This window comes from Bradyrhizobium sp. HKCCYLRH2060, assembly GCF_051168135.1.
Classification (GTDB): domain Bacteria; phylum Pseudomonadota; class Alphaproteobacteria; order Rhizobiales; family Xanthobacteraceae; genus Bradyrhizobium.
In genome coordinates this window covers 1-227,082 of sequence record NZ_JBNPUK010000008.1, presented here as the reverse complement: position 1 = coordinate 227,082, position 227,082 = coordinate 1, and the positions used below count along the sequence as shown (strand labels likewise).

General features: G+C 65.8%; 201 protein-coding genes and 4 tRNA genes. 77 read left to right on the top strand and 128 right to left on the bottom strand.

Annotated elements, in window-relative coordinates:
- Positions 1–370: 370 nt before the first annotated feature.
- Positions 371–2,002, bottom strand: coding sequence for a CTP synthase (locus tag ACQR10_RS17915; RefSeq protein ID WP_315750932.1), 1,632 nt, complete (start codon positions 2,000–2,002; stop codon positions 371–373).
- A gap of 167 nt (positions 2,003–2,169) precedes the next feature.
- A complete protein-coding gene (secG, locus tag ACQR10_RS17910) occupies positions 2,170–2,553 on the bottom strand; it encodes a preprotein translocase subunit SecG (protein ID WP_315799765.1) in 384 nt (127 codons plus the stop codon).
- 210 nt (positions 2,554–2,763) lie between these two features.
- Here secG and ACQR10_RS17905 point away from each other — a divergent pair, with 210 nt between their 5' ends.
- Together ACQR10_RS17905 and ACQR10_RS17900 are read left to right on the top strand one after the other, a co-directional pair.
- On the top strand, positions 2,764–3,330 hold the full coding sequence (locus tag ACQR10_RS17905) for a helix-turn-helix domain-containing protein (protein ID WP_316183671.1): 567 nt from the start codon (positions 2,764–2,766) through the stop codon (positions 3,328–3,330).
- A 2-nt stretch (positions 3,331–3,332) separates the two neighbouring features.
- Positions 3,333–3,857, top strand: coding sequence for a GNAT family N-acetyltransferase (locus ACQR10_RS17900; RefSeq protein ID WP_434840509.1), 525 nt, complete (start codon positions 3,333–3,335; stop codon positions 3,855–3,857).
- A 37-nt stretch (positions 3,858–3,894) separates the two neighbouring features.
- Here the strand turns inward: ACQR10_RS17900 and tpiA are convergent, their stop codons facing one another.
- Complete coding sequence (gene tpiA, locus ACQR10_RS17895) at positions 3,895–4,650, bottom strand: triose-phosphate isomerase (protein WP_316236379.1); 756 nt, start codon at positions 4,648–4,650, stop codon at positions 3,895–3,897.
- A gap of 222 nt (positions 4,651–4,872) precedes the next feature.
- Here tpiA and ACQR10_RS17890 point away from each other — a divergent pair, with 222 nt between their 5' ends.
- From ACQR10_RS17890 to ACQR10_RS17870, 5 genes are all read left to right on the top strand, one after another.
- Positions 4,873–6,780, top strand: a complete 1,908-nt coding sequence (locus tag ACQR10_RS17890; RefSeq protein WP_316217892.1) for a peptidylprolyl isomerase — start codon at positions 4,873–4,875, stop codon at positions 6,778–6,780.
- Between the two features lie 22 nt (positions 6,781–6,802).
- Positions 6,803–7,816, top strand: a complete 1,014-nt coding sequence (trpD, locus tag ACQR10_RS17885; RefSeq protein WP_315799760.1) for an anthranilate phosphoribosyltransferase — start codon at positions 6,803–6,805, stop codon at positions 7,814–7,816.
- A 16-nt stretch (positions 7,817–7,832) separates the two neighbouring features.
- On the top strand, positions 7,833–8,651 hold the full coding sequence (gene trpC, locus ACQR10_RS17880; protein WP_316217891.1) for an indole-3-glycerol phosphate synthase TrpC: 819 nt from the start codon (positions 7,833–7,835) through the stop codon (positions 8,649–8,651).
- A gap of 2 nt (positions 8,652–8,653) precedes the next feature.
- Complete coding sequence (gene moaC / locus ACQR10_RS17875; RefSeq protein ID WP_316217890.1) at positions 8,654–9,148, top strand: cyclic pyranopterin monophosphate synthase MoaC; 495 nt, start codon at positions 8,654–8,656, stop codon at positions 9,146–9,148.
- A gap of 152 nt (positions 9,149–9,300) precedes the next feature.
- On the top strand, positions 9,301–12,012 hold the full coding sequence (locus tag ACQR10_RS17870; protein ID WP_316217889.1) for a bifunctional diguanylate cyclase/phosphodiesterase: 2,712 nt from the start codon (positions 9,301–9,303) through the stop codon (positions 12,010–12,012).
- 250 nt (positions 12,013–12,262) lie between these two features.
- Here ACQR10_RS17870 and ACQR10_RS17865 read toward each other — a convergent pair whose 3' ends face one another.
- A complete protein-coding gene (locus ACQR10_RS17865) occupies positions 12,263–13,597 on the bottom strand; it encodes a S41 family peptidase (RefSeq protein ID WP_315799756.1) in 1,335 nt (444 codons plus the stop codon).
- Between the two features lie 420 nt (positions 13,598–14,017).
- Here ACQR10_RS17865 and ACQR10_RS17860 point away from each other — a divergent pair, with 420 nt between their 5' ends.
- From ACQR10_RS17860 to ACQR10_RS17850, 3 genes are all read left to right on the top strand, one after another.
- Positions 14,018–15,154, top strand: a complete 1,137-nt coding sequence (locus ACQR10_RS17860; protein ID WP_316217888.1) for an alpha-hydroxy acid oxidase — start codon at positions 14,018–14,020, stop codon at positions 15,152–15,154.
- A gap of 45 nt (positions 15,155–15,199) precedes the next feature.
- Entirely contained in the window at positions 15,200–15,829 is a 630-nt protein-coding gene (locus tag ACQR10_RS17855; protein WP_316217886.1) for an HAD family hydrolase, read from the top strand.
- A gap of 1,061 nt (positions 15,830–16,890) precedes the next feature.
- Positions 16,891–17,550: a hypothetical protein gene (locus ACQR10_RS17850; protein WP_316217901.1), complete on the top strand. Its 660-nt coding sequence runs from the start codon at positions 16,891–16,893 to the stop codon at positions 17,548–17,550.
- Positions 17,551–17,598: 48 nt separating this feature from the next.
- On the opposite strand, the gene ACQR10_RS17845 is transcribed toward ACQR10_RS17850, so the two are convergent.
- Positions 17,599–18,588: an alpha/beta hydrolase gene (locus ACQR10_RS17845; RefSeq protein WP_316217885.1), complete on the bottom strand. Its 990-nt coding sequence runs from the start codon at positions 18,586–18,588 to the stop codon at positions 17,599–17,601.
- Between the two features lie 12 nt (positions 18,589–18,600).
- On the bottom strand, positions 18,601–19,533 hold the full coding sequence (locus tag ACQR10_RS17840; RefSeq protein WP_316217883.1) for an MBL fold metallo-hydrolase: 933 nt from the start codon (positions 19,531–19,533) through the stop codon (positions 18,601–18,603).
- 84 nt (positions 19,534–19,617) lie between these two features.
- Between ACQR10_RS17840 and ACQR10_RS17835 the strand changes: the two genes are divergently transcribed.
- From ACQR10_RS17835 to ACQR10_RS17815, 5 genes are all read left to right on the top strand, one after another.
- On the top strand, positions 19,618–20,571 hold the full coding sequence (locus ACQR10_RS17835) for a LysR family transcriptional regulator (RefSeq protein WP_316217882.1): 954 nt from the start codon (positions 19,618–19,620) through the stop codon (positions 20,569–20,571).
- 211 nt (positions 20,572–20,782) lie between these two features.
- The gene (locus ACQR10_RS17830) at positions 20,783–21,994 is read left to right on the top strand and encodes a molybdopterin molybdotransferase MoeA (RefSeq protein WP_316217881.1); all 1,212 of its coding nucleotides are present in this window, start codon (positions 20,783–20,785) and stop codon (positions 21,992–21,994) included.
- Positions 21,995–22,199: 205 nt separating this feature from the next.
- Entirely contained in the window at positions 22,200–22,898 is a 699-nt protein-coding gene (lexA, locus tag ACQR10_RS17825) for a transcriptional repressor LexA (protein ID WP_006611089.1), read from the top strand.
- 295 nt (positions 22,899–23,193) lie between these two features.
- On the top strand, positions 23,194–23,634 hold the full coding sequence (locus tag ACQR10_RS17820; protein WP_316181291.1) for a hypothetical protein: 441 nt from the start codon (positions 23,194–23,196) through the stop codon (positions 23,632–23,634).
- 175 nt (positions 23,635–23,809) lie between these two features.
- Positions 23,810–24,067 carry a hypothetical protein gene (locus ACQR10_RS17815; RefSeq protein ID WP_410051447.1) on the top strand — a complete coding sequence of 86 codons (258 nt, stop codon included), beginning with the start codon at positions 23,810–23,812 and terminating at the stop codon, positions 24,065–24,067.
- On the opposite strand, the gene ACQR10_RS17810 is transcribed toward ACQR10_RS17815, so the two are convergent.
- On the bottom strand, positions 24,022–26,325 hold the full coding sequence (locus ACQR10_RS17810; RefSeq protein WP_316217880.1) for a ComEC/Rec2 family competence protein: 2,304 nt from the start codon (positions 26,323–26,325) through the stop codon (positions 24,022–24,024). The genes ACQR10_RS17815 and ACQR10_RS17810 overlap by 46 nt on opposite strands.
- A gap of 142 nt (positions 26,326–26,467) precedes the next feature.
- On the opposite strand from ACQR10_RS17810, the gene ACQR10_RS17805 reads away from it, so the two are divergent.
- Positions 26,468–26,680 carry a hypothetical protein gene (locus ACQR10_RS17805; RefSeq protein WP_316181296.1) on the top strand — a complete coding sequence of 71 codons (213 nt, stop codon included), beginning with the start codon at positions 26,468–26,470 and terminating at the stop codon, positions 26,678–26,680.
- Positions 26,681–26,710: 30 nt separating this feature from the next.
- On the opposite strand, the gene ACQR10_RS17800 is transcribed toward ACQR10_RS17805, so the two are convergent.
- Positions 26,711–28,399 carry a glutamine--tRNA ligase/YqeY domain fusion protein gene (locus ACQR10_RS17800; protein ID WP_434912027.1) on the bottom strand — a complete coding sequence of 563 codons (1,689 nt, stop codon included), beginning with the start codon at positions 28,397–28,399 and terminating at the stop codon, positions 26,711–26,713.
- Between the two features lie 136 nt (positions 28,400–28,535).
- Here ACQR10_RS17800 and gltX point away from each other — a divergent pair, with 136 nt between their 5' ends.
- From gltX to ACQR10_RS17785, 3 genes are all read left to right on the top strand, one after another.
- Entirely contained in the window at positions 28,536–29,960 is a 1,425-nt protein-coding gene (gene gltX, locus ACQR10_RS17795; RefSeq protein ID WP_316181299.1) for a glutamate--tRNA ligase, read from the top strand.
- Between the two features lie 301 nt (positions 29,961–30,261).
- Positions 30,262–31,566 (top strand): citrate synthase, encoded by a 1,305-nt coding sequence (gene gltA, locus ACQR10_RS17790; protein WP_315799743.1) that lies wholly within the window; start codon positions 30,262–30,264, stop codon positions 31,564–31,566.
- Between the two features lie 360 nt (positions 31,567–31,926).
- On the top strand, positions 31,927–32,604 hold the full coding sequence (locus tag ACQR10_RS17785; protein ID WP_316181300.1) for a phosphatase PAP2 family protein: 678 nt from the start codon (positions 31,927–31,929) through the stop codon (positions 32,602–32,604).
- A gap of 571 nt (positions 32,605–33,175) precedes the next feature.
- On the opposite strand, the gene lpxB is transcribed toward ACQR10_RS17785, so the two are convergent.
- From lpxB to ACQR10_RS17685, 20 genes are all read right to left on the bottom strand, one after another.
- Complete coding sequence (lpxB, locus tag ACQR10_RS17780; protein WP_316217879.1) at positions 33,176–34,339, bottom strand: lipid-A-disaccharide synthase; 1,164 nt, start codon at positions 34,337–34,339, stop codon at positions 33,176–33,178.
- Between the two features lie 26 nt (positions 34,340–34,365).
- Positions 34,366–35,220, bottom strand: coding sequence for an LpxI family protein (locus ACQR10_RS17775; RefSeq protein WP_316181304.1), 855 nt, complete (start codon positions 35,218–35,220; stop codon positions 34,366–34,368).
- A gap of 4 nt (positions 35,221–35,224) precedes the next feature.
- Complete coding sequence (gene lpxA / locus ACQR10_RS17770) at positions 35,225–36,034, bottom strand: acyl-ACP--UDP-N-acetylglucosamine O-acyltransferase (RefSeq protein ID WP_316181306.1); 810 nt, start codon at positions 36,032–36,034, stop codon at positions 35,225–35,227.
- A 29-nt stretch (positions 36,035–36,063) separates the two neighbouring features.
- Complete coding sequence (gene fabZ / locus ACQR10_RS17765) at positions 36,064–36,522, bottom strand: 3-hydroxyacyl-ACP dehydratase FabZ (RefSeq protein ID WP_315799738.1); 459 nt, start codon at positions 36,520–36,522, stop codon at positions 36,064–36,066.
- On the bottom strand, positions 36,522–37,589 hold the full coding sequence (gene lpxD, locus ACQR10_RS17760; RefSeq protein ID WP_316217878.1) for a UDP-3-O-(3-hydroxymyristoyl)glucosamine N-acyltransferase: 1,068 nt from the start codon (positions 37,587–37,589) through the stop codon (positions 36,522–36,524). The genes fabZ and lpxD overlap by 1 nt, the downstream gene beginning before the upstream one ends.
- Positions 37,590–37,724: 135 nt before the next feature.
- Entirely contained in the window at positions 37,725–40,265 is a 2,541-nt protein-coding gene (gene bamA / locus ACQR10_RS17755) for an outer membrane protein assembly factor BamA (RefSeq protein WP_316217877.1), read from the bottom strand.
- Positions 40,266–40,439: 174 nt separating this feature from the next.
- Positions 40,440–41,591 carry an RIP metalloprotease RseP gene (gene rseP, locus ACQR10_RS17750; RefSeq protein ID WP_316217876.1) on the bottom strand — a complete coding sequence of 384 codons (1,152 nt, stop codon included), beginning with the start codon at positions 41,589–41,591 and terminating at the stop codon, positions 40,440–40,442.
- Between the two features lie 39 nt (positions 41,592–41,630).
- Positions 41,631–42,854: a 1-deoxy-D-xylulose-5-phosphate reductoisomerase gene (gene dxr / locus ACQR10_RS17745; protein WP_316217875.1), complete on the bottom strand. Its 1,224-nt coding sequence runs from the start codon at positions 42,852–42,854 to the stop codon at positions 41,631–41,633.
- Between the two features lie 41 nt (positions 42,855–42,895).
- Positions 42,896–43,783: a phosphatidate cytidylyltransferase gene (locus ACQR10_RS17740; RefSeq protein ID WP_316217874.1), complete on the bottom strand. Its 888-nt coding sequence runs from the start codon at positions 43,781–43,783 to the stop codon at positions 42,896–42,898.
- Positions 43,780–44,538 (bottom strand): isoprenyl transferase, encoded by a 759-nt coding sequence (locus tag ACQR10_RS17735; RefSeq protein WP_315799732.1) that lies wholly within the window; start codon positions 44,536–44,538, stop codon positions 43,780–43,782. Before ACQR10_RS17735 ends, ACQR10_RS17740 begins: the two co-directional genes overlap by 4 nt.
- Positions 44,539–44,550: 12 nt before the next feature.
- Positions 44,551–45,114 (bottom strand): ribosome recycling factor, encoded by a 564-nt coding sequence (gene frr / locus ACQR10_RS17730; RefSeq protein ID WP_315799731.1) that lies wholly within the window; start codon positions 45,112–45,114, stop codon positions 44,551–44,553.
- Between the two features lie 163 nt (positions 45,115–45,277).
- Positions 45,278–45,994, bottom strand: coding sequence for a UMP kinase (pyrH, locus tag ACQR10_RS17725; protein ID WP_316181314.1), 717 nt, complete (start codon positions 45,992–45,994; stop codon positions 45,278–45,280).
- Positions 45,995–46,068: 74 nt separating this feature from the next.
- Positions 46,069–46,992, bottom strand: a complete 924-nt coding sequence (gene tsf / locus ACQR10_RS17720; RefSeq protein WP_315720414.1) for a translation elongation factor Ts — start codon at positions 46,990–46,992, stop codon at positions 46,069–46,071.
- A gap of 128 nt (positions 46,993–47,120) precedes the next feature.
- On the bottom strand, positions 47,121–48,110 hold the full coding sequence (locus tag ACQR10_RS17715; protein ID WP_316217873.1) for a 30S ribosomal protein S2: 990 nt from the start codon (positions 48,108–48,110) through the stop codon (positions 47,121–47,123).
- 154 nt (positions 48,111–48,264) lie between these two features.
- Positions 48,265–48,786 (bottom strand): hypothetical protein, encoded by a 522-nt coding sequence (locus tag ACQR10_RS17710; protein ID WP_316217872.1) that lies wholly within the window; start codon positions 48,784–48,786, stop codon positions 48,265–48,267.
- Positions 48,787–48,876: 90 nt separating this feature from the next.
- Entirely contained in the window at positions 48,877–49,839 is a 963-nt protein-coding gene (locus ACQR10_RS17705) for an FHA domain-containing protein (RefSeq protein WP_316217871.1), read from the bottom strand.
- Entirely contained in the window at positions 49,836–51,128 is a 1,293-nt protein-coding gene (locus ACQR10_RS17700) for a S1C family serine protease (RefSeq protein WP_315799725.1), read from the bottom strand. Before ACQR10_RS17700 ends, ACQR10_RS17705 begins: the two co-directional genes overlap by 4 nt.
- Positions 51,129–51,325: 197 nt before the next feature.
- Positions 51,326–53,638 carry a caspase family protein gene (locus tag ACQR10_RS17695; RefSeq protein WP_316181317.1) on the bottom strand — a complete coding sequence of 771 codons (2,313 nt, stop codon included), beginning with the start codon at positions 53,636–53,638 and terminating at the stop codon, positions 51,326–51,328.
- 165 nt (positions 53,639–53,803) lie between these two features.
- A complete protein-coding gene (gene dnaE / locus ACQR10_RS17690; protein ID WP_316217870.1) occupies positions 53,804–57,331 on the bottom strand; it encodes a DNA polymerase III subunit alpha in 3,528 nt (1,175 codons plus the stop codon).
- A gap of 461 nt (positions 57,332–57,792) precedes the next feature.
- Positions 57,793–58,506 (bottom strand): outer membrane protein, encoded by a 714-nt coding sequence (locus tag ACQR10_RS17685; protein ID WP_315711588.1) that lies wholly within the window; start codon positions 58,504–58,506, stop codon positions 57,793–57,795.
- Positions 58,507–58,771: 265 nt separating this feature from the next.
- On the opposite strand from ACQR10_RS17685, the gene ACQR10_RS17680 reads away from it, so the two are divergent.
- Entirely contained in the window at positions 58,772–59,107 is a 336-nt protein-coding gene (locus tag ACQR10_RS17680) for a DUF3551 domain-containing protein (RefSeq protein WP_316217869.1), read from the top strand.
- A 105-nt stretch (positions 59,108–59,212) separates the two neighbouring features.
- On the opposite strand, the gene ACQR10_RS17675 is transcribed toward ACQR10_RS17680, so the two are convergent.
- Together ACQR10_RS17675 and ACQR10_RS17670 are read right to left on the bottom strand one after the other, a co-directional pair.
- Entirely contained in the window at positions 59,213–59,986 is a 774-nt protein-coding gene (locus tag ACQR10_RS17675; RefSeq protein WP_434864011.1) for an outer membrane protein, read from the bottom strand.
- 434 nt (positions 59,987–60,420) lie between these two features.
- A complete protein-coding gene (locus ACQR10_RS17670) occupies positions 60,421–61,191 on the bottom strand; it encodes a helix-turn-helix transcriptional regulator (RefSeq protein WP_316217867.1) in 771 nt (256 codons plus the stop codon).
- 138 nt (positions 61,192–61,329) lie between these two features.
- Here ACQR10_RS17670 and ACQR10_RS17665 point away from each other — a divergent pair, with 138 nt between their 5' ends.
- The gene (locus tag ACQR10_RS17665) at positions 61,330–62,409 is read left to right on the top strand and encodes a zinc-binding alcohol dehydrogenase family protein (RefSeq protein WP_316217866.1); all 1,080 of its coding nucleotides are present in this window, start codon (positions 61,330–61,332) and stop codon (positions 62,407–62,409) included.
- An 8-nt stretch (positions 62,410–62,417) separates the two neighbouring features.
- Here ACQR10_RS17665 and ACQR10_RS17660 read toward each other — a convergent pair whose 3' ends face one another.
- The 10 genes from ACQR10_RS17660 to ACQR10_RS17615 form a co-directional block, all read right to left on the bottom strand.
- The gene (locus tag ACQR10_RS17660) at positions 62,418–63,119 is read right to left on the bottom strand and encodes an ABC transporter ATP-binding protein (RefSeq protein ID WP_316181324.1); all 702 of its coding nucleotides are present in this window, start codon (positions 63,117–63,119) and stop codon (positions 62,418–62,420) included.
- 7 nt (positions 63,120–63,126) lie between these two features.
- Entirely contained in the window at positions 63,127–64,410 is a 1,284-nt protein-coding gene (locus tag ACQR10_RS17655) for a lipoprotein-releasing ABC transporter permease subunit (protein WP_315711581.1), read from the bottom strand.
- Positions 64,411–64,504: 94 nt separating this feature from the next.
- Positions 64,505–65,839 carry a proline--tRNA ligase gene (gene proS / locus ACQR10_RS17650; RefSeq protein ID WP_316217865.1) on the bottom strand — a complete coding sequence of 445 codons (1,335 nt, stop codon included), beginning with the start codon at positions 65,837–65,839 and terminating at the stop codon, positions 64,505–64,507.
- 208 nt (positions 65,840–66,047) lie between these two features.
- Positions 66,048–66,545 carry a TlpA family protein disulfide reductase gene (locus ACQR10_RS17645; protein WP_315799717.1) on the bottom strand — a complete coding sequence of 166 codons (498 nt, stop codon included), beginning with the start codon at positions 66,543–66,545 and terminating at the stop codon, positions 66,048–66,050.
- The gene (locus ACQR10_RS17640; protein ID WP_434912026.1) at positions 66,542–67,768 is read right to left on the bottom strand and encodes a sialidase family protein; all 1,227 of its coding nucleotides are present in this window, start codon (positions 67,766–67,768) and stop codon (positions 66,542–66,544) included. The genes ACQR10_RS17645 and ACQR10_RS17640 overlap by 4 nt, the downstream gene beginning before the upstream one ends.
- 8 nt (positions 67,769–67,776) lie before the next feature.
- Complete coding sequence (locus tag ACQR10_RS17635; protein WP_316217864.1) at positions 67,777–70,170, bottom strand: TonB-dependent receptor family protein; 2,394 nt, start codon at positions 70,168–70,170, stop codon at positions 67,777–67,779.
- A gap of 93 nt (positions 70,171–70,263) precedes the next feature.
- Positions 70,264–70,731: a DUF2946 family protein gene (locus tag ACQR10_RS17630; RefSeq protein ID WP_316217863.1), complete on the bottom strand. Its 468-nt coding sequence runs from the start codon at positions 70,729–70,731 to the stop codon at positions 70,264–70,266.
- Positions 70,732–70,770: 39 nt separating this feature from the next.
- Complete coding sequence (locus ACQR10_RS17625; protein WP_316217862.1) at positions 70,771–71,289, bottom strand: copper chaperone PCu(A)C; 519 nt, start codon at positions 71,287–71,289, stop codon at positions 70,771–70,773.
- Between the two features lie 137 nt (positions 71,290–71,426).
- Positions 71,427–71,792, bottom strand: coding sequence for a DUF2946 family protein (locus tag ACQR10_RS17620; RefSeq protein WP_315799712.1), 366 nt, complete (start codon positions 71,790–71,792; stop codon positions 71,427–71,429).
- Between the two features lie 531 nt (positions 71,793–72,323).
- A complete protein-coding gene (locus tag ACQR10_RS17615; RefSeq protein ID WP_316217861.1) occupies positions 72,324–73,169 on the bottom strand; it encodes a metallophosphoesterase family protein in 846 nt (281 codons plus the stop codon).
- Between the two features lie 197 nt (positions 73,170–73,366).
- On the opposite strand from ACQR10_RS17615, the gene ACQR10_RS17610 reads away from it, so the two are divergent.
- Genes ACQR10_RS17610 through ACQR10_RS17600 form a run of 3 tightly spaced genes read left to right on the top strand, consistent with a single transcriptional unit; the run spans position 73,367 to position 76,960 of the window.
- The gene (locus ACQR10_RS17610) at positions 73,367–74,395 is read left to right on the top strand and encodes a sugar ABC transporter substrate-binding protein (protein ID WP_316217860.1); all 1,029 of its coding nucleotides are present in this window, start codon (positions 73,367–73,369) and stop codon (positions 74,393–74,395) included.
- Between the two features lie 11 nt (positions 74,396–74,406).
- Positions 74,407–75,912, top strand: a complete 1,506-nt coding sequence (locus ACQR10_RS17605; protein WP_316181338.1) for a sugar ABC transporter ATP-binding protein — start codon at positions 74,407–74,409, stop codon at positions 75,910–75,912.
- A 10-nt stretch (positions 75,913–75,922) separates the two neighbouring features.
- A complete protein-coding gene (locus ACQR10_RS17600) occupies positions 75,923–76,960 on the top strand; it encodes an ABC transporter permease (RefSeq protein WP_315799708.1) in 1,038 nt (345 codons plus the stop codon).
- Between the two features lie 285 nt (positions 76,961–77,245).
- Here ACQR10_RS17600 and mtnK read toward each other — a convergent pair whose 3' ends face one another.
- The 21 genes from mtnK to ACQR10_RS17495 form a co-directional block, all read right to left on the bottom strand.
- Positions 77,246–78,547 carry an S-methyl-5-thioribose kinase gene (gene mtnK, locus ACQR10_RS17595; RefSeq protein ID WP_410051446.1) on the bottom strand — a complete coding sequence of 434 codons (1,302 nt, stop codon included), beginning with the start codon at positions 78,545–78,547 and terminating at the stop codon, positions 77,246–77,248.
- A 103-nt stretch (positions 78,548–78,650) separates the two neighbouring features.
- Complete coding sequence (locus tag ACQR10_RS17590) at positions 78,651–78,926, bottom strand: DUF1467 family protein (RefSeq protein WP_315799707.1); 276 nt, start codon at positions 78,924–78,926, stop codon at positions 78,651–78,653.
- A 15-nt stretch (positions 78,927–78,941) separates the two neighbouring features.
- The gene (gene mce, locus ACQR10_RS17585) at positions 78,942–79,346 is read right to left on the bottom strand and encodes a methylmalonyl-CoA epimerase (protein WP_316181340.1); all 405 of its coding nucleotides are present in this window, start codon (positions 79,344–79,346) and stop codon (positions 78,942–78,944) included.
- A 46-nt stretch (positions 79,347–79,392) separates the two neighbouring features.
- On the bottom strand, positions 79,393–81,063 hold the full coding sequence (locus ACQR10_RS17580) for a ribonuclease J (protein ID WP_315799705.1): 1,671 nt from the start codon (positions 81,061–81,063) through the stop codon (positions 79,393–79,395).
- The gene (locus tag ACQR10_RS17575; RefSeq protein ID WP_315799704.1) at positions 81,064–81,867 is read right to left on the bottom strand and encodes a biotin--[acetyl-CoA-carboxylase] ligase; all 804 of its coding nucleotides are present in this window, start codon (positions 81,865–81,867) and stop codon (positions 81,064–81,066) included. It abuts the gene before it with no gap.
- Positions 81,868–83,295, bottom strand: coding sequence for an NADH-quinone oxidoreductase subunit NuoN (gene nuoN / locus ACQR10_RS17570; RefSeq protein ID WP_316217859.1), 1,428 nt, complete (start codon positions 83,293–83,295; stop codon positions 81,868–81,870).
- A 28-nt stretch (positions 83,296–83,323) separates the two neighbouring features.
- Positions 83,324–84,832 carry an NADH-quinone oxidoreductase subunit M gene (locus tag ACQR10_RS17565; RefSeq protein ID WP_316217858.1) on the bottom strand — a complete coding sequence of 503 codons (1,509 nt, stop codon included), beginning with the start codon at positions 84,830–84,832 and terminating at the stop codon, positions 83,324–83,326.
- Positions 84,829–86,904 (bottom strand): NADH-quinone oxidoreductase subunit L, encoded by a 2,076-nt coding sequence (nuoL, locus tag ACQR10_RS17560; RefSeq protein WP_315799701.1) that lies wholly within the window; start codon positions 86,902–86,904, stop codon positions 84,829–84,831. The genes ACQR10_RS17565 and nuoL overlap by 4 nt, the downstream gene beginning before the upstream one ends.
- Positions 86,905–86,969: 65 nt before the next feature.
- Positions 86,970–87,278 (bottom strand): NADH-quinone oxidoreductase subunit NuoK, encoded by a 309-nt coding sequence (gene nuoK / locus ACQR10_RS17555; RefSeq protein ID WP_006611001.1) that lies wholly within the window; start codon positions 87,276–87,278, stop codon positions 86,970–86,972.
- Positions 87,275–87,913, bottom strand: coding sequence for an NADH-quinone oxidoreductase subunit J (locus tag ACQR10_RS17550; RefSeq protein WP_316181344.1), 639 nt, complete (start codon positions 87,911–87,913; stop codon positions 87,275–87,277). The genes nuoK and ACQR10_RS17550 overlap by 4 nt, the downstream gene beginning before the upstream one ends.
- A gap of 9 nt (positions 87,914–87,922) precedes the next feature.
- The gene (nuoI, locus tag ACQR10_RS17545) at positions 87,923–88,411 is read right to left on the bottom strand and encodes an NADH-quinone oxidoreductase subunit NuoI (protein WP_006611003.1); all 489 of its coding nucleotides are present in this window, start codon (positions 88,409–88,411) and stop codon (positions 87,923–87,925) included.
- 7 nt (positions 88,412–88,418) lie between these two features.
- A complete protein-coding gene (gene nuoH / locus ACQR10_RS17540) occupies positions 88,419–89,489 on the bottom strand; it encodes an NADH-quinone oxidoreductase subunit NuoH (RefSeq protein WP_315799700.1) in 1,071 nt (356 codons plus the stop codon).
- Positions 89,490–89,499: 10 nt separating this feature from the next.
- Positions 89,500–91,569, bottom strand: a complete 2,070-nt coding sequence (gene nuoG / locus ACQR10_RS17535) for an NADH-quinone oxidoreductase subunit NuoG (protein WP_316217857.1) — start codon at positions 91,567–91,569, stop codon at positions 89,500–89,502.
- Positions 91,570–91,669: 100 nt separating this feature from the next.
- The gene (gene nuoF, locus ACQR10_RS17530; RefSeq protein ID WP_316181348.1) at positions 91,670–92,995 is read right to left on the bottom strand and encodes an NADH-quinone oxidoreductase subunit NuoF; all 1,326 of its coding nucleotides are present in this window, start codon (positions 92,993–92,995) and stop codon (positions 91,670–91,672) included.
- A 19-nt stretch (positions 92,996–93,014) separates the two neighbouring features.
- On the bottom strand, positions 93,015–93,230 hold the full coding sequence (locus ACQR10_RS17525; RefSeq protein WP_316217856.1) for a hypothetical protein: 216 nt from the start codon (positions 93,228–93,230) through the stop codon (positions 93,015–93,017).
- Positions 93,227–93,838, bottom strand: coding sequence for an NADH-quinone oxidoreductase subunit NuoE (nuoE, locus tag ACQR10_RS17520; protein WP_315799696.1), 612 nt, complete (start codon positions 93,836–93,838; stop codon positions 93,227–93,229). Before nuoE ends, ACQR10_RS17525 begins: the two co-directional genes overlap by 4 nt.
- Positions 93,839–93,852: 14 nt before the next feature.
- Positions 93,853–94,812 carry an FkbM family methyltransferase gene (locus tag ACQR10_RS17515; protein ID WP_315799695.1) on the bottom strand — a complete coding sequence of 320 codons (960 nt, stop codon included), beginning with the start codon at positions 94,810–94,812 and terminating at the stop codon, positions 93,853–93,855.
- On the bottom strand, positions 94,812–96,008 hold the full coding sequence (locus tag ACQR10_RS17510; protein WP_315711546.1) for an NADH-quinone oxidoreductase subunit D: 1,197 nt from the start codon (positions 96,006–96,008) through the stop codon (positions 94,812–94,814). The genes ACQR10_RS17515 and ACQR10_RS17510 overlap by 1 nt, the downstream gene beginning before the upstream one ends.
- Positions 96,009–96,022: 14 nt before the next feature.
- Positions 96,023–96,628 (bottom strand): NADH-quinone oxidoreductase subunit C, encoded by a 606-nt coding sequence (locus tag ACQR10_RS17505; protein WP_315799694.1) that lies wholly within the window; start codon positions 96,626–96,628, stop codon positions 96,023–96,025.
- Between the two features lie 12 nt (positions 96,629–96,640).
- Entirely contained in the window at positions 96,641–97,225 is a 585-nt protein-coding gene (locus tag ACQR10_RS17500; RefSeq protein WP_315800415.1) for a NuoB/complex I 20 kDa subunit family protein, read from the bottom strand.
- Positions 97,222–97,587 (bottom strand): NADH-quinone oxidoreductase subunit A, encoded by a 366-nt coding sequence (locus tag ACQR10_RS17495; protein WP_008964559.1) that lies wholly within the window; start codon positions 97,585–97,587, stop codon positions 97,222–97,224. Before ACQR10_RS17495 ends, ACQR10_RS17500 begins: the two co-directional genes overlap by 4 nt.
- A 590-nt stretch (positions 97,588–98,177) precedes the next feature.
- Here ACQR10_RS17495 and ACQR10_RS17490 point away from each other — a divergent pair.
- Positions 98,178–98,375, top strand: coding sequence for a hypothetical protein (locus ACQR10_RS17490; RefSeq protein WP_315799693.1), 198 nt, complete (start codon positions 98,178–98,180; stop codon positions 98,373–98,375).
- Between the two features lie 192 nt (positions 98,376–98,567).
- Here ACQR10_RS17490 and ACQR10_RS17485 read toward each other — a convergent pair.
- Positions 98,568–98,644, bottom strand: a tRNA-Asp gene (locus tag ACQR10_RS17485).
- A gap of 447 nt (positions 98,645–99,091) precedes the next feature.
- On the opposite strand from ACQR10_RS17485, the gene ACQR10_RS17480 reads away from it, so the two are divergent.
- Positions 99,092–99,241, top strand: coding sequence for a hypothetical protein (locus ACQR10_RS17480; protein WP_316217855.1), 150 nt, complete (start codon positions 99,092–99,094; stop codon positions 99,239–99,241).
- A gap of 65 nt (positions 99,242–99,306) precedes the next feature.
- Complete coding sequence (gene pepT / locus ACQR10_RS17475) at positions 99,307–100,563, top strand: peptidase T (protein WP_316217854.1); 1,257 nt, start codon at positions 99,307–99,309, stop codon at positions 100,561–100,563.
- Positions 100,564–100,581: 18 nt separating this feature from the next.
- Here pepT and ACQR10_RS17470 read toward each other — a convergent pair whose 3' ends face one another.
- The gene (locus tag ACQR10_RS17470; RefSeq protein ID WP_316217853.1) at positions 100,582–101,439 is read right to left on the bottom strand and encodes a class I SAM-dependent methyltransferase; all 858 of its coding nucleotides are present in this window, start codon (positions 101,437–101,439) and stop codon (positions 100,582–100,584) included.
- 218 nt (positions 101,440–101,657) lie between these two features.
- On the opposite strand from ACQR10_RS17470, the gene ACQR10_RS17465 reads away from it, so the two are divergent.
- Entirely contained in the window at positions 101,658–102,485 is an 828-nt protein-coding gene (locus ACQR10_RS17465) for a metallophosphoesterase family protein (protein WP_316217852.1), read from the top strand.
- Here the strand turns inward: ACQR10_RS17465 and ACQR10_RS17460 are convergent.
- On the bottom strand, positions 102,424–102,909 hold the full coding sequence (locus ACQR10_RS17460; protein WP_316181443.1) for a Crp/Fnr family transcriptional regulator: 486 nt from the start codon (positions 102,907–102,909) through the stop codon (positions 102,424–102,426). The genes ACQR10_RS17465 and ACQR10_RS17460 overlap by 62 nt on opposite strands.
- A gap of 212 nt (positions 102,910–103,121) precedes the next feature.
- Here ACQR10_RS17460 and ACQR10_RS17455 point away from each other — a divergent pair, with 212 nt between their 5' ends.
- Complete coding sequence (locus ACQR10_RS17455) at positions 103,122–103,331, top strand: hypothetical protein (protein WP_316217851.1); 210 nt, start codon at positions 103,122–103,124, stop codon at positions 103,329–103,331.
- Positions 103,332–103,368: 37 nt separating this feature from the next.
- Here ACQR10_RS17455 and ACQR10_RS17450 read toward each other — a convergent pair.
- From ACQR10_RS17450 to ACQR10_RS17425, 6 genes are all read right to left on the bottom strand, one after another.
- A tRNA-Val gene (locus ACQR10_RS17450) sits at positions 103,369–103,445 on the bottom strand.
- A 181-nt stretch (positions 103,446–103,626) separates the two neighbouring features.
- Positions 103,627–106,050: an endopeptidase La gene (gene lon, locus ACQR10_RS17445; RefSeq protein WP_006611021.1), complete on the bottom strand. Its 2,424-nt coding sequence runs from the start codon at positions 106,048–106,050 to the stop codon at positions 103,627–103,629.
- 327 nt (positions 106,051–106,377) lie between these two features.
- A complete protein-coding gene (gene clpX, locus ACQR10_RS17440) occupies positions 106,378–107,652 on the bottom strand; it encodes an ATP-dependent Clp protease ATP-binding subunit ClpX (protein WP_012044595.1) in 1,275 nt (424 codons plus the stop codon).
- Positions 107,653–108,094: 442 nt separating this feature from the next.
- Positions 108,095–108,727, bottom strand: a complete 633-nt coding sequence (locus ACQR10_RS17435) for an ATP-dependent Clp protease proteolytic subunit (protein WP_172109612.1) — start codon at positions 108,725–108,727, stop codon at positions 108,095–108,097.
- A 296-nt stretch (positions 108,728–109,023) separates the two neighbouring features.
- On the bottom strand, positions 109,024–110,382 hold the full coding sequence (tig, locus tag ACQR10_RS17430; RefSeq protein ID WP_315799688.1) for a trigger factor: 1,359 nt from the start codon (positions 110,380–110,382) through the stop codon (positions 109,024–109,026).
- 171 nt (positions 110,383–110,553) lie between these two features.
- Positions 110,554–110,638, bottom strand: a tRNA-Leu gene (locus ACQR10_RS17425).
- A gap of 174 nt (positions 110,639–110,812) precedes the next feature.
- Between ACQR10_RS17425 and ACQR10_RS17420 the strand changes: the two genes are divergently transcribed.
- Positions 110,813–112,117 (top strand): multicopper oxidase domain-containing protein, encoded by a 1,305-nt coding sequence (locus ACQR10_RS17420; protein WP_316217899.1) that lies wholly within the window; start codon positions 110,813–110,815, stop codon positions 112,115–112,117.
- A 27-nt stretch (positions 112,118–112,144) separates the two neighbouring features.
- Positions 112,145–113,227 (top strand): enolase C-terminal domain-like protein, encoded by a 1,083-nt coding sequence (locus tag ACQR10_RS17415; protein ID WP_315799687.1) that lies wholly within the window; start codon positions 112,145–112,147, stop codon positions 113,225–113,227.
- A gap of 211 nt (positions 113,228–113,438) precedes the next feature.
- On the opposite strand, the gene ACQR10_RS17410 is transcribed toward ACQR10_RS17415, so the two are convergent.
- A complete protein-coding gene (locus ACQR10_RS17410; protein ID WP_315799686.1) occupies positions 113,439–114,938 on the bottom strand; it encodes an NAD(P)H-hydrate dehydratase in 1,500 nt (499 codons plus the stop codon).
- Positions 114,939–115,477: 539 nt separating this feature from the next.
- Between ACQR10_RS17410 and ACQR10_RS17405 the strand changes: the two genes are divergently transcribed.
- Positions 115,478–115,816, top strand: coding sequence for a P-II family nitrogen regulator (locus ACQR10_RS17405; protein WP_009027873.1), 339 nt, complete (start codon positions 115,478–115,480; stop codon positions 115,814–115,816).
- A 223-nt stretch (positions 115,817–116,039) separates the two neighbouring features.
- Positions 116,040–117,449: a type I glutamate--ammonia ligase gene (glnA, locus tag ACQR10_RS17400; RefSeq protein WP_315799685.1), complete on the top strand. Its 1,410-nt coding sequence runs from the start codon at positions 116,040–116,042 to the stop codon at positions 117,447–117,449.
- Between the two features lie 298 nt (positions 117,450–117,747).
- Here the strand turns inward: glnA and ACQR10_RS17395 are convergent, their stop codons facing one another.
- Positions 117,748–118,350 (bottom strand): hypothetical protein, encoded by a 603-nt coding sequence (locus tag ACQR10_RS17395; RefSeq protein WP_315779418.1) that lies wholly within the window; start codon positions 118,348–118,350, stop codon positions 117,748–117,750.
- A gap of 201 nt (positions 118,351–118,551) precedes the next feature.
- Here ACQR10_RS17395 and ACQR10_RS17390 point away from each other — a divergent pair, with 201 nt between their 5' ends.
- The 3 genes from ACQR10_RS17390 (at position 118,552) to ACQR10_RS17380 (ending at position 121,772) form a co-directional block, all read left to right on the top strand.
- Positions 118,552–119,454 carry an AraC family transcriptional regulator gene (locus ACQR10_RS17390; RefSeq protein WP_316217850.1) on the top strand — a complete coding sequence of 301 codons (903 nt, stop codon included), beginning with the start codon at positions 118,552–118,554 and terminating at the stop codon, positions 119,452–119,454.
- Positions 119,455–119,578: 124 nt separating this feature from the next.
- Complete coding sequence (locus tag ACQR10_RS17385) at positions 119,579–120,865, top strand: MFS transporter (RefSeq protein ID WP_316217849.1); 1,287 nt, start codon at positions 119,579–119,581, stop codon at positions 120,863–120,865.
- Positions 120,858–121,772: an amidohydrolase family protein gene (locus ACQR10_RS17380; RefSeq protein WP_316217848.1), complete on the top strand. Its 915-nt coding sequence runs from the start codon at positions 120,858–120,860 to the stop codon at positions 121,770–121,772. The genes ACQR10_RS17385 and ACQR10_RS17380 overlap by 8 nt, the downstream gene beginning before the upstream one ends.
- A 56-nt stretch (positions 121,773–121,828) precedes the next feature.
- Here ACQR10_RS17380 and ACQR10_RS17375 read toward each other — a convergent pair whose 3' ends face one another.
- On the bottom strand, positions 121,829–122,440 hold the full coding sequence (locus ACQR10_RS17375; protein WP_315799681.1) for a hypothetical protein: 612 nt from the start codon (positions 122,438–122,440) through the stop codon (positions 121,829–121,831).
- An 81-nt stretch (positions 122,441–122,521) separates the two neighbouring features.
- Positions 122,522–123,292, bottom strand: a complete 771-nt coding sequence (locus ACQR10_RS17370; RefSeq protein WP_315799680.1) for a gamma-glutamyl-gamma-aminobutyrate hydrolase family protein — start codon at positions 123,290–123,292, stop codon at positions 122,522–122,524.
- Positions 123,293–123,532: 240 nt separating this feature from the next.
- Here ACQR10_RS17370 and ACQR10_RS17365 point away from each other — a divergent pair, with 240 nt between their 5' ends.
- On the top strand, positions 123,533–124,681 hold the full coding sequence (locus ACQR10_RS17365) for an AI-2E family transporter (RefSeq protein WP_315799679.1): 1,149 nt from the start codon (positions 123,533–123,535) through the stop codon (positions 124,679–124,681).
- Between the two features lie 18 nt (positions 124,682–124,699).
- On the opposite strand, the gene ACQR10_RS17360 is transcribed toward ACQR10_RS17365, so the two are convergent.
- The 4 genes from ACQR10_RS17360 to ACQR10_RS17345 form a co-directional block, all read right to left on the bottom strand.
- Positions 124,700–125,869 (bottom strand): M20 aminoacylase family protein, encoded by a 1,170-nt coding sequence (locus ACQR10_RS17360; RefSeq protein ID WP_315799678.1) that lies wholly within the window; start codon positions 125,867–125,869, stop codon positions 124,700–124,702.
- A 160-nt stretch (positions 125,870–126,029) separates the two neighbouring features.
- Positions 126,030–126,578: an HD domain-containing protein gene (locus ACQR10_RS17355; protein ID WP_315799677.1), complete on the bottom strand. Its 549-nt coding sequence runs from the start codon at positions 126,576–126,578 to the stop codon at positions 126,030–126,032.
- A 36-nt stretch (positions 126,579–126,614) separates the two neighbouring features.
- The gene (locus ACQR10_RS17350; RefSeq protein ID WP_315799676.1) at positions 126,615–126,917 is read right to left on the bottom strand and encodes an antibiotic biosynthesis monooxygenase family protein; all 303 of its coding nucleotides are present in this window, start codon (positions 126,915–126,917) and stop codon (positions 126,615–126,617) included.
- Between the two features lie 69 nt (positions 126,918–126,986).
- Positions 126,987–128,210, bottom strand: a complete 1,224-nt coding sequence (locus ACQR10_RS17345) for a GGDEF domain-containing protein (protein ID WP_316217847.1) — start codon at positions 128,208–128,210, stop codon at positions 126,987–126,989.
- A 387-nt stretch (positions 128,211–128,597) separates the two neighbouring features.
- On the opposite strand from ACQR10_RS17345, the gene ACQR10_RS17340 reads away from it, so the two are divergent.
- A complete protein-coding gene (locus ACQR10_RS17340) occupies positions 128,598–130,694 on the top strand; it encodes a LamG-like jellyroll fold domain-containing protein (protein WP_316217846.1) in 2,097 nt (698 codons plus the stop codon).
- A gap of 89 nt (positions 130,695–130,783) precedes the next feature.
- Here the strand turns inward: ACQR10_RS17340 and rpsI are convergent, their stop codons facing one another.
- The 3 genes from rpsI to ACQR10_RS17325 all read right to left on the bottom strand — a co-directional run bounded on the left by rpsI (position 130,784) and on the right by ACQR10_RS17325 (position 132,319).
- On the bottom strand, positions 130,784–131,266 hold the full coding sequence (gene rpsI / locus ACQR10_RS17335) for a 30S ribosomal protein S9 (protein WP_006611043.1): 483 nt from the start codon (positions 131,264–131,266) through the stop codon (positions 130,784–130,786).
- Between the two features lies 1 nt (position 131,267).
- Entirely contained in the window at positions 131,268–131,732 is a 465-nt protein-coding gene (gene rplM, locus ACQR10_RS17330) for a 50S ribosomal protein L13 (RefSeq protein ID WP_315799673.1), read from the bottom strand.
- Between the two features lie 158 nt (positions 131,733–131,890).
- Positions 131,891–132,319 (bottom strand): PaaI family thioesterase, encoded by a 429-nt coding sequence (locus ACQR10_RS17325; RefSeq protein ID WP_315799672.1) that lies wholly within the window; start codon positions 132,317–132,319, stop codon positions 131,891–131,893.
- A gap of 70 nt (positions 132,320–132,389) precedes the next feature.
- Between ACQR10_RS17325 and ACQR10_RS17320 the strand changes: the two genes are divergently transcribed.
- The 3 genes from ACQR10_RS17320 to ACQR10_RS17310 all read left to right on the top strand — a co-directional run bounded on the left by ACQR10_RS17320 (position 132,390) and on the right by ACQR10_RS17310 (position 135,543).
- The gene (locus tag ACQR10_RS17320; protein ID WP_315799671.1) at positions 132,390–133,211 is read left to right on the top strand and encodes an enoyl-CoA hydratase; all 822 of its coding nucleotides are present in this window, start codon (positions 132,390–132,392) and stop codon (positions 133,209–133,211) included.
- 238 nt (positions 133,212–133,449) lie between these two features.
- Positions 133,450–134,034 carry a CoA-binding protein gene (locus ACQR10_RS17315; RefSeq protein WP_315799670.1) on the top strand — a complete coding sequence of 195 codons (585 nt, stop codon included), beginning with the start codon at positions 133,450–133,452 and terminating at the stop codon, positions 134,032–134,034.
- Positions 134,035–134,259: 225 nt separating this feature from the next.
- Positions 134,260–135,543, top strand: coding sequence for an O-acetylhomoserine aminocarboxypropyltransferase (locus tag ACQR10_RS17310; RefSeq protein WP_434912025.1), 1,284 nt, complete (start codon positions 134,260–134,262; stop codon positions 135,541–135,543).
- Positions 135,544–135,772: 229 nt separating this feature from the next.
- On the opposite strand, the gene ACQR10_RS17305 is transcribed toward ACQR10_RS17310, so the two are convergent.
- On the bottom strand, positions 135,773–135,967 hold the full coding sequence (locus ACQR10_RS17305) for a hypothetical protein (protein ID WP_315799668.1): 195 nt from the start codon (positions 135,965–135,967) through the stop codon (positions 135,773–135,775).
- Between the two features lie 313 nt (positions 135,968–136,280).
- On the opposite strand from ACQR10_RS17305, the gene ACQR10_RS17300 reads away from it, so the two are divergent.
- Positions 136,281–136,616 (top strand): hypothetical protein, encoded by a 336-nt coding sequence (locus ACQR10_RS17300; protein ID WP_316237415.1) that lies wholly within the window; start codon positions 136,281–136,283, stop codon positions 136,614–136,616.
- Positions 136,617–136,623: 7 nt separating this feature from the next.
- Here the strand turns inward: ACQR10_RS17300 and ACQR10_RS17295 are convergent, their stop codons facing one another.
- Complete coding sequence (locus ACQR10_RS17295) at positions 136,624–140,046, bottom strand: DEAD/DEAH box helicase family protein (protein ID WP_434912024.1); 3,423 nt, start codon at positions 140,044–140,046, stop codon at positions 136,624–136,626.
- A gap of 206 nt (positions 140,047–140,252) precedes the next feature.
- Here ACQR10_RS17295 and ACQR10_RS17290 point away from each other — a divergent pair, with 206 nt between their 5' ends.
- Positions 140,253–140,549 (top strand): type II toxin-antitoxin system RelE/ParE family toxin, encoded by a 297-nt coding sequence (locus tag ACQR10_RS17290; protein WP_434912023.1) that lies wholly within the window; start codon positions 140,253–140,255, stop codon positions 140,547–140,549.
- A 9-nt stretch (positions 140,550–140,558) separates the two neighbouring features.
- On the top strand, positions 140,559–140,867 hold the full coding sequence (locus ACQR10_RS17285) for a HigA family addiction module antitoxin (RefSeq protein ID WP_434912022.1): 309 nt from the start codon (positions 140,559–140,561) through the stop codon (positions 140,865–140,867).
- 75 nt (positions 140,868–140,942) lie between these two features.
- On the opposite strand, the gene ACQR10_RS17280 is transcribed toward ACQR10_RS17285, so the two are convergent.
- From ACQR10_RS17280 to ACQR10_RS17270, 3 genes are all read right to left on the bottom strand, one after another.
- On the bottom strand, positions 140,943–142,082 hold the full coding sequence (locus ACQR10_RS17280; protein ID WP_434912021.1) for a restriction endonuclease subunit S: 1,140 nt from the start codon (positions 142,080–142,082) through the stop codon (positions 140,943–140,945).
- A 23-nt stretch (positions 142,083–142,105) separates the two neighbouring features.
- The gene (locus tag ACQR10_RS17275; protein ID WP_434912020.1) at positions 142,106–143,647 is read right to left on the bottom strand and encodes a type I restriction-modification system subunit M; all 1,542 of its coding nucleotides are present in this window, start codon (positions 143,645–143,647) and stop codon (positions 142,106–142,108) included.
- Positions 143,648–144,341: 694 nt separating this feature from the next.
- On the bottom strand, positions 144,342–145,430 hold the full coding sequence (locus ACQR10_RS17270; RefSeq protein WP_434912019.1) for a COX15/CtaA family protein: 1,089 nt from the start codon (positions 145,428–145,430) through the stop codon (positions 144,342–144,344).
- Between the two features lie 102 nt (positions 145,431–145,532).
- Between ACQR10_RS17270 and ACQR10_RS17265 the strand changes: the two genes are divergently transcribed.
- Complete coding sequence (locus tag ACQR10_RS17265) at positions 145,533–145,754, top strand: DUF2842 domain-containing protein (protein WP_315799662.1); 222 nt, start codon at positions 145,533–145,535, stop codon at positions 145,752–145,754.
- Here the strand turns inward: ACQR10_RS17265 and ACQR10_RS17260 are convergent, their stop codons facing one another.
- A complete protein-coding gene (locus tag ACQR10_RS17260) occupies positions 145,755–146,816 on the bottom strand; it encodes a polysaccharide deacetylase family protein (RefSeq protein ID WP_434908646.1) in 1,062 nt (353 codons plus the stop codon).
- Positions 146,817–147,091: 275 nt separating this feature from the next.
- Between ACQR10_RS17260 and ACQR10_RS17255 the strand changes: the two genes are divergently transcribed.
- Entirely contained in the window at positions 147,092–148,330 is a 1,239-nt protein-coding gene (locus tag ACQR10_RS17255; RefSeq protein WP_434912018.1) for a GNAT family N-acetyltransferase, read from the top strand.
- On the opposite strand, the gene ACQR10_RS17250 is transcribed toward ACQR10_RS17255, so the two are convergent.
- Complete coding sequence (locus tag ACQR10_RS17250; protein WP_316217834.1) at positions 148,327–150,624, bottom strand: GumC family protein; 2,298 nt, start codon at positions 150,622–150,624, stop codon at positions 148,327–148,329. The genes ACQR10_RS17255 and ACQR10_RS17250 overlap by 4 nt on opposite strands.
- Positions 150,625–150,988: 364 nt before the next feature.
- Here ACQR10_RS17250 and ACQR10_RS17245 point away from each other — a divergent pair, with 364 nt between their 5' ends.
- The 3 genes from ACQR10_RS17245 (at position 150,989) to ACQR10_RS17235 (ending at position 155,167) form a co-directional block, all read left to right on the top strand.
- A complete protein-coding gene (locus tag ACQR10_RS17245) occupies positions 150,989–152,122 on the top strand; it encodes a glycosyltransferase family 4 protein (RefSeq protein ID WP_316217832.1) in 1,134 nt (377 codons plus the stop codon).
- A 153-nt stretch (positions 152,123–152,275) separates the two neighbouring features.
- Positions 152,276–153,805, top strand: a complete 1,530-nt coding sequence (locus tag ACQR10_RS17240; protein WP_316217831.1) for an undecaprenyl-phosphate glucose phosphotransferase — start codon at positions 152,276–152,278, stop codon at positions 153,803–153,805.
- A gap of 87 nt (positions 153,806–153,892) precedes the next feature.
- Positions 153,893–155,167 carry an O-antigen ligase family protein gene (locus ACQR10_RS17235; RefSeq protein WP_316217830.1) on the top strand — a complete coding sequence of 425 codons (1,275 nt, stop codon included), beginning with the start codon at positions 153,893–153,895 and terminating at the stop codon, positions 155,165–155,167.
- Here the strand turns inward: ACQR10_RS17235 and ACQR10_RS17230 are convergent.
- On the bottom strand, positions 155,164–156,342 hold the full coding sequence (locus ACQR10_RS17230; protein WP_316217829.1) for a saccharopine dehydrogenase family protein: 1,179 nt from the start codon (positions 156,340–156,342) through the stop codon (positions 155,164–155,166). The genes ACQR10_RS17235 and ACQR10_RS17230 overlap by 4 nt on opposite strands.
- 125 nt (positions 156,343–156,467) lie before the next feature.
- The gene (locus ACQR10_RS17225; RefSeq protein WP_316181501.1) at positions 156,468–157,253 is read right to left on the bottom strand and encodes a DUF169 domain-containing protein; all 786 of its coding nucleotides are present in this window, start codon (positions 157,251–157,253) and stop codon (positions 156,468–156,470) included.
- A 186-nt stretch (positions 157,254–157,439) separates the two neighbouring features.
- Here ACQR10_RS17225 and ACQR10_RS17220 point away from each other — a divergent pair, with 186 nt between their 5' ends.
- Complete coding sequence (locus ACQR10_RS17220) at positions 157,440–159,287, top strand: tetratricopeptide repeat protein (protein WP_316217828.1); 1,848 nt, start codon at positions 157,440–157,442, stop codon at positions 159,285–159,287.
- Here ACQR10_RS17220 and ACQR10_RS17215 read toward each other — a convergent pair.
- A complete protein-coding gene (locus ACQR10_RS17215) occupies positions 159,284–160,072 on the bottom strand; it encodes a YdcF family protein (protein WP_315800411.1) in 789 nt (262 codons plus the stop codon). The genes ACQR10_RS17220 and ACQR10_RS17215 overlap by 4 nt on opposite strands.
- Before the next feature lie 130 nt (positions 160,073–160,202).
- Here ACQR10_RS17215 and ACQR10_RS17210 point away from each other — a divergent pair, with 130 nt between their 5' ends.
- The 3 genes from ACQR10_RS17210 (at position 160,203) to ACQR10_RS17200 (ending at position 162,912) form a co-directional block, all read left to right on the top strand.
- Positions 160,203–161,144 (top strand): acetamidase/formamidase family protein, encoded by a 942-nt coding sequence (locus ACQR10_RS17210; RefSeq protein WP_316181504.1) that lies wholly within the window; start codon positions 160,203–160,205, stop codon positions 161,142–161,144.
- A 1,007-nt stretch (positions 161,145–162,151) separates the two neighbouring features.
- A complete protein-coding gene (locus ACQR10_RS17205; protein ID WP_006614936.1) occupies positions 162,152–162,349 on the top strand; it encodes a hypothetical protein in 198 nt (65 codons plus the stop codon).
- An 86-nt stretch (positions 162,350–162,435) separates the two neighbouring features.
- Positions 162,436–162,912, top strand: a complete 477-nt coding sequence (locus tag ACQR10_RS17200; protein WP_315799652.1) for a GcrA family cell cycle regulator — start codon at positions 162,436–162,438, stop codon at positions 162,910–162,912.
- Between the two features lie 249 nt (positions 162,913–163,161).
- On the opposite strand, the gene ACQR10_RS17195 is transcribed toward ACQR10_RS17200, so the two are convergent.
- Positions 163,162–164,130, bottom strand: a complete 969-nt coding sequence (locus ACQR10_RS17195) for an SDR family NAD(P)-dependent oxidoreductase (RefSeq protein ID WP_316217827.1) — start codon at positions 164,128–164,130, stop codon at positions 163,162–163,164.
- Positions 164,131–164,355: 225 nt separating this feature from the next.
- On the opposite strand from ACQR10_RS17195, the gene ACQR10_RS17190 reads away from it, so the two are divergent.
- From ACQR10_RS17190 to ACQR10_RS17150, 9 genes are all read left to right on the top strand, one after another.
- The gene (locus ACQR10_RS17190; RefSeq protein WP_315711478.1) at positions 164,356–164,511 is read left to right on the top strand and encodes a hypothetical protein; all 156 of its coding nucleotides are present in this window, start codon (positions 164,356–164,358) and stop codon (positions 164,509–164,511) included.
- 526 nt (positions 164,512–165,037) lie between these two features.
- A complete protein-coding gene (locus ACQR10_RS17185) occupies positions 165,038–166,147 on the top strand; it encodes a BMP family ABC transporter substrate-binding protein (protein WP_316217826.1) in 1,110 nt (369 codons plus the stop codon).
- Positions 166,144–167,253: an ABC transporter permease gene (locus ACQR10_RS17180; RefSeq protein ID WP_315799649.1), complete on the top strand. Its 1,110-nt coding sequence runs from the start codon at positions 166,144–166,146 to the stop codon at positions 167,251–167,253. The genes ACQR10_RS17185 and ACQR10_RS17180 overlap by 4 nt, the downstream gene beginning before the upstream one ends.
- Positions 167,254–167,256: 3 nt before the next feature.
- Complete coding sequence (locus ACQR10_RS17175) at positions 167,257–168,183, top strand: ABC transporter permease (RefSeq protein WP_315775139.1); 927 nt, start codon at positions 167,257–167,259, stop codon at positions 168,181–168,183.
- A gap of 14 nt (positions 168,184–168,197) precedes the next feature.
- A complete protein-coding gene (gene biuH, locus ACQR10_RS17170; protein ID WP_315799648.1) occupies positions 168,198–168,881 on the top strand; it encodes a biuret amidohydrolase in 684 nt (227 codons plus the stop codon).
- Positions 168,882–168,931: 50 nt separating this feature from the next.
- Positions 168,932–170,407 carry an ABC transporter ATP-binding protein gene (locus ACQR10_RS17165; protein WP_315800410.1) on the top strand — a complete coding sequence of 492 codons (1,476 nt, stop codon included), beginning with the start codon at positions 168,932–168,934 and terminating at the stop codon, positions 170,405–170,407.
- 225 nt (positions 170,408–170,632) lie between these two features.
- Positions 170,633–171,790 carry an IS481 family transposase gene (locus ACQR10_RS17160; RefSeq protein ID WP_316216558.1) on the top strand — a complete coding sequence of 386 codons (1,158 nt, stop codon included), beginning with the start codon at positions 170,633–170,635 and terminating at the stop codon, positions 171,788–171,790.
- Positions 171,791–171,980: 190 nt separating this feature from the next.
- The gene (locus ACQR10_RS17155) at positions 171,981–173,576 is read left to right on the top strand and encodes an oleate hydratase (protein WP_434912038.1); all 1,596 of its coding nucleotides are present in this window, start codon (positions 171,981–171,983) and stop codon (positions 173,574–173,576) included.
- A gap of 114 nt (positions 173,577–173,690) precedes the next feature.
- A complete protein-coding gene (locus ACQR10_RS17150; RefSeq protein ID WP_316217825.1) occupies positions 173,691–175,250 on the top strand; it encodes an oleate hydratase in 1,560 nt (519 codons plus the stop codon).
- A 530-nt stretch (positions 175,251–175,780) separates the two neighbouring features.
- Here ACQR10_RS17150 and ACQR10_RS17145 read toward each other — a convergent pair.
- The 9 genes from ACQR10_RS17145 to ACQR10_RS17105 all read right to left on the bottom strand — a co-directional run bounded on the left by ACQR10_RS17145 (position 175,781) and on the right by ACQR10_RS17105 (position 182,827).
- Entirely contained in the window at positions 175,781–176,662 is an 882-nt protein-coding gene (locus tag ACQR10_RS17145; protein WP_315805813.1) for an AraC family transcriptional regulator, read from the bottom strand.
- A 101-nt stretch (positions 176,663–176,763) separates the two neighbouring features.
- Positions 176,764–177,639 carry a class I SAM-dependent methyltransferase gene (locus ACQR10_RS17140; protein ID WP_316217824.1) on the bottom strand — a complete coding sequence of 292 codons (876 nt, stop codon included), beginning with the start codon at positions 177,637–177,639 and terminating at the stop codon, positions 176,764–176,766.
- 183 nt (positions 177,640–177,822) lie between these two features.
- Positions 177,823–177,900: transfer RNA gene (locus ACQR10_RS17135), tRNA-Pro, on the bottom strand.
- A 225-nt stretch (positions 177,901–178,125) separates the two neighbouring features.
- Entirely contained in the window at positions 178,126–178,689 is a 564-nt protein-coding gene (locus tag ACQR10_RS17130; protein WP_315805816.1) for a MerR family transcriptional regulator, read from the bottom strand.
- Positions 178,690–178,821: 132 nt separating this feature from the next.
- Positions 178,822–179,178 (bottom strand): integration host factor subunit alpha, encoded by a 357-nt coding sequence (locus tag ACQR10_RS17125; RefSeq protein WP_315740211.1) that lies wholly within the window; start codon positions 179,176–179,178, stop codon positions 178,822–178,824.
- A gap of 132 nt (positions 179,179–179,310) precedes the next feature.
- Positions 179,311–180,285, bottom strand: coding sequence for a beta-ketoacyl-ACP synthase III (locus ACQR10_RS17120; RefSeq protein WP_315805817.1), 975 nt, complete (start codon positions 180,283–180,285; stop codon positions 179,311–179,313).
- Positions 180,282–181,343, bottom strand: coding sequence for a phosphate acyltransferase PlsX (plsX, locus tag ACQR10_RS17115; protein WP_315805818.1), 1,062 nt, complete (start codon positions 181,341–181,343; stop codon positions 180,282–180,284). The genes ACQR10_RS17120 and plsX overlap by 4 nt, the downstream gene beginning before the upstream one ends.
- A 319-nt stretch (positions 181,344–181,662) precedes the next feature.
- A complete protein-coding gene (locus ACQR10_RS17110; protein ID WP_316217823.1) occupies positions 181,663–182,286 on the bottom strand; it encodes a YceD family protein in 624 nt (207 codons plus the stop codon).
- A gap of 4 nt (positions 182,287–182,290) precedes the next feature.
- Positions 182,291–182,827: a ubiquinol-cytochrome C chaperone family protein gene (locus tag ACQR10_RS17105; protein ID WP_315805820.1), complete on the bottom strand. Its 537-nt coding sequence runs from the start codon at positions 182,825–182,827 to the stop codon at positions 182,291–182,293.
- A 129-nt stretch (positions 182,828–182,956) separates the two neighbouring features.
- Between ACQR10_RS17105 and ACQR10_RS17100 the strand changes: the two genes are divergently transcribed.
- The 3 genes from ACQR10_RS17100 to ACQR10_RS17090 all read left to right on the top strand — a co-directional run bounded on the left by ACQR10_RS17100 (position 182,957) and on the right by ACQR10_RS17090 (position 185,886).
- The gene (locus ACQR10_RS17100) at positions 182,957–183,418 is read left to right on the top strand and encodes an outer membrane protein assembly factor BamE (protein ID WP_315805821.1); all 462 of its coding nucleotides are present in this window, start codon (positions 182,957–182,959) and stop codon (positions 183,416–183,418) included.
- Positions 183,419–183,574: 156 nt separating this feature from the next.
- Complete coding sequence (locus ACQR10_RS17095) at positions 183,575–184,582, top strand: Bug family tripartite tricarboxylate transporter substrate binding protein (protein ID WP_316217822.1); 1,008 nt, start codon at positions 183,575–183,577, stop codon at positions 184,580–184,582.
- A 221-nt stretch (positions 184,583–184,803) separates the two neighbouring features.
- The gene (locus ACQR10_RS17090; protein WP_316217897.1) at positions 184,804–185,886 is read left to right on the top strand and encodes a DUF2336 domain-containing protein; all 1,083 of its coding nucleotides are present in this window, start codon (positions 184,804–184,806) and stop codon (positions 185,884–185,886) included.
- Between the two features lie 74 nt (positions 185,887–185,960).
- On the opposite strand, the gene ACQR10_RS17085 is transcribed toward ACQR10_RS17090, so the two are convergent.
- From ACQR10_RS17085 to ACQR10_RS17025, 13 genes are all read right to left on the bottom strand, one after another.
- Entirely contained in the window at positions 185,961–188,081 is a 2,121-nt protein-coding gene (locus tag ACQR10_RS17085; RefSeq protein ID WP_316181531.1) for a sodium-translocating pyrophosphatase, read from the bottom strand.
- Between the two features lie 202 nt (positions 188,082–188,283).
- Positions 188,284–189,276 (bottom strand): thiamine-phosphate kinase, encoded by a 993-nt coding sequence (gene thiL, locus ACQR10_RS17080; RefSeq protein WP_316181533.1) that lies wholly within the window; start codon positions 189,274–189,276, stop codon positions 188,284–188,286.
- A 238-nt stretch (positions 189,277–189,514) separates the two neighbouring features.
- On the bottom strand, positions 189,515–190,024 hold the full coding sequence (gene nusB / locus ACQR10_RS17075) for a transcription antitermination factor NusB (protein ID WP_316217821.1): 510 nt from the start codon (positions 190,022–190,024) through the stop codon (positions 189,515–189,517).
- 1 nt (position 190,025) lies between these two features.
- Positions 190,026–190,517 (bottom strand): 6,7-dimethyl-8-ribityllumazine synthase, encoded by a 492-nt coding sequence (gene ribH / locus ACQR10_RS17070; protein ID WP_316181537.1) that lies wholly within the window; start codon positions 190,515–190,517, stop codon positions 190,026–190,028.
- A 182-nt stretch (positions 190,518–190,699) separates the two neighbouring features.
- On the bottom strand, positions 190,700–191,308 hold the full coding sequence (locus tag ACQR10_RS17065; RefSeq protein WP_316217820.1) for a riboflavin synthase: 609 nt from the start codon (positions 191,306–191,308) through the stop codon (positions 190,700–190,702).
- Positions 191,308–192,459, bottom strand: coding sequence for a bifunctional diaminohydroxyphosphoribosylaminopyrimidine deaminase/5-amino-6-(5-phosphoribosylamino)uracil reductase RibD (gene ribD / locus ACQR10_RS17060; protein ID WP_316217819.1), 1,152 nt, complete (start codon positions 192,457–192,459; stop codon positions 191,308–191,310). The genes ACQR10_RS17065 and ribD overlap by 1 nt, the downstream gene beginning before the upstream one ends.
- On the bottom strand, positions 192,456–192,941 hold the full coding sequence (nrdR, locus tag ACQR10_RS17055; RefSeq protein WP_011927287.1) for a transcriptional regulator NrdR: 486 nt from the start codon (positions 192,939–192,941) through the stop codon (positions 192,456–192,458). The genes ribD and nrdR overlap by 4 nt, the downstream gene beginning before the upstream one ends.
- Positions 192,942–192,955: 14 nt before the next feature.
- Positions 192,956–194,260, bottom strand: coding sequence for a serine hydroxymethyltransferase (glyA, locus tag ACQR10_RS17050; protein ID WP_316181541.1), 1,305 nt, complete (start codon positions 194,258–194,260; stop codon positions 192,956–192,958).
- Positions 194,261–194,446: 186 nt separating this feature from the next.
- The gene (locus ACQR10_RS17045; protein WP_316217818.1) at positions 194,447–194,839 is read right to left on the bottom strand and encodes a hypothetical protein; all 393 of its coding nucleotides are present in this window, start codon (positions 194,837–194,839) and stop codon (positions 194,447–194,449) included.
- 180 nt (positions 194,840–195,019) lie between these two features.
- Complete coding sequence (locus ACQR10_RS17040) at positions 195,020–195,241, bottom strand: hypothetical protein (protein ID WP_006612770.1); 222 nt, start codon at positions 195,239–195,241, stop codon at positions 195,020–195,022.
- A gap of 18 nt (positions 195,242–195,259) precedes the next feature.
- Positions 195,260–195,484: a hypothetical protein gene (locus tag ACQR10_RS17035; protein ID WP_315805831.1), complete on the bottom strand. Its 225-nt coding sequence runs from the start codon at positions 195,482–195,484 to the stop codon at positions 195,260–195,262.
- Positions 195,485–195,697: 213 nt separating this feature from the next.
- On the bottom strand, positions 195,698–196,210 hold the full coding sequence (gene ldtR, locus ACQR10_RS17030; protein WP_008962376.1) for a transcriptional regulator LdtR: 513 nt from the start codon (positions 196,208–196,210) through the stop codon (positions 195,698–195,700).
- A gap of 360 nt (positions 196,211–196,570) precedes the next feature.
- Positions 196,571–197,038: a DUF6163 family protein gene (locus ACQR10_RS17025; RefSeq protein ID WP_315711435.1), complete on the bottom strand. Its 468-nt coding sequence runs from the start codon at positions 197,036–197,038 to the stop codon at positions 196,571–196,573.
- Positions 197,039–197,259: 221 nt separating this feature from the next.
- Here ACQR10_RS17025 and hemB point away from each other — a divergent pair, with 221 nt between their 5' ends.
- The 3 genes from hemB (at position 197,260) to ACQR10_RS17010 (ending at position 199,909) form a co-directional block, all read left to right on the top strand.
- Positions 197,260–198,321 (top strand): porphobilinogen synthase, encoded by a 1,062-nt coding sequence (gene hemB, locus ACQR10_RS17020; RefSeq protein ID WP_315805832.1) that lies wholly within the window; start codon positions 197,260–197,262, stop codon positions 198,319–198,321.
- Positions 198,322–198,507: 186 nt separating this feature from the next.
- Positions 198,508–199,041: an RDD family protein gene (locus ACQR10_RS17015; RefSeq protein ID WP_316217817.1), complete on the top strand. Its 534-nt coding sequence runs from the start codon at positions 198,508–198,510 to the stop codon at positions 199,039–199,041.
- Between the two features lie 91 nt (positions 199,042–199,132).
- Positions 199,133–199,909: an arginyltransferase gene (locus tag ACQR10_RS17010; protein WP_315720511.1), complete on the top strand. Its 777-nt coding sequence runs from the start codon at positions 199,133–199,135 to the stop codon at positions 199,907–199,909.
- A gap of 82 nt (positions 199,910–199,991) precedes the next feature.
- Here ACQR10_RS17010 and ACQR10_RS17005 read toward each other — a convergent pair whose 3' ends face one another.
- Positions 199,992–201,374 carry an Nramp family divalent metal transporter gene (locus ACQR10_RS17005; RefSeq protein ID WP_316181545.1) on the bottom strand — a complete coding sequence of 461 codons (1,383 nt, stop codon included), beginning with the start codon at positions 201,372–201,374 and terminating at the stop codon, positions 199,992–199,994.
- Between the two features lie 200 nt (positions 201,375–201,574).
- Between ACQR10_RS17005 and ACQR10_RS17000 the strand changes: the two genes are divergently transcribed.
- Both ACQR10_RS17000 and ACQR10_RS16995 read left to right on the top strand, forming a co-directional pair.
- Entirely contained in the window at positions 201,575–202,366 is a 792-nt protein-coding gene (locus tag ACQR10_RS17000) for a class I SAM-dependent methyltransferase (protein WP_315805835.1), read from the top strand.
- 102 nt (positions 202,367–202,468) lie between these two features.
- Positions 202,469–203,692 carry an MFS transporter gene (locus ACQR10_RS16995; RefSeq protein WP_316181548.1) on the top strand — a complete coding sequence of 408 codons (1,224 nt, stop codon included), beginning with the start codon at positions 202,469–202,471 and terminating at the stop codon, positions 203,690–203,692.
- On the opposite strand, the gene ACQR10_RS16990 is transcribed toward ACQR10_RS16995, so the two are convergent.
- From ACQR10_RS16990 to parC, 5 genes are all read right to left on the bottom strand, one after another.
- Positions 203,689–204,123, bottom strand: a complete 435-nt coding sequence (locus tag ACQR10_RS16990; protein WP_315805837.1) for a universal stress protein — start codon at positions 204,121–204,123, stop codon at positions 203,689–203,691. The two genes, ACQR10_RS16995 and ACQR10_RS16990, sit on opposite strands and share 4 nt — an antisense overlap.
- A gap of 62 nt (positions 204,124–204,185) precedes the next feature.
- Positions 204,186–205,460: an adenylate/guanylate cyclase domain-containing protein gene (locus tag ACQR10_RS16985; RefSeq protein WP_316181550.1), complete on the bottom strand. Its 1,275-nt coding sequence runs from the start codon at positions 205,458–205,460 to the stop codon at positions 204,186–204,188.
- A 37-nt stretch (positions 205,461–205,497) separates the two neighbouring features.
- Positions 205,498–205,902 (bottom strand): arsenate reductase (glutaredoxin), encoded by a 405-nt coding sequence (gene arsC / locus ACQR10_RS16980; protein ID WP_316217815.1) that lies wholly within the window; start codon positions 205,900–205,902, stop codon positions 205,498–205,500.
- 44 nt (positions 205,903–205,946) lie between these two features.
- On the bottom strand, positions 205,947–206,909 hold the full coding sequence (locus tag ACQR10_RS16975) for a cation diffusion facilitator family transporter (RefSeq protein WP_315805840.1): 963 nt from the start codon (positions 206,907–206,909) through the stop codon (positions 205,947–205,949).
- Between the two features lie 83 nt (positions 206,910–206,992).
- Complete coding sequence (gene parC / locus ACQR10_RS16970; protein ID WP_316217814.1) at positions 206,993–209,245, bottom strand: DNA topoisomerase IV subunit A; 2,253 nt, start codon at positions 209,243–209,245, stop codon at positions 206,993–206,995.
- 397 nt (positions 209,246–209,642) lie between these two features.
- On the opposite strand from parC, the gene ACQR10_RS16965 reads away from it, so the two are divergent.
- The 6 genes from ACQR10_RS16965 (at position 209,643) to ACQR10_RS16940 (ending at position 216,214) form a co-directional block, all read left to right on the top strand.
- Positions 209,643–210,473, top strand: a complete 831-nt coding sequence (locus ACQR10_RS16965; RefSeq protein ID WP_316181554.1) for an alpha/beta fold hydrolase — start codon at positions 209,643–209,645, stop codon at positions 210,471–210,473.
- A gap of 834 nt (positions 210,474–211,307) precedes the next feature.
- Positions 211,308–211,526 (top strand): hypothetical protein, encoded by a 219-nt coding sequence (locus ACQR10_RS16960; protein ID WP_315803983.1) that lies wholly within the window; start codon positions 211,308–211,310, stop codon positions 211,524–211,526.
- A gap of 154 nt (positions 211,527–211,680) precedes the next feature.
- A complete protein-coding gene (locus ACQR10_RS16955) occupies positions 211,681–212,892 on the top strand; it encodes an ABC transporter substrate-binding protein (protein ID WP_315803984.1) in 1,212 nt (403 codons plus the stop codon).
- Positions 212,893–212,902: 10 nt separating this feature from the next.
- On the top strand, positions 212,903–214,636 hold the full coding sequence (locus ACQR10_RS16950) for an FAD-dependent oxidoreductase (protein WP_434884848.1): 1,734 nt from the start codon (positions 212,903–212,905) through the stop codon (positions 214,634–214,636).
- Positions 214,633–215,394: an SDR family NAD(P)-dependent oxidoreductase gene (locus tag ACQR10_RS16945; RefSeq protein ID WP_315803986.1), complete on the top strand. Its 762-nt coding sequence runs from the start codon at positions 214,633–214,635 to the stop codon at positions 215,392–215,394. Before ACQR10_RS16950 ends, ACQR10_RS16945 begins: the two co-directional genes overlap by 4 nt.
- 31 nt (positions 215,395–215,425) lie before the next feature.
- Positions 215,426–216,214 (top strand): IclR family transcriptional regulator, encoded by a 789-nt coding sequence (locus ACQR10_RS16940; protein WP_315803987.1) that lies wholly within the window; start codon positions 215,426–215,428, stop codon positions 216,212–216,214.
- Positions 216,215–216,217: 3 nt separating this feature from the next.
- Here the strand turns inward: ACQR10_RS16940 and ACQR10_RS16935 are convergent, their stop codons facing one another.
- From ACQR10_RS16935 to ACQR10_RS16925, 3 genes are all read right to left on the bottom strand, one after another.
- Positions 216,218–216,841, bottom strand: coding sequence for a glutathione S-transferase family protein (locus tag ACQR10_RS16935; RefSeq protein ID WP_316237444.1), 624 nt, complete (start codon positions 216,839–216,841; stop codon positions 216,218–216,220).
- Positions 216,842–216,952: 111 nt separating this feature from the next.
- A complete protein-coding gene (locus ACQR10_RS16930) occupies positions 216,953–218,554 on the bottom strand; it encodes an FAD-binding protein (protein ID WP_434912017.1) in 1,602 nt (533 codons plus the stop codon).
- Between the two features lies 1 nt (position 218,555).
- A complete protein-coding gene (locus ACQR10_RS16925; protein WP_434912016.1) occupies positions 218,556–220,217 on the bottom strand; it encodes an acetolactate synthase large subunit in 1,662 nt (553 codons plus the stop codon).
- A gap of 155 nt (positions 220,218–220,372) precedes the next feature.
- On the opposite strand from ACQR10_RS16925, the gene ACQR10_RS16920 reads away from it, so the two are divergent.
- The gene (locus ACQR10_RS16920; RefSeq protein ID WP_315803991.1) at positions 220,373–221,431 is read left to right on the top strand and encodes a LysR family transcriptional regulator; all 1,059 of its coding nucleotides are present in this window, start codon (positions 220,373–220,375) and stop codon (positions 221,429–221,431) included.
- 21 nt (positions 221,432–221,452) lie between these two features.
- On the opposite strand, the gene ACQR10_RS16915 is transcribed toward ACQR10_RS16920, so the two are convergent.
- The 5 genes from ACQR10_RS16915 to recO form a co-directional block, all read right to left on the bottom strand.
- Positions 221,453–221,860 (bottom strand): ACT domain-containing protein, encoded by a 408-nt coding sequence (locus ACQR10_RS16915; RefSeq protein ID WP_434893287.1) that lies wholly within the window; start codon positions 221,858–221,860, stop codon positions 221,453–221,455.
- Positions 221,861–221,869: 9 nt separating this feature from the next.
- Positions 221,870–222,856 carry a glutathione S-transferase family protein gene (locus tag ACQR10_RS16910; RefSeq protein WP_316217806.1) on the bottom strand — a complete coding sequence of 329 codons (987 nt, stop codon included), beginning with the start codon at positions 222,854–222,856 and terminating at the stop codon, positions 221,870–221,872.
- A 153-nt stretch (positions 222,857–223,009) separates the two neighbouring features.
- The gene (locus ACQR10_RS16905) at positions 223,010–224,056 is read right to left on the bottom strand and encodes a DUF2278 family protein (protein ID WP_315803994.1); all 1,047 of its coding nucleotides are present in this window, start codon (positions 224,054–224,056) and stop codon (positions 223,010–223,012) included.
- A gap of 30 nt (positions 224,057–224,086) precedes the next feature.
- Positions 224,087–225,835 (bottom strand): phospholipase D-like domain-containing protein, encoded by a 1,749-nt coding sequence (locus ACQR10_RS16900; RefSeq protein WP_316217805.1) that lies wholly within the window; start codon positions 225,833–225,835, stop codon positions 224,087–224,089.
- A gap of 290 nt (positions 225,836–226,125) precedes the next feature.
- A complete protein-coding gene (recO, locus tag ACQR10_RS16895) occupies positions 226,126–226,866 on the bottom strand; it encodes a DNA repair protein RecO (protein WP_316217804.1) in 741 nt (246 codons plus the stop codon).
- Positions 226,867–227,082: the final 216 nt, after the last annotated feature.

Genomic DNA, 227,082 nt, shown 5'->3' with positions numbered 1-227,082 from the left:
TGTTCTTGCTTCGCGTGAACAGGGAGCGTTGTCGCAACAATCACTGCTGCCGTCAAAGGCGGAGTGACCGCTGTGGCCGCAGGGTTGGAGATGGCTCAACGCGTCTCCTGCCGCTGCGCTTTGGCGACGGGCCGTTTGCTCGTGGAGAGAGATTTGCGCCACTTGGAACGTTGTTCGACCCTCACCCTGAGGAGACCGCCGCAGGCGGTCGTCTCGAAGGGCGAGGCCCGGACCTTGGCCTCATGGTTCGAGACGCGTCGCAAAGGCGACGCTCCTCACCATGAGGGTCCGGCTCCGAAATCGGCGCTGCACATTGGCCATGAGCAGCGTGCTCATGGAGAGGCGTGATCGCTCGCCCCTCGCGTCTGGCTCAGACCAGCCGGCTTTGCACCACCGCCGCCTGGATGAAGGACGCGAACAGCGGATGCGGCTCGAACGGGCGCGACTTCAGCTCGGGGTGGAACTGGACGCCGATGAACCACGGATGGTCCTCGTACTCCACGATCTCCGGCAGCACGCCGTCCGGCGACAGGCCGGAGAACTTCAGGCCATGCTGCTCGAGCCGGTCCTTGTAGGCGGTGTTGACCTCGTAGCGGTGGCGATGGCGCTCGGAGATCTCGGTCGCGCCGCCATAGACCTCGGACACGCGGCTGCCGCGCTTGAGCGCCGCGGGATAGGCGCCGAGCCGCATCGTGCCGCCGAGATCGCCGCTCTTGGAGCGCTTCTCCAGCTCGTTGCCGCGCAGCCACTCGGTCATCAGACCGACCAGCGGCTCCTTCGTCGGACCGAACTCGGTCGAGTTGGCCTCGGTGATCCCGACCAGATTGCGCGCGGCCTCGATGACCGCCATCTGCATGCCGAAGCAGATGCCGAAATACGGCACGTCGCGCTCCCGCGCGAACTGCGCCGCCCGGATCTTGCCCTCGGCGCCGCGCTGGCCGAAGCCGCCGGGCACCAGGATGCCGTTGACGTGCTCGAGGAACGGCGCCGGGTCCTCGTTCTCGAACACCTCGCTCTCGATCCAGTCGAGCTTGACGCGGACCTTGTTGGCGATGCCGCCATGCGACAGCGCCTCGATCAGCGACTTGTAGGCATCCTTCATGCCCGTGTACTTGCCGACGATCGCGATCGTCACGTCGCCTTCCGGGTTGCGGACGCGCTCGTTGATCGTGTGCCAGCTCGACAGCGCCGGCGGCACCCGCGGCTCGATGCCGAACGCGGCCAGCACCTCGTCGTCCAGACCGGCGGCGTGATACGCCTCGGGCACGGCATAGATGTTGTCGACGTCGCGCGCCTCGATGACGGCGCTTTCGCGCACGTTGCAGAACAGGCCGAGCTTGCGCCGTTCCTCTTTCGGGATCGGGCGGTCGGTGCGGCACAGCAGGATGTCCGGCTGGATGCCGATCGAGCGCAGCTCCTTGACCGAATGCTGCGTCGGCTTGGTCTTCAACTCCCCCGCGCTCGGGATGTACGGCAGCAAGGTGAGGTGGATGTAGATCGCGTGATGGCGCGGCAGCTCATTGCCGAGCTGACGGATCGCCTCGAAGAACGGCAGGCCCTCGATGTCGCCGACGGTGCCGCCGATCTCGACCAGCACGAAATCGTACTCGTCATTCCCGGACAGCACGAAATCCTTGATCGCGTTCGTCACGTGCGGGACGACCTGGATGGTCGCGCCGAGATAGTCGCCGCGGCGCTCCTTGGTCAGGATGTCCTGATAGATCCGCCCGGTGGTGATGTTGTCGGCCTTGGTCGCGGGCCGCCCGGTGAAGCGTTCGTAATGGCCGAGATCGAGATCGGTCTCGGCGCCGTCGTCGGTCACGAACACTTCGCCGTGCTGATACGGCGACATCGTGCCTGGATCGAGGTTGAGATAGGGGTCGAGCTTGCGAAGCCGGACCTTGTAGCCGCGGGCCTGCAGCAGCGCGCCTAACGCGGCTGAAGCCAGACCCTTTCCGAGCGAGGAAACCACGCCGCCGGTGATGAAGATGTACCGCGCCATGGGACCCTACCTTTAATGCCGCGCGCTCGATTCGCCAAAACGAATCGTGGTCGGCCCGCAACGTCGTCGCGGGCCTGTGGGTGACGTCAAAATATGAATGGCCTCAGGGACTTGAGACCGCCTCATGATGCAGGACGCCAACTGCGTTCCTGCATGGCTTGCCCGCTTTATTGCGACTGCGGGGCCTGCGGCGCGCTCGGTGCCGCGGGGGCCTGCTGCTCGTCGGCCTTCTTGAGCTGGTCGAGCACGCCACCGCTGGTCGGCGCCACCGGGGTCGCCCCGCCCGATTGGGTCTGCCCAGGCACGGTGCCGAGGATCGAGGCCGGCTTGCGATCGTATCCTGCCAGCCAGGTCAGGGCCAGGCTGGTGAGGAAGAAGCCGACCGCCAGGATCGCCGTGGTGCGCGTCAGCAGGTTCGCCGTGCCGCGGCTCGACATGAAGCCGGCGCCGCCGCCCATGCCGAGGCCGCCGCCTTCGGACTTCTGCAACAGCACCGCGCCGATCAGGACGGCGACGATCATGAGGTGAATGACGATCAAGACAGTCTGCATGGTGACCTTCCGTCACAAGCCCTCGCAGGCCCCGGCCGGAGGCCGGGATCGCGAGAGCTTCGCGGGCTATTCGGAAATTTGCGCGGTGTTACACGATCGTGTCGAGCAACGCCACCCCGCAGATAATCGCAAGCACGCTTCACACAAGCGCCAATGTAGCCCTCGGGGTCGCCCCTTGCCGTCCGCCTCGACATCCATTATCAGAGACGAATGGATCAAATAGTGGACGATTTCAGCCAACGGCTCGCGCGCCGCCTGCTGCTGGAACGCGACGCCCGCGGGTGGTCGCTGGCCGACCTCGCCGAACGCTCCGGCGTGTCGAAGGCAACCATCAGCAAGATCGAGCGTGCCGAGGTCAGCCCGACCGCGGTCATCCTGGTGAAGCTCGCAAGCGCGTTCGACCTCACGCTGGCCGGCCTGATGCTCCGCGCCGAAGCCCAGTCGGAGCGCCTGTCCAAGGCGGCCGAGCAGCCGGTCTGGCGCGATCCGGAGACGGGCTATGTCAGGCGCCAGGTCTTTCTCAGGCCGGATCATCCGATCGAGTTGGTGACGGTCGAGATGCCGGCGCACCGCAGCGTGACCTTGCCGGCCTCTTCATACATCCACATCCGCCAGCTTCTCTGGGTGCAAAGCGGACAATTGACCATCACGGAAGGCGCGGACCGCCACGTCCTCGGCCCCGGCGACTGCCTCGGCTTCGGCCCACCGATCGACACCACCTTTGCCAACGAATCGGACGCACCCTGCGTCTATGTCGTGGCGCTTGCCCGGAGTTGAGCATGTTACTGCGAATCGCAGCCTTGTCCGACACGCCGGCCATCCGCGCGGCGCTGAGCGCGATGCTGATCGAAACAGTGGCCCATGGCGGGTCCGTCAGCTTCATGCACCCGCTCAGCTCCGGCGATGCCGATGCTTTCTGGCAGGACTCGCTCGCGGCCGCGGAGCGCGGCGAACGAATCGTGCTGGGGGCCTTTGACGGGCAGGACCTGATCGGGACGGTGACGCTGCAGCTGAAGCTGCCGCCGAACCAGCCACATCGCGCCGAGATCGCCAAGATGATGACCCGCGTGAGCCATCGTAAGCGCGGCGTCGCACGTGCTCTGCTGGATGCGGCAGAAACCCTCGCGCGCGGGCACGGCCGCACGATGCTCGTGCTCGACACCGCCGAAGATGGCGGCGCCTCATCACTCTATGAAGGCGTCGGCTTCCAGCTGAGCGGCATCATTCCAGACTATGCCGTGAAGCCGCATGGCGGCCTCACCGGCACGATGATCTATTGGAAGCGGATTGGAGAAGCCGCATGAGGCGCAGGGTATCAGAGCGCCCGGCTCACCTCGGCTCTCAACAGCCCTTCGCAATTGCGAGAAAATCAGCCGCTTTCAGGCTAGCGCCGCCGACCAGCGCACCGTTGACATTCGCGACCGCCATCAGCTCGGCCGCATTGGAGGGCTTGACCGAGCCACCATAGAGGATACGCATGCGCGCCCCCTGCTCCTTGAAGCGGTCGATCAGCAATTGCCGAATAAAGGCATGAATCTGCTCGACATCCTTGGCGGTCGGCGTGAGGCCGGTGCCGATCGCCCAAACCGGCTCATAGGCCACGACCAGGTTGTCGGCCCGTGAGTCCTGCGGCAGGCTGAGGTTGAGCTGGCCGCGCAGGATGTCGAGCGTCTGTCCGGCATCGCGCTGCTGCTGGGTTTCGCCCACGCAAACGATCGCGACCAGCCCGGCGCGCCACACCGCCTCGGTCTTCTGGTGCACCACAACATCGCTTTCGCCATGATCGGCACGCCGCTCGGAATGGCCGACGATGATGGCGCTGGCGCCAGCATCGGCCAGCATCTCCGCCGAAATGTCCCCGGTATGGGCTCCTGAGGCCTTAGGGTGGCAGTCCTGCGCGCCGATCGCGATCGCGTGGGTGCCGCGCGCCCGCTCGGCGAAGCCTGCCACCAGGGTGGCGGGAGGACAGACCAGCAGGTCGGCCTTGCCGGTGACCTCGGCGGCTCCGGCCAGCATAGCGTCGAACTCGGTGGTCGAGGCCTTCAGGCCGTTCATTTTCCAGTTGCCGGCGATCAGCGGCCGGATGCGGTCGGTCATGGCGGGATCCCAGCAAATGTTGTGACGGACATCGGCTAGCAGAGCCCTTCGAGGAGCACCAGAGCGGGAGCCGTCTTCTCACCGCTTCAATCGGCCTCAGGGCCGAGGTTGCGACCGGGCGGCTGCCTCTTTATAAGCCGTTTCAACTCGGCGACGGCCTTTCGCGGAATCTGCTTTAAGGCGCGGCCTCTTCATCCTTTTTCCTGCAGACAGACTGGACCCATGCTTCGAGGATTACGCAAGGCCTCATCAAACTGGCTCGGCAAGACCATCATGGCGGTGGTCATGGGCGTTTTGATCGTCAGTTTCGGCATCTGGGGCATCGCCGACATCTTCCGCGGCTTCGGGCAGTCGACGGCTGCAACCGTGGGACGCACGGAGATCTCGATCAACGAGTTCCGGCAGATCTATACCGACCGGCTGCAGCAGATCGGCCGCCAGCTCGGCCGTCCGCTGACCACCGAGCAGGCCCACATGTTCGGGCTCGACCGCTCCGTGCTGCAGCAGACGATTGCGGAAGCCGCCCTCGACGAGCAGGCTCGCCGTCTCGGTCTCGCCCAGTCCGATGCGGAGACCATGCGGGTGATCCTCAGCGATCCCAACTTCAAGGGCCCGAACGGGGCATTCGACCCGCAGCGTTTCCAGGCCATCATCCGCAATTTCGGCTTCACCGAGCAGCGCTATCTGGCTGACCAGCGACGACAGTCGCTGCGGCGGCAGATCACCGGCACGATCGCGGCCGGGCTGGAGCCGTCCAACACGATGCTCGAGGCGCTGAGCCGCTTCCAGAACGAGCAGCGCTCGATCGATTACATCAAGCTCGACGCGGCGCAGGCCGGCACCATCGATGCGCCCTCGCCCGAGGTTCTCGCGTCCTATTTCGATGAGCACAAAGCCCAGTTCAAGGCGCCGGAATATCGCAAGATCTCGTTCGTCGTGGTGACACCCGAAGAGATCGGCAAGTCGACCGACGTTTCTGACGAGGACGCCAGGAAGCTGTTCGACCAGCGCAAGGCGCTGATGGGCACGCCGGAGAAGCGCCAGGTCCAGCAGATGACCTTCCCCACCATGGAGGAGGCACAGGCGGCGCGCGCCCGGATCGCCGCGGGTGAAGTCACGTTCGACGAGCTCGCGAAGGAGCGCAACCTCAACCCGGCCGATCTCGATCTCGGTCTGGTGACGAAATCGGCGATTCTCGACCCTGTCGTTGCCGATACCGCCTTCTCGCTGCCGACCGGCGAGGTCAGCCAGCCGGTCAAGGGCGCGTTCAACGTGGCGCTGGTCAAGGTCAGCGCGATTCAGCCGGGCCAGCAGCCCGAATATGAGAGCGTCGCTGCCGAGATCAAGAAAGAGATCGCAGCCGACCGCGCCAAGTCGCAAGTCGCCAATCTTCGCGACAAGATGGAAGATGAGCGCGGCGGCGGCGCCAGCGTGGCCGAGGCCGCCAAGAAGCTCGGTCTCAATGCCGTTACGCTCGAAGCGGTCGACAGGTCCGGCAAGCAACCCAACGGCCAGCCCGTTTCGAACATCCCGCTTGGCCTTGATGTCGTTGCGCAGGCCTTCACCAGCGACGTCGGTGTCGACAACGAGCCGATCTCGTTCCGCGGCGGCTATGTCTGGTTCGAGGTTCTCGGCATCACCCCGCCGCGCGATCGCGCCCTCGACGAGGTCAAGGATCAGGTCGCCGCGCGCTGGCGCGACGACGAGGTCGCAGCGAAGCTGCGCGCCAAAGCCACCGAGCTGGTCAAGAAGCTCAACGAGGGGGGCAAGCTCGCCGATGAGGCGACATCGCTGGGCGTGAAGATCGAGACGGCCAGCGCGTTCAAGCGCGACGCCTCGGTGCCCGGCGTCCCCACCGGAGCGATCACCGCCGCGTTCCGCACCGCCAAGGACGGCGTCGGCCAGACCGAGGCTGATGGCGGCCGGCAGTGGATCGTGTTCCGAGTCACCGACATCATCGATCCGAAGGTCGACCTTGCGTCCGAGGACACCAAGAAGCTGAAGGACCAGTTGCAGCGCGCGCTCGCCGACGAGCAAGGCACGGCCTACGTCATGAAGCTCGAGAAGGACATCGGGACGACGATCAACGAGGCCGCCGTGGCCCAGGTGGTCGGCGGCAACAATCAGTGACGGTTTGCTAGGGGCACGCGTGATGGACGATCTCAAGTCGATCATTGGCAAGGTCGCGACCGGCGCGCCGCTGTCCCGCGAGGAGGCGGCGTCCGCCTTCGACAGCATGATGTCGGGCGAGGCGACGCCGTCGCAGATGGGCGCGCTGCTGATGGCGCTGCGCGTGCGCGGCGAGACGGTCGAGGAGATCACCGGCGCCGTCAGCGTGATGCGGGCGAAGATGCTGCGCGTCGATGCGCCGGCGAGCGCGGTCGACATCGTCGGCACCGGCGGCGACGGCTCCGGCTCGGTCAACGTGTCGACCTGTGCCTCCTTCATCGTGGCCGGCGCCGGCGTGCCGGTCGCCAAGCACGGCAACCGCGCACTGTCGTCGCGGTCCGGCGCCGCCGACGTGCTCGCCGCGCTCGGCGTCAAGATCGACCTGAAGCCGGACCAGGTCGGACGATGCGTGCACGAGGCCGGCATCGGCTTCATGTTCGCGCCCGCGCATCATCCGGCGATGAAGAACGTCGGACCGACCCGGGTCGAGCTCGCCACCCGCACGATCTTCAATCTGCTCGGTCCCCTGTCCAATCCGGCCGGCGTCAGGCGCCAGATGGTCGGCGTGTTCTCGCGGCAATGGGTCGAGCCATTGGCCCACGTGTTGAAGAATCTCGGCTCGGAGGCCGCCTGGGTCGTGCACGGCTCCGACGGGCTCGACGAGATCACCTTGACTGGCCCGACCTTCGTCGCCGCGCTGGAGAACGGCCATATCCGCACCTTCGAGGTCTCGCCCGAGGAGGCCGGGCTTGGCCTGTGCGGCAGCGACGGTCTGAAGGGCGGCGACGCTGCGGCCAATGCGGTGGCGCTGCAGAGCGTGCTGGACGGCCTGCCGAGCCCCTATCGCGACGTCGCTCTGCTGAACGCTGCGGCGGCGCTGGTCGTCTCCGGCCGTGCCAAGACGCTGAAGGACGGGGTCGCAATCGGCCGCGATTCGCTCGACAGCGGCGCCGCGGCGGCGCGGCTGAAGCAGCTGATCGAGGTCTCCAACAGCTGACCCACCGGAGCGTGCCATGTCGGACATCCTGACCAAGATCGAAGCGTATAAGCGCGAGGAGATCGCGGCAGCCAAGCGGGCATGCGCGCTGCCCGAACTCGAGGTCCGCGCGCGCGTCGCTTCGCCGCCGCGTGGCTTCGTGGCGGCGATCCGAGCCAAGCACGTAAACGGCGACTACGCGCTGATCGCCGAGGTGAAGAAGGCCTCGCCGTCCAAGGGACTGATCCGCGCCGATTTCGATCCGCCGGTGCTCGCAAAGGCCTACGAGGCCGGCGGCGCGGCCTGCCTGTCGGTGCTGACCGACACGCCATCGTTCCAGGGCCATCTCGACTTCATGGTCGCCGCGCGGGCCGCGACCGCCCTGCCCGTGCTGCGCAAGGACTTCATGTTCGACACCTACCAGGTGATCGAAGCGCGTGCTCACGGCGCCGACTGCATCCTCATCATCATGGCCGCGCTGGACGATGCCGCCGCTGCGGACATCGAGGCTGCCGCGCTCGCCCACGGCATGGATGTGCTGATCGAAATCCATGATCGCGCCGAGCTCGATCGCGCGCTGAAGCTGCGCTCGCCGATGATCGGCATCAACAACCGCAACCTGCGCACCTTCGAGACCACGCTGGCGACCTCCGAGGCGCTGGCGCCGCTGGTGCCGAAGGAGCGCCTGCTGGTCGGCGAGAGCGGCATCTTCACGCCCGCAGACCTCGCGCGCTTGGCGCGCGTCGGCATCCAGACCTTCCTGGTCGGCGAGAGCCTGATGCGGCAGGCGGACGTCACGGCGGCGACGCGCGGGCTGCTCGCGCGCAATGCCGCCTCCGCCAGCGCGGCTGAGTGACCATGTCCGACAAGTCGCCCGACGCTCCCGCCCTCACCCACATCGACGCCCGCGGCGAAGCCCGCATGGTCGACGTGTCGGACAAGGCCGCGACCGAGCGAACCGCGACCGCCGAGGGCCGCGTCGTCATGAGCCCGGCGACGCTCGAGCTCATTTTGTCAGGCAACGCCAAGAAGGGCGACGTGCTCGGCACTGCCCGCATCGCGGGCATCATGGCCGCCAAGCGGACCTCCGAGCTGATTCCCCTGTGCCACCCGCTGGCGCTGTCCAAGGTCACCGTCGACATCACGCCCGATGCCGCGCTACCCGGCTGCGTCGTCAGCGCCACCGTCAAGGTGACCGGGCCGACCGGCGTGGAGATGGAAGCCCTGACGGCCGTGTCCGTCGCCTGCCTGACCATTTACGACATGATCAAGGCGGCCGAGCGCGGCATACGCATCGAAGGTATCCACTTGACCGAGAAGATCGGCGGCAAGTCCGGGCACTATCGCGCCTGAAGAGATTACCAAGTCAAATACAACTTCGAATTAATTGTTCGCTAACTCAACTTCCTAACCTCACTTCCATAGCGGGCCTATAGCAATGGTTGTGGGAGGGACGTCGTAGCGGTCCATCCCGAAGCGCCTATCGCAAGCGTATTCAGGGGCCGATGACGACCAACGCCAGTCCACGGAATGCCCTCAGAGCTTCGACCGACCGCGGTGGACCGATCCGCTGGCTGGTCGGCGGAGGCCTCGTGCTGATTGCAGCCATCGCGATCGGCACGACCATCATGGCCGACAGTTTCCGGGAACGCGCGCTGAACAGCGCGACGCGCGAGCTGGAGAACACCGTCCTTTTGCTGGCGCGTCATTTCGATCAGCAGATGGAGGATCTCGGCGCGATCCAGCGCGATCTCGCCAACTACGTCCGACAGAACCACATCGACACCGGCGCCCGCTTCAAGGAGCAGATGGGAAGTGCCGCCGTCAATGCCATGCTGAAGGACAAGCTGAGCGCGGTGACCTATGTCGGCGGTTTGAACATCTTCGACGCCGAGGGCAACCTGATCAACTCCGGAGCGGCTTGGCCGGTGCCGCCCGTCAACATTGCCGATCGCACATTTTTCAAGCGGCTGAAATCCGATCCGACTGCGCCGCAACTGCTGATCGAACCGGTCGTGGGCCGGATCACCGGCACCTATGTCGCGGTCATCGCCCTGAAACTGACCAGTCCCAGCGGCGAGTTCCTGGGCATCATCAGCCGCAGTCTCGAACCCATCAATGTCGAGCGGTTCTTCGCCTCCGTTGCGCTCGGGCCCGACGCGGCGATCTCGATGATGCATCGCGACGGAACCCTTCTGGCCCGCCATCCACGCCATGAGGGCATGCAGAACCAGAACTACAAGAACGCGCCGATCTTCCGCCAGATCCTGGCCGGCGATGGCAACACCACGGGCATTTTCAGCAGCCCCGTCGACGGCGAGCACCGCATCGGCGCATCGCACCGGCTGACGAGCTATCCCTTGATCGTGACCGCGACGACAACGGTCTCGGCGGCGCTCGCTGACTGGCGCGAGCAGATGCGCTTCCTGATCGCCGTCGGCGTGACATCGGTGCTGTTGATCGCCGGCATGCTCTACGTCGTGGTGCGCCGGCTGATCAGCGACCACGACGTTTCGAGCCGCCGCTTGACGCTGGAGAAGGAACGGCTCGACAAGGCCGTCAACAACATGACCCAGGGCCTCCTGCTGTTCGACGCATCGGAGCGCCTGGTCATCAGCAACCAGCGCTACGTCGACATGTACGGCCTGTCGGCCGGCGTCGTGAAACCAGGCTGCACGTTCCGCGAGCTGATCGCGCACCGCAAGGCGACCGGCTCGCTCGCGGGCGACGACGGCGAATATGCCGATGCGGTGCTGCGCGACATCGGCCGCAAGACCTCGCAGATCATCGAGACCACGGACGGCCGCTGGATCCAGATCGTCAACGAGCCGATCGCGGGCGGCGGCTGGCTCGCCACCCACGAGGACATTACCGAGCGCAAACGGTCCGAGGAGCAGATCACGCATCTGGCGCACTACGACGCCCTGACGGATCTGCCGAACCGCACCCTGTTCCACGAGCGCCTCAAGGAGGAGCTGACCGGCGTCCCCCAAGGCCGGCGCCTCGCGCTGCATTACATCGACATCGACGAGTTCAAGGGCGTCAACGATTCGCTCGGCCATCTCGTCGGCGACGAGCTGTTGAAGTCCGTCGCGGCGAGCCTGAGCGCCTGTGTCGGCACCACGGGATTCGTCGCCCGCCTCGGCGGCGACGAGTTCGCCGTGGTTCAGACGGCGATCCGCAACCGCGAGGACGTCGAACAGCTGATCGAGGACATTCTCGGCGCGATCCGCGCGCCGCGCGACTGCCTCGGCCATCAGCTCACCGCCGACGCCTCTATCGGCGTGGCGCTGATCCCCGAGCACGGCACCGATCTCGACCAGATCATGAAGAACGCCGATCTGGCAATGTACGCCGCCAAGGGCGCGGGACGGCGCACCTGGCGCTTCTTCGAGCCCGAGATGGACGCCCAGGTCAAGGCGCGCCACCAGCTCGAGGTCGACCTGCGCCAGGCCATCGCCGACGATCGGCTCGAGGTCTACTACCAGCCTTGCCTGAGCCTGCAGGACGACCGCATCGTCGGCTGCGAGGCACTGGTGCGCTGGAAGCATCCGGTGCGCGGCAGCGTCTCGCCGGCCGAGTTCATTCCGATTGCCGAGGACACCGGCCTCATCAACCTGCTCGGCGAACGCGTCCTCCAGGTCGCCTGCACCGAGGCGGTGAGCTGGCCGGACGACATCCGGCTCGCCGTCAACGTCTCGCCGGTGCAGTTCAAGAGCGGTACCCTGGCGCTCAAGGTCGCCAATGCCCTTGCGACCTCCGGCCTGCCGCCGCATCGGCTGGAGCTCGAGATCACCGAAGCAGTGCTGATCCGCGACGACGACGCGCTCGACACCCTGCACCAGCTGCGCGCGCTCGGCGTCCGCATCGCGCTCGACGATTTCGGCACCGGCTATTCGAGCCTCAGCTATCTGCAGCGCATTCCGTTCGACAAGATCAAGATCGACCGCTGCTTCGTCCAGGACATCACCGAGAGCGAGGGCTCCGCGGCGATCGTCCAGGCCGTGGTCAACATCGCCGCCATCCGCAAGATGTCGACGACCGCCGAGGGCGTCGAGACCGAGGCGCAGCGCCAGGTGCTGAAGCGGCTTGGCTGCTCGGAGATGCAGGGTTACCTGTTCAGCCCTCCAAAGCCCGCGGCCGACGTACGGCAATTATTCGCCGCGCAGCGCACCAATCGCTCATCCGGCCGCCGTTCGCGCTCGGACGCCGCCTGAGCCGGTTCCGAACCGATAAATACCGTTGCAATTTGAGGCGTTTCCGCAAGCCAGATTCAAACCCTGCCGACCGGTCGTCCCGTTCGCTGCTTGAAGTCCACAGCTCCGCCATGATCTATCGGACACAGACGGACATACTCCGTGTCCGCCAGTACACGCTGGTCGAAAACCACGGCGGGACGGCCTCAGGGCCGCCCCGTCGGGTGTGAGCATCGAGCGTCGCAAGCCGAGCACCCGCCCACTTCGCAGATCAGTTCGGCACTGCCGCCTTGGCGCGGACATCGGCGTTCACCGTGACGCCCCGCAGCACGTTGAATGCGGCGTGCAGCGCCTTGTCGTCCTTCTCGTCCGGCGGAACGTAGGACTGCGACCCGGTCTGCTCGGTGCCGTCGGCGGCCGAGAGATGGCCGCGCATGCCGGCCTCCCCCTTGAGATCGCCGCGATCCTTGAATTCGTCCGGCACGTCCTGCTTGACCTCGATGTCCGGCGCGATGCCCTGCGCCTGGATCGAGCGGCCCGACGGCGTGTAGTAGCGCGCCGTGGTCAGCGCCAGCGCGCCATTGCCGGCGCCGAGCGGAATGATGGTCTGCACCGAGCCCTTGCCGAACGAGCGCGTGCCGACCAGCGTCGCACGCTTGTGATCGTGCAGCGCGCCGGCCACGATCTCCGAGGCCGAGGCCGAGCCGCCATTGATCAACACCACGAGCGGCTTGCCCTTGGTGAGATCGCCGCCGCGGGCGGTGAAGCGCTGCGTCTCTTCCGGATTGCGGCCGCGGGTGGAAACCACCTCGCCGCGCGGCAGGAACGTGCTGGAGACCGACACCGCCTGGTCGAGCAGGCCGCCCGGATTGTTGCGCAGGTCGACCACGTAGCCGGCGAGCTTCTCCTGCGGGATCTCCTTGGAGATGGTGGCGACGGCCTTGCGCAGGCTCTCGGTGGTCTGCTCGTTGAATGATGTGATGCGGATATAGCCGATGTCGCCGCCTTCGGTGTGATAGCGTACCGGGCGCACCTTGATGATCTCGCGCGTCAGCGTGACGTCGAGCGGCGACTCCTTGCCCTTGCGCATGATCGTGAGCTTGGTCTTGGTGTTGACGCCGCCCTTCATCTTGGCGACGGCCTGCTCGAGCGTCAGTCCCTGCACGGCTTCGCCGTCGATCTTGGCGATGAGATCGCCGGAGAGAATGCCGGCCTTGGACGCGGGCGTGTCATCGATCGGCGCGACGACCTTGACCAGGCCCTCTTCCATGGTGACCTCGAGACCGAGTCCGCCGAACTCACCGGACGTCGTCTCCTGCATGTCGCGCCAGGACTTGTCATTCATGTAGCGCGAGTGCGGATCGAGCGACGACACCATGCCGTTGATGGCGCCTTCGATCAGCGCGGGATCGCTGGGCTTCTCGACATAGTCGGCGCGGACACGCTCGAACACCGCACCGAACAAATTGAGCTGCGAATAGGTGTCGGCCATGCCGGCCGCGGCCTTGGCCTTCGCCACGAGTTGCGCGCCGTCGGGACCCGTCACCATCAGGGTCAGACCGACGCCGGTCATCGTGCCCGCCAAGAACAGCCAGTTTTTCCGCATTGTTTGCTTCCCGAGCGTTTGTTGGATGGCCGGTCGATCACAGGGTCCGCACGCGTCGCCGGCGCGATTTGTGTTGCGAACTCACACCACATTTCCGGTTTCTTCAAGGCCGATATTGCGCCGCCGTACCGGAGCCCGACCGCCGGCGCCCGCATCCGAAATGGACGTTCGCAGGCTGAAATCAAGATCAGGGCTGCGCCTGTCCTCCAGGGACCGACTGCACATATCCGGTCTTTCACGGGCACCCCTCATCACATTTCGACGAGCCGCGGAAGATGACGCGATTTGACCGCCGGCGGCTGCGGCGACCGCCTTTGCACGCCCGGCGAACTCCAGTTCGGAATGGCTTGCACCCGGACCGCACGATGGGCGATGCTCCGCGGCAAAACCGGGAAACATGACAGTCGCTGGGAGGCAACCATGAACCAACAGACCCCGATCGAGGCCGGGTGGCGGAACGTCGAGCTCGGCTCGAGCGACGAGAAGTTCCAGAACCTGCACGAGTTCATCCGCAAGGCCCGCGCCCAGCTCAACCAGAATGCCTGGGACTACATCATCGGCGGCGCCGAAACCGAGACCACGCTGCGCCGGAACCGGATGGCGCTCGACGAGATCGCGTTCCGTCCGCGCGTGCTGCGCGACGTCTCCAGGGTCGATGCCTCGGTCGAAACCTTCGGCCGCAGGCTGCGCCTGCCGGTGGTTCTGGCCCCGGTCGGCGCGCTCGAAATCTTCGATCCGGCAGGGGCCGCCAGCGTCGCTCGGGGCGCCGGACGATTCGGGGCCGCGCATATGCTGAGCTCGGTGTCCGAGCCCGGGCTGGAGAAGACCGCCGAGGCCGCTCCCGACGCGCTGCGCATCTTCCAGCTCTATGTCCGCGGCGACGACGCCTTCGTCGAGGACTATGTGAGCCGCGCCGTCGCCAACAGCTACACGGCGTTCTGCCTCACCGTCGACACCGCCCACTACAGCCGGCGCGAGCGCGACATCGCCAAGCGCTATGTGCGCGAAAGCCGGCTGCGCGCGACCGGCGGCGATCATCAGAAGGCGCTGAGCTGGCACACCGTCAAGCTGATCAAGGACAAGTTCAAGCTGCCGCTGATCATCAAGGGCATCGCGACCGCCGAGGACGCGCAGATCGCGGTCGATCACGGCGTCGACTGGATCTACGTCTCCAACCATGGCGGCCGCCAGCTCGATCATGGCCGCGGCGCGATGCACGTGCTGCCGGAGATCGTCGCGGCGGTGAAGGGCCGGGCCAGGATCATGGTCGACGGCGGCATCTCGCGCGGCACCGACATCGTCAAGGCGATCGCCTCCGGCGCCGATCTCGTCGGCATTGGCCGGCTGCAATGCTGGGCGCTGGCGGCCGCCGGCGAGGACGGCATCCTGCGCATGCTCGAGCTGCTGGAGGACGAGGTCATCCGCGCGCTCGGCCTGCTCGGCGTCACCTCGTTCGCGGAGCTGAACGCATCCTATCTGCATCCGGCGACCGCCACCAACCTGCCGAGCGTGGTCAGCGCGTTTCCGCTGGTCGACATCGAGCCCTATCGCTATTAAGGAGGCGCTCCGTCGCTTCCACACCAGGCACCGCCGCCGCTGTCCATGCCCTCCTCCGCTCTCCACCCCGGCGCGGCCGATGCGCTGCTGTTCGATCTCGGCCGCGTCGTCATCGACATCGATTTCGTCCAGGTGGTCTCGCGCTGGGCGGCGCATGCCGGCTGTCCGTCCGAGCAGATCGCGGCGCGCTTCGTGCGCGACGAGATCTATCACGGCCATGAGCGTGGCACCGTTTCCGACGCCGCGTTCTTCGCCAACCTGCGCCAGCAGCTCGGCATCGACATCACCGACGCGCAGTTTCTTGATGGCTGGAACGCGATCTTCGTCGGCGCGATGCCGGGCATCGCCGCGCTGCTCGCACGCGCGGCGGAAAAGCTGCCGCTCTACGCCTTCTCCAACACCAACCAGCCGCACATCGATCACTTCTCGCCTGTTTACGCCGATCTGCTCGGTCACTTTCGCGAGATCTTCCTGTCGTCGTCGATCGGCCTGCGCAAGCCGGATGCCGAGGCGTATGATCACGTGGTGCGAGCGATCGGCGTGCCCGCCAAGCGGATCGTGTTCTTCGACGATCTCGCCGAAAACGTCGAGGGCGCGCAGGCCAGCGGGCTGAATGCGGTGCTGGTGCGCTCGACAGCCGATGTCGCCGCGGCGCTGGAGGCGCTGGGGATCTAGGCGTTTGTCGGAAGGACGCGTCATGGCCGGCGGCGGCGTATCAACGAGGCTCGGGCCCGCAACTCCGCCACAACCTCCGCTGTCGCCCCTGCGAACGCAGGGGCCCATAGCCACCGGCAGCCATGATCTGGCAAGACTCGTTCGATATCGTGCGCAAAACATCTCCCTGTGGCTATGGATCCCGGGTCGGCGCCCCGCCGCCGCTGGCGCGGCGTCGTGACTTGCCCGGGACGACAGCGGAGGGCGGCGCTGGATCGAAGCTCATACAGGCTTGAGGCGGTGAGAGAGGCACGAGGAATTCGCAAAGACGAAAACTCCGCTTCTCGATCACCGCGCAAAAACGGAGTCCCCCCGCGGAAAAATTCTGAGTTGCTGCGCTCGCAATCACGACGTCCACTCATGCGAAATTGTTCTCGCGGCACGGTGAGCCCGAGTGATGCTGCTGTCGTTCACCCTCGAAGTCGGAGGGCGCAGGGAATGCCGGGCTGCAGGCCGCAACCCATGGCCCGCCTGCAGAAAAAAAGCAGGCGGCAGTCACCACAGGTCCAGCCGACATCCGGCATTCCCTGCGCGATGGTCTTCACGCTTACTTCGCGCTCTCCCCGGTGCTCCGGCTTGTTGGCCACCGTCGCCGTCGGGCTCATCATCACCCGCCGGCTTGGCATCAGCGTCGGGATGCCAGGACCACGCGACTTCACGTCCGCGCCATGCCGTCCGTCCACATGCCGAAGCACGCTGCGACACGTCGCGGCCACCGCATCCCGCGCTCCACGTCCGTGACGATCGCGAAGCGCCCCTCCTGTCGAGCACGGGACCAAATCAGCATAGCAGACTTTTCCGAAAAAGCGAATCCTAAATTCGGCCGCCGGCAACGGCGCCGTCCGGCCCGCCTCCCGGCGCGTCCGCTGGCCGCGGACGGCCCGACCGCCTAAGCTGTCCGCTCCTGCACGCCCGCCGCCCGGAAGAACCGAATGCCCCTCGACATCATCTGTTTGCGTGACCGGCCCGACCTGATCCCGCGCGTGTTCTCGCCCGAGCTCGATGGTCTTTGGCCCCCCTTCATGCGTCAGGACCGGACCGCAATGTTGTACTTCGACCCGCCCGTGTTCGACCACTATTTGGACTGCGCCTATGCGGCGCTGGCCGGTAACGAGGTGGTCGGACGCGGCTTCGCCATTCCCTTCGCCTTTGGCATCGAGGGCCGCCGGACGCTGCCGGATGCGGGCTGGGACGAGGTGATCCGCTGGGGTCACGAGGATCGCCTGCTGGGGCGGCAGCCGACGACGATGAGCGCGCTCGAGATCGCGCTGCTGCCGAAGGCGCGCGTGCCCGGCAGCTCGCTCGCCATGCTGGCGGCGCTGAAGGACGGCGCGCGCGCAAAAGGCTTTGCCGAGCTGTACGCGCCGGTGCGGCCGAACCAGAAGCATCTGGTGCCGCGGACGCCGATGCGCGCTTATCTCGATCAGCGGCGCGAAGACGGCCAGCTCGCGGATTCCTGGCTGCGCACGCACATCCGCATCGGCGGCGAGATCGTCAAGATCGCGCCGTGCTCGATGACCATCGTCGGCACGCTCGCCGAGTGGTCGCAATGGACCGGCGTGACCTTCGATCGATCGGGTGAGATCGATATCCCCTGTGCTCTCGTGCCTGTGCTCGCGTCGGTCGCGCACGACCATGCCGCCTATGTCGAGCCGAATGTCTGGATTCGACATCCGCTCTAACAGACCGCACGAAAGCCGTCCGCCCGTTGCAGATCGTCCGCGCCATGATCAACGCGCCGGCACGGCGCGTTCGTCGAGAAATCCGATCACTGCATCGAACGCCTGCCGTCGATTCCGTTCCATCAGGACCATGTGCGTGCCCTGGCCGATCTCGACCAGGCGCTTGTACGGCGCGCTCGCGAGTCGAACGAACAGGTCGTGCGCCATCTCGAAGCTGACATCCACATCCCATTCCGCCGAGAGCAGGAGAACCGGGCAGTTGATGCTGCCGGGATCATAGGTCGGCCTGGCCGCGGTCCAATGCGCGCGGACGTCCTGTACCGCGCCCGAGGGCGCGCGGATCGCGTCGGGGTACGGCGAGTCCGGATCGGTCGCGAGCGTCGCCTGCGCCCAGGTCTCGAACCAGCCGTCCGGAATCAGCTTGTCCCGCGCGTGCTCCGGAGCGGCGCCGCGCCATGCCGCCTCGAACGCGCGCGGGGTGACGATCCGATAGGCGCCGAGCGGTCCGCCGGCGTCGATGCGCAACGGCTCGCTCGACAGCCAGAGCGGCGTCACCAGGATCAGCTTCTCGAGCTTCGCGTTCGCCGCGCTCGCGAACATGCCGGCGATCGTGGCGCCCCAGGACATGCCGAGCACGTTGACGCGCGGGATATCGCGATGCCGGCGGATGAAATCCACTGCGGCAGAGAAATCGTCCACGGCGGTCCACGCATTGACCAACGGAGAACCTTCCTCTGGCGCGCGCGACATCTCCCGCGGCCGGCTGGAGCCGCCGTAGCCGCGCGCGTCGACGGCCCAGACGTCGTAGCCGGCCTGCGCCAGCATATCCATGAAGGAGGCGCCATCGACCGTGACGTCGAACAGGCTTGCGGACGAAAAGGTGGCGCCGTGCATCATCACCAGCGTGCGCTCGGCCGAGAAGCGTTGCAGGTCGTGCCGGCGCTTGTTGATGAGCTGAAGCTGGACATCGGACACCGGACCTTCGATCAGGCGGCGCTCGGAAACGATGCGCGAGGAGAACGTTGCATTGTCGATCATGGCCATCTCGGATCAGGCGAAGTGCCAGGCAAACCGGTCGCCGTCGCGGCTGACGCGCCCGGCCGAGGACTCGGCGAAATGGGTGGTGAACACGAGGGAGCCGGTCTCCGCGGCATGGTTCATCGCCCATCGGCGTGAGGTCCGCGCCGCCTCCGGGAATTCGCAATAGACCGAATTCCAGTCCGGACGCGCGACCTGCATCGGATGATGCAGCACATCGCCCCAGAACAGCGCGCGCTCGCCACGCGAGCTGAAGCTGATGCAGGCGTGATCGATGCTGTGACCCGGGCTCGGCAGAAAACGGAAGCCGTCCACGACCTCGCTGCCATCGACCGTGATCTCGCGCGCGAGGCCGGCCTCGACGATCGGCAGCACGCTGTCTTCGTAGACCCCCGGCATCGGTGGATGCAGCATGGGTCCGAGCCCGGCCGCGTCCCTGATCGCGGCGTCCGCGCCGTCGCCGGCCGAGAGGGCCGCGACATAGGCGCGCTCGCGGCCCGAGAAGATGTGCTGGGCGTTGGGAAACACCGGCGTCCAGCGGCCACCGGCAAGCTGCGTATTCCAGCCCACGTGATCGGCGTGCAAATGTGTCATCAGGACGAGGTCGACCTCGTCGGGAGCGACGCCGGCCGCCCCCAATCGGTCGAGGAACGGCTCGTTCAGGCGATGCAGAACGGCCGCGCCGGGCCGCTCCTTGTCGTTGCCGGTGGCCGTGTCGATCAGCACCACCCGCTCCGGCGTCCGCACCAGCCAGCTATGGATGCTCAGGCGCAGCGATCCCGTGCGCGGATCGACCGATCCCGGCCCGAACCGGCCGCGTTCCCGGGCAATGCTGGCGGCGTCGACGCCTGGAAAAAGAAACTCCCCCTCGACCGCATCGAGACCGATCTCGAAAATCCTGCTGATGGTGGCGTCCCCGACGCGATAGGTCGTGATGTCCTGCATGTTTGGCGGCCTCGATCCGAACGGTGATCTTGTCTGGGCCGAGATCTACGATTAGGTCATGCATTCCTCAAATCGATCCAACTCATGCAGTCCATCGATCATTTCGATCTTCGCTCCTTCGACCTCAATCTGCTGGTCGCGTTCGACGCGCTGATGCAGGAGCGCAGCGTGACGCGCGCGGCGGCGCGCCTGAAGGTGGGGCAGCCGGCGATGAGCCATTCGCTGTCGACGCTTCGCGTGCTGCTGCAGGATGAGCTGTTCGTCCGCGTCGGCACGGTCATGCAGCCGACCCCCAAGGCTGCGGTGCTGGCCGGACCGATTCGGGCGGCGCTGGCCCAGATGCAGGCTGCGTTGCACGCCGCACCGGAGTTCGACCCAGCGACCGAGCAGCGCACCATCCGCTTGGGATTCTCGAGCGAGGTCCAGCTGCTGCTGATCCCCGAACTCACGGCGGAGCTGCGTCGAACGGCGCCCGGCGTGCGGCTTCTCAGCCGTCCGACCGAACGCAACGAGGTGCATCGTCTGCTCGACGAGGGCGCCTTGGATGTCGGCGTCGGCTGCTTCGAGGCGGTGGCGCTGCGGCACCGATCCCAGTTCCTGTTCGAGCAGGCGCTGAGCTGCGTCTACAATCCAAAGCGCATCGCGATGAAAACACCGATCGGCCTGGATGCCTATCTGTCGCTTCCGCACGCACTGGTGACGCTGACCAACAGCCTGCAGGGCTGCCTGGAGGCGGCGCTGGATGAGATCGGCACCGAGCTCAACGTGGTCTCGGCCTCCTCGGATTTCCTCAGCGTGCTGGCGACGGTGGCCGCGTCACCGGTGATCACCACGATCCCGACCCGGATGGCAAGGCTCTACGGACCCCGGTTTGGGCTGGCGCTCTGTCCGGCGCCGTTGAAGTTGCGGCTGCCGGCGGTCTCGATGGTCTGGCCGCTGCAGCTCGACCGCGATGCCGCATCGGTCTGGCTGCGGAACATGGTGGCGGACATCCTGCACACCACCGAGCGCGCCGCCTGTCGCGCGGCTGCCGGATAGCTCCGTCGGGTCTCCGTGTGCACGTGAGCAGATCGCGACTGCCCCCCGGCATGATTGCAGAGTTTCTCGCGCGATCGTGAGGCGGCGGGCCACGCGACGCACCTTCAGACGATCGGAAAGCCGGGAGCGGCTTAGGCTCTTGGCCACCCCGTGCGCGTTCGGTTAGAAGGCGATTCAGTCGATCTGCCCGTCTTCGTCCGAAGGTAATCCCATGGCCCTGATGCCGGTCTCCGATGCGTTGTCCGCGGTGCTCGCCGGCACCGAGCCGCTGGCTGAGGAAATGGTCGGGCTGGACGAGGCCTATCACCGCATCCTGGCCCGCGACCTCGCGGCGCTGCGGACGCAGCCGCCCGAGGCGATGTCGGCGATGGATGGCTATGCGGTGCGCGCGGCCGACGCAGCCAAGGCCAAGGCGCGGCTGAAGGTGATCGGCGAGGTCGCGGCGGGACGGCCGTTCGATCGCGTGGTCGGGCCCGCCGAGGCGGCGCGGATCTTCACCGGCGGCGTTGTCCCCGCAGGCGCCGACGCGGTGGTGATCCAGGAGGACACGATCGCCGAGGACGGCCATGTCGTGATCACCGAGGCCGCGATCACAGGCCGGCACATCCGGCCGGCCGGCGTCGACTTCCACCAGGGCATGGTGCTGCTGAAGGCCGGGCGCCGGCTCAGCGACCGCGACCTATCCCTGGCGGCCAGCATGAATCATCCGGCGCTGCCGGTGCGGCGGCGGCCGAAGGTGGCGCTGCTCGCCACCGGCGACGAGCTGGTGATGCCGGGCTCGACGCCCGGCCCGGGGCAGATCGTCTATTCCAACGGCTACGCGCTGCGGGCGCTGGTGCGCAGCGAGGGCGCGACGCCGATCGATCTCGGCATCGCCGCGGATACGATGGAGGCGACGGTCGCTGGAATCCGGCGCGCCCGCGCGGCCGAGGCCGACGTCCTGATCACGACCGGCGGCGCCTCGGTCGGCGATCACGACCTGGTCAAGCAGGCGCTGGAGGCCGAGGGCGTCGAAATGGCGTTCTGGAAGATCGCGATGCGGCCGGGCAAGCCGATGATGCACGGACGGCTCGGCGACATCAGGGTGATCGGACTGCCCGGCAATCCGGTGTCGTCCTATGTCTGCGCCATCCTGTTCATGGTGCCGCTGATTCGGCGCCTGCTCGGCCGCGACGAGGCCGTAATGCCGCGCGAGACCGCCCTGCTCGGCCGCGAGTTGGGGGCGAACGATTCGCGCGAGGACTATCTGCGGGCGCAGCTCGAGGAGCGCGCCGACGGCACGCTGGTAGCCACCCCAGTGAGCCAGCAGGATTCGTCGCTGCTCGGGAACCTCGCGCTGTCGCAGGCGCTGGTGATCCGGCCGGCGTTTGCGCCGAAGGCGCCTGCCGGCAGCCCGTGCGAGATCCTGCGCCTGCCGAACTGAGCCGCTTCCCCGGTAAAGCCCGGTCCGTTCATCATATTTTTAGGATTGCGGAACACACATCGAACATATAGTGTCCGTTCATGATTTGTTTTTAGTATGTTGCGGGCGACGCGATGACGGTCCGACTCCAGGGCGCTCTCAGCCGGCTTGTGCTCAAGGCGCAGCTCCTGGACTCGGACGACAACAAACCGGGGACCAGGTCGAGATGCTGACGCGCAAACAGTACGAACTTCTGCGGTTCATCAACGAGCGGCTCAAGGAAGCCGGCGTGCCGCCGTCCTTCGACGAGATGAAGGATGCGCTCGATCTGCGTTCGAAGTCCGGCATTCATCGCCTGATCACGGCGCTCGAGGAGCGCGGCTTCATCCGCCGGCTGCCGAATCGCGCCCGCGCGATCGAGGTGATCAAGCTGCCCGAGCTGTCGCAGGCCGCGGGCAACCGTCGCGGCTTCACGCCGTCGGTGATCGAGGGCAATCTCGGCAAGGTGCGCACCAGCACTCCCGCGCTGGACGATGGCGAGCGCCCCGTGGCGGTGCCGGTGATGGGCCGCATCGCCGCCGGTACCCCGATCGAGGCGCTGCAGACGCGCAGCCACACCATCAGCGTACCTGCCGACATGCTCGGCAACGGCGACCACTACGCGCTCGAGGTGCGCGGCGACTCGATGGTCGATGCCGGCATCCTCGACGGCGACATGGCGCTGATCCAGCGCAACGAGACCGCCGACACCGGCGACATCGTGGTGGCGCTGATCGACGATGAGGAAGCCACCTTGAAGCGCTTCCGCCGCCGCGGCGCATCGATCGCGCTGGAGCCGGCCAACACCGCCTACGAGGTGCGCATCTTGCCGCCGAACCGGGTGAAGATCCAGGGCAAGCTGGTCGGGCTGTATCGCAAGTACTGATCGCGAATGCGATCGGTCGATCGGCGGCGGGCGCACGCGCTTTCGCCGCCGAACAAGAGGCAGCCCAGCAAAGCAAGAGGCAGCCCAGCACAATACGTCGCTCGCGAATGCACCTCATGATGTGCAGCGCGGCATGCTCAAACGCTTGTGATCGGCCGCGGGCACACGCGATGCAGATCAGCGCAGAATTGCCGCGAAGCGCGCGCTAACATCACCATCGATGTCCACTCTGATAGAGGCCTGCGCCTGTCCGGGGGGAGCGTGGGTCGGCTATCTCTCAACGAGGAGCGATCCGATGTGTGACTACAGCCTCCATGCGGTTGCGTCCCGTCCCGCCAAGGTCGGCGAGACGTTGATCTCGATGACCTTCCGTGGCACCGCCACCCGCGGCTTCGCGTTGGAGAGCGAGCCGACCGTCGCAGTCTGCATGCTGCCCGGCACCGAGTTGGCCTTCGCCGAGGACGTCCGCTACGACAGCCGCTGGCTCTGGACCCGGACGATCCGCGAGCGCGTCGCGAAGTTCAACAGCATCGAGACGCACATTCCCGATCGCCATCACGACGCGATCGAGTTCGCCGACGGCCGCCACGTGCTGGTGACCCAGCTCTGCGAGGGCCAGCGCGTCACCGTGCTGCAATTGCCGGTCAGCAAGCAGCCGGCAGAGCGTCGCCCGGACATCGGCGAGGACGTGCCGACGTCGCAGGCCACACCGATTCGCCGCATCAGCATCACCTGAGGGCCTGCGCGTCGGCATTTCTGTCGGTCGTGAGCGCGCTTTCGACGGTGGGAGACTTGGTCAACTTGGGTTCTGCAAGCGCAAAGTCCTCTCGGGCGAATCTCACGCCCCGGCATCGCATCGGATAGGAACGACATCCCTCGGCCGGCATTGTTTGCCGGGGGAGCTTGCCGCCGTGGTCAACAAGATCGATTGGAACAAGGCCGGACGGATCACCGAGCCCGGCCGCTACATGCTTGCGTTCGGATGGCTGACGGTCACGGCTGATGACGTCGCCATCTGGCAACGCTATCCGGGCGCTGCGTTCACGCTGGTCGAAGGGCCCTCGCTGTTCGATGGACCAGACGACGCCGAGTATCATCTCGGCACCTTCGAGCTGCCCGGCGCTCAATCCTGCTCGCCCTGCTCCGTCTCCGGCGGCGTCGCGTCCTGAAGCCGCGCGGCCGGCGCACGCGGCGTCAGCGTCGTGTCGAACTCGCCGGCCTCGGCGGGCGCCGGCCACCATGGGCGGTCGGTGCCGCCGGCACGCGCCGGCGTCACGGCGAAGCCTTTGCCCTGCTGCACCAGCAACAAGGCGCCCTGCTGCCGCAGCCGCTCGCGATCGATCACGGCCGCCGCGCAGGATGACGGCGCGGCGCGCGCGGTGACGATCAGCGCGACACGGGCGCAATCGTCGGCGAGCGCCTCAGCGCGCAAGGTCATGGCGGCGAAGCGGCCGTCGGCCATCGCGACCACGCAGCCCGCCTCGTCGCAGGAGACGCCATCGGCGAGCGAGGCGTCCGCCGGCAGCCGGGCATCGGCGTCGGCCGCGAGCCACTCCTTGGTGGCGAACACATCCTTGCCGGCGCGCATCACATGCAGGCGTCCGTCACGGCCGCGCACCGCCACCGCGCGCCCATCGCCGGCGACCAGGACGTCGGGCAGCGGCGTCGCGGCCGCCCAGGCGGTGGCGGCCAAAAGCCCCATGGCGCCCAACCAGCGCAGCGGTGTGCGCAGCAGGCCGATCAGGATGACGCCCAGGCTGGCCAGGATCAGCGGGCCGATGCCGAAGGCCGGGATGCGCCCGACCGCGCCCGGCAGCGCCGCCACCCAGCGCGTCACCGCGATCATCCAGTCGATGCCGAGGCCCATCAGCGACCACCAGACGCCATCCAGGCCGAACGGCGCCGCCAGCAAGCCCATCAGGCCGGCCGGCATCACCAGCGCCGAGACCACCGGCATCGCCGCGAGATTGGCGAGCACGCCATAGGGCGTCACGCGATGGAAATGGAAGGCGGCATAGGGCGTGGTCGCGAGCCCGGCGATCAGCGAGGCCAGCAGCAGCATCGCGAGCTCGCGCCCGCCCCACAGCGCGACGCGCTGCGTCGTGGAGCTGTCCGGCGTCGCGAACAGCCTGGGCAGGCCGAACTGCACCAGCGCGACCAGGCCGAGCGTTGCCGCGAACGACATCTGGAAGCTCGGATGCACCAGCGCCTCGGGGGCTGCGATCAGCACGATCATCGCCGCGACCGCGAGCGTGCGGAAAGTGACGGCGCGGCGGTCGACCATGACCGCGATCAGCACCACGGCCGTCATGAAGAACGATCTCTGGGTCGCGACCTCCGCGCCTGAGAGCAACAGATAGAACGCCGCCGCGACCAGCGCCGCGGCCGCCGCCCATTTCTTGATCGGGTGGCTGACGGTAAGGCCTGGGATCAGCGCCAGCAGCGCGCGCACGGCGAAGAACACGACGCCGGCCACGACCGCCATGTGATAGCCTGAGATCGACAGCACATGGCCGAGACCGGAGACGAACATCGCGTCGTTGACATCGGGCGTGATGGCGTCGCGCCGGCCTGTCAGCAGCGCGGTGGCAATCGCCCGCTCGTCGCCCGACAGGCGGGCGCGGATGCGTGCGTCGATCGCGTCGCGCAGGCCCTGCATGGCCGCCGCATAGCCCAGGCCGAAGCCGACGGCCTGGGGCGGCGGCGCCGTCGTGATCGCGCCCATCACGAAGCCGGAGGCTCCGATGCCCTGGAAGAACATGTCGCGCGCGAAATCGTAGGAGCCCGGCCGCACCGGGGCCATCGGCGGCAGCAGCCGCGCCTTGAGCTGCACGAAGCTGCCGACCTCGGGCGCCGTGCCCTTGCGCACCGCGAGCCGCACGCGCGCCAGCGTGATCGCGTTGCGCGGGCTCTCCATCGCGGTGACGCGCAGCACGATGCGGTCGCTGCGCTCGCGGATGTCGCGCGCCTCGACGAAGCCGGACAGCGCCACCGAATACAGCGGCCGCGCCAGCACCGGATGCGCCACCCACGCGGTCTTGATGGTCGCGGTGGCAAAGCCGCACGCCGCCGCCGCGATCATCACGGCCGCCGGAAACAGCCGATGCCGCCGCATCATGATGGCGACGAGGCAGAGCAGCGCCGCCGCGATCGCGGCGATCCAGAGCACAGGCTCGTGATCGGCGGTGAAATACAGCGCGATGCCGGCCCCGAATGCCACCGGCACCCAGGGCAGCAGCCGGCCCGCCCCGGCCTCCTCGGCCGCCCAGATCTTGAGGCGCGCGGCGAATGCCGACGAGGCACTCGAGCCGACCGCGGGCCAGCCGCCGGCCAGCGCGCCCCGCGGCGGCCAGACGTCGGCCATCACGCCCGCGATCCCGCGCCGCCCTCCTGGACGTCCTGCTGGCGGCCTGACCGGCTCCGCCATTGCCAACACCACCCGCTACCCGACCGGGCGGGAAGGCTATCGGAAGCTGCGCGAGGCCGCCTAGCAGAACGGAACGGGAATCCTGGCTTTCTGCACGCGCACCTGGCTTGGAACTTTTCGCATCGCACGCGCTTATCGGAGTATGGACCCTAAAGGTATTGACGACCCCTTCGCCGATCTCGCGCTCGAGAGGGCGATCCACCTCCGCTGGACTCTCCGGGACATCAAGGCCCACCGGCTCACGCTGTCCCCAGTCGCCGAGGAAGACCTCTCGCTCCTCGCCGAGCGCGGGCTCGTCGAGCTCACCGACGGTGTGCCGACCCTGACGAACGCCGGCCAGGACGCGATCAGCTGAGCTGCAAGCGTCCCGCGGCTTCCGCTCGCCTCAGCCCTTGGCGACCTCCTTCGCAAACGTGTCGCGCAGGCCGATGGTACGATTGAACACGAGCTTGTCGGGCGTCGAGTCCGGATCGCGCACAAAGTAGCCCTGGCGCTCGAACTGCATCGGCGCGTCCGAATTGCTCGCGGCGATCGCCGGCTCGATGCGGGCGTCGGTCAGCACTTCCAACGAGTTGGGATTGAGGTCGGCCGTAAAGTCGGCGGCGTTCGGACTCGGATTGGCGAACAGCTGATTGTAGATGCGGATCTCGGCTTTCAGCGACTGCGCCGCCGGCAGCCAGTGCATCGTCGCCTTGACCTTGCGTCCGTCCGGCGCGTTGCCGCCCTTGGTCGCCGGATCATAGGTACAGCGCAGCTCGACGATCTCGCCGGCATCGTTCTTGATCACGTCGCGGCACTTGATGAAATAGGCGTAGCGCAGCCGCACCTCGTTGCCGGGCGACAGGCGGAAGAACTTCTTGGGCGGGTTCTCCATGAAGTCGTCCTGCTCGATATAGAGCTCGCGGCCGAAGGCGATCTTGCGCGTGCCGGCGGAAGCGTCGTCGGGGTGGTTGATCGCCTCGAGCTCCTCGACCTGGCCTTCCGGGTAGTTCTCGATAACCACCTTCAAGGGCCGCAGCACCGCCATCCGGCGCTGCGCCGTGCGATTGAGCTCCTCGCGAATGCAGAATTCGAGCATGCCGACATCGACGATGCTGTTGGCCTTGGCGATGCCGATGCGCTTGATGAACTCGCGCACCGCCGCCGGCGGCACGCCGCGGCGCTTCAGCCCGGCGATGGTCGGCATGCGCGGATCGTTCCAACCGGAGACGTGGCCGTCCTGCACCAGCCGCGTCAGCACGCGCTTGGACAAGAGGGTGTAGGTCAGATTGAGGCGCGCGAATTCGTACTGATGCGGATGCGACGGCACCGGCAGCTTGTCCAAGAACCAGTCGTAGAGCGGCCGATGGTCCTCGAACTCAAGCGTGCAGATCGAGTGCGTCACGCCCTCGATCGCGTCCGACTGGCCGTGGGCGTAGTCGTAGCTCGGATAGATCTTCCAGGTGTCGCCGGTGCGCGGGTGATGGGCGTGCAGGATCCGGTACAGCACGGGGTCGCGCAGGTTGATGTTGCCGGCGGCCATGTCGATCTTGGCGCGCAGCACGCGCGCGCCGTTGGGAAATTCGCCGGCCTTCATGCGCCGGAACAGGTCGAGATTCTCCTCGACCGAGCGGTCGCGGAACGGGCTGTTCCTGCCGGGCTCGGTCAGCGTGCCGCGCGCCAGCCGGATCTCCTCCTGCGTCTGGTCGTCGACATAGGCCAAGCCGGCCTTGATCAGGCCCTCAGCCCAGTCGTAGAGCCGCTCGAAATAATCCGAGGCGAAGAACAGGTTGTCGCCCCAGTCATAGCCGAGCCAGCGCACGTCAGCCTGGATGGAGTCGATATATTCCTGCTCTTCCTTGGTCGGATTGGTGTCGTCGAAGCGCAGATTGCAGCGGCCGCCGAACTCCTGGGCAATGCCGAAGTTGAGACCGATCGACTTGGCATGGCCGATATGCAGATAGCCGTTCGGCTCCGGAGGGAACCGGGTGACGACCGTCTTGTGCCTGCCGCTGTCGAGATCGGCCTGGACGATGTCGCGGATGAAGTCGCGCCCTGCCTCTGCCGTCGCCGCCGTGCCTGTCGTCGTGGTCATCAAGAATATCCTGCTCCGGAATTTGGCAGCCTATGTGCCAAATCCGCCTCCCCCAAGGAAGGCTTTAGTTATGCGATAGGCCTGCTATACACCCCCCGCCCTTCATAGCCCCTGCCTGGATTTCGTGCTGCCGCCCATGACCTCCCCGATCGTCACGCGCTTTGCCCCCTCCCCGACCGGCTTTCTCCACATCGGAGGTGCCCGGACGGCCCTGTTCAACTGGCTGTATGCGCGGGGCCGCGGCGGCAAGATGCTGCTCAGGATCGAGGACACCGACCGCGAGCGCTCGACCGATGCGGCCATCGCTGCCATCCTGGATGGCCTGAAATGGCTCGAGCTCGATTGGGACGGCGAGGTCATCTACCAATATAGCCGCGCCGCGCGCCATCGCGAGGTGGCCGAGCAGCTGCTCGCCAGCGGCATGGCGTATCGCTGCTATGCCACCGCCGAGGAGCTGACGGCGATGCGCGAGAAGGCGCGCGCGGAAGGGCGCACCCGGCTCTACGACGGGATGTGGCGCGACCGCGATCCGAAGGAGGCGCCCGAGGGCGTCAAGCCGACCATCCGGCTGCGCGCGCCGCTGACCGGCGAGACCGTGATCGAGGACCAGGTCCAGGGCCGCGTGGTCTGGCAGAACGAGAACCTCGACGACCTCGTGCTGCTGCGAGGCGATGGCAATCCGACCTACATGCTGGCGGTCGTCGTCGACGACCACGACATGGGCGTCACCCACGTCATCCGCGGCGACGACCATCTGATCAACGCCGCGCGCCAGAAGCAGATCTACGACGCGCTCGGCTGGACGGTGCCGTCGATGTCGCACATCCCGCTGATTCACGGGCCTGACGGCTCGAAGCTGTCGAAGCGCCATGGTGCGCTCGGCGTCGACGCCTACCGTGCGATGGGATATCTGCCGTCGGCGCTGCGCAATTACCTGGTACGGCTCGGCTGGAGCCATGGCGACCAGGAGATCTTCTCCACCGAGGAGATGATCGAAGCTTTCGACCTGCCGGCGATCGGCCGCTCGGCAGCGCGCTTCGATTTCGCCAAGCTCGAGAACCTCAACGGCCACTACATCCGTCACAGCGACGATGCGGCGCTGGTGCGGCAATTCGAGGACGTACTGAACTATGTGCCGAACGGCGCGGCGCTGAAGACGAAGCTCAACGACGCCACGCGGGCGCAGCTCACTTTGGCGATGCCGAGCCTCAAGGAGCGCGCCAAGACCTTGCTGGAGCTGATCGACGGCGCCGCCTTCATCTTTGCCGACCGGCCGCTTCCGATCGACGCCAAGGCCGCCGCCCTGCTGACGCCGGACAGCCGCGCCTTGATCGGCCGGCTGCATGAGGCGCTGGCCGCTGTCGAGTCCTGGAGCGGACCGGCCACGGAAGCCGCGCTGCGTGCGTTTGCCGAGGCCAACAATCTCAAGCTGGGCGCGGTGGCGCAGCCGCTGCGCGCGGCGCTGACCGGCCGAACCACCTCACCCGGCATTTTCGACGTTCTGGCGATCCTGGGGCGTGATGAATCCTTGGGCCGCCTGGAGGACCAGACCACCTCATAAGGTCTCATGGACCCCCATCTTGCAGCGCACAGGGCAATACGATACGCATTTGCGCGGCACCCGCTGGTTTTCCCGGCTCGGACATTCTTCACACGTTGCGGCGGGCTCGTTGAGCGATGTTTGGGCCGAAGGACACTAGTAAGCATAAGATTCCAGTACGGTTTCGGATTTGACCTTCTTAAGCTGTTGGCAGCGACAGTGACGCGAATGTCAAAGCCACCGCACTAGATAAAGTCCACCCGCCCTGCCATCTCTCACAAAGAACAAGGGCCAAGCCTAACGATCTCATCGGGGACAAACGATGGACGCAAAATCCGCAAGCAAGACCGCGACGCTCACCGTCGGCAACAAGAATTTCGATCTTCCGATCCTGAGCGGCACCGTGGGTCCCGACGTCATCGACATCGGCAAGCTCTACGCCCAGACCGGGATGTTCACCTATGATCCCGGCTTCACCTCGACCGGCAGCTGCCAGTCCAAGATCACCTATATCGACGGCGACGCCGGCGTCCTCGAATACCGCGGATATCCGATCGAGCAGCTCGCCGAGAAGGGCGACTTCCTGGAGACCTGCTATCTGCTGCTGTACGGGGAGCTCCCCACCAAGGCCCAGAAGCAGGATTTCGACTATCGCGTGACCCACCACACGATGGTGCACGAGCAGATGTCGCGCTTCTTCCACGGCTTCCGCCGCGACGCGCATCCGATGGCGGTCATGGTCGCTTCGGTCGGCGCGCTCGCCGCGTTCTACCACGACTCCACCGACATCAACGATCCGAAGCAGCGCATGATCGCGTCGATGCGGATGATCGCGAAGATCCCGACGCTGGCGGCGATGGCCTACAAATACACCATCGGCCAGCCCTTCGTTTATCCGAAGAACTCGCTGTCCTTCGCCGAGAACTTCCTGAACATGTGCTTCGCCGTGCCGTGCGAGGAGTACAAGCCGAACCCGGTGCTCGCCGACGCGCTCGACAAGATCTTCATCCTGCACGCCGATCACGAGCAGAACGCCTCGACCTCCACGGTGCGCATCGCCGGCTCGTCGGGCGCCAACCCGTTCGCCTGCATCGCCGCCGGCATCGCCTGCCTGTGGGGCCCGGCGCATGGCGGCGCCAACGAGGCTGCGCTGAACATGCTGGCCGAGATCGGCACCGTCGACAAGATTCCGGAATTCATCGCCAAGGTGAAGGACAAGAACAGCGACGTGCGCCTGATGGGCTTCGGCCATCGCGTCTACAAGAACTACGATCCGCGCGCCAAGATCATGCAGAAGATGTGTCACGCGGTGCTCAAGGAGACGGGCCACGCCGACGATCAGATGCTCAAGGTCGCGCTGGAGCTGGAGAAGATCGCGCTCAGCGATCAGTACTTCATCGACCGCAAGCTCTACCCGAACGTCGATTTCTACTCGGGCATCACGCTGAAGGCGATGGGCTTCCCGGTCTCCATGTTCACCGTGCTGTTCGCGGTCGCCCGCACCGTCGGCTGGATCAGCCAGTGGAGCGAGATGATCGAGGATCCGCAGCAGAAGATCGGCCGTCCGCGCCAGCTCTACACCGGCGTGACCACGCGCAGCTACGTCGAGATGGACAAGCGCGGCTGATCGCGCCCGCCGCGAGACATCAAATCACCAAAGGCCCGTCCAGCACGCTGGATGGGCCTTTTTCGTTACGGCTGGATGCTCTTGCGCCGAAGCTTGGGATGCGTTGCAAAGATCGGCAACGCGGCAGTCCCAACCGTCGATCGGCGAACCGATCAGCAAGACGGGGGGACGGCGCCACGGCGTAGCCTCTCGACGAGGACCGTCTCGGGCTGATGCTGGAGACATGATCATGTGGGACCGGGCATACGACGACGCCGCGGGCGGCAGGGTTAACCAAAATCGCATGTTCTGCTTGCTGCCGATTGACGCAGTCTGCGAGGGATGGCTGTCCCGCAGTTATATTTAGGCTTGGCTAAGGAGATGACTGGCAATTTGGATCAGGACCTGTTGCTTGGAATAAACGCGCTCGCCGGAACGCATGCCGGTCTCTATGAGCTTGCGACCAATTCCCTGTTCAGAGGAATTCCGATATTCGGCTCGCTTGTCGCGCTGTGGTTCGTGGACGATTGTGCAAAGCGCCGGAGTCGTATGCTGGCAGGACTGTTCGGAGTCTGCTTGGCGACGATGCTGTCTGTCTGGCTCCAGTTTCACGTCTTTGTCCACACGCGTCCTCTCCTGGACCCGGCGCTTCATGTGAACTCCGTTGCTGTACCCTGGAGCTGGGACCGCCAGAGTTCGTTTCCCAGCGACACCGCGACGTTGTTCTTCGGCCTCGCGACGGTGGTGTTCATCGAGAACAGATGGGCTGGATGGCTTTGCTTTCTTTGGGCGACCGTCGTCGTTGCGCTATCCAGGGTCGCCTTTGCGTTTCACTATCCAAGCGACGTGATCGGCTCGCTGGTCCTTGGCGTAGCATTCGTCGTGCTTTTCACCAGGCCTTCATATCCGCGCGTCGTCATCGAACGTATGCTCGTTACGCTCGGCAACCGCATGTATCTGGTGCATGCATTCCTTTTCGTCTTTTTGGCCGAAGCCTCAAATTTGTTTCTGAGCTTGGAACAGCTCGGAAAAGATCTCGTGCGAATGGTGCACTCGTAGAGCTTCGAGCCGCGGAACAAATGCCAGCAGCCGATTGAGCTGCGACAGCCCGTTGAAAGTGTCCAAGGCAACGGACGCGCTCACACGAGCGACCAGCTTTCTTGTGGAGCAGTTGAAGTGAGCGGCTCGGCGAGCCGCCATAGGTGGGCAAAGCGGTCGCCGCAAGGCGGCAGCAGGCCCACCGTCGCGCGGCGCGGTCTGTCGGGGAGTCCGCTGGACGCATCGCCTATCCGTCGGCGGCACGCCAATCGTCGGTCGCCAACCTTATGGACGTCGGGCTGCGTCGCTCTGATCCCGCGGCGTAACGCGGCATACCTCGCACGGCTGCGTCGAAGGCCACACGGATGTCAGTTTGGCTGAAATTCCGGTCCCATAGCTCTGTCATCAAGGTGCCGATGATCTCGTTCAGCGGCGCAGGCAAACTGTGAGGGTTTCGCGCAGATAATTCCGCGCATCGCATGCGAACGTGTACGCGGCATCGGCGCATTGTCCCTCCCAGGGGAGATCGTCTTGGTCGACCATCGTTTTACACCTCTCGCGGCGCTTAGACTGTAGCTCGGACTCGACCTGATTAGTTCCCTGCCCGTCCCCCGCGCATCGTCTCCAGCACGATGTCGGCGGCGCGCATGCTCGGTGACGATGCGCCGGTCGACATGATGGCGTCGAGGCGATTGAACGCCTCGACCTGACGCGCGCGGATCGGGCCGTTGCTCAGCAGATCCGCCAGCACGGGCGCGAGATTGTCGGCGGTGCAGGCTTCCTGCAGGAATTCCGGGATGACGTTGTCGCCGATCACGAGATTGGCGAGGATGACGGATTGGACCTTGATGAGACGTCGCAAGATGAAGGCTTCGACCTCGCCGACGCGATAGGCCGTGACCATCGGCACTCCGGAGATCGCGAGCTCCAGCGTGACCGTGCCGGATTTGGCGAACGCCGCATGGGCGCTCCTGAAAGCGGCCCGCTTCTCGGCCTCGGCGGTGACGATCTGCGGCGCGACCTCCCAGTTCGCTACCCCTGCCCTCACCGCCGCTTCGAGATGCGGCGTGGTGGGCACCACGGCCTCGAACGCGACGTCCTGCGCCCGCAGCCGCGCCAGCGTCTCACCGAAGACGGCGATGTGACGCGCGACCTCGCTGCGCCGGCTTCCCGGCAGCACGAGAAGAATCGGGGGTTTGGCGTCACGGCGCTGCTGCTCGGCCGCATTCGGCCGGAGCGTTGCAAGCTGCTCGATCAGGGGATGGCCGACATAGGTGCAGGGAGGGCCGCCGAGTCTGCGGAACGCCTCCGGCTCGAACGGCAACAGACCCAGCACGTGATCGACATAGCCGCGCATCGCCCTGGCACGGCCGGGACGCCAGGCCCACACGGTCGGCGCCACGTAGTTCACGATCGGAATCGCGGCGTCGCGGGCATGAACCTTCTTCGCCACCCGCTGGGTGAAATCCGGGCTGTCGATGATGACGAGCACGTCGGGCTGAGCTGCAACGATCGCGTCCACCGTGCCGCGGATCAGGCGCAGGATCTTCGGCAGCTGCTTCAGCACCGCCGCGAAACCGACGATCGAGAGCTCCTCGATCGGAAACAGCGAGGCGAGCCCCTCGCGTGTCATGCCGCGACCGCCGACGCCGGAGAACTCGACGCCGTCGCCGAGCCGCTGGCGCAGCACCTTCATCAGGCTGGCGCCGAGGCGATCACCGGACTCTTCGGTCGCGACCAGGCAGATCCTACGCATCGCCGGGCCTGCCGGAGGCCGGAACGTCACGCCGTGACACCCGTGATGAACACGCCTGCCCGGTCGGCGGCAGCCACCGTCTCCTGGGGATCGGCGAGCAGGGTATAGGCGGCAGCCACGGCGACTCCGGCGAGACCCGCGGCTGAAAGCCCCTCGACGGTGCGCGGCCCGATGGTCGGCAGATCGTAGCGGAGATCCTGGCCGGCCTTGGGCGCCTTCACCAGCACGCCGCGCCCGGCGGCGGCGCGAATGCGGCGATCGGCGCGCAGACGTGCCACGCGGGCCAGCAGCCCGTCGGTGCCCTCGATATCCTCGAGCGCAACGACGTGGCCGTCGATCACGACCACCGCCTGCCCGACATCGAACGGCGCCATGGCGCGGAGCACGGACATTCCTTTAGCGATGTCTCCGGTCACCAGATCGGTGGGCCCGCTCCGGGTCAGCCGCCCTTCGGGCACGAGCAGATTGGGGGCGACGTCCTTGACGCCGATCATGTGAAAGCCGTGGCGCTCGAAGATGCGGCCGACGCCGGACAGCAGATGATCGTCACCGCCGCGAAAGGCCGACCAGATGTAGGGCAGCTCGCGCAGCGTGCCCCAGTCGAAGCGGATCTCCGACACGGCCGGACGAACGAGATTGCCGATGAACATGAGATCGCGGACGCCCTCGGCCTTCAGCAGCTTCAGGGCATTGCCGAGCTGCCCGAGGCCGATCCAGTGATGCCGGAAGCGCGCCAGCGGCTTTGGATCGCAGATGCCCTTCAGGGCGAACAGCACCGGCGTCTGGCCGCGCGCGACGATGGCGTCGGCGACCGCGAAAGGCAGCACCCCGCCCGCGGCGATCATGCCGATCGGCGGAGAGGTGTCGGCGGCGGGCGCCATGGCGCTACGGCTCGATGGCCGGCCTGCCGATCTCGGGCAGGCACAAGGCGCGATGTCGGCCGCCATCGATGAAGGCGAGGATCTCGGCGATGGCGGGATCCTCGCCGGCCATTGGCCGCACGGCCGCCAGCCGCTCGGCGAACACGCCGGGGCCGTGGAACAGTTTCTGATAGAACGCCCGCACCGTGGCGAGGCGCTCACGGGTGAACTTGCGGCGCTTCATGCCAATGACGTTGAGACCTTCGAGCGCGGCATACTGGCCGTTGGCGAGGCCATACGGAATGATATCGCCGCGTACGCCGCAGACGCCGCCGACCATCACGCCGTGGCCGATGCGGGTGAACTGATGCACCGCGGACAGGCCGCCGATGTAGACGGCATCACCGACCTCGACATGGCCGCCAAGTGTGGCCGAGGTTGCGAAGATGACGTTGTCGCCGACCACGCAATCGTGGGCGACATGGGCGTTGTTCATGAAGAAGCCGGCATTGCCGACCTTGGTGAGACCGCCGCCCTTGGTGGTGCCGATGTTCATCGTCACGCCTTCGCGGAAGGTGCAGCCGGAGCCGATCTCGAGCCGATGCGGCTCGCCGCGATAGCTGAGATCCTGCGGCGCGCCGCCGAGCACGACGAAGGGCGAGATCACGTTGTCATCGCCGAGCGTGGTGTGGCCCATGATCTGGACGTGGCTGATCAGCTTGCAGTTGGCCCCGATCACGACGTTGGGGCCGACGATGCAGTAAGGACCGATCACGGTCCCCTCACCGATGACGGCGCCATCCTCGACGCGTGCGGTGGGATCAATCTTGCTCATTTCGACGCAATCAACTTTCTACCAGTCCGTCAGTCGGTCAGCATCGCGCCGACATCGGCCTCGGCGACGACGACGCCGTCGACCTTGGCATCGCCGTGGAACCACCACATCGTCTTGCGCCGGCCAATCGAGCGCATGTGGTACTCGATGGTCTGGCCGGGCAGCACGGGCTTCCGGAACTTGCACTTGTCGATGGTGAGGAAATACACCGCGCGCGGCTTTTCCGTGCCCTCGACCGACTTGATGCCGATCACGCCCGCCGTCTGCGCCATGCCCTCGATCATCAGCACGCCCGGATAGACCGGCCGCTCCGGGAAATGACCCTGGAAGCACGGCTCGTTGAACGAGACGTTCTTGACGCCGATGCCGCTGTAGTCGGCCCGGATGTTCTTCACGCGGTCGATCAGGAGAAACGGGTTACGGTGCGGCAGCGTCTTCAGAATCTCGTTGATGTCGATGTCCGCAAACCTGATGGGTGACTCGTCCATCACTCCCGCCCCTCGTCCCTGTTCGCCGCCGTCTGATCGCGCACCAGCCGTTCCACGGCGACGATCTCGCGGAACCACTGCTTGGTCGGCTTGGCGAAGAAGCCGCCCCACCGGCCGTTCGGCGGAATGTCGTCCTTGACGCCGCTCATCGCGGTCACTTGGGCACCATCGCCGATCGTCAGGTGATTGTTGATACCGACTTTCGCTCCAAGCGCGACGTTGTCGCCGATCGTGAGGCTGCCTGCCAGCCCGATCTGGGCCGCCAGCAGGCAATGCCGCCCGATTGTGACATTGTGGCCAATCTGCACCTGGTTGTCGATCTTGGTGCCCTCGCCGATGACCGTGTCGCGCAGGCTGCCACGATCGATCGTCGTGCCGGCGCCGACCTCGACGTGGTTCTGGATCAGCACCCGCCCGGTCTGCGGCACCTTGGTGTGCCCATCCGCGCCGAAGAAGATGAAGCCGTAGCCGTCCTGGCCGATGCTGCAGCCGGGATGGATCAGGACGTCATTGCCGATCAGCGCGCACTGAATGACGGTGCGGGCGCCGACATTGCAGTCGCGACCGATCTTGACGTGGGGGCCGATCACCGCACCCGCACCAACGATCGTCCCCGAGCCGATCTCGACATGGGCGCCGATCACCGCCAGCGGCTCGACGACGACGCCGTCCTCCAGCCGCGCGGTGGGATCGATGATGGCTTGGGGCGAAATTCCGTCGTCGCCGAACCAGGGTTGCGGCCGGAGTGCGTCGGCATGGAACTCACGCGCAAGCTGCACGAAGGCGCGGAACGGCTGATTGGCCCTGACCACCGCGACATGGGACGGCACGCGCGCCTCGAATCGCGGACTGACCAGGCAGGCGCCCGCCTTGGTCCCGGCGAGCTGGTCGGCGTATTTGAGGTTGTCGAAGAACGCCAGATGCATCGGGCCGGCCCCGTCGAGCGACGCCAGTCCCTTGATCACCTGCTCGCCGCGGGATGGGTCGACCAGGGTGGCCTTGGCGGCGGCTGCGATCGCCGCCAGCGTCGTGGGCGGCGGCGATTGGAAGAAGGTCGGCTGGGCCATTCCGTCGTACTCTCGAGACAAGTCGTACTCTCAGGACAAAAAGTCAGAGCCCGGCTCCGGTGTCCCGGAACCGAGCTCCCATCTCTTACACCGGCGGGGTTGGTCGATGCCAACCCGGATTCGATCGGCCCAGGCTCAGAACGAGGTACCGCCGCCGAACCGGAATTCCTGCGTCCGGTCGAACTGGCCCTTGGTGAGCGGGATCGCGTAGTCGAAGCGCAGCGGACCGAACGGCGACGCCCACACCAGACCCACACCGACCGAGGTCCGGACCGTATTCTGGTCGTTGAACTGCAGGCCAAGGCAGGTGCCGGCATTGTTCGGATTACGCGACGGCGGCTGACAGCCGGCCACATTGACCTCGCCGGTCTGGGCCCACGACGTCGGCCCCTGGTAGCCCCACAGGCCACCAGCGTCGGCGTAAACGGCACCCTTCAGACCAGTCTCCTTGGGCAGGAACCAGAACGGCATCTGCAATTCGAGCGAAGCGCCCCAGTACTTGGTGCCGCCCAGCGCATCCTGGGTGCCGAACGGATTGATGTCACGCGGACCAATGCCGTTCGGAGCGAAACCACGAACCAAGTTCGGACCCATCTGGAAGTGATCGAGCATGCGCAACTGCGTGTTGCCGATCTTGTTCAGGATACCGCCCTGGAGATGGACGATGCTGACGATGTCCGACACCAGCGGGGTGAAGTACTTCGCATCGAAGGCGGTCTTCAGGTACGACACGTCGCCGCCAACACCCGCAAAGTCCTGCTTGAAGTCGACCAAGAGGCCGTCGGTCGGGTTCTTGGTGTTGTCGAGCGTGTTGTAGTTCAGCGTATAGCCGAGCGCCGAGGTCAAGGTTGCGCCGTTCGCCAGCTCCTGACGGACCGGCAGCGAGGCCTCGCCGTTGGCGAAGCAGCCGAGGCCGCCGTTCGGATCGGCGATACCATTGGCATTGATGAAGGCCGGGGTCGGGTTGAACGGCACGAAGCGGTTGCCGATCATGGAACCGGCGGCAACGTTGTTACAGTCCGACAGCGTCGCCGGCAGCGAGATCTCCTGGCGGTAGATCGAGTAGCGCAGCTGCAGCGACAGGTCTTCGCGCAGCTGGAAGCCGAGGCGCGGGCTGAAGCCGAGCGTCTTGGTGCCGTAGGAGATGAAGTTGTTGGCGAGCTGCTGGCGCTGATACAGGTCGAGGCCCAGCGCAACCCGGTAGTCGAGCAGATAGGGCTCGACGAAGGACAGCGAGTAGCCGCGGGCGAACTGGCCGTAGGTCACCGACGCCTTGGCGAACAGGCCGCGGCCGAGGAAGTTGCGCTCGGAGATCGAGACCTCGGCCAGCGCGCCGTCCGTGGTCGAGTAGCCGCCGGAGATCGAGAAGTCACCCGTGGATTTCTCTTCCAGGTTGACGTTCAGGACCACGCGGTCGCTCGACGAGCCTGGCTCGGTGACGATCTTCACGTCCTTGAAGAAGTCGAGGTTCTTCAGGCGGCGCTCGGCACGGTCCACCAGGGCGCGGTTGTAGGCGTCGCCCTCGGAGATGTCGAACTCGCGGCGAATGACGTAGTCGCGGGTGCGGGTGTTGCCGCGAATGTTGATGCGCTCGATATAGGTGCGCGGGCCCTCGTCGATGGCGAACACGACCGACACGGTGTGGGCCTCGAAGTTGCGATCACCGCGCGGGCGGACCACCGCGAACGCGTAGCCGCGCCGCGAGGCCTCGATCTGCATCTCCTCGACCGATTTCTCGATGTTCTCGACATTATAGAGCGAGCCGACGCTGACGCGCGAATAGCCGCGCAGCGTGTTGCCGTCGAGCGTCGCGATCGACGACTGGAAGTCGACCGAACCGACCCGGTACTGCTGGCCTTCCTCGATCTTGAAGGTCACGAGGAAGCCCTTGCGCTCCGGATCGTACTCGCTGAGCGCGGCCACGACCTGCACGTCGGCATAACCGTTCTTCAGGTAGAAGCGGCGAATCAGGTCGCGATCGGCCTCGACACGGTCCGGATCGTAGACGTCGCCCGAGCCCAGGAAGCTCAGGAGGTTGGTCTCGCGGGTCTTGATGACGTCCTTGAGGCGATAGGACGAGAAGGCGTTGTTGCCGACGAACTCGATCGACTTCACGCCGGTCTTGGCGCCTTCCTCGATCGTGAAGATCAGGTCGACGCGGTTGTTCGGCTGCTCGATCATCTCCGGCGTGACGCGCACGTCGTAACGGCCCGAACGGCGGTAGATCTCCGCAATGCGCTGGGCGTCGGACTGCACCATCGGGCGCGAGAGCGTGCCGCGCGGCTTCGACTGCACTTCCGCCTGGAGCTGCTCGTCCTTGACCTTCTTGTTGCCTTCGAAGGCGACGCGGCCGATCACCGGATTCTCGACGACGGTCACGATCAGCCGCCCACCCTGGCGGTTGATCTTCACGTCCGAGAACAGACCGGTCTCGATCAGCGCCTTGAGGCCGTCATCGACCCGGCCGGCGTCGAGCGTCCCGCCGGGGCCCGGCTTGAAGTACGAGCGGATGGTCTCCAGCTCGACACGGCGGTTGCCGACCACTTCGATCGAGTTGACCGTCTGCGCCGCAGCTGGCGACGAAAGAACCACGCTCGCCAGCGGCAAAGCCACCGGTCCGGCGAACATGATAAAGGCGGCCGCCAAGCCCCCCCGCACCCGCAATCCGAACTTCATGCGCTACGCGCCCTTATATTCCGTTGCCGGTTCCGTACCCCTACGAACCCGACAGATTCCCATTTGTCGTTCGCTTGTAGCCAATTTGGACCCGACGGCAAACGCCGGATCTCTCTGAATTTTCAAATTCGTTTCAAAACGTTGCCTAACGGCCACGTCGTAAAAAAGCCGCGCTCAGGACCCGGCGAGGTGAAGGATATCGTTATAGGTTGCAAAGACCATGAGCATGAGGACCAGCCCGAGGCCGATTCGGAACCCCATCTCCTGCGCCCGCTCCGACAGCGGCCGGCCGCGGACGGCCTCGACCCCGTAGAACAACAGGTGTCCGCCATCGAGCAGCGGAACCGGGAACAGGTTCAGCAGGCCGATCGAGACCGACAGCGTCGCGCACAGTTGCACAACGAACTGGAAGCCGAGGCTGGCCGCCTGTCCCGAGAGTTGAGCGATTCGGATCGGACCGCCGACGTCGCCGGCACTCCCGGCGCCCGCGAACAGCGAGGCGATGAACTTGAAGGTCGTGGAGATGATGAACCAGACCTGCTCGAAGCCGATCTTGATCGATTCGAGGAACCCGACCGGGATCGAGCGCGATTCGTCCGGCTTGGCGTTGTACTGGATGCCGAGCACGCCGATCCGGTGGCTGTTGCCGAACAGGTCCTTGACCTCCTTGAGCGCCGGCGTCGCCTTCAGGGTGAGTTCCGAGCCGTTCCGCTTGACCAGGAAGGACAATTCCGTGCCGGCGCTGACCGAGACGACGCGCTGCATGTCCGCGAAGGTCTCGATCGCCCGGCCGTCGATGGCGGCAATGACGTCACCGTCCTTGAAGCCGGCGGCGGCCGCGACGCTGTCCGGCTGCACCGCATCGACCCGGGGGGTCGTGTTCGGCTTGCCGAAATACAGCGCCATGCCGGCGAAGATGATGACCGCCAGGATGAAGTTGGCGATCGGGCCGGCCGCGACGATGGCGGCGCGCTGGCCGACGGTCTTGTGGTGGAAGCTGTCGGCGCGCTCCTCGGCCGTCATCTTGGCGAGCGCCTCGGCCGATGGCGTCGAGGCCTCGGATTCGTCGCCGAAGAACTTCACGTAACCGCCGAGCGGGATCGCCGAGATCTTCCAGCGGGTGTTGTGGCGATCGTTGAAACCGATCAGTTCTGGGCCAAATCCGAGCGAAAACGTCAACACCTTCACGCCGGCCCAGCGCGCGATCAGGAAATGGCCGAGCTCGTGGAAAAACACCACGATCGTCAGCACGAACAGGAACGGGACGATGTAGCCGAGAAGGCCGTGGCTCAAGGTATTGAAGATATGGTGGAAAAATTCGGACATCGATGACCTTCCCGACGGGCCAGCGGCCCATCCAACCCGTTAAGATGCTTTTGCGGCGATTTGAGGCAAGAGGCCCGCGGCCCTTTTTCGCGCATCATGGTCAATGGCGATGGCGTCGTCCGCGGACGTCAGAGGTGCCAAATTACCTGAGCGCGTCCAGCTCTCGAGGGTCGCCTCGACCAGGCGGGCGATCGCACCAAAGCGGATGTGGCCGCCGACGAAGGCCGCGACGGCGACCTCGTTGGCGGCATTGAACACCGTCGTCGCACCGCGCCCGGTGCGCAGCGAATCGTAGGCCAGCCGCAGACCGGGGAACCGCTCGAAGTCCGGGGCCTCGAAGGTCAGCGTGCCGATCTTGGCGAGATCGAGTCGGGCCGACGGACCCTTGATGCGCTCCGGCCAACCGAGGCAATGGGCGATCGGAATCCGCATGTCCGGCGCGCCGAGCTGCGCCACCACCGAACGGTCCGAGAACTCGACCATGCCGTGGACGATGGACTGCGGGTGCACCAGGACATCGATCTCGTCGGGCGACAACGCGAACAGGTAGGACGCCTCGATCACCTCGAGGCCCTTGTTCATCATCGAGGCCGAATCGATCGTGATCTTCTGGCCCATGCTCCAGTTCGGATGCTTCAGCGCCTGGGCCAACGTCGCCTGCTCGATATCGGCCGGCGCCCAGGTGCGGAACGGGCCGCCGGAGGCGGTGATGATCACCCGCACCAGCTCCTCGCGATTGCCCGAGGACAGCGCCTGGAACAGCGCGTTGTGCTCCGAATCGGCCGGCAGGATGCAAGCGCCGGCCCGGGCGGCCCGCTCCATGAAGAAATCGCCGGCACAGACCAGGCATTCCTTGTTGGCGAGCGCCACCGTCGCGCCGCGGTCCACTGCGGCGAGCGCCGGCTTGAGGCCAGCGGCGCCGGAGACGGCGGCCATGACCCAGTCGGCGGGACGGGCTGCCGCCTCGATGATGGCGCTCTCCCCTGCCCCGCATTCGATCCCGGTGCCGGCCAGCGCATCGCGCAGCTCGTCGAGGCCGGCCGGATCGGCCACCGCCACGAAGCGCGGGTTGAACTCTCGGGCCAGCTTCACCAGGCCCTGGACGTTGCTGTTGCCGGTCAGCGCCTCGACGCGGTAGCGCTCCGGCGCGCCGCGCACGAGGTCCATGGTCGAATCGCCGATCGAGCCGGTGGCGCCGAGCACGGTGACGCTGCGCATCTCCGCGACACCGGCCTTGTTGTTCCGCAATGGCACTGCGCTCATGTTCTCACCAAACATTATCGACCGGTCGGCTGCGCCGACGGTCACCAAACCAGAAGACCGCGGCCGACCCCATCGAGGCCGCCGCGCAGCAAACCGAGCAATGCGGCGACGACGATGGCCGCGACATAGCCGTCCAGGCGATCCAACAGGCCGCCATGGCCGGGAATGATGTGACTGGAGTCCTTGACCCCGAAGTGCCGCTTCACCGCAGATTCGGCGAGGTCGCCGAGCTGCGAGACCACCGACAGCGTCGCGGCCAGCACGAGCGTCGTCACCAGTCCGCCGGCGCCGGCCATCGACCAGGCGGCCGCGGCGACGAGGCTGGCGACGAAGCCGCCGACTGCGCCGGCCCAGGTCTTGTTCGGGCTGATCCGCGGCGCGAGCTTCGGCCCGCCGATGCTGCGGCCGGCAACATAGCCGCCGATATCGCTGGCCCAGACGACGAGAAACACCAGCACCAGCGCGTGCCATCCCTCGGCGGCATCGAAGCGCACCAGCACCGAGCCGAGCTCGGCCGCCGACGCATAGGCGAAGCCGGCGGCCACCCAGGTGCGACGCCCCGCAGCAAGCGCCGTAGCGGCGACCAGACCGAGCCCGAGCACGACGACGGCGAAGTCGATCAAGCCATAGGCGCAGCAGACGCCGGCAATGCCGATGGCCAGGGCTCCGGCCGTGCCGACGCTGGCGGTGCGGATCTCGCCTACCACCATCAACCATTCGAGATACAGGCCGACCGCGACCACCGTGACCAGTGCGGTCCAGAACATGCCGCCGGCATAGGCGGCGCCGAGCGCCAGCGGCACCAGCACCAGCGCTGCCGCCACCCGCATCACTAGATTGCTGGCCGCAGCCTTTGTGGGTTGCGCACCCTCGTTGCGCTGCGCGGCGTTGGCGGCGTCTCCCACGGCTGCGGTATCCGGTTTGGTCACGAGGCGGTTTTCGCCGCGAGGCCGCCGAAGCGGCGTTCACGCCGGCCGAACTCGGCGATCGCACCCTCAAGCGCCGCCTTATCGAAGTCGGGCCAATGGATCGGCACGAACACCAGCTCGCTATAGGCGGCCTGCCACATCAGGAAGTTGGACAGCCGCTGCTCGCCGCTGGTGCGGATGATGAGGTCGGGATCGGGAATGTCGGGCGCATCGAGATGGGCGCCGATGGCATCGGCATCGATCGACGCCGGATCGCGCCGACCCTCGGCGACCTCGCGCGCCAGCCGCTGCGCCGCGCGCGCGATCTCCTGGCGCGAGCCGTAGTTGAAGGCAACCACCAGCGTCAGCTTGGTGTTGCCCCGGGTGAGATCCTCGGCTTCGCTGAGAAGCGCGCAGATGTCGGGCTCGAGCCCGTCGCGCTCGCCGATCACCCTGACACGCACGCCGTCGCGATGCAGGGTCGCGAGATCGTTGCGGATGAAGCGGCGCAACAGGCCGAACAGGTCGCCGATCTCGCTGGCCGGACGCGACCAGTTCTCGGACGAGAACGAGAAGATGGTGAGATAGCGGATGCCGAGCTCATGCGAGGCACGCACCACGCGGCGCAACGCCTCGACGCCGCGGCGATGCCCTTCCGCGCGCGGCAGCCCGCGGGCCGCAGCCCAGCGGCCATTGCCATCCATGATGATGGCAACATGGGCCGGTGCGTCGGACCGGTCCGGCGCCTCCGTCACCGGGGCCGCGGCTTTCGACATCAAGCGCATCCTTCAGACGGTGAGGATTTCCTTTTCCTTCGCCGCCAGCAACTGGTCGATCTCGGAGATCACGCTGTCGGTCGCCTTCTGCACGTCGCCGGCGAAGCGCTCCTGATCGTCCTCGGACATCTCGTGATTCTTCTCGAGCTTCTTCAGCGTATCGAGACCGTCGCGGCGCACGTGACGCACGGCGACACGGGCAGCTTCCGCATATTTGTGCGCGACCTTGACCAGCTCCTTGCGCCGCTCCTGGTTGAGCTCGGGAATGCGCAGCCGGATCACCTGGCCTTCGGTCGCGGGCGACAGGCCGAGGTTGGAATCGACGATCGCCTTCTCGACGGCCTTGACCATGGAGCGGTCCCAGACCTGCACCGAGAGCAGCCGCGGCTCGGGCACGGAGACGGTCGCGAGCTGGTTGAGCGGCATGTGCGAGCCGTAGGCCTCGACCTGGACCGGCTCCACCATCGATGCCGAGGCGCGGCCGGTGCGCAGGCCGCCGAGCTCGTGCTTCAGCGCCTGGGTCGCGCCCTGCATGCGGCGCTTCAGTTCGTTGAGGTCGAAATTGCCCGTGCTCATCACGCTTTCCTTTCTGCAATCCGGGGGGCCTGCGGCCGGCTCTGCCGGGCCTCGAAAGGCCTGCGGTCGGACTTGGGCGACTCCCGGACGAATTCCTGTCTCGCTTACGCTTCTACCGCAGGCTCGAAGCCGGTCCAACACCGGCCGCCAGCGGCGCCGCGGCTCACCCCGCGACGATGGTACCGCGCCCTTCGCCCCGCAACATCGCGCCGATCGAGCCCGGTTCGGCAATGGAGAACACAATGATAGGCAGCGATGTTTCCCGGGCAAGGGCGAATGCGGTCGCGTCCATGACCTTGTAGCCGCCTTCGATGGCCTGCGAATGCGTCAGCCGGTCGAAGCGCTTGGCGGCCGGATCCTTCTTGGGATCGGCGCTGTAGACGCCGTCGACGTTCGTAGCCTTCAGCACGGCCTGGGCGCCGATCTCGGCGGCCCGCAAGACCGCCGTGGTGTCAGTCGTGAAATAGGGATTGCCGGTGCCGCCCCCGAGCACGACGATACGTCCCTCGGCCAGCGACTTGTGCGCCGCAGCGCGCGTGAACAGCTCGCACACTTCCGGCATGACGAACGCCGAGAGCGCCTGCGCCGGGGTGCCCTTGCGCTGGATGGCGGCTTCCAGCGCCAGGCAGTTCATGACGGTGGCGAGCATGCCCATGGTGTCGCCGGTCGGACGCGACACGCCCTGCGACGAGACCTCGACGCCGCGCACCATGTTGCCGCCGCCGACCACGACGGCGATCTCGATGCCGAGCTTCTGCGCTGCGATGAGGTCGTCGGCGATCCGATCGACGGTCGGCTGGTCGATGCCGAAGGAATGAGGGCCCGCGAGATACTCGCCGGACAGCTTGACCACGACGCGACGATAGACCGGCTCAGCCATGTGCCAATGCTCTCCTATCCCGCGCGTTGATATCCGGCGCGAACGCCGCGCCGGATCGTGACTGTGCCCAGTCGTTACTTCTTGCCGCTCGCAGCGGCGACTTCGGCCGCGAAGTCGGTCTCTTCCTTCTCGATGCCCTCACCGAGGGCATAGCGGACGAAACCGGCAACCTTGATCGGACCGCCGACCTTGCCTTCGGCTTCCTTCAGCGCCTGCGCGACCGACTTGCCGCTGTCGTGGATGAAGGCCTGCTCGAGCAGGGTGACTTCTTTGTAGTAGGTCTTCAGGCCGGACTCGACGATCTTCTCGATCACGTTTTCCGGCTTGCCCTGCTGACGATATTTGTCGGCGAGCACGTCCTTCTCGCGCTTGACGAGCTCCGGATCGAGACCAGCGGCATCGATCGCCTGCGGGTTGGCCGCGGCGACATGCATCGCGAGCTGGCGGCCGAGCACGGCGAGCTCGTCGGCCTTGCCGGGCGATTCCAGTGCGACGATCACGCCGAGCTTGCCGGCGCCCTCGATGACGGCACCATGGACATAGCTCGACACGACGCCCTGGCTCACTTCGAGCGAGGCCGCGCGGCGCAGCGTCTGGTTCTCACCGATGGTGGCGATCGAATCGGCGATCGCGGCCTCGACCGTGATGCTGCCGACCTTGGCGGCCTTGATCTTCTCCACGTCGGCGCCGACGTCGAGCGCAACCTGGGCGATCATCTTGACCAGGCCCTGGAAGTGCTCGTTGCGCGCGACGAAGTCGGTCTCGGAATTGACCTCCACGACCACGCCCTTCTTGCCCGAGGTCAGCGCGCCGATCAGGCCTTCAGCCGCAACGCGGCCGGCCTTCTTGGCGGCCTTCGACAGGCCCTTCTTGCGCAGCCAATCCTGCGCGGCCTGCATGTCGCCGCCGTTCTCGGTGAGCGCGGCCTTGCAGTCCATCATGCCCGCGCCGGTCGACTCGCGCAGGTCCTTCACCATCGCTGCGGTGATATTCGCCATTGTTGAACGTCCTTTTGCCTGTCCAAAGCGCGACGCAGCGGATGGCTCGCCGCCGCCCGCTGCCAGGAAAACCTATCTCAGTCGCGATGGCCGGCGTGCGACGCCGGCCAGAATGGTGTTGTGTCGTCTTACGCGTCGGCGAGCGACTTGGCCTGCGCGACCCAGGCATCGGCCCGGCTCGGGAGACCGACTTCTTCGCCGATCTGGTGCGCGGTGTCGTGGTTGAGCTCGGCGAGCTGCCAGTAGTGGAAGATGCCGAGGTCGTTGAGCTTCTTCTCGATTGCACCGGACACGCCGGTGAGCTTCTTGAGATCGTCGGCGGTGCCGCGCGGGCCAGGCAGACCCTGGAACGTCGAAGCGGATGCAGCTGGAAGATCTTCCTCCAACGGAGCCGCCGAGGCGCCGACGTCGATCCCGAGTTCGCCCTGCGCCCGGGAGATGCCGTCGATGGCGGCCCGCGCGATCAGGTCGCAGTACAGCGAAATGGCGCGGCCGGCGTCGTCATTGCCGGGCACGACATAGGTGATGCCCTTCGGATCGCAATTGGTGTCGACGATCGCGGCCACCGGAATCTTGAGGCGCTGGGCCTCCTGGATCGCGATGTCTTCCTTGTTGGTGTCGATCACGAAGATCATGTCGGGCAGACCGCCCATGTCCTTGATGCCGCCGAGCGAGCGGTCGAGCTTGTCGCGCTCGCGCTGCAGGGTCAGCCGCTCCTTCTTGGTGTAGGAGTTGGCTTCGCCCGAGGAAAGCACCTCGTCGAGGTGACGCAGGCGCTTGATCGAGGCCGAGATCGTCTTCCAGTTGGTCAGCGTGCCGCCGAGCCAGCGCGAATTAACGAAGTACTGCGCGCAGCGCTTCGCCGCGTCGGCCACGTTGTCCTGGGCCTGGCGCTTGGTGCCGACGAACAGGATGCGGCCGCCCTTGGCGACGGTGTCGCTGACGGCCTGCAGCGCCGTGTGCAGCAGCGGCACGGTCTGGGCGAGATCGATGATGTGGATGTTGTTGCGGGCTCCGAAAATGAAATCGGCCATTTTCGGATTCCAGCGGTGAGACTGGTGACCAAAGTGCACGCCAGCTTCGAGCAGCTGGCGCATCGTGAATTCAGGCAGCGCCATTGGATATTCTCCGGTTGATTCCTCCGGAAACGCGTGAGCAAAAACGGGCCGTCAAGGCCCGGCTTGCCACCGGACGCCCTCTAGGAGAGCCAAGTTTCCGTGTGAGATGGCGCGCTATATAGCCGGATTTTGGCGCAACGCAAGGAAAATGGGCTCATTCCGCCTGCAGAAGCTCGACCATCGCCGCCCGGGCCTGCCCCTCCTGGAGCGGAACGAAGTCGACCGGGCCCTTGTTGTCGGCGCCGGACGAGGCAGCGGCCATCACGCCCATGCCGAGCAGGCCGAAGGCCATGCCGCCGCCCTGCATCGCCCTGGACCGGTCGCTGGGCCTGATCGAGAAGAAATAGGTCCGTCCCGGCTCGGTGTTGAAATCGAGCACGGAGTCGCCTGGGAACAGGGTCTGGGTGGCGACGAGGTGGTGCGGACCAGCAGGCCGGTCGACGTAGACATAGGTCCCGGGGATCAGGCGGCTCAGCGCGACGCCGTCGACCTTGGCGTCGCACGTGGTCCGGTCCAGCCAGGCGTCCTTCAAGCTCATGATGATGATGCGGGACTGCCCGGCACGCGGCGCCCCGATCTTCTGTGACACCACGGCGTATTCAGTGCCTTCCTTGCCTGTCAGGCATCCCGATACCAGAAATGCCGCTCCCAATCCCAGCAGCGCTCGCCTGTTCATTGCCCCCTCCCCGTAGAAACCCGGGCTTCGAGGCTATGACGGGAACCAGGGAACTATCAACCTCCGGAAGCAAAGACACTGGAACTGTGGTCAGCGCTCCACACCGGCCGGCGCCAGCGCGGCACGGTCGGCATCGAGCTTCGTCCTCAGCCGCGCGGCGTCTTCGAAGAAGGTCCCCTCATCCTGCACCGGAACCAGGCGCAGGGACGGCGGCATCAGCACGTGGCTGATAGTGGGACGGCCGGAATTCGCCAGCGCCTCCGACCGCTGCACGGTCTGGATCGCGATCGCGACCACCAGCAGAAGGCCGACCACCACGCCCTTGGCGAGCATATGGGTGCGTCCGACCTCACGCAGATGCAGCAAGCAGGTCGCGGCGAGAACGATCCACGAGACGATGTAGCCGTAGGTGAAGACAGCGGTCCAGGTCAGGGCGAACGAGGCAATCTGAGCGAACTCGCTGTAGACCCAGAACGCAATCAGACCCGCCTGCGCGATCAGGAGGTGGCGCAGAAAATGCGAGCGGCCGGAAAACAACCGCGCCAGCAGCGCCCAGACGCCAACCCATGCGACGACCACCCCGATCATCGTGACGGTCGGCACGAGATAATCGGACAGATGCGCCTCGGAGGTCTGCGCAAACCAGGTCATCACCGCGTTGATTGCGAGCAGGACGACGCCGAGGGCGATCGCGGCGATGATCGGCAGCGCCCCGCGTTCGGAGCCCGCGAGCCGCTCCGGCTCGACGGCATGGCCGGCGTCGCGGATCCGAAGCAGCGTCTGGCCGATCCGGATCGGCTTGGTGCCGTCGAGAACGAGCTGCGGCTTCCGGCTCTTGCCGCGATCGAGAAAGAGGCCGTTGGCGCTGCCGAGATCCTCGGCGACCAGGCGCCCCTCGCCGTCGCGGAAAATTCGCACATGGCGCGCGGCGACATAGGGATCGTCGAGAATGACGTGATTGTCGTAGCCGCGGCCGATGCTGATCTCGGCGGCATCGATACGGAAGCGGCCGGCGACGTCGCGATGCTTGGAGAGGATCTCGATCCAGATCATCGTGCGACCTGCAGGCGTTCGAGGAAGCTCTTGCCGAGGCGCAAGGCGTCGTCATAAGCGATCGCCTGCAGGTTCAGCCGCGACACCAGCGCCTCGTCGGCATGATCCTGCGTCACCGCGACCAGCACGACATCATAGAGGCCGTCGAACTCGCGATAGCCCTGCGCGCACCACAGCACGCGCAGCGGCGGATGAGCGGCCGCCGGCGTCACGCCGACGAAATCGGCATGGCAATGCTGCGGCGTGTACCATTTGCGGAACGAGCCGCCCTGGGTGAGTCGTGGCTGCGCCAGCTGCGTCAGCACGGTCGCGAACTGGAATTGATTGAGGTCGATCGATTTCGCGTAGGAGTGGCTGACCTCGACCACGCCGGTGTTGAGGTCGGAGGCGACATAGACGCTGGCCTCGGCCTTGCAACTGGTCGAATTGATGCTGGCGCGCGGCTTCGGCGACGCGCTGGCATTGGTGCTCGCCCAGCATTCGAACCAGCCCGCGCGCGTCTCCGGCGCCTGATAGGACCCGAACACGCGGTCGCGGAAGCCCTCCTCGCCCAGCGACTTGTAGAGCGCTCCCCGCCAGCTCGTAAGCTGCGCGATCACGTCCTTGCGCAGATCGGCCGCCGCCGGCCTGGCATCCTGGCCGCGCGCCAGGAGCGCGGCCGCGAAGCGTGCGGGCACCAGGAAGCTGATGAGCTGGCCGCCGCGGCGCGTCGCGACGTTGATGCCCACCACCTGGCCCTGCGCATTGACCGCCGGGCCGCCGCTCATGCCGGGATTGAGCGCGCCGGTGAAATGGATGTGATCGTTGTAGCTGTGCTCGACGAGGCCGTTATAGGTGCCCTCGATGATGGTGAAGCCGAGGTCGAGCGGGTTGCCGAGCGAATACAACCGCTCGCCTTTCGGCAGGCTGCCGTCGAGCGCGGCCTTGTCGAACGAGAAGAACGGCGCGTTCTGCTTGTCGACGCGAACGAGCGCGAGATCGTTGGGCAGGTCGACGGCAAGCAACGTGACGCCGCCCTGCGTGCCATCCGCTCCGGTATATTCGAGCCGGTACGTCTTCGGCTCGAGCGCTGCATCCGAGACGACGTGATAGTTCGTGACCGCGAGCCCGTCGGCCGAGACCAGAAAGCCGGATCCTGTCGAGGTCTGGCGGCCGGCATCGGCCACGAGCGTGCGGATCTGGAGCAGGCGCGGCGGCGCCGAGGCATAGACGGCTTCGGCGCCCGGCAGCCCCTGCGCATCGCTTGGCGAAGGCAGGCCGGCGATACCGACGCTGCAAAGGGCGGCCATGATTGAGCTTCGCCAAATTGAGCTTCGCCAAGACAGCGTGCGCAAGGTCCCGACAAACGCTGATTTCACTGAAGCCCCCGCAACACGTCGTCGGCCGTCGACGTCTTGCGCCCACGATCGATCAGTCCGGCGGTCCGCCCATATCGAAAACAGGCCGATGTTGCAACCGCGCCGGCGTCAGGCCAACGCGCGGCGGCTCAGCAATGCGGAACGTTCGGCGGACATCTCTTGCCCGGCGGCGGCGGGGCCGCCGGACGTGGCGGCGGCGCCGCGGGCCGTGCCATCGGCGGCGGTGGCGGCGCCGGCCGGGCCACGGCGGCCATCGGCGGCGGACTGGGACGCGCCATCTGCGGCGGAGGCGCAGGGCGCGCCATCGGTGGCGGAGCGGACGGACGCATGACTTGCGGCGGCGGTGGCGCCGGCCGAGGTGGCGGAGCCGCCCGAACCATCGGTGCAACCGGCGGTCGTGGCGGCGCCGGCGGCGGACTCAGACGCGCCGTCGCCGGTGGTGGCGGCGGGCGGCGCTGGATCTGCGGTGGCGTCGCCTGCTGAATGCGCGGGCTCACCTCAGGCCCGCGCGGAGCGGCTGACGGCATGACCGGACGGGACGGCATCGCCGACGGCCTTGCCGGCTGCGGCATGACGGCGCCCGGCGGCGTGCGGTTCGCGCGCAGATCCTGGCGCGCGGGCGGTGGCAGCGCGCCAGAGGGCGATGCCGGTGCAGGCTGGCGCAGACCAGGAGTCTGAACCGATGGTGGCACCGGCGGACCACCGCGACCGGGCACCGGCAGCGGATTGACGTTGGCATGCCCCTGCCCTGGTCCTGTCATGGCGGGCGAGGGTCCACCCGGCGGAGCGTTGGCCTGAATGGCCGGTGCCGCACCGGGCCGGAGTGCGGGATTGGCGAGCGGTCCTCCCGGCGGCGGGACCTTGCCCTGCTGGATCAGCGTGGCGCGCTGCACGACAGCCGGCGGCAGGGCCGGTGCCACCGCCACGGCCGGCGTCGGCACCGCCGCGGGGCCTGCAGTGATCGGTCCGGCCGGCGGCGCCGGACGATTGATCACGGTGTTGATGACGGTCGTGTTGTGGATGTTCTGGTAGATGATGTTGTTCGGCGGCGGCGCAACGAAGGCCGGCGGCCGGACATAGACCGGGATCGGCACGAACACCGGCCGCGGCAGGATGAACAGGCCCACCGGGGCGAATGGCGGCGGCAGCTCCACGAAATCCGGCGGAGGCGGCGGCAGGATGTAGACCGGCGGCGGGGGCGGCGGCACGAAATCGAATTCGGGATCCGAGAACATCAGCACCGGGCGCTCGACATAGATCACCTCGTCGAGCGGCGGCGGCGGCACGTCATAGTCGATCATCGCGAAGGTCGGCGGCGGCGCGGGCGGCGCGGACAACATCGCCAGCCGCCGCCGGGCGTCCTCGGCATGCGCGCCATAGGGATAGCGCTTCAGGTAGGACCAATAGGCTTCCGGACTGTCGGTGCGGAACGTCCGCCGCCAGGTCAGCGCCTCGCGGCGTGCGGCGACGAGGGCGCGCACGCGCCGCGCCAGCGGGTCGCTCGGATAGGCGGCGATGAAGTCCTCATAGCCCTGCAGCGTGTCGCGCTCGAGCGCGGCGGCATAGGCCTCCTGCACCGGCAGCTCGCGGATCGGGCGCGAGCGCAGCGCAGCGCTCTGCTCGGGCGAATCCGACGTGGCGGGGGCGTCGGGCGCCCGCTCGAAGAAGGTGAAGGCGGCCTGGATCTTCTGCGCGTCCCAGGGCACCTGCGCGCCCTTGGTCTCCTCATTGACGCGCAGCCGCAGCCGGTCGAACACCTCCGGCAGCGACAGCCCGCCGGTGCGGATCATCTCGGCGAGCGAGCGCGCGTAGACGCCGTAGGCGCCGGTCTCGTTCGGCGCGATCGTGCCCGGCGCGGCATTGAACGCGATCAGCATGTTGGCATCGGGCTCGACCAGCGCCAGGCCGCCGGCGATCGCCGGACCGCTGGCGATGAAGGGCTGCTGGCGGGCGGCATCGAGCACCACGACGCTGGCCTTCACCGGCGTCGCCGCAAGCTGGCGGATGTAGTCGCTGAGGCGCAGCCCCTCGGTCGGAATGTCGACGTCACTGCCGATGTTGGCGTCGACGGGAAGAAAGTAGTTCTCGCCGGCGAGCTGCATGCCGTAGCCGGCGAGATAGACCATCGCGACGGTGTTGTTGTCGGCTGACTGGGCCTTGTGAATGAAATCACGAAAGCTCTTGCGCAACGTGTCTGCATCGAGATCGCGCGCGCCGACCACGTCGAAGCCCGCGGCCTGCAGCGTCTGCGCGATCAGGCCGGCATCGTTGGCCGCCGACGCCAGCGGGCCCTTGGCATAGGCCCCGTTGCCGATCACCAAGGCGATACGCTTTTCGGCACCGGGCTGCTGCGCTGCGGCAGGCCGCGGCAGGGCCGCCCAGGCGAGCAGGCAGAGCGAAACACTCAGGACGATCTTCGCGGTGATCTTGGCCAAGCGCATGGTTCAAGCCCCTTCGAGGCACCCGCCGCGGATTCAGCGGGAGAATGGCTGAACCGCGGTTGAACGGAGGCATGTCCGTACAGCCCACGCGCAGCTTTTTTGTTCCTCGTCCCCGTTCGACCGGCAAGATCGCCGGACGCAGCCGCTCCAGCGGAACGATCGCCTTTAGAGCTGCTGCACGTCGACCACGCCGGTCACCGCCTTGATGGCACCTGCGATTTGTGGCGAAACCTTGAAGCGCCCCGGCAGCTTCATCTCGACCTCGGTTTCGAGGTCCAGCATCATCACCAGCGATACCTCGCCCTCGCCTGCTGCCGTGCGGGGCGCCAAGGGGGGCGCCGCACCCTTGGCGATCGCTCCATTGCCATTGGCCGCGGTGCCTTCCGGCCCCTGCAGGCGCTTGACGATGGAGTCGAGCGGCTTGGTGTCGCGCAGGAAGATGCGCAGGCCGCGCTGCGTCTTGGCGGCGGCATCGTCGAGCGGTTCGGCATGCAGCACGCGGGCGCGGACATCCTCGCCCTGCAGCTCGGCGCCGAGCTGCAGCAGCACGGCCGCGCCGGGCTCGAGCACGTCGCGATATTGTGCAAGCCCCTCCGAGAACAGCACGGCCTCGAAATGCCCGGTCGGATCCGACAGGCCCATGATGCCCATCTTGTTGCCGGTCTTGGTGCGCCGCTCCATGCGCGATACCACGGTGGCGGCGACCTTGCCCGCGGTCGCGCCGGTCTTCACCGCGCGCGAGAACTCGGCCCAGCTCTGCACCCGCAGCCGCTTCAGCGCCGCCGCGTAGTCGTCGAGCGGATGGCCCGACAGGAAGAAGCCGATCGCATCATATTCGCGCCGTAGACGCTCGGCCGGCAGCCAGTTCTCGATGTTCGGCAGGATGATCGCCGGCGCATCGGCGGCGTTGCCGAACATGTCGTTCTGGCCGGAGGTGGCAGCCTCGTTGGCGCGCTGGCAGGCGGCAACGATGGCATCAGCGCCGGCGAACACGCGCGCGCGGTTCTTGTCGAGCCCGTCGAAGGCGCCGGCGGCGGCCAGGGTCTCGATGATGCGCTTGTTGATCGCGCGCGGACTGACGCGGGAGGCGAAGTCGGCGAGCGAGGTGAACGGCCCCCCCTTGTTGCGGGCCTCGACGATCATCTCGATCGCCTGCGGGCCGACGCCCTTCAAGGCGGCGAGCGCGTAGAAGATGGTGTTGCCGCTGACCTCGAAGGTCGGACCGGAGCGGTTGATCGACGGCGGCTCGACCTTGATGCCCAGGCGCTGCGCCTCCGAGCGGAATTCCGAGAGCTTGTCGGTGTTGTTGAGATCGAGCGTCATCGACGCCGCAATGAACTCCACCGGATAATGCGCCTTCATGTAGGCGGTGTGGTAGGACACCAGCGCGTAGGCGGCCGCGTGCGACTTGTTGAAGCCGTAGTCGGCGAATTTGGCCAAGAGGTCGAAGATCGTGTCGGCCTGGTCCTTCGGCACGCCGTTCTTGACGGCACCTTCGACGAAGCGGACGCGCTGCTTGTCCATCTCGGCGCGGATCTTCTTGCCCATGGCGCGCCGCAGGAGATCGGCTTCGCCGAGCGAGTAGCCGGACATCTGCTGCGCCACCTGCATCACCTGCTCCTGGTAGATGATGACGCCGAAGGTCTCCTTCAGGATCGGCTCCAGGATCGGGTGCAGATATTCCGGCTCCTCCTCGCCGTGCTTGCGGGCGCAGTAGGTCGGGATGTTGGCCATCGGACCGGGGCGATACAGCGCCACCAGCGCGATGATGTCCTCGAACCGGTCCGGGCGCATGTCGATCAGCGCCCGCCGCATGCCCTGGCTTTCAACCTGGAACACGCCGACCACGTCGCCGCGGGCGAGCATCTGGTAGCTCGGCGCATCGTCGATCGGCAAGGTCGCGAGATCGACGTGGATGTCGCGCTGCTTCAGCAGCTTCACGGCGACGTCGAGCACGGTCAGCGTCTTCAGGCCGAGGAAGTCGAACTTGACGAGGCCGGCCGGCTCCACCCATTTCATGTTGAACTGGGTTACCGGCATGTCCGATTTCGGATCGCGATACATCGGCACCAGCTCGCTCAGCGGCCGGTCGCCGATCACGATGCCCGCGGCGTGGGTCGAGGCGTGGCGCGTCAGGCCTTCGAGGCGCATCGCGATGTCGAAGGCGCGCGCCACCACCGGATCCTCGTCGCGGAACGCCTGCAGCTTCGGCTCGCCCTCGATCGCGGCGGCGAGCGTGACGGGAGCAGCCGGGTTCTGCGGCACCAGCTTGGTGAGCTTGTCGACCTGGCCATAGGGCATCTGCAGCACGCGGCCGACGTCGCGCAGCACGCCGCGCGCCTGCAAGGTACCGAAGGTGATGATCTGCGCCACCTGGTCGCGGCCGTAGCGCTGCTGGACGTAGGAGATCACCTCGCCGCGGCGGTCCTGGCAGAAGTCGATGTCGAAGTCCGGCATCGACACGCGCTCGGGATTGAGGAAGCGCTCGAACAGCAGCGCGAAGCGCATCGGGTCGAGGTCGGTGATGGTCAGCACCCAGGCAACCAGCGAGCCGGCGCCGGAGCCGCGCCCCGGTCCGACCGGGATGCCGTGCGCCTTGGCCCATTTGATGAAGTCCGACACGATCAGGAAGTAGCCCGCGTACTTCATGCGCATGATGACGTCGAGCTCGAAGGCGAGCCGCTTCTGGTAGTCCTCCTCAGTCATGCCCGGCGCCATGCCGTGCACCTTGAGGCGCCGCTCCAGGCCCTCCTCCGCCTGCCGCTTCAGCTCGGCGGCCTCGGCGCTGGCGGCGTCCACGGCATCGCCGCTGCCGGCGCCGACCGTGAAGAACGGCAGGATCGGCTTGCGCGTGCGCGGCCGGTACGAGCAGCGCTCGGCGATCTCGACCGTCGAGGCCAGCGCCTCCGGCAGGTCGGCGAACAGCACCGCCATCTCGGCGCGGGTCTTGAAACGGTGGTCGGGCGTCAACTGCACGCGCTCGGTGTCGGCGATCAGGTGGCCGCCGGCGATGCACAGCAGCGCATCATGCGCCTCGTAGTCGTCGGCGGTCGCGAAATACGGCTCGTTGGTCGCCACCAGCGGCAGGCCCTTGCCATAGGCGATGTCGATCAGGCCGCCCTCGACGCGGCGCTCGCGGTCGACGCCGTGGCGCTGCAGCTCGATGTAGAGGCGGTCGCCGAACAGGCTCGCCAGCCGCTCGCAGCGCTGCGTCGCAAGTGCCGCCATGTCGTGCTGGATCGCGAGCGAGATCGGCCCATCGGGCCCGCCGGTGAGCGCAATCAGACCATCGACGCCCTCGTTCAGCCACTCGAACTTGATGTGCGGGGCCTGGTGCGTCGGCGTGTCCAGGAAGGCGCGCGAGTTCAGCCGCATCAGGTGGCGGTAGCCCTCCTCGCGTGCGGCGAGTAGGACGATTCGCGAGGGCTGCGCGGCCGCGCCGGCATTGCGGGCGTTAGGGTCCATGTCGCCGAAATCGATGGCGAGCTCGCAGCCGGCGATCGGCTGGATGCCGTAGCTCGCCATCTTGTCGGAGAATTCGAGCGCACCGAACATGTTGTCGGTGTCGGTCAGCGCCAGCGCCGGCTGGCGATCGGCCTTGGCGAGCTCGCCGAGCTTGGCGATCTTGATCGAGCCCTTCAGCAGCGAATAGGCGGAGTGAACGTGGAGATGGACGAATCCGGCGCTGGACATGCTCGCCTTGCTGATACCTGGGCTTTTCCGAGATCACGGGATCGGGCCGGCTTCGGGGCTCGCTCGGGATCCTGCCCCCCGCGCCATGCCCTATCCTCCGACCGACTCGCCCCCGCATCATATCGGAGGCCCATCGGTAAGTCCGGCGCCCTCGCCTGCCTTGTCCCCAGCCAACGCGCTCGGAAAACTAAAGCTGTGGAATGATTTGCGCCCAGAGCGCGATCATGCCGACGAACAGCGTGATCGACGCCAGCGCGGCGGCTTCTTGAACGAAAACCTTCAGCATCGGGACCTCCCTGAGTCAGAACATATGAAGAACAATGTTCCTTTTCTGTTCTCAGGTCAAGCGCGCTGATCGGCCCGTCGCGGCGCCGGCGCCGCAAATGGTTAATCCGGCCCTCAAACAAAAGCCCCGGCGCGAACGCCGGGGCTCTCCAATCCGCCGATCGGGCGGGATCGACTCAGTAGCGCGTCGCGACCGGGCCACCGAAACGGTAGTTCAGGCGGGCGGTGAACAGATCGACGTCCTGCTTGATGCTGTCGGAGCCGAGCGCGCCGAAGCTGACGGTCTGGCGGTCCATGAACAGATGATCGTACTCGACGCCCAGCGACCAGTTCGGCGCAAAGCCGTATTCGACGCCGGCACCGACCACGCCGCCCCAGCGCGTGTCGTCGTTTGAGGCGAGGAACGCGCCGGTCGCCGCATTGGTGATCGTGTACTTGTTGCTGGTCACGGCCGCACCGCCCTTGGCGTAGAGCAGCACGTTGTTGATGGCGTAGCCGACCTGGCCGGTGAACAGGCCGAACGCATCGGTCTTGGTGCGGTTACGCGTTCCGAACAGCGCGCTCTGATTGTCGCCGGTGAGGTCGGCCCAGTTACCCTGCGCCTCGACGCCGAACACGATCTGGCCCATCTGCCAGCGATAGCCGACCTGGCCACCGACGGTGCCGCCGGATGCATCATGCGAGCCTTCGCGGCCGCCGCCGACCAGATCCCAGGTATTCTCGCTCCAGCCGCCGCCACCGTTCACGCCGATGTAGAAGCCGCTCCAGTCATAGATCGCAGCCATCACCGGCGGCGGTGCCTTCGTGTAGGGACGCGCGGCGAGATCCGCAGCAAGCGCCGGCGAGGCCAGCACCACGAGCGCCGTCGTCGTCAACAGAAGTTTCTTCATCACAGGTCCAGTCTCGTCTCATTTGGCCCCCAGGCCAGCCGCACCTCTTAACGATCTGCGCCACAATTGCTGTAGCCGCTCGGTCACAGCTCGCTGCTGAAAGGCCGGGAGACATGTCGGGAAATTAATCTGTAATCACAGTGTGTTGATGGAACTTTCCAGCTTGCAATCGAGAGCCGACCGACTACACACGTCAGGGCCGCGCCAGTGCTTCGCCATGATGCACCCGCGTTCTGGTCATCGAAGGGATGAAGGGAGATCGTTGATGCGTGAGGTGTTATTCGCGGCCCTGGCTGCAGCCGGCCTCGTGGTCGCAACCCATGCCCCGGCTCACGCCGTCGGTGTCAGACATGCGTTCTGCCTGCAGGGTGACGAGTTTCCGGGCTTGAGCCACTGCACCTTCGACACTTACGCGCAATGCCAGGCGACGGCGTCGGGACGCCTGCTGAACTGCATCGCGAATCCCTATTTCGCCGGCGTCAGCAATGACCCGCGCGCGACGCCCTATCCGTATCCGCACAGGCAGCGGATCAAGCCGCGTCCGCTGGCGCCCAATCCCTACGCGCCGTTCCCCAACCCGTTCGTGTTCGAAGAGGACTGACCCGTCCCCGCCTTCAACGCGACGCGTTGCCGTCTCAGGCCGTAGCATCAAGGTTCGTCGAAGCCGCGGCTTCGACGAACCGGAGCAATCGAGGGTGACGTTGCGTCAGCGCATCATCCCGAAACCCGGACCGAACTTGTAGTTCAGCTTCACGAGTCCGATGTCGACATCCTGCTTGATGCGATGAGTCATCGCTGGCGCGCCGGCCGCGGCGACGAAGTTCAGGTTCTTGTTGCCCAGGAAGATGTGATCATACTCGACACCGACCGACCAGTTCGGCGCGAAGCCATATTCGATGCCGGCACCGATCGTGCCGCCCCAACGCGTCGTGTTGGCGCGATCGAGCATCACGTTGGTGCCCGTGGTGAAGGTGTCGTAGCGATCGCCGACGACCGCCGCACCGCCCTTGATGTAGCCGAGAATGTTGTCGAAGGCATAGCCGACCTGGCCGGTGAACAGGCCGAAGCCGTTGGTGCGTGACCGGTCGCTCACATTGGGAAGAATCAGGTTGCGATTGGTGCCCTTGAAGTTGGCCCAGTCGCCCTGCGCCTCGACGCCGAACACCCAGTTGGCCATCTGGTAGCGGTAGCCGACCTGGCCGCCGACGGCCGCGCCGCCACCGCCGGAACAGCCCTCACGATTAGCGGCCGGGTTCACCGCCACGCCGGCGTTCGAAACCAGATTCCAGCAATCCCGGCTGGAACCGCCGCCGGCGTTGAAGCCGACATAGAAGCCGCTCCAGTCATACACCGTCGCCACGACGGCGGGCGGCGCCTTGGTGTACGGTCCCTTCTTCATTGGAAGATCAGCTGCGAATGCAGACGTCGCCGCCGCGATTGCGCCGAGCCCCACCGTTGCGCCGAAAAGCGTCTTCATCATCGAACTCCGTAGCTTCTGTCCCAAAGTCCCCAGGCCCTCTGGTTCCCTGCGAAAAACATGCAGCGCGACGAAGCGACTATGCCACCCGCATTCGCTCCGCCGACATCAAACCGATGTGCAGATCAGAACCATTCTTTCCGGCTTTTATGGGATTGGGTGCAAAGGCCTGTTTTCAAAGGCTTTGCCGGCAACATGAACAAACAACTAATAAGATGTATGGAGGAGTCGTGGCCGTCGTCCATCCATGGCCACAATACGAGCGACGGCAAAATCGTGATCGGGAAACTCCCGGTCACGTAACGAACCTTCTGGCGTCCCAGTCGTGGATTCTTCGGGGCAGCACGATGGGTCCTGCGAATGCGTAGCATCATCATCCGCAAAGCAGTCGATTGTATGATGCCTGCCGGGCGATGCCGAACGCGCGCTCGTCATCATCACATGTAGTAGATCGCCAGCTTCAGCGCGGGATCGTCGTTGGACTGGAACGTCGCGTATCGCAGCCTCACGCGGCCCTTCTTCGGGTGCTCGAGCAGCTTCTCGCCCGCAGCGAGCGGGTTGATGTCGTGCGCCGCCCACAGGCCATCGAACTCGCGGCTGCCGTGCCGCAGCCGCGCGATCAGATCGACGAAGGCGGGATCGCCCGCCCACAGATCATAGGTCGCGCGAAACTGCGCGACCATGCGCTGGGCCAGCTCCTTCCATTGCGCACCGAACAGCCGGCGCACGCCGGGCTTGCACAGCATCAGCACCAGCGTGTTGCGCTCGTCGTCGGCGAGTTGCGAGAAGCCGAAGATCTCGTCCGCCGCGGCATTCCAGGCCAGCACGTCCCACCGCCGTCCGGAGATATAGGCCGGCTGGTTCAGACTCTGCACGAGCTCGCGCAGTCGCAGCGGCACCTGCTCGCGCACGAACGGCTTGCGCGTGGGATCGCGCACCAGCGCCTTGAGATGAGCATGCTCGGTTCGGCTCAGGCGCAGGGCGCGCGCCAGCGCATCGATGGTCGAGGAGGACGGCTTCACCGCCCGGCCCTGCTCGATTCGGATGTACCAGTCAACGCCGATGCCGGCGAGCTCGGCCACTTCCTCCCGCCGCAGCCCTGCGGTGCGTCGCCGCCGCCCGGTCGCGAGTCCGACCGCCTGCGGCGTCAGCTTCTCGCGCCGCGAGCGCAGGAAGTTGCCGAGCTCGGCATGGCGCTGATCACTCATGCGCTGGATCCCTCATGGTTTGCTTTCGAGGCGGCTTGCCAGCCTGGGCTTGCCCAATCCTAGGATAATACCAGGCCTTCCTGCGCGGAGCATAGACCGGCAGGCTGCAGCCTCGCCATCGCGAAATGGAGAAGCACCATGAAGGCCGCCGTACTCAAACGATTTGGATCGCCGCTCGAGATCGAGCGTGTCGAAGACCCCGTGCTCGGCACCGGCGAGGTCATCGTCGACGTCGCCGCGGCCGGCGTGCTGTCCTATGCCAACGAGGTTTTCAGCGGCGAGCGGAAGTACCTGCTGGACCTGCCGGTCATCCCGGGGACCGGGGGCATCGGCCGGATCAGCGCCCTCGGCCCCGATGCGACGCATCTCGCGATCGGCGACTGGGTGTACTGCGATCCAACCGTGCGCTCGCGTGACACAGCCCTCGCCCCTGACATCACCCTGCAGGGCCTGAGCGCGCGCGGACCGGGCGGGCTGAAGCTGCAACAGCATTTCCGGCACGGCTCGTTTGCCGAGCGCATGCGCGTGCCGACGGAGAACGCCAAGCCGATCGGGGCCATCGACGCTAACGACGCGGCACGGTGGTGCGCGCTCGGCACCCTGCTCGTGCCCTATGGCGGCTTTCTTGCCGCCCATCTGCAGGCGGGCGAGACCGTCCTGGTCAGCGGCGCCACCGGCCGGTTCGGCAGCGCCGCGGTTGCGGTGGCGCTCGCCATGGGCGCCGCTGCGGTCGTCGCCCCCGGCCGCAACGAGGCCATGCTGGCGGAGCTGAAGCGCCGGTTCGGCCCCCGCGTCCACCCGGTCAGACTCTCCGGCGACGAGAGCGAGGACACCGAGCGCATGAAGCGCGCCGCGCCAGGCCCGATCGACTGCGTGCTCGACATCATGCCGCCGTCGGTGACGACCCAGGTCGTGCGGTCGGCCGTGATGACCGTGCGTCCCTATGGGCGCGTAGTGCTGATGGGCGGCGTCGGGATGCTGGGCGGAGCGGGTCTCGATCTGCCCTATCCCTGGATCATGCGCGACTGCATCACGATCCACGGCGTCTGGATGTATCCGCCGGATGCTGCGGTCAGGATGGTCGCGCTGATCCGGGCCGGGCTGCTCGAGCTCGCGCAGTTCGAGCCCACCTGTTTCGACCTCGATCATGCCAACGACGCGGTCGCCCATGCCGCCGCTCATCGCGAGCCATTCCAGATGACGGTGATCAGGCCCTGACTGCGACCTCAATCCAGCTCGACGACCTTGCCGCCGACGATGGAGACGCGCCGGTCCATGCGGCCGGCCAGCTCCATGTTGTGGGTCGCGATCAGCATCGCGACCCGCGTGGCCTTCACGAGCTGCATCAGCGCGTGAAAGACGTGATCGGCGGTGGCAGGATCGAGATTGCCGGTCGGCTCGTCCGCCAGCAGCGCACGCGGCGCATTGGCGACCGCACGCGCGATCGCGACGCGTTGCTGCTCGCCGCCGGAGAGTTCGGCCGGGCGGTGCTTGATCCGCTCGCCGAGCCCGAGATAGGCCAGGATCTCGGTCGCCCGCTTCACCGTCTCGGACCGTTTCAAGCCGCGGATCATCTGCGGCAGCATCACGTTCTCCAGCGCCGTGAACTCCGGCAGCAGCCGGTGCGACTGGTAGACGAAACCGATGTCGGTCCTGCGCATCTGGGTGCGCTCGATATCGGTGAGCTGCGACGTCGGCACGCCCCCGACATAGACCTCGCCCTCGTCGGGGCTCTCCAGGAGGCCCGCGATGTGCAGCAATGTCGACTTGCCTGAGCCCGACGGCGCCACCAGCGCCACCGATTGCCCGGCCCACAGCGCCAGCTTGGCCCCGTCGAGAATGGTCAGCTGCTGCTCGCCCTGCATGTACCGCCGCTTGATCTCGTGGAGATAAACGACCGGCACATCCTCTGCCCCCTGCTCTTCCATCAGCGCCTCACTCGTAGCGAAGCGCTTCGACCGGGTCTAATCGGGCCGCGCGCCAGGATGGATACAGCGTAGCCAGGAAAGACAGGGTCAAGGCCATGATCAGAACGGCCGCAGTCTCGCCGGCATCGATCTCAGCCGGCAGCTTCGACAGGAAATAGAGCTCATTGGGAAACAGATCGGTGCTCGTCAGCCAGGACAGAAACTTCCTGATCGAATCGATGTTCATCGAGATCAGGAGGCCGACGACAAATCCGGTGAGCGTGCCGACCACCCCGATCGAAGCGCCGGTGATCAGGAATATCCGCATGATCGCCCCCTGCGAAGCCCCCATGGTGCGCAGCACGGCGATGTCCTGGCCCTTGTCCTTGACCAGCATGATCAGTCCCGAAACGATGTTGAGCGCGGCGACCAGCACGATCAAGGTCAGGATCAGGAACATCACGTTGCGCTCGACCTGCAGCGCATTGAAGAATGTCGAGTTGCGCTGGCGCCAGTCGACGAGAAAAATCGGGCGGCCGGCCGCCTCCGTCACCGTCTTGCGAAACTCCTCCACCTTGTCGGGATTGCTGGTGAAGATCTCGATCGCGGTGACGTCGTTGTTGCGGTTGAAATAGGCCTGCGCTTCGGCCAGCGGCATGAAGACGAAGCTGGCGTCGTATTCGGACATCCCGATCTCGAACACCGCCGCGATCTTGTAGGGCTTGATGCGCGGCGTGGTGCCCATCGGCGTCACGGCGCCCTTCGGGGCGACCAGAGTGATGCTGTCGCCGGCATGCAGCGACAATTGGTCGGCAAGCCGGCGGCCGATCGCGACGCCCTGGCCTTCGTCGAAACCTTCCAGCGAGCCCTGCTTGATGTTCTTGGCGATCGACGTCAGGTTCGTGAGGTCCTGCGCGCGAATGCCGCGGATGAACACGCCGGACGCATTGAAGGGCGACGAGCCGAGACCTTGTCCGTCGACCACCGGCGCGGCGAGGCGGATGCCCTGCACCTGCGCGATCCGCTCCGAGACGTCCTTCCAGTCGGTGAGCGGCGACTCCAGCGGCTGCACCAGCAGATGCCCGTTCAGACCGAGGATCTTGTCGAGCAGTTCCTTGCGGAAGCCGTTCATGACCGCCATCACGATGATCAGGGTGGCGACACCCAGCATGATGCCGAGGAAGGAGAACCCCGCGATCACGGAGATGAACCCCTCCCTGCGGCGCGCACGCAGATAGCGCCCCGACAGCATCCACTCGAAGGGAGCGAAGGGAGTGGTGGTCTGCACCGGTTCGGTCATGGCGTCATCCATTGTGCGATCATCCCATGATTCGGGCCGAATGTGGCCGGATTGGCCTGAAGGGGCGGGCAGCCCCGGTGGATAATCCGATGATCGAACGAGCGCCTCAGCCAGCCAATGTCCCGCCGCCGAGCCGTGCCACGACGTCCGCCGGGGACATCATCTGGCGGGCGCCGTCGCTGCGGGTCTTCACCTCGACCTTGCCTTCGGCAAGGCTCTTGGGTCCGACCATGATCTGCCAGGGGATGCCGATCAGGTCCGCCGTGGCGAACTTGCCGCCGGCGCGCTGCTCGGTGTCGTCGTAGAGCACGTCGACCCCCTTGGCGAGCAGATCGCGATAGAGCTGCTCGCAAGCGGCATCGGTGTCGGAGCCGCCCTGCTTCAGGTTGAGGATGACGGCGCGGAACGGGGCGACCTCCTCCGGCCATTTGATGCCGGCCTCGTCGTGACAGGCCTCGATGATCGCACCAGCCAGCCGTGACACGCCGACGCCATAGGAGCCACCGTGGACGGTGACCTCCGCCCCCTCTGGGCCGGCGACCAGGGCCTTCATCGGCTCGGAATATTTGGTGCCGAAATAGAAGATCTGGCCGACCTCGATGCCGCGGGTATGGACCCGCCGCTCGGCCGGCACCTCGGCCTCGAAGCGGGCCGCGTCATGGACGTCCTCGGTCGCCGCATAGAGCGAGGTCCATTGCTTGATGATCGGGGTCAGGTCGCCGTCATAGTCGACGGAGGCCGGCGGGATCGGCAGGTCGAGCACGTCACGGTCGCAGTAGACGCCGGATTCACCGGTCTCAGCGAGCACGATGAATTCATGGCTGAGATCGCCGCCGATTGGACCGGTCTCGGCGCGCATCGGGATGCCCTTCAGGCCCATCCGCGCGAAGGTGCGCAAGTAGGCGACGAACATCTTGTTGTAGGCGCGCCGCGCGCCGGCTTCGTCGAGATCGAACGAATAGGCGTCCTTCATCAGGAACTCGCGGCCGCGCATCACGCCGAAGCGCGGACGCTGCTCGTCGCGGAATTTCCATTGGATATGATAGAGATTGAGCGGCAAATTGCGGTAGGACTTCACATAGGCACGGAAGATTTCCGTGATCATTTCCTCGTTGGTCGGCCCGTACAGCAACTCACGCTTGTTGCGGTCGCTGATGCGCAGCATCTCCGGCCCATAGGCGTCGTAGCGGCCGCTCTCGCGCCAGAGGTCGGCGAGCTGCAGCGTCGGCATCAGCAGTTCCAGCGCACCGGCGCGGTTCTGCTCCTCGCGCACGATCTGCTCGATCTTCTTCAGCACCTTGAAGCCCAGCGGCAGCCAGGCATAGATGCCGGCCGCCTCCTGCCGCAGCATGCCCGCGCGCAGCATCAGACGATGCGAGACGATCTCGGCTTCCTTCGGATTTTCTTTCAGAATGGGTAGGAAAAACCGCGACAGACGCATGGGCGAGGCCTTCAAGATTCGGTTCGGGCTGGCGCAGTCAAACCGGATCAGGCGGCAAAACACAAGGCTGGGTTTGAAAAAAGGCGGCTAAGCCGCCGGATTCCCAATCAATTTACCGGTTCCGCTGAAGTGGAGGATGAACGGCGCACGCCGCCGTGACGAGGCTCGCACTGGGCGCCCGGGCAGGATCCCGCGCGCCCTAGACGCCTTAGTGCCCCCGCCCCTGCTCCGACGACCATTTGTCGAGATCGCTGATCTCGGCGCTGCCTTCGATGGTCGAGACCACGCCCTCGCGGGTCACGAGCATCGTGCGCGGGATGTCGCCCTGCCAGGACGGATCGATCTCGAACCGGAGGCGCTCGACGTAACCGTCGTTGAAGATGAAGTTCTCCGCGGTGGTGAGACCGGCCTTGTCCAGCATGGCCTGGGTCGCGGCATCCAGATTCGGCACCAGGTCGGCGCTGACGGTGACCACGTCGATCTCGGGATGATCGGACATGAACTTGCCGAGCTGCGGCAGCTCGATCTTGCAGGGGCCGCAGGTGACGCCCCAGAAATGGATCAGTGTCGGACGACCCGCATGGGCCCGCAGCACCTCGCGCCAGGTGCCGCGCTCGAACGGCTTCAGCGACGGTGGAGCTGCGGTGCTCGACGCCGTCAAGGCGACGAGACCAAAGATCGCAAGGGCGGCGAATGCGCGTGTCATGATTCATCTCCGATCGGCTGCAACCGATAGCCGTCCGACTTGGTCATCCAGGACAGGAAGATCTGCCTGCCATGGGCGACCAGCAGCGGATGATCCGACGCATTGTCCGTGCTGGCAAGCGCGCGCGGCTTCGACCACGTCTCGCCATCGTCGCGGGATTGCATCACCATCACCGTGGTGCGCTCGCCGTCGAACTCCTTCCACACCAGCGTCGTGGTGTCCTGGGTCGCGAGCATATAGGGTCGCGTCGGATTGCGGTCGGCCTGGCCGATCGCCATCGGTTCCGAGAACGTCCGGCCGCCGTCGCGCGAATGCGCGTAGAACAGCCCCTTGCGAACCTTGCCGCTGGTGAACCAGGCGACATGATAGGTGCCGGTCGGCGCCACGGTCAGGCTCGGACCCTGATGCGGGCAGGCCTTGATCTGCCAATCATCGGTGCTGACCCGGTAGACCTCGCCGGGGGTGCCGAGGTCGCTGAACGTGATCACGGCGTGGTCGCGCACGCTGCCTTCGAAGATGTTGCGGAACATCACCACCGGACGTCCCGGCCCCGCGAAGGCAACGCCGAGCCGGCAACATTCGCAGGTGTTGTCCTGGGCCAGCGTCGCTTCGGCATAGGTGGCGCCGCCATCGCGCGACGAGGAGAAGTACAATGCCGCACCCTCGTACGAGCGCCCTGCGGCCTTGGCCGGCACCCGGTTGCGCTTGTCGAGCCACGCCACGAAGACGGTGCCATCCTGGTCCAGCGCCAGCGCCTCGAAGCGCTGGCTTTCGTTGTTCGACGTGATCGGACGGGGCGCCGCGAAGCTCTTGCCGCCATCCTCCGACCTGGAGTACAGCACCTGCCCGTTGAACGCCTGGTCGCGGAAGATCGAGAACGCCACCGCTATAACGCCTTTGCGATCGACCACCAGCTTCGGCCGGGCATCAGGCCCCCAGTCGAGATTGAGCTGCTGCTCGGTGACCGTCGCGGCGGCGGAATACGTTTTCCCGCCGTCGGTCGAGCTCGCCACCGACACCCGTCCTCCGGCCATCCAGACGAGCCAGAGCTTGCCGTCTTCAGCGAAGAATGGCGTCACCTTGGTGGCGCATCGGAGCTCGGTGCCCTCGCATGCCGCCTCCGACCCGTGCTGGTGCGCCATCTGGGCTCGGGCGGTGAGCGGACAAAGCATGGCGATCGCCAGCCCGACGAGCCCGCTCCGAAGCCGTGCGATCCTTGTCATTTCGGTCCTCATCGGAATGCCACCTTCATCCCGGCCAGGAACGCGCGCGGCGAGCCGGCGTAGATCGTTCCCGTGCCTGCCAGTCCCTGCACGCCGGCGCCCGTCACCGTATTCTGCAGATTGTTCGCGGAGGCGATGTAAGCGCGGTCGAACACATTGCGGACTTCGAAGAAGACGTTCATCGACTTGAACGTGTCAGAGGCAAGCTCGGTCTTGTAGTGAACGTTCAGATTGACGAGCTCGTAGCCCGGCGCCTTCAGCAAATTCGCATTGTCCATATAGAACGAGTCCTTCCACTGGACCTCGACGAACGCACCAAGTCCCGCGAACCGCCCGCTGTCGTGATCGTAGCCGAGCCGCGCGGTCAGCTCGTTCGGCGAGATGCCGGGGATCTTGTTGCCGGCGCGGTTGAAGCCGAACAGGTTGCTGCCGTTCACAAGGTTCTCAGAATACTCGGTGTAGACTTGGTCGAGGTAGGTGTAGGCAGCGGTGAACCGCCAGCCCGGCAGGACCCGCCAATCGGCCGCCAATTCGACGCCGCGATGCTCCGAACGCGGTGCGTTGAAGGTGTAGGACGTGTTCTGCGTCCCTGTGACGGCCTGGGTGACGATCTCGTTGCGGAAGAACTCGTAGAAGCCCGTCGCGCTGAGGGTCAGAGACCGGTTCGGCGTCCAGTCGAACCCCACGTCGTAGCCCAGATTGGTCTGCGACTTCAGCTGCGTGTTGTTGCCGAAATCGCCGGTCGGCAGCACGAACAGGTTGGAGACCTGCGGCGTGCCGTACCCGGTGGCGACGCGGGCCCGCAGCAGCCAATCGCTATTCACCCTGTAGAGCAGTGCCAGCTCGGGGGCGAGATTGTCGAACTGCCGGTCCGCCGTCGTGATCGTGGTCGTCGTTGCCGTCCCGCTGTAGGTGTAGGCGGTGTTCACGCCGCGCAGATGGGTGCGCTCCCAGCCGAGACCGGCCACCGCCGTCAGCGCCGCCGTCAGCTTCAGCTCCTCGCGGGCTCGCAGGCCGTAGTTGGTGGTCTCGCTCCAGGTGTTGGCCGAGAGGCCGCCGAGCGCTGCGTTGCCGCCGGGCACGACGAAGCGCGTATCTCCGGACGCGGTCAGCGTGTTGTAGAACGCGCCGAAGAAGGCGGTCGATTCCAGCCCGAAGATCTCTCCCCTCTTGGTGATGTCGCTCATGTAGTTGTAGGACGGATAGTCGCCGATCGCGCTGGTCGATCCGGTCGGCTGGCTGATGTTGCGATCGTCGAACACGAACTGGTTGCGCCAGGTCGTGTCGTTGTCGAAGTCGTGCTCCCAGCGGCCGCCGACGATCGTGCGTCGATCGTTGCGGCCGAGCCCCGCCTGCAACGCGGTCTTCTGATCAACCCCACCGAGCGTATTGATTCCGTTCTTGTTGAGCCCGACGGTCGCGCAGCCGGCCGCCATAGACGTTCTCGTGGTGCAGCCCTGCTGATATGGGTTCTGATAGTACTGGCTCAGCGTGTATCGAATCGGCAGCCGCGTAAACAGGTCGTTGTTGATGATCTTGACCGTGAAGCGGTCATCCGGCGTCGCCTTGTAGGTGCCGAGGAAGTTGACCGTCTGGGTGTTGAACCAGCCGTTGCCGAGATAGCCGTCGCCGCGGACGTCGCTGGTGAACAACGAGCCCTCGAAATTGCCGACCTTCTTGCCGAAGGTCATGTAGTTGCTGAGATAGCCGAAGCTGCCGCCCTCGCTGCCGATCTCCGCGCCGTCGATGCTGCCGCCCGGACGGGTGCGGAAGTTGATGGCGCCTCCGGTCGCATAGTTGCCGTAGAGCGCCGAGGACGGGCCGCGGATGACGTCGACCGCGCCATAGGCGTGGGGATCGATCAGGTCGCTGCGCGACAGCCCGTCCGGCTGCGTGACGGGAAAGCCATCCTCGAACAGCGCGATGTTGCGGATGCCGAAGCCGTTGCGGGCGTTGGAGCCTCGGATCGAGATGCCGAGATCGCGCGGTCCGTTGCCCTGCTTGAGCGAAACACCGGGGCTTTCGCGCAGGATGTCGCCGACGGAAAACGCAGGCCGGTCATCGTAGCGGCTGCGGTCGATGGTGGTTGCGGTCTGGCCGGACGGCGACTGGCTGAGCTGGTTGCGGGCGGCGCCGACAGCCGAGGCTGGGTCGGACACCGCTCCTCCCGGCCCGGAGCTGCCGGCCACGGATGCGCCGGCCGGCTTCGGCGCGCGGGGGCGGACGGAGGCGGCCTGCACAACCGGCTTGCGCACGGTCCGTTGTGGTGCTGCACGCGGCGCGTCGACGGTGACGGACGGCAATTCCTTCTCGGTCTCGGCGCGCGCGATCGTGGCCGGTTGCAGCAGCATGAGCTGCAAGGCGACCACGCTCACGCCACCCAGGGCATGACGACGGAACATGTTTGACTTCCCCGATGCCGGCTCTACACGGCCGGTCTTCCTGGTTCAAAACGGATCGGCGCGCTGCTGCGGCGCCGACGACGAGTTCTGTGCTCAGGAGAGGAACGGGGGTCCTCTTGGTTGCGCCTGCGCCCGGGCGAGGAGATGAACGAGGCGGAGCTCGCGCGCAGTCCAGACGATGGACGCCGTCAGACGCAGCGGAGCCGCATCGAATGGCGCCGGCGGCGCATCGAGCGCCGCAGCGGCGTGCAGCACGCAGCACATGACGCAGTCAAGGCCGCAGGCAGCGCGGTCGGTATCACCATTAGAGGGCGCCGCATCCGTCTCGGCATGGCAGATCGCCGTCCCGCCGAACGGATCGACCGTCACGATCGTCGCTGCCGTCAGGGCGGACGCCGCCACTGGCGCCAACACCTGCAACAGCATTGCTAGCAGCGCGACCGGCAGATATCGGACGAACTTCTGACGGACATTGGCAGGACGTCGGGTGCGGTCGGCCGCCAGCAGCCGGCTCGCGCGCGAGCCGGCTATCATGGCGGCGTTCAACACCCGTTGCGTCATCGAGGCCGGCCTCTCCGTCGGAGCCGCAGAGCGCCCGGCCTACATCTTCATGCCGGAATGATCATGCTGCTTCATCATGCCGCCGCCCTCGCCGCCTGGTGCCTTGGCGCCGACCGCCTGCACCTCGAGCGTCACGGCCACCTTGCCGGCCTTCTCGAACTCCAGCGTGACCGGCAGCTTGTCGCCCTGCTTCAGCGGGCTCTTCAGCTCCATCAGCATCAGGTGATAGCCGCCCGGCGCCAGCGCGACGGTCTTGCCCGGCTCGATCGTGAGTCCCTTGTCGAGGGGACGCATGGTCATGACGCCGTTGGTGACGGCCATCTCGTGAATCTCGACTCGCCCGGCGACGTCGCCGGTCACCGCGACGAGGCGGTCGGGCGCGCTGCCCTTGTTCTCGATGGTCAGATAGCCGGCGCCCGTCTTGGCGCCGCCCGGCGTGGCGCGGCTCCAAGGCTGGGTGATGACGAGGTCACCGGCCTTCACGTCCGCGGCCAAGGCGGCGGAAGATCCTCCCAACAGGAGAGCGAATGCAAGCAGAGAGCGTCCGAGGAAGGTCATGTCGATTATCCTTCTTGTCTTGGCGGCGATGCGCCAGCTTGGTTGATCGGCGCATGTCCGCACGGCGATCGCCGCGCAGACAACGCAGGTCATGGTGATGTGATTTGGGAGGTCAGGGCCGCACGACGGCCAGCGCGTCACGCTGCGGGCGGAGCCCGTGCCTGCGCGTTCGAAAAAGCCTTGGTGATCCCGTCAGCCCGGTCACCGGCGCGCCACACGACCTCGCCCGAATCGCGTTGCGGAACGGCGATGGTGGAGAGCTCTGGCCCATCCAGTGTGACCGGCTGCGCCAGGCAGCACAGCGAACAACCGTGGAGCGCAGGGCTCGCCGGCGACCCATCGTCAATCGGCTGGGAACCCAGCTGGCCGTGGCAGATCTCAAGTCCGTACAGGGGATCGGCCGCGGCTGATGCCGCCGCCCAGGCAACACCGATCGGCGCCAGGATCTGCACCATCAGTGCGATCAGCATGATCGGGAGAAACGCCTGCAGCCGCTGCCGCATCAAAGCCTGCCAAATGAACCGAATTCTTGTGCCCGAGTGGACGCCCGGAGTCGAGGTCGCGCAGGGCACAGTCGGCACATTTCGCCAGCGGTCGTTGATTAAGAACAATCCCGCCGCGCCTCAGGGGCCGCCGTCAAATACGGTAACTTGGCACCTATCACGAGAAAACACGAAAATAAAACTCGTCAATTGCAAGCACTTACCGATCATTTCAGGAAGTGCGCGAAATTTGAACAATCGTTGCCGAAAAGGATGACAAACGCAAAAAGATCGTCTACGAATTTGGGCCTCAGGCTAACGCTTGCGGAAGTCTGGTGGTCCAAGTCTCGGGAGGAGCCCTGGCGCGCAACAAGCAGCGTCACCCCGCTTAACAAGATCAAATCTGAACTTGCGGGATATCTAAAGGGTCGACACAATTTCCGAGCAGGGCCCGCTGCCCTGCTCTATTTTTTTTGCAGTCCTCGCAGGGCAGCCACCGTCTTCATGACGGTATTGCGGGCCGCATGAACGCCACCTGAACACGCCACCACCTCAAGCCACCGCAGCCGTCGCGAAGCGTGTCAATGGCGCACGCCACCGCGCCTTGGCCTTTGGCCAAGGCAACGTCACCGACAGCGGTTCGCGGCCCGTCACGCTCCAGCGCAACGAACCATCGCCGATATCGAGAAGGCCAGCCGCTTCGGCTGGATCGCCCGAGATGAACGTCTCGGTCAGCGACTGCAACGTCAGATGCGGTGTGCCATCGACCGTCGTCATCGTATTCCAATGGACATGCCCGGCGAGCGCGACGATCGGGCAAGGCGCATCCGCGATCGCCGCGCGGATCGCATCGGTCTCGGCATAGGCCGCGTGTTCCGGATTGGCTTCGAAGTAGTAGTTGCCGGTCTGAGCCTGTCCTGACAGCGGCACGTGGCTGACGAGCAGGGTCGGCCGGTCATCCTGGGCAAGCAGCTGGACCAACGCGCCGAGATCGCCCGCGGAGAGGCGAAAGCCACGGCTCCGCGTCAGACTCACGTCGGGTTGCCAGAACACACATCTGACATCGCCGATGATCAGAGCCCGCGACCCGCACGGACGATCCATGATCGCTTCATTGTCGGCGAGACTGAGCAATGCGAGATCATGATTGCCACTGACATGATGATGCGCCGGCGCAAGCTTTGCGAAACACGTCGCGACGTCGCTTTGCAGCAGACGATCGCGCTCGGGATCTTCGTCGGAAATCCGGTCGCCGAGATCGATGACCGCAGCGATGTTTTCGGCGTTCATCTGCGTGACGAAGCGCTCGAGCAATGGCAGCGCCACCGATCCACGCTTCGTCTGCGTGTCCCGGCCGTGATGGATGTCGGCGATCACGGCGATGCGTGTCGTTGCCAAAGGCTCTCTCCCAAAGCTGCGCTGCCGCGTACCACGGGTGCATCACGGTTTTCTGACATTGCGCGTGCAGCGCGAAAGCCATCCAGTGCAACGCACAACATCCGGCTGTGGCGTGATGAATTGGGTTGTGAAACACTGCAGATCTTGGCGGCGCGATCAATGACGCCGCCGGACAACGATGGGACAGGGAGCACGGGATGCCCGGCACTGACAAAACGTCCAAGAAAACGACGAGGCGCGATCTTCTCCAGGCGGCGACGGCCGCGGGCTCAGCGGCGGCGCTGCTCGCCGGCTTCGGCATCAATCCGGCGATGGCCGCCGAGATGGGCCGCTCCGAAAAACCGCTCAAGGCGGCGTTCTCCAATGCTGGACTGCAGGCGACCTGGTGCGCCCAGGGCAAGCAGGCCGCGGAATGGTGGGGCAAGCTGCTCAACGTCGAGGTCACCTGGTTCGACGGCCAGCTCGATGCGGTGAAACAGCGCGCCGCGATCGACAACATGGCGTCGCAGAAGTGGGACTTCGTCGCCATCCAGGCGTTCGGCATCGGAACCCTGACCCAGCCGGTGCAGAAGATGATCGATGCCGGCATTCCCGTGATCGACATGGACACGCTGATCGCGCCGCTCGATCAGATCAACGTCCACTCCTTCCTGGCACCCGACAACGAGTTCATGGGCGCCTCCGTCACCCAGGCGCTGGCGACAGCGATGGGCGGCAAGGGCAAGATCATCATGACGCAGGGCGCGCTCGGCCACACCGGCGCGCAGGGCCGCGCCAAGGGCTTCAACTCCGTGATCAAGCAGTTCCCGAACATCGAGGTGCTGGACACGCAGCCGGCCGACTGGGACGTGTCGAAGACGGCGCGCTTGTGGGAGACCTATCTCACGAAATATCCGCAGATCGACGCGGCGTTCTTCCACAATGACGACATGGCGCTCGCCGCCTACAACATCATGAAGGCGCGCAACCGCACCAACATCCTGATCGGCGGCGTCGACGCCATGCCGCCGGCGATCCAGGCGGTCAGCGACGGCCGCATGTTCGCGACCGTGCGCAATCCATCCTGCCGCATCCATGGCGGCGCGATCGTGGCCGGCGTCGCGGCGGTGACGGCCGGCGAGAAGAGCGGCCAGGGCATTCCGAAGCATGTCATCACCGACGGTCCGGTCGTGACCAAGGCCAACGCCGCGGGCATGCAATGGATGGAGGATCACTTCCTGATCTGAAGTCGCCTCCCATGTCGAACAGCCGCCCGCCGCTTCTGGAACTGCAGGACATCACCAAGTCGTTCGGCGGCGTCACCGCGTTGCGCGGCGTCGACTTCACGCTTCGCCCCGGCGAGATCCATGGTCTCGTCGGGGAGAACGGCGCCGGCAAGAGCACGCTGATGAAGATCATCGCCGGCGTGCATACCGGATTCTCCGGCCGCTTCCTGCTCGACGGCCGCGAGGTTCACTTCAACTCTGCCCGGGATGCCCGTGCAGCCGGCATCGCCATGGTCCATCAGGAGCTGAGCGTCGCCCCGGATCTCACGGTGGCCGAGAACGTGTTTCTCGGCAACCAGCCGACCAATGCGCTGGGCATCGTGCAGTGGCGCCGGATGGCGCGCGAGGCCGCCGAGCAGCTCAAGCGCCTTGGCATCGACGCCGATCCGATGAGCCGGCTCGGCGATCTCCCGATCGGCGTGCAGCAGCTGATCGAGATCGCGCGCGTGCTGTTCTCCGGCGCCCGCATCATCATCCTGGACGAGCCGACCTCGGCGCTGTCGCCGCCCGAGGTCGAGCGGCTGTTCGCGGCGCTGCGCAAGCTACGCGAGCAAGGCACGGGGATCATCTTCATCTCGCACTTTATCGAGGACATCCTGCTGATCTCCGACGAGGTCACGGTGTTCCGCAACGGCCGCAAGATCATGGAGACGCGTGCTGCCGACACCAGCAAGGCCGCGCTGATCGAGGCCATGATCGGCAAGGGACGCGATGCGCTGGAGGACAGCTACACCCACGACATCACCCTGCCCGCGCCGACGGCCGGCAAGCCCGTGGTCGTCGAAGCCGACGGCCTGTCGCTGGCGCGCAATCTGAAGCGCGTCTCGTTCGCCGTGCGTGCCGGCGAGGTGCTCGGCATCTACGGCTTCATGGGCTGCGGTCAGCTCGAGCTGGCGCGAATCCTGTTCGGCAAGCTTGCACCTGACGCCGGCGAGTTACGAATCGCCGGCCAGCGTAACCGCTTCAAGAGCACGGCGGATGCGCGCCGCGCCGGCATCGCCTTCGTGCCGGAGAGCCGCCGCGACATGCTGTTCCTGCAGGAGCCCGTCTACAAGAACGTCTCGATCAGCATCCTCGACCGAATCAACGCGGTGCTGCTGAAGCCCGCACACGAGCGCGCGCTCGCGAAGCGCCAGGTCGAGCAGTTGCAGATCCGGCCTGCCGATGTCGAGATCGACCTCGGCCTGCTCTCCGGCGGCAACCAGCAGAAGGTGGCGCTCGCCAAATGGCTCAGCCATCCGCCGCGGCTCCTGGTGTTGTGCGAACCGACGCGAGGCATGGATGTCGGCGCCAAGAGCGACGTCATCCAGATCGTGCGGCAGCTGCGCGACCAGGGCATCGCCGTGATCGTGCTCTCGACCGAGCCGGAGACCGTGCTGTCGCTGGCCGATCGCGTCATCGTGCTCAAGCGCGGCGAGGTCGTGCGCGAATTCGCCGGCGAGACCATCAGCAAAGACCGTCTGCTCGAGGCGGCGTAGGGAGATTGTCATGGCGCATGGCGAGACCGTTCCGATGCCGGAGGCGCAGCCGCGGCGCGCCGGCGGGGTCGCAGCGCTGCTGCGCTCACAGATGCGCAACATCGCGCCGTTCCTGACGCTGATCTTCCTCACCGCGTTCTTCGCGATCGCAAGCCCATCTTTCGCAACGCTCGACAATGTCGGCAACATCCTGACCCAGGTATCGGTCACCGGCATCATTGCGGTGGGCCTCACCTTCGTCATCCTGTGCGCGGAGATCGACCTGTCGATCGCCGCCATCGCCAACGTCACCGGCATCGCCGTGGCCTACTTCACCCTGCAGGAGTCCTACGTCAACATCGCCAACCTGCCGATGCCCGGCTTTGCCGCCATCCTGCTCGCGCTCGCGCTGTGCGCGCTGCTCGGCGTGGTCAACGCCTTCGGCCTGACCGTGATCGGCATTCCCTCGTTCATCATGACGCTCGCGATGATGCAGATCGCCGCAGGCATCTCGGCGATGCTGGTGCGCGGCCAGATCGCCTACAAGGTCCCGCCCATCATCACGACGCTCGGTTCAGGCTCGATCGCGGGCGTGCCCTGGATCGTGATCGTGGCGGCGCTGATGCTGCTGCTCGGGCACCTCGTGCTGACCTACACGCGGTTCGGCCGCTACGTCTACATGGTCGGCGGCAACCGCGAGGCGGCGGAATATTCCGGCCTGAACGTCAAGCTGATCCTCGGCAGCGTGATGGTGATCTCGGCCGTGTGCTCGGGAATCGGCGGCATGCTCGGCGTGGCGCATTTCGGCAGCGCGCAGCAGAACGAATTCGACACCTACCTGCTGGACTCGATCGCTGCCGTCGTGGTCGGCGGCACCAGCCTGTTCGGCGGCCGCGGCGGCATCGGCAACACCATCGTCGGCCTGTTCGTGCTCGGCGTCCTCAACAACGGCCTCGACCACGTCAACATCGACAGCTTCCTGAAAATCCTGATCCGCGGCCTGATCCTGCTGGCGGCACTGGTGATCAACGTCTACGCACAACGGCTGCGCGCCAAGGCGGCGGACTAACTGGGATGCCGTAGGGTGGGCAAAGCCGCCGCCCGCAGGGCGGCAGCGTGCCCACCGTCCATCAGCAAGCTTGGTGCGAAAATGGTGGGCACGGCGCGGGAAAGAACGAGGCCGAGCTGATGCATCGCGGCGCGCCTTTGCCAACCCTACGCACCTGCTTCCATCATTGCGAGCGAAGTGACATGTCCGCCGAAGGCGTAGGCGGAAGCAATCCAGGGCGTCACGCGCGCCTCCGGATTGCTTCGTCGCTTCGCTCCTCGCGGTGACGGGAGCCTCTGTCGAGGTCTAGAACCCCGGCTGCCAATGACGCAGCTCGCGCGCGGCCTTCGTTACCGTGTCGATCGACGTAAACGATGCCGTCTCAAGCATCAGCGTCCGCGCGAGCCGCAGCGCCCTCGCCTCACACACCGCGCGCTGCTTGGCATCCTCGATCAGCTCGAAGTCGATGTTGTGCGCGAGACCCAGGATGCGGCGGATGATCTTCGCCGCCGTGAAGCCGACGGCATCCTGGAACAATCCGGCCATGTATGCCTGACGCTCCGTCTCCAGCCGTGTCGCTCCCGCCTCGCCCGGAAACAGCGACGGCGGATAGGCATCACCGGTCGCCTCACTCCGCCACAGCGCCAGGAACTTGTCGGCAAACCCGGTCCAGACTTCATCGACAGTCGCAAGCACCCAGCTTTCGAAGGCGTCCCTACTACCGCGCTCCTGCTCATGTCCTTCGGAGGCGAAATACGTCATCAGCAAATTGGCCAGCACGGCACCGACGTCAAAACCCATCGGGCCGTAGAAGGCGAATTCCGGATCGATCACCCGGGTCTCGGTATTCGTCACCATGATCGATCCCGTGTGCAGATCGCCATGGATCAGCGCCTCGGCGCATGACAGGAATTTCAGCTTGAGCCGGGAGATCGCGACGTGCAGATCGAGATCGGCACGGATCTCGGCGGCCGTGGCGTCGAGCCACGGTGACGTCCAGCGATTCTGCTCGGCGATGCGATAGGGGTCGGTGAAGATCAGGTCCTCGGTGATCTTGCACAGCGCATGATTGCCGGCAAAGCTCGCAATCGCATCCTTCTTCGCGGCGGCAGACAGCGCGAGGTCGGACGAGAAGAACAGCGTCCGCGCCATGAAGGTCGTGATGTGATCGACGAAGGCCGGGTAGATCGTGCCCGCGACCAGTCCCCTGCGCATGATGATGTGCGGCTCGAGCAACTCCATCGCCGTCAGCGCCAGCGCCGGATCATGATGAACGATGGCCGGCACGAGGCCGGGGGCGAGGCGATTCTGATGCGTCAGCGCCAGATGCTCGTAGTGGGCGCGTGACAGCGGCAGCGGCCAACTCTCGCCGACCAGCCGCACGTAAGGCAGCGCCTGCTTCACCGCGAGTCCGCCGGACGATCCCTTGACGATGAAGACCAGATTGAGGTTGCCATCGCCGACCTCGGTGATCGACCAGCGTTCAGCCGGTCCGCCGAGTTGCCCTGCAACCGAAGGGATCCCTGCGAGATAGTTTCGAAGATCAATCTCGTTCAGAATGCGATAGCCCGATGGCGTCCCGTTCCGGGCCTCGGCCGATGTCATCACGCTCAACCTCCCTGTCGGTCTTGTTTTGACCTCCTATAGCAAAAAAGCCGACGCGCGTCCGCGCATCGGCTTCGAGAGGACGTTGTGCAATGCAAGTGGGGGGCTAAAACGGAATTCCCATCAGCCGTGACAGCCGCTCGATGCTGAGATAGCCGGCCTGATAGGCCAGGAGCGCCAGGCCGAACACGACCGCCGACAACAGCGTGGTCCAGATCAAGCGGCGCCCCATCAGGCTGATGGTCGGCGCGCCGGGATCGGTGCCGGGCGAACCGCCGCCCGTCTCGTGCTGGCTACGCACGCCGAACGGCAGGGTCACGAACAGCATGACCCACCACAGCACGAAGTAGATCGCAAGCCAGGTTGAGATGATGTAGGCCATGATTGCCCCCGCTGCTCAGGCCTGCTCGATCTCGACGAGCGCGCCGGAAAAATCCTTCGGATGCAGGAACAGCACCGGCTTGCCATGGGCGCCGATCTTCGGCTGGCCGTCGCCGAGTACGCGGGCGCCCTCCTTGATCAGCGTGTCGCGCGAGGCGATGATGTCAGCCACTTCGTAGCAGACGTGATGGATGCCGCCATCGGCATTGCGCTCGAGAAATTTGGCGATCGGTGACGCCTCGCCCAGCGGCTGGATGAACTCGATCTTGGTGTTGGGCAGGGTCACAAACACGGTGATCACGCCATGCTCCGGCAGCGGCACCGCGGGGGAGATCTCGGCACCGAACGCCGCGCCATAAATCCTGGCAGCCTTTTCGGCGTCCTTGACCGCGATGGCGACGTGGTTGAGCCGGCCCAGCATGACTTCCTCCACTTTTTCTTTTGAACGGCCGTTCTGTTGGCCCGCGTCAGACTTCCAAGACATGGACGAGGCAGATCGGCTTCTTGCCCCACTGCTCGTTCACCGTCGAGCGCACCGCCCGCCGCACGGATTCCGCCGCGGCATCGGGATCACGACGCCGCGCGCGTGGCAGTCCTTCGAAGGTCGAGACGACCGCGTCGAACACGATGTCGTCCATCGCCTCGCCTGCCGCATTCTTCTCGGGGATGCCGACCATGTCGACTTCGGGATCGTCGGCCAGCTCGCCCTTCTCGGTGATGGCGAGCGCGACGAAGATGCAGCCGGCAAAGGCCATCTTGCGGCGCTCGACCACGGCGCGCGATTTCGAGTCCTCGACGATGCTGCCGTCCTTGTAGAGCCGTCCCGCCGGCAGCTCGTCGATGATCCCGGGATCACCGGGGCCGAGCTTGACCAGGTCGCCGTTGCGGCAGGTGATCACCTTCGGCACGCCGCAGGCGCGCGCCAGCCTCGCATGCTCATGCAGATGCAACGCTTCGCCATGCACGGGGATCAGGAGCTGCGGCCGCGTCCACGCGATCATGTCGCGCAGCTCGTCGCGGCGCGGATGGCCGGAGACATGAACCAGATGGTTGCGGTCGGTGATGATCTCGATGCCCTGCTGCACCAGCCCGTTGATGACGGCACCGACCGCCTTCTCGTTGCCGGGAATGGTGCGCGACGAGAAGATGACGGTGTCGCCCTTGTTCAGCGTCACCAACGGATGGTCGTCATTGGCGATGCGCGCCAGCGCGGCGCGCGGCTCGCCCTGGCTGCCGGTGCACAGCGCCAGCACCTTGTCCGCGGGGAAGTGGCCGTAGAGATCCATGCCGCGGAAGTTCTGCACGCCGTCGAGATAGCCGGTTTCGCGCGCGACCTGGACCACCCGCTCCATGGCGCGGCCGACGATGACGACCTCGCGCTCCGCCTCACGCGCTGCCTCGGCGACAGCGCGGATGCGCGCGACGTTGGAGGCAAAGGTGGTGACGGCGACGCGGCCCTTCGCTTCCTTCACCAAAGCCGCGATCGTCTTGGCGACTTCGGCCTCGGACGGCGAGCGTCCCTCGCGCACCGCGTTGGTGGAGTCGCCGATCAGCGCCAGCAGCCCGGCGTCGCCGAGCTCGCGCAGCCGCTTCTCATCGGTCGGCGCACCCAGCACCGGCGTCGGATCGATCTTCCAGTCGCCGGTGTGCAGGACGGTACCGACCTCGGTATGGATCGCCAGCGCATGCGATTCCGGAATCGAATGCGCGACGGGGATGAACTCGACGTTGAACGGACCGATATCGACGCGGCCGCCGGAAGGAATCACCTTGACCGGAATCTTGGCCGGCAGGCGCTCGGCCTCGCACTTGGCCTCGAACAAAGCGGCGCTGAACTTGGTCGCGTAGATCGGGCATTTCAGCCGCGGCCACAGGTCGATGATCGCGCCGAAATGGTCCTCATGCGCATGGGTCAGCACGAGACCGACGAGGTTGTTGCGCTCTTTCTCCAGGAAAGCGACGTCGGGCATGATCAGGTCGATGCCCGGCAGATGCTCCTCGTCGCCGAAGGAGACGCCGAGATCGATCGCGAGCCAGGACCGCTGGTGGCGGTTGCCGAGGCCGTAGATCGACAGGTTCATGCCGATCTCGCCGACGCCGCCGAGCGGTGCAAAAGTCAGTTCGTCGGGACGTGCCATCTAGACCGCTCCTTGGGAGGCGACCGAGCCGAAATGAACATCGCCTGCCGTGATCGGCTCCAATCGTCCCTCCGCGGTCCGCACCAGCATACAACCCTGTTCGTCGATCGTGTCGAAAATCCCCTCGATGATAGCATGTCCGGACCTGATGGCGACGGGCTGCCCGAGGCCGGCCGCCCGCTCCAGCCAGAGCCGGCGAATATCACCGAAGCCCCGGCCCTCGTTCCAGATGCCGAAATATTCGACCCAGGCGTCAGACAAGGCCGCGAACAAATCCTCGGCAGCCACCTGGATGCCGAGGTCCGCCAACGAGACCGCCGGTGTCGGGGTATCCGGCGGCGCCGCCACCACGTTGGTTCCGATGCCGGCAACCACGGCGAGCCCGCCAGCCACCTGCTCCGCTTCGAGCAGCATGCCGACGATCTTGCGGCCGTCGGCCAACACGTCGTTGGGCCATTTCAACGCAAAGGCCACGCCGCCTCCGGACCGCAGCGCAGCCTCGAGGCTCACCTGGCGCAACGCGGCCTCGATGGCCAGGCCCGCGGCGAAGCCGAGGGTGGCGGCCACGGCGGGAGCCACGTTCAGCACTTCGAGCACGCTCGAGGCCAGATTGCCGCGCGGCGCGATCCACGGACGCTGGCGACGGCCGCGCCCGGCCGTCTGCTCCGACGTGACGAACCAGCACCGCGCCTTGCCGCCCTCTCTGGCCGACTTCAGCGCCTCGACGTTGGTCGACCCCGCCTGATCGAACGTGACGAGCCCGTAACCTGCCGCAGCGGCACGGGACCCGAGAGCAAACGCCATCTAGAACAGCGACTTCGCCGCGGCCGCAGCCGCGCTGACCAGCGGGCCGGGATAGGCGAAGAACAGGATGTTGAAGATGCCGGAGATCGCGAGCACCGTGCGCAGCTCGATCCTGACCGGATCGAGCGTCGGCAGCGGCTCGTCGAAATACATCGTCTTGACGATGAGCAGATAATAATAGGCGCCGACCACGCTGGTCAGCACGCCGATCACCGACAGCGTGAACAGCCCGCCCTTGATGGCGGCGACGAACACGTACCATTTCGCGAAGAAGCCCGCGAGCGGCGGAACGCCGGCCAGCGAGAACAGCAGCATCGCGAAGAAGAAGGCGAGCAGCGGATTGGTGCGCGACAGCCCCGAGAAATCGCTGATCTTCTCGAACGACTGGCCGTTCCGCTTGATCGCCATGATCACCGCGAAGGAGCCGAGCGTCATCGCGACATAGATCGCGATGTAGGTCAGCACGCCCTGCGCGCCCTCGACCGTGCCTGCGGCGAGGCCGACCAGCGCGAAGCCCATATGGCCGATCGACGAGTAGGCCATCAGGCGCTTGATGTTGGTCTGTCCGATCGCGGCGAACGAGCCGAGCGCCATCGAGGCGATCGAGACGAACACGATGATCTGCTGCCATTGGAAGGTGATGCCCGGGAACGCCGTCAGCGCGACGCGCGCGAACACGGCGATCGCCGCGACCTTGGGCGCGGAGGCGAAGAACGCCGTCACCGGGGTGGGCGCGCCCTCATAGACGTCCGGCGTCCACATGTGGAACGGCACCGCCGAGACCTTGAAGCACATGCCGGCGAACAGGAAGACGAGGCCGAAAATGATGCCGACGCTGCCGGTCTTGGTGGCAGCCGCGATCCCGGCAAAGCTCACCGTGCCGGTGAAGCCGTAGATCAGCGAGGCACCATAGAGCAGCATGCCCGACGACAGCGCACCGAGCACGAAGTACTTCAGGCCGGCCTCGGTCGACTTGACGTTGTCACGATGGCTGGCCGCGACGACGTAGAGCGCGAGCGACATCAGCTCGAGACCCAGATACAGCGAGATCAGGTCGCCGGCCGAGATCAGGACAAGCATGCCCAAGGTCGAGAGCAGCACCAGGATTGCATATTCGAAGATGCGGCGGTCCGGCTTGGACAAGAATTCCGCCGACATCACCAAAGTCGCGATCGAGCCGATGATCGCCAAAATCTTCAGGAAGCGCGCGTAGCTGTCAGCGATGAAGCTGCCGCCGAAGGCCTGGCCGCCCGGCTGCCTGAAGACGAGGATGCCGACCACGATCAGCAGAGCAACCGCCAGCCAGGTGACGAGCCCCGTCGTCCCCTGCCCGCGAAACGCGCCCAGCATCAACAGCGCCATGGCCCCCACGGCCAACAGCAGCTCCGGCAGCACCAACCAAAGCTGAGGCCCAAGATTCTCGATCATCGTCTCTGTCCCGACCCCAAGGGTCTCATCATTGGAGCAGCGCGGCGGCCTTTACGGCCGTCACGGCGGTATTGTAGTTGGTGACGAGCTGCTGCACCGACGCCGCCGACATGTCGAGGATCGGTTTCGGATAGACACCGAACAGGATGGTCAGCGCCACCAGCGGAAACAGGATCACGCCTTCACGCAGCGTGAGGTCCTTGATGCTGGCGAGCGACGGCTTGGTCAGCGCACCGAACACCACCTTGCGGTACAGCCACAGCGCATAGGCTGCCGACAGGATGACACCGAAGGTCGCGAAGAACGCGGTCGGGATCGACACCTTGAAGGTGCCGAGCAGAGTCATGAACTCGCCGACGAAGCCGGAGGTGCCGGGCAGGCCGACATTGGCCATCGTGAACACCATGAACACCAGCGCGTAGACCGGCATCCGGTTGACGAGGCCACCATAGGCCGCGATCTCGCGGGTGTGCATCCGGTCGTAGACGACGCCGACGCAGAGGAACAGCGCGCCGGAGACAATGCCGTGCGAGATCATCTGGAACACGCCGCCCGCGACGCCCTGCATGGTGCCGGCGAAGATGCCCATCGTCACGAAGCCCATATGCGCCACCGACGAGTAGGCAATGAGCTTCTTGATGTCCTCCTGCATCAGCGCGACCAGCGAGGTGTAGATGATCGCGATGGCCGAGAGTGTCCACACCAGCGGCGCGAAGTCGTGCGAGGCCAGCGGGAACATCGGCAGCGAGAAGCGCAGGAAGCCGTAGCCGCCCATCTTCAGGAGGATCGCGGCCAGGATCACGGAGCCCGCCGTCGGCGCCTCGACATGCGCGTCCGGCAGCCAGGTATGAACCGGCCACATCGGCATCTTCACCGCAAAGGAGGCGAAGAAGGCCAGCCATGCCCAGGTCTGCAGGTTACGCGGCACCACGGTGTGCATCAGCGTCGGGATGTCGGTGGTCCCTGCGTTCCAGTACAGCGCCATGATGGCGAGCAGCATCAGCACCGAGCCGAGCAGCGTGTACAGGAAGAACTTGAACGAGGCATAGACCCGACGCGGACCACCCCAGACGCCGATGATCAGGAACATCGGGATCAGGCCGCCCTCGAAGAACAGGTAGAACAGCACGAGGTCGAGGGCCGAGAACGTGCCGACCATCAGCGTTTCCAGGATCAGGAACGCCATCATGTATTCGCGCAGGCGGTTGGTGACCGACTTCCAGCTCGCCACGATGCAGAACGGCATCAAGGCGGTGGTCAGGATCACGAACGGCAGCGAGATGCCGTCGACACCCATGTGATAGCTGATGCCGGCCGCCAGCCAGTTCGACTTCTCCACGAACTGGAAGTCGGTCTGTCCGGGATCGAAGCGCAGCACCAGGATCACCGACACCGCAAAGGTGATCAGCGTGGTCCACAGCGCGATCCAGCGCGCATTGCGCCGGGCCGCCTCGTCGTCGCCGCGGACCAGATAGATCAGCAGCGCGCCGACGATCGGCAGGAAGGTGACGACGGAGAGAATTGGCCAGGTGGTCATTGCTGGCCCCCCATGAACATGAACCAGGTGATCAGGCCGGCGACGCCGATCAGCATGGCAAAGGCGTAATGATAGAGGTACCCGGTCTGGATCTTGACGACGTTGCGCGTGATGTCGAGCACCCGCGCCGAGACACCGTCCGGACCGAATCCGTCGATGACGAAGCCGTCGCCCTTCTTCCAGAGGAAGCGGCCGAGCCACTTCGCCGGACGGACGAAGATCACGTCATACAGCTCGTCGAAGTACCACTTGTTGAGCAGGAACCTGTAGAGCAACGGTTGCTGCGCGGCGAGCTCCTCCGGGATGTCCGGACGTCTGACGTAGAAGAAGTAGGAGACCACAAATCCCAGCACCATCATGACGAAGGGAAGCTGAGCGAGCCAGGCCGGCATGTGCTCCATGTCTTCGAGAATGTGCGGGTTCATCTTCAGCGACTCGCCGAAGAAGTGCTCGACGCCATGAGGATCGGTGAACACGCCCTTGAACGGGAGCCCGGCCAGGATCGAGCCGGCCGCGAGCACGCCGATCGGGATCAGCATCCAGATCGGGCTCTCATGCGCGGCATCATAATGATGCTGATCGTGCGGCGTGCCGAAGAAAGTCTTGAACACCAGGCGCCAGGAATAGAACGAGGTCAGGCCGGCGGCGACAATGGTGAGGAAATACGCGTAGGTCGCGAACGGATTATGCGCGGCGTACGCAGCCTCGATGATCGCATCCTTGGAGAAGAAGCCGGCGAAGCCGGGGAAGCCGGTGAGCGCGAGGGTGCCGACCGTCATCACCGCGAAGGTGTACGGGATCTTGCGCCACAGGCCGCCCATGTTGCGGATGTCCTGCTCGTGGTGCATCGCGTAGATCACCGAGCCGGAGCCCAAGAACAGCAGCGCCTTGAAGAAGGCATGCGTGAACAGATGGAACATGCCGACCGAGTAGGCCCCTGCTCCCATCGCCACGAACATGTAGCCGAGCTGCGAGCAGGTCGAGTAGGCGACGATGCGCTTGATGTCGTTCTGCACGAGGCCGACGGTCGCCGCGAAGAACGCCGTGGTCGCGCCGAAGAACATCACGACGGCCTGCGCGTTCGGCGCGAGCTCGAACAGCGGCGACAGGCGCGCCACCATGAACACGCCGGCGGTGACCATGGTCGCGGCGTGGATCAGCGCAGAGACCGGGGTCGGACCTTCCATCGCGTCCGGCAGCCAGGTGTGCAGCAGGAACTGCGCCGACTTGCCCATGGCACCCATGAACAGCAGCAGGCAGGTCAAGGTCAGCGCGTCGGCGTGCCAGCCGAGGAAGTTGATCGTCGCCTTGCCAGCCAAGCTCGGCGCGGCGGCGAAGATCGTCTCGAAGTCGGTCGACTTCGTCAGCAGGAAGATCGCGAAGATGCCGAGCGCGAAGCCGAAGTCGCCGACGCGGTTGACGACGAAGGCCTTGATCGCGGCCGCGTTGGCCGACGGCTTCTGGAACCAGAAGCCGATCAGCAGGTAGCTGGCGAGACCGACGCCCTCCCAGCCGAAGAACAGCTGCACGAGGTTGTTCGCGGTCACCAGCATCAGCATCGCGAAGGTGAACAGCGACAGATAGGCGAAGAAGCGCGGACGGTTCGGATCCTCGTCCATGTAGCCGATCGAATACAGATGCACGAGCGAGGACACGCTGGTGACCACGACCAGCATGACGGCCGTCAGCGTATCGACGCGCAGCGCCCAGGAGACCTGCAGCTCGCCGGAATTGATCCAGGGCAAGAGCTCCTTCACCCCGGCCTCGTGATGCATGAAGCCAACGCTGATCAGCATCGCCCAGGACAGCCCGGCCGAGACGAACAGCAGCGCGGTGGTGATCGCCTGCGCCGCCCAAGTGCCGGCCGCGGGCGGCTCTGCGACATGATGGTCGTCGTGCCCATGACCGTGATCGTCATGTGCGTGCGCGTCGGCGGCGCCATGGTGATGGCCGTCGTCGTGATGATGCTCGACCACATCGCCGCTCGGATGGCGTCCATGCGCCCCCAGCAGCGCGATCAGGCCGGCCAGGATCGCGCCGAGCAGCGGCAGAAAGACAATGGCCTGGATCATTCGCCCATCCCCTTACGCATGACCTTGCCGGCAAGCCGGCCCCCATCTGTGCGGATCATGCGTCCTTAGCCCTTCATCAGATTGACGTCTTCAACCGCAATCGAGCCGCGGTTGCGGAAGTAGACCACCAGCACGGCAAGGCCGATCGCGGCTTCCGCCGCCGCAACGGTCAGGACCAGCAGCGCGAACACCTGGCCGACGATGTCGCCGAGGAAGGTCGAGAACGCCACCAGGTTGATGTTGACCGCGAGCAGGATCAGCTCGACCGACATCAGGATGACGATGATGTTCTTGCGGTTCAGGAAGATGCCGAGGATGCCGAGCGTGAACAGCATCGCCGCCACGGCGAGGTAGTGTCCCAGTCCGATGGTCATTTCACCCACTCCGCGGCATCCGTGTCCTGCAGCCCCTGCCCGACCGCGACCTTGCGCACCGCCATCGCCATCTCCGGCGTGCGCGCGTTCTGGACGTTGATGTCCTGGCGCTTCACGCTGGCCTTGTGGCGCAGGGTCAGCACGATCGCGCCGATCATCGCCACCAGCAGGATCATGCCCGACAGCTGGAAGTAATGGATGTACTTCGTATAGAGCACCAGGCCGAGCGCCTCGGTGTTGGTGACGTTGGTCGGGATCGCCGCCGTGATCGCCTTCGGCGTCGTCGGGTTGATGACCCAGTACGACACCGTCAGCAGCAGCTCGAACAGGAAGATGCCGCCGATCACGAGACCAATCGGCATGTACTGCAGGAAGCCCTCGCGCAGCTCGGTGAAGTCGACATCGAGCATCATGATCACGAACAGGAACAGCACGGCGACCGCGCCGACATAGACGACGACCAGGATCATCGCCAGGAACTCGGCGCCCATCAGCACGAACAGGCCCGAGGCGTTGACGAAGGCGAGGATCAGATAGAGCACCGAGTGAACGGGATTCTTCGAGACGATGACCATCACGGCCGAGGCCACGCAGACCGCCGCGAACAGGTAGAAGAAGAGCGCAGAAAGGATCATCGGACGGCCTCAGCGGTACGGCGCGTCGAGCGCGATGGCTTTGGAGATCTCGCGCTCCCAGCGGTCGCCGTTCGCGAGCAGCTTGGCCTTGTCATAGTAAAGCTCCTCGCGGGTCTCGGTCGCGAACTCGAAGTTCGGCCCCTCGACGATGGCGTCCACCGGACAGGCTTCCTGACACAGGCCGCAATAGATGCACTTCACCATGTCGATGTCGTAGCGCACCGTGCGACGGGTGCCGTCGTTGCGGCGCGGGCCGGCCTCGATCGTGATCGCCTGCGCCGGGCACACGGCCTCGCACAGCTTGCAGGCGATGCAGCGCTCCTCGCCATTGGGATAGCGGCGCAGCGCATGCTCACCGCGAAAGCGCGGCGAGATCGGGCCCTTCTCGAACGGATAGTTCAGGGTCGGCTTCGGCTGGAAGAAGTAGCGCATCGCGAGGAAGAACGCGGAGACGAACTCCTGCAGCAGCAGCGACCGTGCGGTGGCGGAGATGTTCATGACAGCCTCATTTCGGCGCGATGCCGGCGAATTGCAGCACGCCCGCGACGATCACCACCATGGCCAGCGACAGCGGCAGGAACACTTTCCAACCAAGGCGCATCAACTGGTCGTAGCGGTAGCGCGGCACGATCGCTTTCGCCATCGCGATCAGGAAGAACATGAAGAACAGCTTGAGCGAGAACCAGATGACGCCCGGCACCCAGTTGAACGGCGGCAGATCGATCGGCGGCAGCCAACCGCCCAAGAACAGGATCGTGGCCAGCGCGCACATCGTGGTGATCGCGACATACTCGCCGAGCATGAACAAGAGATACGGCGTCGAGCCGTATTCGACCATGAAGCCGGCGACGAGCTCGGATTCAGCTTCGACCAGGTCGAAGGGCGGGCGGTTGGTCTCGGCGAGCGCCGAGACGTAGAACACCACGAACATCGGGAACAGCGGCCAGACGTACCAGTTCAGGATCGTCAGCTGCGGCAGGCCGATCAGGCTCGCAAGCCCGCGGGCGTGCTGCGCCTCGACCACCGCCGACAGATTCAGGGTGCCGGCGCAGAGCAGCACGGTGATGATCACGAAGCCGATCGAGACCTCGTAGGACACCATCTGCGCCGCCGAGCGCAGCGCCGCCAGGAACGGATACTTCGAGTTCGACGACCAGCCGGCCATGATGATGCCGTAGATCGACAGCGACGAGATCGCGAAGATGAAGAGGATGCCGACATTGATGTCGGCGATCGCCCAGCCGAGATTGGTCGGGATCACCGCCCACGCCGCCAGCGCCAGCACGCAGGACACCAGCGGCGCCAGCAGGAACACGCCCTTGTTGGCGCCGGCCGGAATGATCGGCTCCTTGAGCACGAACTTCAAGAGGTCGGCGAACGACTGGAACAGGCCCCAGGGCCCGACCACGTTCGGACCCCTGCGGATCTGCACCGCCGCCCAGATCTTGCGGTCGGCCAGCAGGATGTAGGCGATCGCGACCAGGAGGACGACGAGCAGCAGCACGCTCTGCGCGATCATGATGATCAGCGGCCAGAGGAAACCGGTCCAGAATGAGCTCGCAAAGAAATCAGCCATCAGGTCACGCTCACTCCGCTGCCGTCAGCATCTGCCCAGAGGCCAGGCGGGAGCATTCCGCCATGACTGCCGAGGCACGCGCGATCGGGTTGGTGAGATAGAAGTCATCGATGACAGGCTTGAACGGCGCCTTCTCGAGGCTGCCGCCCTTGCCCGCCAGGGTCTTGATGTCGGCGATCTTGCCCGCCTCGATCTGGTCGATCCGGCCGAGATGCGGCACGGCCTTGATGATCGCAGCGCGCAAGCCGGCCAGCGAGTCGTAGCCGAGCTTCCTGCCGAGCACGTCGGACAGCGCCCGGATGATCGCCCAGTCCTCGCGTGCCTCGCCCGGCGGGAATGACGCCCGGCCCGTCATCTGCACCCGGCCCTCGGTGTTGACGAAGAGACCCGACTTCTCGGTGTATGCGGCGCCCGGCAGGATGACGTCGGCGCGATGCGCGCCACGGTCGCCATGGGTGCCGATGTAGACAGTGAACACGCCCTCGGGCACCTCGACCTCGTCGGCGCCCAGCAGGAACATCACGTCCATGGTGCCGAAGGTCGTCATCTGCGCAGCCGTCAGGCCGGTGCCGTTGAAGCCGATGTCGAGCGCGCCGACCCGCGACGCGGTGTCGTGCAGCACGGCAAAACCGTTCCAGTCGTCGCGCACGGCGTTGACGTCCATCGCGATCTTGGCCGCGAGCGACAGGATCGCCGCGCCATCGTGACGCGCGACCGCACCGGCGCCGACCAGCACGATCGGATTCTTGGCGTTGCGGAACGTGGTCGCAAACGAGTGCTTGCCCGCGGCGACGTCGCTCAGGGAGTCCGTGCCCGCGCCAATGTGCTCATAGGCATAGGTGAGATCGGCCTTCGGGCCGACCACGCCGACCTTGAGCTGACCCGACCGCCAGCGCTTGCGGATGCGGGCGTTGAGCACGGCCGCTTCCTTGCGCGGATTGGCGCCAACGATCAGGATCGCGTCGGCCTGCTCGATGCCGGCGATGGTCGGATTGAACAGATAGGATGCGCGGCCGAGCTTGGCATCGAAGCTGTCACCGCCCTGCACGGCGACGTTGGTCGAGCCGAGCTTGGCAAGCAGATCCTTGAGCGCGAACATCTCTTCGACCGCGGCGAGATCGCCGGCGATCGCGCCGATGCGCTTGCCGTCGATGCGCGACAGCTTGGCGGCAATCGCCTTGAATGCCTCAGGCCAGGAGGCGGCGCGCAGCTTGCCATCCTCGCGAACGTAGGGACGATCGAGCCGCTGCGTGCGCAGGCCGTCGACGACATGGCGGGTCTTGTCGGAGATCCACTCCTCGTTCACGGCATCGTTGATGCGCGGCAGGATGCGCATCACCTCGCGGCCGCGGGTGTCGACCCGGATCGCTGAGCCCACGCCGTCCATGACGTCGATCGACTGCGTCTTGCCGAGCTCCCAGGGCCGCGCCGCGAAAGCATAGGGCTTGGAGGTCAGCGCGCCCACCGGGCAGATGTCGACCAGATTGCCCTGCAGCTCCGAGCTCAGCGCCTGCTCGAGATAGGTCGTGATCTCCACGTCCTCGCCGCGGCCGATCGCGCCCATTTCCGGCACGCCGCAGACTTCCGCCGAGAAGCGGACGCAGCGCGTGCACTGGATGCAGCGGTTCATCGAGGTCTTGACCAATGCGCCGAGATATTTGTCCTCGACCGCGCGCTTGTTCTCGGCGAAACGGCTGGTGTCCACACCATAGCCCATCGCCTGGTCCTGCAGGTCGCACTCGCCGCCCTGGTCGCAGATCGGGCAGTCCAGCGGATGGTTGATCAGAAGGAATTCCATCACGCCTTCGCGCGCCTTCTTGACCATCGGCGACCGCGTCGAAATCTCCGGCGGCTCACCCTTCGGACCCGGCCGGCAGTCGCGCACGCCCCAGGCGCAGCTCGCGACCGGCTTCGGTCCGCCCTTCACCTCGACGAGGCACATCCGGCAGTTGCCGGCGATCGACAGCCGCTCATGATAGCAGAAACGCGGGATCTCGGCGCCCGCCGCCTCGCACGCCTGCAACAGCGTGTACTCCGGCGGCACATCGATCTCTTTGCCATCGATGATGATCTTGGTCATAGCCTCACATCTCTCTCAAACCACGGACCACCGCGCCGCTGCGCACCGTGAGGGCGCGAGCGCGGGGGAAAACCTTGCTGGCGGACCGGACCGCCATCGCCTACTCCGCCGCCACCATGTGCGCGGGATCGCGCACGCCGACGTCGTCGACATCGGCCTTGTGCGAATACTGGTCGATGCGCGCCTCGATCTCGTGACGGAAATGCGTGATCAGGCCCTGGATCGGCCAGGCCGCGGCGTCACCGAGCGCGCAGATCGTGTGTCCCTCGATCTGCTTGGTGACCTCCAGCAGCATGTCGATCTCGCGCTTGTGCGCCCGGCCCTCGGCCATGCGCGTCAGCACGCGCCACATCCAGCCGGTGCCTTCGCGGCACGGCGTGCACTGGCCACAGCTCTCATGCTTGTAGAAATAGGAGATACGCGCGATCGCCCGAATCAGGTCGGTCGACTTGTCCATCACGATCACGGCCGCGGTGCCGAGGCCGGAGCGCAGCTTCGACAGGCTGTCGAAATCCATCGGCGTATCGATGATCTGCTCGGCCGGCACCATGCGCACGGACGAGCCGCCGGGGATGACCGCCTTCAGATTGTCCCAGCCGCCACGGATGCCGCCGCAATGCTTCTCGATCAGCTCGCGGAACGGGATGCCCATCGCCTCTTCGACGTTGCAAGGCCGCTCGACGTGACCGGAGATGCAGAACAGTTTTGTGCCGACATTGTTCGGACGGCCGATGCCGGCGAACCACGCGGCGCCGCGGCGCAGGATGGTGGGCGCCACCGCGATCGACTCGACATTGTTCACCGTGGTCGGGCAGCCGTAGAGGCCGACGTTGGCCGGGAATGGCGGCTTCAGCCGCGGCTGGCCCTTCTTGCCCTCCAGGCTCTCGAGCAGCGCCGTTTCTTCGCCGCAGATATAGGCGCCGGCGCCGTGGGCGACGTAGAGATCGAACGGCCAGCCGTGGATGTTGTTCTTGCCGATCAGGTTGGCCTCATAGGCCTGGTCGATCGCCGCCTGCAGCCGTTCGCGCTCGCGGATGAACTCGCCGCGCACATAGATGTAGCAGGCATGCGCGTTCATCGCGAAGCTGGCGAGCAGGCAGCCCTCGACGAGATGATGCGGATCGTGCCGCATGATCTCGCGATCCTTGCAGGTACCGGGCTCGGACTCGTCGGCGTTGACCACGAGATAGCTCGGCCGGCCGTCGGTCGATTCCTTCGGCATGAACGACCATTTCAGGCCGGTCGGGAAGCCGGCGCCGCCGCGGCCGCGCAGGCCCGACGCCTTCATCTCGTTGATGATCCAATCGCGGCCCTTCTCGATCAGGCCCTTGGTGCCGTCCCAGCTGCCACGCCGGCGAGCGCCTTCGAGGCCCCAATCGTGCAGGCCGTAGAGGTTGGTGAAGATGCGGTCCTTGTCGTCGAGCATCAGACGGCTTCCTCGAATGTCAGCGGTTCGACTGCATGGTGGCGATGAAGGCGGCACAGCCGCCGAACACCAAGGCCCACAGCAGACTGGACTCCAGCGTCGCGTTGAGCGCGAACCGCTGCAGCACGAAAATGAAAGCGGCGGCAGCAAGCGTATGCAGCGCCACGTAGCGCCAGTTCTTCATTGCGGCGACCTCTTGGGTCAGGGCCGCAACGCGGGTGCGATCGCGGCTCATGTCTTCTCCTTCAACGTGGTCGGACCGCCGGCGGGCGCCGAGAACTGGCGACCATTCTGCGGGCCGGGCGTCGGCAGATTGCCGGTCGCGAAACCGTCGAGCACCTTGCCGAAGCTCTCCGGTGTCAGGTCCTCATAGGTATCCTTCCAGATCTGCACCATCGGCGCATTCACGCAGGCGCCCAGGCACTCGACCTCTTCCCAGCTGAAGTCGCCGTCCTTCGACAGGTGGAAGGGATCATGATGGATGCGATGCTTGCAGACCTCGATCAGCTCTTCGGCGCCACGCAGCCGACACGGCGTGGTGCCGCACACCTGCACATGCGCCTTCTTCCCGACCGGCTGGAGCTGGAACATGGTGTAGAAGGTCGCGACCTCGAGCACGCGGATATAGGGCATCCCGAGCATGTCGGCGACGACGCGGATCGCAGCCTCCGACACCCAGCCGTCGTGCTGCTCCTGGGCCCGCCACAAGATCGCAATCACCGCCGAGGCCTGGCGGCCTTCCGGATATTTCGCGATCTGCGCTTTGGCGAAGGCAAGGTTCTCGTCCGTGAACGCAAAGCTCGCGGGCTGAACTTCCTTCGGGGCAAGACGGCGGACGGACATGGCTCTTCAATCTTTCATTGCATGCGGCGCGCGGCGTCTGCATTGAGCGCTGCGACGCGATTCTGCCAGAAGGCACTTGCAGTTCCGAACACGTTATAGCCGACGTGGGCGGAAGCCTTGATGCGGTCGAGGATCGACAGCTCCGTCACGATCTCGAAGCGGCCGCTCGCGGGGTCGTAGACCATCAGCTGCATCGGCGTCTGATCGAGGATGTAGCGCGACACCGTATGGTTGCGGTCCTGGCCGTGCTCCTCGCACAGGATCATGCTGTCGGTCGCCAGCAACCGCGCGCCGCCCTTGATCGCCTCGATCTCGACGCCCTCGACGTCGAGCTTGATCAGGTACTTGCCGGACGCGGCGACCTTGCCGTCGTCGATCAGATCGTCGAGCGCCATCACCGGCACCCGCTCGCCGTCGGCGGCGCCGCCCGCAATGCTGAAGGCCTCGTGCTTGGTGCCAGTCAAATAGGCCGTGCCGCGGCTGGCGCCGATCGCGCACTTCATCACCTCGAAGCGGCCGGCATTGATCCGGGCGTTGTTGGCGAGCTTGGCGAAGTTGGCCGAGGACGGCTCAATCGCGATCGCCTTGTGCGCACCGTAGGGCGCGCTCGAGACCAGCACCGACCAGTAGCCGTAATTGGCCCCGCCATCGATGAAGGTGTAGTCGACATCGACAGTGCCGAGAAACAGGATCTCGAGCTCGTCCTCGTAGTGATAGTCGCGGTTGAGCAGCTTGCTCCAGTAGCCGTCGCCATAGGGAAACTCGAACACGGCGTCCGGGTTGAGCTTCACCGCGATATCGCGTTCGGGCAGCGCCAGGCGCAACAGGTTGGCGCAGCGGTTGTAGCCGCGATGCGAGAAATGCGACGAGATCTTCGAGCCGGTCGACAGCGCCAATGCAGCCGTGCGCTCCCAGAGGTTCGCTCCTTCGAGCGCTCCGGACGCACGATCGAACTGGATCGGCGCATGGCCCATCAGCGGTCCACCTCTCCGAACACGATGTCGAGCGAGCCCAGGATGGCCGAGACGTCGGCGAGCAGATGGCCGCGGCAGATGAAGTCCATCGCCTGCAGATGCGCGAAACCCGGAGCGCGGATCTTGCACTTGTACGGCTTGTTGGTGCCGTCAGCGACGAGGTAGACGCCGAACTCGCCCTTCGGCGCCTCGACCGCCGCATAGATCTCGCCGGCGGGGACGTGCACGCCCTCGGTATAGAGCTTGAAGTGGTGGATCAGCGCTTCCATCGAGCGCTTCATCTCGCCACGGCGCGGCGGCGCGATCTTGTTGTCGGTGATCATCACCGGGCCCTGCCCGTCCGGTGCACGCAGCTTCTGGATGCACTGCTTCATGATACGCACCGACTGGCGCATCTCTTCCATGCGGATCAGATAGCGGTCGTAGCAGTCGCCGTTCTTGCCGATCGGAACGTCGAACTCCATCTCGGCGTAGACGTCATAGGGCTGCGACTTGCGCAGGTCCCAGGCCGCGCCCGAGCCGCGCACCATCACGCCCGAGAAGCCCCACTCCCAGGCCTGCTTCAGGGTGACGACGCCGATGTCGACGTTGCGCTGCTTGAAGATGCGGTTTCCGGTGAGGAGCCGGTCGAGATCGTCGACCACCTTCAGGAACGGATCGCAGAATGCGTCGATGTCGTCGATCAGCTTCGGCGGCAGGTCCTGGTGGACGCCACCGATGCGGAAGTAGTTGGCGTGCATGCGCGAGCCGGAGGCGCGCTCATAGAACACCATCAGCTTCTCGCGCTCCTCGAAGCCCCACAGCGGCGGGGTCAGCGCGCCGACGTCCATCGCCTGGGTGGTGACGTTGAGCAGGTGCGACAGCAGCCGTCCGATCTCGGAGTAGAGCACGCGGATCAGCTGGCCGCGGCGCGGCACCTCGATTCCGAGCAGGCGCTCGGCCGCGAGGCAGAACGCATGCTCCTGATTCATCGGCGCGACGTAGTCGAGCCGATCGAAATAGGGCATCGCCTGCATGTAGGTCTTGGTCTCGATCAGCTTCTCGGTGCCGCGATGCAGCAGGCCGATATGCGGATCGACGCGCTCGACCACCTCGCCGTCCAGCTCCAGCACCAGGCGCAGCACACCGTGCGCCGCCGGATGCTGCGGGCCGAAATTGATCGTGAAGTTGCGGAGGGCCGGGCTCTGCTCGTTCATGCTCGCGCTCCCACTCACTTATTCGCTTTCTCGTCGCCCGGCAGCGGATAGTCCGCGCCTTCCCAGGGCGACAGGAAATCGAACTTGCGGAATTCCTGGTTGAGCCTGACCGGCTCGTAGATCACCCGCTTCTCCTGGTCGTCGTAGCGCACCTCGACGAACCCCGTCGTCGGGAAGTCCTTGCGCAGCGGATGGCCATCGAAGCCGTAGTCCGTCAGCAGGCGGCGCATGTCGGGGTGGCCGACAAAGATCACGCCGTAGAGGTCGTAGGCCTCGCGCTCGAACCAATCGGCGCCCGGAAAGACATCGATCAGCGACGGCACCTGCGTGGTCTCGTCGGCTTCGGCCTTGAGCCGGATGCGCGCGTTCAGCGTCGGTGACAGGAAGTGGTAGACGACATCGAAACGCTTGGCGCGCTCGGGATAGTCGACCGCCGTGATGTCGGTGATGTTGACGAAGCGGAGAGCCGGATCGTCGCGCAGATGTGTCACGACCTCGACGATCCGGGCGGGCTCCACATTCACCGTGAGCTGATTGAAAGCGACCGTATGGCCGATCGCGGCGCCCGGGAGCGCGCTTACGATCGTCTGCCCAAGGGCGTCGAGCCTGCCGTCGTCCATAACGAAAAACCTTCAGCGTTCGATGGTGCCGGTGCGCCGGATCTTCTTCTGCAGCAGCAGCACACCGTACAGCAGCGCTTCGGCGGTCGGCGGACAGCCGGGCACATAGATGTCAATGGGAACGATGCGGTCGCAGCCGCGGACCACCGAATAGGAATAGTGATAGTAGCCGCCGCCATTGGCGCACGACCCCATCGAGATGACGTAGCGCGGCTCCGGCATCTGGTCGTAGACCTTGCGCAGCGCCGGCGCCATCTTGTTGGTCAGCGTGCCGGCGACGATCATCACGTCGGACTGGCGCGGCGAGGCACGCGGCGCGAAGCCAAAGCGCTCGACATCGTAGCGCGGCATCGAGACCTGCATCATCTCGACGGCGCAGCAGGCCAGGCCGAACGTCATCCACATCAGGGAGCCGGTGCGGGCCCAGGTGATGAGATCGTCAGCGGTGGCAACGAAGAATCCCTTGTCCGACAGCTCGGACCTGACCTCGAGGAAATACGGGTCGTTGGCACCGATCGGCCTGCCGGTCGCGGGATCGAGAATGCCCTTCGGGGCCGGAGCGATCGCCGGCCCGGTCGAGGACGTGGTCGGGCTCAATCCCATTCAAGCGCGCCTTTCTTCCATTCGTAGGCAAACCCGACCGTCAGCACGGCCAGGAACACCAGCATCGACCAGAAGCCGGCCGCGCCGAGCTTGCCGAATGCGACTGCCCAGGGGAACAGGAAGGCGACTTCGAGGTCGAAGATGATGAAAAGGATGGCAACCAGATAGAAGCGGACGTCGAACTTCATACGGGCGTCGTCGAACGCATTGAAGCCGCACTCGTAGGCGGAGAGCTTCTCGGGATCGGGCTGCTGGTAGGCGACCAGGAACGGCGCGATCAGCAGCACCACCCCGATGATGGCTGCGACACCTATGAAAACGACGAGGGGGAGATAGTTCTGAAGGATGCCGGTCATCGGCGCCACTTTCCTCTGCGGTTTCGGTGCAAACCGCAGACTCGTTGCATTGGAATTGGTCGAAGCCTTAGCGCAGCGCACCAAGCCGCGCAAGACGAGCCGTCTCGCTGTCGTCATCCCTCCCCACATTGCGGAAACCGGGACACACCGAGCAACGGCGCCGCGGATGACGCGTGCAGGAGCCGCATTGCAGACCCGCAGCATTACGGTGCCGCACGGTCCACCGCAGGATGCTGAGGCGATCAGCAATCGCGAGGACGCACGGCGTTGTGCGCAGGCTGGGCTGGTCGGAGACGGATGCGGGTCAGCGTTCGATCGGGCGATCCAAACGAGGCGACTGGACCGTCGCCCGATAGGCTTCCGTTACCGCGGGAGATGGTCACGAAGGGCCGCCGGATCAAGATCATCCGCGGCCGCCGTCGATGCCGGCACCGCCGCGCGCAGTCAGCCCCGGCCGCATACTCCCGATTGCCGCCGCGGCGGCTGCAACCGATGAAACCATTTTGAGGAAACGAAGAAACCGGATCGAAACAAAGCAGGGGTACATGTCCAGGCAACAAAGTGGCGCTCTGAGACGCCGGGAGGCTGACATGAACCACTCGCTGCATTCCGCAGACCGATCGACCCATCTGAAGATCGTCGCCGTTGCCCTGATCGCCGGCATCGCCGTGACCGCTTTCGGCATCGCGACCCGCGCCAACGTCGACTACAGCCAGACGGCATCGCACGTCGTGAAGGCCGGCAAGCCGGTGACCATGACGAGTTCCAGCGACTCGATGGTCCGCTGAGGCCACTGTCCGCTGCCATCTGACAGCATTCGCAGGCCACCCGCCGGGTGGCCTTTTTCATGCCCGGTCGGAAAATTGGCGACGGAGCACTTGCAGTCGGCGGAGCATCAGGTCGTAGGCGGGAAGAGATCGCGCGGGAGTGCCGCTTGCGCCAGCGGACGGATCAGATCGAAAGCTAAGCCATTGAAAACATGGCGCGAGAGACGGGGCTCGAACCCGCGACCTCCGGCGTGACAGGCCGGCGCTCTAACCAACTGAGCTACTCCCGCGTGATCGCGAAATCCGCGGAGGAGTGCGACTTAAAGGGGCGATGTTTCGAAGTCAAGGACAATGAACCGAGAGCTGTGCGAAGTCATTGATGAGGGGTCCATGCAGCACGCACGGTCTCCTTGTCTGGGCCCAGCAGCCGACGTCAATCGCTGCACGATGATGGGCCATCCCACGTCTCTCCCTCCGGACCTCGGCACCCCTGCCCCGCGGCCGTGGCGGTCGCTTCGCGAAGACGTCGCAGGCCGGATATGGCAAAATGGGCGCCAAGTCCGACCAGGCATACTTTCGACCGGGCATCTTGAAATTTCCGGCCGCCGTCCCGGTCGAGGCGCACGGGCTGACCAGGAAGCGAGTGAGAGGAGATTCCTCGCGGACGCCGCCCACGAATCGCCCGGCACCTGTGCGAGCAAGCTGAGCTTCGAATCGCCGGAGGCGGTATCCTGCAGATGGAGCTCAATCCTGCCGTCGGCGAAGCGGTGCTGATCAACGCCGGCCGCGAAACGTCGTATTCCGCAGCACGGGAGCTGGCCGGACGTTCTTTGATCAGAGCTGAAACCATTGATAACCTGCCGCTCCTGGTATCTGGCATGCAATAACTGATATATTAGTATACTGATACCTCCGGCAACCTCTCTCTCTTTCTCTCTCTCTCGTGGTGCCCATGTCCGACCCGCTTCGCAGCTATACCCACTCCGTCACCGAGCGCCTGCTCCGCTACGCCGTGATCGACACCCAGTCGGACCCGACGTCGCCGACCTGTCCTTCGACGCTCAAGCAGAAAAATCTTGGCCGGATGCTCGCAGCCGAGCTGCAGGCGATGGGACTTTCGGACGCCCATCTGGACGACAACGGCTACGTCTACGCGACCATCCCCGCCACCACCGACAAGGCCGTGCCGGTGATCTGCTTCTGCTCGCACATGGACACGTCGCCCGACTGTTCCGGGGCCAACGTGAAGCCGCAGATCGTGCGCAACTACCAGGGCGGCGACATCGTGCTGCCGGGGGACGCGAGCCAGATCATCCGTGTGGCTGAGCATCCTGCATTGAAGGACCAGATCGGCAGCGACATCGTCACCACCGACGGCACGACCCTGCTGGGCGCCGACAACAAGGCCGGCATCGCCGAGATCATGGACGCGGCGCAATTCCTGATCAGCAATCCGCAGATCAAGCACGGCACCATCAAGATCCTGTTCACGCCGGACGAGGAGATCGGCCGCGGCGTCGACAGGGTCGACCTGAAGAAGCTGGGCGCCGATTTCGGCTATACGATGGATGGCGAGACCGCCGGCAACATCGAGGACGAGACCTTCTCCGCCGACGGCGCCACCATCCTCATCAACGGCGTCAGCGCCCATCCCGGCTTTGCCAAGGGCAAGATGGAGCATGCGATCAAGATCGCGTCCGCAATCGTCGATCGGCTCCCGAAGGATGGCTGCTCGCCGGAGACGACGGAGGGCAAGGAAGGCTTCCTGCATCCGGTCGGGATCTCCGGCGCGCTCGAACAGGCGCGGCTCGACTTCATCGTGCGCGATTTCAGCGAGCAGGGCCTGCGGCAGAAGGAAGCGCTGCTCGAGGACATCGTCAGGGATGTCCTGAAGGACTATCCGCGCTCGACCTATCGGATGGAGGTCCGGCAGCAATACCGCAACATGAAGGAGGTCATCGACCGGCATCCGGAGATCGTGACCTATGCCGAGGAGGCGATCCGCCGCGCCGGACTGACGCCGGTCCGGACATCGATCCGCGGCGGCACCGACGGTTCGCGGCTGTCGTTCATGGGCCTGCCCTGCCCCAACATCTTCGCCGGCGAGCATGCCTTCCACTCGCGTCTCGAATGGGTCAGCGTCAAGGACATGGAGAAGGCGGCGCAGACCATCGTCCATCTGGCGATGATCTGGGAAGAGCGCTCCTGAGCGCCGTCCGGCGCCGCGTCAGGCGCGCGCCGTCACCAGCCAGATCGAGCCCGACAGCGTGACGCTGCCGCCATCCTGATGCTGTGCGAGCAGCTCGCGTACCGAGAGACGCGCCGCATCGCGCGTCTCCGCCGGGTGCCCTTCCAGCGCGCGGCTGGCGGGGCCGATCTCGAAGGCCGATTGCACCGCCGCGTCGAGACCCTGTCCGCGGGCGATGTCGAGCGACAGCGGATGTGCCTGCAGCGCGACGTCGCTGAAGCCGGCCTCGCCGAGGATCCGCGTCACCCGCGCCTCGGATGCGAACGCGAACGGACCCGGATCCTCCGGCGCCATCTCCGGCAGCTTCGGAACGTGGCGATAGACCGCCTGCAGCGGCGCAATCATCCAGGGATTGGCCTTCGGCTCGCGCCAGCAGGCGAATACGACCCGGCCGCCCGGCTTCAGCGCGCGGCGGATGTTGGCGAACGACGCCACCGGATCGGCAAAGAACATCACCCCGAACCGCGACACCAGCAGATCAAAGCTCGCCGGCGCGAACGGATGCACGGTGGCGTCGGCCAGCACGAATTCGGTGGCAGGTCCTGCCGGCGCCACGGCGCGCGCCCGCGCCAGCATCGGCGCAGAGATGTCGACCCCGAGCACGTGTCCGCCCGGCGCCACCTGCCCGGCGAGCGCGATCGACAGGCCGCCGCAGCCACAGCCGATGTCGAGCACACGATCTCCCGGCTTGGCCGCGATGCGGTCGATCAGTATCCGCGACACCGGCGCGAGCAGGACGTCCTGCGCCTCCTGGCGATCGGACCAGCGCTGGCCGCCCGGGCCGTTCCAATAGGCGATCTGGTCGGCGTTGCGGTCGTCTCCTGAAGGCAATTGCATGACGCGCCTTGTCTGGTTGAGATCATCGTGAGAGCAGGCATCGCGCATGCGCGGGTCTTGCCTGTCAAGGCACGAGCGCGCGATGGCTCGCGCCAACATCATACCGGCGAGTTCAACAGACCAGAGGACGGTCTTGCTGGCGCCGGCGGTTTCGAGATGCAATCGCGCGGGCAGAACATGGTCCCGCTCTTGCTTTCATCCTGCGCGTCAGGAGCCTCATGCGCTGTCTCATCGTTGCCGATCTTCACTACACGTTGCCGCAGTTCGACTGGCTGGTCGCGGCGGCCGAGCATTTCGACATGGTCGTGTTCGCCGGCGATGCGCTCGACCTCGCCTCGATCGTCGACATTCGCGCCCAGATCGTCGTCGTGAAGAAGTATCTCGGCCTGCTCGCCGCCAGGACGCGCGTGATGATCTGCTCCGGCAATCACGACCTGGAGGAGCGTAGCGCGGACGGCGAGAAGATCGCGGCTTGGCTCAGCACGGTCCGCGAGCTCGGCATCGCTTCCGATGGCGACGATCTCGTGGTCGGCGACATCATGTTCTCAGTCTGCCCGTGGTGGGACGGCCCGCTCGTGAAGGCCGCCGTCGCGCGTCAGCTCGAAGCCGCCGCGGCACGCAAGCCCGCGCGCTGGATCTGGGTGCATCATGCGCCGCCGGCCAACTCGCCGGTGAGCTGGGGCGGCAAGCGCTTCTTCGGCGATACCGAGCTCGAAGGCTTCATCGCGCGCCATCGGCCAACGATGGTGATCTCCGGCCACGTCCACCAGTCGCCCTTCATCACGAACGGATCCTGGTTCGATCGCGTCGGTGAGACCTGGGTCTTCAACACCGGACGGCAGCCCGGGCGCCCGCCGACCTACATGGTGCTCGACACCGAAGCCCAGCGCGCCTTCTGGCTGTCGGCGGGGCAGGCCGAATGGATCGACCTCGCCGGACCGCTGGAGCGCCCGGCCCAGCCGGTGACAGCGGCGCCCGACTGGCTCAGAGCCGTGGATCGGATTCCAGATCCGTTCCTGGCGAGACCTGCTGCGGCGGCAGGTTGACCATGCTCTGCAGGACGTCGCCGACCATCGCGAGGTGCGTGCCATGGCCGGCATATTGCCGCTTGAGGTCGGCCAGATAGGTATTGGCGACATTGAGCCGCTGCGCCAGCATGCGCGCGATCGCCAGCGTCGCCTCGGGATTCTCGGTCAGGAAGCGCGGCGCATTGGGGATCTCATAGATCCGGCACTCGGCAAGCGCCCGCACGGTCGCCGTGTGCGGCTGCTCCAGCAGCAGCGACATCTCGCCGAACAGCGCACCCGGCTCGGAGACGACGGCCACCGTGGCCCCGGCCTTGACGACCTCCAGCCGCCCGTCCAGCAGGATGTAGAGATGCCCGGTGCTGTGGCCCTCCTCCAGCAGGTCGGAGCCAGCCGCGATGATGCGTTCGTGTCCGCCTGTGCAGTGACGCAGGAAGTCGGTCATCGTTTCGTCCGCGATGTTTCACCCCGCGCGAAGCTAGCCGAAGAAGAGCTGGTCACCACGCGAAATCGTTCTGACACTTCGTAGTGGCCGCCGAAAAGGATTCTAAACCCTGTCCCACGGCGACGTCCCGCAGCACCTACGCTTCACCACGAGGCTGCGGTATAGCCATCCTGCTACCTCTGACAGAGGTTCAAATGGGGGAATGGGTCGTCATGCAACAATGGGTCGTGGAGCTGATCGTCTCCTGGCTTCCCTTCATCTTCCTGATCGGGGTTTGGTTCTTGCTCAGCCGTCGCGGCGGATTGGGTCCCAGCGCGAAGGTGGTTCAGCTCTACGAGCAGCAGATCGATGAAACCAGACGTACGAACACGCTTCTGGAAAGGATCGCGGTCAGCCTGGAAAAACAGCGCCTGCCGCAATAGCCACCGCAATTCGAGCGTGCCTGCCGGCAGATCCGAGTGGTAGGCGGCGAGAGATTCGAACTCCCGACCCTCTCGGTGTAAACGAGATGCTCTAACCAGCTGAGCTAGCCGCCCTCACGTCGCGCTTCTTTACCCCCTGCCCGATCCGCAATCAACGCCGGAACCACGCAGCGGCAGCGAGAAACCGCCGCAGCGGGAACGGTGGGGCAGACTCCGCACGCTCGAAGTCAGTGGCTCGATCCCGCAAACGAAAACGGCGCCCCTTCGGGCGCCGTTTCCTTGTTCTGTTCGGTCGTCAGTGGGCGGTCAGGCCGCCGGCGGCTTCGTCGCCATCGGCCTTCACGGGCACCTTGGTGTCCTCTTCCCAGACGATCGGCACCGGCTTGCGGACCAGGGCCCGGGCGACGACGTCGTCCAGACGGGCGACCGGGATGATCTCCATGCCGCCCTTGATCGCATCGGAAATCTCCGTGAGATCCTTGGCGTTGTCCTCGGGGATCAGCACCGTCTTGATGCCGCCGCGGGCCGCAGCCAACAGCTTCTCCTTCAGACCGCCGATCGGCAGCACACGACCACGCAGGGTGATCTCGCCGGTCATCGCGACGTCGTGACGGACCGGGATGCCGGTCATCACCGAGATGATGGTCGTCGCCATCGCGACGCCCGCCGACGGTCCGTCCTTCGGGGTTGCTCCCTCCGGCACGTGGACGTGGATGTCACGCCGGTCGAACAGCGGCGGCTCGATGCCGTAGTTGATCGCCCGCGAGCGGACGAACGAGGCCGCCGCCGAGATCGACTCCTTCATGACGTCGCGCAGATTGCCCGTCACCGTCATCTTGCCCTTGCCGGGCATCATGACGCCTTCGATCGTCAGCAGCTCGCCACCGACATCGGTCCAGGCCAAGCCCGTCACGATGCCGACCTGATCGTCGCTCTCGATCTCGCCGAAGCGGTACTTCGGAACACCCAAGAATTCCTCGACGGTCTTCTCGGTGATCTTCACCGACTTCTTCTTGGACATCATGAGCTCCTTCACGGCCTTGCGGGCCAGTGTGGAAATCTCACGCTCCAGGTTACGCACGCCCGCTTCGCGGGTGTAGCGCCGGATCACGAGCAGCAACGCGTCGTCGTCGATCGACCACTCCTTCGAGTCCAGGCCGTGCTTCGAGATCGCGCTGGGGATCAGGTGCTTGCGGGCGATCTCGAGCTTTTCGGTCTCGGTGTAGCCCGCGATGCGGATGATCTCCATGCGGTCCATCAGCGGTCCGGGAATATTCAGCGTATTCGCGGTCGTGATGAACATCACGTTCGACAGGTCGTAGTCGACCTCCAGATAGTGATCGTTGAACGTCGTGTTCTGCTCGGGGTCCAGGACCTCCAGCAGCGCCGACGAGGGATCACCCCGGAAGTCCGAGCCCATCTTGTCGATCTCGTCCAGCAGGAAGAGCGGATTCGAGGTCTTGGCCTTGCGCATCGACTGGATGATCTTGCCGGGCATCGAGCCGATATAGGTCCGGCGATGACCGCGGATCTCCGCCTCGTCGCGCACGCCGCCCAGCGACACGCGAACGAACTCGCGCCCCGTGGCCTTCGCGATCGACTTGCCGAGCGAGGTCTTGCCGACGCCGGGAGGTCCGACCAGGCACAGGATCGGGCCGGTCAGCTTGTTGGCGCGCGACTGCACCGCCAGGTACTCGACGATGCGGTCCTTGACCTTCTCCAGCCCATAGTGATCCGCATCCAGAACCGCCTGAGCGGCCTCCAGATCCTTCTTCACCTTGGACTTCTTGTTCCACGGGATCGACAGCAGCCAATCCAGGTAGTTGCGCACGACGGTCGCTTCCGCGGACATCGGCGACATCTGGCGCAGCTTCTTCAGCTCGTGCTGGGCCTTCTCGCGCGCTTCCTTGGAGAGCTTGGTCTTGTTGATGCGCTCTTCCAGATCGGCGAGCTCGTCGCGGCCGTCCTCGTCGCCCAGCTCCTTCTGAATGGCCTTCATCTGCTCATTCAGGTAGTACTCGCGCTGGGTCTTCTCCATCTGGCGCTTCACACGCGAGCGGATGCGCTTCTCGACCTGCAGCACCGAGATCTCGCTCTCCATCAGGCCAAGCACCTTCTCCAGGCGCGTGGTGACGGACAGCGTCTCCAAGATGCCCTGGCGATCCGCGATCTTGACGGCGAGATGCGAGGCGACGGTGTCGGCCAGCTTGCCGAAATCGGTGATCGACTGAACGACGCCGACGACCTCGGCCGAGATCTTCTTGTTCAGCTTCACATAGCTCTCGAAGTCCGACACGACGGAGCGGCCCAGCGCTTCGGCCTCGACCGACTTGGCGTCGGTGTCCTCGAGCGCAACGGCAGTGGCTTCGTAGTAGTCGGCGCGATCGGTGTACTTCTCGACGCGCGCGCGCTCCAGGCCTTCGACCAGCACCTTCACGGTGCCGTCGGGCAGCTTCAGGAGTTGCAGCACGCTGGCGAGCGTCCCGGTCTCGTAGATCGCATCCGGAGCTGGATCGTCGTCGGACGCGTTCTTCTGCGTCGCCAGCATCACCAGCGCGTCGTTCTTCATCACCTCTTCGAGGGCGCGGATGGATTTCTCGCGGCCGACGAACAGCGGAACGATGTTGTGCGGGAAGACGACGATGTCGCGGAGCGGCAGAACCGGATAGGCGTGGCTCTCGCCGTAAACGATGGTCGGCCGGGGTTTGGGGGTCGTCATGGCCTGTTCCTTTTGTTTAGCCCCCTTGCACGCAGTCCGCCATCGTGCGCAACCGCCACAAGGTGCGATCTGATCCGGACTTCACTGACGCGTCGATATCGCCCGCTTGTTTCGGATCGTTGTTGAGGCGAATCCCGGGATTGAGATTTGTATCGCCACGCGACATTAGGTGGCTATCGACCCGGGGGGTGTCAAGTATCGGTAAACACCCGCCAAAAATGGCTTTACGCGGCGGGACTCTGAAACGCTGCGATGCCGCGGACATGATGTCCGCGGCGATCGCCGATCTAATAAATCGAGGTCTTCTGTCTCTCGTACCAGCGCGCCTCACGCGCTGGCGCTGCTTTCCACCGCGCGATCGGACCGATCGGCGTAGATGTAGAGCGGACGGGCGGTGCCCTCGACCACTTCGCGCGAGATGACGACTTCCTCGACGCCCTCGAGACCCGGCAGGTCGAACATCGTCTCAAGCAGGATGCTCTCGAGGATCGACCGCAGACCACGCGCGCCGGTCTTGCGCTCGATGGCCTTGCGCGCCACCGCGCCCAGCGCCTCGTCGGCGAAGGTGAGCTCGATGTTCTCCATCTCGAACAGCCTCTGATACTGCTTCACCAGCGCGTTCTTGGGCTCGGTCAGGATCTTCTTGAGCGAGTTCTCGTCGAGGTCCTCGAGCGTCGCAACGACCGGCAGACGGCCGACGAACTCGGGGATCAGGCCGTACTTCAGGAGATCCTCAGGCTCGACGTGACGGAATATCTCGCCGGTGCGGCGGTCTTCCGGCGCCAGAACCTGGGCGGCGAAGCCGATCGAGGTCGACCGGCCGCGCGCCGAGATGATCTTCTCGAGACCGGAGAACGCACCACCGCAGATGAACAGGATGTTGGTGGTGTCGACCTGCAGGAACTCCTGCTGCGGATGCTTGCGGCCGCCCTGCGGCGGAACCGACGCAACCGTGCCCTCCATGATCTTCAGCAGCGCCTGCTGGACTCCCTCGCCCGACACGTCGCGGGTGATCGAGGGATTGTCCGACTTGCGACTGATCTTGTCGATCTCGTCGATGTAGACAATGCCACGCTGCGCGCGCTCGACATTGTAGTCGGCCGCCTGCAAGAGCTTCAGGATGATGTTCTCGACGTCCTCACCGACATAGCCGGCCTCGGTCAGGGTCGTCGCATCCGCCATCGTGAACGGCACGTCCAGGATGCGGGCGAGCGTCTGCGCGAGCAGCGTCTTGCCCGATCCGGTCGGACCGATCAGCAGGATGTTCGACTTCGCGAGCTCGACGTCGGAGTGCTTGGTCTGGTGATTCAGCCGCTTGTAGTGGTTGTGGACGGCGACCGAGAGCACCTTCTTCGCGTGGTTCTGGCCGATGACGTAATCGTCCAGGACCTTGCAGATCTCCTTCGGGGTCGGAATCCCGTCGCGCGACTTGACCAGCGAGGACTTGTTCTCCTCGCGGATGATGTCCATGCAGAGTTCGACGCACTCGTCGCAGATGAAGACGGTTGGACCTGCGATCAGTTTGCGGACTTCGTGCTGGCTCTTGCCGCAGAACGAGCAATATAGCGTGTTCTTCGAGTCGCTCGTGCCGACCTTACTCATTCCTGTCTCCGTCCGCGGTTCGCTCTTGTCCGCTCGTTCGTTCCGATCCGGCACGGGCCGGACCAGACTGGTGAAAGAGCAAATTTCGTACCAAAATTAACACCTTGTTCTTCACCTGTCGTGCGCCCACGACCTACGCGAATCCCCCACGATCCATAACTGGACACTCTAGCCAATCATGCTGTCATCCGACTATCAAGAATTCGCTAATCGGAGCACAGACCCTAGACCGTGACATTACCGTGATTTTGGGGCTTGACACGGTAAGAGCACGCGAAATCAGCGGAGCGTTGCGTGTTTGCCACGCCTATTTGCCGGCCGCACGGCAAGGTTGCGACCCTTTTGGGACCCCACCTCAGTACCTTTGCCGGCCCGGGCCGACAAAGGTGATGCTGTGCGCTCCGAGGCGGGTCAAACGAACCCCGCCTCGTTTACGGAGGGCTCACTTGCCCATCGCCGCCGGATCTTCCGGCCGCTTGTCGAGAACCTTGTCGATCAGGCCGAACTCCTGGGCGGCTTCCGCCGTGAGGAATTTGTCGCGCTCCAGGGCGTCCTCGATCGCCTTGTAAGGCTGGCCGGTGTGCTTGACGTAGATCTCGTTGAGCCGCTTCTTCAGGTTCAGGATCTCCTGGGCGTGCAGCATGATATCGGTCGCCTGGCCCTGGAACCCGCCGGACGGCTGATGCACCATGATGCGCGAGTTCGGCAGCGAGAAGCGCATGTCCTTGTGGCCGGCACAGAGCAGCAACGAGCCCATCGAGGCCGCCTGGCCGGTGCACAGCGTCGACACCGCCGGACGGATGAATTGCATCGTGTCGTAGATCGCGAGGCCCGACGTCACCACGCCACCGGGCGAGTTGATGTACATCGCGATTTCCTTCTTCGGGTTCTCGGCCTCGAGGAACAGCAGCTGCGCGACGATCAGGGTCGCCATGCCGTCCTCGACCGGACCGGTCACGAAGATGATGCGCTCCTTCAGGAGGCGCGAGAAGATGTCGTAGGCGCGCTCACCGCGGTTGGTCTGTTCGACCACCATGGGCACAAGGTTCATATAGGTTTCGACGGGATCGCGCATGAATCACCCAAGGGTTGGACCAGCAGTTGAGACGACCGGCCGCCGCAGGTGAGGCTCATTCAACGAGCAGCGACGGACAGGTGTCCCGTGATGCAGAACTTCAAGACCGAGCCCACAGATATGGACCAATTTGCCGGTGACAAGACCGGGCCCCTGGCCAGCCGCGAGCGAGGTCGTTGCTCTGTTCAAGCTGATTCCCGCAGCGGCGGCCAGCACCGGAACCGGGCTGACCGGCGCTTTCGCCGGTCAACCTTAATCTCGCGCTTATGTCGCGAACCCTACGATGGGCGGCCTGCTCAGGCTGCCTTGTCGCTGTCGTCGTCCTTGAACAGCTCGTCCTTGGAGACCTTCTTCTCGGTCACATTGGCGAGCTCGAGGATGAAGTCGACGACCTTGTCCTCGTAGATCGGCGCGCGCAGCTGCGCGAGCGCCTGCGGGTTGCTGCGATAGAAGTCCCAGACCTCCTTCTCGCGGCCCGGCATCGAGCGCGCACGCTCGATCACGGCGCGGCTGACCTCGTCGTCGGTCACGGTGATCTTGTTCTTCTCGCCGATCTCGGAGAGCACGAGGCCGAGGCGCACGCGGCGGTCGGCGATGGTGCGGTACTCCTCCTTCGCCTTGTCCTCGGTGGTGTTCTCGTCGGCGAAGGTCTTGCCGCTGGAATCCATCTCGGCCTTGACCGAGTTCCACATCAGGTTGAACTCCTCGTCGATCAACGACGGCGGCGCATCGAACTTATGGGTCTCGTCGAGACGGTCGAGCAGCGCGCGCTTGACGCGCTGGCGGGTCGCCTGGCTGAACTCGCCGGCGAGACGATCGCGCATCAGCTGCTTCAGCTTGTCGAGCGATTCCAGGCCGAGCGTCTTGGCGAACTCGTCGTCCACCACCTTGTCTTCCGGCGCCTCGATCGCGGTCGCCGTGGTCTCGAACTCCGCGGCCTTACCGGCGAGCTCGTTGTTCAGGTAGTTGGTCGGGAACGTGACCTTGAGCGTACGGGTCTCGCCGACGCCGATGCCGACTAGTTGGTCCTCGAAACCGGGGATGAAGGTGTTGGAGCCGATGACGACGTCGATGCCCTCGCCGGTGCCGCCCTCGAAGGCGACGCCGTCGATCGTGCCCTTGAAGTTGATCTTCACGCGGTCGCCGTTCTCGGCCTTCGCGCCATCGGCCTTGGCGGCGTAGCTACGGTTGGCATCGGCCAGGCGCTTGATCGCCTCGTCGACGTCGGCGTCGGTGATGTCGGCCACCGGCTTTTCGACCGAGAAGGTCTTGAAGTCGGCGAGCGCGATCGCCGGCACGACCTCGACGGCCACGGTGTAGGTCAGGTCGGACTCGCCAGCGAGGATCTTCTCGACCTCGGCTTCCTCGGTCGGCATCGTCACCTTGGGCTCGGTGGCTAGGCGGAAGCCGCGCTCGGTGAAGATCTGCGTGTTGGTGTCGCGGATGGTCTGGTCGATGGTCTCGGCCATGACCGACTTGCCGTAGATCTTCTTCAGATGCGCGACCGGCACCTTGCCGGGGCGGAAGCCGTTGATGCGGACCTTGTCCTTGAGATCGACCAGCTTGGCATCCGCCTTGGCGTCGAGATCCGCCGCCGGAACGCTGATCTGGAACTCGTGCTTCAAGCCTTCCGACAAGGTTTCTGTGACCTGCATGGCGTCAATCTTCTTCCGCTTCGGTCCGGACCCTTGCGATCCGGACACATCTGACTCAATTGTGGACGACGCGCGGCAAAGGGCCTTGCGTCGGTGGGATCGGCGGCCCGCTTCTCTGTGCGAGAGAACGGGTTCGCCGGTAAAACTAGGGGCAAACGCCGGAGAAGCGCTTGGTGCGGGCGGAGGGACTCGAACCCCCACAACTTTCGTCACTGGAACCTAAATCCAGCGCGTCTACCAGTTCCGCCACGCCCGCGTGAACTGCATCGATAGCCCGGCCGCGGTGCCGCGGGCGGCGCGGCTTATACCACGCACGAAACCGTCCGCAGCAAAAAAATGGGCTGTCGAAAGCACCACCGGCAGGCCGATCGACCGTGTCGAACGCACAGATAAGGGAAAACAGCATGATCCGCATCCCCCTCATTGCACGATGTTTTGTCGCATGACGGAATCGTCGGAGGGGCTCAGCCGCCGCGCCCTGCTCGGCGGCCTCGCGGCAGCCGGCGCGGCCTCGTTTGCCCGCCCGGCGCGGGCCGCTCGCCGAATCTCGGTTTCGTTGAACGCTCGCGGCGAATCTCTCGTGCTGGCCCAGGGACGCGCGGCCAGCCCGCTCTGGCGGCTGGCAGCACCGGCCCCGGTGGTCCGGCTTGCCCGCGGCACGGCCCTGGATCTCGACCTTTCGAATGGCCTTACGATCCCCGCCGCGCTGTCCAGCCGCGGCCTCGCTTTGCCCGCCCCGCTGCTGGCGCAGGCGGAGATCGGCCCCGGCGGCCGGGCCACCATTCCAGCCCTGGCGTCGCGGGCCGGGACCGGCCTGCTCGACCTGCGGCTGCTGGCCGACGTCGTGGCGATCCGCCCGCTGCCTGTCATCGTCGATGAGGCCGCGACGGTAACTGTCGACCGCGACGAGGTTTTCCTGATCGAGGACTTCAGGCTCAAGGCCGACGGCACCGCGGTTGCGCCGGGAACCGAGGCGACGGACGCCGAGCTCCTCTACACCGTCAATGGGCAGACCCAGCCTGAGATCGCGCTGCGGACCCATGCGCGGGTCAGGCTGCGGTTCATCAATGGCTGTCAACGCGCTGTGATCGCGATCAAAATCGCCGACCTCGACGCCGTCCGCGTGATGGCCATCGACGGCCAGCCGGCCGAGCCTTTCCTGGCGCGAAACGGCGCGGTGGTGCTGCCGCCCGGCGGCCGGACCGACGTCTTCATCGACATGCCCGCCGCCAAGACGGCGCTGGCCGTGCTGCTGCACGACGGCAGCAATCCGCGTCCCCTCGCCCGGCTGGTGACGGCGAGCGAGCCGCCGCTCCGTGCCGCCCCACTGCCGCCGGCGCAGGCTTTGCCGTCGAACGGTTTGCCGGACAGACTGGACCTCAAGACGGCCGTTCGGGCCGAACTCGCGCTCGACGGCGCCGAGTGGCGACCACCCGCCCAGTTCAGCGCCACCGCCGAACCCGCCTTGCAGGCGAAGGCCGGCCGGGTGGTCGTGCTGGCTCTTACCAACAAGACCGCCGCCTCCCGTGTGGTCCATTTGCACGGCCAGCCGTTCCGGCTGCTCGACCAGCTCGACGACGGCTGGAAGCCCTATTGGCTCGACACGCTGGCACTGGAGGCCGGCCAGACCCAGCGCATTGCATTCCTTGCCGAGCAGTCCGGCCGGTTCCTGGTCGAGAGCATGGCGACCAGCTGGGCAGCGCCGCGCCTGCTGCGATGGTATGAGATCCGGTGAGGAAACGAACCTGAGGGAACAGTCCCCATGACCATCGCTGCCATCACCGGGGTCACGGCGCGCGCCGTGATCACGCCCATGAAGCGCCCCTTGCGCAACGCGTTCGGCATCATCGACTCCGGACCGCTGGTGCTGATCGACGTCGCCACCGATCAGGGGGTTACCGGCCACTCCTACCTGTTCGCTTACACCAGGATCGCGTTGAAACCGCTACTGCATCTGGTCGAGGAGATCGGCCGCGAGCTCAATGGCCAGGCCCTGGTCCCGTTCGACCTGATGAAACTCATGGACGCCAAATTCCGCCTGCTCGGCTGGCAGGGCCTCGTCGGCATGGCCGTCTCGGGCCTCGACATGGCGTTCTGGGACGCGCTCGGTCAGCTCGCCGGCAAGCCCGTCGTCGAGCTGCTCGGCGGCACGGCGCGGCCGATTCCGGCCTATGACAGCTATGGCGTGCTCGATGCAAAGGACGACGAGCGCATCTTACGCGCCGCGCGCGACGAGCACGGCTTCCGCGCCATCAAGACCAAGGGCGGTCATGGCGATCTCGCGACCGACGAAGCGATGATCAAGGGCCTGCGCGCCCTGCTCGGCCCGGACATGGCGCTGATGCTCGACTTCAACCAGTCGCTCGATCCCCCGGAAGCCACGCGCAGAATCACGCGCCTTGCGGACTACGACCTGACCTGGATCGAGGAGCCGGTGCCGCAGGAGAATCTCTCCGGCCATGCCCGGGTGCGCGAGCGGTCGGAGATCCCGATCCAGGCCGGCGAGAACTGGTGGTTTCCGCGCGGCTTTGCCGAGGCAATCGCGGCCGGCGCGTCCGACTTCATCATGCCCGACCTGATGAAGGTCGGCGGCATCACCGGCTGGCTCAACGTCGCGGGTCAGGCCGATGCCGCCTCGATCCCGATGTCGAGCCACATCCTGCCCGAGGCGAGCGCGCATGTCCTGGCGGTGACGCCGACGGCACACTGGCTGGAGGTGCTGGACTTCGCCGGCGCCATTCTCGCCGAGCCGCTGCAGGTGATTGACGGCAAGGTGACGGCGAAGGGCCCGGGCCTCGGGCTCGCGTGGAACGAGAGCGCGGTGGCGAAGTATCAGGTCACGTGAGCCGACCAGCGTTAGCTAGACGGTCCGACGTCACCGCAACCACAACTGTCATTGCCCGGGTTGACCGAGCGATCCCGTACGCCGAGGCGGCCGTGATTGACTCGATGGGCCGCGGCGTACTGGATGCCCGCTGGAGCCTGTCATCGGGCTTGCCAAAGGCGAGACCCGGTGGCGGGCATGACAGTGTCTGCCGGGCGACGGCTCGCCCTGCTCAATACTCGATCCCGAACCGGTCATAGAGCCGCCGGAACACCGCGGGCAGCGTCTCCGTCAGGTCCTCGGCAATCAGCCCCGGCCCCGCCTCGTTGCCCGCCTCGCCATGCATCCAGACGCCGATGCAGGCGGCCTCGAACGCCGGCACACCCTGCGCCAGCATGCCGGCGATGATGCCGGCGAGCACGTCGCCGGCGCCGGCGGTGGCGAGCCAGGGCGGTGCGTTGGCGGCGATTGCGGCGCGGCCGTCGGGCGCGGCCACCGTCGTGTCGGCGCCCTTCAACAGCACCACGGCGCCGCAGCGCACCGCTGCCGCGCGGACGCGCTCCAGCTTGGAGCGGCCGGGATGCTTGTTGCTGAGATCGGAGAACAGCCGGGGGAATTCGCCCTCGTGCGGTGTCAGCACGATCTGCGCCTCGGCCATCGCCCTGAGCTGCTCGAACAGCCGCTCCGGCGCATCGGCGAAGCTCGTCAACGCGTCGGCATCGAGCACGAGGTGACGCTGCGCCGTGAGCGCGGTGTAGACGAGGTCGCGCGTGCGCTCGCTGACGCCGGTGCCGGGCCCGATGATGCAGGTGTTGTAGCGCTTGTCGCCGAGCAATTCGCCGAACGCGATCGCGGTGTCGGCGGCGCGCACCATCACCGCCGTCAGCGCCGCGGCATTGACCGCCAGCGCATCGCGCGGCGAGGCCAGCGTGACGAGGCCGGCGCCGGCCCGCAACGCGGCCCGCGCGGCCATCCGCGCCGCGCCCGTGGCGGTGACGTCGCCGGACATCGCCAGCACGTGCCCGCGGGCGTATTTGTGGCCGTCGATGCGTGGCACCGGAAAATGGCCCTGCCACAGCTCGGGATCGTTCTCGAAGGCCTGCGGCCTGATCTCCGCGAGCACCTGGGGAGCGATGCCGATGTCGGCGAGCCGGACGCGCCCGCAATGCTGGCGGCCCGGCAGCAGCAGATGCGCCGGCTTCTTGCGGAAGAAGGTCACCGTCTCGGTGGCGCGGACTGCGATGCCCATCACCGCGCCCGTGGTGCCGTTGATGCCGCTCGGCAGGTCGACCGCGAGCACCGGCGCGCCATTGCCGTTGATCGCTGCGATGACGTCATGAGGCTCGCCGGTGACGGGCCGGCTGAGGCCGGCGCCGAACAGCGCGTCGATGATCAGCGCCGGCCTGCCGATCGCCTGCGGCGTGAACGGCAGCACCGGAAACTTCCAGCCCTTGGCGGCGGAGGCCGCGTCGCCGTGCAACGCGTCGCGCTCGCACATCAGGATGACCGAGACGTCCCTGCCCTGCGCGGCGAGTTCGGCCGCGGCAACGAAGCCGTCGCCGCCATTGTTGCCCGGCCCGCAGACCACCACGATCGGCCCGGTCTCGACCAGGTCCATGGCCGCCTCGGCCACTGCCTGGCCGGCGCTCAGCATCAGCGAAAAGCCCGGCGTGCCGGCTGCGATCGTCAGCCGGTCGGCGCGCTCCATTTCGCTCGTGGTCAAGATTTCCATCGCCGCTCTCGTCCCCAGCCGCCGTCTAGCGCCGGCTGCGTGATATCGTCCCCATCGCGTCTCAGCGGGCGTCGGCGCCCCGTCCCGAGGAGCCGGCGCGCGCGAATCCCGCGCTTCCTATTGCCGCGCCGGCCCGCAACTTCCAAGGGCGCTGCGCGTCTGGCAAGACGCGACGAAACCCGGCATGTCGCCTTTTCCCTGGGCATTTCGGACAGCGCGCGTCTGGATCGTCGATGTCTGCACAACGTTTGATCTGTTTGCCTAATCTCAAGGCTCCGGTATTCTAGACGTTCCTTGAGGGAATCGTCAGGGCGCTCGTGAAATGCCTGATTATCGGCCCTATTTGGGCCCGTTAACGACTTGGCATAGACCCTGCTTTTGTGGAGCCACTTCGGCACGGGGCAAGTCGGGCAGTCAATCACCGGGCCTCCGCCGGAGAGTGTCGGGCCCGGTAGCGAAATGATCGAACGACCTGCGCGTGGGCGCAGCCTGACGATGACCCACCTGTTGTTTATAGCGGAATGCCCGGGAGGCGCTCAGTGAAGAAGATCGAAGCCATCATCAAGCCGTTCAAGCTCGACGAGGTGAAGGAGGCGCTTCAGGAAGTGGGACTTCAGGGCATCACCGTCACCGAAGCCAAGGGTTTTGGCCGGCAGAAGGGTCATGCCGAGCTGTACCGGGGCGCCGAATACATCGTCGATTTCCTGCCCAAGGTGAAGATCGAGATCGTGATCGGCGACGACCTGGTCGAGCGTGCGATCGAGGCGATCCGCCGCGCCGCCCAGACCGGCCGCATCGGCGACGGCAAGATCTTCGTGTCCAACATCGAGGAAGCGATCCGCATCCGAACCGGCGAATCCGGTCTGGACGCGATCTAGCCTGACCCGGGGCCTGGAACGGACCGTCCGCTCCGGGCCCTGCACAGAACGTTTGCTGCGCCAGCAGCCCTCACGGCAGCTCAGGCGTCCTCTGCGAGGCGCTTGCACGCGGCCGTTTTGGCGTTTCCGATATTGTCTTGGTCCCCGCGCGAGGCTAATGGAGCATGACCCGCGGACGCCGTCCCGCGCCGGGCCGTGACGTTATAAGCCAAGAGGGGTATTCATGAAGACCGCCAAGGACGTCTTGAAAGCAATCAAGGACAACGACGTCAAATATGTCGACCTCCGCTTCACCGACCCGCGGGGCAAGTGGCAGCACGTCACCTTCGACGTCAGCATGATCGACGAAGACATTTTTGCCGAAGGCACCATGTTCGACGGCTCCTCGATCGCCGGCTGGAAGGCGATCAATGAATCCGACATGTGCCTGATGCCCGACCCGGTGACCGCGACGATCGATCCGTTCTTCGCCGAAACCACCATGATCATCACCTGCGACGTGCTCGAGCCGACCACCGGCGAGCCGTACAATCGCGACCCGCGCGGCATCGCCAAGAAGGCCGAGGCGATGGTGAAGTCGATGGGCGTGGGCGACAGCGTGTTCGTCGGCCCGGAGGCCGAGTTCTTCGTGTTCGACGACGTCCGCTACAGCTCCTCGCCCTACAACACCGGCTTCCGCCTCGACTCCTCCGAGCTGCCGATCAACTCGGACACCGAGTATGAGGGCGGCAATCTCGGCCACCGCATCCGCACCAAGGCCGGCTACTTCCCGGTGCCGCCGCAGGACTCGGTGCAGGACATGCGCTCGGAGATGCTCGGCGCCATGGCGCGCATGGGCGTCAAGGTCGAGAAGCACCATCACGAGGTCGCTTCCGCCCAGCACGAGCTCGGCATGAAGTTCGACACGCTGACCCTGATGGCCGACCAGATGCAGATCTACAAGTACTGCATCCACCAGGTCGCGCACATCTACGGCAAGACCGCCACCTTCATGCCGAAGCCGGTCTATGGTGACAACGGCTCGGGCATGCACGTCCACCAGTCGATCTGGAAGGACGGCAAGCCGGTGTTCGCAGGCAACAAGTATTCCGACCTGTCGGAGACCTGCCTGTCCTACATCGCCGGCATCATCAAGCACGCCAAGGCGATCAACGCCTTCACCAACCCGTCGACCAACTCCTACAAGCGTCTGGTCCCGGGCTATGAGGCGCCGGTGCTGCTCGCCTACTCCGCGCGCAACCGCTCGGCCTCGTGCCGCATCCCCTACACCTCCTCGCCGAAGGCCAAGCGCGTCGAGGTCCGCTTCCCCGATCCGATGGCCAACCCCTATCTCGGCTTCGCCGCGATGCTGATGGCCGGCCTCGACGGCGTGAAGAACAAGCTCGATCCGGGCCCGGCGATGGACAAGGATCTCTACGACCTGCCGAAGGAAGAGCTGAAGCAGATCCCGACCGTCTGCGGCTCGCTCCGCGAGGCGCTCGAGAACCTCGACAAGGACCGCGCCTTCCTGAAGGCCGGCGGCGTGTTCGACGACGACTTCATCGACAGCTACATCGCGCTGAAGATGACCGAGGTCGAGCGCTTCGAAATGACCCCGCACCCGGTCGAGTTCGACATGTACTACTCGGGCTGATCGCCCGACACGATCGGCGGATCACGAAGGCGCCCCCTCGCGGGGCGCCTTTTTGTTAAATGGCGCGTTGTTTGTTGAAAAAAGATCACGGGCCTCGTCCTTCGAGACGCTTGGCTTCGCCAAGCTCCTCAGGATGAGGAGATGGAGCTCGCGCAGAAGACGCAAGGTGGGAGATCTCGCGTGGTGTCAGATGCATCTCCTCATGGTGAGGAGGCGCGCGCAGGTCATCCGGTGAAAGCGCTGTTGGCAGATGCGCGCCGTCTCGAACCATGAGGCCCGCTCGTTAACGCAGCAGCTGCTATTTCTCGGGGAAGCGAACCTCGATCTGCTCGACCACCGGTCCCCATTTACGCATCGTGGCGTTGTCGGATGCAACCGGATCGCCATCGGGCGCGCCTCTGACGTCCTTGCCCTGCCCGAAGCGCACCACGATTTCGCATCCGCCCGCCAACGGACGACCTAGCACGCCGCCCTTCCAGTTGATGACGAAACCGCTGAAATCCGAGTCGATCCCGGTGACGAGAAAGGGCTTGCCGTTGATCTTCTGAACCTGTGCCAATGTCGAACCGATCGTCACCCCAGCCACGTTCCAGTGACTGGTCTTGGCATCTCGCACCGTCAATCGTGCAACGCGGGTCATCGCATCATCCGCGAAGAACACGTCGATGCGCCAGTCCGGAGATTGCGGCAGCAGGGCCACGCCTCGATACGTGATGTCCTCCACGCCAGTGTAGAGATCCTCCGCGACCACCGCCTCCCCGCCATAGCGCTGCATCAGACTCTTGGCGGAATCGCCGACCGACACCGGGGAGGTGCAGGTGATCGGCCCGTCGGCCGGAGGCGCCGTCTGCGCCGATACCGGCGCGGCAAGCAGCATCAAGAGAACGATGGAATTGCGCACGGCGTCTCCTCACTCCTGTGCGACGCTACCACCGCTGCACAGCAAATATCACCCGGATAATATTTGCCGATAATCAGGCGGCCTTGAGGCGACGTCGACCCGCGACGCTGGAGAACGCCGCGCCCTGCCTGCCCGGAGGTCGCCAGCCCGGCAAGACAATGCTAAAATCTACATCAGCCATTCAGCCAGACGTCCCTCCCCATGCAGCTCAATCCCCTTCGTCATGCCGAGCGCGTCACCGGACGCCGGCAGTCGGCGCTGATCGACCTGTGGTCGACGGCCGGGTTTGCCGCGGCGGTCAGCGAGGTCACCGGGCCGCATCTTTACGAGTATGGCGAGCTGCCGGTCCCGACGGTGGCGATCACGCTATATGACGTCCGGCGTCACGTCCTGATCGAGGATGGCAAGGTGCGGCGCGATGCGCCGGTCAGCGCCGGGCGTTTCCGGATCGGCCAGCCCGGCTGCAGCGTGGTGGTCGATGCCGTGCCGGAGGTCCGCTCGGGCCCGCTGCTCATTCTGTATCTCGGCGATGCCCTGCTGAAGGAGGTCGCGGCCTCCCGCGGCTGCGCGGCGCGGGTCACGCTGACGCACCAGGCCTGGGACACCGAGGATCCGATGCTGGAAGCCGCGGCGAAGCGGCTGGTCGAGAGCTGCGGCGATGGCGGCAGGCCGAGCCGACTGCTCGCCGAGCAGTTCGCCTACACGCTGGCGCTGCACGTCTCGGACCGCTACGCGACGCAGCGCCCGACCGGACCGGAGCAGGCGCCGCCGCTGGACGACCGGGTGCGGGCGCGCATCGCGGAGTTCGTGCGCGCCGATCCCGGCGCCCCGCTCACCCTGGCAGCGATGGCGGAGGTGGCGGGGATGAGCCCGTCCTCCTTCCTCCGCAGCTTCAAGCAGGCGACCGGAACGACGCCGCATCGGTTCGTCGTCGAGCAGCGCGTGCTGGCCGCGCGCCGGCTGCTTTCGACCTCCGATCTGCCGATCGTCGAGATCGCATTGTCGCTCGGCTTCTCCTCGCAATCGCATTTCGGCGCCGCGTTCCGGGCGGTGACCGGCGAGAGTCCGGCGCGCTATCGCCGCATGCAGCGCGGCGGCCGGTGATTTCCTGACAAGGCTGCACGCAGCAGCGCCGATCCTGACGATTTTCTGACAGACACCGCCGGATCTTTCAGCGAACTCTGCCGCGGATCGACCGTTCAACAAGAGCGGCGCATGGGAGGCGAGGATGTCGACAGCTGCAGACACGGTGGTGCCGATCGAGGATACGAGCCTCACCGGCTTCTACAATGGCATGACCACGGCCGAACGGCGCACCTTCTGGGCCTGCGCCACGGGCTGGGCGCTCGACGGCATGGACTTCATGATCTACCCGCTGGTGATCGGCACGATCATCGCGCTGTGGAAGGTTGACGCCGGCACCGCGGGCCTCGCCGGCACGGTGACGCTGCTCGCCTCGGCCTTCGGCGGCTGGGCGGCGGGCTATCTCGCCGACCGCATCGGCCGCGTCCGGACGCTGCAGTTCACCATCATCTGGTTCTCGCTGTTCTCGCTGCTGTGCGCGTTCGCGCAGAACTTCGAGCAATTGCTGGTGCTGCGAGCCCTGCTCGGACTCGGCTTCGGCGGTGAATGGGCGGCCGGCGCGGTGCTGATGGGCGAGACCATTCGCGCCCAGTATCGCGGCCGCGCCGTCGGCAGCGTGCAGTCCGGCTGGGCCGTCGGCTGGGGCCTCGCGGTGCTGGCGCAAGCCGCCTTGTTCTCGCTGCTGCCGGCCGATCAGGCGTGGCGGTGGATGTTCGCGATCGGGGCCTTGCCGGCGCTGCTGGTGCTGTATCTGCGCGCCTTTGTAAAGGAGCCGGAGGTCGCGGCCGCCGCACGCGCCAAGGTCGCCGCCGCCGGCGACCGCCCGTCGATCCTGGAGATCTTCCAGGGACCGATCCTGAAGACCACCATTCTCGCCTCGCTGGTGGCGACCGGCTGCCAGGGCGGCTACTACGCGATCACCTTCTGGGTGCCGCGCTTCCTCACCACCGAGCGCAAGCTCTCGATCGTGACCTCGACCGGCTATCTCGCCGCCCTCATCATCGGCTCGTTCATCGGCTATCTGGTCGGCGCCTGGTATGCGGATCGTTTCGGCCGGCGCAACCTGTTCCTGGTGTTCTCGCTCGGCGCCATGGTCGTGGTCGCCGCCTACACCCAGCTGCCGCTGTCGAACGAGCTGCTGTGGCTGCTCGGCTTTCCGCTCGGCTTCTTCGCCTCGGGCTATTTCTCCGGCATGGGCGCGTTCCTGACCGAGCTCTATCCCACGCGCTTGCGCGGCTCCGGCCAGGGCTTCTGCTACAATTTCGGCCGCGGCATCGGCGCGCTGTTTCCGTTCCTGGTCGGCTATCTGTCGCAGATGACCTCGCTCGCCACCGCGATCTGCCTGTTCGCTCTGTTCGCCTATGCGCTGTTCTTCGTCGCCGCCTATGCGCTGCCGGAGACGCGCGGCAAGGTGCTGCACGCCGATGCGTGAGATCGCACCCGACGCCGATCGGGCTCCCGCCTGCGCGGGGCCCGATCCGCATCCGCGCAGGGCCTCCCGCTTCATCGTGCCGCCAGGCGCGGTCGACACCCACGCCCATGTCATCGGGCTGCCGCCGCGCCATCCCTTCGTGGCCGAGCGCAGCTACACGCCGCCGGAGGCCACCGCGGCCTCCTATCTGGCGATGCTCGATGCCACCGGCATGACCTATGGCGTGCTGGTCCAGGTCAGCGTCCACGGCACCGACAACAGCCTGATGGTCGAGACGCTGGGCGCCAACCGCGAGCGGCTGCGCGGCATCGCGGTGATCCCGCTCGGCCTGCCGGACCGCGAGCTGGCGGCGTTGCAGCAGGCCGGCGTGGTCGGTTTGCGCCTCAATGTTCTCTATGGCGGCGGCATCGGCTTCGATCAGCTGCACGACTACGCCGCGCTCGCCCGCGAGCTCGGCTGGCACCTGCAGTTCCTGATCGACGCCGCCGACCTGCCGGCCCTGGCGCCGCGGCTGGAAGGGCTCGCGGTGCCGATCGTGATCGATCACTGGGGCCACTTCCCGGTGTCGCGTGGGACAGCCGATCCCGGCTTCCAGACGCTGGTCTCGCTGGTGCGCGACGGCGCCTGGGTCAAGCTGTCCGGCGCCTACCGCAACACGGTCGCCGGACCGCCCTATGCCGACACGGTCCCCTTCGTCCGCCGCCTCCACGCGGCCGCCCCCGACCGCTGCGTCTGGGGCTCCGACTGGCCGCACGTCGCGCACCGCGGCCACATGATGAACGTCGGCGAGCTGCTCGACCTCTTGGCCGACTGGGTGCCCGATGCCGCCGCCCGCAACCGCGTCCTCGCCGATAACGCCCAGCGGCTGTACGGGTTTCCGCCGAGCGGAGGCAGACACTCATCGTGATCGATCAATGGTGGTGACGATCACCGGTCTCAGCCGGCGCCGAGGGATGACTCCGATTACTTCGCAGCGAAATTGACTCCGATCTCGGTCACCACGGGCGCGAGCTTCAGCAGCGCCGGATTGTCGGACGACACCTTCACGCCGTCCCCCGAGAGCGCACGTGGCGTATCCTTCTCGGTGCCGAACCGCACCGTCACCGAGCAGCCGCCCGGCAGCATGCGCCCGAGGGCGCCGTTCTTGAAGTCGGTGACATAGCCGCCATAGTCCCAGCCGAAGCCCGCGACGACGAAAGGCTTGCCGTTGGCCTTCTGGACCGCAGCGAGGCTCGCGCCGATGGAAATGCCGGCCACGGTCCAGCGGCTGGTCTTGGCGGTGTCGCGAAGGGTCAGTCCGGACACCGTGGCGGTCTTGTCTTCGATGAAGGCGACTTCGATGCGGCGGTCCATCGCGCGGGGAAACAGCACGAGGCCCTTGTAGGTCTCCCCCTCCGCCCCCGGCAGATCCTCGATCACGGCTTCACTGCCATAGCGCTGCTTCAGGCTCTTCGCCGTGTCGGTCGCGGCCGCGGGCAGCGCGCAGGTGATCGGCCCTTCGGTCGGCGGCGCGGTCTGAGCAGAAGCAGGACTGGCAACAGCCAGCGCAAGGACGGTGGTCAAGACATGGCGCATCAATGAACCCTTGTGAGACTGCGAAACAACGCGGCCGGCATCGTTAGGTCTGTTTCGCCGCATCTCGGGTTCAGGCCGACGTCACGACGACTGCCGCCGCTTCCTCACGGCATCCCCGAACGCCTCGAACAGCTTGCGGTTGATCGGGTTCTTCTGCGGATCGTATTCGGCGTGCCATTGCACGCCCAATGCGAAGCTCGGCGCGTCGGCGATACGGATCGCCTCGATGGTGCCGTCCTCGGCGATGCCCTCGATGACGACGCGGTCGCCCGGCTCGAGGATGCCCTGGCCGTGCAGCGAATTCACCTTGATGCTCTCGCAGCCGAGGATGCCGGCGAAGGCGCCGCCCGGGGTCAGCCGCACCTCGTGGCGGTCGGCGAAGATGACGGTCGGATCGGGATGGATCTCGCCATTCTCCAGCCGGGGCATGCGATGGTTCATGCGGCCGGGAATCTCGCGGATCTCCGGATGCAGCGAGCCGCCGAAGGCGACGTTCATCTCCTGGAGGCCGCGGCAGATGCCGAACAGCGGGATGCCTCGGGAGACGCAAGCCTCCGTCAACTGCAGGGCGACCTCGTCGCGATGGATGTCGTAGGGCTCGTGCTTGAGACTGGGCTCGGTGTTGAAGCGGGTCGGGTGCACGTTGGCACGGGCGCCGGTCAGGACCACGCCATCGACGACATCGAGCAGCGCGGCGATGTCGGTGATCTCGGGAACGCCGGCAAACATCAGCGGCAGCGCGCCTGCGACCTCGGCCACGGCGCTCAGGTTGCGTTCGCCCACCATCTGTACGGTGAACCTGTTCTCGACGCGATGGCTGTTGCCGATCACGCCGACGACCGGACGCTTCATGGCCCTCGTTTCTCTCCCTGGGAGCCCAGGCTCGATCTCCAATGAGCCCGGAGGCACAGATCATGCCTCGACAAATCATGCCTGTGTCGCAAAGCCGGATCAACATATGGCGGCGCGGGTCGCCAATGCCAATTCCGGACAACCCCGCAAGCGTCCCGCCGCAACCCCATCCCAAGCCTGCGCTTGATCCGCCAGCCGTTTTCGCCAATGTGTGGGGCCGATCAGCACAGAGGACGCCCCATGACCGCCCCCGCCGACCCGCGCCTCCAGGCCCGCAGCGACCTGGCCTGGGCCATCGCCGTGGGCGGCATCGGGGTGATCCTGTTCATGGCCGCGCTCGCCTTCAGCTGGTATTACGCTGCGGCGCTGTTCCTGCTGTTCTCCGGCATGCTGCTCGGTGTCGCGCTCAACGCGATGACCAGCCTGCTCGGCCGCGTGCTGCCCTGGCCGCACCCGGCGCGGCTCGTCATCGTCTGCGTGGCGCTCGCGGCCGTGCTCGTCGGCATCGTCTTCCTGGGCGGCACCACCATCGCGGAGCAGGCCAAGGTGCTGAGCGATACGATCAAGTCGCAGCTCGGCAACATCAAGGGCTTCCTCGACCGCAACGGCATCGACACCAGCTTCTTCGACTTCAACGCTGCGAACACGGCCACTGCCGCGCCTGATGGCGGCTCGACCACACCGACCCAGACGCCGTCCCATGGCCTGCCGGGCGGCCTGCCCTCGCCGAGCGCGCTGGCCTCCTCCGGCGGCGCCATCGTCAGCCAGACCTTCAAGCTGCTGCTCGGCACCGTCAGCGCCGTCGGCAACTTCTTCATTGTGCTGTTCCTGGGGCTCGCCTTCGCCGCCCAGCCGGCGGTCTATCGCAGCGGATTGCTATTCCTGGCGCCGGCGAAATACCGCGACCAAGCCACCGTGATCGTCGACCGCATCAGCTATACGCTGGAGCGCTGGCTGATCGCCCAGATCACGACGATGTTCGCGGTGTTCCTGGTCACCTGGATCGGCCTTGCCATCATCGGCGTGCAGAGCTCGTTCATCCTGGGCATCCAGGCCGGCCTGCTGGCCTTCATTCCGACCGTTGGCGCGATCATCGCGGGCGTCATCGTGGTGCTGGCGAGCCTTGCCTCCGGCTGGGTCGCAGCGGTCAGCGCCTTCGTGCTGTTCCTCGGCGTGCACGCGATGGAGAGCTATGTGCTGACGCCGCTGATCCAGCGCCAGGCGCTGGACATCCCACCGGCCACGCTGTTCGCGTTCCAGATCCTGCTCGGCATCGTGTTCGGCGTCTGGGGCCTGACCCTGGCGCTGCCGCTGATGGCGATCGCCAAGGTCATGATCGACTATTTCAAGAGCGACCACCGCACCGAGGACGCCGCCGCCGCGATCTGAGAGATCGGTTGCGGCGGTTCAGCCCGCCGGCATCGCGGTCTCGACGAGCTTGGCCCAATAGCTGATGCCGTGCGGGATCACGTCATCGTTGAAATCATATTCGGGGTGATGCACGCCGGCGCCATCGCCGATGCCCATGAAGACGAACGCGCCGGGCCGCGCCTGCAGCATGTAGGCGAAGTCCTCGCCGCCGAGCCGGGGCGGCATGTCGGTGATGACCTGATCCGGCCCGACGACGCTGCGCGCCACGTCGGCGGCGAACGCGGTCTGCTCCGCATGGTTGATGACGACCGGATAACCCCATTCGTAGTCGATCTCCGCCTCGACGCCCATGCCGCTCGCGAGCGCCGTCACGAGGCCCTTGAAGCGCTCGTCCATCAAACGGCGGATGTCCTCGTCGAGCGTGCGCACGGTGCCGCCGATGATCGCGGTCTGCGGAATGATGTTGTCGGCGGTCGTCCCCGCGTGGAAGCGCGTGATCGACAGCACCGCGCTCTCGACCGGATCGACGTTGCGCGCCACGATCGTCTGCAGCGCGGTCACGATCTGCGCGCCGGCGATGATCGGATCGACGCATTTGTTCGGCCGCGCGGCATGGCCGCCGAGGCCTTTCAGGCGCACCTCGAAGGTGTCGGCGGCGGCCATCACCGCGCCGGTGCGCGTCGCGACGGTCCCGAGCGGAAGACCCGGCGCGTTGTGCAGGCCATAGACCTCCTCGATGCCGAAGCGCTCCATCAGGCCGTCCTCGACCATCGCACGGCCACCGGCCCCGCCCTCCTCGGCCGGCTGAAAGATGACGATGGCGGTGCCAGCGAAGTTGCGCGTCTCGGCGAGATAGCGCGCCGCGCCCAGCAGCATCGCGGTGTGGCCGTCATGGCCGCAGGCGTGCATCCGGCCTGGAATGGTGGACTTGTGCGGGAGGTCGCCGACCTCCTGCAGCGGCAGCGCATCCATGTCGGCGCGCAAGCCGATGACACGCTGCGACGGCTCGCGCCCGCGGATGACGCCGACCACGCCGGTCCTGCCGATACCGGCGACGACCTCATCGACGCCGAACGACCTCAACAGCTCGGCAACGCGCGCGGCCGTCCGATGCACCTCGTAGAGCAGCTCGGGATGCTGGTGGAAGTCGCGGCGCCAGACCTTGGCGTCTTCGGCGAGCTCGGCGGCGCGGTTGATGATCGGCATGACGGAGTTCCGGAAAATGAGAGCACGCCGTGGCGACGCGCGTGTCATCTCATTGCATGTCGCGCGACGGCAAAACACAAGCCACATTCGCTCATGCGATGCTGCGCAGGCTGCATTGCCGCGCTGATGCGGCCGTTCAAAAACGCCTGAGCTGATCCGCTTAGGATCGAAGGCCGCGCAGCTCGCGGGCGAGATTGCTCCGCGCCTTCCGGTCGAGCGCGGCGGCAAAGCCCGCATCCGGATAGATCACGGGGCGGCTTGCGAAGCGCTCCAGCACCGCCGCGCGCCCGGCGCGGTAGGCGTCGTCCGGCACATCAGCATATTCGCGCCGGATCGCATCGGCATAGGCGTCGTAGCTGGCCTCGTCGCTGCCGAGAATGGCGAGATCGATCGAGACGAGCAGCGCGCCCAGCCGATCGCCGGGCGCGACATCGTGGGTGCGGGTCAGCCGGATCAGGCGTCCGACCTCGTCGCGCAGATCGGCAGCGACATGACGCTCGGCAAGGACGGCGCTCTGCTCCTCATTGTCGGACCGCGTCGGATCATACACGACGTCGTGCCACCAGATCGCGAGCGTCAGGATCTCGCGGTCGCGGACGTTGAGGTCGGCAACGCGAGCGAGCTCGGCCAGGCAGTCCTGGATGTGGCGAAGATCATGGTAGTGCCGTCCCGCCGCGGAGTAGGCTTCGACCAGATCGTCATGCGTCATGGTGGCGTTCCGTCGGCAGCAGCGGCTACGCGGTGCTCAGCCGGCCGAGGTCAGCACCGTCTCGGTGTGCTCGACATCCGGAGGGCTGGCGAAATACTGCCCGACCAGGCCGCGCCATTCGGTGAAGTTCTCCGAGCCACGGAAATCGACCGTGTGGCTCTCGAGCGTCTCCCACTTCACCATCAGGCGGTAGCGTTGCGGCTTCTCGATCGACTTGTGCAGCTCGAAGCCGTGAAAGCCCTTGGAGCGGCCGAAGGCAGCGCGCGCCTTCGCGACGGCGGCCTCGAAATCCTTCTCCGTGCCCGGCTTGACGTCGATCTGAGCGATTTCCGTGATCATGGTCTGTCGGCCTCCCCTGGCGTTGGACCGCTTGTCTAGCCCAGACCTCGGGCGAGCGAAAGCCGCGCCTCAGCTCGACAATACCGCCTGTTCCGACTGCGGCAGGCTGGCAGAAGCGGCGGCGCGCTGGCGGCGGTAGCGGTCGAGCGACAGCGGCAGCTCCTCCGACGCTTCGACCCGGTTGCGACCGGAGCGCTTGGCCTTGTAGAGCGCGGTATCGGCGGCCGCGAGCAGCACGTCGAGTTCGGTCCCGCCCGGCCCGCCGGCGACGCCGATGCTGACGGTGGTGTCCACCGGCTGGTCCTCGCGCACCACCCCGGAGGCCGCGAACGCCTCGCGGACACGCTCGGCGGCGACCATGGCCTCTTCGATGGAACAGGGCAGAAGGGCTGCGAACTCCTCGCCGCCGATCCGGCCCGAGAGATCGGTGAGGCGCAGATTGTTGACCACGACGTCTGCGAAGATCTTCAGGACCTCATCGCCCTCGGCGTGGCCGAAGCGGTCGTTGATCGACTTGAAATGATCGATGTCGAAGATCAGCACGCTGACCGGCCGCTGCTCGCGCGCCTCGCGCTCGATTAGTTGCGCGCAGGACTCGGCAAAGCCGCGCCGATTGAGCAGGCCCGTCAGCGGGTCGGTGGTCGCCGCGCGCTTGTGGGCGCTGACGATGCGCTCCGACACCAGCATGAAGATCACGAACACCGTGCCGACAGCGTAGAGCACGAGCTCGATCGAGAAGATCGTGACCCAGGCCCCGGCGAAGGCGCCGTCGGACTCGCGCAGCATGTTGCCGAGCAGGATCGGCAGCATCAGGACGAAGCCGTGCATCACCGGCACGATCAGCGCCGGCCAGCGCTTGTGCAGAGACCGCCGCCGCTCCTGCCACAGCTCGGCCGCGGTGAGCATGGCGTAGATCACGACGATCGCGGCGCCGATCGTCAGCCGCAGCGCCTGCGCCGAGGGATCGAGCAGCATGCCGCTGGCGATCCAGACGATGGCGCCGAGCACGAGCCCGGGCACGCTCGGCAGCTTGCCATGAAACACGCGCGCGGCGTTCCACACCATGGCGGTGGCGATCAGGCCGATCGAGCTCAGGAACAGCGACACCACCTCGCCATAGAGCTCGCCGATCAACGTCCACAGCGCGATCGCGACCGCGCCGAGGACGTAGGCCGCGCCCCACCAGCGCAGCGCCGGCGTGTTCTCCTGCCGGCCGAAGTGCAGCAACATGGCGCCAAGCAGCGCCGCGACCATGGTCGCTACGATGTCGAGCGTCATGCTGTCGAGTGCCATCCGTCACCTCGGTTGCTGCGGCGGCGCGGAGACTTTGGTTAGCGCGGCCTTGTCGCGATCAACCTAGCGAGCGGTTTGTTCGAAAGAGGTTTGCCTGGGATACCAAGTTTTCTCGAAAAGCTCGGCACAACTCGTCGGCAAATTGCTGCGCAAAATGCTGCAAACAGGATTCAAAACCGATCGCGCCAGACACCATGCGCGCCCGCCTTGATTGCACGAAATGCAGCTCATTATTGAGAGTTGCGGAACTGAGCATGTGGAATCAATCGTTTCCCGCTCCGCACCGAACACTCATGGAAACGATAAGAAACCTTCTCAAATTTGAGATCATCTCTCCCTACCACGGCGCGACAGCAGCGCGATCGATCGCATGCGATGGGGACGAGAATGTCTTTCGACGACGATTCATACGACAGCCAGGCCGCAACAAATCATCCGTCGCGCGATCCGCAAGCAACGCAGGGCGTCGATCGCCGCACGCTGCTGCGCAATGCCATGGGCGTCTCGGCGCTCGGCCTCGGTGCCAGCCTGCTGCCGGGCCAGGCCGCGCACGCGCATTGGCGCATGCACCACCATCATCACCACGTCACCACCAGCTTCGCGCTCGCCGTCCTCCCCGATACGCAGTTCTACTCGCGCTATGCGACCTCCGAGGAAGGCCAGGCCTATCAGCGGCAATATGGCAGCACGCCCTATCCGGCGCAGACCCGGTTCATCGTCGACAACGCCGCGAAATATCACATCCCATTCGCGATCCATCTCGGCGACGTCGTCGACCAGTCCAAGCATCCGCAGCAATGGGCCGTCGCCGACGCCGCGATGAAGCTGCTGGAGAACGCCGGCCGGCCGTATTCGGTGCTCGCCGGCAATCACGACGTGCTGTCGGCGCTGGAGTTCGAGAGCGCGGCGAGCCAGAGCGCGGGCACCGATGCGCAGCGCGGTTCATCGGAGCCGTATCTGTCCTGGTTTCCGGCCAGCCGCGCGGCGAAGCAGCGGACCTTCCTGGAGCGGCATCCGAGCGGCTGGCACGAGGCGCATGTGTTCCACGCCTGCGGCGTCAGCTTCATGGTGCTGTCGCTGTCGTGGCGTGCCTCGGACGACGCCATCGCCTGGGCGCGGAGCATGATCGCGCGGCACCCGATGCTGCCGGTGATCCTCGCCAACCATCAGTTGCTCAATATCGGCAATGACGGCACGAGCCCGCTCGAGGTCGCCTACGGTCAATACCTCTGGGAGAAGCTGATCCGCAGCAACGACCAGATCTTCATGACGCTCAACGGCCACTATCATGGCGGCGCCCTGCTGACGAAGATCAACGACTTCCATAACCCCGTGCACCAGATGGTGGTCGACTATCAGATGGCCTATCAGGGCGGCAACGGCCTGATGCGGCTCTACGAGTTCGACTTCACGGCCAACAAGATCGACGTCGCCTCGTTCTCGCCTTGGGTGGTCGAGAAGCCGAAGGACAGTCTCAAGCAGTTCGACCGCGCCTGGCTGACGGAGGACAACCACGAGTTCTCGATTGCCATCGACTTCCGCCGGCGTTTTTCACGCTTCACCAATTTCTGCCATCTGCCGGCCTTCGCCGGCACGCCGATCCTGCCGCGGGTGAAGCAGGATCTCTATGCCAACTACACCGAGGCGCCGGAGCCGGTGGTGGTGCCGCCCGCGAACGAACAGGACTATCCGCTGATCGCCGAGACAACAGCGCATTGGCGGATCGCGTCGTCGGCGATCGGCAAGGCGGTGGCCGCCGGCACCGCGCTGTCGGACCTCACCGCCGCCAACCCAATGCAGCGCGCATCGCTCGCCGGCGCCGCGGAGGTCGCCGATGTGGCCTTCACCGCCGACAAGCACCGCCTGTCGTCAGCGCCGGGGAGCGTTCAGTTCCTCAACACCACCAAGCAAGGCGCCGGCCGCTTCAGCTGGTTCACGACGGCGGCCAACGCGCCGATCAATGCCGCGACCTTCGCATCCGGCTACACGGTCGAGGCCTTCATCAAGATCGATCCGAACTGGAAGGCGGCCGATCATGCCTGGTGCAACATACTCACCCGCTTCGGCAACCGCGGCTGGCTGCCGGGCTATGCCGGCGGCGACCCGGAATCGCCGCCGATCCTGTTCGCGATCTCCAACCTCCGCGAGGTGCAGTGGGAGATCGTGCCGTCGAGCTCGACCAGGCAGCCGCAGACCGACTGGTCCGGCGAGATCATGCTCGACACCTGGTATCACCTCGCCATCGTCAACGACCCCACCGATAACTCCACCGTGCTCTACATCGAGGGCGCGCCGGTCGTGCGCAGCGTGATCGGCGGCAACGGCATCGCGAGCGTCGCAGCGTCCCAGCCCTGGGCGCTCGGCTGCGGCTGGTGGGACCGCGCGCCGTCCGATGGCTTCATCGGCAGCATCGGCGAGGTCCGCGTGGTGTCGAAGCCGCTGGCGCCGAGCCAATGGCTGACCGCGCGCCGCGCCAGCGCCTGATCACACAACCTCCAAGCAAAACGGGCGCCCGCGAGGGCGCCCGTTCGTATTGGTAGCTGACGGATCCGGCCGCAGCCGGACCCAGGAGATCAGCGCTTCGAGAACTGGAAGGAGCGGCGGGCCTTGGCCTTGCCGTACTTCTTACGCTCGACGACGCGCGAGTCGCGGGTCAGGAAGCCGCCCTTCTTGAGGACGCTGCGCAGCTCCGGCTCGAAATTGGTCAGAGCCTTGGACAGGCCGTGACGCACCGCGCCGGCCTGGCCGGACAGACCGCCGCCGGCGACCGTGCAGATCACGTCGTACTGGCCCTTGCGGGCGGCGACGACCATCGGCTGCTCGATCATCATGCGCAGCACCGGACGGGCGAAGTAGACCTCGATGTCGCGGGTGTTGACGGTGACCTTGCCGGAGCCCGGCTTGATCCAGACGCGGGCGACCGCGTCCTTGCGCTTGCCGGTGGCATAGGCGCGGCCGAACTTGTCGACCTTCTTCTCATACTTCGGAGCGTCCGGGGCCGTGACGGCGCCCTTGAGCTGCGACAGCTGATCGAGAGACTGGATGCTTTCGGCCATCTTATGCGGCCCTCGTGTTCTTGCGGTTCAACTTGGCGATGTCGATCTTCTCGGGGTTCTGCGCCTCGTGCGGATGATCAGGTCCGCCATAGACACGCAGATTGCCCATCTGCACGCGGCCGAGCGGGCCGCGCGGGATCATGCGCTCGATGGCCTTCTCGATCACGCGCTCGGGGAAGCGGCCCTCGAGGATCTGGCGCGCGGTGCGCTCCTTGACGTGGCCGACATAGCCGGTGTGCTTGTAGTACGTCTTCTGCTCGCGCTTGCGGCCGGTCAGCACGGCATGCGCGGCATTGACGATGATGACGTTGTCGCCGCAATCGACGTGCGGGGTATAGATCGGGAGGTGCTTGCCCCGCAGCCGCATCGCGACCAGCGTGGCGAGACGACCGACGACCAGACCCTTGGCGTCGATGACGACCCACTTCTTCTGGACCTCGGCCGGCTTTGCCGAAAAGGTTTTCATGAGAGATATCCGTGACAGGGAGAATGCGGCGCGGGTGACGCGCCGAACTGGTCGCAGCTTCTAGAGAAGCGGCCTGCATTCGTCAACGCCATCCACGCGAAATTAATGCAATAAAAACAGCGACTTACAAATATGGTGCAATAATACCCTCAAAAACCCTACGCATTCGGAATGGAATAGGTCGCCGTGACATGGGCGATCGGATCAGGCGATTCCCCTGACAACAGCGTGACTTCGCCGACCGCAAGCCGCTTGCCGAGCTTGAGCAGCCGCGCCTCCGCCAGCACGTCGGCGCCGGCCGCGCCCTTGCGCAGGAAGTTGATGTTGAGATTCGTGGTCACGGCGAGCCCGACCGGGCCGATCGCCGACAAGAGCACCACGTACATCGCGAAATCGGCCAGCGCCATCAGTGTCGGCCCGGAGACGGTGCCGCCTGGGCGCAACATGCGCTCGTTGAAGCGCTGGCGCATCCGGCAGCTCTTGCCATCGGCGCTCTCGATCGAAATGTCGCCGCCGGTGCGGAACGCCTGGGGAAATTCCGCGTGCAGGAACGCTTCCAGCTCCGCGATGGTCATCTTCGCCGTCATGTCTCCCCCTGCTCTCGTCGTCGCTCATCTGTTACATTAGCTGCATCGACGCGCCCATATGGAAATCGCAATGTCCGCCCCTGCCCTCGCCGACGCCGCCGATACGCCGATTTTGTTGCGCGAGATGGCGGGCGCCGTCGCCGTGCTCACGCTCAACCGCCCGGCACAGCGCAACAGCCTGTCGGAGCCGCTGATCGCAGAGCTGCATCAGGCCCTGGCCGAGATCGGCGCCGACAAGGCCGTGCGCGCCGTGGTGATCGCAGCAAATGGCCCGGCGTTCTGCGCCGGCCATGACCTCAAGGAACTCACCGCGCATCGCGGCGACGCCGACCGCGGCCGCGCCTTCTTCGCCAAACTGATGAATGCCTGCAGTGCGATGATGCAGGCGATCGTGCATCTGCCGAAGCCCGTTGTCGCGTCCGTGCAGGGCATCGCCACCGCCGCCGGCTGCCAACTGGTCGCGAGCTGCGATCTCGCCGTCGCCTCCGAGCGCGCCTCGTTCGCTACGCCCGGCGTCGACATCGGCCTGTTCTGCTCGACGCCGATGGTGGCGCTGTCGCGCAACGTGCCCCGCAAGCAGGCGATGGAGATGCTGCTGACCGGCGAGCCGGTTCCCGCCCCGCGCGCCCGCGAATTGGGCCTCGTCAACCGCGTGGTCACGGCCGGCACGGAGCGCGACACCGCGATTGCGCTGGCACAACAAGTGGCGCGCAAATCGGCCTATACGATCAAGCTCGGCAAGGAGGCATTCTACCGCCAGGCCGAGATGAGCCTTGCCGACGCCTATCGCTATGCGGCAGAGGTGATGACGCAGAACATGCTCGCCCGCGACGCGGAGGAAGGCATCGGCGCCTTCATCGAAAAGCGGACGCCGACGTGGCGGGATGAGTGAGCACCGACGCTCTCTCCGCCGTCATCGCGAGCGCAGCGCCGCGATCCAGAGTCCCACCCGAGCCCCTGGATTGCTTCGTCGCTGTCGCTCCTCGCAATGACGGTTTCAGCAACTTCGTCATTCCGGGGCGATGCGAAGCATCGAACCCGGAATCTCGAATTGGTCGAACTCAGCTCGAGATTCCGGGTTCGCCCTCCGGGCGCCCTGGAATGACGGCAACTAATAGAAGTGCACGCCCATGAATCACGACACCTACCCCGACGACTACATCCGCGGCATTCTCAACGGTGTGAAGGTGATCGCGATGGTCGGCGCCTCGCCGTCCGAGATCCGGCCGAGCTTCTTCGCCTTCAAATATCTGGTGCAACGCGGCTACGACATGATCCCGGTGAATCCCGGCCATGTCGGCAAGAGCCTGATGGGCCGCCCCTTCGTCGCCTCGCTCGCCGACATCGGCCGCCCGATCGACATGGTCGACATCTTCCGGAGCTCGCAGCACATCATGCCCGTCGTCGACGAGGCGCTGAAGCTCTCACCCTTGCCGAAGGTGATCTGGATGCAGCTCGGCGCGCGTGACGATGCGGCGGCCGAGAAGGCCGAGGCCGCCGGGCTGAAGGTCGTGATGAACCGATGCCCCAAGATCGAGTATGGCCGGCTGTCGTCGGAGATCTCGTGGATGGGCGTCAACTCCCGCACCATCAGCGCCAAGCGCGCGCCAATCCCGACCCAGGGCATGCGGCTGTCGCTGAACCGCACCAGCGTCGGCGGCGGCGCGACGGCCGCGGCCGACCGCGCAGCGAAGGACAGAAGCGATCCCACCTGACGCATCTGCGAAAGGAACGTGTCGCGACGACGGCGCGACACAGCAGCGCATTTCAAATCGGAGCGATCGGCGACGGCAGCCTTGACGCCATCCTGGCCGCTGGCAAATGTCCTCCGCCGGGATGACGCGGAGGCGCACGATGCGCGCTATCGACACCGTCCCCCATCATCGATCCCTGCGCCAGCTGGCGCCGGCGCGCAACGGATCAAGCCAAGAGGAAACACCATGACCGAACGTCCCCCGGGATTTGCCACCCTCGCCATTCACGCCGGCGCCCAGCCCGACCCGACCACGGGCGCGCGGGCGACGCCGATCTACCAGACCACGTCCTTCGTGTTCAACGATGCCGACCACGCCGCCTCGCTGTTCGGGCTGCAGGCGTTCGGCAACATCTACACCCGCATCGGCAACCCGACCAATGCGGTGCTGGAGGAGCGCGTCGCCGCGCTCGAGGGCGGCACCGCCGCGCTGGCCGTTGCCTCGGGCCATGCCGCGCAGGTCGTGGCGCTGCAGCAGTTGCTGGCCCCGGGCGACGAATTCATTGCCGCGCGAAAACTCTATGGCGGCTCGATCAACCAGTTCACGCACGCGTTCAAGAGTTTCGGCTGGAACGTGGTGTGGGCCGACACAGATAACGTCGCGAGCTTCGAGGCCGCGGTCTCGCCGCGCACCAAGGCGATCTTCATCGAGTCGCTCGCCAATCCCGGCGGCACCATCACCGACATCGAGGCGGTCGCGCAGGTCGCGCGCAAGGCGGGCGTGCCGCTGATCGTCGACAATACCTTGGCCTCGCCCTACCTGATCCGCCCGATCGATCACGGCGCCGACATCGTGCTGCACTCGCTGACCAAGTTCCTCGGCGGCCACGGCAACTCGATCGGCGGCGTCATCGTCGATGCCGGCACCTTCGACTGGGCCGGCGGTGGCGACAAATATCCGATGCTGACGCAGCCGCGTCCCGAATATCACGGCATCCGCCTGCACGAGACGTTCGGCAATTTCGCCTTCGCGATCGCCTGCCGCGTGCTGGGCCTGCGCGATCTCGGCCCCGCGCTGTCGCCGTTCAACGCCTTCATGATCCTGACGGGCATCGAGACGCTGCCGCTGCGCATGCAGAAGCACTGCGACAACGCCAAGGCGGTCGCCGAATATCTCAGCAGGCATCCCGCCGTGGCGTCGGTGAGTTACGCCGGCCTGCCCGAGGACAAGTATCACACGCTCGCCCGCAAATACTGCCCGAAAGGCGCCGGCGCCGTGTTCACCTTCTCGCTCAAGGGTGGCTACGATGCCGGGGTCAAGCTGGTGTCGAACCTGAAGCTGTTCTCGCATCTCGCCAATGTCGGCGACACCCGCTCGCTGGTGATCCACCCGGCCTCGACCACCCACAGCCAGCTCGACGATGCCGCCAAGATCAAGGCCGGCGCCGGCCCCGACATCGTCCGCATCTCCGTCGGCATCGAGGACAAGGAAGACCTGATCGCCGACCTCGAGCAGGCGCTGAGCGCGTAGGCGGGTCGGCAGCTGCGCTGAACGTGCGGCGATCTCAGACGCGAGTTGCACACGCATATCGCCATCGACGTCATGCCCGGGGCTTGACGAACGGCTGAGACCGAGATGGCGATCCGGGCCTCGAAAACAAAGAGAGCGCGACAGGCCTCCCCTGGCCTTCCGCGCTCTCTTTCGTCCCACGGTCATGCCGTTGCCGGCGTCTCGGACCGCGCCCTCGTTAACTCCGGATCTAGCTCAGCAGCACCAGCAGGCTCGCCTGCGCGGGGCTCGTCAGCGGAAGCGCGGCGGTCGCGATCGACCGGCGCGCCGTCAGCGCCTGGCGACAGGCGGCGACCTCGTCGGCGATGGCAAGATGCGGTTGCGACGCTTCAGTCCTGGACAGCAGCCTGAGACGTGCGGACGCCGACATCACGATGACCGACATGCGCGAACCCTTCTGGTCTGACACTCTGATGGAAATGCAGCAGAGATTTTCATCCCGGACGCAGACAGTGCTGGTTTGCGTCCAGCCGGCCTTCAAAATCGCCGGCACCCGTAACCTTGCACCCGCAGAACTTAACAAAAGCTGAAAAAGCCCGTCCTTCTACGGGTGATTGCAGCCCCGTTCCGCGCGCTGGAAGGTTTTCGTTAACCATACAGGGCCCATCCTGCCGGCCATGGAATCGCTCCGGTGCAGCCAACAGCACCGATGTCGCATGGCATCACGCCGGCCGTCCCGGAGCTGCAAGGAGAGCAGAATGCGAACGTTGGTGATCATGATGCTGCTGGCGGCCATCGCGGCGAATGGCGTCGTGCTCGCAGCCGACCTGCCGGCCGTCCACGACAAGCTCGTCCACTACAAGGCCCGCCGCGCCGTCAAGGCGCCGCCCACAATCGTCGTCGTCAAGGACCAGGACTCGCTGATCTCCCCGATGTGGCCCTCCACGCCGCTGCTGCTCGGCCGCCAGGAGCTGCCCGGCTATTACGGCCGCGCCTTCTCCTACGACTACCAGGGCGCGTATTACGGCGGCGAAGGCTACACCAACTACATGTTCCGCCTGCCTTATGCCTGCGGCGTGTACGGGTATTGTTGAGGGAGCACTACGCCACCGCACTCTCGTTGATCGCCTTGATGGTCTCGAACAGCTTGACCACCCTGTTCTCGTCGAACAGGTGCTCCGGCCCTGTCGGCGCGATGCCGGTGAACGGCGGCTCGTAGAGCAGCGCCGGGTCCATCACGCCCTGATCGGTCAGGTGCTCGATCACCATGTCGATGAACTCGATCTGGGCCGCTGACGCCGTGCCGCCGGCGATGAACTCGCCGAAGGCCGCGCTGACCGCGGCGCGGTCGAGCCCGACCAGCGAGCGCACGAAGCGGCCGAAGCCGTGGCTGACCTCTCTCGCCCGGGCGATGTCGCCGGCTTCGCCGATGCCGGCTTCGAGCAGCATCCGCTCCAGCTCGGTGAGGTCGTAGGCCGTCAACGGCTTGCCCTGGCGCAGCTTGGCAAGCGCCAGATTGTCCTGATGCGCGCGCAGGAAGTGTCGCGCCTTGGCTTTGAAGCGGGCGAAGTCAGCCTCGCCCACCTGCGGCAATTGCAGCTCGACCCCCTCGCCGATCTCGTCGGCGAAGTTCGAATAGACGACGGTCTTGCGTCCCTTCTCGATGTGCTGGATCAGGTCGCGCAGCCGCAGGCGCACCAGCTCCAGCAAGGGCACGGTGACGCCTTCCCACCATTGATCGGTCTGGATCTCCTCGATCAGCTCGGCATGCCGGGCGATCGCCGGAATGCCGGTCTGGTCCTCCAGGGCTGACGCGATCTCCAGGAGCTGCTTGCGGAGATTGTCGAAGCGCTTGGAGCCCTTGAGCAGCGCCAGCTCGAGCTGGAACATCAGGAGGTCGAAGCGCTTGGCGTCCTCGGTGCCGAGCATGTGGCTCGACGGCAGCGGCGCGATCTCCTCGACCAGCTCCTCGCGCTTGTGCTCGTCGATCGCGTCCCACTCCTTGGGCTCGCGATACTTCTCGACCGCGCGGCGATGCTTCCGGACGATGAAATTGTCGGTGTTGAGCCCGCCGACGATCGCCTGCAAGGTCGCGGCAGCGGACGCTCGAATCTCCGGCTCGCTCGGTGGCTCGCCTTCGTCACCCTCATAAGGCGCCTGTCCGCCGGCCGAGAAGCCGCCTGCGGCTGCCGCCTTCGAGAACTTCTCGTCCAGCGCCCGCACCAGGTCGAGCCGGCCGGCGAACAGCCGCTCGGACAGCGACTTCGCCGCGGAGGCTTCCTTCAACTCCGGATTGGCGCCGAAGAACTCGATGTTCTGGCAATAGTCGAAGACGCAAAACTCCTCCTTGTCCTGCCCAGGACCGAACAGGTCCGGACACAGCCGCGTGCCGCGCCCGATCATCTGCCAGAACTTGGTCTTCGAGCGCACCGGCTTGAAGAACACGAGATTGACCACCTCCGGCACGTCGATGCCGGTGTCGAGCATGTCGACGGAAATGGCGATATGCGGCACCTTGGTCTTGATCGAGAAGTCGTCGATCAAGGTCTGCGCATAGGCGCCGGTCTTATGGGTGATGACGCGGGCGAAATGCCCGGCCAGCGCCGGATAGGCCACGTTGAAGCGGGTCTCGATATATTTGGCGTGGTCCTCGTTCTTGGCGAAGATGATGGTCTTGCCGAGCCGGTCGCCGCCTTCGACCTTGATGCCGTTCTGCATCAGATGCGCGATGACGAGATCGACCGTCTCCTCGTTGAACAGCCGCTTGTTGACCTCCGCCGCTTCGACCGTATCGGGGACGTCGTCTTCGCCCCATTCCAGCATGTCCCACTGGTCTTTTTCCTCCGCCGAGAGGTCGTCATAGCGCAGGCCGGAGCGGACGATTTTCAGCGGCACCGAGATCGTCTTCGGCGGCACCAGATGCCCCTCGGCCACCGCCTCCTCCAGCGAATAGGCATCGGTCGGCACGCCGTCTTCGAGATCGAACAGCGAATAGGTGTTGCGGTCGATCTCGTCCTTCGGCGTCGCCGTCAGCCCGACCAGAAAGGAATCGAAATACTCGAAGATGGCGCGGTAGCGCTGGTAGACCGAGCGGTGCGCCTCGTCGATCACGATCAGGTCGAAATGGCCGGGGCCGAATCTGAGCTTGCCCTCCTGGCGTCCGTCGATCAGCCCCATCATGGTCGGATAGGTGCAGATGAACACGCGGCCGTCGGCGGTGCGCTCGGTCACCAGATTGACCGGCGCGGCGTCCGGCAGATGCGTCTTGAACGCACCGGCCGCCTGGTTCACCAGCGCGACGCGGTCGGCCAGGAACAGCACCCGCTTGACCCAGCCGGCGCGCATCAGCAGGTCGACCAGCGCGATCACGGTGCGGGTCTTGCCGGAGCCGGTTGCCATCACCAGCAGCGCCTTGCGCTCGCGGTCCTCCTCGAAATGCTTGGCGATGGAACGGATCGCCCGGTGCTGATAGGGCCGCTCCACGATCTTGCGGTTGATCGCCTCCCCGGCGAGCGACTTACGCCCGGTCCGGCGCTGGATCAGGAGCTCCAGCTCGTCGCGCTTGTAGAAGCCGCCGATCTGCCGCGGCGGGTAGCGCGTGTCGTCCCAGATCCAGTGCTCGTAGCCGTTGGAATAGAAGATCATCGGGCGCTGGCCATAGCGCGCCTCCAGGCAGTCGGCATAGAGCTTGGCCTGCTGCTGGCCGGATCGCGCATCCTTGCGCGTGCGCTTGGCCTCGACCAGGCCGAGCGGCTTGCCGTCCGCGCCCCACAGCACGTAGTCAACGAAGCCGACGCCCTCATTGTTCGGCATGCCCTCGACGCGAAACTCACGATCATCAGGCTGGTCGAGCGGCCAGCCGGCCTCGCGCAGCAGCAGATCGATGAAGCGGTCGCGGGTTTCGGCCTCGTCATAATTGTGCTGGTCCGGCTTCGCCTCGGCCGCCTTGCGGGCGGCGGCGACCTCGGCCCGCAGCTTCTTCAGTTCAGTATCGAGGTTGTCCTTGTCGAGCAGCAGCTTCGTCAGCTCGCCGTCCTTGGCATCGAGCTCGGCCTGCTGGGTCTTGAGCTGGACGAAGGCTTTCTTCAAGACCTCGTCGCGGCGCGACAGCACGGCCGGGTCGAAGCTCAGCCCGTCCGCCGGCTTGGCCTTGGCGTAGGTGCGGGCGAACCAGAAGCAGACGTGGAACAGCTCCTTCACCGCGCCGGTGGCATCGCCGGCGCTGATCCGGCGCTCCTCATGGACGGCACGGTTGCGCAGCGTGTTGATGTATTTGGCCTTGGCAAACACCGCCTCGCCCGCGGCGCGGCGGAAGCTCGGCTCGTGCAGCAGCGCCGCGATGTTGTCCTGATAGGGCAGCTTCAGTGCGGGATCCGACTTGAACGCCCATTTCACCGCGACCTCGACCGTCTTTCCGGCAAAGAACGCCGCAGCCGTCGGCGAAACCGCCGCCTGGCGCTCGGCCTCGACCGCCGCCTCATGCACGGCCGGAAATTCAGCGGCGAGAAAGGCGAAGTTGGACATTCAGTTCCTCTGGCGTTCCCCTCGCGTGACCGCCATCCTGCCGGATCATCCGCGTCTGCCCAGACCGGTCCGGCCACACCGGATCACCTTCAACCATCGGATGCATTGCCCCGCTCCGTCAAGCCGCTCCGCAGCGCCACACGGGAAACCCACGCGGATTGCCGGCTGTGTCATAGAGTGGTACACTGCCTCAAACAGGGCGGCCCATGATCGTGAGCTTCCGAGACGACTGGCTGCACCGGTTCTTCGTCGACGACGTCAGATCGAAGAAGATCCCGGCGGACCTGGAGGACCGGCTGTTCCGCAAGCTGCAGTTGATCGACGACGCCACCATGGACGCGGATTTGCGGTCACCGCCCAGCAACCATTTCGAGAAGCTGCGCGGCCATCTGGACGGCTTCCATTGCATCCGCGTCAACAAGCGCTGGCGATTGGTTTTCCGCTGGCACGGCGGCCGCGGCGAGGCGACCGATCTCTATCTCGACGACCATAGCTACGAGTGAGGCACATCCATGCTGATGACCAAACGCAAGCCGGCGACGGTGGCCGAAATCCTGGTCGAGGAGTTCATGCAGCCGCTCGGGCTGACGCAGACCGCGCTGGCCTCAGCCATGGGCGTGCAGCGCAAGCACGTCAACGAGCTCTGCAACGGCAAGCGCAACGTCACCGCCGCCACCGCCCTCATCCTCGCCCGCGTCTTCGGCAACAGCCCGGAGTTCTGGCTCAACGTGCAGCGGCGCAGCGATTTGTGGGAAGCGATGCATTCCCCTCGCGAGCGCAAGCGGATCGAGCGGGCCAAGCCGCTGAACTCTGCGGCGTGAGGTGAAATCGAACGTCGTAGGGTGGGCAAAGCGCAGCGTGCCTGACGTGAACAGCCACATGCCGGACACAAGGCATCACAGCCGGCCCCGGAAGGCCCTTTGTTGCAATGACTGAAAGAGAGAATCGTCGGACGCAAGCGTAGCAAAGAGTCTCTCATTCAATCTTTCCACGAGACCTATCCTCTCTTCAAACTGCTCCTGAATCCGAATCGGCGGCAGTGGAATGACAATCTTTTTGAGGCTCTCCAACGTCACCGTTTTCTGAGCAACGCCTCTAGCTTCGCGATCTGCCTGTCGTTTGACCTCAGGCATCTCTAGTGCATGTGCTAAGTACTGAGGCTTTACCATCTCACGCAACGGCTTTAGTTGGGCGACGTGCCTCTGAAAGAGGAATTTTTGTCCAGCAGGCACTATTGCAGTATGACCGTATGAGCCTACAGCGGTGTACAAAATGTCTCCGGGCTCGATCGGACAGTGCTTGGTGAGCTTTGCATACTCTTCCTCGGAAATGAATTTGTTCGTCTCAAACGAGATCTGTTGGTTTCTGATATTGGAAACGAAAAGAAACGGAACGCCGTGCTCGGACCAACAAGGAGACTGATGAGTTCCGTCGGTAATCTTCTGACATACCTCACTGAGAGCGACGTTATGAAAGCCTCCGCTGAGATGAAACATATTCCTAAAAATAGATTGACGAAGAGAATCCAAGCACTCAATCGCCCGCCTCCGCTTTCGCCGCAGCGCATCGGCCTTGTCCAGGATCGCCGCGATCCGCCGCTGCTGATCGAGTGGCGGAATGGGGATTTCGAGCTCACTCAAGCTTGTGGCGTTGACTCCACCTTGGGCAGCTCCTTGCGTCTTTTTCAGTATCTGACTCCAATAACCAGCCGATTGGAAATAGTGAGCCAAATAGCTGGGATAGATTGATTGAGCCGGCTTCACACGGATCAAGTATGAAGCGAACACAGCGCCTTGCGGCGGCTCTTTGATCAAGAAGCTCTTTCCGGTGGTCGCACCCGTTCGTGCAAATACAATATCGCCATCGTCGAGACGGGCAGATCGAAGTTTTCTGTCTTGCGCTTCACAGAATGGGACTTGCTCCCAGTCAACTGATCCATCCTGAATGTCAGTGATCCGCAGAAACTTGGTTCCGGTATCCCTAGACAAAGCCGAGGCCGTCACGCCATAGTCAATCGCAGCTGCCAGCTCAGCCAATCTCTTAGTCGGAAACGCGAAGCTCACAGCATCGCCTCAAGTTCTGCCAGCCCATCCGCGATCTCCTGCTCCAGAGTCTTCAGTTCGGCGATGATCTCCTTCGGTGGCCGATGCTCGGCCGCCTCGTGCACGACCTCCTTGTAGCGATTGATCGATAGGTCGTAGCCGGCCGCTGCGATCTCCGCCTTCGGCACGCAAAAGCTTTGCGCGGTACGCGGCCGATCCAGCTCGGCGCCATTGCGCTCCGTCCAGCGCGCGACAATGTCCGGCAGATTGTTCTTGTCATGTTCGCCTGCATCCAGCTTAGCGCGTGGCCCGAGCTTCTCGGCCGGCAGCAGCGGGTTCCGTTTGTCGTCGAGCGAGATGCCGTCCGCCTGGCAGTCGTAGAACCAGACGTGATCCGTGCCGCCGGAATTGGTCTTGGTGAACAGCAGGATCGCGGTGGAGACGCCGGCATAGGGCCGGAACACCCCGGACGGCAGCTTGACGATGCCATCGAGCTTGTGGTCCTCGACCAGCATCTTGCGGATGGCCTTGTGCGCGGTGGAGGAGCCGAACAGCACGCCATCCGGCACGATCACGGCGGCGCGGCCGCCGGGCTTCAACAGCCGCAGGAACAGCGCCAGGAACAGTAGCTCGGTCTTCTTGGTCTTGACGATCGCGAGCAGGTCCTTGGCCGTGGTCTCGTAGTCCAAATTACCTGCGAAAGGCGGGTTTGCCAGCACGAGACTATAGCGGTCAGTGTCACCAACATGATCCTGTGACAGAGAATCTTTTCGACGGATGTCAGGATCGTCGACGCCGTGCAAGGTCATGTTCATCGAGCCGATGCGCAGCATCGTGGCGTCGAAATCGAAGCCGTGGAACATCTCCTCGTTGAAGTGGTCGCGGCTCTCCTTGTCGTGGAACAGTTTCGGGTCGTTATCGCGCAGATACTCGCCAGCGACGACCAGGAAGCCGCAGGTGCCGCAGGCGGGATCGCAGATCACGTCCTTGCGGGTCGGCGCCATCATCTCGACCATCAGCGAGATGATGTGGCGCGGGGTGCGGAACTGGCCGTTCTGGCCGGCGCTGGCGATCTTGCCCAGCATGTATTCGTAGAGGTCGCCCTTGGTGTCGCGATCCTCCATCGGGATGTCGGCGAGCAGGTCGACAACCTTGGCCAGCAGCGCCGGCGTCGGAATCGTGAAGCGCGCGCCCTTCATGTGGGTGGCGTGCGCGGTGTCCGCGTCGGCCATCTTGCGCAGGAACGGGAAGACGTGCTCCGAGACGATGTCGAACATCGTCGCCGGGTCCTTGTTCTTCAGCCGCGACCAGCGCATCTCCTCGTAAGGAACGCCGCCGCCCTTGCCGATGTCGTCCTTGCCTTCGGGGAAGATGCGCCGCTCCATCGGCTTGTTCATGCGGGTGGCGCGGTTCTCCTCGCGCGTATGCGCCTCGTCCAGGCCGCGGATGAACAGCAGATAGGTGATCTGCTCGATCACCTCGATCGGATTGGCGATGCCCCCCGACCAGAACGCATTCCAGACATTGTCGATCTTGGACCGGAGTTCCCCCGTCAGCATTGTCCACCCCATTCCTTGTACATCTCGCTGAACCGGCATAGCAAATTCGGCGGTGCGTGAAACGGATTCGGTACGATCATCCCCTGACAAGTCTGGCGCATGTCGTTTAGCCGGAGCGGTGCGACGACGCTCTTGCATATTTCGGCAAATCAGCATATTATGCCTTTGTTCCTATCCAGCCGAGGGGCGCTTCCGGATCGTCCAGTTGCGTGGGGTGGGAATGCGGTGGACGTGGCGGGCCGTGCGTGGGCGAATGCTTGCGCGGACGAGCGGCTGGTCACGGACGACGAAATCGCGTGGTCCTGGCGCCCCGACGCTGGCGCCAAGTCTCGTGTCGGTGCTTTCAGCATCGCGCGGGGTGACGGGGGCAAGACAGCCGGTCCCCGGGGAGATCGCGTATAAGCGTTAAAACCATCGCGCGGGGAAGGCCGGGTGTTCCAGGCCGTACCTGTGGTGACCGCCGCGTGCTTTTTTCTTTGCACGCGGGCCATGGGTGCCGGCCAGGCATCCGGCCTTCCCCGCGCCCTCGCGTGTTTCGAGGGCGAAACGACCGGCATGGCTCGGCGCTATCGGCGCGCGAGGATGAGAGTTCATGTCTCGACGTCATTGCGAGCGAAGCGAAGCAATCCAGAGTCGCGGGCGTGACTCTGGATTGCTTCGTCGCTTCGCTCCTCGCAATGACGGCGGTGAGGCCCTACCCTGCTTGCCCCGCAACGACAGCCGCCTGCGGCACTGCGACAGCCGCCACACGCCGCGGCGACAGGCGTTCGGCCTGCAGCACGGCGAAGGTCAGCACGATGATGGCCGTGCCCTGATGCAACAGCGCAAGCGAGATCGGAACCACCATCAGCAGCGTTGCGATGCCCAGCACCGCCTGCACCAGAATCGCCGCGAGCAGCCGGTGCGCGCCGCGCACGACGGCGCGGCCGGCGCCCGCGCGCATCACGTCGAAGGCGTGCCATGCGGCGAGCGCGAGCAGCGTGTAGGCGGTCATGCGGTGCATGAACTGCACCGTCAGGTCGTTCTCGAACAAATTGATCCACCACGGCGAATGGATCCACAGATGGGCCGCCTTCGGAATCAGGCCGCCGTCGATCTCCGGCCAGGTGTTGTAGACGAGGCCGGCGCGCAGGCCGGCGACCAGCGCGCCGAGATAGAGCTGCACGAAGGTGACGCCGACCAGCACCCACGCCGTCAGCCGCAGCCGCGCCGTCACCTCGGCCGCCTCGCGCGGTTTGAGCCGCCGCAGGGTCCAGACGATCGCAGCATAGATCAACAGCGCCAGCGACAGATGCGTGGCGAGGCGGACCGGTGCCACCTCGGTGCGCTCGGTGAGGCCGGAGGCCACCATCCACCAGCCGACCGCCCCCTGCAGCGCGCCGAGACTGAAGATCAGCCACAGCCTGCGGCCGAGCGGGCCGGAGACGGCGCCACGCCACAGGAACCACAGGAACGGCAGCAAATAGACCATGCCGATGACGCGGCCGAGCAGCCGGTGGCTCCATTCCCACCAGAAGATGGTCTTGAACTCGTGCAGGGTCATGCCGGCGTTCATCTGCCGGTACTGCGGAATGGTCTTGTAGGCCGCGAAGGCGTCGCTCCAGGCCTGCTCCGTCAGCGGCGGCAGGGTGCCGGTGACCGGCTTCCATTCGACGATCGACAGCCCGGATTCGGTCAGCCGTGTCGCGCCGCCGACCAGCACCATCAGCGCGATCAGGCCGGCCACGACGAGGAGCCAGATGCGGATCGCGGCGAGATCTGTCGTGCGGGGAACCGTGGTCATGGATGTTGAACGCTCGATTGAACCGGGGCTGACAGGCCCTTATAATCCCGACCAAATCGCGCGCAAGCCGCGCCGCCCCCAGCCGAGGCTGACAATCCCGTCATGACGATCCGCACCCGCAAACTGATCGGCGCCGTCGCGCTGCTCCTGCTCGCCTTCGCCTGGTCGATGATGGGCATGGTGATGGCGCAATTTCCCCTGATCGCCAATTCCGGCTGGCTGCAGGCGGTGTATTACGTCGTCGTCGGCATGGGCTGGGTGCTGCCGGCGATGCCGATCGTCAGTTGGATGCTGCGCCCCGATCGGGAGCAGCAGCAGGGCTGATCAGCCGAGATCGAGCTTCGACGGCTGCGCGACTTTCTCCCGCGGCAGGGTCACCCCGGCCATCAGCACCTTCAGGGCGCGCAGCGAGCGCGAGCGGCCGTCCCAGGCGATGCGCGGCAGCATGTGCAGATGGGTGCGGCCCTCGCTCTGCACCACGCCTGACATCGCCGAGGCCGCGCTGACGAAACCCGCCTGCTCCGCGAGCACGACATCGCTGCGGCGGAACGAATAGCGGTCGCCGAACGGATACGCCATGTGCCGGACCGGGCGGCGCAGCGCCGTCTCCAGCACCGCCCTGCCCATCGCAATCTCGCGCTGGGCGTCGGCATCCCTGAGATTGGCGAGCACGGGATAATGCACGGTGGCACTGCCGATCGTGACGTTGGGGTCGGCGGCGAGCCGGGCGATGTCGGCCCAGTCCATCGCGGACTCGCGGCTCAGCGCGGTGAGATCGACCGAGTGGCGCGAGCAGAGGTCGCGGATCGCGATCGACAACTCGGCTGGCGGCAGCTTGCGCAGCCACGCCGAAAGATACGCGAACAGCTCGTATTTTTCCGCCGGCGTAAACACGTTGAAGCGCTGCTCACGATGATCGATCACGAGGCTGATGCGGGCCTCGCGCGCGATCACGGCCTCCAGCGCCAGCCACCAGGCTTCGCCGAGCCCGTCAGGAAAGGCCGAGGGCACGTAGACGGTGAACGGCACGCCGTGGTGGGCGAGCACCGGATAGGCGTGCTTGATCAGGTCCTTCGCGGCGCCGTCGAAGCTCAGGCAGGCGAAGCGACGGCTGTCGGGCAGCCGGACCGACCGGTCGCAGGCCTCGTCGAGCGAGACGATCTCGTAGCCCCAGCGCTTCAGCGCCCGGATCACCTTGTCGAGGAAGACGGGCGTGATCTCCGCGCATGTCAGCGGCTGGAACGCGCCCTTGCGCCGCGGCCGCACCCGCTCGAACCGCAGCACGGCACCGGCGCCGGCCGCGGCTCGCGAGGCGAGCAGCGTGCGACCGCTGAAATAGGCCAGCTCGAGCCGGGCGCTGCGCAGCCACCTGTTGTCCGACGACAATTCCCGCGCCCCTTCCGAAAATCCCACTTGAAACCAGACCGTCTGCGCCCACCTGATGCGGACAGACCATGGCGCGATCGCGTCATGATCACCGCCATCCGATGACAGCGATCATCCGCCGTCAAGATCGCGTGGCCGCTGCCGATTTGAACAGGTCTTTATTTGCGTCATTCCCGATTTGGGACGAAGTCATTGCCATTACCTTTTGTTGAGACTTCTTTGCGAGGGTCTCCCGACGTCAAGCAACAAAATTCCACGACAACGCGAGCTGCGCGATGACCATGGCCGCCGTGATCGAGAGCCGGACGGCGCAGGCGCCCGCGCGGCGGCTGCCGTCGGGGCTCGCGCGGGTCGACATCGTGTCCGATCTGGCGGCCGCCGAGCCGGTCTGGCGCGAGCTCGAAGATCCCGCCCATGTCTCGACGCCGTACCAGCGCTTCGATCTGCTCGGCGCATGGCAGCGCGACGTCGGCGCACGCGAGCATGCTACGCCGTTCATCGTCATCGGGCGTGATGCCGAGCAACGTCCGCTGCTGCTGTTGCCTTTGACGTTGCGGCACGCTTGCGGCATGCGCATCGCCAGCTTCATGGGCGGCAAGCATACGACCTTCAACATGCCACTGATGGATGGCGAATTCGCCGCGCGCGCCGGCGCCGGCGATCTCGACGTCCTGCTCGCAAGGCTGCGCGACCGCGGCGGTGTCGACGTGCTCGCCTTGACGCAGCAGCCGCAGCGCTGGGGCGATGTCGCCAATCCGCTGGCGCAATGGCCGCACCAGCCGTCGGTGAACGACTGCCCGGTGCTGCTGATGCCGCCGGGCGCCGCGCCGACGGCGCTGCTGTCGAATTCATTCCGCAAGCGGCTCAAGAGCAAGGAAAAGAAGCTGCAGGCGCTGCCCGGCTATCGCTACATGGTCGCGGGCAGCGACGCCGAGATTGCCGAGCTGCTCGACTGGTTCTTCCGCACCAAGCCGATCCGCATGGCCGAGCAGAAGCTTCCGAACGTGTTCGCGGAAGCAGGTGTCGAGGCCTTCGTGCGCAGCGCCTGCATGGCCAAGCTCGGCTGCGGACATCGCGCCATCGATATCCATGCGCTGCGCTGCGATGCCGAGATCATCGCGCTGTTTGCCGGCGTCGCCGACGGGGCGCGCTTCTCGATGATGTTCAACACCTATACGCTATCGGAGAATGCGCGCTGGAGCCCCGGGCTGATCCTGATGCGCTCGATCATCGATCACTACGCGCAACAGGATTTTCGCGCCCTCGATCTCGGCATCGGATCGGACGACTACAAGCGGATGTTCTGCAAGGACGACGAGCCGATCTTCGACAGCTTCATGCCGTTGACCGCGCGGGGCCGCGTTGCCGCAACGACGATGGCTGCGGTCAGCCGGGCCAAGCATGCCGTCAAGCACAGCCCTGCCCTGCTCCGTCTGGCGCAGCGCCTGCGCGGCGCGCTGCAATCGCGTGGCGGCGTCGCCAAGGCCAACGAGAACGAGAAGGCCGAAGACTAGGCGGCGACGCCGCGCGGCCCCGGCTGGTTGCGGTTCGCGCCTCCGGCCGGTGCCTTCAGCATCGTGACGGCACCGAAGCCGACCTCGCGCAGCTGCTCGCTCATCTGGCTGCGCGCCTCGGCGGCCATGATGGGATCGGGCACGACGACGGCGCGCGCGCCCGCGGTCAACAGCTCGGCCGGCAGGTCGGAGGCATTGCCGGCGTCGAGCAGGACGTGGTCGTAGACCCGCAGCAGCGCGTCGATGGCGAGCGCGAGCCGCGGCGATTGCAGTTGGCTGCGGTCCGCGCCCGGGCGGCCGGCGTTGACGATGTGCAGCCGCGAGGTCTGGTCCTTGGTGATGATGGACGCGAACGACGCCTCGCCCAGCATCAGCTCGATCAGGCCGGGCGCGGCCGGATCGACCGAGACGCCTGCAAGCAATTGCGGGCTGCCGGCGAGGTCGACCAGCACCACGCGCGCCTGCTCCGCCATGGTGCGGGCGATCGCGAGCGCGGTGGACGTGACGGCATCGCCGCCGGCCGTGCCGAGCACGGTGACCTTGCGGGCGCCCTCGCCCGCGGCGAGCAGATCGGATGCGAGCTGCTCGAGCTCGTTCATCGGCGCTGGCTTGATCGGCTCGGCCGACGGCGCCTCGGCCGCCTGCATGGCCGTGACGGGCGGCGGTACGAAAGCCGGATGCGTGGCCTCAACCGGCGCCGGCGTCGAAGGTGGTGCAACGGCCGGCGATGCGGAAACCGTCCGCGGGGCGATCATCGGCTCGACCCGCGCCGCGAGCACCATGACGTCGGCCATGCTGCCCATGGCCGGGGCGGTGGGGCCCGCCGCGCGCGGCGCCGTGAGGCGCAGCAGCTCTCCGGTGATGACCACGCCTGAGGTCAGCATCAGGGTCGCCAGCGTCGCGATCAGCACGATCGGCAGCTTCTTCGGATAGGCCGGCGTATTCGACACCACCGCCCGCGAGATGATCCGTCCATCCGCCGGCGGCGTATCGAGCGTTTCGCGGGTGTTCGCCTCGCGGTATTTGGCGAGATACGATTCCAGCAGGTCGCGCTGCGATTTGGCATCGCGCTCCAGCGCCCTCAGCTGGACATCGAGGCCATTGGTGGAGGTGGCCTGCTTCTTGGCCTGCTCGAGGCTCTGGCTCAGCATCTGCACCCGCCCGTCGGCGATGCGCGCGTCGCTGTCGAGCGAGCGGGAGATCTTGCCGGCCTCGTCGCGGATCTGGCGATCGAGATCAGCCAGCTGCGCCTTCAATTCCTTGATGCGCGGATGATTGTCGAGCAGTGTCGACGACTGCTCGGCGAGTTGCGCGCGCAGGCTCACGCGCTGCTCCGACAAGCGGCGCATCAGCTCCGAATTGAGCACCTCGGATGCCTCGATCGGCTGGCCGCTCTGCAGCATCTCGCGGATCAGCCGCGCCTTGGTCTCGGCGTCCGATTTCAAGGCGCGGGCATTATTGAGCTGGGTGTTGACCTCGCCCATCTGCTGGTTGGACAGCGAGGTGTTGTTGGTCCCCATGAACGAATTCGACTTGGCGCGGAACTCCTCGACCCGCGATTCCGCTTCCTCGACCTTCTTGCGCAGCCCCTGGATCTCCCCGGCCAGCCACTGGCTGGCCGACTTCGCCTGCGCCTGGCGGGCGTTCTGCTGAACCACGAGATAGCCGTCCGCGATCGAATTCGCGACCTGTGCCGCGAGCGCCGGATCCTGCGACTGGAACTCGACGACGAGGACGCGCGATTTATCGACGGCGTAGACCGTCAGGCGCTCGTAATAGGCATCCATCACGCGCTCGTCCGGCGTCATGGCAAGCGGATCCTTCACGAGCCCGACCATCGCCAAGACCGACTTCAGCGGCGACACGCCGCGCAGGACTGGATCGAACTCGGGCAGCTCACCAAGCTTGTTCTTCCTGATGATGTCGCGCGCCAGATCGCGCGACAGCACCAGTTGCACCTGGCTGGTGACCGCCTCGGGATCGAGTGCCGTTCGCTCCTCGGTACGCTCGCCGTTCGGCCGCACGAACACGTTTTCGCGGCCGTCGATCAGGATCCGCGCTTCGGACTTGTACCGCGGCGTGATCATGTTGACTGCGGTGATCGACAGAACGAGAGCGAGCAGCGTCGGCAAAAGAATGAAGCCGCGCTTTCGTGCCAAGGCGCGGCCGACCAGCCGGAGATCGAGATCGCCGGCCGGGCCCGGCTCGGCCGACGATGGCGAGCCTGTCACGGGTCGGACGGAAGCTCCGTCAACCTGTGTCGTCTTGCCGGCACGCCAGAACGCCAACCGCATCATCCACTCCCGCGAGACCTACGCCACGCCGCTACCATACGTGGTACAATTACACTCCATTAAGGTTGCTGACGGGTTAACCGGAGCGCCTGCAACCTCGCCCTATAGAACAATCGTCATCCTTCGCCATATGCTGCTCGCTACAAGTAGGCTTGCGCCAGATCGTCACAATGTTGGAGCGAGCTCGCCCGGCAGCGACGACAAGTGAGACTTTGTTAACCATCAAGCCTCTATCGAGGTTGGAGCTATCAATATTCAGCGACGAGAGGCGCCCGTGCTTCCTCTATCCGCCAGTCGTCAGATCAGCACCCGCGGCGGAGCCTGGCGAAACCACGCGCAACCCGAGGGCGCGGGCGAGTTCGACATGGCACCGTCGCAGACCAAACCTCTCAAAATCCTTCACGCCGTCAGAGCTCCCGTCGGCGGCATCTTTCGACACATCCTTGACCTTGCCAACGGTCAAGTGGATCACGGGCATGACGTCGGCATCATTGCGGACAGCCTGACCGGCGGCGAACGCGCCGATGCCGCGCTGGCCCAGATCGCGCCTCGCCTGACACTCGGCGTGCACCGCATTCCCATTCACCGGGAGCCTTGGCCGAGCGACATTTTGGCACTCAGCCGGTTCCATCGCCTCTCCCGCGCGCTCGCCCCCGACGTGTTGCATGGCCACGGCGCGAAGGCCGGCGCGTTCGTCCGCCTGCTGCCGCATCGGCCAGGAACGATCCGTATCTACACGCCTCACGGCGGCTCGCTGCACTACCCGCTCGACACGTTCAAAGGCGCGCTGTACGGGCGGCTTGAACGTGCGCTGATGAACCGGACGGACCTCTTCCTGTTCGAGAGCGCCTTCGCCCGCGATACCTATGAGCGCATGATCGGCCATCCCAGGGGATTGGTGAATTGCGTCTTCAACGGCGTCACTGCAGGCGAATTCGACCCGGTCACGCCGGCCCAGGACCAGACCGACCTGGCCTATGTCGGCGAATTCCGGCACATCAAGGGCACGGATCTGCTGATCGACGCCGTCGCGCTGTTGCGCTCCCGTGGCCGGCCGCTGACGCTGACGTTGGGCGGCGACGGCGAAGAGATGTCGAAGCTCAAGGCTCAGGTCGAACGCCTCGGTCTTACGGCCGCGGTGCGCTTCATCGGCCATGTGAAGGCGCGCGACGGATTTTCCAAGGGAAGCCTGCTCGTCGTTCCCTCGCGTGGCGATTCCATGCCTTATGTCGTGATCGAAGCGGGTGCCGCCGGGGTTCCGATGATCGCGGCCAGAGTCGGCGGCATTCCGGAAATCTTCGGACCGCATAACGACGCGCTGTTCATGCCGGGCAATCCGACCGCGCTGGCCGACGCAATTGCAGCCGCACTGGACGATCCGGCCACCGCGCAGCTCCGCGCCAAGGCGCTGCGCGAGCGCGTCTTCCAGCATTTCTCGCAGAAGGCGATGGTCGAGGGCGTGCTCGACAGCTACCGCGAGGCGTTTACCAAGACCTGACGTCATTTACCATCGCTAACCGTTTCTTCCGATTTGGCCCGTAATCCCGCCGGTAGGGAATTTCCCCCGGCGCTATCAGCGCTTACATGACCACAAATACTAACAAACATAATCCGGGCTTGTACGACTGTGGAACCGATCAACGCTCGCTCGATGTTGGATGCTGCTGCGGCCACGGCCGCATCGACGGCCGCGGCAGGCAAGCCGGCCGTTGAACGGCGTCGCCGCCTGTCGCCGGCGGCCCTGGCAGTTGCCAATCAGAAGGTTCACCGCGCCTATTCTCCAATCGTCCTCGCCGGGATCGTCCGCATCACCGATTTCGTGCTGTTGAGCGTCGTCGGCAGCGCCGTCTATTTCGGCTACGTGGTTCCGCTCAGCGGCTTCCATTGGGAGTATCTCGTTGCCATCGTCGGCCTCGCCGTGAGCGCGGTGGTGTGCTTCCAGGCCGCCGACATCTACCAGATCCAGGTCTTCCGCGCCCAAGTGCGGCAGATGACCCGGATGATCTCGTCCTACTGCTTCGTGTTCCTGCTGTTCATCGGACTGTCCTTCTTCGCCAAGATCGGCAGCGAGGTCTCCCGTCTCTGGCTCGCCGCGTTCTTCTTCGTCGGACTCGGCGCGTTGATCGCGAGCCGCGTCGTGCTGCGCAACCTGATCCGCAGCTGGGCCCGACAAGGCCGCCTCGATCGACGGACCATCATCGTCGGCTCCGACCAGAGCGGCGAAGATCTGGTGCGTGCGCTGAAGGCGCAGGACGACTCCGAGATCGAGATCCTCGGCGTGTTCGACGACCGCAACGACTCCCGTTCGCTCGAGACCTGTGCCGGCGCGCCGAAGCTCGGCAAGGTCGATGATATCGTGGAGTTCGCGCGCCGAACCCGCGTCGACCTCGTGCTGTTCGCGCTGCCGATCTCGGCGGAGACCCGCATCCTCGACATGCTGAAGAAGCTGTGGGTGCTGCCGGTCGACATCCGCCTCTCGGCCCATACCAACAAATTGCGTTTTCGCCCGCGCTCCTATTCCTATCTCGGTGCGGTCCCGACGCTCGACGTGTTCGAGGCGCCGATCACCGACTGGGATCTGGTGATGAAGATGCTGTTTGACCGATTGGTCGGCGGCCTCATCCTGCTGCTCGCACTGCCGGTGATGGCGCTGGTCGCGCTCGCGATCAAGCTCGACAGCCCGGGACCGGTGCTGTTCCGGCAGAAGCGGTTCGGCTTCAACAACGAGCGCATCGACGTGTTCAAGTTCCGGTCGCTCTATCACCACCAGGCTGATCCCACGGCGTCCAAGGTCGTCACCAAGAACGATCCGCGCGTGACCCGCGTCGGCCGCTTCATCCGCAAGACCAGCCTCGATGAGCTGCCGCAGCTGTTCAACGTGGTGTTCAAGGGCAACCTGTCGCTGGTCGGCCCGCGGCCCCACGCGGTTCAGGGCAAGCTGCAGAACCGGATGTTCGACGAGGCCGTCGACGGCTATTTCGCGCGCCACCGCGTGAAGCCCGGCATCACCGGATGGGCGCAGATCAACGGCTGGCGCGGCGAGATCGACAACCAGGAGAAGATCCAGAAGCGAGTCGAGTTCGACCTCTACTACATCGAGAACTGGTCCGTGCTGTTCGACGTCTACATCCTGCTCAAGACGCCGCTGGCGTTGATGACCAAGAGCGAGAACGCCTATTGATTGCGGGGATCCGGAGCGGACCCACGTCCGCTTCGCGCGTGTGTCCGGCCGATCCCGCCCTGCGTTGCGTATGAGTGTGAGTTCGCGATGGCCATGACGGCGGCAGCCGGAGAGTTCGCGTCCAGACCGATGGCCCCGCCCGGCGTCGTCGCCCTGCAGCGTGCGCTGGTCTGGTTGGTCGGCGCCTCCGGCGCCATCGTGTTCATCGAACCGAGCCCCTACGAGCTCGTGACGCTCGCGTCCGCCGCGGTGTTCATTGCGACCGGCATGAGGCTGCGCCTCGTCTTCGTGCCGCTCCTGCTGCTGCTGGTCCTGGTCAATCTCGGCTACACGATCAGCGCCATACCGCTGCTCGACGATTCCAAGATCTCGACCTGGATCGCCACCTCCTGGTACATGGCGTTCACGGCCATCTTCATCGCCATGCTCATTTCGGACGACACCGAAGCGCGGCTCGACATGCTCCGGCGCGGCCTCGTCATGGGCGGCGCGATCGCAGCCCTTGCAGGTGTCGCCGGCTACTTCCATCTGGTGCCCGGCGGATACGATCTCCTCACCTTGTATGGCCGCGCGCGTGGTACGTTCAAGGACCCGAACGTTCTCGGCGCATTCCTGATCCTGCCGGCGCTGCTGGCGCTGCAGAATGTCGTCACCGCCCGCTTCGCAGCGACGCTGCGCGCCAGCTTCGCCCTCGGCGTGATGGCGCTCGCCATCCTGCTCGCCTTCTCGCGCGCGGCCTGGGGCGGCCTCGTTCTCACGGCGGCCTTCATGCTGGCGCTGATGGTACTGACCAGCACCTCGCCCCGCGAGCGCTCCCGCATCATCGTCATGACGCTCGCGGCTGCCGTGGCCGGCCTCGTCCTGATCGGCGTACTGCTCTCGATCGATTCCATCGCCGACATGTTCAAGCAGCGGGCGAGCTTCGACCAGAGCTACGACGAAGGCCGGTTCGGCCGGTTCGGCCGCCACATCCTCGGCGCCGACATGGCGCTCGACCTGCCGTTCGGGATCGGGCCGCTGCAATTCCACAACTACTTCCCCGAGGACACCCACAACTCCTATCTGAACGCCTTCATGTCGGGCGGCTGGCTGTCCGGCATCTGCTATCCCGCTCTGGTCTTCACCACCGTCGTCCTCGGCTTCCGCTATCTGCTCGTGCGCGTGCCCTGGCAGCGCACCTACATCGCAATCTTCGCAGCCTTCCTCGGCACCGTCGGCGAAAGCTTCATCATCGATACCGATCACTGGCGGCACTTCTTCCTGATGCTCGGCACGATGTGGGGCATGATCGCCGCCACCCGCGCCCACCAGGTCGAGGCGGGCCGATCCGCAGGGATCGGTCCGCACATCGCAGCCTCCTAGTCCTCCACCGCGAACGTCAGGCCGGCATTGTCGACCAGCCGCTTGATCAGGCTGTCCTGGAGCGCCGCGCCCGGGGTCCAGAAGCCACCCTTCACACCGGCGCCGTCGCGCAGCAGGCCGACGGCGCATTCGCTGATCATCTTCGAGGTCGAGCCGTAGCCGGGGTCGCGGTTGCCCTTCACGGAGGCGCGGACCTGGCGGCCGTCGGGGGCGATCGCGACGAAGAGAAGATTGTAGTAGCCGTTCTCGCGCTCTTCCTTCGACGGCCCCTCGCCCGGCTTCGGCGCGTTCGGTCCGGTCTTCTCGGCATTGGCGGCCATCACCTTCTTGGCGTTGGCCTCGCCCTTCTCGCCCGGACCGGTCAGCACCATCTCGTCATAGACGAAGTCCTGGCCGTACGGGAAACCCATCAGCATGTTGGAGCGGTGGACGTTGCGGGTGTTGATCAGCGCCATCATGAACGGCGCCGTCCAGGACTGCAGATCCTCCTCATAGACGGGCTTGTTGCCTGACGGCTGCTTCGGCCCCTTGAAGCCGGGCGTCAGGGCGAACGCGTCCTTGAGGATCGCTACCAGGCTCAGATCCTTGGCGACCGCATCGAATGTCGCCTTGGCGCTGGCCGCCGTCCCGCCCGACAAGGTCCCGCTCATGCCACGGACGCGGCCCTTCACGCGCGCGACCGGCGCGCCGAGCACGCGTCTCGCCTGCTGCTGCACGAAGTAGACGCCGAGCTCGAACGGTACGGAATCGAAGCCGCAGGAGAACACGATGCGCGCGCCGCTCTTCTCGGCGGTCGCCTGATGCTTGTCGATCATCTGCCGCATCCACACCGGCTCGCCACAGAGATCGACGTAGTCGGTGCCGGTTTCGGCGCAGGCGGCGACGAGCTCGTTGCCGTAGAGCTGATACGGACCGACGGTGGTCAGCACGAGCTTCGTCTGCGCCACCATCGCCTGCAGCGACGCCGGATCGGAGGCGTCGGCGGCAATGAGAGGCGTGTCGGTGGGCGCGCCGATCTCGTCCCGCACGGAAGCGAGCTTGTCCAGGCTCCGGCCGGCCATCGCCCAGTGCAGCGAGGCGTCGCCGCGATATTGCGTGGCGAGATATTCAGCCACGAGCTTGCCCGTGAAGCCGGTGGCGCCGTAGACGACGAGATCGAATTTCGGTGAGGTCATTGGTATTCCCTGGAGATCAGCTGCAAATCAGTTGCTCCGTCATTGCGAGCGAAGCGAAGCAATCCAGGGCTGCGGACAGGACTCTGGATTGCTTCGCTTCGCTCGCAATGACGGCGGATGTGGTTCTACTTCTTTCCATAAGACACGCTCATGCCGGCGCGGACGTCGTTCTGAATGCCGTAAGGGGCGATCGGGTAGCGCAGGCCATTCCTGGCGAGCTGCTTCATGCCGGCGATCGCCTTGGCGAGATCGGACGGCTTCAGCGCCATCAGCATCTCCTCGTCCGGCACGCCGCCATAGCGGCGCTCGGCGAAGCAGGGCAGCGACAGGCTCGGCTCGCCGGTCTTCAGCGCGCGGCCCCAGGAATCGGCGCAGGCGGTCTCGCCGACGACGCCCCATTCGAACTTCTTGTAGCCGACATATTGCAGGCCGTTGATCAGGATGATCATCTGTCCCGGCGTCGCATAGACGAGGCAGATGTCCGGCGGATCCAGCCGGCCGCTCGCCAGCGGGCTCACGGCCATCGCCTGGTAGCGGCCGAACGGCACCACGTCGAGCGCCTCCTGCCGCTTGCGCGCATCCTCCGCCGTGCCGTGCCAGACTCCGACATAGTTCGCGCCGTCGAGCCAGGCCTCGTCCTGCGGGCCGAGCCCGATCACCGCGCGGCACTGCGCGCCGACCAGATCATCTCCGGTGATGCCGACGGTCCAGCCGAGCCGCGACGCCATGCTGACGATCTGGTCGGTGGTGTGCACCGCGTTGGGACGGCGGATCTTCTCGATCGCTTCCATGTCCTCGACGCGGGCGAACATCTTGATGCCGATCACGGTCGTCTTCAGCCGCAGCAGGCTGTTGAGATCGGCGACCATGGCCGCCAGGTCCAGCCTGTCTGCCGCGTTCGGCTGTTGCATGTGGCGTTCCCTCCCTGCCGCACCGGGCGTCCGCGCCGCGTGTGGTTCGGCTTCGGGCGGCTTGTTAGACCGTCGCACCTGATGATGCCAGTATTTCCGCCGTCCGGGCTCACCCGCCATACCGTGATCCTTCTCGATATCGCGGGAATCACTTATGAATTTTCGATCCTCGGACAGGACCAGACGATGACCCGCAGCGACCGGAAGGAAGGCGCCGAGAGCGCAACGGCCGGCCCCGGCGGAACGCGCGCGCTGTCGCCCGCCGCGCTCTACGAGGCGGGACTGCATCACCTCGGCGGAGGACGTCTGCTCGATGCCCAGATGTGCTGCGAGCAGGCGCTGGCCACCGACCCGACCCATGCCGACAGCCTTGCGCTGATGGGCATTATTGCGCTGCAAACCGGTCAGCACGACCATGCCGTGGCGTGGTTCTCGCGCGCGATCCGGCAGACGCCGAAGATCGACTATCTCACCAGCCTGGGCTTCACCCTGAAGCAGATGGGCCGGCTCGACGACGCCCTCGCGGTGTTCGACAAGGCGATCCAGCTCAAGCCCGACGACGCCGAGCTGTGGAAGCACATGGGCGGCGTACTGCTGGCGCTCGACCGCGGCGCCGAGGCGTTGTTGAGCTATCAGCACGCGCTGACGATCGATCCTTCGCATCATGAGGCCGCGTTCCAGAGCGGCCTGCTGCTGCATCAGCAGCAGCGCTATGAGGAAGCCGCCCAGGCCTTCACGATCTGCCTGACTCAGCGGCCGGGCGACCTGCAGTCGCTGCAGATGCGCGCCCGATGCTTCCGCGAGCTCAAACGCTACGACGCGTATCTCGCCGATTGCGAACGCGCGCATGCGCTGGCGCCAGCCGAGGCGATGGTCTGCAACAATCTCGGCGATGCATTCGTCTGTCTCGGCCGCAGCGCGGAGGCGCTGCCGTGGTTCGACCAGGCGCTGAGCCTGCGCCCGAACTTCGTCGAGGTCCTGCTGAACAAGGGCTTTGCGCTGCTTCAATTGCTGCGCTTCGAGGACGCCGCGGCCGTCTACCGGCAGATCCTCGTGCTCGAGCCGGGTCACGCCAAGGCGGCCTGGCAGCTTGCCCATGTCGAGCTGCAATGTGGCGACTACGCCGCTGGTTGGGCACGGCGCGAAGCGCGCTGGAACATGCCGGATTTCTCGCCCGAATATCCGCGCTTTGCGGAGCCGAAATGGCTGGGCAAAGAGGATATCGCCGGGAAGACCGTCCTGATCGAGGAGGACGAGGGTTTCGGCGACACCATCCAGTTCGCGCGCTACCTGCCGATGCTCGCCGCGCGCGGCGCCAGGGTGATCCTGGTGGTCCGCGAGGCGCTGCGGCCGCTGCTGGCCGGTGTCGAAGGCGTGTCGCAATGTCTTGCGTACGCGCCGGAGCTGCAGCGACCCGCCTTCGACATGCATTGCCCGGTGATGAGCCTGCCGCTCGCTTTCGGCACCACGCTCGCCACCATCCCGCCCGCTGGCTATCTGCCGCCGCTCCCGGCCGAGCGCATCGCGGCCTGGGAGCAGCGGCTGGGGTCGCATGACCGGCTGCGCGTCGGGCTGGTCTGGTCCGGCAACCCGCACCAGGGCAATGACCGCAACCGCTCGATGCCGCAGTCGACCTTGCTGCCGCTGCTCGATGTCGACGCTGATTTCATCAGCCTGCAAAAGGAGCTGCGGCCCGCGGACAGGACGATGCTGGCGCAGCAGAGCGGCATCCGCGACCTCACCGCCGAGCTGACCGACTTCGTCGAGACGGCCGCCCTGATCTCCTGCCTCGACGTCGTCGTCACCGTCTGCACCAGCGTCGCGCATCTCGCCGCGACGCTCGGACGGCCGACCTGGATCATGCTGCCCTACCTGGCCGACTGGCGCTGGCTCAGGGATCGCGACGACAGCCCGTGGTATCCTAGCGCGCGGCTGTTCCGGCAGGACTCGAGCTGCCGCTACGAGCCGGTCGTCGCGCGCGTGCGCGGCGAGCTGGCAGCGAAAGCGGCGGGCTTCAGTACAACAACCGCCTAGGCCGGCCCGGGAAACAGGTCGTCGATGCGGCCGCGCAGCCGGTAGGCCACCAGCCCGACCCATTCGCGCACGGCGATGTCGGCGCGGCGCAGGCCGAGCAGCGAGATGCCGTCGAAATCCAGCACACGGCCGACACGCCAGTCCACCGGATAGGGCTCGACCGGAAAGCCCGCTTTTCGGAACAGCCCGACCGAGCGCGGCATGTGATACGCGGAGGTCACCAGCAGCCAGCGTTCGCCCGGCTTCGGGGAGATCATCGCCTTGGAGAAGATCGCATTCTCGTAGGTGTTGCGCGACTGCCGCTCCAGCAGCAGCCGCTCCCTGGGCACGCCGAGGCTGAGCAGGATCTCGGCGCCGACATCGGCCTCCTTGGCCTCGGTCGCGATCAGATTGGCGCTGCCGCCGGTGAACAGGATGCGTGCGTTCGGGTAGCGCCGCGCCAGCGCTGCGGCCTGGATCACACGGTCCGCGCCCGCCACCGTCACCGGCATGCCGTACATCACCGAGAGATCGGAATCGACCGGACCGCCGAGCACGATGATGCCGTCCGGGGCGCCGTTCGCCGGGTCCCATTTCGGAAACCGGCTCTCCAGCGGATACAGCATCAGGCTGCCGAGCGGCGTCAGGCCGACGATCGCCAGCAGCAGCATCGCCGACACCACGAGCCTGCGGCCAAGCACGGCAAACCGTGTCAGCATCAGGATGGCGCCGACGAGGCCGAGCGCGATCATGAAATTGGTCGGCAGTGCCAGCAAGCCGAGCGTCTTCGACAGCACAAAGAACATTGCGAGCTCCGGCGCGGGGTGAAGTGCCACGGCCGCCCTCATACACGACAGCCGCCATGCGTTGCCATCTCTCTGCGAACGGCATGGGATGCGTTATGCTCAGGCCCGAACAGGGATGAATGAGAGGATCATGGCCCATCACCATCTGCACGCCAGCCCCGAGACCTGCCATTGGGGCTTCTTCGAATCCCGGCTGAAGCCGGTGCTCACGGTCGACAGCGGTGACGAGGTCACGATCGATTCGATCAGCGGCGGACCCGACGTGGTGCCGGATACCAGCAAGTTCCACGTGCCGCCGGAGCTGTTCGACGTCCACGCCCGCAGCGAGCGCATGGTGCCCGGCCACATCCTGACCGGGCCGATCGCGGTCAACGGCGCCGAAATCGGCGACGTGCTCGAGGTCGACATTCTCGACGTCCAGCTGCGCCAGGACTGGGGCTATAATTTCATCCGCCCGCTGGCCGGCACCCTGCCCGACGATTTCCATGAGAGCCGGCTGATGAACATCCCGCTCGACAAGGAACGGATGGTCGGCAAGCTGCCGTGGGGGCTCGAGCTGCCGCTGGCGCCGTTCTTCGGCGTGATGGGTGTGGCGCCGCCGCCGGCCTGGGGCCGCATCACCTCGCTGATCCCGCGCGCGATGGGCGGCAATCTCGACAACAAGGAGCTCGGCGCCGGCGCCAAGCTGTATCTGCCGGTGTTCGTGCCGGGCGCGCTGTTCTCCTGCGGCGACGGCCATGGCGTGCAGGGCGACGGCGAGGTCTGCGTCACGGCGATCGAGACCGCGCTGCAGGGCCGCTTCCGCCTCACCGTGCGCAAGGATCTCAAGTTCGACTATCCACGCGCCGAGACCGCCACGCACTACATGACGATGGCGATGGACCCCGATCTCGACCAATGCGCGGTGCGGGCGCTGCGCGACATGATCGTGCTGCTCGGCGAGAAGCGCAACCTGTCGCGCGAGGACGCCTACACGCTGTGCAGCCTCGCCGCCGACCTGCGGGTGACCCAGACCGTCAACGGCTCCAAGGGCATTCATTGCATGATCGCGAAGGCCGTCGTGCACGGGTGAGGTTTGTGTCGGGCACGCTGGCGCGGCTCGCCCCGCTGCCGTCGCCCGGCTCGACCGGGCGACCCAGTATCCAGAGGCAGGCGTCAGTCCTCGACAGGCCGCGGCGTACTGGATCCCCCGCGTTCGCGGGGATGACGACCGAATTTGAAGTGCAACCCTCGTTCACTCCAAGAGACACGATCTATCATCCTCGCGCGCCGCTCGCGCCGAGTCATGCCATCATCTCACCCTCTCAAAAGTCGGAGGGCGCAGGGAAGGCCAGGCGCCGGCTGGCGCCTGCGGCCCGCCTGCGAGAAAAATGCAGGCGGCAGGTACCACAGGTGCAGCCGAGAACGCCCGGCCTTCCCTGCGCGATGGTGTTCACGCTTATACGCAGTCTGCCTGGTGCGCCGGGCTTGTTGGCCACCATGATCCGCGCGGCGCGTCAGCGCCGTCGCGAACGTGACACCAGCGTCGGGGTGTCAGCACGCTGCGACTTCACGTCCGCGCCGAGCCGTTCGTCCGCGCATCCTTGAAGGACACGCTGCGGCTCCATCGCGGCCATCGCTCCCCGCCTCGCGTGTCGTGACGATCGCGCGCAACGCCCCTTCCGAGTGAGGCGGGATGGCGGCACTAAAGCACAGTTTCCGGAAAAGCGAAAGCGTTATTTCTGGAATGGCGAATTTTCTCGCACCGACCGGAAAAGCCGCGAGCGACCGTCCGCCTCTTCAGCCGACAATTCCACCAGGGCTCCCCGATCAGGTGCCCCGCGGCACGGCGGCGGTTGAAGAAACCATCGGACACCGCGGCCCACGCGAATCTTCCCGGCCCGTGCTTCCCGTACCATTCCGGGCACGGACTCGCCGAGCGGGCGGAGAGTCACCGCCGCGACCAGCCCGATTCGTCATATTTCCATAAAATTCAATATCTTAACCAGTTATCCCCAAGCCGCTGTACAACCAATCCGATTCCCAATAGAGTCTAAAAAGTTACTTTTCTGTACATCGGTTACGGACTAGCTTTTAGGCATGGCGACGGAAAAAGCCGAAACTGACCGCATCCCCGTAACCCTAGCCCTGGCAACCATCGGCTATCTCGAAAAGCTCGTGAAACAGGGAACCCACGGCACCAGCGTTCCGGGTGTCTGCAGAACGTTGATTGAAGAAGGCATCCGGCTCGCCATCAAGGATGGGCTGCTGTCGATTCGCGACAACGGACGGGCGTAAGCTAGGGACACGCAGCGCGGACAACAGTTTCGGTGCAGCCGTCGGCCAGGACGATCCAGGACGGATCAAACTTGGAAGCGACAACAATGCCCGCCGAACGACAGACACTCCCCACCTGGACCGAGGAACGGCTCCAGGCCCTGAAGCAGCACTTTGAGGCCGGGCTGACCTGCCGAGAGATCGCCGCCGAGCTCGGCGTCAGCCGCAACGCCGTGATCGGCAAGATCTCCCGCCTGGCGCTGACGCGCGACAATGGCGGCGACACCAGGCGCGTGGTTCGCGCCGAGACGACACGCGATGGCGCCCGCCGTCCCGTGCCGAAGCTGCGCCGCCGCATCCTGCGCGCGGTCCAGAACGATCCGCCGCCGATCGTTGTCGAGGAGCCGGTCGGCACGGTCGAGAACGGCTGCTCGCTGTTCGAACTCTCCAAGGAGCGCTGCCGCTGGCCGATCTCCACCCCCGGCGCCGACGATTTCTGCTTCTGCGGCTCCAAGCCGATCGAGGGCCTGCCCTATTGCCCGAGCCACACGCGGATGGCGTACCGGGTGGCGTCGTCGCGGTAAAACTCAGCCGCCGACTAATTAGTTGAAAATCGTGTCTCGCCGCGCGGACGGTGCACCCTCTCCCCTTGTGGGAGAGGGTGGATTCGATGCGTAGCATCGAAGCCGGGTGAGGGGTATTTCTCCATACGGGCGGCGATTCTGTGGATACAACCCCTCAGCCAAGTGAGCACGACGCTGATACCAGCGTAGCCCTCTCCCACAAGGGGAGAGGGCGCAATCACTGGCGCCGTACAGTCGTGCGTATGCCGACTACCCCAGCTTCCAGCCCGCCTCCTGCGCAAAGCGCTGGAAGAACTCCGGCTCGTAGGCCTGCTCCGGCGACTGCCGGACGCGCATGTCGAGCAGCTTGGCGTCCTCGCCGACGAGGATGCGCCACTGGTCGGCCTTGACGCCGTCGAGGATGATCTTCGCGGCCTGCGCCGCCGTCGTCGGCGCGTCTTCGAGGAAACTGCGGGCGCGCTCGCGGGCGGCGGCCTGGATGTCCTGGTCGCTCATGGCGGAGACATCGATGCCCATGCCCTTCATGCGCTGGCGCGCTAGCCCGATCTCGGTCTCGCTGAGCTCGTCGGACTCGGTGCCGCTCTGCACCTTGCGCGAGTTCGACACGATCGACGTGCCGATATGGCCGGGCATCACGACCGAGCATTTGATGTGCGGCGCGTTGAGGCGGAGGTCGTTGATCAGCGCTTCGGTAAATCCCTTCACCGCGAACTTCGCGGCGCTGTAGGCGGTGTGCGAGACGCCCATGCCGACCGAGGCCCAGAAGCCGTTGACGCTCGAGGTGTTGACGATATGAGCCTCGTCCGCCTTCAGCAGCATCGGCAGGAAGGTGCGGACGCCGAGATAGACGCCGCCCCAGCAGATGTTGAAGGTACGCTCCCATTGCTCTCTTGAATTGGTGAACAGGCTGCCGCCGCCGCCGATGCCGGCATTGTTGAACAGCAGATGGATCTTGTCGGTGGCCTGCTGCTCGGCGAGCTCATCGCGAAAACGCTGGAGCTGCGCCTCGATCGAGACGTCGGCGACATGGGTGGTGACGCGCAGGCCCTGCGGCAGCTTCTCGGCCTCGCACAGCCGCTTGGTTTCGGCCATCGCCTCGGTCGAGACGTCGCACATGGCGACGTTGCAGCCTTCGGCGACGAGCTGGCGCGCGAGCTCGCGGCCCATGCCCGTGCCGCCCCCGGTGATCACGGCGATCCTGCCGGCGAAATCCTTCATCGGATGGTCTTCCTTCCCTGCTGCGGGACGGCCATGCCGCCCCGGCGACTTGCTCGTTCTCTTCGTGGAACGCGTTTGCGAGCTTAGGACGTTTCGCCGGCCTGACCAGAGGGGATGTCGGAGATTTGCGTTGCAGCGCATGCAACGAAGATTTCAGCTTGGGGTTGAACCTTCTCGACAGGCGTCCGACTTATTCCACGGGGAGGCAGGCTCGAGGAGGTTCGCATGGCGTACCAACAGGGGCACTGGCAGGACGAAGGCTGGCGCGACACGATGGTCGATCCCGCGGGATCGGACGACGGCGCCTATGTGACGGGGTGGACGATCAGCGGGCTCGCCGTGATCGGCACCATCGTCGCGGTCTGGCTGCTCGGGATCTGAGAGCAGCGCGACGAATTCTCATGCAATAGGACGCCATGCAAAGCGTGGCCTCTGAGCCCTGCTGCGTTCTGCGCTCTCATCCGTCATTGCGAGCGCAGCGCAGCAATCCAGCGCTGTGGACGGGACACTGGATTGCTTCGTCGCTGCGCTCCTTGCAATGACGTTGAGAGAGCCGACTGTTTCCCAGAGAGCCTGGCGCCCCCCAAGACGTCCGCATTCACGCCCGGGATCTGGCAGCCGCGTTTCGCGAAGGCGCGCGGCTGACCGTCTGAGGGTCCCGCCCGGCCGAACTCATTGCATACAATTGCAGTCGATTGATCAATTAATAGGCTAATGATTGCCGTGTCACGCTACTGCCCAGTTTGCAGTCAGCCACAAAACACCAACACTTCAGTGACTTAGCTCCTCGGCCGCGCTGAAAGCCGCTGGCACAAAGCTTGCGATCACTCCCGTTCGAGGCTCCGCCGTGTGGCGGTGAAGCCGAGATGACAGCGCGGGCGGATCGACCCGCCGAGGGAGCTCACCAATGGACTTTGGCAGGATTTCACGACGGCATCTGTTGCAGGGTGGCGCGGCGCTGACGCTCGGCGCGGCCGCGGGCCTGCGGCCGGCCTTCGCCGCGGAGACAACGATCGGCTTCATCTATGTCGGCTCGCGCGACGACTACGGCTACAACCAGGCGCATGCGCAGGGCGCGGCCGCGCTGAAGAAGCTGCCCGGCCTGAAGGTCATCGAAGAGGAGAAGGTTCCGGAGACCGACGCGGTCGAGAAGACGATCGAGTCGATGATCAATCTGGACGGCGCGACGCTGCTCTTCCCGACCTCGTTCGGCTACTACAATCCGCACATGCTCAAGATGGCGGCGAAGTATCCGAAGCTGCGCTTCGAGCACTGCGGCGGGCTGTGGAGCGACAAGGACCCGAAGAACGCCGGCTCCTATTTCGGCTATATCGACGAGGCGCAATACATTGCCGGCATCGTCGCCGGCTATACCTCGAAGAGCGGCAAGCTCGGCTTCGTTGCCGCCAAGCCGATCCCGCAGGTCCTGCGCAACATCAACGCCTTCACGCTCGGCGCGCAGCTCGCCAACCCCAAGGCCATCACGCAGGTGATCTTCACCGGCGACTGGTCGATGCCGGTCAAGGAGGCCGAGGCGACCAACAGCCTGATCGACCAGGGCGTGGACGTTTTGACCTGCCATGTCGACGGCCCGAAGACGATGGTCGAGAACGCCGCGCGCCGCGGCGCGTTCGTCACCGGCTATCACGTCAACCAGTCGCCGCTGGCGCCGAAGGCCTATCTGACGGGCGCCGAGTGGAATTGGGAAGCGCTGTATCCGAAGTTCGTCAAGATGCTCCAGGCCGGCGAGAGCATTCCGAACTTCTATCGCGGCGGCCTCAAGGAAGAGGTGGTCAAGATCTCGCCCTATGGCGAGGCGGTGTCCGAGCAGGCGCGCAAGCACGCCGATCAGATCAAGGCCAAATTCCTCGGCGAGGGCTATACGATCTTCAAGGGCCCGATCAAGGACAACAAGGGCAACACCGTGATCACCGCCGGCACCGAGCGCGGCCAGAAGGATCCGGAGCTCGAGAAGATGGACTATCTGGTCGAGGGCGTGATCGGAGCGACGTCGTGACCACGGAGGCGGCCGATCCGGTTGATGCGGCCGCCATCGCGCCGGCCGCCGACGCAGGCTTCCTGCAACGCCATGGCGCGAGCATTGAATACATCCTCATCCCGGGCGCGGCGCTGGTCGCCGCGCTCCTGGTGTTCGGTATCTTCGTCGCGCTGTTCGGCAAGAACCCGCTCGACCTCTATTGGTACATGTATTACGGCGCCTTCGGCACCTGGTTTTCCTGGCAGAACACGCTGACGCGCGCGGCTCCCTTGATCCTGACCGCGCTGTGCACCGCCCTGCCCGCTCAGCTTGGCATGGTGATCATCGGCGGCGAGGGCGCGCTGCTGATCGGCGCGCTGTCGGCAACCTCGGCGGCGCTGGCATTGCAGGGCATGCCGCCGCTCGTCGTGCAGATCGCGATGGTAATCGCGGGCATGACCGGCGGCGGATTGTGGATCCTGCTGTCGGGCGGCTTGCGCCAGTATCGCGGCGTCAACGAGACCATCTCCAGCCTGCTGCTGGTCTACATCGCGCTCGCGATCCTCAACCATCTCGTCGAGGGCCCGATGCGTGACCCGGCGAGCCTCAACAAGCCGTCGACGCGCGAGATCGGCACCGTCAACATGATCGGCAGCATTCCCGGCACCGACGTGCATTGGGGCCTGGTGTTCGGGCTGATCGCGGCGATCGCGTCCTATGTGCTGATCTATCACACGACCTTCGGCTTCGCCGCGCGCGTCGCCGGCGGCAACATCCGGGCCGCCAAGATCGTTGGCCTCTCCGTGGGCAAATTGATCCTGACGGTCTGCTTCCTCGCCGGCGCCTGCGCTGGCCTGGCCGGCATGGTCGAGGTCGCCGCGGTCCAGGGGCGCACCAATGCCAATCTCGCCGTCGGCTACGGCTTCACAGGCATCCTCGTGGCGTTCCTGGCGCGGCAGAATCCGCTGGCGATCATTCCGGTCGCAATCCTGCTCGGCGGCATCAATGCCTCGGGCGGCCTCTTGCAGCGAAGGCTCGGCCTGCCCGACGCCTCGGTGCTGGTGCTGCAGGGCATCATCTTCATCTCGGTGCTGGCGAGCGACGCGCTCTATGGCCGCATCGGCTTCCTCAAGGGAAAGTCGTGAGACATGGCTGACGGCAACATCGGACTCTGGACCGTGCCGCTCGCGGTGCTCGGCGGCGCCATCCGCGTCTCCACGCCGTTCCTGTTCGTGAGCTTAGGGGAATGCATCACCGAGCGCTCCGGTCGCATCAATCTCGGCCTCGAGGGCACGCTGGTGATGGGCGCGATGAGCGCCTATGGCATCTCCTATCTCACGGGATCGCCATGGGCAGGCGTGCTCGCCGCCGGCCTCACCGGCGCGCTGCTCGGCGCCCTGCATGCCGGCATCTGCTCGCTGCCGCGCGTCAACGACGTCGCGGTGGGAATCTCCTTGATGCTGTTCGGCACCGGGCTCGCCTTCTTCCTCGGCAAGCCGCTGATCGAGCCGACCGCGGCGCGGCTTCCGGCGATCGATTTCGGCTGGTGGAGCGACGTGCCGCAGGTGCGCGCGGCCTTGCGCATCAACGTCCTCTTCCTGCTCGGCGTCGTGCTCGCGCCGCTGTTGCTGTGGGCATTCCGAACCACCCGCTGGGGCCTGCTGATCCGTACCGCCGGCGAGAGCGCCGACGCGGCGCGGGCGATGGGTCATTCGGTGCTGATGATCCGGCTGCGCGCCACCATGGCCGGCGGCTTCCTCGCCGGCATCGGCGGCTCGTTTTTGTCGCTGTTCTATCCCGGCAGCTGGAACGAGGGCCTCTCCTCGGGCCAAGGCATCACCGCCGTGGCGCTCGTGATTTTCGCGCGCTGGGACCCGATGCTGTGCCTGTGGGCCTCGCTCGCCTTCGGCGGTGCCGCCGCGCTCGGGCCGGCGCTGCAATCGGTCGGCGTCACCTCCGGCTATCATCTCTTCAACGCCGCGCCCTACATCCTGACGCTGCTCATCATGATCATCACCTGCTCGCCGAAGCGCACCTTGAGCGGCGCGCCGGCCGAGCTGTCCATCACCCGCTGATTTCGGAGTCCATCATGACCGCGCGCACCATCCGCTCCGAGCCCTATGCCTGGCCGTACAACGGCGATCTTCGCCCTGAGAACACCGCGCTGATCGTGATCGACATGCAGACCGATTTCTGCGGCGTCGGCGGCTATGTCGACAAGATGGGCTACGATCTCTCGCTGACGCGGGCGCCGATCGAGCCGATCAAGACCCTGCTCGGCGTCATGCGCGCGCAGGGCTTCTGCATCATCCACACCCGCGAGGGCCACCGCACCGACCTGTCCGACCTGCCCGCCAACAAGCGCTGGCGCTCGCAGCAGATCGGCGCCGGCATCGGTGACCCCGGCCCGTGCGGCCGCATCCTGGTGCGCGGCGAGCCAGGCTGGGAGATCATCCCCGAGCTGGCGCCGCTAGCTGGCGAGATCGTCATCGACAAGCCCGGCAAGGGCTCGTTCTGCGCCACCGACCTCGAGCTGATCCTGCGCCTGAAGGGCATCCAGAACATCGTGCTGACCGGCATCACCACCGACGTCTGCGTCCACACCACGATGCGCGAGGCCAACGACCGCGGCTTCGAATGCGTGCTGCTGTCGGACTGCTGCGGTGCCACCGACAAGGGCAACCACGATCACGCGCTGAAGATGATCAAGATGCAGGGCGGCGTGTTCGGCGCGGTCGCGACCTCCGCGGCGCTGATCGAGGCGCTGTCGTGATCGGCGACGATCCGACGCCATCAGGCGCGTTCGGCGTCGAGGCCATCGCGATGACGATGCGCTTCGGCGCGTTCACCGCGCTCGACAATGTCGAGCTGAAGGTCAGGCCTGGCTCGTTCCACGCGCTGCTCGGCGAGAACGGCGCCGGCAAGTCGACGCTGGTCAAATGCATCATGGGCTACTACCGCCCGACCGAGGGCGACGTGCTGATCGCCGAGCGCGAGCGCGCCATCAACAATCCCAGGGACGCGCACGCGCTCGGCCTCGGGATGGTCTATCAGCACTTCACCCTGGTGCCGGCGATGACGGTCGCGGAAAACCTGGTGCTGGCGCGCGACGACGTGCCGGCGGTGGTCAACTGGGCGAAGGAGAAGAAGGAGCTGGAGGCCTTCCTGGCGCGGATGCCGTTCCGCGTGCCGCTCGACGCCAAGGTCTCCGACATCTCCGCGGGCGAACGGCAGAAATGCGAGATCCTCAAGCAGCTCTATCTCAAGCGCCGCTTCCTGATCCTGGACGAGCCGACCTCGGTGCTGACGCCGGGCGAGGCCGACGAGGTCCTGGGCATGCTGCGCAAGATGGTCGAGGCCGGCGAGCTGACCATCCTGATGATCACGCATAAATTCCGCGAGGTGATGGCGTTCGCAGACGACGTCACCATCCTCCGGCGCGGCAAGCTCGCCGGCCGCGGCAAGGTCACCGAACTGACGCCCGACGACATGGCACGGATGATGATCGGCGCCGAGCAGCTCACGGTGCAGCCGTCGCGCACCGGCGAGGCCGGCAACGTCAGGCTCGAGGTCGAGAAGCTGGTGGCGCGCGACGATTCCGGCGGCCTCGCTGTGCACAACCTGTCACTCACCGTGCGCGCCGGCGAGATCGTCGGCATTGCCGGGGTCTCCGGCAACGGCCAGCGCCAATTGGTCGAGGTGCTGGCCGGCCAGCGCGAGGCCGAGAGCGGCGCAATCCGGGTCTCCGGCGAGGCCTATGTGGCGAGCCGCGAGGAGATGCGCCGGCACAAGATGTCGCTGCTGCCGGAGGAGCCGCTGAAGAACGCCTGCGTCGGCGGCATGAGCGTCGCCGACAACATCGCGCTGCGTGAGTTCGACCGCGCGCCGTTCGCCCGCGGCGGCTGGTGGCTGAACAAGGCTGCCTTCCGCCAGGGCGCGACAACCAAGATCAACCGCTACAAGATCAAGACCCGCACGCCGGATACGCCGATCTCGGCACTGTCGGGCGGCAACGTGCAGCGCGCCGTGCTCGCGCGCGAGCTCGGTCACGACGTCGAGGTGCTGATCGCCGCCAATCCCTGCTTCGGCCTCGACTTCGCGGCGGTGGCGCAGATCCACGCCGAGATCATGGCCGCGCGCAATCGCGGCGCCGCCGTGCTATTGGTCAGCGAGGATCTCGACGAGCTGCTGGAGCTGTCGGACCGCTTGGTCGTGATGTTCCACGGCCAGCTGGTCTACGAGACCCGCGGCAGCGATGCTGATCTCACCGAAATCGGCCGCCACATGGCGGGGCATTGAGGCCGACGTCGACTGCGCCGGACAACGAAACAAGCCGGCTGCCGCGCGGTTAACGGCGAACCCGGCTCTCACCGCGTCATTGCGAGCGCAGCGAAGCAATCCAGAATCCTTGCTCGGCACTGGATTGCTTCGCTGTTGTTCAGCCCGGGGACATGGCTGACAGGTGTTCGGAGACATGGTTGACACCTCAAAATTGGCTCGATTCGTCAAGCAAAGGGGCGAGCGATGCCGTGGCGAGAGGTGTCTGTCATGGACCAGCGACGAGAGTTTGTGATGCTTGCCAAGCAGGAGGGAGCCAACCGGCGGCAGCTGTGTCGGCGGTTCGGCATCAGCCCCCAGACCGGCTACAAATGGATCGAGCGGTCTGACGCCGGCGATACGACGCTGGCGGACCGGTCGCGGCGGCCGCATCGAAGTCCGGAGCGCACCGCAGCTGCGACTGAGCAGCAGATTGTCGCGTTGCGCGATGCTCACCCGGCCTGGGGCGCGCGCAAGCTCGCGCATCGTCTCGATCGCGATGGGCAAGCTGTCCCGGCGATCTCCACCGTGCATAACATCCTGCGCCGCTACGATCGGGTGACGGAGCCTGGCGGCACGCCCGGGCAGCCCTACACGCGGTTCGAGAAGGATGCGCCCAATCAGCTGTGGCAGATGGACTTCAAGGGACACAGTGCGCTGGAGAACGGTGTGTCTTGTCATCCGCTCACCGCGCTGGACGATCACTCGCGCTTTTCCTTGTGCCTGGCGGCCTGCGACAATGAGCGCGGCTCTACGGTCAAAGGACATTTGGAGACGACGTTCCGCCGCTATGGACTGCCGGATGCGATGTTCGTCGACAACGGTGGCCCCTGGGGCTTTACTCTCGAAGACCCCTGGACCGCGTTGACGGTCTGGCTGCTGAAGCTCGGCGTTCGAACGATCCATAGCCGGCCCTATCATCCCCAGAGCCGCGGCAAGAACGAACGCTTCCACCGCAGCCTGAAGGCCGAGGTCTTTGCCTTCAAGCGTTACAGGGACCTTCCCGATGTCCAGCGGGCACTCGACGAATGGCGAGCCGTCTACAATCTCGACCGCCCCCATGAGGCTCTCGACTTCAATGTGCCGGCAAGCCGCTATCGGCCCAGCCAACGCACCATGCCGGATCGCCTTCCGACGGTGGACTACGACGAGGGGGAGATCGTCCGTTCCGTGTCGAGCACGAAGGCCTATGTCAGTTTCGAGGGACGGCTCTGGAAAGTCCCTCAAGCCTTTCGCGGTGAGCGACTCGCTATTCGTCCACTCAGACAAGACGGAAAATTCGGAGTTTTCTTTGCCGCTCATCAGATCGCAGCGATCGATTTGCGTGACCCCAAAAGTGTCAACCATGTCCCCGAACAGGTGTAAGCTATGTCTCCGGGCTAAACACTGCGCTCGCAATGACGGTGGAGGGAGTTGGGCCCGCTCCGCGGGACATTGCGCCACACCAGGGGTAAACGACCTCAAGCTGTTGACGACTAATTCATCCCGCTGAGGTAACATCGCGGCGAGTGCGTGCTGGTTGCGGCCGCCTGGCCGTCCTGGCGACATTTTCCTTATCTCGTTTCAATCCCTTGCTCGACAGGTCGATCTCATGAAGGCCTATTTCATCGGTGGCGGCATCGGTTCGCTCTCCGGCGCAGCATTCATGATCCGCGACGGCGGCGTCTCCGGATCGGACATCACCATTTTCGAAAAGCGCCTGCCCTATGGCGGCAGCCTCGACGGCGCGCGTCTTCCGGACGGCTCCTACTCGATGCGCGGCGGGCGCATGCTGACGACCGAGCAATACGAATGCACCTGGGACCTGCTGTCGACCATTCCCTGCGAAACCGACGCTCAGCAGACCATCCTCCAGGAGACCGTGGCGTTCAACAAGCTCCACGTCACCCACGCGCAGGCGCGGCTGGTCGATGGCAACCGGCACAAGGTCGACGTCTCCACCATGGGCTTCTCGATGCAGGACCGCATCGAGATGACCAGGCTCACCGAGGCCTCGGAGGAGAAGCTCGGCAAGTCCTTGATCTCGGACTGGCTGTCGCCGCCGTTCTTCACGACGAACTTCTGGTACATGTGGCAGACGACCTTCGCCTTCCAGCCCTGGCACAGCGCGGTCGAGTTCAGGCGCTATCTGCGCCGCTTCATGAACGAATTCCCGATGATGGATACGCTCGGCGGCGTCAAGCGGACGGTGCACAACCAGAATGACTCGATCGTCAAGCCGCTGATGCGCTGGCTGAAAGGCCACGGTGTCAACTTCGTCGGCGGCGCCGACGTCACTGACATCGCGCTCGTCACCGAGAACGGTAAGCATCGCGCCACGCGCCTCGATCTGGAACATGACTTCGTCGGCCGCAGCATCGATCTCGCGGCGGATGACCTCGTGTTCTACACCGCCGGCTCGATGACGGACGCGACCAGCCTCGGCAGCCACGACAGTCCGCCCAAGCAGCTCACCAAGGAGGACAGCCAAGGCTGGACTCTCTGGGAGAAGCTCGCACAGGGCCGCCCGGAATTCGGCAATCCGGCCGCGTTCAACTCATCGGTTCCGGAGTCGAGCTTCGAATCTTTCACGGTCACCTGCCGCAATGCGCGCTTCTTCGACGCGATGCAGACTTTCACCGGCAACGTCGCCGGCACCGGCGGGCTCGTCACGTTCAAGGATTCGAACTGGCGGATGTCGATCGTGCTCTACAGCCAGCCATACTTTCCGGACCAGCCCGGCACCATCAAGATCTTCTGGGGCTATGGGCTCCATCCCGATCGCGTCGGCAATTTCGTGGGGAAGCCGATGTCCGAGTGCAGCGGCGCCGAAATCCTGAAGGAGCTGTGCGGGCATCTGCGCTTTCCGCTCAACGTGTTCGACGAGGCGACCTGCGTGCCGTGCTGGATGCCCTACATCATGAGCATGTTCATGCCGCGCAGCTATGGCGACCGGCCGTTGCCGGTGCCGCTCACCTCGCAGAATCTCGCCTTCATCGGCCAATATGTCGAGCTGCCCGAGGATGCCGTGTTCACGATCGAATATTCGGTGCGCGCGGCCATGCATGCGGTCTATCAGCTCTTGAAGATCGACCGCGCCATTCCGCCGGTCACGCCGTATGACAAATCGCTGAAAATGCTGCTGCAGTCGGTGGTGAAATCATTCGCTTGACGGACCACGCGAGATCGTGATCACCGCGCGCCGCAGCGCTTGACCTGGATCAGTTCCGCGAGGGAACACAGCAGCTAAGCCCCGGATCGTAACACACGATCCGGGTGAACCATCATGAAGGCGTATTTCATCGGCAGCGGCATCGGCGCATTGGCCGGCGCGGCGTTCCTGATCCGCGACGGCGGCGTCGCGGGCCGCGACATCACGATCTACGAGAAGCATCTGCCCTATGGCGGCAGTCTCGATGGCGCGCGGCTGCCCGACGGCTCCTATTCGCTGCGCGGCGGCCGCATGCTGACGACCGATCACTACGAGTGCACGTGGGACCTGCTCTCCACCATCCCCGATGCCAGCGATCCCCGCCGCACCGTGCGCGACGAGACGATTGCCTTCAACAAGGCCCATGTCGCGCATTCGCAGGCGCGCCTCGTCGATCGCAACCGGCACAAGATCGACGTCTCCACCATGGGCTTCACCATGCAGGACCGGCTCGAACTGGTGCGGCTGACCGAGGCCTCCGAGGAGAAGCTCGGCAACTCCCGCATCACCGACTGGCTGTCGCCGCCGTTCTTCACCACGAATTTCTGGTTCATGTGGCAGACGACGTTCGCGTTCCAGCCCTGGCACAGCGCGATCGAGTTCAAGCGCTATCTGCATCGCTTCATGAACGAGTTTCCGCGCATCGAGACGCTGGCCGGCGTCAAGCGCACCGTGTTCAACCAGTACGACGCGATCGTCGTGCCCCTCGTCAAATGGCTCGAGGGCCATGGCGTGAACTTCGCCGGCGGCGTCGATGTTACCGACATCGAGATCGCGAGCGAAGGCGGCAAGCATGTGGTCAAGCGCCTGACGCTGGATCGCAGCGGCCAGCCTGAGACGATCGCGCTGTCGAGCGATGATCTCGTCTTCCTGCAGAACGGCTCGATGACGGACGCGACCAGCCTGGGCACCCAGGACGCACCGCCGCCGCGGCTCACCAAGCAGGACAGCCAGGGCTGGACGCTGTGGGAGACAATCGCCAAGGGCCGCCCCGAATTCGGCAATCCCGCCGCGTTCAACTCATCGATCCCGGAATCCTGCTGGGAGTCGTTCACCGTCACCTGCCGCAATCCGCGGTTCTTCGACGCGATGGAAGCGTTCAGCGGCAACGCCGCGGGCACCGGCGGGCTCGTCACCTTCACCGAGTCGAACTGGCTGATGTCGGTCGTGCTGTATCACCAGCCGCATTTCGCCGGCCAGCCCGCCGACGTACAGGTGTTCTGGGGCTATGCACTGCATCCCGACCGCATCGGCAATTTCGTCGGCAAGGCGATGGCCGATTGCGGCGGCGCCGACATCCTCAAAGAACTATGCGGCCACCTCAACTTCGATCTTGCGGTGTTCGACCAGGCGACCTGCGTGCCGTGCCGCCTGCCCTACATCACCAGCATGTTCATGCCGCGCAACAAGGCCGACCGGCCGCTGCCGGTGCCGGCGAATTCGAAGAACCTCGCCTTCGTCAGCCAGTTCGTCGAGATCCCCGACGACGTCGTGTTCACGGTGGAATATTCAGTGCGTGCCGCGCAGATGGCGGTCTATCAGTTGCTCGGCATCACCAGGGCGATCCCACCGATCACGCGGCACGACAAGTCGTTCCGCGTGCTGATCGAGACGATGGAGAAGGCCTTCGCCTGACGCCTCTCGCATCCGCAAAAACGAACGCGCCCGGATCAGGCTCGATCCGGGCGCGCTTTCCGTCTCGCGAGGCACAGATGGCGCCTCCATGCGTCTTGCGTGAGTTGTCAGTAGCCGAGCAGCGCGAGACCAACCCAGCTGACGGCAAACAGCGATACGACCGAGGTTGCAGCGGCAAAAACGGACAGCGAAACTTTCAAAGTCCTGAGGACCATACGCGCCTCCTTCAACGACAATGAACAGCACATCGAGGTGAACCCCGATGTCAGTCTGAAATTTCCTGGAACCGGCTCCACAACGAGCCGAACACAGGTTTGGTGCGCGCCTGCGCGCAAAGGTTCAATGTCAGGGTGTGGGGCCCTGATCGAGCGGCTTGATCGTTAACGGACACGGCCGCTCGTGGTTCCCGGATGGGAGCTGGAACCGCTCCAAAGGAGGCCGCTCTCCCCCTCAGAGCCCCCTTCCTGGCGGAACTCAAGGTTGAGAAGGCTCCTGGCTGCAGGTTTTAGGATGGATCCGGCCGCCGGGCGCTATTTCAGCGGCAGGAACAGGTCCGCAGCCGTCTCGTGCTCGGGAACCTCCGGGAAGAAATTCAGCCGCTGGCAATAGATCGGGAAGTCACGCACCTCCTCGCCGCTGGCTGGAAGCCAGTCGCGATAGAGGAACAGCGCGGCGGGCTCCAGATTGTGGGTGTTGCCGACGACGCGCAGCACGGCGCAGCGTCCTCCGGGGATCACGCCGGCTCTGATCGTCGCGTCGTCCGTCTCGACCGGCTGATCGGTCCCGACACAGAGATCCACGCTGTAGTCGGCAGGCGAAGCGGGGCGCCGCTCGGAGCGCCAGACCGTGAAGGTCGGATGGGTCCTGGGGTGCAGGCCGGCCGCCTTGCGCCAGGCGATGAAGCGCTGGATGGTCGCGCCGAGCGTCGCCGGGTCGCCGCGATGCTCCATGATCGCCACCGGCGTGGCCGGCACCTCGCGAATCGTCACGTCGTCAGGGGTATAGGTCGTCCGCATCAGCTTGCTCCTCGCGTCGTCGAGAGGCCCGAAGGCCGCAAGCCACGGCTCCCAGTCGGGAGATTTCCGGAACGAAGACGGCGATTGCCCGAACCGTTGCCGAAAGGCGCGGGCGAAGGCGTCCGGCGCATCGTAGCCGGCCTCCATCGCGACCTCGGTGACGCTTTGGGCATCGCTGTAGGCCAGCTGATAGGACGCCCGCTTCATGCGGGCGAGCTGGATGTAGCGATGCACTGATAGACCGAAGGTCGCCGTGAACTGCCGGTGGAAATGATATTTCGAGTAGGCTGCGATGCTGCTCAGCGCGTCCAGATCGAGATCATCCTCCAGATGCCGGTCGATATGATCCAGCACCCGCTGCATCCGCGCATGGTAGTTTCGCAGCGCCGCCTTCATCGTTCCGTGCTCCGTGGCGGCATCAGCTAAGCGCAGGCGGGCATGACGCGCTCGACCGATCTTGCGGCTTTGTCACGGGGTTCAGCGATCAAGACCGCCTTTCACGGATCGACGGCCGTCACTGTCCAGAACGAGGCGGGCACCATGACGCCCGCGCCTCTGGCGTAGCGCGCCAGCGCCTTCCTCACGGCGGCCGTCGCGGCCTCCGTGGCCTCGGTCGGCTGCCCCGCCACCGCACGGCCGGCGGGCCCGATCGCGAGCGCCGTCTGCACCGCGCTGTCGAGGCCGGCGCCCGCGCCGACGTCGAGTGCGATGTCGTGACGCTCCAGCCGGATGCGGCGCAGCCCGGCATCGGTCATCACCTTCTCCATCCACTCGGGAGCACCGAACGCGAAATCGTCCGGCGCGTGCGGCGGCAATCCCGGCAGCTTCGGCACGTGGTCATAGGCCGCCTGCAGCGGCTCCAACGCCCACGGGTTGTCGCGCAGCTCGCCCCAGCAGGCAAACGCGACGCGCCCTTCCGAATGCAGCGCATTGCGGATGTTGAGCACGGCGCGCACCGGATTGGCGAAGTACATGACGCCGAGCCGCGAGATCACGAGATCGGCGCTGGCGGCCTTGAAGTGGTGCACCATGGCGTCGCCCTGCACGAAGCTCACCGGCGCCTCGGCCGGGGCGAGTTCGTGGGCCGCGGTCAGCATGGCCGCGGAGACGTCGAGGCCGAGCACGCTGCCGCCTGGGCCGACCTTCTCGGCCGCCGCGATCAAGGTCGCGCCGCAGCCGGAGCCGATGTCCAGCACCCGCTCGCCCGCCTGGATCGCCGCGCGCTCCAGCAACGCCTCCTGCACCGGCACCAGCATCGCATCGATCTCGGCGCGGCGCGCGACCCAGCGCCCGCCGCCCGCACCGTTCCAGAAGGCGATCTGCTCGGCGTTCTCGAAATGCCCAAAGGAGGTGTCGGCGATGGCGGCGTCCATGCGGGAAATCTCGACAACAAAGGTCACAAATGAAACGAGCCGGCTCGATCAGCGTCCAGCAGGCCCTGTTCGGGAGTTTAGGGGGCGGTCTGCGGCTTGAAAAGCCAGTCTCACGGACAAAGCGGTCGCGGCAGGGGCACGCAAAAACGCATCGGCCGATGTCAAATGCAGCGATTTGAGAAATGGTCGGAGCGGCGGGATTCGAACCCACGACCCCTAGTCCCCCAGACTAGTGCGCTAACCGGGCTGCGCCACGCTCCGATGGCCGTTCCTGTAGCCGTGATCCGAGCCCGATGCAAGGCACGGCGGGTGGGTTTCCTTGGGGGGCATGGGGCTGCCAGATTGAACGGAGACCGGGGACCCCCACCCCCAACCCCTCCCCGCAAGGGGAACGGGAGCGCAGCCGACCTGCGGCTCTCGGGGTGGGTTACAACGCGGGATCACCGGCCGTGCCCGGCGAATTCTCAGTGACGCGCGCTGCGCACCTCAGACGTCCTTCATCGCGCGGTCGAGCAGCGCGCGGCAGTCGAGCAGGTCCTTGAGCACGCCCTGGAGCTTGTCACGCTCCTCCGGCTTCATCCCGGCGCGGGTGGGCGGGCCGACGCGGAAGGTGTCGAGGATGTCGTCCTCGGTGTCGACGAAGCGGAAGTCGATGCCCTCCTCGTCGGAAGCCTCCTCCTCCTCGTCCTCCGATTCGACCTCGGCCTCGCCGATCGGCTCCTCTTCCATCATCGCTTGGCCGAGGGTCTCCTCCATCGCGCCGAACGAGACCGCGGCGGAGCTGTCGGCCAGTCCCTGGACCGACTTGACGCCGTGCTCCTTGAGGATCCGCTGCACCCCCTTGATGGTGTAGCCTTCGCCGTACAGCAGGCGGCGGATGCCCTTGAGCAAATCGACGTCGTCGGGCCGGTAATAGCGCCGGCCGCCGCTTCGCTTCATCGGCTTGATCTGGGCGAACCGCGTCTCCCAAAACCGCAGCACGTGCTGCGGGATGTCGAGCTCCTGCGCGACCTCGCTGATCGTCCGAAACGCATCCGGCGCCTTGTCCAAATGCCCGTTCCCCTTCGACCGTGCTGCCAAGAAAGTGGGAGACTACGCTGATTCGACTGGACGAACTGCACGCGGGACGAAGGTAACGCGTCGATACGGCCTCGCCGGACGATGCGGCGGGCTAGCCCGGCCCTATTCCGGCTCGGCGCCGAACTCGGCGCTAGCCTCGCCGTTCATCTTGCCGTTGCCCTGCTGGCCGTTGATGCGCTGCTTGAGGATCGCGGACGGCTTGAACACCATGACCCGCCGCGGCGAGATCGGCACTTCCGTGCCCGTCTTCGGGTTACGTCCGATGCGCTGACCCTTCTTGCGCACCATGAACGACCCGAACGACGATAGCTTGACCGTCTCGCCGCGCTCGAGGCAGTCGGTGATCTCCTTCAAGACCAGCTCGACGAACGCAGACGACTCCGTCCGCGACAGCCCCACCTTCTGGTAGACTGCCTCGCAGAGATCGACGCGTGTGACTGTTTTTCCGGTTCCCGCCATCGCCTGCCCCAAACTCTCGGCGAATAATTCGCTCCGGAAATTAAGAGGTTAAGCGGCGGTGGTCAACAGCAGCGTGAATAGAAGTACGGGCCCTCATGCCGATCTAAGGCGTAATCCCGCCGCGCGGCAGGCTCACCAGCGCACCAAAGCCGAGCCCCAGGTGAAGCCGCCACCCATCGCCTCCAGCAGAACCACGTCGCCCTTCTTGATGCGACCGTCCTTGACGGCCACGTCGAGCGCCAGAGGGATCGAGGCAGCGGAGGTATTTCCATGCCGATCGACCGTCAACACCACCTTCTCCGGCGCGATGTGCAGCTTGTGCGCCGAAGCATCGATGATTCGCTTGTTGGCCTGGTGCGGCACGAACCAGTCGATGGTCTCGGCCGACAGGCCGGTGGCATCGAAGGCGTCGACGATCACGTCGGTGATCATGCCGACCGCGTGCTTGAACACCTCGCGGCCTTCCATCCGCAGATGCCCGACGGTCTGGGTCGAGGACGGTCCGCCATCGACATAGAGCTTGGCCTTGTGGCGACCATCGGACCGCAGGTGAGTCGTGAGCACGCCGCGATCGGCCGAGGTCCCCCCCTGCTCCTGAGCGTCGAGGACCAGCGCGCCGGCGCCGTCGCCGAACAGCACGCAAGTGGTGCGGTCGTTCCAGTCGAGGATGCGCGAGAAGGTCTCGGCGCCGATCACCAGCGCGCGCTTGAACTGGCGGCTGCGCAGGAAATTATCCGCGGTCGCGAGCGCATAGACGAAGCCCGAGCACACCGCCTGCAGGTCGAACGCCGCGCCATGATGGATGCCGAGGCCGTTCTGCACCGCCACGGCCGTCGCCGGAAAGGTGTTGTCCGGGGTCGAGGTGCCCAACACGATCAGATCGATTGACTGCGGATCGACATCGGCCGCGGCCAGCGCGGCACGGGCCGCGTTGATCGCGAGATGCGAGGTGAATTCGCCGTCGGCTGCGACGTGGCGCTCACGAATGCCGGTGCGCTGCACGATCCACTCGTCGGAGGTCTCGATGCGGCTTGCCAGCTCGGCATTGGTCACGACCCGCTGCGGGAGGTAGGAGCCACAGCCGAGCACGACCGAACGAATTGTCACGAGACAGCCTCCTGGGCGACGGGTTCGGACGCCGGTGCGCCGCCGTCGGGATTGAGTGTTTGATTGATCTTGGTCAGGAGATCGTAGCGGGCCATCTCATAGCCAACCCTGACCGCCGAGGCAAAGCCCTCGGCATCGGTTCCGCCGTGGCTCTTGACCACCATCCCCTTGAGCCCGAGCACCACGCTGCCGTTGGATTTGCGCGGGTCGAGCCGGGCCCGCAGGGCGGCGAACGCGCCGCGTGCCAACACGTAGCCGATCCGGGCCAGCAGACTGGCCTGGATCGCGCCGCGCAGGAAATCCGTGACCTGGCGCACCGTGCCCTCGGCCGTCTTCAGCGCGATGTTGCCGCTGAAGCCCTCGGTCACGACCACGTCGGCGGCGCCCTTGCCGATGCCGTCGCCCTCGACGAAGCCGATATAGTCGAGCTGCGGCAGGTTCATCGCGCGGAGCTGCTCGGCCGCCTCGCGGATCTCCTCATGGCCCTTGATCTCCTCGACACCGATGTTGAGGAGGCCGACGGTCGGCCTGGGCTTGTTGAACAGCACGCTCGCCAGCGCGCCGCCCATCACTGCCAGCGCGACGAGGTGGTGGGCGTCGCCGCCGATCGTCGCGCCGAGGTCGAGCACCACCGATTCGCCGCGCGCAGTCGGCCAGATCGCGGCCAGAGCCGGCCGGTCGATCCCGTCCAGCGTGCGCAGGCAGAAGCGCGCCATCGCCACCAGCGCGCCGGTGTTGCCTGCGGACACGGCGACGTCGGCCTCTCCCTTCTTCACCGCCTCGAGCGCGAGCCACATCGACGACGTCTTGCGGCCGCGCCGGAGCGCCTGGCTCGGCTTGTCCTCCATGCTGACGGCGACATCGGTGTGAACGACGCGCGAGACTGCCTTCAGCCGCGGATGCCGGTCGAGTTCGGGAACGATCTTGGCACTGTCGCCGAACAGCAGAAACTCCGCATCCGGATGGCGGCTCAGCGCGATCGCGGCACCGGGGATGACGACGGCCGCGCCGAAATCCCCGCCCATGGCGTCCAGCGCGATTCGAACCTTTTGAGGCATGACGTCCCGGAAACCTGATCTCGAGCTTTGTCTCGTCTTGGCCGTGATTTGGTTGGCCGTGTTTGGCGGTCGTTCAGAGGCATTGCGCGGCCGATGGACAGGCCAGAGGCCGTCCGGGCCTTTTCGTCGCACCCCGACCCGGGCGCGACAATAGCGTCTCTCCGTGTCGAAACAACCTCCCGGGAGCGATGCATTTTGCAACCGCCGCGCCGGTCCGGGACCGGTAGCGCCCCGTCTTTTCGTTCGAAATCAGCGGCTTGAGAGAATTTTGACAAGCTTTGTGACAGGATCGCGCGGCAGCGGCCTGCACAATTGCGCGTCAATCCTCACCCGTTTTCTTCGCTTTGACCGCGCCCGGCCCGACGGCATCTGCCGGCTTCAGCGCCTTCAGCGCGGCGAAGGGATGGTCCGCCGGATCGGAGGCCTCGGCGGGCTGCTCGAACACCGCGCCCGGTTTGCGCGGATACGGATCGATCCCCAGGAACAGCGCGTCGGCGGCGAGCCGGCCGAGGTCGATCTGCCCACCGACGATCGGCTCGGGCGGATCGGCCGTCTCGACCTCGCTGTTCGGGTCGTCCTCGACCAGGTCGGCAAGCTCCGGAATCTGCTCCGGCGGGGCAAACATCTGGTCGATCGGCTCGTCGATCTCGGTCTCGATCGGATCGAGCGTGACGACGCAGGTCTGGCCGATCCGGGCGCGCACCCGGCCCTCGACATGCACCTTGCCGTCACGCTTCAGGGCCACGTCGAACGAGGCTTTGGCCGAAAGCACCTCGCGCAGATCGGCGATCTCTGCCAACGCCCGGCGCGTGGCCGGATCGGCCTCGATCTCGCGATGCATGCCGGCGTCCGGGATTTGCGCCACGATCACCGGCGGCGCGCGCCAGGGGTCCTTGGAAGGGTCTCGCGCCGTTTCGCGCGACGTGTCTCTGTCTCTGGTCATGTCGCTAGTCCTGCTGAACCGGCCGCGGGAAGCTCCAGCCGGCGCCGAGCAGCCTGTTGTCGTCGAGGGCGGCGAGGTCGGCCGCCACCCGGGCCGCATAGGCGGCAAGTCCGGCCGCGCTGTCGGGATGCTCGCCGTTCAAGATATTCTTCTGCAGCGCCTCCGCCAGCCGGGCCTCGCTCTCCGACCAGGCCAGATCATAGGCGGCGGTGCGGCCATAGAACGCCTCGCCGAACTTCTGCATGCGCTTCGGAACGGTCAGATCACCCACCCCCATCTCGCGGAGATTGTCGTCCATGTCGTCGCAGAACCGGTCGAACAGGGCCTGCGACAGCGCCGACCCCACCCCGCGCAGCCGCCGCAGCACCAGCCAGAGGTGCAGAATCAGCAGATCGAACCGTCCTTCCACCGTGTCAGGGACATTCAAGTGTCTATAAAACAACGGGTCTCGGGTTTGTGCCACGATCGCGCCATAGATCGGCTCGATGGTCCCGCGCGGGGACGGTCGGGATTTCCTGAGATGGTTGAATGGCCAGAGCATGACGGTTCCGCGGTCGAGTTTCCCTGACCCTGTTCAGGGGCATGTTGCAATCCGCAAGTTTGCCCGGTACGTCAACGCCCTGCCCGACGCAAGGGGACGGGATCCGATCTGAAGAAGATGACCCAGACAATGCGAACGACTGCCCGCCTGCTCACCCGTGGCCTGAGCCCCCGTCTGCGCACCCTTGGTGCGATCGCGCTGACCTGTCTGGCGCTCGGCGCCTGCACCGGCGAGCAGTTCCAGAAGGGCTACATCATGCCGCCGGGCGCGCTGGAGCAGATCCCGATCGGCGCCAGCCAGGACCAGGTGCTGATCGTGATGGGCACGCCATCGACGGTGGCGACGCTCGACGGCGAGGTGTTCTACTACATCTCGCAGCGCGCCGAGCGCCCGGTCGCCTTCATGAACCAGAAGGTGGTCGATCAGCGCGTCATCGCGATCTATTTCGACAAGAACCGCCAGGTCCGCCGGCTCGCCAATTACGGCATGAAGGACGGCAAGATCTTCGACTTCGTCAGCCGCACCACGCCGACCTCCGGCCAGGAGCTCAGCTACCTGACGCCGCTGTTCAAGCTGCTCAGCTTCAACTGATCCCGACCCGATCGCCGCAGCCCGGAATATGATTCCGGGCCACGGCACAAAGCCGGACCGCTGCGCTGATTGGCGCAGCCCGTGCGCAATTCGCCGGCTTGCTCTGGCGCTGCAATCTTCCCTACCCTGCTGGAAAACATCAGCAGGGAGGAATCATTGGCTCATCGCATCGCGCTGTCGCGCCGCAAGCTCTTGTCCGGCGCCGCGGCGCTGTCCACCGCCGCCATCCTGCCGCGCGCGAGTCTCGCCGACTGGCGCCCGACCGAGACGATCAAGCTGATCGTGCCCGCTGCGCCCGGCGGCAGCACCGACGTCATGGGCCGGCTGCTCGCGGCGCATCTGCAGACCGCCTGGGGACAGTCGGCCGTGGTCGAGAATCGCTCCGGCGGTGGCGGCACGATCGGCGCCGCCGAGGTCGCGCGCAACACCAAGGGCGACGGCCATACGGTCCTGATCGGCAACCCCGGTCCGAACGCGATCGCCTATTCGATCTTCCGCAACCTCGCCTACAAGCCGGATCAGTTGCAGGCGGTCTCCAACATGATCCGCATCCCCAACATCGTCTCGGCGCATCCCTCCACCGGCATCAAGTCGATTCCCGAGCTGATCGCCTATCTCAAGGCCAATCCCGATAAGCTCAACTACGCCTCGTCCGGCGTCGGCCAGAGCCCGCATCTCACCGGCGCATGGTTCCTGCAGCTCACCGGGCTGAAGATGACGCACATCCCGTTCCGCGGCGCCGGCCCGGCGCTGCAGGCTGCCCTGGCGGGCGACGTCCAGATCCTGTTCGACAATCTGTTTCCGTCATTGCCGCAGGTCCAGGAGGGCAAGCTCACCGGCTTGTGCGTGACGACACCGGAGCGCAGCGCCAACGCGCCGGAGCTGCCGACGATGCGCGAGAGCGCGCCGGAGCTCGCCAAGTTCGACGTGTCGTCCTGGTTCGGCGTATTCCTGCCCAAGGCCTGCCCGCCGGAGATCGTCAGCGCGCTCAACCTGCAGGTCAAGGCGATGCTGGAGCGCGAGGACATCGCCAAGAACATCGCGGCCATGGGCGCGCGGGCCGACTACGGCACGCCGCAGCAGTTCGGCGACTTCGTCCAGGCCGAGACAGCCAAATTCGCCTCGATCATCCAGAAGGAAGGCCTGCAGATGGATGTGCAGTAGCCCTCGGAGCCCGGCCGGCCACGTCGCAGCGGAGTATTGCAACACGGCTCGTGGTGTAACGGCACCTTAAGCGGGATGGTGCGATAGATGGCGGCCGCGCGCCTTTGATCTGGTCCTGAGATACCGTCAAGCGGATGCCTGGCCGACCACCTTCGCGTGGATGCGGTCCGAGCACCGTCCGAGGGGCAGGCGCCGGCGATGTCCATCGCATGAGCCGTGCCTTGCCCAACGACGTCCTCCACCAGCTCGAAGACATTCTCGCCAGCCGCTACGTCTCGCGGCGCGCGGAGATTCTGGAGCGCGTCACCGACCTGTTCGTCTTCGGTTCGGGCAAGTTCAACGAAGAGCATGTCGATCTGTTCGACCACGTGCTGTTCAAGCTGCTCGACAACGTCGCCATTGCGGCGCGGGCGCAGCTCGGCAGCCGGCTCGCGGGGCTGCCCGACGCACCGCTACGCCTGCTCCGACTGCTCGCGAGCGACGAGACGATCGCGGTGGCAGGTCCCGTGCTGCGCCAGAGCGATCGGCTCGACGAGGAGACCCTGGTCGCGACCGCGCAGACCCGGGGCCAGGAGCATCTGCTCGCGATCTCCGACCGCAAGATCCTGACCGAGTCCGTCACCGATGTTCTGGTCGATCGCGGCAATCAGGCCGTGGTGTCGAACACCGCCAACAATGGCGGCGCGCGCTTCTCCGATCACGGCTTCTCCGGCCTGGTGACGAAGGCGTCCGACGATCCCAACCTCGCCTTGAAACTCTGGAGCCGGCCCGACAGTCCGCGCGAGGTGCTGGTGCGGCTGTTCGTCGAAGCCTCCGACGCGGTGCGCAGCCAGCTCGCCAGCGCCGACGCGGCGCGCGCCGAGATCGTCGAACGCGCCGTTGCGCAGGCATCGGACCAACTGCAGGCGGCAGCGCGGACGCGCTCGGCCGATTTCGTCACCGCCAAGGACTATGTCGAGCTGCTGCACGCGACCGGCCAGCTCCACGAGGCGCAACTGCACGGTTTCGCCAAGGAAGGCAGCTTCGACAAGGTCACGCTGGCGCTGGCGCTGATGTGCAAGCTGCCGCTCGACGTGGTCGAGCGCGCCTTCGTGCGCAAGCAGCCGGACCAGCTCCTGGTGCTCGCCAAGGCGCTGGACCTGTCCTGGGTTACGACGACGACGCTGCTGTTCATGCAGGCCGGCGCCAGCGGCAGCGCACGCCCACAGCTCGATCAGCATCTGGCGAGCTTCTCGCAGATGCAGCCGCGAACCGCTCAGAGCACGTTGCAGTCGTATCGCACGCGGCAGCGCGCAGCCGAGTAGCAAACAACACAGTCTCATGAAAAACCCCGCGGCTCACGCCGCGGGGTCTTTATTCGTCAGGACAATTGCTCCGCTCAATGCGCGAGGATCGCGAGCAGCAGCAGGGCCACGATGTTGGTGATCTTGATCATCGGGTTCACGGCAGGGCCGGCCGTGTCCTTGTAGGGGTCGCCGACGGTGTCACCCGTCACCGCCGCCTTGTGGGCATCCGAGCCCTTGCCGCCGAAGTGGCCGTCCTCGATGTACTTCTTGGCGTTGTCCCAGGCGCCGCCGCCCGAGGTCATCGAGATCGCCACGAACAGGCCGGTGACGATGACGCCGAGCAGCATGGCGCCGACGGCGGAGAACGCCGCCGACTTACCGGCCGCGCCGCCGCCCGCGATCGCGTAGATCAGGAAGTAGACGACGATCGGCGACAGCACCGGCAGCAGCGAGGGGATGATCATCTCCTTGATCGCCGCCTTGGTCAGCAGGTCGACAGCCTTGCCGTAGTCCGGCTTGTCGGTGCCCTGCATGATGCCCGGCTTCTCGCGGAACTGCCGGCGCACCTCCTCGACGATCGCGCCGGCGGCACGGCCGACCGCGGTCATGCCCATCGCGCCGAACAGATATGGCAGCAGGCCGCCGAACAGCAGGCCAACCACGACGTAGGGGTTGTTCAGCGAGAAGTCCGGCTTGATGCCGGCGAAGTAAGGATGCTTCGCGGAGTCGGCGATGAAGAACTGCAGGTCCTGGTTATAGGCCGCAAACAGCACCAGCGCGCCGAGACCGGCGGAGCCGATCGCGTAGCCCTTGGTGACCGCCTTGGTGGTGTTGCCGACCGCGTCGAGCGCGTCGGTCGACTTGCGGACCTCCTTCGGCAGGCCGGCCATTTCGGCAATGCCGCCGGCATTGTCCGTGACTGGACCGAAGGCGTCGAGCGCGACGATCATGCCGGCCAGCGCCAGCATCGTCGTGGTCGCGATCGCGATGCCGAACAGGCCGGCGAGGCTGTAGGTGACCAGGATGCCGGCGATGATCACGATCGCGGGCAGCGCGGTCGATTCCATCGAGATCGCGAGGCCCTGGATCACGTTGGTGCCGTGACCCGTGACCGAGGCCGAAGCGATCGACTTCACCGGGCGGAAGTCGGTGCCGGTGTAGTATTCGGTGATCCAGATGATCAGGCCGGTCACGACGAGGCCGACGACACCACAGACGAACAGCGCGGTGCCGGTGTAGTCGACGCCATCGAGCTTGCCGAAGCCGATCAGCCACGCAATGGCAATCGCGACGCCGGCGAGCGAGAGCACGCCGGTCGCGATCAGGCCCTTGTACAGCGCGCCCATGATCGACTGGCTGGCGCCGAGCTTGACGAAGAAGGTGCCGGCGATCGAGGTGATGATGCAGATGCCGCCGATGGCGAGCGGCAGGGTCATCATGTTGGCGAGCAGCGATGACTTGGCGAAGAAGATCGCAGCCAGCACCATGGTGGCGACCGCGGTCACCGCGTAGGTCTCGAACAGGTCGGCGGCCATGCCGGCGCAGTCACCGACGTTGTCGCCGACGTTGTCGGCGATGGTCGCGGGGTTGCGCGGATCATCCTCGGGAATGCCGGCTTCGACCTTGCCGACGAGGTCACCGCCGACGTCGGCGCCCTTGGTGAAGATGCCGCCGCCGAGACGGGCGAAGATCGAGATCAGCGATGCGCCGAAGCCGAGCGCGACCAGCGCGTCGATCACGGTGCGGCTGTCGGGCGCGAGCTTCATGAAGCCGGTGAGAACGCCGAAGTAGATCGTGACGCCGAGCAGCGCCAGACCCGCGACGAGCAGACCGGTGATGGCGCCGGCCTTGAAGGCGAGCTCGAGGCCGCCTGCGAGCGAGGTGGTCGCAGCCTGCGCGGTGCGGACGTTGGCGCGCACCGACACGTTCATGCCGATGAAGCCGGCGGCGCCGGAGAGGATCGCGCCGATCGCAAAGCCGACCGCCACGAGCATGCCGAGGAAATACGCAAGGAGCACGAAGATCACGACGCCGACGATTCCGATCGTCGTATATTGGCGGCGGAGATAGGCCTGCGCGCCCTCACGCACGGCCGCCGCAATTTCCTGCATGCGCGCATTGCCGGCGTCCGCACCCAGGACCGATGAAGTGGCCCAGATCGCATAGACGATCGACAGCGCTCCGCAGAGCACGATCACCCATAAAGCTGACATTTAGTTTCCTCGGCTCTTTGCTTTTTTGAACTACGTCACGCCGCGATGGTGCGACGCACGCCCCCTATCAGGCCGCTCCGGGCGGAGCCGCCTCGAACATCATGAAGCTTGCCAAAATCGCCATGATGACGCAACGCCGCGACGCCTGAACCGCTCCAAATTCAGACGCTTCTTTGGTCGCATTGTGCGGTGCAAATAGGTGTCAGAAGTGGCTGAAGGACAAACGCGTCAGTGTGACGGGACGGCCCTGCCCGTCCAGGAAGCGCGGGGCTCGCGCCCCTTCGACGATGGCGCCGATGTCCGTGACGGCAACGCCCGCCGTCTCGGCTGCAGCACGGAACGCTGCGCATCGCGCTGCGGGAACAGTGCAGAGGATCTCGTAATCGTCGCCGCCCGAGATCATGCTTTCAAGCTGCGCGGCCCCGACAGCAAGCAGCTTCGCCGCTGCCGGCGATCGTGGAATGTGGGACAGCGCGATGTCGGCGCTCACGGAAGAGGCGGCGCAGAGCTTGGTCAGGTCGCCTGCGAGGCCATCAGAGACGTCCATCGAGGCGGTCGCACAGTCTCTCACGGCCGCCGCCAGTGCATTGCGCGGCTGCGGCGTGCGATAACGACCGATCAGCATATCCCGCGCGGCGGGATCGTCGGCCAGCGCCGTAGCCTCGGCTGTACCCGTCAGCATGCGCAGACCGAGCGCGGCATCACCGATCGTCCCGGTGACCATGACCCGGTCGCCGGGACGCGCGCCGAAGCGATGCACCATCCGGCCCCTGGGCACCCGCCCCCAGGCCGCAATCGAGATCATCACGGGACCGGGCGTCGACACGGTGTCGCCGCCGAGCAGCGGACAGCCGAACGCGGCGGCGTCCTCGCCGAGGCCACGCGCGAACTGCGTCAGCCAGGCGTCGTCCTTCTCGCGCAGCGCGAGCGTCAGGACGAAGCCAGCGGGCACGGCGCCCTTGGCGGCGAGATCGGACAGGTTCACCCGCAGCGCCTTGCGCGCGATGGTGTCGGGGGGATCGTCGGCGAGATAATGGACGCCTTCGACGATGGCGTCGGTCTTGACGACGATGTCGTCCCCATCGGCGGGAATGATCGCAGCGTCGTCGACGAGACCGAACGCGCCGGGGTCGGTCGCCAGCGGCTTGAAATAGCGGGCAATGAGGGAGTCTTCGCCGGAGGGGTTTTGGGTCACAGCCCCCCTCCCCGCTCTCCGCTGTCATCGCCCGGCTTGCGGCCTTCGCTAAAGCTTCGGCGCGCCCTTGCATTCGTCGCCGCGCCGGAGCCGATAGACGAAGGCGGGACCGGGCGATCCAGTACGCCGCGCTCGTCTCTGGAATGCTGGATCACCCGCTTTCGCGGGTGATGACAGTCGAGGAAAGACACTGGCATCGCACCGGTTCGCAGCGATCGTGCTCCGGCGCCCCCCATCGCTACTTCGGCCCCATCTCGTCGCCGCGGTATTGCCGGGCGAGTTGCTCCAGCACGGCGTTGACCATGCCGGTCTCGTCGCGCTCGACGAAGGCATGGGCGATGTCGACATATTCGGACACGACGACCTTGGCCGGCACGTCCTTGCGCCGCTCCAGCTCATAGGCGCCGGCGCGCAGCACGGCGCGCAGGATCGCCTCGATCCGCTGCAGCGGCCAGCCGCGCTCCAGCGCCGCGTCGAGCACCGGATCGATCTTGGTCTGGTCGCGCACCACGCCGGAGACGATGTCACGGAAGAAGGCAGCCTCCGCCGGCAGATACTGCTCGCCCTCGACCTCGTTGCCGAGCCAATGGCTCTCGAACTCGGCCAGCACGTCGTTGATGCCGGCGCCAGCAATGTCCATCTGGTAGAGCGCCTGGACGGCGGCGAGCCGCGCCGCGCCACGGCGGTTGGCCTTGCGGTCGCCGGCACGGACCGGGCCCTTGAACGGTCTGTTGCTGCTCTCGGCCATGTCAGCCTCGCGCCAGACGGCGTTTGATGCGCAGCACGGCAAGCGCGGCGCGGGCGGCATCACCGCCCTTGTTCATCTCGGAGAGGCGGGCGCGCGCCCACGCCTGGTCCTCGTTGTTGACGGTGAGGATGCCGTTGCCGAGCGGCAGGCCGCGCGCCACCGACAGATCCATCAGGGCTCGCGAGGACTCCTGCGACACGATCTCGAAATGGATGGTGTCGCCGCGGATGACGCAGCCGAGCGCGATCGCCGCATCATAAGGCTTGCCGTTCTTGGCGGCAGCATCGAGCGCAATGGCAATAGTCGCCGGAATCTCCAACGAGCCGGTGACGGTGAGAACATCATAGCCCACGCCCGCCGCCTTCAGCTCGGCGGTGGCGCCCTCCAGCAGGGCGTCCTGAAGGTCGTCGTAGAAGCGGGCCTCGACGATCAGCGCCCGGGCGCCGGAGATGTCGGTCTGGTCTTTGAGCGGCGCGCGCCGTGCGTCTGCCATGGTTCTGTTTCCATTGTCTTCAGGTGCCTCGCCCCAAGGGAGCGGCGATCCGGCCGCGTCGCGAAGGGCGAGATGAAATCGGCCTCATGCCGCGAGACGACACATCGGCGCCTCCTCGCCACGAGGGCTGGCCTTGTAGGCGCGGGCGCCCGCAAAGCCAAGACGGAAAGCCCCCTTCGAGGCTACTTCATTTCCGTGAGGCGCGCGGCATAGCGCGCCATCAGGTCGACCTCGAGATTGACCTCGCTGCCGGCCTGCCAGGACGACAGCGTCGTGACCGACAGCGTATGCGGAATGATCAGCACCGAGAAGGCCAGTTCGTCGACGGTGTTGACCGTGAGCGAGACGCCGTCGAGGGTGACTGAGCCCTTGGTGGCGATGAAGCGCGCCAGATCCCGCGTTGTCTTCAGCACGAACCGCGCCATATCCGGCAGGTCGTCGCGGCTGACGATGGTCGCGATGCCGTCGACATGGCCTGCGACGATGTGGCCACCGAGCTCGTCGCCGATCTTCAGGGCCCGCTCGAGGTTCAGTTTTGTGCCGACGCGCCAGTGCTTGGCCGTGGTCAGTGCCAGCGTCTCCGCGGCGGCGTCGACCTCGAACCAGGTCGTCCCATCGGTGACGCCGGACTGCACGACCGTGAGGCAGACGCCATTGTTGGCGATGGATGCGCCATCGGCGATGCTGGCCTGGTCATAATGGCAGGCAATGCGCAGCCGGTGCAGCTTGCCCTCGGTCCGCGGCGTCAGGCTGGCGATCTCGCCGATGTCGGTGACGATGCCGGTAAACATTACGCGCGCTCGTAAATCGTAAGGGTGTCGGGATCGAGCGTTTCGCTAGCACGAACGCGATAGGCCGGCGACTGCGTGATTGCGGTCAGCGGCAATGCGTCCAGCGCAGCGATGCCGTCGGCCCCGATCTCGCCGGGACCGCGCAGCAGCCAGATTTCATCGACCAGGCCACTCGCCATGAAGGATGAGGCGACGCGGCTGCCGCCCTCGATCATCAGGCGGGTGATGCCCTTCTCAGCCAGCGCCTTGAGCACGGCGGGGGGCTCCAGCGCCGAGGGCTCGGCCTGCGGCGGCACGCGGATCACCTGGGCACCGGCAGCACCGAGCTTGGTCGCCGCCGCGGGCTCGGCAAGCGCTGACGCGACCATCCAGAGCGGCGTGGTTCGCGCTGATTGCACCAAACGGCTGGTCATGGGCAGCCGCAGCATCGGATCGAGCACCACGCGCACCGGCGAGCGGGCCTCCATGCCGGGCAGCCGGCAGGTCAGCAGCGGATCATCGGCGATCGCGGTGCGCACGCCGATCAGGATCGCGTCACTCTGGGCACGCAACATATGCACGCGCGTCCGCGCCGCCTCGCCGGTGATCGCGACCGGCTTGTTGCCCGCGGCTGCAATCCTGTCGTCGGCCGAGACCGCAAGCTTCAGGATCACATGCGGCCGGCCATCGCGGATGCGCCGGAAATGGCCAGCATGATCGCGCTTGGCGTCCGCCGAGCAGAGGCCAACTTCAACCTGGATACCGGCAGCGCGGAGCTTGGCATGCCCCTGCCCTGCGACCTCCGGATTGGGATCCTCGATCGCCGACACGACGCGGCTGATTCCGGCTGCGATGACGGCGTCCACGCAAGGCGGCGACTTGCCGAAATGCGAGCATGGCTCCAGCGTCACATAGAGTGTGGCGCCCTTCGCGGCCTTGCCGGCGCGATTCAAGGCCTCGGGCTCGCCATGAGGGCGTCCACCGGGCTGGGTCCAACCGCGGCCGATGATGACGCCGTCCTTGACCACGACGGCGCCGACCGCCGGGTTAGGCCAGGTCCGCCCCTGCCCGCGACGGCCGAGCGACAGCGCGAGCTGCATGAAGCGGCGGTCGGCGTCCTTCTGCGCCTTCAGCTTCTCGCCGACCTGGTCGACCAGGACCCGGAAGATCATTTGCGGACCGGCGCCAGCCGCGGCGTCTCGTCCTCGGCCGAGAGCTCGCCGAGCACGGCCTCGAAGTCCTTGGCCTCCCGGAAATTGCGGTACACCGAGGCGAAGCGGACATAAGCGACGTCGTCGAGATCGCGCAGATGCTCCATCACGATCTCGCCGATCGCCTCCGAGGACACCTCGGACTCGCCGCCGCTCTCGAGCTCGCGCACGATCGCCGAGACCATCTTCTCGACCCTTTCAGGATCGACCGAGCGCTTGCGCAGCGAGATCTGCACCGAGCGCATCAGCTTGTCGCGATCGAACGGCACGCGGCGGCCATTGCGCTTGATGACGGTGAGTTCGCGCAGCTGCACCCGCTCGAAGGTCGTGAAGCGGAAGTTGCAGGTGACGCAGACCCGCCGCCGCCGGATCACCGAGGAATCCTCGGTGGGGCGGGAGTCCTTCACCTGCGTATCGAGGCTGTTGCAGCTCGGGCAGCGCATCGTGGCTTCAAGCCTTACTGATAGATCGGGAACCGGTCGGTCAGCGCCTTCACCTTCGCCTTGACCGCAGCTTCCACCAGCGGCGCGCTGCCGTCCGGCGCCTGCGCGATCGCGTTCAGCACCTCGGCGATCAGGCTGCCGACCTGCTGGAATTCAGCGACGCCGAAGCCACGGGTGGTCGCGGCCGGCGTACCGAGTCGCAGGCCGGAGGTGACGAACGGCTTCTCGGGGTCGAACGGAATGCCGTTCTTGTTGCAGGTGATGCCGGCGCGGACCAGCGCCTTCTCCGAGACGTTGCCCTTCAGGCTCTTCGGCCGGAGGTCGACCAGCATCAGATGGTTGTCGGTGCCGCCGGAGACGATGTCGAAGCCCTGGGCGCGCAGCGATTCCGCCAGCGCCTTCGCGTTCTCGACGATGTTCTTCGCGTAGACCTTGAACTCGGGCCGCAGCGCCTCGGCAAAGGCCACCGCCTTGGCCGCGATCACGTGCATCAGCGGGCCGCCCTGCAGGCCCGGGAAGATCGCCGAGTTGAATTTCTTGGTGAACTGCTCGTCGTTCCACAGGATGAGGCCGCCGCGCGGACCGCGCAGCGACTTGTGCGTGGTGGTCGTGGTGACGTGAGCGTAGGGCACCGGGGAGGCATGGACGCCACCCGCAACGAGACCGGCGAAGTGCGCCATGTCGACCAGCAGATAGGCGCCGACGCTGTCGGCGATCTCGCGGAAGCGCTTGAAATCCCACGGGCGCGAATAGGCGCTGCCGCCAGCGATGATCAGCTTCGGCTTCACTTCCTCGGCCTGCCTGGCGACCGCATCCATGTCGATCAGGTGGTCGTCGCGGCGCACGGTGTAGTGCGCGGCCTTGAACCACTTGCCGGACATGTTGACCGGCGAACCGTGGGTCAGATGGCCGCCGGCGGCGAGGTCGAGGCCCATGAAGGTGTCGCCGGGCTGCAGCAGCGCCAGGAACACCGCCTGGTTCATCTGGCTGCCCGAGTTCGGCTGGACGTTGGCGAAATTGGCGCCGAACAGCTTCTTGGCGCGGTCGATCGCGAGGTTCTCGGCGACGTCGACCCATTCGCAGCCGCCATAATAGCGCGCGCCCGGGTAGCCCTCGGCATACTTGTTGGTCATCACCGAGCCCTGGGCTTCCAGGACCGCGCGGCTGACGATGTTCTCCGAAGCGATCAGCTCGATCTCGTGTCGTTGCCGACCGAGTTCACCCTTGATGGCGGCAGCGATCTCGGGATCGGCCTCGGCCAGGGTGGCGGAGAAGAAGGAATCGACTGACGAGGCGGGCTTGGCGCTGGAAGCGGTCATCGGCGGAATATCTCCACGTCCGCAAGGCCTTGGGCGGCCGGCGGTCGGTTCAGTGAAGGCGGTCGGAAAAGACCCCTGCCCTTACCATACGGGCGGCGGCAGGCCAAGGGACAGACCAAGCGGTTGCGGGTCAAACCGGATATTTGCGCCAGATATGGTGGACGGCCGCTGGAGCAAGCCCCCTGCTCAGGCCCCGCCACAGGAGTGCCAGCTTTCCGACATCTGCCAGGTTTTCTTGGTCCGGAGATTGGTCGCCTTGTAGATTCGTCCCCGGTCATCGCCGGGCGGGCATTTCTTCGGCTTCCAGACGGTGCAGAGCCGCACGGGATCGCCCAGTTTGGAATGCGCGACGGCAGCATTCCATGCCGAGTCGATCTGCTCGGCGCCGTTCTGGTACAGCACGTGGACGCCCTGATCCATCTGGGGCTCACCATACTCGTCGAGCTTGAACGGGGTCGGCGACAGCGGCTCATCGAACCGACCAGCAATTTTCGTGATCGTCGTCTCCGCGCAGGCTCCAACTCTGGCCAGCGCTTCTCGACTGTTCGGTCCCTTCTGGGGCCAGACCGTCTCAGCCATGCTCCTCGTGGGCAGACTCAGCTCGCCGCACGCGAAGGCCAAGAGTCCCACCGTGGCAATAACTCGGGACACCAAACGCATCGATCCCCCAAAAATAAACAACCTGCATGAAACCTGACGGTCTCATACAGGTTGTCGGTATCATGAGGCAAGCGCGCGAGCCATCGCGCGCCGATGACATCAGAGGCCGGTGTAGCCGGCCTTCACCGGATCGACGCGGCCGTCGAGCTGGCGCAGGTAGGTCAGGCCGCACACCGTGAGACGATGCGGGTCACGCTCGCCGGCTTCGAACAAGGTCTGGATGTAGGCGCTGACCTTGCGCCGCGCTTCCTCGCTGGCCGCCGCGGTGCGGTTCGCCAGCAGGTCGTAGGTATGCATGATCCGATCGATGGCAGCTTCCATATCATCCCCTCTTGATGGTTAGGCCGCAGAGGCCATCTCGAACATCGAGATCGCCTTGTTCGCGAGTCTGAGCTTGTTGAATTCTCCGCGGTGAATCAGCTGTACGATCATGTCGACGAGCTGCTCGTTCGGCGTGATCGTATCTGTCATCGCCCCCGACAGCCGCAGGTAGTTGGCCGCGATCGCATAGGCGTCGCTCACCAGCTCCACGTTCATGACCTGCATTCCGTAATCGTGCAGCATCACCCGACCTCCGCGGGAGACAAGTCCGAGAGGCGATATTGGTTCCAGTTCGGAGTGGATGTTTTTCGCAACAGCGAACGAAGTGAGCCACGACAAAAGAAAAAAGCGCCGGCCCAGCAGGGGCCGACGCAAGGTCGAACTCAGAGGATCGAGGGCTGTCCGGGCTTGGCTCTCGATATCTGAGGCCGGATCAGCCGAAACGATGAAGCCGGCTCAGAGACGATACAGGATCTGGTCGGTCCAGAACCGCTCGAGGCGGTGCAGCGACTTGTTGAGCGTTGAGAACTCCTCGCTCGAAATGCCGCCGACCTGCTCCACGGTCTTGACGTGCTTCTGATACAGCGAGTCGACGATGCGGCGGATCTCCTGGCCCTGGGGGGTCAGGCGGATGCGGACCGAGCGGCGATCGACGCGCGAGCGCTGGTGATCGAGGAAGCCGAGCTCGACGAGCTTCTTCAGGTTGTAGGAGACGTTGGAGCCGAGATAGTAGCCGCGCGTGCGCAGCTCGCCCGCGGTCAGCTCCTTGTCGCCGATGTTATAGAGCAGCAGCGCCTGGACCGAATTGATGTCGGAACGACCACGGCGGTCGAACTCGTCCTTGATGACGTCGAGCAGGCGGCGATGCAGCCGCTCCACCAGCGTCAGAGCTTCCAGATAGAGCGACTGGACGGTGCCGCCCTGGCCCGGCGCAGCAGTCTCCACGGCCGTCGCAACGGCTTTCATCATGACACTTCCCCTGTCGTCGTTTTTGTCGACTTATTCGACGAAACTTTTGTCCCGTCTGATAGAACGAACTTAAGGGGCGTGCTTTGAAGATCGCCTTAAATAAGAGCATAAAGAGAGAATGAATCGCGGAGAGTGAATCCTCTTTTAATCCAGTGATTACAGGGGCTTTTGCAAGGGTCCGTTGACCGACGACGGGCAATGTTCGCGCTCTGTTTCACCCCCCTGTCACATTCCAAAACAGGTGCAGTTCCCACCGCTAAGGTCTGTGTAACGGCTGTGGCAGGCGCTCTTAAGGTGTTCGAAACATTACTTGCATCGCGCTGAGAGGATTTACAGCGTGCAACGAATTTTCCTCACCACCTACGGTGGCCGCTCGCGGGCCGCCATCCAGGCCAGCACGAGGTAGGCGGCGAGCATGATCGCCTCGCCCGCGACCACCAGCAGATTGCCGCCATAGATGCCGGGGAACATCAGCTCGATGACCGCCATCGACACGACCGTGGTGAGCCACACCACCGCGCCCCACGGCGTCGCCAGCCACAGGCCGACCGCGGCGACGAGCTCGATCACCGCGAAATAGACCGTCGCCGCCTGCCAGGCCATCGCCTGGTTCTCGAACGCGTCGTCCTCGCCGCCGATGAAGCCGGTCACCTGGGCCCAATGATAAAGGCCCTTGGCGATCGAGAGCATGGCCATGACCCGCAGGAACAGCACCAGCCGCCGCGTCCAGACATTGTCGTCGCTCTCGCGCCGATCCGAGGACATGGCGGCAATCGACATGGCGGCGTTGTCACGCGCCAGATCTCGCGCCGAGGGAATCTCAGCCATGGCAGCTCGAGCAGAACAGGCAGGTCGTCATTGGGGCCTCTCAAGACCAGGAGCATGGCGATTCTTGGCCGGCCGGCACCGTGAAATCAACCGGGCCGGAAATCAACCGGGCCGCTTGCGTCAGGTCAAGTGACGGGCGGCGGCCGAAGTGCTACAGATTGTTGGAATTACAACAAATCAAATCCTCCGGCTCGCCGGCCAGCTCAAGGAGCCAGCACCCCATGGCGATCAAATTCGGGCGCCCGATCGACCTGCGCGACACCGCGCGCAACCCGGCCACTGCACCGACACCGGCGCTCGATCTCACCATCCGCCCCCGCCGCAACCGCAAGGCCGAGTGGGCGCGTCGGCTGGTGCGGGAGAACGTGCTCACGACGGACGATCTGATCTGGCCCCTGTTCGTGGTGCAGGGCGATCGGACCCGCAGCACGGTCGCATCGATGCCGGGCGTGGAAAGGCTCAGCGTCGACGAGATCGTCCGCGATGCCGAACGCGCCGCCAAGCTCGACATCCCCTGCATCGCCCTGTTCCCCTACACCGAGCCGTCGCTGCGCGACGAGCACGGCTCCGAGGCCTGCAACCCGGACAATCTGGTTTGCCAGGCGGTGCGCGCGATCAAGAAGGAGTTTCCGGAGATCGGCGTGCTCTGCGACGTCGCGCTCGATCCGTTCACCAGCCACGGCCATGACGGCTTGATCCGGGACGGCCGCATCCTCAACGACGAGACGGTCGCGGTGCTGGTGCGCCAGGCCCTCGTGCAGGCCGAGGCCGGTTGCGACATCATCGCGCCGTCGGACATGATGGACGGCCGGGTCGGCGCGATCCGCCAGGCGCTGGATCAGGCCGGCTTCCTCGACGTGCAGATCATGGCCTATGCGGCCAAATATGCCTCCGCCTTCTACGGCCCGTTCCGCGACGCGATCGGCTCGGCCAAGACGCTCACCGGCGACAAGCGCACCTACCAGATGGACAGCGCCAACTCCGACGAGGCGTTGCGCGAGGTCGAGCTCGACATCGCCGAGGGCGCCGACATGGTGATGGTGAAGCCGGGCATGCCCTATCTCGACGTCGTCAGGCGCGTGAAGGACACCTTCAGCATGCCGACCTTCGCCTATCAGGTGTCGGGCGAATACGCGATGATCGCGGCGGCCGCCAACAATGGCTGGATCGACGGCGACCGGGCGATGATGGAGAGCCTGCTCGCCTTCAAGCGCGCCGGCGCCGACGGTGTGCTCACCTATTTCGCCCCGCAGGCTGCCGAGCGGCTGCGGCAGCAGCGCTGAGCGGGCGCCTCGGGATCTGGGTCTGCGGCGGTCTTCCGGGCGCGCCGACTATGGGCGCGCGCCGGCTTACAAGCGGGCTTGCAAATCGCGAAATCGCCGGAAATTTGCCGCGCCCCATGCACGAACGGCTCTTGCAAGCGGAAGTGGGGTTCCCATGTCCTCTGAGCCAATCCGGAGGGCAGATTCATGGCGTATATGGGTTCAGGCGATAGCAATGGCGGTGCCGGTACCCGGCCGCACGCCTACGACCCCTATCAGCAGCCGGAATTGTTTCGCGGTGTGCTGACGCGGCGGATGATTGCATTCCTGATCGATCTCTTGGTGCTCTCCGTCCCGGTGATCCTGGCGGTGATCTTCATCGCCGTGTTCGGCCTGGTCACGCTGGGCCTCGGCTGGGCGTTGTTCTGGCTGGTGTCGCCGGCCTCGGTGATCTGGGCGATCGTCTACTACGGCGCCACGATCGGCGGCCCGAGCTCGGCGACGATCGGCATGAGGGTGATGGATCTGGAGCTCCGGACCTGGTACGGCGCGCCGGGCTACTTTGTGCTCGGTGCCGTGCATGCGGTCTGCTTCTGGATCTCGGTCTCGGTGTTGTCGCCGCTCGTGCTGCTGATCGGACTGTTCAACGGCCGCCGCCGGCTGCTGCACGACTTCGTGCTCGGCACCGTCGTGATCAACACGTCGGTGCGCTCGCAGCTGGTTGAACCGGCTCGCACGTGATGAGACGTCAGGTGGCGCAGCAAAAGCGATTGACCGGCCGCCTCCGGAGCGCAATTCTGTTGATGATCGCCTCGGAGGCTCACGACGTTCCTTGACCCAGCATTCGCGTGACACCCCGCAATTCTACCTGACCGCGCCATCGCCCTGCCCGTATCTGCCGGGCCGGCAGGAGCGCAAGGTGTTCACGCATCTGGTCGGCGACAAGGCGACCGATCTCAACGACCTCCTGACCCATGGCGGCTTCCGCCGCAGCCAGTCGATCGCCTACCGGCCGGCCTGCGACCAGTGCCGCGCCTGCGTGTCCGTCCGCGTGATCGCCAACGAATTCCGCCCCTCGCGCAACTTCCGCAAGGTGCTCGCGCGCAATTCCGATCTGGTCGGCGAGCAGCGCAGCGCGGTGCCGACGTCGGAGCAATATTCGATCTTCCGCGGCTATCTCGATCAGCGCCATCGCCATGGCGGCATGGCCGACATGACGGTGCTCGATTACGCAATGATGGTCGAGGACAGCCATGTCGAGACGCGAATCATCGAGTATCGCCGCCGCAATCTGAGCAACGGTCCGAACGCCCGCGGTGGCGAGCTGGTCGCGGTGGCGCTGACGGACGTGCTCAGCGACGGCCTGTCGATGGTGTACTCGTTCTTCGACCCGTCGGAGACCACGCGCTCGCTCGGCACCTTCATGATCCTCGACCACATCGCCCGGGCGCGGCGCCAGGGCCTGCCCTACGTCTATCTCGGCTACTGGATCGAGGGCTCGAAAAAGATGGACTACAAGAGCCGCTATCTGCCGCAGCAGCGGCTCGCGGCGGCCGGATGGCTCCGCGTGGATGCCGAGGGCGACACCGCGCCGGAGCCGCAGGAATGAAGAAGCGAATGGCGAATAGGGAGTAGCGAATAGGGATTTGAACGACCGCTATTCGCTACTCTCTATTCGCTACTCGCCTCCATCAACCTATCGCCAGATCCCACACCAGCTTGGCATTGAGCGCGATGATCACCACCGCGATCAGGCTCGCAATCGCCGTCAGCCAGCGCGGCGCCACGAACTGCCCCATCTTGGCGCGGCTCGCGGTGAGCAGCACCAGCGGTACGATGGCGAACGGCAGTTGCAGGCTGAGCACGACCTGACTGAGGATCAGGAGCTGCCCGGTCGCCTTCTCGCCGGCCCAGATCGTCACCACCACCGCCGGCACGATCGCGATCATGCGCGTGATCAGCCGGCGCAGCCAGGGCGCGATCCGCCAGTGGAGGAAGCCTTCCATCACGATCTGGCCGGACAGGGTCGCGGTGATCGTCGAGTTCAGGCCGCAACACAACAGCGCGATTGCAAACAGCGTCGGTGCCAGCGTCGATCCCAGGAGCGGCGCCAGGAAGGAATGCGCCTGGTCGAGCTCGGCCACGTCGCGCTGTCCGGTACGGTGGAACGTTGCCGCCGCCAGGATCAGGATCGAGGCGTTGATCGTCAGCGCCAGGCACAGCGCGATGGTGGAATCGATCGTGGAAAGCGTGATCGCCTCGCGCTTGTCCTCCGGGCTGTCGCCGTAGCCGCGCGTCTGGACCAGGCCCGAATGGAGATACAAATTGTGCGGCATCACGGTCGCGCCGAGAATGCCGAGCGCCAGATAGAGCATCTCCGGATTGGCGATCAGCTGACCGCTGGGCACGAAGCCCTTCACCACCTCGGCCCAGTCGGGCTCGGCCATCGCGATCTGGATCGCGAAGCACAGCGCGATGATGCCGAGCAGCGCGACCACGAAGGCCTCGATCCAGCGAAAGCCGAACGCCTGCAGCGCCAGGATCAGGAAGACATCGAGCGCGGTGACGCAGACGCCGATCGACAGCGGCAGCCCGAACAGCAGGCTGAGACCGATCGCTGTGCCGATCACCTCGGCGAGATCGGTGGCGGTGATCGCGATCTCCGCCGACAGCCACAGCGGCACCGAGACCCAGCGCGGGGTGGAGTCGCGACAGGCCTGGGCGAGGTCGCGGCCGGTGGCGACGCCGAGCCGCGTGCAGAGCGACTGCAGCACGATCGCCATCAGGTTGGACAGCAGCGCGACCGAGAGCAGGACGTAGCCGAATTTGGAACCGCCGGCGAGCGACGTCGCCCAATTGCCGGGGTCCATATAGCCGACGGCGACAAGGTAACCGGGTCCGAGAAAGGCCAGCAGCTTCCGCCAGAGCGACCCTTTTGTAGCGGTTCGTACCGTCGCGAACATGTCGCCGAGCGACGGATCGCCGCGCTCGCCGCGCCAGCCTGCGTTCATCAGGCGGTCGCTCGGCGGAACCATGGCGTGCAGTTGCGAAAGGTCTGACGATTTTGCGTCCATGGCATCATCCTGGACGAAACCGAGCTTTAATGCAACTTATTTGCAAGTGCGTCTCCCGCCTATGGCTGCGCCTCGCAGAGAGGCTAGAAATCCTCCGATACCGCTTCATCATCGCGAGAGCCTGTTGCTGCCGATTCGCGCGCGGCCCTCGCGGCGTGCCGCCGGCGACGGGTGCCACTGCCCCACTGACGGGATCCAACATGCTCTCCCCCCAACTCGGTCTCCGACCGGTCACGAACGCGCCCGTGCCCTGCAAGATCTGTGACGGTCCTGCCTCTCTCTACGGCGTGGTCGACATGAACCGCCCCTGCCAGACGGCCCATGCACATCGCCCGCCGCTGGCCGGCGTGCCGATCTACTACCGGCGCTGCTCGGATTGCGGCTTCCTGTTTACGGACGCCTTCGACGACTGGGGCATCGAGCAGTTCAAGACCCACATTTACAACGACGGCTACGAAGCCGTGGATCCAGACTATCGGATCAAGCGGCCAACCGACAATGCGGCGGCCGTGGCCCGCTTCTGGGCGCCGCACAAGGCCGGGATGCGGGTGCTCGACTTCGGCGGCGGCAACGACCTGTTCTGCACCGGCCTGCGCGCTCAAGGCTTTGCCGAAGCGGTCACCTATGATCCGATGGTGGCCGAGCACGCGACCCGCCCCGATCGCAAGTTCGATCTCGTGACCTGCTTCGAGACCCTCGAGCACGTGCCCGATCCGCTGGCGACGATCGGAGCCATGGCGGCCTGCGTGGCCGAGCCCGGCGCGGTGTTCTACTCCACATTGACCCAGCCGGACGATTTCGACAGCCAGGGCATGTCCTGGTGGTACGTCGCGCCGCGCAACGGCCACATCTCGATCTACACCCAGCATGCGCTGGCGCTGGCCTGGCACCGGTTCGGCTTCAAGACGGCGCCGCTGAATGCGGGCACGCATCTGGCGTTCCGCACGCTGCCTCCGGAATGGGGATTGGCCGAGGCACCGACCGCGGCATAGGCCGTCCGCCGCGCGAGGGGCGATGCAGGAGATCAGGAAGCGGGTGGGCGCAAGGAGGCGGCGCAGTGATGATGGCCGCATCATCACAACAGGTTCCTGTTCATGTCTCCCTCCGCCCTGCCCGCCGCCTTCCACCGCCTCGCCTGGTCCAACCTCACCGCGCAATCGGCCGAGCAGATCGCGCTCGCCGCAGCACCGATCGTCGCGGTGCTCGCGCTCGGTGTCGGCGAGGGCGAGACCGGGTTGCTGCAGACGGCGCTGACCGCGCCCTTCGTGCTGTTCGCGATCCCTGCGGGGCTGCTCGCCGACCGGATGCCGAGACGGCTGCTGATGGCCATGGCCGAGACGCTTCGCGCGCTGGCGCTGCTCGCGATCCTCATCGCCTTGGCGGCCGGCGTGCTCACGCTGCCGCTGCTGGCGGCGCTCGGATTCGCAGCGGTGTGCGGCACGGTCGTGTTCAGCGTCGCCGCGCCGGCCGTGGTGCCGAGCCTCGTCGCCCCGGCCCAGTTGGCGCCTGCCAATGCGCGCATCGAGCTTGCCCGCACCATCGCCTTTGCGGCGGGGCCTGCGCTCGGCGGCGTGCTGGTCGGCTGGATCGGCGGCGCGCCCGCCTTCGGCTGCGCCGCGGCGCTCTCGCTGGTCGCAGCCATCTGCCTGGCCGGCATCGCCGAGCCCGCTCGCGCGCCCGTGCCGCGCCGCCATCCGCTCGCCGACATCAGGGAAGGCGCCGCCTTCGTGCTGCATCATCCGTTGCTGCGGCCGGTGTTCGTGACCCAATTCATCTTCAACACGGCGCATTTCCTGCTGCTCGCGGTGTTCGTGCCCTATGCCGTGCACCGGCTTGGCCTGTCGGCGGGAGGCGTCGGCACGGTGTTGTCGATGTTCGGCATCGGCATGGTGTGCGGCGCGCTGCTGGCGACGCGCATCATGCGGCTTCTGCCGTTCGGCACCGTCATCGGGCTCGGCCCCGTCACCGGCTTCACCGCAGCGCTGGTGATGGCGCTCACCACGGTCGTCCCTTCGCCTCTCCTGGCCGCGCTCAGCTTCTTCCTGCTCGGCGCCGGGCCGATCCTCTGGGTGATCTCGACCACGACGCTGCGGCAGTCGGTGACGCCGGCCGGCCTGCTCGGGCGGGTCTCGGCCATCAACATCCTGAGCTACGGCGCCCGTCCGCTGGGCTCGCTGCTCGGCGCGGTCGTCGGCGGCCGCTACGGCGCCGACATCTGTCTCTACCTCGTCGCCGCCATCTTCGGCCTGCAGGCGCTCGTCATCCTCGCCTCGCCGGTCGTCGCGATCGCGCGCCAGCCGGAGCCGCAGCCCGCCTAGCGATAGACCAGGATCGGCACGGTCGAATGCGTCAGCACCTTCAAGGTCTCGCTGCCCAGGATCGCCGACACGCCGCGCAGCCCGTGCGAAGCCATCAGCACCAGATCGCAATGCTGCTTGCGCGCGGTCTCGACGATCGCCTCATAGGGCTTGTCGTGCTCGACGCACAGCGTGGCGCAGGCCACGCCGGCCTGCTCGGCATCGTCCTTCACATGATCGAGATATTTCGCGGTCTGATCGGCCACCAACGACTTGTATTGCGCGAGCGCCTTGGTCGCAGCGTGGGGATCGACGACCAGCGAATGCAGCGGCGTCGACACCACCAGCGCCGTGACCTTGGCGCCGGTCGCCTTGGCGAGCGCGATGCCGTGCTTGATCGCGGCCTTGGACAGATCGGAGCCATCGGTCGGCAGCAGAATATGTTTGTACATGAGCTTTCATCTCCCGGCGGAGAATGCTGGGCAGACTCGCTTCTGCTGGGCATTGACGTGGGTCAAGGGTGCGACATCTCGTCCGCCAGGTAGTTCTCGTAGGCCCGCGTGGCCGAGGCGCTGCCGGCAATGTCCGGATCCAGCGTGAACAGATCCTGCGCGCGGCCGATGCCGCGCAGCGCGTAGCGCCCGGTCGACACCAGATAGCGCCGACCTTCGCCGTCGAGCCCCTCGCAGAATTCGGAGGATGCCAACAGTTCGCGATCGACCGAGCGGCACATCGAGGCGATGCGGCTGACCTCGTTGACGGCCGGTCCCACGACGGTGAAGTCGAGCCGGTCCTCGCTGCCGATATTGCCGTAGAACACCTCACCGACATGCAGGCCGACATAGGCCGAGGTGACAGGCCGTCCCTCGCCGGCGCGCCGTGCGTTCAGCTTCAGGATGTTCAGCCGAAAGCGATGCTCGGCGCGCAGCGCGGCGTGACGGGCCGAGGCCATGTCGCCGCCGGTGAAGATCGCCAGCACGCCATCGCCGATCAGCTTCAGCACGTCGCCACCGGACTCGTAGATCGCGTCGATCGACGCCTCCGCATAGTCGTTGAGCAGCGGGATGATCTCGTCCGGCGAGATGCTCTCGCTGATCGCGGTCGAGCTGCGCAGGTCGGAGAACCACAGCACGGCATTGATGCGCTCGGTGACACCGCGGGAGATGCGGCCGCGCAGCACCTGCTCCGACGCATCGCGGCCGAGATAGACGCGGCCAAGGGTTCGCACGATGTCGACCTGCTGCGCGGATTTGATCGTCAGCGCGAGCAGCGGGACAAGGTCGCGCAATGCGCCGACCTGCGTGTCGGTGAAGCCGCCGTCACGCCGCGTCAGCCAGTTCGAATAGAAGCAGTCCATCTGGCCGAGCGTGCCGGCTTCGCCGAACCGGTGCACGAAGGCGAGATAGTGCCGATGCCCCTGTGCGGTAAGCTCCTCGATGATCGGAAAATCGAGATGCGCACAATTCAGGAAGTCGATGCTGAACTCGTCATGGCCGTTCTCCAGCATGTGGTGGAAGACCGAGCGCCGCCAGTTCTGTGCCGCCTCTCCCTCATTGCTGGAGCCATATTCGAAGCTGTCGGCCTCGTTCGTGTCGAAATCGTTCCAGCGGAAGCCACGCCCCTCGAAGATCGGATGCAGCGTGTCGATGATCGCGAGGCTGCGTGACAATTCGAGTCCGGCCGCGCGGCAGCGCTCGCAGAAGCCGCGCAGGATCTCGTTTTCCGGCATGCCGGTCAGGCTCTGAGCCACGAGCCAGTTCGCCACTTCGAGACGGGTCGCCGTATCCATGGTTTCAACTCACCAACGCGTCACGATCCGGAAAGCTTCAGCCAGGCCGGCTCACCACCTCGCCGTCCTCCTTGGTGAAGGAGGAGACGGGATGATCGAGCAGGTCGAGCACGAGTTCGGACGGGCGGCAGAGCCGCGCGCCCTTGCTGGTCACCACGATCGGCCGGTTGATCAGGATGGGGTGCGCGAGCATCGCCTCGATCAGCTGGTCGTCGGTCCATTGGGGATCGCCCAGCCCAAGCTCGGCATAGGGCGTTCCCTTTTCGCGCAGCACGTCGCGCACCTTGACGCCCATCGCGTTGATCAGCGCGATCAGCTGCTCGCGGCTCGGCGGCGTCTTCAGATATTCGATCACCTCGGGCTCCTCACCCGAGGCGCGGATCATTGCGAGCGTGTTGCGCGACGTGCCGCAGGCGGGATTGTGGAAGATCGTCACGGGCATGGGCTGTCCAGTCGTTGCGTGCCGAGGGCACATTCGCGTACTGCTCACACCACGTCGGCGGGAGCGAGCTTGCAGGCGCAGCCATCGGCCTCGATCTGCAGGGTGGGATGCTGGATATTGAAGCGATGGGACAGCTCAGCGCAGACGCGATGCAGGAAGGCATCATCCGTTCCGCCTGCCCTTACCAGATGCGCCGTCAACGCGGTCTCGTTGGTGCTCATCGCCCAGACGTGGAGGTCGTGCACCTCGCTGACGCCGTCGAGGGAGGCGAGATAATCGCGTACCGCCGGCAGGGCGATGTCGCGCGGCACGGCGTCGAGCGCCAGATTGACGCTGTCGCGGGCGAGATCCCAGCCGCTCAGGAGCACCACGAGCGCGATGATCAGGCTGACCACCGGGTCGACCCACAGCCATCCGGTCCAGATCGTCACCAGCGCCGCGATGACCACGCCGAACGACACGGCGGCGTCGGCGGCCATGTGCAGGTAGGCGCCGCGAATATTGAGGTCGGTGTCGCGGCCACGCATGAACAGCATCGCGGTGGCGCCGTTGATGACGATGCCGAGCGCAGCCACCCACAGCACGGTCGTGCCGGCGACCTCGTCCGGATTGCGCAGGCGGTCGAAGGCCTCGACGGCGATGCCGCCGACCACGAGCAGCAGCAGGCCGGCATTGATCAGCGCGGCCAGGATCGAGGCGCGGCGATAGCCATAGGTGTGGCGGTCGGTCGGCCGCCGGCCCGACAGCCACAGCGCGCCCCAGGCCAGGAGCAGCGACATCACGTCGGAGAGATTGTGGACGGCGTCCGAGATCAGCGCCAGCGAATGCGCGGCATAGCCGAAGATGAGCTCGGCGATGACGAAGGCCGTGTTGAGCGACACGCCGATCGCGAACGCCGTGCCGAAGCTGGCGGGCGCGTGGCTGTGGCCGGCGTGGCCATGGGCGTGCGGGGAGCCATGATCATGGGAATGATCATGGTCGGGATGATGAGAATGCGAGTGCGCCATCCAACATGTCTCCGGGCGATCGCGCACCTCGCGATCGCCCGCTGTCTGATATAGACGGCCGCCGGACGGATACTATTACGTCGCTACTCGATCGGCCGGTTGAACTTGTTCGACTTCGGCAGGCCCTGCGCGATGCGGCCGGCATCGGCGCGGTTGCCGCGGTAATCGGCCAATTCCTTCCAGCTCAGGCCCTGGTCGCGGCCGGCGGAATCCTTCCAGGCCAGCCCCTGCTTCTGCTCGAACGTCGTGACGTCGGACAGTTGCGCGCTGGTGTACTTCTGCAGACGCACGCCGCGGCCGCGCGCCATCTCCGGGACCTGGTCGAGGCCGAACACCACCATCTTGTGGTTGGTGCCGATGACCGCGACCTGATCGCCGGTGACCGTGCAGATCGCGCGCGCTTCCGCGGGCGCCGTCACGTTCAGCACCTGCTTGCCCTTGCGGGTGTTGCTGACGCAGTCCTCTTCCTTGACCACGAAACCCTGGCCATCGGACGCCGCCACCAGGAACTTGCGCTCGCCCTTGGTGACGAACATCGAAACGATGGACGCGTCCTGGTCGAGGTCGATGAACATGCGGATAGGCTCGCCATGGCCGCGTCCGCCCGGCAGCTTGCCGACGTCGAGCGAGTAGAACTTGCCATTGGTGGCGAACAGCAGCACCTTCGAGGTGTTCTCGGCGAAGAACCATTGGCCGAGCTGGTCGTCGGTCTTGAACTGCAGGTTCGAGAGATCGGCGACGTGGCCTTTCAGCGTACGCACCCAGCCCTTGTCGGAGACGACGACCGTGACCGGCTCACGCTCGATGAAGGCCTCCTCGATCGCGGCGAGATCATGCTCGGGCGCGTCGGCGAAATTGGTGCGGCGCTTGCCGAGCGGCGTCTTCGGCCCGAACAGGTCGCGCACGGTCTTGACCTGCTCGCCGACCTTGGCCCATTGCAGCTGCTCGGAACCGAGCAGCGCGTTGATGCCCTTCAGCTCGCCGCGCAGGTTCTTGTCCTCGGTACGGATCTCCATTTCCTCGAGCTTGCGCAAGCTACGCAGGCGCATGTTGAGGATGGCCTCGGCCTGGACCTCGGTGAGCTTGAACGTCTTCATCAGGACCGGCTTCGGCTCGTCCTCGGTGCGGATGATCCTGATCACCTCGTCGATGTTGAGGTAGGCGATCAGGTAGCCGCCGAGAATCTCCAGCCGGTTCTCGATCTGCTTCTTGCGGTAGTTCGAGCGCCGCAGCAGCACGTCGCGCAGATGATCGAGCCATTCGCGCAGGCACTCGGCAAGCCCGACCACCTTCGGAATCTTGCCCTTGATCAGCACGTTGAGGTTCAGCGGAATCTTGCTCTCGAGATCGGTGAGCCGGAACAGCGATTCCATCATCAGCGCCGGATCGACGTTCTTCGACTTCGGCTCGATCACGAGCCGCACGTCCTCGGCGGATTCGTCGCGGACGTCGCCGACCAGCGGCAGCTTCTTCTCGTTGAGCAGCTCGGCGATCTTCTCGACCAGGCGCGACTTCTGCACGAGATAGGGAATCTCGGTGATGACGACGATCCAGGTGCCGCGGTTGCCCTCCTCCTGCTTCCACTTGGCGCGGACGCGGAACGAGCCGCGGCCGGTGGTGTAGGCCTCGATGATCGATTCCTTTGAATCGATCACGGTGCCGCCGGTCGGGAAGTCCGGGCCCTTCACCCAGCGCAGCAGCGCGCGCGACTTGGCGTCGGGCTTCTCGATCAGATGCAGCGCGGCGTCACACAGCTCGGCGGCGTTGTGCGGCGGGATCGAGGTCGCCATGCCCACCGCGATGCCCTGCGCGCCGTTGGCGAGCAGGTTCGGGAAGCCGCCGGGCAGCACCACCGGCTCCTTGGACTGGCCGTCATAGTTCGGCCGGAACTCGACGCCGTCCTCGTCGATGCCTTCGAGCAGCAGCCGCGCGACGTCGGTCATGCGCGCTTCGGTGTAGCGATAGGCCGCCGGATTATCGCCGTCGATGTTGCCGAAATTGCCCTGGCCGTCGACCAGCGGATAGCGCGAGGAAAAGTCCTGCGCGAGGCGGACCATCGCGTCGTAGATCGCCTGGTCGCCATGCGGATGGAACGAGCCCATCACGTCGCCGACGATCTTGGCGGACTTCTTGAACGCGGTGCCGGGATCGAGCCGCAGCAGCCGCATGCCGTAAAGGATGCGCCGGTGCACCGGCTTGAGGCCGTCGCGCGCGTCGGGCAGCGCCCGGTGCATGATGGTCGAGAGCGCGTAGGCGAGATAGCGCTCCTCCAGCGCCTCGCGCAGCGCGACCTCGTGAATCTCCGCCGGCTCCGGCGGAATCAGTGATTTTCCCATTAGCGTTGAGCTTTCAGTGGGTTAGCCCAGGAGCTTGAGCTGAATTGAACGATTTGGGAACACGCTTTATGCGATGAGGCGTCGGGGCGCAATGACGGCCCTGCACGGTTCCAGGAGGAAAAAACCGGATGTTCGGCCGCGGAACCGCAAAACAGCCTGCAAATCATGCAGGTGACGCGCCGCCGAGGCATGTCGCTACGCTCACGGATTGGGCAGCCATCGCGCGTCCCGTCGAGGTGCAACGATGTCGCACACGAGTCTGTGTTGCTGAGATCGTCACCCTCCATCGCTAAGGTAGCCGCGGACATCCTTGGCTGCGTATCGACGCGACGAGGAGCGCCATCACGCCGCGCCTTGAACGCGGCAGATCCCATCCCGTGAGAAAGGCAGACATCCCATGAGCTCAGGATTCGTGACGACATCGGACGGCACGCAGATCTTCTACAAGGATTGGGGCTCGGGCCGGCCCATCGTCTTTCATCATGGCTGGCCATTGTCGTCCGACGATTGGGACGCGCAGATGCTGTTCTTCCTCGACAAGGGCTTTCGCGTCATCGCGCATGACCGCCGTGGCCATGGCCGCTCGAGCCAGACCGAGACCGGCAACGAGATGGACACCTACGCGGCCGACGTTGCGGCGCTCGCCGCCAAGCTCGACCTCAGGGACGCGGTTCACGTCGGTCACTCCACCGGCGGCGGCGAGGTCGCGCGCTACGTGGCGAAGCACGGCAAAGGCCGCGTCGCCAAGGCCGCCCTGCTCGGCGCGGTGCCGCCGGTCATGGTCAAGTCCGACAAGAACCCCGGCGGACTGCCGATCGAGGTGTTCGACGGCTTCCGCGCCGCGCTCGCCGCCAATCGCGCACAGTTCTTCCTCGATATTCCGACCGGCCCGTTCTACGGCTTCAACCGCGACGGCGCCAAGATCTCCGAAGGCGTGATCCGCAACTGGTGGCGCCAGGGCATGATGGGCGGCACCAAGGCACACTATGATTGCATCAAGGCGTTCTCGGAAACCGACTTCACCGAGGATCTCAAGGCGATCGACGTGCCAGTGCTGCTGATGCATGGCGAGGACGACCAGATCGTCCCGATCGACGACTCCGCGCGCATCGGCATCAAGCTGCTGAAGCATGGGACCTTGAAGACCTATCCCGGTTTCCCGCACGGCATGGCGACGACGCATGCCGACGTGATCAATGCGGACCTGCTGGCGTTCATCAAGGGGTAGCTCGCGCTCTGGTGAATGAGCAGCCGGAGGCCGGTGAGGCGACAGACCTCACGTCTTGCACGTCATGGCCGGGCTTGTCCCGGCCATCCACGTTGCACAGCGCACGCCGAACGACGTGGATGCCCGGGACAAGCCCGGGCATGACGAGTGCGTGGCAGCTCCTCGTCCACCATCGCTTCAATGCCTTTGCTGAAGACATGGTCAAACCTTCTCGCGACGCGATCAGCGTCCGAGCTATCACATCGATCACCCTCTCCAATCAGAGGGCGCAGGGAAGGCCGGACCTCGACTGAGGCCCGTGGCCCGCCTGCGAAAAAAATGCAGGCGGCAGGTACCACAGGTCAGCCGGACGACCCGGCCCTCCCTGCGCGATGGGCTTACGATTTATACGCAGTCTCCCCGGTGTCCGGGCTTGTTAGCCACCGTCGTCAGCGCGATGCCTGAGGCATCCATCGCCGGCTTGACGCCAGCATCGGGGCGCCAGGACGCTGCGATTTCATCGTCCTGCCGGACTCGTTCGTCCACGCGCATAGAGCACGCTGCGATCCGACAGGCCACCGCTCCCCGCCTCGCGTATCGTGACGATCGCGCGTAACGCCCCTTCGGTGAGGCGGGATGGGCGGAAGCATCGTCCTGATTTGCCCGACGACACAAGCTGATCGGCCTGCGGCAGATTGGCTCGACGGGCAGTTTGCGCATGGCAGATCAGCGATTCTGCTGATCCGAAGCTCGGAAGAGCCGGAACCGGAGCCGCGGCTGGCGCGTTGCCGACAACATCAACACGCGTTGCGTCAACCGATTTTCGACTGAAGCCCCTGCTGCGGACAGTTCTGCATGAAGGATTTTTCAGACGCTGCGTTTTCGCCTGATGTCATCGTGCTGATGACGCAGGCCCTCGACAGTGCCATCGCCGCGCTGCCCGAGCCGGTGAGCTCGACCCATGTCACCCTGCTTGCCGAATCGGTGCTGCGTGCCGCCAAGACCGGAGAGCGGGATCCTGCCGCGATGCAACGACTGGCGCTGCTCGAATTGCAGATCATGCCGCGCGTGTAGCGCGCATCGCGCTACCCAGCCGCCATCCGATATCCGCGACGACCTCCACAGTCGTTGTGCGCTGCATCGCACCCATTCGTAATTGACAAACCAATTCGTCAATGTCTAACTCGCTGCCACCGCCGACAGAGCGGGGCAAACGGGGAGGATCTTCATGCGACGGCAGTGGCTCGCCTGCGCGTTTCTGGCAACGACGACATTCATTTCGACCCACGCCTCGGCCCAGGTGTCCGACGACGTGGTGCGGATCGGCGTGCTCACCGATCTCTCGAGCTGGGGGCGCGACAACAGCGGGCCGGGCTCGGTCGAGGCGGCGAAGATGGCGGTCGAGGAATTCGGGCCCACCGTGCTGGGCAAGCCGATCGAGATCATCAGCGCCGATCACCAGATGAAGACCGACGTCGGCACCACGGTCGTGCGCGACTGGTTCGACAACGGCAAGGTCGATGCCGTGGTCGACATTCCCAATTCCGGCATCGCGATCGCCGTGCACAACATGGTGCGCGAGCGCAACAAGATCGCGCTGCTGTCAGGTCCGGGCGCGAGCTCGCTGACCGACGAGCTGTGCAGCCCCAACACCGTCCACTTCACCTACGACACCTATGCGCTGTCCAAGGTGACGACCTCGGCCGTGATCGGCCAGGGCGGCAAGTCCTGGTACTTCATCACGGCGGACTACGCGTTCGGCCAGCAACTGGAGAAGGACGCGACGCGCTTCATCAAGGAGCTCGGCGGCACCATCCTGGGCGGCGTCAAGCATCCGACCAACACCGCTGACTTCTCCTCCTTCGCCTTGCAGGCGCAGAGCTCGAAGGCCGACGTCGTCGCCTTCGCCAATGCCGGCCAGGACACCGACAACGCCATCAAGCAGTCCGGCGAGTTCGGCCTGGTGAAGGGCGGCCAGAAGCTGGTCGGTCTCCTGATGTTCGACACCGACGTGCATGCGATCGGGCTCGAGGCGGCGCAAGGCACCTACATGACGACGGCGTCGTACTGGAACATGGACGATGCCACCCGCGCCTGGTCGAAGAAGTTCTACGCCCGCGCCAAGGTGATGCCGACGATGATCCAGACCGGCGTCTATGGCTCGGTGCTGCACTATCTCAAGGCGATCAAGGCGGCCGGTACAGACGATCCGAAGGCTGTCATGGCGAAGATGCGCGAGCTGCCGATCGAGGATACGTTCGTTCACGGCGGCAAGCTTCGCGAGGACGGTCGCGTCATCCGCGACATGTATCTCGCCCGCGTCAAGAAGCCGTCGGAGTCGAAGGAGCCGTGGGACTACCTGGAGATCGTCAAGACCGTGAAGGGCGAGGATGCGTTCCGGCCGGTCTCCGAATCCAAGTGCCCGCTGCTGAAGAAGTAGGAGCGCGCGCATGAGCGGAGCAGATCACCAGGCCGGCGAAACCCATGATTGCGACGTGCTGGTGGTCGGCTCGGGCTGCGCCGGGCTGTCGGCGGCGGTCACCGCCGCCCAGGCCGGGCTGAAGGTCGTCGTCACCGAGAAGGAGCCGCGCTTCGGCGGCACCACGGCGCGCTCCGGCGGCTGGCTGTGGATTCCGGGCACGTCGCTGGCCAAGGCCTGGGGCATCGACGAGCCGCCCGAGCTGGCGCGCAGCTATCTGCGCCACGAGGCCGGCAACAGCTACGATGCGGCGCGGGTCGACGCGTTCCTGAGCAAGGGCCCGGAGGCGGTCGACTTCTTCACCAGCAAGACCGCGCTGAAGTTCGACATGCCGCTGACCTTTCCGGACTATCACGCCGAGGCACCGGGCGGCACGCAAGGCGGCCGCTCGATGGTCACGCGGCCGTTCGACGGTCGCGAACTCGGCGACCACATCAAGGATCTCGGCCAGCCGCTGCCCGAGCTCACCGTGTTCGGCATGATGCTCGGCTCCGGCAAGGAGATCATCCATTTCATGCGCGCGACCAAGTCGCTGGCGTCAGCGTTCTACGTCGCCAAGCGGCTGTCGAAGCATGCGCTGGACGTGCTGCGCCACGGCCGCGGCATGACCTTGACCAACGGCAATGCGCTGGCGGGGCGGCTGGCGAAGTCGGCATTCGATCTCGGGATTCCGCTCTGGCTGTCGTCGCCGGTGGCCGAGCTGATCCGCGACGGCGAGGCCGTGCGCGGCGCCGTGGTGATGCGCCAGGGCCGACGTATCCGCGTCAATGCGCGGCTCGGCGTGGTGCTGGCCTGCGGCGGCTTCCCGCATGACGTCGACAGGCGCAAGGCGATGTTTCCGCATGCGCCGACCGGACAGGAGCATGTGTCGCCCGGCCCTGTCGGCAACACCGGCGACGGCCTGCGGCTCGCGGAAGCCGTCGGCGGCCGGGTCGAGGATGGCCTGCCGCATGCGGCGGCCTGGGTGCCGGTCTCCGTCACCACGCGCAAGGACGGCAGCAAGGGCGTGATGCCGCACTTCATCGACCGCGCCAAGCCGGGCGTGATCGCGGTGACCGCGGATGGCGTGCGCTTCGCCAATGAAGGCAACTCCTACCACGACTTCGTGCAGGCGATGGTCAAGGCGGCCAAGCCGGGACGCGAGATCGCGGCCTGGCTGATCACCGACCACCGCTCCTTGCGCCGCTATGGCCTCGGCTGCGTGCCGCCGTTCCCGATGCCGCTCGGGCATCATCTGAGCACCGGCTATCTCAAGCGCGGCGCGACGCTGGCCGAACTCGCGAGCACGACGGGCATCGATCCGCGGGGGCTCGAAGCAACCGTGGCCGCGTTCAACGCCGATGCCGCGCTGGGCCAGGATCCCACGTTCGGCAAGGGCTCGCGCGCCTACAATCGCTATCAGGGCGACGCGCTGCATGGGCCGAACCCGTGCGTGGCGCCGATCAAGGACGGGCCGTTCTACGCGATCAAGATGGTGATCGGCGATCTCGGCACCTATGCCGGCATCCGCACCGACGAGCATGCCCGCGCGCTCGACGCCGGGGGACAGCCGATCGAGGGGCTCTATGCCGCCGGCAACGACATGGCGAGCATCATGGGCGGCAACTATCCGGGTGCCGGCATCACGCTGGGACCGGCGCTGACCTTCGGCTACATTGCCGGTCGGCACCTCGCGGAACGCGCGGGCCAAAGGAGCGCCGCATGAGCGACCATCAGATGTTGGCCGGAAAGCTGGCGCTGGTCACCGGCGCCGCCAATGGCAATGGCCGTGCGATTGCGCTGGGACTCGCGGGCCGCGGCGCCGATGTCGTGATCACCGACATCGACATGGAGGGTGCGGAGCGCTGCGCCGCCGAGATCCGCGGCCATGGCCGCAAGGCGTGGGCCTACAAGCTCGATGTCACCGACGCCGCAGGCTGCGCGGCATTGGCCGCGCAGCTACGCGCCGAGGTCGGACCGATTTCCATTCTCATCAACAATGCCGGCATCATCATCCGAGAGAATATCGACTCGCCGCGGGCCGCGCAGAACTGGCAGCGGGTGATCGACGTCAATCTCAACGGCGTGTTCAACGTCACCTACGCGTTTCTCGCCGCGTTGCGCGCGACGCGCGGCACCATCGTCAACATCGCTTCCGTCGCCTCCTTCATCGGCATCAGCAACACGCTCGGCTACTCGCCCTCCAAGGGCGGCGTGAAGTCGCTGACCCAGGCGCTGGCGCGCGAGCTCGCCGCCGACGGCATCCGCGTCAACGCCATCGCGCCCGGCGTGATCGCCACCGCGATGACGGAGACGACCCGCAACGATCCGGAGCGGCTCGCCGGCTTCATGAGCCGCACGCCGCTCGGCCGCGTCGGCCAGCCGGAGGAGCTCGCCGGCCCCGTGGCGTTCCTGGTCTCGGACATGGCGTCCTACGTCAACGGCGTGACCCTGCCGGTCGACGGCGGCTTCCTGGCGGTGTAGGCACGGCGCCGAACCAGGGGCACAACAAGACATGGGACGAGAGAGCCGCGGCATCCAATCGATCGAGGTCGGCGGCACCTTGCTGCAGGCGCTGGCGCGCAGCGGCGAGCCGATGATGCTGCGCGACCTCGCGCGCGAGGCCGGGCTGCCGCCGGCCAAGGCGCATCCCTATCTCGTCAGCTTCTCGCGCATCGGTTTGATCGAGCAGGACGAAACCACCGGACGCTACGAGATCGGCCCGCTCGCGCTCGAGCTCGGACTGATCAGCCTGCGGCGGCTGTCGGCGGTGCGGATCGCCACTCCGAAGATCGCGGCGCTCGCCGGCGCCATCGATCACGCGGTCTCGCTCGCGGTGTGGGGCACCAATGGCCCCACCGTGGTGCGGCTGGAGGAGCCGAGCCATCCGGTGCACATCGTGATGCGCGTCGGCTCGATCATGGCGCTCTTGGAAACCGCGACCGGCCGCGCCTTCGCGGCGTTCCTGCCGCCGAAGACGGTGAAGGCCGCGCTCGACGCCGGCCTCGACCGTCTCGGTGTCGGCTACAATCCGAAGCGCGCACTGAGGAGCCCGAAAGTGGCGGAGATGCTGGCCGAGGTGCGCGCGCAGGGACTGGCGCGCGCCGTCGGCGATCCCCTGCCTGGCGTCAATGCCTTCGCCGCGCCGGTGTTCGATCACGCCGGTCATGTCGCGCTGGTCATCACCGCGATGGGACCAGCCGGCACCTTCGATGCCGGCTGGCAGTCGCCGCTCGCGAACCGCCTGCGCGCCTGCGCGGCCGAGATCTCCAAGCAGCTCGGCCACGGCATCGCGCAGCCGTGAGCCTCAGGCCGCGACCGAGCGCTTCTCCGGCCACGGATCGGCCCACGCCGGCAGCCGCATCAGCCCGTCGAGCCAGCGCACGATGTTCGGAAACGTCTCCATCGGCATCTCGGCCTCGCGCCAGTCGGTCGCCATCGAAGCGGCCGCGAAATCGGCGATGGTGAGCCGGTCGCAAGCAATGTGGCTATGCGACCTGAGATGCGCGTCGAGCACGGCGGCGAACGTCTTCAGGTTCGGCACCTTCGCGACCAGCGCGGCACGGTCCGGCGCACCGATCCCGAACGTCTTCTTCACGATGTGCTCGAAATAGAACGGCCCGACCGCGGGCGCCCAGTGGCAATCGGTCCACGCCAGCCAGCGCAGCACCTCGATCTGCTCCTGCGGATCGCGCGCGGGCCACATGTCGCAGCTCTCGCGGATGCAGAGGTGCGCCATGATGGCGGTCGACTCCCACAGCACGGTGTCGCCGTCGACCAGCACCGGCGCCTTCATGTTGGGATTGAGCGCAGCATAATCCGGCGTCTTCATTTGGCCGGTGATGTCGATGAACTCGGCCGGGACGCCGAGATGCTTCACCAGCGCCAGCACGCGGCGCGGCGCCTGAGCCTTGATCCAGTAGATCTTCATGACGGGTCTCCATCTCCTGTGCCTCGAAGACGAACGTAGCAGCACCGGATCGACAGTGACCGAGCAATAATTCAGCGGCGGTTCCGCGGACTCGTACGGTTCCCGTAGCCGTCACATCGCGCGCACCGCCGCCCGTGCGGTGAGAATGCAACCCGGCAGGAACGTGCCTTCCAGCGAGCGCTTGCCCGAGGCGCCACCGCCGCCGAAGCCGGCGGCTTCGCCGACCGCGTAGAGGCCGCCGATCGGCGCGCCCGTGGTGTCGAGGACCCGGCTCTGCAGATCGGTCTTGAGGCCGCCGAGGCTCTTGCGGGTGATGAGTTGCATATGAATGGCGATGTACGGCCCGGCGCCCGGCGCCTGCAGCGGCGCAGGCTTGCAGGTGCGGAGCTTGTCCGGCCCCCATTGCCGCGCATGCAGAATGCGGCGCAACTGGTCGTCGTTGTGGAGCTTGTCGCCATTCCCAAAGTTCGCGTCGAAGGCGTCGGCGGTGGCCTGGAGCACCTCCGGCTTCACGTCGCCGGTGCCGGTCAGCGCATTCATTTTGGCGGCGAGGCCAGCCAGCGTCTCGTCGACCAGGAAATGCCGGCTCTCGCGCTGCATCTGCCTCACCAGGCGATGATTGCCGAGCAGCGTCTCCTTGAGGAACATCGGCATCTGCCGGTCGCGGATGCGCGGATTGTGCTCGGCGCCGGAGATGGCGAATTCCTTGGCGGCGATGCGCCAGTTCAACAGATGCCACGTATACGGCTTCTCCTGCGCCGCGACGCGCTGGCACAGATCATGGGTGTCGAAGCCGGTCACCAGCGGCTCGGGCCCGATCCGCTCGCCGCGATGGTCGAGCCACAGCGCCGATTTGCACGGCACCAGCGACAGGCCGTGGCCGTCGAAATGCGGAAACGGATGCGGGATGCCGGCGGCGTAGTTCCACATCTCGCCGGCATGCGTGATCTCAGCGCCCAGCGCCCCGGCCGCAAGGTGATGCAACTTGCCGTCGGAGAACGGATGCGCGCCATTGAGCATCGCCGCCGGCAGCGGCCGGCTCTTCAGCCAATTGGCGCGGGCCTCCTGGTGGCTGCCATTTAGGCCGCCCATCGCCAGCACCGTCAACGGGGCCGCGATGCGGATCTCGGCGCCGGTCTCCTCGTTGACGGCGACGACGCCCGCCGCGGCGCCGCCGGCGCGATCGAGGCCGACGACGCGATGGCGGTGCAGAACCGTCAGTCTGCCGCCACGATCGGCCGCGCGCATCGCCGCGATCATCACGCGCGTCAGCCGCTGCGAGGTGCCCCAGACGATGTGGTAGCGCGGCAGCGCATTGCCGTCGCCGTGCCGGCCGCGCTCGACCCAGTTCACGGCCGGCATGAAGGTCACGCCGTGCGCCAGCAGCCAGTCGTAGACCTCGGCGCGCGAATGCTCGACGTAATAGCGCGCCCATTGCAGCGGCCAATGCTCGGCCGCGTCGAGCTCGCCGAACCTGATCCAGTCGCGCAGCGCGATCTCCGGTGTATCCGGGATCTTCATGCGCGCCTGCAATGGCGTGCCGACCAGCGCCATGCCGCCGAACGCCCACAACGCCAGCCCGCCGAACCGCTCCGGCGTGTCCCTGTCCACGATGGTCACCGACTTGCCGGCGCGCAGCGCTTCCAGCGCGGTGACGATGCCGGCGAGACCGCCGCCGGCGATGACGATATCGGATTGCAGCGTCGCGCTCATGTCACGGCGCGATCTTGCGCTTGAGCATCCGCGCCACCGGCAGCGGGACGCGGTCGAGCGATCCCAGGAGATGCGGCAGAAGCTTCAGCTTGAGGCCGGTCAGCGCCGGCGGCACCATCGCCTCGATCAGATGCGGCCCCGGCCGCGCCAGCGCCCCCTGCAACGCGCTGGTGAGTTCGTCCGGCGTGGTGACGCGTGTCGATCGCACGCCCATGCCGTCGGCGATCTGCGCGAATTTCAGGACCGGCCCGTGCAAATCGAGCTGCGCCCGCGCCTTCGGTCCGATCTCCTCGGCGCCGACCCGCTCCAGCTCGACATTGAGCACGGAGTAGGAGGCGTTGTTGAAGATGATGGCGGTGACGTTGAGCCGCTCGCGCGCGATCGTCCACAGCGACTGGATCGTGTACATCGAGCTGCCGTCGCCGATCAGCGCGATCACCGGCCGGTCCGGACAGGCGATCGCCGCGCCGATCGCGTTCGGCAACCCCTGCCCGATGGCGCCGCCGGTCAAGGTGATCAGATCGTGGCGCGGCGCGCCCGCGGTGAACTTCGACAGCATCAGGCCGGAGCTGATCGCCTCGTCGATGATGATGGCGTTCTCGGGCAGGAGATGACCCACGGCCTTGCAGACCTTTTCCGCGGTGAGCTTCTTGCCGCGCGGACGCCCGGGCCGCGAGGCCGGTGACAATGCCGGCGTGGCGCTGTTGGCCTCCAGCGCGGCCGCAAGCTTGACCAGGCTGCCCGCGGCGCATTGCGCCGGCGTCGACAAGGTCAGCACCCTGCAGCCGTCATGCGGCAGATAGCTCTTCTTGCCGGGATAGGCGAAGAACGACACCGGCGCCTTGGCGTCGACCAGGATCAGGGTGTCGATCTCCTTGAGCTGGATCTGCGCCATCTCGGCGAGATAGGCGATGCGCTCGACGGCCGGCAGGCCCGCTCCCCGCTGCATGCGCGTCGGAAAGGTCTCGGCGTAGACTTTCACGCCGCAGGCCGCCGCGATGCGCGCGGCCGCCAGCAGCGACTCCTCGTGCAGCGCGGTGCCACCGAGCAGAAAAGCGCTGCGGCCGCCCGCCCTGATCGCCTCGGCGACCGCCTGCACGGTCGCATCGTCGGCGGCCGCCGGCGGCTCGATCACCGGCGCCGGCTCGGCGACGCCGCCCTCCCCCCAGGACACGTCGGCCGGCAGGATCAGCGTCGCAACCTGTCCGGGCCAGGAGCACGCCGCCTTCACGGCCGCCACCGCGTCGCGGCACAATTCCGACGTCACCTGCGAGGTCCAGACGAATTCCGGCGAGACGTTGCGCGCGACGGTCTCGATGTCGGACTGGAGCTGCGCGTCATACGGGACATGGTAGGTGGCGTGGTCGCCGACGATGTTGACGACGGGCACCTTGCCCTTGCGCGCATTGTGCAGATTGGCGAGGCCGTTGCCGAGGCCGCAGCCGAGATGCAGCAGCGTTGCCGCGGGCGTGCCGGTCATGCGGGCGTAGCCGTCCGCCGCGCCGGTCGCCACGCCTTCGAACAGGCACAGCACGGCGCGCATCTCCGGCGCGGAATCCAGCGCCGCGACGAAATGCATCTCCGAGGTGCCGGGATTGGTGAAGCAGACCCGAATGCCGGAATTGACCAGGGTCCGTATCAGAGCTTGCGCACCGTTGGGCATGAGAAGAGCCTGTTGCCGGGAGACTGCCGCAGCGCGGGGCGACTTGGCCAACCCCGCCATGGCATTTCCCCTGTTTGTATTTGCGCCATTTTGGAATTGACGGTCTCAGAAATCCAATGAATTGTTATGGCTGGATCAATGATTTCGGCTCATCGATGTACACCCCCACCCTGCGCCAGCTGCAGCAGTTGGTCTACCTCGCGGAAGAGCGGCATTTCGCCCGGGCGGCCCAGCGCGCCCACGTCACGCAGTCGGCGCTGAGCCGCAGCTTGCAGACCTTGGAGGACGCCGCCGGGATGCGGCTGTTCGACCGCAGCTCGCGCTCGGTGGAGATCACCCCGGTCGGCGAACGGCTGGTGGCACGGGCCCGGTCGCTGTTGTCTGGCGCCGACGATCTCGGCCGCGAGATGCGCCTGCTCCGCTCGGGAGATGCCGGCGAGGTGACGGTGGGCGTCGGCGCCTTCACCGGGCTGACGCTTCTGCCGGATGCCATGGCGCGGCTGTATTCGGAGCACCCGTCCGTGCGCATCATCGTGGTGCAGGACAATTGGCGCGCCCTGATGGAGGTGCTGCAGCAAGGCAAGCTCGATTTCTTCCTCGCGCACATCACCGACATCCGCGCCGACGACAGCCTCGACATCGAGCCGCTCGGCGGCCTTCCGGGATACTTCTACTGTCGGGCGGATCATCCGTTGGCGCGCCGACGGGAGCTTTCGGCGCGCGAGCTCGCCGGCCAGCACTTCGCCTCCGTTGCGCTGCCGCCGGAATTCGGCAGGCGCTTGGAAGCGCTCATCGCTGCGCCGGAGGGCCGCGGCTTCGACGTCGCGCTCGAATCCGAGAACGCGAGCCTGCTGGTGCAAATGGCCATTCGCTCCGACATCGTGCTCGTCGCGGGCGACGCCGTTCTCACCCACGAGCTGGCCTCCGGTCAGTTGATCCGCCTCAACGTGGCCGAGCTGAAAGAGCCGCGCGCATCGGATCTGCTGATGGCGCAGTTCGGCATCCTGCGGCTGAAGGGGCGGACCCCGTCGCCCGCAGCGATGATGTTGATGGACCTGGTGCGCGCGCAGGCCGAGCGAACGCTGATCGCGCCACGCCGGCCTCCGGCCCCCCGCGCCGCGCGTGACACGAAGCGGTCGCCGGCCACGACACGCAAGAAACCGAGTGGACTCCGGCGAGGCCGATCGCATCACGTCGGCAGAAGCAAAGCCTGACTGATCGCCGTCCTGCCATCGCTAGGTGGCGGCGCTGCGAGACAGCTCATGCAAGAGCAGCACGGCTTCCTTGCCTCGTGCTTCCGGCACGAACAGATGATCGTGGTGAAACGCCGAGACCGCGTTGACGCTGATGCCGGCGGCCGCGAGCTTCGTCGTCACCGCGGCAAGGAAACCCACCGCATCAAGCGCTGATAGCACCGAGAGCGTGATCAGGCGCGAGGCGAACCGGCAGGGCAACCCTGCCCGCTCTGCTTCCTCGCGCCGCACGATGAGCGTGATCGCTTCGCGCTCCCGGAACAGCATGAGGGGCGTCAGCCCGGCCGGGATGTCCTGATGCGTGTCGACAGTGCAGAACACGAACGCGCCGTCCTGCAGCTCGGGAGCCATCGTGCGCAGCAGCGTATCGAGGTTGCGTTCACCCGCCATGGATCCTCGTCAATTCGTCGCCAGGCGCTCGCGCCCATGCGGCGCGGTGAAATCCTGCCGCGGCCCGACCGGGACGATGCCGGTCGGATTGATGGTGCGATGGCTCTCGTAATAGTGCCGCTTGATGTGCTCGAAATTCACTGTCGCAGCGATTCCCGGCCATTGGTAGAGATCGCGCGTGTAGGCTGCGAGATGCGGATAGTCGGCGATGCGGCGGATGTTGCACTTGAAGTGGCCGACACAGACGGCATCGAAGCGGATCAGGGTCGTGAACAGCCGGATGTCGGCCTCGGTCAAGGTGTTGCCGAGCAGGAAGCGGCGCGCCGACAGCCGCTCCTCCAGCCAGTCGAGCGTGGCGAACAGCGGGCCGATCGCCTCCTCATACGCCCCTTGCGTGGTCGCGAAGCCGCATTTGTAGACGCCGTTGTTCAGCGTGTCGTAGACGCGCGCATTGATGGCGTCGATCTCGTCACGCTGGGCTTGCGGATAATAGTCACCTTGCCTGGCGCCGACGCCGTCGAACGCCGAGTTCAGCATGCGAATGATCTCGGACGACTCGTTGTTGACGATGGTGCGCTTCTGCTTGTCCCACAGTACGGGCACGGTGACGCGGCCGGAATAATGCGGCTCTGCGGCGGTGTAGATCTGGTGCAGAAGGCCGGCGTGATTGACGCTGTCGGCCACGACGCCCGGACCCTCGGCAAAGGTCCAGCCCTGCTCGCGCATCAGCCAGTGCACGACCGATACCGAAATCATGTCATCGAGCCCCTTCAGGGCACGCATGATCAGGGTGCGGTGAGCCCACGGGCAGGCCAGGCTGACATAGAGATGATAGCGGCCCGCTTCGGCCGCGAAGCCGCCGGTGCCGGATGGGCCCGGACGGCCGTCAGCCGTGACGAAGCTGCGGAACGCCGAATCCTTGCGGATGAAGCGGCCGCCGGACGCCGCCGTGTCGTACCAGACGTCGTGCCATTGGCCGTCGACCAGGACTCCCATGACGCTCTCCTCTCACACCGTGGCCTATACGCGGGGGGCAGCCATGCGCCGCCCTCTTGCCTTGGCCCTTACGTGACAGGAGTACACGTCACCCCGCGGCCGCGCCAGCGGCGAACCTGCGCTGCCAGCGCACGGCTCCGCCGCAACACGCGGTCACGACTGGAACGGGATGGTGCGGCCCGGCTGCGCCGCCTGTTCCCGCGTATAGGAGACGCCGTGCACCTTCACGCCTGCGGCATTCAACAGCGTGATGATGCCGCCCCGGTTCGACAGCGCGACCGGCGCGACGATGGGCACCACCAAGGTGGCGCCGCGCGCGATCGTGCCGCTGAGCTGCATGGCGTTCTTCTGCTTGTCCTTGATCTGCCAGCCGGTGAGATCGACGTCGACATCGGCGGTGTTCAGCAGCGTGACCGTCTCGTGCTCCGGCGTGCGCACGTCGTTGACATAGGCCGCGATGATCCGCACCAGCCCGTCGGGCACGTCGAGCGGCGGAATGTGGTCGCGGTCGGGCGGCGTATGCGGCGCGTTCGGGTGATCGGGATCGGGCGGCAGGATGACCCCGCCGCTGACATCGTCCGAATGCCAGGCCTGGGTCTGGAACTTCAGGAAGATGGCGACCCATTGCTGCTGGTCGGGAAACTCGAAGATCAGTCCACCGTCCTGCCAGGGACCGTTGTCCCCGGCGTATTTGCCGGCCGGATTGCCCTGGTTGAAATGGATATCGTGGATACCGCGGCCGGGCTTGAAGCCGAAATAGCGGTCGGCCTTCTCCTCCGGTCCCCATGCGACGCCGAAGGCATAAATGAGAGCCGTCTCGTCGGACATGGCGCGCTGAACGTAGGCGTCGATTTTCTCGTTGAGATCGTTGTCGGGGCCCGCGGCCGACAGCGGCAGCGGCTTGAGCTCCCACGGCTGCATCAGATTGCCCCGGATGAAATCGAGCGCCACGCCGCCGGGCTTGCTCTCCAATGGATGCAGCCCCTCCGAAAACGCCTTCAGGCCGTCGACGATCGGATGTTCGAAGCGCGAGCGGACCAGGAACTCGACCTCGCTGCCGTCCTGGGAACGGACATTGATGGCGATGCGATAGAGCTCACCGTCGGCGGAGACCTGCACCTGATAGTGCGGACTGCTTCCCGACGCCAGACGATTGTTGATGGGCCGACCCTTGAGAAGCGAATAGTCGTTCAATGGCATGGTCGTCTCCAACTCTGTCCGTAACGATATCTAGGACGAGAACAGCAATCGATCGCGTTCGGCCTGCGAGCCGTCGACGTAGAAGCGCTCGAACCAGGCCGGCTTACCGGACAACGCCGTCGGCTTGCGCAGCGTGATCGCCGCAGGCGCGGACGCGGAGCGCTGCCGCTCGGACTTGCCCTTGAACGCATCGCGCATCCGGTTGCGAAACTGCAGGTGATCGAACACGCGGGTGGCCTCGATCGCATAGGAGGTGGCGATCTTTCGGTCCTCGATCATGATGAGGTGGTCGCCGTTGCCCTTCTCTCCGCTCGGCGAGAAGTTGCTCGATCCGGTGAACACTTTCGCGGTCGGCAGGCTGAAATCGGTCACCAGGAATTTGTGATGGATGTTGCGGCCCTTGCCGCCGGACCATTCGCTGCGGAACGGCTCCGGCGCCTTGCTCGCGAGATAGGCGAAATCGACGAGACCGATCGAGCCGTCGGGCTTGCGCAGCTCCAGGGCGCCGCGCTTGTCGACCGTGCCGTAGCTGAAGATCGGCCGCTCCATCACGCGGTCGAACGCGTCCTTGGTCGGACCGTCGCCGAGCTGGCTCAGAAACGCGACCGAGTAGAACACCGACGAGGTGGCCTGATCGATCGCGGCCCGGATCGGATTGAGCGAGAGATCGGTGGCCTGGTGCGGCGAGAAGCAGAGCTGTACGGTCGGCTTTCCCTCGGTATGGACGGCGTGCCACTTCTTGGAGAAATCATTCTTCCGGAAGACCGAGGGGTCCTCGAAGGCGATATCGAACATCTCGCCGAACAGCCCGGCGACATCAGGCGAATGAAAGACCAGCATGTTGTTGGCCTGAATATAGAGGCCGCGGAAGGTGAAATTGGTCGAGCCGCACAGCACCTTCTCGGGCTTGCCGTCGCGGCGCGTGATCAGGACCTTGTTGTGCTGGAGGTTGCTGAAATGCGTGCGCAGCACGGCAGCACCCGCCTGCTTGAAGCGCTTGGCGCTGCGCGACTCCGCGCTGCCCGGCAGCTTGTGACTGTTATCCTTGGCATTGGAATCGTCGATGATCGCCCGCAGCCGCGGACCGAACTGCTCGAGCTGGCCGATCACATCGGGCTCGTTGAGGTCATAGGCCATCACGTCGAGCGTGAGCCCGGGATCCGCCAGGGCCTCTTTCAAGAAGCCGAACAGGAGGTCGTAGGCCTCGAACCCCAGCCACTCATAGACGCTGTCGCCGGCCTCGTTGGTGAGGTCGAGCTTGTCGAAGCCCGGCCCGTCGCGGCTCTCGACGGGAATGATCTCGGCATTGTTGCCGAACTGATCGCGATAGGCCTGAGACGAGGCGAAGTTGCGGGTGAAACCGACGTCGACCAGGCCGTCATAGGTCACGGCGCTCTGCGTGATGTCGAGCGTGAGGCTGGTCCCCGCCACCAGCGTGCCGTCGTTGCGCATGTGCTGCTTGGCAACACGATACGTATAGACGCCATCCTTGGGCCGGTAGGGAAAATGGATCCAGCGGAATTTCTGGAACGGCGCCTCGGTCGACGGGAAATTCCGGTTGCCGTCGACCGCCGCGCCGGCTCCCGCCGGATAGGAAAACGCGATCCTGTTGCGCAACAGAGAAAAATCCCGTGCGCCCGGCGACTTCACTTCGATCGAGAATCCGACCAGGTCGGGTTCGGGCTCGGCAACGTCGAAGCCGATCATCGTCATGCGCTCGCCACGCCACAGCTTGGACGTGAACCCGTTGCTGGATTTGCGGTTCTCGAAATCGCTCATGATCGAAATGCCCCACGATGATGAAAAAAGGCGCGCACGAAACGCATCTCGTCGAAGGGCTGTAATCTTCGCCAGGACCCGCGGCCGACGCAACCTCAAAATGATCTGAGAACTATCATCAACCAGGATTGTTGCACGATCCTGCGTCGGTCGTGTGAAGACGGATGTGAATGACGTCACAATCGGAGACGGTATCGGGATCAGCTTTGCCGCGATGCCCGCGGTGTCGTCAGTCTCGACGTTGGCGAACGAGCGCGCGGGCACATGACGACGAACGTCGAAAACGAGCCCTATCGCAAGGCGGGCCTTGCCCGCGTCACCGCGTTGATGAAGCCCTCGCGGGCGTCGGAATGGCCCTGCCCGCGCGGCTCCAGCACATGACGCAGAAGGAACAGGCCGGTCAGCCGGAAACCGTCGAGCAGATCCTGCTGCGACCAGCCATGGCCCTGCTCGCTCTCGCGCAGGAAGGGCGGCAACGGCAGCAGGCGGTCGGCCCATGGCGCGCCGGCCGTGCGCGACACCGCGCCGCCCGACTTCGGCGATACGTAGATCAGGTCCGAGGTCTCGCCGGTCGCAGCGCAGGATTCGAGATCGAGCCCGAAGCCGAGTTCGGCGAGGATCGCCAGCTCGAAGCGCACGATGTGGACAGCGGCGCAGCCCACATCCTCGAAATCATCGAGCGCATGTTCGAGCCGCAGATACACGTCTTCGTGCGGATCGCGCTCCGGCAACAGCCGGGCCAGCGAGGCAAGATGCGTCACGCCGTAGGCGCCGTGTTGCGCGGAGATCAGCCCCGCCGCCCGCAAGGTCAGCGCGTCGATGGCGTACATGCCGAGGTGCTCGTCGAGCCGCGCGCGCCAGGTCGCGCGCACCGTGTTGCCCGGCTGCAGCACCGGCCGCATGCGCTTGCCGCTGGCCCCGCGCACGAGACCGAGATGCCGGCCATGCTCGCGGGTCAGCAGCTCGACGACAGCGGAGGATTCGCCGTGTCGCCGCACGCCCAGCACGATGCCATCGTCGGTCCATTCCATCTCACGAGCCGCCCAAATGATTCCACACGCGCTTGCCTCCTAGTGCCGGCCGCGGGTGGACAATCAACGTAGCTTGTGCGCGCTGCCGCCACAAAACTCGTCATTGCGAGCGCAGCGAAGCAATCCAGGGTCGAGCAAGGACTCTGGATTGCTTCGCTGCTGTTTAGCCCGGAGACATAGCTTACACCTGTTCGGGGACATGGTTGACACTTTTGG

What these genes read in the sequence shown, in the direction of transcription:
- ACQR10_RS17915 (WP_315750932.1), bottom strand. Translation starts at nt 2,002, where the DNA reads ATGGCGCGGTACATCTTCATCACCGGCGGCGTGGTTTCCTCGCTCGGA.
- secG (WP_315799765.1), bottom strand. Translation starts at nt 2,553, where the DNA reads ATGCAGACTGTCTTGATCGTCATTCACCTCATGATCGTCGCCGTCCTG.
- ACQR10_RS17905 (WP_316183671.1), top strand. Translation starts at nt 2,764, where the DNA reads ATGGATCAAATAGTGGACGATTTCAGCCAACGGCTCGCGCGCCGCCTG.
- ACQR10_RS17900 (WP_434840509.1), top strand. Translation starts at nt 3,333, where the DNA reads ATGTTACTGCGAATCGCAGCCTTGTCCGACACGCCGGCCATCCGCGCG.
- tpiA (WP_316236379.1), bottom strand. Translation starts at nt 4,650, where the DNA reads ATGACCGACCGCATCCGGCCGCTGATCGCCGGCAACTGGAAAATGAAC.
- ACQR10_RS17890 (WP_316217892.1), top strand. Translation starts at nt 4,873, where the DNA reads ATGCTTCGAGGATTACGCAAGGCCTCATCAAACTGGCTCGGCAAGACC.
- trpD (WP_315799760.1), top strand. Translation starts at nt 6,803, where the DNA reads ATGGACGATCTCAAGTCGATCATTGGCAAGGTCGCGACCGGCGCGCCG.
- trpC (WP_316217891.1), top strand. Translation starts at nt 7,833, where the DNA reads ATGTCGGACATCCTGACCAAGATCGAAGCGTATAAGCGCGAGGAGATC.
- moaC (WP_316217890.1), top strand. Translation starts at nt 8,654, where the DNA reads ATGTCCGACAAGTCGCCCGACGCTCCCGCCCTCACCCACATCGACGCC.
- ACQR10_RS17870 (WP_316217889.1), top strand. Translation starts at nt 9,301, where the DNA reads ATGACGACCAACGCCAGTCCACGGAATGCCCTCAGAGCTTCGACCGAC.
- ACQR10_RS17865 (WP_315799756.1), bottom strand. Translation starts at nt 13,597, where the DNA reads ATGCGGAAAAACTGGCTGTTCTTGGCGGGCACGATGACCGGCGTCGGT.
- ACQR10_RS17860 (WP_316217888.1), top strand. Translation starts at nt 14,018, where the DNA reads ATGAACCAACAGACCCCGATCGAGGCCGGGTGGCGGAACGTCGAGCTC.
- ACQR10_RS17855 (WP_316217886.1), top strand. Translation starts at nt 15,200, where the DNA reads ATGCCCTCCTCCGCTCTCCACCCCGGCGCGGCCGATGCGCTGCTGTTC.
- ACQR10_RS17850 (WP_316217901.1), top strand. Translation starts at nt 16,891, where the DNA reads ATGCGTCAGGACCGGACCGCAATGTTGTACTTCGACCCGCCCGTGTTC.
- ACQR10_RS17845 (WP_316217885.1), bottom strand. Translation starts at nt 18,588, where the DNA reads ATGATCGACAATGCAACGTTCTCCTCGCGCATCGTTTCCGAGCGCCGC.
- ACQR10_RS17840 (WP_316217883.1), bottom strand. Translation starts at nt 19,533, where the DNA reads ATGCAGGACATCACGACCTATCGCGTCGGGGACGCCACCATCAGCAGG.
- ACQR10_RS17835 (WP_316217882.1), top strand. Translation starts at nt 19,618, where the DNA reads ATGCAGTCCATCGATCATTTCGATCTTCGCTCCTTCGACCTCAATCTG.
- ACQR10_RS17830 (WP_316217881.1), top strand. Translation starts at nt 20,783, where the DNA reads ATGGCCCTGATGCCGGTCTCCGATGCGTTGTCCGCGGTGCTCGCCGGC.
- lexA (WP_006611089.1), top strand. Translation starts at nt 22,200, where the DNA reads ATGCTGACGCGCAAACAGTACGAACTTCTGCGGTTCATCAACGAGCGG.
- ACQR10_RS17820 (WP_316181291.1), top strand. Translation starts at nt 23,194, where the DNA reads ATGTGTGACTACAGCCTCCATGCGGTTGCGTCCCGTCCCGCCAAGGTC.
- ACQR10_RS17810 (WP_316217880.1), bottom strand. Translation starts at nt 26,325, where the DNA reads ATGGCGGAGCCGGTCAGGCCGCCAGCAGGACGTCCAGGAGGGCGGCGC.
- ACQR10_RS17805 (WP_316181296.1), top strand. Translation starts at nt 26,468, where the DNA reads ATGGACCCTAAAGGTATTGACGACCCCTTCGCCGATCTCGCGCTCGAG.
- ACQR10_RS17800 (WP_434912027.1), bottom strand. Translation starts at nt 28,399, where the DNA reads ATGACCACGACGACAGGCACGGCGGCGACGGCAGAGGCAGGGCGCGAC.
- gltX (WP_316181299.1), top strand. Translation starts at nt 28,536, where the DNA reads ATGACCTCCCCGATCGTCACGCGCTTTGCCCCCTCCCCGACCGGCTTT.
- gltA (WP_315799743.1), top strand. Translation starts at nt 30,262, where the DNA reads ATGGACGCAAAATCCGCAAGCAAGACCGCGACGCTCACCGTCGGCAAC.
- ACQR10_RS17785 (WP_316181300.1), top strand. Translation starts at nt 31,927, where the DNA reads ATGACTGGCAATTTGGATCAGGACCTGTTGCTTGGAATAAACGCGCTC.
- lpxB (WP_316217879.1), bottom strand. Translation starts at nt 34,339, where the DNA reads ATGCGTAGGATCTGCCTGGTCGCGACCGAAGAGTCCGGTGATCGCCTC.
- ACQR10_RS17775 (WP_316181304.1), bottom strand. Translation starts at nt 35,220, where the DNA reads ATGGCGCCCGCCGCCGACACCTCTCCGCCGATCGGCATGATCGCCGCG.
- lpxA (WP_316181306.1), bottom strand. Translation starts at nt 36,034, where the DNA reads ATGAGCAAGATTGATCCCACCGCACGCGTCGAGGATGGCGCCGTCATC.
- fabZ (WP_315799738.1), bottom strand. Translation starts at nt 36,522, where the DNA reads ATGGACGAGTCACCCATCAGGTTTGCGGACATCGACATCAACGAGATT.
- lpxD (WP_316217878.1), bottom strand. Translation starts at nt 37,589, where the DNA reads ATGGCCCAGCCGACCTTCTTCCAATCGCCGCCGCCCACGACGCTGGCG.
- bamA (WP_316217877.1), bottom strand. Translation starts at nt 40,265, where the DNA reads ATGAAGTTCGGATTGCGGGTGCGGGGGGGCTTGGCGGCCGCCTTTATC.
- rseP (WP_316217876.1), bottom strand. Translation starts at nt 41,591, where the DNA reads ATGTCCGAATTTTTCCACCATATCTTCAATACCTTGAGCCACGGCCTT.
- dxr (WP_316217875.1), bottom strand. Translation starts at nt 42,854, where the DNA reads ATGAGCGCAGTGCCATTGCGGAACAACAAGGCCGGTGTCGCGGAGATG.
- ACQR10_RS17735 (WP_315799732.1), bottom strand. Translation starts at nt 44,538, where the DNA reads ATGTCGAAAGCCGCGGCCCCGGTGACGGAGGCGCCGGACCGGTCCGAC.
- frr (WP_315799731.1), bottom strand. Translation starts at nt 45,114, where the DNA reads ATGAGCACGGGCAATTTCGACCTCAACGAACTGAAGCGCCGCATGCAG.
- pyrH (WP_316181314.1), bottom strand. Translation starts at nt 45,994, where the DNA reads ATGGCTGAGCCGGTCTATCGTCGCGTCGTGGTCAAGCTGTCCGGCGAG.
- tsf (WP_315720414.1), bottom strand. Translation starts at nt 46,992, where the DNA reads ATGGCGAATATCACCGCAGCGATGGTGAAGGACCTGCGCGAGTCGACC.
- ACQR10_RS17715 (WP_316217873.1), bottom strand. Translation starts at nt 48,110, where the DNA reads ATGGCGCTGCCTGAATTCACGATGCGCCAGCTGCTCGAAGCTGGCGTG.
- ACQR10_RS17710 (WP_316217872.1), bottom strand. Translation starts at nt 48,786, where the DNA reads ATGAACAGGCGAGCGCTGCTGGGATTGGGAGCGGCATTTCTGGTATCG.
- ACQR10_RS17705 (WP_316217871.1), bottom strand. Translation starts at nt 49,839, where the DNA reads ATGATCTGGATCGAGATCCTCTCCAAGCATCGCGACGTCGCCGGCCGC.
- ACQR10_RS17700 (WP_315799725.1), bottom strand. Translation starts at nt 51,128, where the DNA reads ATGGCCGCCCTTTGCAGCGTCGGTATCGCCGGCCTGCCTTCGCCAAGC.
- ACQR10_RS17695 (WP_316181317.1), bottom strand. Translation starts at nt 53,638, where the DNA reads ATGCGCTTGGCCAAGATCACCGCGAAGATCGTCCTGAGTGTTTCGCTC.
- dnaE (WP_316217870.1), bottom strand. Translation starts at nt 57,331, where the DNA reads ATGTCCAGCGCCGGATTCGTCCATCTCCACGTTCACTCCGCCTATTCG.
- ACQR10_RS17685 (WP_315711588.1), bottom strand. Translation starts at nt 58,506, where the DNA reads ATGAAGAAACTTCTGTTGACGACGACGGCGCTCGTGGTGCTGGCCTCG.
- ACQR10_RS17680 (WP_316217869.1), top strand. Translation starts at nt 58,772, where the DNA reads ATGCGTGAGGTGTTATTCGCGGCCCTGGCTGCAGCCGGCCTCGTGGTC.
- ACQR10_RS17675 (WP_434864011.1), bottom strand. Translation starts at nt 59,986, where the DNA reads ATGATGAAGACGCTTTTCGGCGCAACGGTGGGGCTCGGCGCAATCGCG.
- ACQR10_RS17670 (WP_316217867.1), bottom strand. Translation starts at nt 61,191, where the DNA reads ATGAGTGATCAGCGCCATGCCGAGCTCGGCAACTTCCTGCGCTCGCGG.
- ACQR10_RS17665 (WP_316217866.1), top strand. Translation starts at nt 61,330, where the DNA reads ATGAAGGCCGCCGTACTCAAACGATTTGGATCGCCGCTCGAGATCGAG.
- ACQR10_RS17660 (WP_316181324.1), bottom strand. Translation starts at nt 63,119, where the DNA reads ATGGAAGAGCAGGGGGCAGAGGATGTGCCGGTCGTTTATCTCCACGAG.
- ACQR10_RS17655 (WP_315711581.1), bottom strand. Translation starts at nt 64,410, where the DNA reads ATGGATGACGCCATGACCGAACCGGTGCAGACCACCACTCCCTTCGCT.
- proS (WP_316217865.1), bottom strand. Translation starts at nt 65,839, where the DNA reads ATGCGTCTGTCGCGGTTTTTCCTACCCATTCTGAAAGAAAATCCGAAG.
- ACQR10_RS17645 (WP_315799717.1), bottom strand. Translation starts at nt 66,545, where the DNA reads ATGACACGCGCATTCGCCGCCCTTGCGATCTTTGGTCTCGTCGCCTTG.
- ACQR10_RS17640 (WP_434912026.1), bottom strand. Translation starts at nt 67,768, where the DNA reads ATGACAAGGATCGCACGGCTTCGGAGCGGGCTCGTCGGGCTGGCGATC.
- ACQR10_RS17635 (WP_316217864.1), bottom strand. Translation starts at nt 70,170, where the DNA reads ATGTTCCGTCGTCATGCCCTGGGTGGCGTGAGCGTGGTCGCCTTGCAG.
- ACQR10_RS17630 (WP_316217863.1), bottom strand. Translation starts at nt 70,731, where the DNA reads ATGACGCAACGGGTGTTGAACGCCGCCATGATAGCCGGCTCGCGCGCG.
- ACQR10_RS17625 (WP_316217862.1), bottom strand. Translation starts at nt 71,289, where the DNA reads ATGACCTTCCTCGGACGCTCTCTGCTTGCATTCGCTCTCCTGTTGGGA.
- ACQR10_RS17620 (WP_315799712.1), bottom strand. Translation starts at nt 71,792, where the DNA reads ATGCGGCAGCGGCTGCAGGCGTTTCTCCCGATCATGCTGATCGCACTG.
- ACQR10_RS17610 (WP_316217860.1), top strand. Translation starts at nt 73,367, where the DNA reads ATGCCCGGCACTGACAAAACGTCCAAGAAAACGACGAGGCGCGATCTT.
- ACQR10_RS17605 (WP_316181338.1), top strand. Translation starts at nt 74,407, where the DNA reads ATGTCGAACAGCCGCCCGCCGCTTCTGGAACTGCAGGACATCACCAAG.
- ACQR10_RS17600 (WP_315799708.1), top strand. Translation starts at nt 75,923, where the DNA reads ATGGCGCATGGCGAGACCGTTCCGATGCCGGAGGCGCAGCCGCGGCGC.
- ACQR10_RS17590 (WP_315799707.1), bottom strand. Translation starts at nt 78,926, where the DNA reads ATGGCCTACATCATCTCAACCTGGCTTGCGATCTACTTCGTGCTGTGG.
- mce (WP_316181340.1), bottom strand. Translation starts at nt 79,346, where the DNA reads ATGCTGGGCCGGCTCAACCACGTCGCCATCGCGGTCAAGGACGCCGAA.
- ACQR10_RS17580 (WP_315799705.1), bottom strand. Translation starts at nt 81,063, where the DNA reads ATGGCACGTCCCGACGAACTGACTTTTGCACCGCTCGGCGGCGTCGGC.
- ACQR10_RS17575 (WP_315799704.1), bottom strand. Translation starts at nt 81,867, where the DNA reads ATGGCGTTTGCTCTCGGGTCCCGTGCCGCTGCGGCAGGTTACGGGCTC.
- nuoN (WP_316217859.1), bottom strand. Translation starts at nt 83,295, where the DNA reads ATGATCGAGAATCTTGGGCCTCAGCTTTGGTTGGTGCTGCCGGAGCTG.
- ACQR10_RS17565 (WP_316217858.1), bottom strand. Translation starts at nt 84,832, where the DNA reads ATGACCACCTGGCCAATTCTCTCCGTCGTCACCTTCCTGCCGATCGTC.
- nuoL (WP_315799701.1), bottom strand. Translation starts at nt 86,904, where the DNA reads ATGATCCAGGCCATTGTCTTTCTGCCGCTGCTCGGCGCGATCCTGGCC.
- nuoK (WP_006611001.1), bottom strand. Translation starts at nt 87,278, where the DNA reads ATGACCATCGGACTGGGACACTACCTCGCCGTGGCGGCGATGCTGTTC.
- ACQR10_RS17550 (WP_316181344.1), bottom strand. Translation starts at nt 87,913, where the DNA reads ATGATCCTTTCTGCGCTCTTCTTCTACCTGTTCGCGGCGGTCTGCGTG.
- nuoI (WP_006611003.1), bottom strand. Translation starts at nt 88,411, where the DNA reads ATGAACATCTCCGCCACCGCACGGTCGCTGCTGCTGCAGGAGTTCGTC.
- nuoH (WP_315799700.1), bottom strand. Translation starts at nt 89,489, where the DNA reads ATGGCTGATTTCTTTGCGAGCTCATTCTGGACCGGTTTCCTCTGGCCG.
- nuoG (WP_316217857.1), bottom strand. Translation starts at nt 91,569, where the DNA reads ATGACCAAGATCATCATCGATGGCAAAGAGATCGATGTGCCGCCGGAG.
- nuoF (WP_316181348.1), bottom strand. Translation starts at nt 92,995, where the DNA reads ATGCTCGACGACAAGGACCGCATCTTCACCAACCTCTACGGCCTGCAC.
- ACQR10_RS17525 (WP_316217856.1), bottom strand. Translation starts at nt 93,230, where the DNA reads ATGAGCCGCGATCGCACCCGCGTTGCGGCCCTGACCCAAGAGGTCGCC.
- nuoE (WP_315799696.1), bottom strand. Translation starts at nt 93,838, where the DNA reads ATGTCCGTCCGCCGTCTTGCCCCGAAGGAAGTTCAGCCCGCGAGCTTT.
- ACQR10_RS17515 (WP_315799695.1), bottom strand. Translation starts at nt 94,812, where the DNA reads ATGGGCCATGCGCCGATCCAGTTCGATCGTGCGTCCGGAGCGCTCGAA.
- ACQR10_RS17510 (WP_315711546.1), bottom strand. Translation starts at nt 96,008, where the DNA reads ATGAACGAGCAGAGCCCGGCCCTCCGCAACTTCACGATCAATTTCGGC.
- ACQR10_RS17505 (WP_315799694.1), bottom strand. Translation starts at nt 96,628, where the DNA reads ATGGACGACGGCAGGCTCGACGCCCTTGGGCAGACGATCGTAAGCGCG.
- ACQR10_RS17495 (WP_008964559.1), bottom strand. Translation starts at nt 97,587, where the DNA reads ATGACCGGCATCCTTCAGAACTATCTCCCCCTCGTCGTTTTCATAGGT.
- ACQR10_RS17490 (WP_315799693.1), top strand. Translation starts at nt 98,178, where the DNA reads ATGAACCACTCGCTGCATTCCGCAGACCGATCGACCCATCTGAAGATC.
- ACQR10_RS17480 (WP_316217855.1), top strand. Translation starts at nt 99,092, where the DNA reads ATGGAGCTCAATCCTGCCGTCGGCGAAGCGGTGCTGATCAACGCCGGC.
- pepT (WP_316217854.1), top strand. Translation starts at nt 99,307, where the DNA reads ATGTCCGACCCGCTTCGCAGCTATACCCACTCCGTCACCGAGCGCCTG.
- ACQR10_RS17470 (WP_316217853.1), bottom strand. Translation starts at nt 101,439, where the DNA reads ATGCAATTGCCTTCAGGAGACGACCGCAACGCCGACCAGATCGCCTAT.
- ACQR10_RS17465 (WP_316217852.1), top strand. Translation starts at nt 101,658, where the DNA reads ATGCGCTGTCTCATCGTTGCCGATCTTCACTACACGTTGCCGCAGTTC.
- ACQR10_RS17460 (WP_316181443.1), bottom strand. Translation starts at nt 102,909, where the DNA reads ATGACCGACTTCCTGCGTCACTGCACAGGCGGACACGAACGCATCATC.
- ACQR10_RS17455 (WP_316217851.1), top strand. Translation starts at nt 103,122, where the DNA reads ATGCAACAATGGGTCGTGGAGCTGATCGTCTCCTGGCTTCCCTTCATC.
- lon (WP_006611021.1), bottom strand. Translation starts at nt 106,050, where the DNA reads ATGACGACCCCCAAACCCCGGCCGACCATCGTTTACGGCGAGAGCCAC.
- clpX (WP_012044595.1), bottom strand. Translation starts at nt 107,652, where the DNA reads ATGAGTAAGGTCGGCACGAGCGACTCGAAGAACACGCTATATTGCTCG.
- ACQR10_RS17435 (WP_172109612.1), bottom strand. Translation starts at nt 108,727, where the DNA reads ATGCGCGATCCCGTCGAAACCTATATGAACCTTGTGCCCATGGTGGTC.
- tig (WP_315799688.1), bottom strand. Translation starts at nt 110,382, where the DNA reads ATGCAGGTCACAGAAACCTTGTCGGAAGGCTTGAAGCACGAGTTCCAG.
- ACQR10_RS17420 (WP_316217899.1), top strand. Translation starts at nt 110,813, where the DNA reads ATGTTTTGTCGCATGACGGAATCGTCGGAGGGGCTCAGCCGCCGCGCC.
- ACQR10_RS17415 (WP_315799687.1), top strand. Translation starts at nt 112,145, where the DNA reads ATGACCATCGCTGCCATCACCGGGGTCACGGCGCGCGCCGTGATCACG.
- ACQR10_RS17410 (WP_315799686.1), bottom strand. Translation starts at nt 114,938, where the DNA reads ATGGAAATCTTGACCACGAGCGAAATGGAGCGCGCCGACCGGCTGACG.
- glnA (WP_315799685.1), top strand. Translation starts at nt 116,040, where the DNA reads ATGAAGACCGCCAAGGACGTCTTGAAAGCAATCAAGGACAACGACGTC.
- ACQR10_RS17390 (WP_316217850.1), top strand. Translation starts at nt 118,552, where the DNA reads ATGCAGCTCAATCCCCTTCGTCATGCCGAGCGCGTCACCGGACGCCGG.
- ACQR10_RS17385 (WP_316217849.1), top strand. Translation starts at nt 119,579, where the DNA reads ATGTCGACAGCTGCAGACACGGTGGTGCCGATCGAGGATACGAGCCTC.
- ACQR10_RS17380 (WP_316217848.1), top strand. Translation starts at nt 120,858, where the DNA reads ATGCGTGAGATCGCACCCGACGCCGATCGGGCTCCCGCCTGCGCGGGG.
- ACQR10_RS17375 (WP_315799681.1), bottom strand. Translation starts at nt 122,440, where the DNA reads ATGCGCCATGTCTTGACCACCGTCCTTGCGCTGGCTGTTGCCAGTCCT.
- ACQR10_RS17370 (WP_315799680.1), bottom strand. Translation starts at nt 123,292, where the DNA reads ATGAAGCGTCCGGTCGTCGGCGTGATCGGCAACAGCCATCGCGTCGAG.
- ACQR10_RS17365 (WP_315799679.1), top strand. Translation starts at nt 123,533, where the DNA reads ATGACCGCCCCCGCCGACCCGCGCCTCCAGGCCCGCAGCGACCTGGCC.
- ACQR10_RS17360 (WP_315799678.1), bottom strand. Translation starts at nt 125,869, where the DNA reads ATGCCGATCATCAACCGCGCCGCCGAGCTCGCCGAAGACGCCAAGGTC.
- ACQR10_RS17355 (WP_315799677.1), bottom strand. Translation starts at nt 126,578, where the DNA reads ATGACGCATGACGATCTGGTCGAAGCCTACTCCGCGGCGGGACGGCAC.
- ACQR10_RS17350 (WP_315799676.1), bottom strand. Translation starts at nt 126,917, where the DNA reads ATGATCACGGAAATCGCTCAGATCGACGTCAAGCCGGGCACGGAGAAG.
- ACQR10_RS17345 (WP_316217847.1), bottom strand. Translation starts at nt 128,210, where the DNA reads ATGGCACTCGACAGCATGACGCTCGACATCGTAGCGACCATGGTCGCG.
- ACQR10_RS17340 (WP_316217846.1), top strand. Translation starts at nt 128,598, where the DNA reads ATGTCTTTCGACGACGATTCATACGACAGCCAGGCCGCAACAAATCAT.
- rpsI (WP_006611043.1), bottom strand. Translation starts at nt 131,266, where the DNA reads ATGGCCGAAAGCATCCAGTCTCTCGATCAGCTGTCGCAGCTCAAGGGC.
- rplM (WP_315799673.1), bottom strand. Translation starts at nt 131,732, where the DNA reads ATGAAAACCTTTTCGGCAAAGCCGGCCGAGGTCCAGAAGAAGTGGGTC.
- ACQR10_RS17325 (WP_315799672.1), bottom strand. Translation starts at nt 132,319, where the DNA reads ATGACGGCGAAGATGACCATCGCGGAGCTGGAAGCGTTCCTGCACGCG.
- ACQR10_RS17320 (WP_315799671.1), top strand. Translation starts at nt 132,390, where the DNA reads ATGTCCGCCCCTGCCCTCGCCGACGCCGCCGATACGCCGATTTTGTTG.
- ACQR10_RS17315 (WP_315799670.1), top strand. Translation starts at nt 133,450, where the DNA reads ATGAATCACGACACCTACCCCGACGACTACATCCGCGGCATTCTCAAC.
- ACQR10_RS17310 (WP_434912025.1), top strand. Translation starts at nt 134,260, where the DNA reads ATGACCGAACGTCCCCCGGGATTTGCCACCCTCGCCATTCACGCCGGC.
- ACQR10_RS17305 (WP_315799668.1), bottom strand. Translation starts at nt 135,967, where the DNA reads ATGTCGGTCATCGTGATGTCGGCGTCCGCACGTCTCAGGCTGCTGTCC.
- ACQR10_RS17300 (WP_316237415.1), top strand. Translation starts at nt 136,281, where the DNA reads ATGCGAACGTTGGTGATCATGATGCTGCTGGCGGCCATCGCGGCGAAT.
- ACQR10_RS17295 (WP_434912024.1), bottom strand. Translation starts at nt 140,046, where the DNA reads ATGTCCAACTTCGCCTTTCTCGCCGCTGAATTTCCGGCCGTGCATGAG.
- ACQR10_RS17290 (WP_434912023.1), top strand. Translation starts at nt 140,253, where the DNA reads ATGATCGTGAGCTTCCGAGACGACTGGCTGCACCGGTTCTTCGTCGAC.
- ACQR10_RS17285 (WP_434912022.1), top strand. Translation starts at nt 140,559, where the DNA reads ATGCTGATGACCAAACGCAAGCCGGCGACGGTGGCCGAAATCCTGGTC.
- ACQR10_RS17275 (WP_434912020.1), bottom strand. Translation starts at nt 143,647, where the DNA reads ATGCTGACGGGGGAACTCCGGTCCAAGATCGACAATGTCTGGAATGCG.
- ACQR10_RS17270 (WP_434912019.1), bottom strand. Translation starts at nt 145,430, where the DNA reads ATGACCACGGTTCCCCGCACGACAGATCTCGCCGCGATCCGCATCTGG.
- ACQR10_RS17265 (WP_315799662.1), top strand. Translation starts at nt 145,533, where the DNA reads ATGACGATCCGCACCCGCAAACTGATCGGCGCCGTCGCGCTGCTCCTG.
- ACQR10_RS17255 (WP_434912018.1), top strand. Translation starts at nt 147,092, where the DNA reads ATGACCATGGCCGCCGTGATCGAGAGCCGGACGGCGCAGGCGCCCGCG.
- ACQR10_RS17250 (WP_316217834.1), bottom strand. Translation starts at nt 150,624, where the DNA reads ATGCGGTTGGCGTTCTGGCGTGCCGGCAAGACGACACAGGTTGACGGA.
- ACQR10_RS17245 (WP_316217832.1), top strand. Translation starts at nt 150,989, where the DNA reads ATGGCACCGTCGCAGACCAAACCTCTCAAAATCCTTCACGCCGTCAGA.
- ACQR10_RS17240 (WP_316217831.1), top strand. Translation starts at nt 152,276, where the DNA reads ATGTTGGATGCTGCTGCGGCCACGGCCGCATCGACGGCCGCGGCAGGC.
- ACQR10_RS17235 (WP_316217830.1), top strand. Translation starts at nt 153,893, where the DNA reads ATGGCCATGACGGCGGCAGCCGGAGAGTTCGCGTCCAGACCGATGGCC.
- ACQR10_RS17230 (WP_316217829.1), bottom strand. Translation starts at nt 156,342, where the DNA reads ATGACCTCACCGAAATTCGATCTCGTCGTCTACGGCGCCACCGGCTTC.
- ACQR10_RS17225 (WP_316181501.1), bottom strand. Translation starts at nt 157,253, where the DNA reads ATGCAACAGCCGAACGCGGCAGACAGGCTGGACCTGGCGGCCATGGTC.
- ACQR10_RS17220 (WP_316217828.1), top strand. Translation starts at nt 157,440, where the DNA reads ATGACCCGCAGCGACCGGAAGGAAGGCGCCGAGAGCGCAACGGCCGGC.
- ACQR10_RS17215 (WP_315800411.1), bottom strand. Translation starts at nt 160,072, where the DNA reads ATGTTCTTTGTGCTGTCGAAGACGCTCGGCTTGCTGGCACTGCCGACC.
- ACQR10_RS17210 (WP_316181504.1), top strand. Translation starts at nt 160,203, where the DNA reads ATGGCCCATCACCATCTGCACGCCAGCCCCGAGACCTGCCATTGGGGC.
- ACQR10_RS17205 (WP_006614936.1), top strand. Translation starts at nt 162,152, where the DNA reads ATGGCGACGGAAAAAGCCGAAACTGACCGCATCCCCGTAACCCTAGCC.
- ACQR10_RS17200 (WP_315799652.1), top strand. Translation starts at nt 162,436, where the DNA reads ATGCCCGCCGAACGACAGACACTCCCCACCTGGACCGAGGAACGGCTC.
- ACQR10_RS17195 (WP_316217827.1), bottom strand. Translation starts at nt 164,130, where the DNA reads ATGAAGGATTTCGCCGGCAGGATCGCCGTGATCACCGGGGGCGGCACG.
- ACQR10_RS17190 (WP_315711478.1), top strand. Translation starts at nt 164,356, where the DNA reads ATGGCGTACCAACAGGGGCACTGGCAGGACGAAGGCTGGCGCGACACG.
- ACQR10_RS17185 (WP_316217826.1), top strand. Translation starts at nt 165,038, where the DNA reads ATGGACTTTGGCAGGATTTCACGACGGCATCTGTTGCAGGGTGGCGCG.
- ACQR10_RS17175 (WP_315775139.1), top strand. Translation starts at nt 167,257, where the DNA reads ATGGCTGACGGCAACATCGGACTCTGGACCGTGCCGCTCGCGGTGCTC.
- biuH (WP_315799648.1), top strand. Translation starts at nt 168,198, where the DNA reads ATGACCGCGCGCACCATCCGCTCCGAGCCCTATGCCTGGCCGTACAAC.
- ACQR10_RS17165 (WP_315800410.1), top strand. Translation starts at nt 168,932, where the DNA reads ATGACGATGCGCTTCGGCGCGTTCACCGCGCTCGACAATGTCGAGCTG.
- ACQR10_RS17160 (WP_316216558.1), top strand. Translation starts at nt 170,633, where the DNA reads ATGCCGTGGCGAGAGGTGTCTGTCATGGACCAGCGACGAGAGTTTGTG.
- ACQR10_RS17150 (WP_316217825.1), top strand. Translation starts at nt 173,691, where the DNA reads ATGAAGGCGTATTTCATCGGCAGCGGCATCGGCGCATTGGCCGGCGCG.
- ACQR10_RS17145 (WP_315805813.1), bottom strand. Translation starts at nt 176,662, where the DNA reads ATGAAGGCGGCGCTGCGAAACTACCATGCGCGGATGCAGCGGGTGCTG.
- ACQR10_RS17140 (WP_316217824.1), bottom strand. Translation starts at nt 177,639, where the DNA reads ATGGACGCCGCCATCGCCGACACCTCCTTTGGGCATTTCGAGAACGCC.
- ACQR10_RS17125 (WP_315740211.1), bottom strand. Translation starts at nt 179,178, where the DNA reads ATGGCGGGAACCGGAAAAACAGTCACACGCGTCGATCTCTGCGAGGCA.
- plsX (WP_315805818.1), bottom strand. Translation starts at nt 181,343, where the DNA reads ATGCCTCAAAAGGTTCGAATCGCGCTGGACGCCATGGGCGGGGATTTC.
- ACQR10_RS17110 (WP_316217823.1), bottom strand. Translation starts at nt 182,286, where the DNA reads ATGACCAGAGACAGAGACACGTCGCGCGAAACGGCGCGAGACCCTTCC.
- ACQR10_RS17105 (WP_315805820.1), bottom strand. Translation starts at nt 182,827, where the DNA reads ATGCTCTGGCCATTCAACCATCTCAGGAAATCCCGACCGTCCCCGCGC.
- ACQR10_RS17100 (WP_315805821.1), top strand. Translation starts at nt 182,957, where the DNA reads ATGCGAACGACTGCCCGCCTGCTCACCCGTGGCCTGAGCCCCCGTCTG.
- ACQR10_RS17085 (WP_316181531.1), bottom strand. Translation starts at nt 188,081, where the DNA reads ATGTCAGCTTTATGGGTGATCGTGCTCTGCGGAGCGCTGTCGATCGTC.
- nusB (WP_316217821.1), bottom strand. Translation starts at nt 190,024, where the DNA reads ATGGCCGAGAGCAGCAACAGACCGTTCAAGGGCCCGGTCCGTGCCGGC.
- ribH (WP_316181537.1), bottom strand. Translation starts at nt 190,517, where the DNA reads ATGGCAGACGCACGGCGCGCGCCGCTCAAAGACCAGACCGACATCTCC.
- ACQR10_RS17065 (WP_316217820.1), bottom strand. Translation starts at nt 191,308, where the DNA reads ATGTTTACCGGCATCGTCACCGACATCGGCGAGATCGCCAGCCTGACG.
- ribD (WP_316217819.1), bottom strand. Translation starts at nt 192,459, where the DNA reads ATGATCTTCCGGGTCCTGGTCGACCAGGTCGGCGAGAAGCTGAAGGCG.
- nrdR (WP_011927287.1), bottom strand. Translation starts at nt 192,941, where the DNA reads ATGCGCTGCCCGAGCTGCAACAGCCTCGATACGCAGGTGAAGGACTCC.
- glyA (WP_316181541.1), bottom strand. Translation starts at nt 194,260, where the DNA reads ATGACCGCTTCCAGCGCCAAGCCCGCCTCGTCAGTCGATTCCTTCTTC.
- ACQR10_RS17045 (WP_316217818.1), bottom strand. Translation starts at nt 194,839, where the DNA reads ATGGCTGAGACGGTCTGGCCCCAGAAGGGACCGAACAGTCGAGAAGCG.
- ACQR10_RS17040 (WP_006612770.1), bottom strand. Translation starts at nt 195,241, where the DNA reads ATGGAAGCTGCCATCGATCGGATCATGCATACCTACGACCTGCTGGCG.
- ACQR10_RS17035 (WP_315805831.1), bottom strand. Translation starts at nt 195,484, where the DNA reads ATGCTGCACGATTACGGAATGCAGGTCATGAACGTGGAGCTGGTGAGC.
- ldtR (WP_008962376.1), bottom strand. Translation starts at nt 196,210, where the DNA reads ATGATGAAAGCCGTTGCGACGGCCGTGGAGACTGCTGCGCCGGGCCAG.
- ACQR10_RS17025 (WP_315711435.1), bottom strand. Translation starts at nt 197,038, where the DNA reads ATGGCTGAGATTCCCTCGGCGCGAGATCTGGCGCGTGACAACGCCGCC.
- hemB (WP_315805832.1), top strand. Translation starts at nt 197,260, where the DNA reads ATGGCGATCAAATTCGGGCGCCCGATCGACCTGCGCGACACCGCGCGC.
- ACQR10_RS17015 (WP_316217817.1), top strand. Translation starts at nt 198,508, where the DNA reads ATGGCGTATATGGGTTCAGGCGATAGCAATGGCGGTGCCGGTACCCGG.
- ACQR10_RS17005 (WP_316181545.1), bottom strand. Translation starts at nt 201,374, where the DNA reads ATGGACGCAAAATCGTCAGACCTTTCGCAACTGCACGCCATGGTTCCG.
- ACQR10_RS17000 (WP_315805835.1), top strand. Translation starts at nt 201,575, where the DNA reads ATGCTCTCCCCCCAACTCGGTCTCCGACCGGTCACGAACGCGCCCGTG.
- ACQR10_RS16995 (WP_316181548.1), top strand. Translation starts at nt 202,469, where the DNA reads ATGTCTCCCTCCGCCCTGCCCGCCGCCTTCCACCGCCTCGCCTGGTCC.
- ACQR10_RS16990 (WP_315805837.1), bottom strand. Translation starts at nt 204,123, where the DNA reads ATGTACAAACATATTCTGCTGCCGACCGATGGCTCCGATCTGTCCAAG.
- ACQR10_RS16985 (WP_316181550.1), bottom strand. Translation starts at nt 205,460, where the DNA reads ATGGATACGGCGACCCGTCTCGAAGTGGCGAACTGGCTCGTGGCTCAG.
- arsC (WP_316217815.1), bottom strand. Translation starts at nt 205,902, where the DNA reads ATGCCCGTGACGATCTTCCACAATCCCGCCTGCGGCACGTCGCGCAAC.
- ACQR10_RS16975 (WP_315805840.1), bottom strand. Translation starts at nt 206,909, where the DNA reads ATGGCGCACTCGCATTCTCATCATCCCGACCATGATCATTCCCATGAT.
- parC (WP_316217814.1), bottom strand. Translation starts at nt 209,245, where the DNA reads ATGGGAAAATCACTGATTCCGCCGGAGCCGGCGGAGATTCACGAGGTC.
- ACQR10_RS16965 (WP_316181554.1), top strand. Translation starts at nt 209,643, where the DNA reads ATGAGCTCAGGATTCGTGACGACATCGGACGGCACGCAGATCTTCTAC.
- ACQR10_RS16960 (WP_315803983.1), top strand. Translation starts at nt 211,308, where the DNA reads ATGAAGGATTTTTCAGACGCTGCGTTTTCGCCTGATGTCATCGTGCTG.
- ACQR10_RS16955 (WP_315803984.1), top strand. Translation starts at nt 211,681, where the DNA reads ATGCGACGGCAGTGGCTCGCCTGCGCGTTTCTGGCAACGACGACATTC.
- ACQR10_RS16950 (WP_434884848.1), top strand. Translation starts at nt 212,903, where the DNA reads ATGAGCGGAGCAGATCACCAGGCCGGCGAAACCCATGATTGCGACGTG.
- ACQR10_RS16945 (WP_315803986.1), top strand. Translation starts at nt 214,633, where the DNA reads ATGAGCGACCATCAGATGTTGGCCGGAAAGCTGGCGCTGGTCACCGGC.
- ACQR10_RS16940 (WP_315803987.1), top strand. Translation starts at nt 215,426, where the DNA reads ATGGGACGAGAGAGCCGCGGCATCCAATCGATCGAGGTCGGCGGCACC.
- ACQR10_RS16935 (WP_316237444.1), bottom strand. Translation starts at nt 216,841, where the DNA reads ATGAAGATCTACTGGATCAAGGCTCAGGCGCCGCGCCGCGTGCTGGCG.
- ACQR10_RS16930 (WP_434912017.1), bottom strand. Translation starts at nt 218,554, where the DNA reads ATGAGCGCGACGCTGCAATCCGATATCGTCATCGCCGGCGGCGGTCTC.
- ACQR10_RS16925 (WP_434912016.1), bottom strand. Translation starts at nt 220,217, where the DNA reads ATGCCCAACGGTGCGCAAGCTCTGATACGGACCCTGGTCAATTCCGGC.
- ACQR10_RS16920 (WP_315803991.1), top strand. Translation starts at nt 220,373, where the DNA reads ATGTACACCCCCACCCTGCGCCAGCTGCAGCAGTTGGTCTACCTCGCG.
- ACQR10_RS16915 (WP_434893287.1), bottom strand. Translation starts at nt 221,860, where the DNA reads ATGGCGGGTGAACGCAACCTCGATACGCTGCTGCGCACGATGGCTCCC.
- ACQR10_RS16910 (WP_316217806.1), bottom strand. Translation starts at nt 222,856, where the DNA reads ATGGGAGTCCTGGTCGACGGCCAATGGCACGACGTCTGGTACGACACG.
- ACQR10_RS16905 (WP_315803994.1), bottom strand. Translation starts at nt 224,056, where the DNA reads ATGCCATTGAACGACTATTCGCTTCTCAAGGGTCGGCCCATCAACAAT.
- ACQR10_RS16900 (WP_316217805.1), bottom strand. Translation starts at nt 225,835, where the DNA reads ATGAGCGATTTCGAGAACCGCAAATCCAGCAACGGGTTCACGTCCAAG.
- recO (WP_316217804.1), bottom strand. Translation starts at nt 226,866, where the DNA reads ATGGAATGGACCGACGATGGCATCGTGCTGGGCGTGCGGCGACACGGC.